The organism is Herbidospora daliensis (assembly GCF_001570585.1).
In the GTDB taxonomy this organism is placed as follows: Bacteria; Actinomycetota; Actinomycetes; order Streptosporangiales; family Streptosporangiaceae; genus Herbidospora; species Herbidospora daliensis.
Genome location: NZ_BBXF01000002.1, coordinates 1185748 through 1410776, shown reverse-complemented (window position 1 = coordinate 1410776; position 225029 = coordinate 1185748). Strand labels below are relative to the sequence as shown.

Annotated in this window: 219 protein-coding genes, 3 tRNA genes and 1 pseudogene (2 of these 223 only partly in view); 111 read left to right on the top strand and 112 right to left on the bottom strand. The window is 70.9% G+C overall.

Translation table 11 applies throughout. The features are described from left to right. From AW274_RS13015 to AW274_RS13005, 3 genes are all read left to right on the top strand, one after another. On the top strand, positions 1 to 2719 hold the 3' portion of the coding sequence (locus tag AW274_RS13015) for an amidase family protein (protein ID WP_198169157.1). The gene continues 440 nt to the left of window position 1, outside the view; the window shows 2719 of its 3159 coding nt (coding positions 441-3159); its start codon lies beyond the left edge, outside the window; it ends in the stop codon at positions 2717 to 2719. A gap of 165 nt (positions 2720 to 2884) precedes the next feature. Then, positions 2885 to 3208, top strand: coding sequence for an ArsR/SmtB family transcription factor (locus AW274_RS13010; RefSeq protein ID WP_062338109.1), 324 nt, complete (start codon positions 2885 to 2887; stop codon positions 3206 to 3208). Further along, positions 3205 to 3765, top strand: coding sequence for an SRPBCC family protein (locus tag AW274_RS13005; protein ID WP_062431257.1), 561 nt, complete (start codon positions 3205 to 3207; stop codon positions 3763 to 3765). The genes AW274_RS13010 and AW274_RS13005 overlap by 4 nt, the downstream gene beginning before the upstream one ends. On the opposite strand, the gene AW274_RS13000 is transcribed toward AW274_RS13005, so the two are convergent. Continuing rightward, on the bottom strand, positions 3762 to 4475 hold the full coding sequence (locus AW274_RS13000) for an SDR family NAD(P)-dependent oxidoreductase (RefSeq protein ID WP_062431256.1): 714 nt from the start codon (positions 4473 to 4475) through the stop codon (positions 3762 to 3764). The two genes, AW274_RS13005 and AW274_RS13000, sit on opposite strands and share 4 nt — an antisense overlap. Before the next feature lie 10 nt (positions 4476 to 4485). Between AW274_RS13000 and AW274_RS12995 the strand changes: the two genes are divergently transcribed. Then, entirely contained in the window at positions 4486 to 5358 is an 873-nt protein-coding gene (locus AW274_RS12995) for a 3-methyladenine DNA glycosylase (RefSeq protein WP_198169229.1), read from the top strand. Here AW274_RS12995 and AW274_RS12990 read toward each other — a convergent pair. The 3 genes from AW274_RS12990 to AW274_RS12980 form a co-directional block, all read right to left on the bottom strand. After that, positions 5351 to 6103 carry a neutral zinc metallopeptidase gene (locus tag AW274_RS12990; RefSeq protein WP_062431254.1) on the bottom strand — a complete coding sequence of 251 codons (753 nt, stop codon included), beginning with the start codon at positions 6101 to 6103 and terminating at the stop codon, positions 5351 to 5353. The two genes, AW274_RS12995 and AW274_RS12990, sit on opposite strands and share 8 nt — an antisense overlap. 17 nt (positions 6104 to 6120) lie before the next feature. Continuing rightward, positions 6121 to 6867, bottom strand: coding sequence for an NAD(P)H-binding protein (locus AW274_RS12985; protein WP_062431253.1), 747 nt, complete (start codon positions 6865 to 6867; stop codon positions 6121 to 6123). Positions 6868 to 6936: 69 nt separating this feature from the next. Continuing rightward, on the bottom strand, positions 6937 to 7824 hold the full coding sequence (locus AW274_RS12980; RefSeq protein ID WP_062431252.1) for an ankyrin repeat domain-containing protein: 888 nt from the start codon (positions 7822 to 7824) through the stop codon (positions 6937 to 6939). 157 nt (positions 7825 to 7981) lie between these two features. On the opposite strand from AW274_RS12980, the gene AW274_RS12975 reads away from it, so the two are divergent. Further along, positions 7982 to 8770: a hypothetical protein gene (locus tag AW274_RS12975; protein ID WP_062431251.1), complete on the top strand. Its 789-nt coding sequence runs from the start codon at positions 7982 to 7984 to the stop codon at positions 8768 to 8770. Between the two features lie 58 nt (positions 8771 to 8828). On the opposite strand, the gene AW274_RS12970 is transcribed toward AW274_RS12975, so the two are convergent. Beyond that, positions 8829 to 11408, bottom strand: a complete 2580-nt coding sequence (locus AW274_RS12970) for a glycoside hydrolase family 3 protein (RefSeq protein WP_232320096.1) — start codon at positions 11406 to 11408, stop codon at positions 8829 to 8831. A gap of 368 nt (positions 11409 to 11776) precedes the next feature. Between AW274_RS12970 and AW274_RS12965 the strand changes: the two genes are divergently transcribed. The 4 genes from AW274_RS12965 to AW274_RS12950 all read left to right on the top strand — a co-directional run bounded on the left by AW274_RS12965 (position 11777) and on the right by AW274_RS12950 (position 15894). Then, positions 11777 to 14494 carry a discoidin domain-containing protein gene (locus tag AW274_RS12965; RefSeq protein WP_198169156.1) on the top strand — a complete coding sequence of 906 codons (2718 nt, stop codon included), beginning with the start codon at positions 11777 to 11779 and terminating at the stop codon, positions 14492 to 14494. A 115-nt stretch (positions 14495 to 14609) separates the two neighbouring features. Continuing rightward, the gene (locus AW274_RS12960; RefSeq protein ID WP_157520096.1) at positions 14610 to 14969 is read left to right on the top strand and encodes a DUF6247 family protein; all 360 of its coding nucleotides are present in this window, start codon (positions 14610 to 14612) and stop codon (positions 14967 to 14969) included. Then, positions 14970 to 15221: a hypothetical protein gene (locus AW274_RS12955; RefSeq protein WP_062431248.1), complete on the top strand. Its 252-nt coding sequence runs from the start codon at positions 14970 to 14972 to the stop codon at positions 15219 to 15221. It begins immediately after the preceding gene. Positions 15222 to 15330: 109 nt separating this feature from the next. Continuing rightward, complete coding sequence (locus AW274_RS12950) at positions 15331 to 15894, top strand: hypothetical protein (RefSeq protein ID WP_063813256.1); 564 nt, start codon at positions 15331 to 15333, stop codon at positions 15892 to 15894. Here the strand turns inward: AW274_RS12950 and AW274_RS12945 are convergent. Continuing rightward, positions 15891 to 17075 (bottom strand): FAD-dependent monooxygenase, encoded by a 1185-nt coding sequence (locus AW274_RS12945; RefSeq protein ID WP_062431247.1) that lies wholly within the window; start codon positions 17073 to 17075, stop codon positions 15891 to 15893. The genes AW274_RS12950 and AW274_RS12945 overlap by 4 nt on opposite strands. A 67-nt stretch (positions 17076 to 17142) precedes the next feature. On the opposite strand from AW274_RS12945, the gene AW274_RS12940 reads away from it, so the two are divergent. After that, positions 17143 to 17667, top strand: a complete 525-nt coding sequence (locus AW274_RS12940) for a TetR/AcrR family transcriptional regulator (RefSeq protein ID WP_062431246.1) — start codon at positions 17143 to 17145, stop codon at positions 17665 to 17667. Positions 17668 to 17717: 50 nt separating this feature from the next. After that, positions 17718 to 20561: an AfsR/SARP family transcriptional regulator gene (locus AW274_RS12935; RefSeq protein ID WP_062431245.1), complete on the top strand. Its 2844-nt coding sequence runs from the start codon at positions 17718 to 17720 to the stop codon at positions 20559 to 20561. Here AW274_RS12935 and AW274_RS12930 read toward each other — a convergent pair. After that, a complete protein-coding gene (locus AW274_RS12930) occupies positions 20489 to 20908 on the bottom strand; it encodes a DUF1877 family protein (RefSeq protein ID WP_062431244.1) in 420 nt (139 codons plus the stop codon). The two genes, AW274_RS12935 and AW274_RS12930, sit on opposite strands and share 73 nt — an antisense overlap. Before the next feature lie 32 nt (positions 20909 to 20940). On the opposite strand from AW274_RS12930, the gene AW274_RS12925 reads away from it, so the two are divergent. The 5 genes from AW274_RS12925 to AW274_RS42625 all read left to right on the top strand — a co-directional run bounded on the left by AW274_RS12925 (position 20941) and on the right by AW274_RS42625 (position 25214). Next, the gene (locus tag AW274_RS12925) at positions 20941 to 21564 is read left to right on the top strand and encodes a hypothetical protein (protein ID WP_062431243.1); all 624 of its coding nucleotides are present in this window, start codon (positions 20941 to 20943) and stop codon (positions 21562 to 21564) included. A gap of 28 nt (positions 21565 to 21592) precedes the next feature. Continuing rightward, positions 21593 to 22612, top strand: coding sequence for an AraC family transcriptional regulator (locus AW274_RS12920; protein ID WP_062431242.1), 1020 nt, complete (start codon positions 21593 to 21595; stop codon positions 22610 to 22612). 101 nt (positions 22613 to 22713) lie between these two features. Further along, positions 22714 to 23937, top strand: coding sequence for a styrene monooxygenase/indole monooxygenase family protein (locus AW274_RS12915; RefSeq protein WP_062431241.1), 1224 nt, complete (start codon positions 22714 to 22716; stop codon positions 23935 to 23937). Next, the gene (locus AW274_RS40210) at positions 23934 to 24392 is read left to right on the top strand and encodes a flavin reductase family protein (protein WP_062431240.1); all 459 of its coding nucleotides are present in this window, start codon (positions 23934 to 23936) and stop codon (positions 24390 to 24392) included. The genes AW274_RS12915 and AW274_RS40210 overlap by 4 nt, the downstream gene beginning before the upstream one ends. A gap of 105 nt (positions 24393 to 24497) precedes the next feature. Then, positions 24498 to 25214: a calcium-binding protein gene (locus AW274_RS42625; protein ID WP_062431239.1), complete on the top strand. Its 717-nt coding sequence runs from the start codon at positions 24498 to 24500 to the stop codon at positions 25212 to 25214. Between the two features lie 3 nt (positions 25215 to 25217). On the opposite strand, the gene AW274_RS12900 is transcribed toward AW274_RS42625, so the two are convergent. Next, on the bottom strand, positions 25218 to 26309 hold the full coding sequence (locus tag AW274_RS12900; protein WP_062431238.1) for a winged helix DNA-binding domain-containing protein: 1092 nt from the start codon (positions 26307 to 26309) through the stop codon (positions 25218 to 25220). Positions 26310 to 26402: 93 nt separating this feature from the next. Here AW274_RS12900 and AW274_RS12895 point away from each other — a divergent pair, with 93 nt between their 5' ends. Together AW274_RS12895 and AW274_RS12890 are read left to right on the top strand one after the other, a co-directional pair. After that, positions 26403 to 26987, top strand: a complete 585-nt coding sequence (locus AW274_RS12895; RefSeq protein ID WP_062431237.1) for a TetR/AcrR family transcriptional regulator — start codon at positions 26403 to 26405, stop codon at positions 26985 to 26987. Further along, positions 26984 to 27415 carry an SRPBCC family protein gene (locus AW274_RS12890; RefSeq protein WP_062431236.1) on the top strand — a complete coding sequence of 144 codons (432 nt, stop codon included), beginning with the start codon at positions 26984 to 26986 and terminating at the stop codon, positions 27413 to 27415. The genes AW274_RS12895 and AW274_RS12890 overlap by 4 nt, the downstream gene beginning before the upstream one ends. Positions 27416 to 27425: 10 nt before the next feature. Here the strand turns inward: AW274_RS12890 and AW274_RS12885 are convergent, their stop codons facing one another. Continuing rightward, entirely contained in the window at positions 27426 to 33872 is a 6447-nt protein-coding gene (locus AW274_RS12885; RefSeq protein ID WP_157520093.1) for a PxKF domain-containing protein, read from the bottom strand. 141 nt (positions 33873 to 34013) lie between these two features. Here AW274_RS12885 and AW274_RS12880 point away from each other — a divergent pair, with 141 nt between their 5' ends. Both AW274_RS12880 and AW274_RS12875 read left to right on the top strand, forming a co-directional pair. Beyond that, positions 34014 to 34706: a Clp protease N-terminal domain-containing protein gene (locus tag AW274_RS12880; RefSeq protein ID WP_062431234.1), complete on the top strand. Its 693-nt coding sequence runs from the start codon at positions 34014 to 34016 to the stop codon at positions 34704 to 34706. Between the two features lie 41 nt (positions 34707 to 34747). Then, on the top strand, positions 34748 to 36253 hold the full coding sequence (locus AW274_RS12875; RefSeq protein WP_198169155.1) for a serine/threonine-protein kinase: 1506 nt from the start codon (positions 34748 to 34750) through the stop codon (positions 36251 to 36253). Here AW274_RS12875 and AW274_RS12870 read toward each other — a convergent pair. Beyond that, a complete protein-coding gene (locus tag AW274_RS12870; protein WP_062338167.1) occupies positions 36240 to 36914 on the bottom strand; it encodes a FadR/GntR family transcriptional regulator in 675 nt (224 codons plus the stop codon). The two genes, AW274_RS12875 and AW274_RS12870, sit on opposite strands and share 14 nt — an antisense overlap. 17 nt (positions 36915 to 36931) lie before the next feature. Then, entirely contained in the window at positions 36932 to 38029 is a 1098-nt protein-coding gene (locus AW274_RS12865; protein WP_063813251.1) for a C45 family autoproteolytic acyltransferase/hydrolase, read from the bottom strand. A gap of 181 nt (positions 38030 to 38210) precedes the next feature. Between AW274_RS12865 and AW274_RS12860 the strand changes: the two genes are divergently transcribed. From AW274_RS12860 to AW274_RS12790, 15 genes are all read left to right on the top strand, one after another. Continuing rightward, entirely contained in the window at positions 38211 to 38963 is a 753-nt protein-coding gene (locus tag AW274_RS12860; protein WP_063813347.1) for an SDR family NAD(P)-dependent oxidoreductase, read from the top strand. Positions 38964 to 39082: 119 nt separating this feature from the next. Beyond that, positions 39083 to 39541: a GlcG/HbpS family heme-binding protein gene (locus tag AW274_RS12855; protein WP_062431230.1), complete on the top strand. Its 459-nt coding sequence runs from the start codon at positions 39083 to 39085 to the stop codon at positions 39539 to 39541. Next, the gene (locus AW274_RS12850) at positions 39542 to 39970 is read left to right on the top strand and encodes a DJ-1/PfpI family protein (protein WP_062431229.1); all 429 of its coding nucleotides are present in this window, start codon (positions 39542 to 39544) and stop codon (positions 39968 to 39970) included. Positions 39971 to 39975: 5 nt separating this feature from the next. Beyond that, positions 39976 to 41016, top strand: a complete 1041-nt coding sequence (locus AW274_RS12845; RefSeq protein WP_062431228.1) for a phosphotriesterase family protein — start codon at positions 39976 to 39978, stop codon at positions 41014 to 41016. Between the two features lie 8 nt (positions 41017 to 41024). Continuing rightward, complete coding sequence (locus AW274_RS12840) at positions 41025 to 41690, top strand: type 1 glutamine amidotransferase domain-containing protein (RefSeq protein ID WP_157520090.1); 666 nt, start codon at positions 41025 to 41027, stop codon at positions 41688 to 41690. Between the two features lie 2 nt (positions 41691 to 41692). Next, positions 41693 to 42628 (top strand): amidohydrolase family protein, encoded by a 936-nt coding sequence (locus AW274_RS12835; protein ID WP_062431227.1) that lies wholly within the window; start codon positions 41693 to 41695, stop codon positions 42626 to 42628. Positions 42629 to 42632: 4 nt separating this feature from the next. Further along, the gene (locus tag AW274_RS12830) at positions 42633 to 43586 is read left to right on the top strand and encodes an acetylxylan esterase (protein WP_062431226.1); all 954 of its coding nucleotides are present in this window, start codon (positions 42633 to 42635) and stop codon (positions 43584 to 43586) included. A 108-nt stretch (positions 43587 to 43694) separates the two neighbouring features. Continuing rightward, entirely contained in the window at positions 43695 to 44711 is a 1017-nt protein-coding gene (locus AW274_RS12825; protein WP_062431225.1) for a zinc-dependent alcohol dehydrogenase, read from the top strand. Then, entirely contained in the window at positions 44708 to 45481 is a 774-nt protein-coding gene (locus AW274_RS12820; protein ID WP_083974075.1) for a class I fructose-bisphosphate aldolase, read from the top strand. Before AW274_RS12825 ends, AW274_RS12820 begins: the two co-directional genes overlap by 4 nt. 19 nt (positions 45482 to 45500) lie before the next feature. Next, the gene (locus AW274_RS12815) at positions 45501 to 46544 is read left to right on the top strand and encodes a zinc-dependent alcohol dehydrogenase (RefSeq protein ID WP_062431223.1); all 1044 of its coding nucleotides are present in this window, start codon (positions 45501 to 45503) and stop codon (positions 46542 to 46544) included. Positions 46545 to 46560: 16 nt separating this feature from the next. Continuing rightward, positions 46561 to 47871: a xylulokinase gene (locus tag AW274_RS12810; protein ID WP_157520084.1), complete on the top strand. Its 1311-nt coding sequence runs from the start codon at positions 46561 to 46563 to the stop codon at positions 47869 to 47871. A gap of 81 nt (positions 47872 to 47952) precedes the next feature. Continuing rightward, the gene (locus AW274_RS12805; RefSeq protein WP_062431221.1) at positions 47953 to 49260 is read left to right on the top strand and encodes an extracellular solute-binding protein; all 1308 of its coding nucleotides are present in this window, start codon (positions 47953 to 47955) and stop codon (positions 49258 to 49260) included. After that, on the top strand, positions 49257 to 50201 hold the full coding sequence (locus AW274_RS12800) for a carbohydrate ABC transporter permease (protein WP_062431220.1): 945 nt from the start codon (positions 49257 to 49259) through the stop codon (positions 50199 to 50201). Before AW274_RS12805 ends, AW274_RS12800 begins: the two co-directional genes overlap by 4 nt. Beyond that, positions 50198 to 51013 carry a carbohydrate ABC transporter permease gene (locus tag AW274_RS12795; protein WP_062431219.1) on the top strand — a complete coding sequence of 272 codons (816 nt, stop codon included), beginning with the start codon at positions 50198 to 50200 and terminating at the stop codon, positions 51011 to 51013. Before AW274_RS12800 ends, AW274_RS12795 begins: the two co-directional genes overlap by 4 nt. A 16-nt stretch (positions 51014 to 51029) precedes the next feature. Beyond that, positions 51030 to 52145 (top strand): Gfo/Idh/MocA family protein, encoded by a 1116-nt coding sequence (locus tag AW274_RS12790; RefSeq protein ID WP_062431218.1) that lies wholly within the window; start codon positions 51030 to 51032, stop codon positions 52143 to 52145. Here AW274_RS12790 and AW274_RS41225 read toward each other — a convergent pair. Genes AW274_RS41225 through AW274_RS12770 form a run of 4 tightly spaced genes read right to left on the bottom strand, consistent with a single transcriptional unit; the run spans position 52132 to position 55590 of the window. Next, positions 52132 to 53397, bottom strand: a complete 1266-nt coding sequence (locus tag AW274_RS41225; protein ID WP_062431217.1) for a PP2C family protein-serine/threonine phosphatase — start codon at positions 53395 to 53397, stop codon at positions 52132 to 52134. The two genes, AW274_RS12790 and AW274_RS41225, sit on opposite strands and share 14 nt — an antisense overlap. Next, positions 53394 to 54167, bottom strand: coding sequence for an anti-sigma factor antagonist (locus AW274_RS12780; protein ID WP_062431216.1), 774 nt, complete (start codon positions 54165 to 54167; stop codon positions 53394 to 53396). The genes AW274_RS41225 and AW274_RS12780 overlap by 4 nt, the downstream gene beginning before the upstream one ends. Before the next feature lie 50 nt (positions 54168 to 54217). Next, on the bottom strand, positions 54218 to 54811 hold the full coding sequence (locus AW274_RS12775; protein ID WP_062431215.1) for a TetR/AcrR family transcriptional regulator: 594 nt from the start codon (positions 54809 to 54811) through the stop codon (positions 54218 to 54220). Then, positions 54811 to 55590: a class I SAM-dependent methyltransferase gene (locus tag AW274_RS12770; protein WP_062431958.1), complete on the bottom strand. Its 780-nt coding sequence runs from the start codon at positions 55588 to 55590 to the stop codon at positions 54811 to 54813. Before AW274_RS12770 ends, AW274_RS12775 begins: the two co-directional genes overlap by 1 nt. A 54-nt stretch (positions 55591 to 55644) precedes the next feature. On the opposite strand from AW274_RS12770, the gene AW274_RS12765 reads away from it, so the two are divergent. After that, complete coding sequence (locus tag AW274_RS12765; RefSeq protein ID WP_157520081.1) at positions 55645 to 56952, top strand: glycosyltransferase family 39 protein; 1308 nt, start codon at positions 55645 to 55647, stop codon at positions 56950 to 56952. Positions 56953 to 56989: 37 nt separating this feature from the next. On the opposite strand, the gene AW274_RS12760 is transcribed toward AW274_RS12765, so the two are convergent. Next, the gene (locus AW274_RS12760) at positions 56990 to 57667 is read right to left on the bottom strand and encodes a choice-of-anchor protein CoaP (RefSeq protein ID WP_062431213.1); all 678 of its coding nucleotides are present in this window, start codon (positions 57665 to 57667) and stop codon (positions 56990 to 56992) included. Between the two features lie 208 nt (positions 57668 to 57875). Here AW274_RS12760 and AW274_RS12755 point away from each other — a divergent pair, with 208 nt between their 5' ends. The 3 genes from AW274_RS12755 to AW274_RS40205 are packed head-to-tail and all read left to right on the top strand — an operon-like array spanning position 57876 to position 59773. Beyond that, positions 57876 to 58535, top strand: a complete 660-nt coding sequence (locus AW274_RS12755; protein WP_083974073.1) for a LuxR C-terminal-related transcriptional regulator — start codon at positions 57876 to 57878, stop codon at positions 58533 to 58535. After that, positions 58532 to 59608 carry a non-hydrolyzing UDP-N-acetylglucosamine 2-epimerase gene (gene wecB, locus AW274_RS12750; protein ID WP_062431211.1) on the top strand — a complete coding sequence of 359 codons (1077 nt, stop codon included), beginning with the start codon at positions 58532 to 58534 and terminating at the stop codon, positions 59606 to 59608. Before AW274_RS12755 ends, wecB begins: the two co-directional genes overlap by 4 nt. A 9-nt stretch (positions 59609 to 59617) precedes the next feature. After that, on the top strand, positions 59618 to 59773 hold the full coding sequence (locus AW274_RS40205; protein ID WP_157520075.1) for a hypothetical protein: 156 nt from the start codon (positions 59618 to 59620) through the stop codon (positions 59771 to 59773). Positions 59774 to 59793: 20 nt separating this feature from the next. On the opposite strand, the gene AW274_RS12745 is transcribed toward AW274_RS40205, so the two are convergent. Both AW274_RS12745 and AW274_RS12740 read right to left on the bottom strand, forming a co-directional pair. Next, on the bottom strand, positions 59794 to 61161 hold the full coding sequence (locus tag AW274_RS12745; RefSeq protein ID WP_062431210.1) for an XrtP-associated glycosyltransferase: 1368 nt from the start codon (positions 61159 to 61161) through the stop codon (positions 59794 to 59796). After that, positions 61161 to 61664, bottom strand: a complete 504-nt coding sequence (locus AW274_RS12740; protein ID WP_063813249.1) for an archaeosortase/exosortase family protein — start codon at positions 61662 to 61664, stop codon at positions 61161 to 61163. Before AW274_RS12740 ends, AW274_RS12745 begins: the two co-directional genes overlap by 1 nt. Before the next feature lie 170 nt (positions 61665 to 61834). Here AW274_RS12740 and AW274_RS12735 point away from each other — a divergent pair, with 170 nt between their 5' ends. The 3 genes from AW274_RS12735 (at position 61835) to AW274_RS12725 (ending at position 65102) form a co-directional block, all read left to right on the top strand. Further along, positions 61835 to 62551, top strand: coding sequence for a septum formation family protein (locus AW274_RS12735; RefSeq protein WP_062431208.1), 717 nt, complete (start codon positions 61835 to 61837; stop codon positions 62549 to 62551). Between the two features lie 329 nt (positions 62552 to 62880). Then, positions 62881 to 64284 (top strand): glycan biosynthesis hexose transferase WsfD, encoded by a 1404-nt coding sequence (gene wsfD, locus AW274_RS12730; protein ID WP_157520072.1) that lies wholly within the window; start codon positions 62881 to 62883, stop codon positions 64282 to 64284. Between the two features lie 80 nt (positions 64285 to 64364). Then, the gene (locus tag AW274_RS12725) at positions 64365 to 65102 is read left to right on the top strand and encodes a FadR/GntR family transcriptional regulator (protein WP_062431206.1); all 738 of its coding nucleotides are present in this window, start codon (positions 64365 to 64367) and stop codon (positions 65100 to 65102) included. On the opposite strand, the gene AW274_RS12720 is transcribed toward AW274_RS12725, so the two are convergent. Both AW274_RS12720 and AW274_RS12715 read right to left on the bottom strand, forming a co-directional pair. After that, positions 65099 to 65413 (bottom strand): nuclear transport factor 2 family protein, encoded by a 315-nt coding sequence (locus AW274_RS12720; protein ID WP_062431205.1) that lies wholly within the window; start codon positions 65411 to 65413, stop codon positions 65099 to 65101. The genes AW274_RS12725 and AW274_RS12720 overlap by 4 nt on opposite strands. A gap of 12 nt (positions 65414 to 65425) precedes the next feature. Continuing rightward, positions 65426 to 66199 carry an oxidoreductase gene (locus AW274_RS12715; protein WP_062431204.1) on the bottom strand — a complete coding sequence of 258 codons (774 nt, stop codon included), beginning with the start codon at positions 66197 to 66199 and terminating at the stop codon, positions 65426 to 65428. A gap of 69 nt (positions 66200 to 66268) precedes the next feature. Between AW274_RS12715 and AW274_RS12710 the strand changes: the two genes are divergently transcribed. The 3 genes from AW274_RS12710 to AW274_RS12700 are packed head-to-tail and all read left to right on the top strand — an operon-like array spanning position 66269 to position 67306. Beyond that, positions 66269 to 66814, top strand: a complete 546-nt coding sequence (locus AW274_RS12710; RefSeq protein WP_062431203.1) for a winged helix-turn-helix transcriptional regulator — start codon at positions 66269 to 66271, stop codon at positions 66812 to 66814. A 34-nt stretch (positions 66815 to 66848) separates the two neighbouring features. After that, positions 66849 to 67055 (top strand): type II toxin-antitoxin system Phd/YefM family antitoxin, encoded by a 207-nt coding sequence (locus AW274_RS12705; RefSeq protein ID WP_232320095.1) that lies wholly within the window; start codon positions 66849 to 66851, stop codon positions 67053 to 67055. Continuing rightward, complete coding sequence (locus AW274_RS12700) at positions 67052 to 67306, top strand: Txe/YoeB family addiction module toxin (RefSeq protein WP_062431202.1); 255 nt, start codon at positions 67052 to 67054, stop codon at positions 67304 to 67306. The genes AW274_RS12705 and AW274_RS12700 overlap by 4 nt, the downstream gene beginning before the upstream one ends. A gap of 57 nt (positions 67307 to 67363) precedes the next feature. Here AW274_RS12700 and katG read toward each other — a convergent pair whose 3' ends face one another. After that, positions 67364 to 69571 (bottom strand): catalase/peroxidase HPI, encoded by a 2208-nt coding sequence (katG, locus tag AW274_RS12695; protein ID WP_062431201.1) that lies wholly within the window; start codon positions 69569 to 69571, stop codon positions 67364 to 67366. 20 nt (positions 69572 to 69591) lie between these two features. Continuing rightward, positions 69592 to 70026 carry a Fur family transcriptional regulator gene (locus tag AW274_RS12690; RefSeq protein WP_062431200.1) on the bottom strand — a complete coding sequence of 145 codons (435 nt, stop codon included), beginning with the start codon at positions 70024 to 70026 and terminating at the stop codon, positions 69592 to 69594. Between the two features lie 72 nt (positions 70027 to 70098). Here AW274_RS12690 and AW274_RS12685 point away from each other — a divergent pair, with 72 nt between their 5' ends. Further along, a complete protein-coding gene (locus tag AW274_RS12685) occupies positions 70099 to 70824 on the top strand; it encodes an alpha/beta fold hydrolase (protein ID WP_062431199.1) in 726 nt (241 codons plus the stop codon). Here the strand turns inward: AW274_RS12685 and AW274_RS12680 are convergent. The 4 genes from AW274_RS12680 to AW274_RS12665 all read right to left on the bottom strand — a co-directional run bounded on the left by AW274_RS12680 (position 70821) and on the right by AW274_RS12665 (position 75512). After that, positions 70821 to 71612, bottom strand: a complete 792-nt coding sequence (locus AW274_RS12680) for a prolyl oligopeptidase family serine peptidase (RefSeq protein ID WP_198169153.1) — start codon at positions 71610 to 71612, stop codon at positions 70821 to 70823. The genes AW274_RS12685 and AW274_RS12680 overlap by 4 nt on opposite strands. 74 nt (positions 71613 to 71686) lie before the next feature. Next, the gene (locus AW274_RS12675; RefSeq protein WP_157520069.1) at positions 71687 to 72460 is read right to left on the bottom strand and encodes a neutral zinc metallopeptidase; all 774 of its coding nucleotides are present in this window, start codon (positions 72458 to 72460) and stop codon (positions 71687 to 71689) included. A gap of 48 nt (positions 72461 to 72508) precedes the next feature. Next, the gene (locus tag AW274_RS12670; RefSeq protein WP_232320094.1) at positions 72509 to 74812 is read right to left on the bottom strand and encodes a transketolase-like TK C-terminal-containing protein; all 2304 of its coding nucleotides are present in this window, start codon (positions 74810 to 74812) and stop codon (positions 72509 to 72511) included. Positions 74813 to 74849: 37 nt separating this feature from the next. Further along, complete coding sequence (locus tag AW274_RS12665; protein ID WP_062431196.1) at positions 74850 to 75512, bottom strand: TetR/AcrR family transcriptional regulator; 663 nt, start codon at positions 75510 to 75512, stop codon at positions 74850 to 74852. Positions 75513 to 75799: 287 nt separating this feature from the next. On the opposite strand from AW274_RS12665, the gene AW274_RS12660 reads away from it, so the two are divergent. Together AW274_RS12660 and AW274_RS12655 are read left to right on the top strand one after the other, a co-directional pair. Beyond that, positions 75800 to 76651: an LLM class F420-dependent oxidoreductase gene (locus AW274_RS12660; protein ID WP_062431195.1), complete on the top strand. Its 852-nt coding sequence runs from the start codon at positions 75800 to 75802 to the stop codon at positions 76649 to 76651. A gap of 87 nt (positions 76652 to 76738) precedes the next feature. Then, positions 76739 to 77110, top strand: a complete 372-nt coding sequence (locus AW274_RS12655) for an STAS domain-containing protein (protein WP_062431194.1) — start codon at positions 76739 to 76741, stop codon at positions 77108 to 77110. On the opposite strand, the gene AW274_RS12650 is transcribed toward AW274_RS12655, so the two are convergent. Genes AW274_RS12650 through AW274_RS12640 form a run of 3 tightly spaced genes read right to left on the bottom strand, consistent with a single transcriptional unit; the run spans position 77107 to position 79424 of the window. After that, a complete protein-coding gene (locus AW274_RS12650; protein ID WP_062338273.1) occupies positions 77107 to 77493 on the bottom strand; it encodes a TOBE domain-containing protein in 387 nt (128 codons plus the stop codon). The genes AW274_RS12655 and AW274_RS12650 overlap by 4 nt on opposite strands. A gap of 10 nt (positions 77494 to 77503) precedes the next feature. Then, positions 77504 to 78457 carry a helix-turn-helix domain-containing protein gene (locus AW274_RS12645; protein ID WP_062431193.1) on the bottom strand — a complete coding sequence of 318 codons (954 nt, stop codon included), beginning with the start codon at positions 78455 to 78457 and terminating at the stop codon, positions 77504 to 77506. Positions 78458 to 78479: 22 nt separating this feature from the next. Next, the gene (locus AW274_RS12640; protein WP_062431192.1) at positions 78480 to 79424 is read right to left on the bottom strand and encodes an alpha/beta hydrolase; all 945 of its coding nucleotides are present in this window, start codon (positions 79422 to 79424) and stop codon (positions 78480 to 78482) included. Between the two features lie 134 nt (positions 79425 to 79558). Between AW274_RS12640 and AW274_RS12635 the strand changes: the two genes are divergently transcribed. Then, the gene (locus tag AW274_RS12635) at positions 79559 to 79963 is read left to right on the top strand and encodes a hypothetical protein (protein WP_198169152.1); all 405 of its coding nucleotides are present in this window, start codon (positions 79559 to 79561) and stop codon (positions 79961 to 79963) included. On the opposite strand, the gene AW274_RS12630 is transcribed toward AW274_RS12635, so the two are convergent. After that, entirely contained in the window at positions 79948 to 80769 is an 822-nt protein-coding gene (locus tag AW274_RS12630; RefSeq protein WP_062431190.1) for a class I SAM-dependent methyltransferase, read from the bottom strand. The two genes, AW274_RS12635 and AW274_RS12630, sit on opposite strands and share 16 nt — an antisense overlap. Positions 80770 to 80793: 24 nt before the next feature. On the opposite strand from AW274_RS12630, the gene AW274_RS12625 reads away from it, so the two are divergent. The 4 genes and pseudogenes from AW274_RS12625 to AW274_RS12615 all read left to right on the top strand — a co-directional run bounded on the left by AW274_RS12625 (position 80794) and on the right by AW274_RS12615 (position 85766). Beyond that, positions 80794 to 81969, top strand: coding sequence for an alpha/beta hydrolase (locus AW274_RS12625; RefSeq protein WP_157520063.1), 1176 nt, complete (start codon positions 80794 to 80796; stop codon positions 81967 to 81969). A gap of 91 nt (positions 81970 to 82060) precedes the next feature. Continuing rightward, positions 82061 to 84562: an ATP-dependent Clp protease ATP-binding subunit gene (locus AW274_RS12620; protein WP_062431954.1), complete on the top strand. Its 2502-nt coding sequence runs from the start codon at positions 82061 to 82063 to the stop codon at positions 84560 to 84562. A gap of 93 nt (positions 84563 to 84655) precedes the next feature. Continuing rightward, a pseudogene (locus tag AW274_RS42950) lies at positions 84656 to 84970 on the top strand (aromatic acid exporter family protein); the annotation flags it as partial. Positions 84971 to 85010: 40 nt separating this feature from the next. Then, positions 85011 to 85766 (top strand): FUSC family protein, encoded by a 756-nt coding sequence (locus tag AW274_RS12615; RefSeq protein WP_232320093.1) that lies wholly within the window; start codon positions 85011 to 85013, stop codon positions 85764 to 85766. On the opposite strand, the gene AW274_RS12610 is transcribed toward AW274_RS12615, so the two are convergent. Continuing rightward, entirely contained in the window at positions 85708 to 88917 is a 3210-nt protein-coding gene (locus tag AW274_RS12610; protein ID WP_062431187.1) for an nSTAND1 domain-containing NTPase, read from the bottom strand. The two genes, AW274_RS12615 and AW274_RS12610, sit on opposite strands and share 59 nt — an antisense overlap. Before the next feature lie 110 nt (positions 88918 to 89027). On the opposite strand from AW274_RS12610, the gene AW274_RS12605 reads away from it, so the two are divergent. Next, positions 89028 to 89375, top strand: a complete 348-nt coding sequence (locus AW274_RS12605; protein WP_062431186.1) for a YciI family protein — start codon at positions 89028 to 89030, stop codon at positions 89373 to 89375. Between the two features lie 4 nt (positions 89376 to 89379). Further along, complete coding sequence (locus tag AW274_RS12600; protein ID WP_062431185.1) at positions 89380 to 90576, top strand: RNA polymerase sigma factor; 1197 nt, start codon at positions 89380 to 89382, stop codon at positions 90574 to 90576. Here AW274_RS12600 and AW274_RS12595 read toward each other — a convergent pair. Beyond that, a complete protein-coding gene (locus AW274_RS12595) occupies positions 90557 to 91741 on the bottom strand; it encodes an epoxide hydrolase family protein (RefSeq protein WP_062431184.1) in 1185 nt (394 codons plus the stop codon). The two genes, AW274_RS12600 and AW274_RS12595, sit on opposite strands and share 20 nt — an antisense overlap. Further along, positions 91738 to 92541 carry a PIG-L family deacetylase gene (locus tag AW274_RS12590; RefSeq protein WP_062431183.1) on the bottom strand — a complete coding sequence of 268 codons (804 nt, stop codon included), beginning with the start codon at positions 92539 to 92541 and terminating at the stop codon, positions 91738 to 91740. Before AW274_RS12590 ends, AW274_RS12595 begins: the two co-directional genes overlap by 4 nt. 113 nt (positions 92542 to 92654) lie before the next feature. On the opposite strand from AW274_RS12590, the gene AW274_RS12585 reads away from it, so the two are divergent. Further along, positions 92655 to 93119, top strand: coding sequence for an ATP-binding protein (locus AW274_RS12585; RefSeq protein ID WP_062431182.1), 465 nt, complete (start codon positions 92655 to 92657; stop codon positions 93117 to 93119). A 3-nt stretch (positions 93120 to 93122) separates the two neighbouring features. Here the strand turns inward: AW274_RS12585 and AW274_RS12580 are convergent, their stop codons facing one another. The 5 genes from AW274_RS12580 to lanKC all read right to left on the bottom strand — a co-directional run bounded on the left by AW274_RS12580 (position 93123) and on the right by lanKC (position 101356). Continuing rightward, entirely contained in the window at positions 93123 to 95015 is a 1893-nt protein-coding gene (locus tag AW274_RS12580) for a prolyl oligopeptidase family serine peptidase (protein ID WP_062431181.1), read from the bottom strand. After that, positions 95012 to 96724: an ATP-binding cassette domain-containing protein gene (locus tag AW274_RS12575; protein WP_232320092.1), complete on the bottom strand. Its 1713-nt coding sequence runs from the start codon at positions 96722 to 96724 to the stop codon at positions 95012 to 95014. Before AW274_RS12575 ends, AW274_RS12580 begins: the two co-directional genes overlap by 4 nt. Before the next feature lie 217 nt (positions 96725 to 96941). Further along, on the bottom strand, positions 96942 to 98543 hold the full coding sequence (locus AW274_RS12570; RefSeq protein ID WP_062431180.1) for an ABC transporter transmembrane domain-containing protein: 1602 nt from the start codon (positions 98541 to 98543) through the stop codon (positions 96942 to 96944). A gap of 88 nt (positions 98544 to 98631) precedes the next feature. Further along, positions 98632 to 98781, bottom strand: coding sequence for a SapB/AmfS family lanthipeptide (locus AW274_RS40200; protein ID WP_137248581.1), 150 nt, complete (start codon positions 98779 to 98781; stop codon positions 98632 to 98634). A 64-nt stretch (positions 98782 to 98845) separates the two neighbouring features. Then, positions 98846 to 101356, bottom strand: a complete 2511-nt coding sequence (gene lanKC / locus AW274_RS12565) for a class III lanthionine synthetase LanKC (RefSeq protein ID WP_083974071.1) — start codon at positions 101354 to 101356, stop codon at positions 98846 to 98848. Between the two features lie 160 nt (positions 101357 to 101516). Here lanKC and AW274_RS12560 point away from each other — a divergent pair, with 160 nt between their 5' ends. After that, positions 101517 to 101930, top strand: coding sequence for a CoA-binding protein (locus tag AW274_RS12560; protein ID WP_062431178.1), 414 nt, complete (start codon positions 101517 to 101519; stop codon positions 101928 to 101930). Between the two features lie 286 nt (positions 101931 to 102216). Here the strand turns inward: AW274_RS12560 and AW274_RS12555 are convergent, their stop codons facing one another. The 7 genes from AW274_RS12555 to AW274_RS12525 form a co-directional block, all read right to left on the bottom strand. Then, positions 102217 to 102609 (bottom strand): hypothetical protein, encoded by a 393-nt coding sequence (locus AW274_RS12555; protein ID WP_062431177.1) that lies wholly within the window; start codon positions 102607 to 102609, stop codon positions 102217 to 102219. Between the two features lie 268 nt (positions 102610 to 102877). Continuing rightward, positions 102878 to 103873, bottom strand: a complete 996-nt coding sequence (locus AW274_RS12550) for a LacI family DNA-binding transcriptional regulator (RefSeq protein WP_062431176.1) — start codon at positions 103871 to 103873, stop codon at positions 102878 to 102880. Further along, a complete protein-coding gene (locus tag AW274_RS12545) occupies positions 103870 to 105243 on the bottom strand; it encodes a GH1 family beta-glucosidase (protein WP_062431175.1) in 1374 nt (457 codons plus the stop codon). The genes AW274_RS12550 and AW274_RS12545 overlap by 4 nt, the downstream gene beginning before the upstream one ends. Continuing rightward, on the bottom strand, positions 105240 to 106064 hold the full coding sequence (locus AW274_RS12540; RefSeq protein ID WP_062431174.1) for a carbohydrate ABC transporter permease: 825 nt from the start codon (positions 106062 to 106064) through the stop codon (positions 105240 to 105242). The genes AW274_RS12545 and AW274_RS12540 overlap by 4 nt, the downstream gene beginning before the upstream one ends. Then, entirely contained in the window at positions 106061 to 107026 is a 966-nt protein-coding gene (locus tag AW274_RS12535) for a carbohydrate ABC transporter permease (RefSeq protein WP_083974069.1), read from the bottom strand. Before AW274_RS12535 ends, AW274_RS12540 begins: the two co-directional genes overlap by 4 nt. A gap of 57 nt (positions 107027 to 107083) precedes the next feature. Further along, entirely contained in the window at positions 107084 to 108391 is a 1308-nt protein-coding gene (locus tag AW274_RS12530; RefSeq protein ID WP_062431173.1) for an ABC transporter substrate-binding protein, read from the bottom strand. A 520-nt stretch (positions 108392 to 108911) separates the two neighbouring features. Then, positions 108912 to 109115, bottom strand: a complete 204-nt coding sequence (locus tag AW274_RS12525; RefSeq protein ID WP_157520060.1) for a hypothetical protein — start codon at positions 109113 to 109115, stop codon at positions 108912 to 108914. A 227-nt stretch (positions 109116 to 109342) separates the two neighbouring features. Between AW274_RS12525 and AW274_RS12520 the strand changes: the two genes are divergently transcribed. The 3 genes from AW274_RS12520 (at position 109343) to AW274_RS12510 (ending at position 112030) form a co-directional block, all read left to right on the top strand. Beyond that, complete coding sequence (locus AW274_RS12520; protein WP_062431171.1) at positions 109343 to 110560, top strand: BtrH N-terminal domain-containing protein; 1218 nt, start codon at positions 109343 to 109345, stop codon at positions 110558 to 110560. Positions 110561 to 110613: 53 nt separating this feature from the next. Beyond that, the gene (locus tag AW274_RS12515; protein WP_062431170.1) at positions 110614 to 111042 is read left to right on the top strand and encodes a hypothetical protein; all 429 of its coding nucleotides are present in this window, start codon (positions 110614 to 110616) and stop codon (positions 111040 to 111042) included. 112 nt (positions 111043 to 111154) lie between these two features. Then, a complete protein-coding gene (locus tag AW274_RS12510) occupies positions 111155 to 112030 on the top strand; it encodes a sugar kinase (RefSeq protein ID WP_062431169.1) in 876 nt (291 codons plus the stop codon). On the opposite strand, the gene AW274_RS12505 is transcribed toward AW274_RS12510, so the two are convergent. Next, the gene (locus AW274_RS12505; protein WP_198169151.1) at positions 112013 to 114349 is read right to left on the bottom strand and encodes a GcvT family protein; all 2337 of its coding nucleotides are present in this window, start codon (positions 114347 to 114349) and stop codon (positions 112013 to 112015) included. The genes AW274_RS12510 and AW274_RS12505 overlap by 18 nt on opposite strands. 75 nt (positions 114350 to 114424) lie before the next feature. Here AW274_RS12505 and AW274_RS12500 point away from each other — a divergent pair, with 75 nt between their 5' ends. Together AW274_RS12500 and AW274_RS12495 are read left to right on the top strand one after the other, a co-directional pair. Beyond that, complete coding sequence (locus AW274_RS12500; RefSeq protein ID WP_062431167.1) at positions 114425 to 115330, top strand: phosphotransferase; 906 nt, start codon at positions 114425 to 114427, stop codon at positions 115328 to 115330. 30 nt (positions 115331 to 115360) lie between these two features. Then, a complete protein-coding gene (locus AW274_RS12495; protein ID WP_062431166.1) occupies positions 115361 to 116884 on the top strand; it encodes an amino acid permease in 1524 nt (507 codons plus the stop codon). Here AW274_RS12495 and lipB read toward each other — a convergent pair. The 3 genes from lipB to AW274_RS12480 all read right to left on the bottom strand — a co-directional run bounded on the left by lipB (position 116874) and on the right by AW274_RS12480 (position 118223). After that, a complete protein-coding gene (gene lipB / locus AW274_RS12490; RefSeq protein ID WP_062431165.1) occupies positions 116874 to 117512 on the bottom strand; it encodes a lipoyl(octanoyl) transferase LipB in 639 nt (212 codons plus the stop codon). The two genes, AW274_RS12495 and lipB, sit on opposite strands and share 11 nt — an antisense overlap. Positions 117513 to 117527: 15 nt before the next feature. Then, complete coding sequence (locus tag AW274_RS12485; protein WP_062431947.1) at positions 117528 to 117722, bottom strand: PspC domain-containing protein; 195 nt, start codon at positions 117720 to 117722, stop codon at positions 117528 to 117530. 87 nt (positions 117723 to 117809) lie between these two features. After that, a complete protein-coding gene (locus tag AW274_RS12480) occupies positions 117810 to 118223 on the bottom strand; it encodes a nuclear transport factor 2 family protein (RefSeq protein ID WP_062431164.1) in 414 nt (137 codons plus the stop codon). A gap of 80 nt (positions 118224 to 118303) precedes the next feature. On the opposite strand from AW274_RS12480, the gene AW274_RS12475 reads away from it, so the two are divergent. After that, a complete protein-coding gene (locus AW274_RS12475; protein ID WP_232320091.1) occupies positions 118304 to 118840 on the top strand; it encodes a TetR/AcrR family transcriptional regulator in 537 nt (178 codons plus the stop codon). Here AW274_RS12475 and AW274_RS12470 read toward each other — a convergent pair. Next, on the bottom strand, positions 118837 to 119814 hold the full coding sequence (locus tag AW274_RS12470; protein WP_232320126.1) for a lysylphosphatidylglycerol synthase transmembrane domain-containing protein: 978 nt from the start codon (positions 119812 to 119814) through the stop codon (positions 118837 to 118839). The genes AW274_RS12475 and AW274_RS12470 overlap by 4 nt on opposite strands. A gap of 2 nt (positions 119815 to 119816) precedes the next feature. Then, entirely contained in the window at positions 119817 to 120725 is a 909-nt protein-coding gene (locus AW274_RS12465) for a hypothetical protein (protein ID WP_062431161.1), read from the bottom strand. A 72-nt stretch (positions 120726 to 120797) separates the two neighbouring features. Here AW274_RS12465 and AW274_RS12460 point away from each other — a divergent pair, with 72 nt between their 5' ends. The 13 genes from AW274_RS12460 (at position 120798) to AW274_RS12400 (ending at position 133349) form a co-directional block, all read left to right on the top strand. Next, the gene (locus AW274_RS12460) at positions 120798 to 121388 is read left to right on the top strand and encodes a TetR/AcrR family transcriptional regulator (RefSeq protein WP_062431160.1); all 591 of its coding nucleotides are present in this window, start codon (positions 120798 to 120800) and stop codon (positions 121386 to 121388) included. A 34-nt stretch (positions 121389 to 121422) separates the two neighbouring features. Then, complete coding sequence (locus AW274_RS12455; protein ID WP_198169149.1) at positions 121423 to 122001, top strand: LURP-one-related family protein; 579 nt, start codon at positions 121423 to 121425, stop codon at positions 121999 to 122001. 65 nt (positions 122002 to 122066) lie between these two features. Next, on the top strand, positions 122067 to 123419 hold the full coding sequence (locus tag AW274_RS12450) for a sensor histidine kinase (protein ID WP_062431159.1): 1353 nt from the start codon (positions 122067 to 122069) through the stop codon (positions 123417 to 123419). Between the two features lie 33 nt (positions 123420 to 123452). Continuing rightward, the gene (locus AW274_RS12445) at positions 123453 to 124280 is read left to right on the top strand and encodes a helix-turn-helix domain-containing protein (protein ID WP_062431158.1); all 828 of its coding nucleotides are present in this window, start codon (positions 123453 to 123455) and stop codon (positions 124278 to 124280) included. Between the two features lie 165 nt (positions 124281 to 124445). Next, entirely contained in the window at positions 124446 to 125507 is a 1062-nt protein-coding gene (rho, locus tag AW274_RS12440) for a transcription termination factor Rho (RefSeq protein ID WP_083974063.1), read from the top strand. Positions 125508 to 125517: 10 nt separating this feature from the next. Continuing rightward, positions 125518 to 127875 carry an ATP-dependent helicase HrpB gene (gene hrpB / locus AW274_RS12435; RefSeq protein ID WP_232320090.1) on the top strand — a complete coding sequence of 786 codons (2358 nt, stop codon included), beginning with the start codon at positions 125518 to 125520 and terminating at the stop codon, positions 127873 to 127875. Between the two features lie 136 nt (positions 127876 to 128011). Then, positions 128012 to 128923: an SCO4651 family lipoprotein gene (locus tag AW274_RS12430; RefSeq protein ID WP_157520057.1), complete on the top strand. Its 912-nt coding sequence runs from the start codon at positions 128012 to 128014 to the stop codon at positions 128921 to 128923. A gap of 64 nt (positions 128924 to 128987) precedes the next feature. Then, positions 128988 to 129281 (top strand): hypothetical protein, encoded by a 294-nt coding sequence (locus AW274_RS12425; protein ID WP_062431154.1) that lies wholly within the window; start codon positions 128988 to 128990, stop codon positions 129279 to 129281. Positions 129282 to 129312: 31 nt separating this feature from the next. Beyond that, positions 129313 to 130164, top strand: coding sequence for an SPFH domain-containing protein (locus AW274_RS12420; RefSeq protein WP_062431153.1), 852 nt, complete (start codon positions 129313 to 129315; stop codon positions 130162 to 130164). Continuing rightward, complete coding sequence (locus tag AW274_RS12415) at positions 130157 to 130339, top strand: type II toxin-antitoxin system antitoxin (protein WP_062338348.1); 183 nt, start codon at positions 130157 to 130159, stop codon at positions 130337 to 130339. The genes AW274_RS12420 and AW274_RS12415 overlap by 8 nt, the downstream gene beginning before the upstream one ends. A 57-nt stretch (positions 130340 to 130396) precedes the next feature. After that, complete coding sequence (locus AW274_RS12410; RefSeq protein WP_062431152.1) at positions 130397 to 131686, top strand: amidase; 1290 nt, start codon at positions 130397 to 130399, stop codon at positions 131684 to 131686. Between the two features lie 44 nt (positions 131687 to 131730). Next, positions 131731 to 132819, top strand: a complete 1089-nt coding sequence (locus tag AW274_RS12405) for a helix-turn-helix domain-containing protein (protein ID WP_062431151.1) — start codon at positions 131731 to 131733, stop codon at positions 132817 to 132819. Then, the gene (locus tag AW274_RS12400) at positions 132816 to 133349 is read left to right on the top strand and encodes a PIN domain-containing protein (RefSeq protein ID WP_063813339.1); all 534 of its coding nucleotides are present in this window, start codon (positions 132816 to 132818) and stop codon (positions 133347 to 133349) included. The genes AW274_RS12405 and AW274_RS12400 overlap by 4 nt, the downstream gene beginning before the upstream one ends. A 7-nt stretch (positions 133350 to 133356) precedes the next feature. Here AW274_RS12400 and AW274_RS12395 read toward each other — a convergent pair whose 3' ends face one another. The 3 genes from AW274_RS12395 to deoC are packed head-to-tail and all read right to left on the bottom strand — an operon-like array spanning position 133357 to position 136575. Beyond that, on the bottom strand, positions 133357 to 134220 hold the full coding sequence (locus tag AW274_RS12395; protein ID WP_062431149.1) for an aldehyde dehydrogenase family protein: 864 nt from the start codon (positions 134218 to 134220) through the stop codon (positions 133357 to 133359). Further along, positions 134217 to 135644: an aldehyde dehydrogenase family protein gene (locus tag AW274_RS12390; protein WP_062431148.1), complete on the bottom strand. Its 1428-nt coding sequence runs from the start codon at positions 135642 to 135644 to the stop codon at positions 134217 to 134219. Before AW274_RS12390 ends, AW274_RS12395 begins: the two co-directional genes overlap by 4 nt. Before the next feature lies 1 nt (position 135645). Further along, positions 135646 to 136575, bottom strand: a complete 930-nt coding sequence (deoC, locus tag AW274_RS12385; protein ID WP_062431147.1) for a deoxyribose-phosphate aldolase — start codon at positions 136573 to 136575, stop codon at positions 135646 to 135648. Between the two features lie 279 nt (positions 136576 to 136854). Here deoC and AW274_RS40195 point away from each other — a divergent pair, with 279 nt between their 5' ends. Both AW274_RS40195 and AW274_RS12380 read left to right on the top strand, forming a co-directional pair. Next, positions 136855 to 137013, top strand: coding sequence for a hypothetical protein (locus AW274_RS40195; protein ID WP_157520055.1), 159 nt, complete (start codon positions 136855 to 136857; stop codon positions 137011 to 137013). Between the two features lie 102 nt (positions 137014 to 137115). Next, the gene (locus AW274_RS12380) at positions 137116 to 139962 is read left to right on the top strand and encodes an ATP-binding protein (RefSeq protein WP_232320089.1); all 2847 of its coding nucleotides are present in this window, start codon (positions 137116 to 137118) and stop codon (positions 139960 to 139962) included. Here AW274_RS12380 and AW274_RS12375 read toward each other — a convergent pair. The 10 genes from AW274_RS12375 to AW274_RS12330 all read right to left on the bottom strand — a co-directional run bounded on the left by AW274_RS12375 (position 139955) and on the right by AW274_RS12330 (position 145292). Continuing rightward, positions 139955 to 140527, bottom strand: coding sequence for a TMEM165/GDT1 family protein (locus AW274_RS12375; RefSeq protein ID WP_062431145.1), 573 nt, complete (start codon positions 140525 to 140527; stop codon positions 139955 to 139957). The genes AW274_RS12380 and AW274_RS12375 overlap by 8 nt on opposite strands. A 201-nt stretch (positions 140528 to 140728) precedes the next feature. Further along, the gene (locus AW274_RS12370) at positions 140729 to 141757 is read right to left on the bottom strand and encodes a UDP-N-acetylmuramate dehydrogenase (protein ID WP_062431144.1); all 1029 of its coding nucleotides are present in this window, start codon (positions 141755 to 141757) and stop codon (positions 140729 to 140731) included. A gap of 10 nt (positions 141758 to 141767) precedes the next feature. After that, the gene (locus tag AW274_RS12365; RefSeq protein WP_062431143.1) at positions 141768 to 142838 is read right to left on the bottom strand and encodes a glycosyltransferase family 2 protein; all 1071 of its coding nucleotides are present in this window, start codon (positions 142836 to 142838) and stop codon (positions 141768 to 141770) included. 54 nt (positions 142839 to 142892) lie between these two features. After that, a complete protein-coding gene (locus AW274_RS12360) occupies positions 142893 to 143321 on the bottom strand; it encodes a MaoC family dehydratase (RefSeq protein WP_062431142.1) in 429 nt (142 codons plus the stop codon). Positions 143322 to 143323: 2 nt separating this feature from the next. Then, complete coding sequence (locus AW274_RS12355) at positions 143324 to 143773, bottom strand: MaoC family dehydratase N-terminal domain-containing protein (RefSeq protein ID WP_062431141.1); 450 nt, start codon at positions 143771 to 143773, stop codon at positions 143324 to 143326. Positions 143774 to 143960: 187 nt separating this feature from the next. Beyond that, positions 143961 to 144125: a 50S ribosomal protein L33 gene (rpmG, locus tag AW274_RS12350; RefSeq protein ID WP_030921771.1), complete on the bottom strand. Its 165-nt coding sequence runs from the start codon at positions 144123 to 144125 to the stop codon at positions 143961 to 143963. A gap of 75 nt (positions 144126 to 144200) precedes the next feature. Beyond that, positions 144201 to 144274: transfer RNA gene (locus tag AW274_RS12345), tRNA-Met, on the bottom strand. 190 nt (positions 144275 to 144464) lie between these two features. Continuing rightward, a tRNA-Thr gene (locus AW274_RS12340) sits at positions 144465 to 144540 on the bottom strand. A gap of 81 nt (positions 144541 to 144621) precedes the next feature. Continuing rightward, a complete protein-coding gene (locus AW274_RS12335; protein ID WP_062431140.1) occupies positions 144622 to 145059 on the bottom strand; it encodes a hypothetical protein in 438 nt (145 codons plus the stop codon). 53 nt (positions 145060 to 145112) lie between these two features. After that, on the bottom strand, positions 145113 to 145292 hold the full coding sequence (locus AW274_RS12330) for a hypothetical protein (RefSeq protein WP_062431139.1): 180 nt from the start codon (positions 145290 to 145292) through the stop codon (positions 145113 to 145115). Between the two features lie 132 nt (positions 145293 to 145424). Between AW274_RS12330 and AW274_RS12325 the strand changes: the two genes are divergently transcribed. Beyond that, a complete protein-coding gene (locus tag AW274_RS12325; RefSeq protein WP_062431138.1) occupies positions 145425 to 146042 on the top strand; it encodes a hemerythrin domain-containing protein in 618 nt (205 codons plus the stop codon). Here the strand turns inward: AW274_RS12325 and AW274_RS12320 are convergent. Both AW274_RS12320 and AW274_RS12315 read right to left on the bottom strand, forming a co-directional pair. Continuing rightward, positions 146029 to 149268 (bottom strand): ATP-binding protein, encoded by a 3240-nt coding sequence (locus AW274_RS12320; protein WP_062431137.1) that lies wholly within the window; start codon positions 149266 to 149268, stop codon positions 146029 to 146031. The genes AW274_RS12325 and AW274_RS12320 overlap by 14 nt on opposite strands. 7 nt (positions 149269 to 149275) lie before the next feature. Continuing rightward, positions 149276 to 149461: a hypothetical protein gene (locus tag AW274_RS12315; protein ID WP_062431136.1), complete on the bottom strand. Its 186-nt coding sequence runs from the start codon at positions 149459 to 149461 to the stop codon at positions 149276 to 149278. Between the two features lie 61 nt (positions 149462 to 149522). Here AW274_RS12315 and AW274_RS12310 point away from each other — a divergent pair, with 61 nt between their 5' ends. Continuing rightward, the gene (locus AW274_RS12310) at positions 149523 to 149852 is read left to right on the top strand and encodes a hypothetical protein (RefSeq protein WP_062431135.1); all 330 of its coding nucleotides are present in this window, start codon (positions 149523 to 149525) and stop codon (positions 149850 to 149852) included. A 2-nt stretch (positions 149853 to 149854) separates the two neighbouring features. On the opposite strand, the gene AW274_RS12305 is transcribed toward AW274_RS12310, so the two are convergent. The 4 genes from AW274_RS12305 to AW274_RS12290 form a co-directional block, all read right to left on the bottom strand. Then, a complete protein-coding gene (locus AW274_RS12305) occupies positions 149855 to 151054 on the bottom strand; it encodes an FG-GAP repeat domain-containing protein (RefSeq protein ID WP_062431134.1) in 1200 nt (399 codons plus the stop codon). A gap of 1023 nt (positions 151055 to 152077) precedes the next feature. After that, complete coding sequence (locus tag AW274_RS12300) at positions 152078 to 154435, bottom strand: ATP-binding cassette domain-containing protein (protein ID WP_062431133.1); 2358 nt, start codon at positions 154433 to 154435, stop codon at positions 152078 to 152080. A 55-nt stretch (positions 154436 to 154490) separates the two neighbouring features. After that, positions 154491 to 154859, bottom strand: a complete 369-nt coding sequence (locus AW274_RS12295; protein WP_232320088.1) for a VOC family protein — start codon at positions 154857 to 154859, stop codon at positions 154491 to 154493. A gap of 101 nt (positions 154860 to 154960) precedes the next feature. After that, positions 154961 to 155791 (bottom strand): phosphoribosylaminoimidazolesuccinocarboxamide synthase, encoded by an 831-nt coding sequence (locus AW274_RS12290; RefSeq protein ID WP_062431131.1) that lies wholly within the window; start codon positions 155789 to 155791, stop codon positions 154961 to 154963. Positions 155792 to 156134: 343 nt separating this feature from the next. Here AW274_RS12290 and AW274_RS12285 point away from each other — a divergent pair, with 343 nt between their 5' ends. Both AW274_RS12285 and AW274_RS12280 read left to right on the top strand, forming a co-directional pair. Further along, on the top strand, positions 156135 to 157475 hold the full coding sequence (locus tag AW274_RS12285) for an ATP-binding protein (protein WP_062431130.1): 1341 nt from the start codon (positions 156135 to 156137) through the stop codon (positions 157473 to 157475). Positions 157476 to 157595: 120 nt separating this feature from the next. Then, the gene (locus tag AW274_RS12280; protein WP_062431129.1) at positions 157596 to 158414 is read left to right on the top strand and encodes a sigma-54-dependent transcriptional regulator family protein; all 819 of its coding nucleotides are present in this window, start codon (positions 157596 to 157598) and stop codon (positions 158412 to 158414) included. A gap of 52 nt (positions 158415 to 158466) precedes the next feature. Here AW274_RS12280 and AW274_RS12275 read toward each other — a convergent pair. Further along, positions 158467 to 158551 (bottom strand) — tRNA-Tyr (locus AW274_RS12275). A gap of 93 nt (positions 158552 to 158644) precedes the next feature. On the opposite strand from AW274_RS12275, the gene AW274_RS12270 reads away from it, so the two are divergent. Both AW274_RS12270 and AW274_RS12265 read left to right on the top strand, forming a co-directional pair. Further along, positions 158645 to 159127, top strand: a complete 483-nt coding sequence (locus AW274_RS12270) for a GNAT family N-acetyltransferase (RefSeq protein ID WP_062431945.1) — start codon at positions 158645 to 158647, stop codon at positions 159125 to 159127. 17 nt (positions 159128 to 159144) lie between these two features. Next, positions 159145 to 159636, top strand: coding sequence for a YajQ family cyclic di-GMP-binding protein (locus tag AW274_RS12265; protein ID WP_062338397.1), 492 nt, complete (start codon positions 159145 to 159147; stop codon positions 159634 to 159636). A gap of 252 nt (positions 159637 to 159888) precedes the next feature. Here AW274_RS12265 and AW274_RS12260 read toward each other — a convergent pair whose 3' ends face one another. Beyond that, positions 159889 to 160248: a type II toxin-antitoxin system PemK/MazF family toxin gene (locus AW274_RS12260; RefSeq protein ID WP_232320086.1), complete on the bottom strand. Its 360-nt coding sequence runs from the start codon at positions 160246 to 160248 to the stop codon at positions 159889 to 159891. A 551-nt stretch (positions 160249 to 160799) separates the two neighbouring features. Here AW274_RS12260 and AW274_RS12255 point away from each other — a divergent pair. After that, positions 160800 to 161519, top strand: a complete 720-nt coding sequence (locus AW274_RS12255; protein ID WP_062431127.1) for an SDR family oxidoreductase — start codon at positions 160800 to 160802, stop codon at positions 161517 to 161519. Positions 161520 to 161892: 373 nt separating this feature from the next. Here AW274_RS12255 and AW274_RS12250 read toward each other — a convergent pair whose 3' ends face one another. After that, entirely contained in the window at positions 161893 to 162408 is a 516-nt protein-coding gene (locus AW274_RS12250; RefSeq protein ID WP_157520052.1) for a hypothetical protein, read from the bottom strand. Between the two features lie 104 nt (positions 162409 to 162512). Between AW274_RS12250 and AW274_RS12245 the strand changes: the two genes are divergently transcribed. Both AW274_RS12245 and AW274_RS12240 read left to right on the top strand, forming a co-directional pair. Next, positions 162513 to 163502, top strand: a complete 990-nt coding sequence (locus tag AW274_RS12245; protein ID WP_062431125.1) for a hypothetical protein — start codon at positions 162513 to 162515, stop codon at positions 163500 to 163502. 19 nt (positions 163503 to 163521) lie between these two features. After that, complete coding sequence (locus AW274_RS12240; protein WP_062431124.1) at positions 163522 to 164097, top strand: pyridoxamine 5'-phosphate oxidase family protein; 576 nt, start codon at positions 163522 to 163524, stop codon at positions 164095 to 164097. Here AW274_RS12240 and AW274_RS12235 read toward each other — a convergent pair. The 8 genes from AW274_RS12235 to AW274_RS39095 form a co-directional block, all read right to left on the bottom strand. Beyond that, positions 164094 to 164909, bottom strand: coding sequence for a M48 family metalloprotease (locus tag AW274_RS12235; RefSeq protein ID WP_062431123.1), 816 nt, complete (start codon positions 164907 to 164909; stop codon positions 164094 to 164096). The genes AW274_RS12240 and AW274_RS12235 overlap by 4 nt on opposite strands. Before the next feature lie 65 nt (positions 164910 to 164974). Further along, positions 164975 to 166390, bottom strand: coding sequence for an NADH-quinone oxidoreductase subunit N (locus tag AW274_RS12230; RefSeq protein WP_062431122.1), 1416 nt, complete (start codon positions 166388 to 166390; stop codon positions 164975 to 164977). Between the two features lie 40 nt (positions 166391 to 166430). Next, positions 166431 to 167912, bottom strand: coding sequence for a complex I subunit 4 family protein (locus AW274_RS12225; protein WP_062431121.1), 1482 nt, complete (start codon positions 167910 to 167912; stop codon positions 166431 to 166433). Beyond that, positions 167909 to 168112 carry a hypothetical protein gene (locus AW274_RS12220; protein ID WP_062431120.1) on the bottom strand — a complete coding sequence of 68 codons (204 nt, stop codon included), beginning with the start codon at positions 168110 to 168112 and terminating at the stop codon, positions 167909 to 167911. The genes AW274_RS12225 and AW274_RS12220 overlap by 4 nt, the downstream gene beginning before the upstream one ends. After that, positions 168109 to 169935 (bottom strand): NADH-quinone oxidoreductase subunit 5 family protein, encoded by a 1827-nt coding sequence (locus tag AW274_RS12215; protein WP_062431119.1) that lies wholly within the window; start codon positions 169933 to 169935, stop codon positions 168109 to 168111. Before AW274_RS12215 ends, AW274_RS12220 begins: the two co-directional genes overlap by 4 nt. Continuing rightward, a complete protein-coding gene (gene nuoK / locus AW274_RS12210; RefSeq protein ID WP_062431118.1) occupies positions 169932 to 170240 on the bottom strand; it encodes an NADH-quinone oxidoreductase subunit NuoK in 309 nt (102 codons plus the stop codon). Before nuoK ends, AW274_RS12215 begins: the two co-directional genes overlap by 4 nt. Continuing rightward, entirely contained in the window at positions 170240 to 170773 is a 534-nt protein-coding gene (locus AW274_RS12205) for an NADH-quinone oxidoreductase subunit J family protein (protein WP_062431117.1), read from the bottom strand. The genes nuoK and AW274_RS12205 overlap by 1 nt, the downstream gene beginning before the upstream one ends. Further along, positions 170770 to 171576, bottom strand: coding sequence for a 4Fe-4S binding protein (locus tag AW274_RS39095; RefSeq protein WP_083974284.1), 807 nt, complete (start codon positions 171574 to 171576; stop codon positions 170770 to 170772). Before AW274_RS39095 ends, AW274_RS12205 begins: the two co-directional genes overlap by 4 nt. Positions 171577 to 171732: 156 nt before the next feature. Here AW274_RS39095 and AW274_RS12195 point away from each other — a divergent pair, with 156 nt between their 5' ends. Together AW274_RS12195 and AW274_RS12190 are read left to right on the top strand one after the other, a co-directional pair. Further along, complete coding sequence (locus AW274_RS12195; RefSeq protein WP_062431116.1) at positions 171733 to 172353, top strand: ComEA family DNA-binding protein; 621 nt, start codon at positions 171733 to 171735, stop codon at positions 172351 to 172353. A gap of 39 nt (positions 172354 to 172392) precedes the next feature. Then, positions 172393 to 173715, top strand: a complete 1323-nt coding sequence (locus tag AW274_RS12190; protein WP_062431115.1) for a serine/threonine-protein kinase — start codon at positions 172393 to 172395, stop codon at positions 173713 to 173715. Here AW274_RS12190 and nuoH read toward each other — a convergent pair. From nuoH to AW274_RS12170, 4 genes are read right to left on the bottom strand one after another with little or no spacing between them, the layout of a single operon-like run. Further along, the gene (gene nuoH, locus AW274_RS12185; RefSeq protein WP_062431114.1) at positions 173712 to 174659 is read right to left on the bottom strand and encodes an NADH-quinone oxidoreductase subunit NuoH; all 948 of its coding nucleotides are present in this window, start codon (positions 174657 to 174659) and stop codon (positions 173712 to 173714) included. The two genes, AW274_RS12190 and nuoH, sit on opposite strands and share 4 nt — an antisense overlap. After that, entirely contained in the window at positions 174652 to 175176 is a 525-nt protein-coding gene (locus tag AW274_RS12180) for an NADH-quinone oxidoreductase subunit C (protein ID WP_062431113.1), read from the bottom strand. The genes nuoH and AW274_RS12180 overlap by 8 nt, the downstream gene beginning before the upstream one ends. Further along, positions 175173 to 175658: an NADH-quinone oxidoreductase subunit B gene (locus AW274_RS12175; RefSeq protein ID WP_030457030.1), complete on the bottom strand. Its 486-nt coding sequence runs from the start codon at positions 175656 to 175658 to the stop codon at positions 175173 to 175175. Before AW274_RS12175 ends, AW274_RS12180 begins: the two co-directional genes overlap by 4 nt. 3 nt (positions 175659 to 175661) lie before the next feature. After that, positions 175662 to 176033: an NADH-quinone oxidoreductase subunit A gene (locus tag AW274_RS12170; protein WP_062338429.1), complete on the bottom strand. Its 372-nt coding sequence runs from the start codon at positions 176031 to 176033 to the stop codon at positions 175662 to 175664. A gap of 97 nt (positions 176034 to 176130) precedes the next feature. Between AW274_RS12170 and AW274_RS12165 the strand changes: the two genes are divergently transcribed. The 4 genes from AW274_RS12165 (at position 176131) to AW274_RS12155 (ending at position 180713) form a co-directional block, all read left to right on the top strand. Further along, positions 176131 to 177576 (top strand): polysaccharide deacetylase family protein, encoded by a 1446-nt coding sequence (locus tag AW274_RS12165; RefSeq protein ID WP_157520046.1) that lies wholly within the window; start codon positions 176131 to 176133, stop codon positions 177574 to 177576. Positions 177577 to 177604: 28 nt separating this feature from the next. Further along, entirely contained in the window at positions 177605 to 177688 is an 84-nt protein-coding gene (locus AW274_RS42945; protein WP_353051406.1) for a putative leader peptide, read from the top strand. 138 nt (positions 177689 to 177826) lie between these two features. Next, on the top strand, positions 177827 to 179674 hold the full coding sequence (locus AW274_RS12160; protein WP_062431111.1) for a 2-oxoacid:acceptor oxidoreductase subunit alpha: 1848 nt from the start codon (positions 177827 to 177829) through the stop codon (positions 179672 to 179674). Next, a complete protein-coding gene (locus AW274_RS12155) occupies positions 179667 to 180713 on the top strand; it encodes a 2-oxoacid:ferredoxin oxidoreductase subunit beta (RefSeq protein ID WP_062431110.1) in 1047 nt (348 codons plus the stop codon). The genes AW274_RS12160 and AW274_RS12155 overlap by 8 nt, the downstream gene beginning before the upstream one ends. Positions 180714 to 180764: 51 nt before the next feature. Here the strand turns inward: AW274_RS12155 and rfbC are convergent, their stop codons facing one another. The 5 genes from rfbC to AW274_RS12130 all read right to left on the bottom strand — a co-directional run bounded on the left by rfbC (position 180765) and on the right by AW274_RS12130 (position 190290). After that, on the bottom strand, positions 180765 to 181352 hold the full coding sequence (gene rfbC, locus AW274_RS12150; protein WP_062431109.1) for a dTDP-4-dehydrorhamnose 3,5-epimerase: 588 nt from the start codon (positions 181350 to 181352) through the stop codon (positions 180765 to 180767). Positions 181353 to 181412: 60 nt separating this feature from the next. After that, positions 181413 to 185585 carry a LamG-like jellyroll fold domain-containing protein gene (locus AW274_RS42620; RefSeq protein WP_062431108.1) on the bottom strand — a complete coding sequence of 1391 codons (4173 nt, stop codon included), beginning with the start codon at positions 185583 to 185585 and terminating at the stop codon, positions 181413 to 181415. A gap of 118 nt (positions 185586 to 185703) precedes the next feature. Continuing rightward, positions 185704 to 187377, bottom strand: coding sequence for a right-handed parallel beta-helix repeat-containing protein (locus tag AW274_RS12140; RefSeq protein ID WP_062431107.1), 1674 nt, complete (start codon positions 187375 to 187377; stop codon positions 185704 to 185706). Next, on the bottom strand, positions 187374 to 189005 hold the full coding sequence (locus AW274_RS12135) for a hypothetical protein (RefSeq protein WP_062431106.1): 1632 nt from the start codon (positions 189003 to 189005) through the stop codon (positions 187374 to 187376). The genes AW274_RS12140 and AW274_RS12135 overlap by 4 nt, the downstream gene beginning before the upstream one ends. 10 nt (positions 189006 to 189015) lie before the next feature. Next, on the bottom strand, positions 189016 to 190290 hold the full coding sequence (locus AW274_RS12130; RefSeq protein ID WP_157520043.1) for an O-antigen ligase family protein: 1275 nt from the start codon (positions 190288 to 190290) through the stop codon (positions 189016 to 189018). A 96-nt stretch (positions 190291 to 190386) separates the two neighbouring features. Between AW274_RS12130 and AW274_RS12125 the strand changes: the two genes are divergently transcribed. Then, entirely contained in the window at positions 190387 to 191283 is an 897-nt protein-coding gene (locus tag AW274_RS12125) for a sulfotransferase domain-containing protein (RefSeq protein ID WP_062431104.1), read from the top strand. Here AW274_RS12125 and AW274_RS12120 read toward each other — a convergent pair. Together AW274_RS12120 and AW274_RS12115 are read right to left on the bottom strand one after the other, a co-directional pair. Further along, complete coding sequence (locus tag AW274_RS12120) at positions 191261 to 192118, bottom strand: phosphotransferase family protein (RefSeq protein WP_062431103.1); 858 nt, start codon at positions 192116 to 192118, stop codon at positions 191261 to 191263. The two genes, AW274_RS12125 and AW274_RS12120, sit on opposite strands and share 23 nt — an antisense overlap. After that, a complete protein-coding gene (locus AW274_RS12115) occupies positions 192115 to 193206 on the bottom strand; it encodes a DUF1972 domain-containing protein (protein ID WP_062431102.1) in 1092 nt (363 codons plus the stop codon). The genes AW274_RS12120 and AW274_RS12115 overlap by 4 nt, the downstream gene beginning before the upstream one ends. 72 nt (positions 193207 to 193278) lie before the next feature. Here AW274_RS12115 and AW274_RS12110 point away from each other — a divergent pair, with 72 nt between their 5' ends. From AW274_RS12110 to AW274_RS12085, 6 genes are all read left to right on the top strand, one after another. Further along, positions 193279 to 194388 (top strand): glycosyltransferase family 4 protein, encoded by a 1110-nt coding sequence (locus tag AW274_RS12110; RefSeq protein ID WP_062431101.1) that lies wholly within the window; start codon positions 193279 to 193281, stop codon positions 194386 to 194388. Between the two features lie 58 nt (positions 194389 to 194446). After that, the gene (locus AW274_RS12105; RefSeq protein ID WP_062431100.1) at positions 194447 to 195583 is read left to right on the top strand and encodes a GumC domain-containing protein; all 1137 of its coding nucleotides are present in this window, start codon (positions 194447 to 194449) and stop codon (positions 195581 to 195583) included. Then, positions 195583 to 196854, top strand: a complete 1272-nt coding sequence (locus AW274_RS12100; protein WP_062431099.1) for an MATE family efflux transporter — start codon at positions 195583 to 195585, stop codon at positions 196852 to 196854. Before AW274_RS12105 ends, AW274_RS12100 begins: the two co-directional genes overlap by 1 nt. Continuing rightward, the gene (locus tag AW274_RS12095; RefSeq protein WP_062431098.1) at positions 196832 to 197845 is read left to right on the top strand and encodes a YncE family protein; all 1014 of its coding nucleotides are present in this window, start codon (positions 196832 to 196834) and stop codon (positions 197843 to 197845) included. Before AW274_RS12100 ends, AW274_RS12095 begins: the two co-directional genes overlap by 23 nt. A gap of 43 nt (positions 197846 to 197888) precedes the next feature. Further along, a complete protein-coding gene (locus AW274_RS12090) occupies positions 197889 to 199487 on the top strand; it encodes a PQQ-binding-like beta-propeller repeat protein (RefSeq protein ID WP_198169148.1) in 1599 nt (532 codons plus the stop codon). A 163-nt stretch (positions 199488 to 199650) separates the two neighbouring features. Next, positions 199651 to 200574 carry an FkbM family methyltransferase gene (locus AW274_RS12085; RefSeq protein WP_198169147.1) on the top strand — a complete coding sequence of 308 codons (924 nt, stop codon included), beginning with the start codon at positions 199651 to 199653 and terminating at the stop codon, positions 200572 to 200574. On the opposite strand, the gene rfbD is transcribed toward AW274_RS12085, so the two are convergent. From rfbD to AW274_RS12065, 4 genes are read right to left on the bottom strand one after another with little or no spacing between them, the layout of a single operon-like run. Beyond that, on the bottom strand, positions 200571 to 201383 hold the full coding sequence (gene rfbD, locus AW274_RS12080; protein WP_062431943.1) for a dTDP-4-dehydrorhamnose reductase: 813 nt from the start codon (positions 201381 to 201383) through the stop codon (positions 200571 to 200573). The genes AW274_RS12085 and rfbD overlap by 4 nt on opposite strands. Continuing rightward, positions 201380 to 202321, bottom strand: a complete 942-nt coding sequence (gene rfbB / locus AW274_RS12075; protein ID WP_062431095.1) for a dTDP-glucose 4,6-dehydratase — start codon at positions 202319 to 202321, stop codon at positions 201380 to 201382. The genes rfbD and rfbB overlap by 4 nt, the downstream gene beginning before the upstream one ends. Continuing rightward, positions 202318 to 203385 carry a glucose-1-phosphate thymidylyltransferase gene (locus AW274_RS12070; RefSeq protein ID WP_062431094.1) on the bottom strand — a complete coding sequence of 356 codons (1068 nt, stop codon included), beginning with the start codon at positions 203383 to 203385 and terminating at the stop codon, positions 202318 to 202320. Before AW274_RS12070 ends, rfbB begins: the two co-directional genes overlap by 4 nt. Positions 203386 to 203390: 5 nt before the next feature. Continuing rightward, complete coding sequence (locus AW274_RS12065; RefSeq protein ID WP_062431093.1) at positions 203391 to 204836, bottom strand: sugar transferase; 1446 nt, start codon at positions 204834 to 204836, stop codon at positions 203391 to 203393. Positions 204837 to 205186: 350 nt separating this feature from the next. Between AW274_RS12065 and AW274_RS12060 the strand changes: the two genes are divergently transcribed. After that, entirely contained in the window at positions 205187 to 206122 is a 936-nt protein-coding gene (locus AW274_RS12060; protein ID WP_157520040.1) for an LCP family protein, read from the top strand. Here the strand turns inward: AW274_RS12060 and AW274_RS12055 are convergent. After that, positions 206115 to 207017, bottom strand: a complete 903-nt coding sequence (locus tag AW274_RS12055; RefSeq protein ID WP_062431091.1) for an NmrA family NAD(P)-binding protein — start codon at positions 207015 to 207017, stop codon at positions 206115 to 206117. The two genes, AW274_RS12060 and AW274_RS12055, sit on opposite strands and share 8 nt — an antisense overlap. A 74-nt stretch (positions 207018 to 207091) precedes the next feature. On the opposite strand from AW274_RS12055, the gene AW274_RS12050 reads away from it, so the two are divergent. After that, the gene (locus tag AW274_RS12050) at positions 207092 to 207292 is read left to right on the top strand and encodes a hypothetical protein (protein ID WP_062431090.1); all 201 of its coding nucleotides are present in this window, start codon (positions 207092 to 207094) and stop codon (positions 207290 to 207292) included. Here the strand turns inward: AW274_RS12050 and AW274_RS12045 are convergent. The 4 genes from AW274_RS12045 to AW274_RS12030 all read right to left on the bottom strand — a co-directional run bounded on the left by AW274_RS12045 (position 207277) and on the right by AW274_RS12030 (position 210262). Beyond that, the gene (locus tag AW274_RS12045) at positions 207277 to 208341 is read right to left on the bottom strand and encodes an aminoglycoside phosphotransferase/kinase family protein (RefSeq protein ID WP_062431089.1); all 1065 of its coding nucleotides are present in this window, start codon (positions 208339 to 208341) and stop codon (positions 207277 to 207279) included. The genes AW274_RS12050 and AW274_RS12045 overlap by 16 nt on opposite strands. A gap of 71 nt (positions 208342 to 208412) precedes the next feature. Further along, the gene (locus AW274_RS12040) at positions 208413 to 208754 is read right to left on the bottom strand and encodes a hypothetical protein (RefSeq protein WP_062431088.1); all 342 of its coding nucleotides are present in this window, start codon (positions 208752 to 208754) and stop codon (positions 208413 to 208415) included. 45 nt (positions 208755 to 208799) lie between these two features. Beyond that, positions 208800 to 209408: a GntR family transcriptional regulator gene (locus tag AW274_RS12035; RefSeq protein WP_062431087.1), complete on the bottom strand. Its 609-nt coding sequence runs from the start codon at positions 209406 to 209408 to the stop codon at positions 208800 to 208802. Next, positions 209405 to 210262, bottom strand: coding sequence for an EamA family transporter (locus tag AW274_RS12030; protein WP_062431086.1), 858 nt, complete (start codon positions 210260 to 210262; stop codon positions 209405 to 209407). Before AW274_RS12030 ends, AW274_RS12035 begins: the two co-directional genes overlap by 4 nt. A gap of 198 nt (positions 210263 to 210460) precedes the next feature. On the opposite strand from AW274_RS12030, the gene AW274_RS12025 reads away from it, so the two are divergent. The 3 genes from AW274_RS12025 to AW274_RS12015 all read left to right on the top strand — a co-directional run bounded on the left by AW274_RS12025 (position 210461) and on the right by AW274_RS12015 (position 213697). Further along, entirely contained in the window at positions 210461 to 210835 is a 375-nt protein-coding gene (locus AW274_RS12025) for a barstar family protein (RefSeq protein ID WP_083974053.1), read from the top strand. Positions 210836 to 211238: 403 nt separating this feature from the next. Beyond that, positions 211239 to 213359, top strand: a complete 2121-nt coding sequence (locus AW274_RS12020) for a sensor histidine kinase (RefSeq protein ID WP_062431085.1) — start codon at positions 211239 to 211241, stop codon at positions 213357 to 213359. Then, the gene (locus AW274_RS12015; protein WP_062431084.1) at positions 213356 to 213697 is read left to right on the top strand and encodes a DUF742 domain-containing protein; all 342 of its coding nucleotides are present in this window, start codon (positions 213356 to 213358) and stop codon (positions 213695 to 213697) included. Before AW274_RS12020 ends, AW274_RS12015 begins: the two co-directional genes overlap by 4 nt. Here the strand turns inward: AW274_RS12015 and AW274_RS12010 are convergent. Next, on the bottom strand, positions 213672 to 214037 hold the full coding sequence (locus AW274_RS12010) for a hypothetical protein (protein WP_062431083.1): 366 nt from the start codon (positions 214035 to 214037) through the stop codon (positions 213672 to 213674). The genes AW274_RS12015 and AW274_RS12010 overlap by 26 nt on opposite strands. A 175-nt stretch (positions 214038 to 214212) precedes the next feature. Here AW274_RS12010 and AW274_RS12005 point away from each other — a divergent pair, with 175 nt between their 5' ends. Beyond that, complete coding sequence (locus AW274_RS12005; RefSeq protein ID WP_062431082.1) at positions 214213 to 216498, top strand: right-handed parallel beta-helix repeat-containing protein; 2286 nt, start codon at positions 214213 to 214215, stop codon at positions 216496 to 216498. Here AW274_RS12005 and AW274_RS12000 read toward each other — a convergent pair. From AW274_RS12000 to AW274_RS11980, 5 genes are read right to left on the bottom strand one after another with little or no spacing between them, the layout of a single operon-like run. Further along, positions 216480 to 217592, bottom strand: a complete 1113-nt coding sequence (locus AW274_RS12000) for an acyltransferase family protein (protein ID WP_062431081.1) — start codon at positions 217590 to 217592, stop codon at positions 216480 to 216482. The genes AW274_RS12005 and AW274_RS12000 overlap by 19 nt on opposite strands. Before the next feature lie 37 nt (positions 217593 to 217629). Beyond that, complete coding sequence (locus AW274_RS11995; RefSeq protein ID WP_062431080.1) at positions 217630 to 218565, bottom strand: NADP-dependent oxidoreductase; 936 nt, start codon at positions 218563 to 218565, stop codon at positions 217630 to 217632. Beyond that, positions 218562 to 218954 (bottom strand): VOC family protein, encoded by a 393-nt coding sequence (locus tag AW274_RS11990; protein ID WP_062431939.1) that lies wholly within the window; start codon positions 218952 to 218954, stop codon positions 218562 to 218564. The genes AW274_RS11995 and AW274_RS11990 overlap by 4 nt, the downstream gene beginning before the upstream one ends. Before the next feature lie 18 nt (positions 218955 to 218972). Further along, positions 218973 to 219416, bottom strand: a complete 444-nt coding sequence (locus AW274_RS11985; protein ID WP_062431079.1) for a hypothetical protein — start codon at positions 219414 to 219416, stop codon at positions 218973 to 218975. Further along, complete coding sequence (locus AW274_RS11980) at positions 219413 to 219871, bottom strand: hypothetical protein (RefSeq protein ID WP_062431078.1); 459 nt, start codon at positions 219869 to 219871, stop codon at positions 219413 to 219415. Before AW274_RS11980 ends, AW274_RS11985 begins: the two co-directional genes overlap by 4 nt. A 39-nt stretch (positions 219872 to 219910) precedes the next feature. Here AW274_RS11980 and AW274_RS11975 point away from each other — a divergent pair, with 39 nt between their 5' ends. After that, positions 219911 to 220795 (top strand): helix-turn-helix transcriptional regulator, encoded by an 885-nt coding sequence (locus tag AW274_RS11975; protein ID WP_062431077.1) that lies wholly within the window; start codon positions 219911 to 219913, stop codon positions 220793 to 220795. Here the strand turns inward: AW274_RS11975 and AW274_RS11970 are convergent. After that, positions 220785 to 221108 carry a hypothetical protein gene (locus AW274_RS11970; protein WP_062431076.1) on the bottom strand — a complete coding sequence of 108 codons (324 nt, stop codon included), beginning with the start codon at positions 221106 to 221108 and terminating at the stop codon, positions 220785 to 220787. The two genes, AW274_RS11975 and AW274_RS11970, sit on opposite strands and share 11 nt — an antisense overlap. Before the next feature lie 9 nt (positions 221109 to 221117). Continuing rightward, positions 221118 to 221651 carry a DUF6232 family protein gene (locus tag AW274_RS11965; protein WP_062431075.1) on the bottom strand — a complete coding sequence of 178 codons (534 nt, stop codon included), beginning with the start codon at positions 221649 to 221651 and terminating at the stop codon, positions 221118 to 221120. A gap of 64 nt (positions 221652 to 221715) precedes the next feature. On the opposite strand from AW274_RS11965, the gene AW274_RS11960 reads away from it, so the two are divergent. Both AW274_RS11960 and AW274_RS11955 read left to right on the top strand, forming a co-directional pair. Next, the gene (locus AW274_RS11960; RefSeq protein WP_232320085.1) at positions 221716 to 222189 is read left to right on the top strand and encodes an MSMEG_6728 family protein; all 474 of its coding nucleotides are present in this window, start codon (positions 221716 to 221718) and stop codon (positions 222187 to 222189) included. A 9-nt stretch (positions 222190 to 222198) separates the two neighbouring features. Then, complete coding sequence (locus AW274_RS11955; protein ID WP_062431074.1) at positions 222199 to 222513, top strand: nucleotide pyrophosphohydrolase; 315 nt, start codon at positions 222199 to 222201, stop codon at positions 222511 to 222513. Here AW274_RS11955 and AW274_RS11950 read toward each other — a convergent pair. Then, positions 222491 to 223591 (bottom strand): carboxylate-amine ligase, encoded by a 1101-nt coding sequence (locus tag AW274_RS11950; protein ID WP_062431073.1) that lies wholly within the window; start codon positions 223589 to 223591, stop codon positions 222491 to 222493. The two genes, AW274_RS11955 and AW274_RS11950, sit on opposite strands and share 23 nt — an antisense overlap. A gap of 64 nt (positions 223592 to 223655) precedes the next feature. Between AW274_RS11950 and AW274_RS11945 the strand changes: the two genes are divergently transcribed. Next, positions 223656 to 224015, top strand: coding sequence for a metalloregulator ArsR/SmtB family transcription factor (locus tag AW274_RS11945; protein ID WP_062431072.1), 360 nt, complete (start codon positions 223656 to 223658; stop codon positions 224013 to 224015). Continuing rightward, the gene (locus AW274_RS11940) at positions 224012 to 224479 is read left to right on the top strand and encodes an SRPBCC family protein (RefSeq protein WP_062431071.1); all 468 of its coding nucleotides are present in this window, start codon (positions 224012 to 224014) and stop codon (positions 224477 to 224479) included. Before AW274_RS11945 ends, AW274_RS11940 begins: the two co-directional genes overlap by 4 nt. Before the next feature lie 49 nt (positions 224480 to 224528). Here AW274_RS11940 and AW274_RS11935 read toward each other — a convergent pair whose 3' ends face one another. Both AW274_RS11935 and AW274_RS11930 read right to left on the bottom strand, forming a co-directional pair. Then, on the bottom strand, positions 224529 to 224822 hold the full coding sequence (locus AW274_RS11935) for a PASTA domain-containing protein (RefSeq protein ID WP_062431070.1): 294 nt from the start codon (positions 224820 to 224822) through the stop codon (positions 224529 to 224531). A 31-nt stretch (positions 224823 to 224853) separates the two neighbouring features. Beyond that, positions 224854 to 225029, bottom strand: the end of a protein-coding gene (locus AW274_RS11930) for a right-handed parallel beta-helix repeat-containing protein (protein ID WP_198169144.1). 811 nt of this gene lie beyond the right edge of the window; the window shows 176 of its 987 coding nt (coding positions 812-987); the start codon falls outside the window, past its right edge; the stop codon is at positions 224854 to 224856.

Here is a 225029-nt window from a genome sequence, read left to right as displayed (position 1 = left end):
GATCCTCGGCAAGGTGGGCCTGTCCGAGTACGCCAACAGTTTCGGCAACCAGCCCTCCGGCTTCGGGAACTACGGCGGCCAGGTCGTCAACGGCATCGACGCCGACCAGAACCCCTCCGGGTCGTCGTCGGGGACCGGCGCGGCCATGGCGGCGGCGCTGTCGACGCTGGGCATCGGGACCGAGACCTCCGGCTCGATCATCTCGCCATCGAACGCGCAGTCGCTCGTGGGTCTGCGGCCCACCGTGGGTCTGGTGCCCGGCTACGGCATCGCGCCCATCTCGGCCTCGCAGGACATCGCCGGGCCCATGGTCCGCAGCGTCTCCGACGCCGCGCTCACGCTGGCCTCGATCGCCGGGCCCGACCCGGTGGCCGACGCCGGGTACAAGGCCATGTTCGGCGACGACTACGTCGAGAAGGGCATCATCCCGGCGCTGCCCGCCACGCTGCCCGACTACATGAAGGCCCTCGACCTGAACTTCGTCCGGGGCAAGAAGATCGGTTACAACGGCAACCTCACCGAGGGCAGCCCGCTCAAGATCGCGTACGACGCCCTGGTGGCCGCCGGCGCCGTCATGGTGCCCCGCCCGACGGCGACGATCCCGTCGCTGCCCGCGCTGCCCAGCGGCTACGAGCAGCACAAGAGCATCAACTCCTACTACGAGCGGCTCGGCCCGCAGGCGCCGATCAAGTCGCTGCTCCAGGAGATCCAGGTCAACCAGGCCGAGGCGCACCAGGCGCTCAAGTTCGGCAACAACTCCCACCTGAACGCGTCGCAGTCGGACGTGACCCCGGGCGGCGCCACCGAGCAGCTCTACCGGACCAACCTGGCGATCCGTAAGGCCGCCTGGCACAAGGCCATCGACGACATGATGACGTTCACCAACTCGGACCCGGCGCAGCCGGCCGACCCGGTGATCGCCATCCTGGGCAGCACGCCGAGCGCCCCGCAGGCCGGTTACCCGACGATCACGATCCCGATGGGCTACACCGCGACCCAGCGGCGCGCCCAGAACGTGGCCGTGCACGGCGCCGCCTACGACGAGTACGACCTCATCGGCGTCGCCTACGTCATCGAGCAGGCCACCAAGCTCCGCCAGCCGGCCTCGCTGGTGAACCCGAGCATGTACCGCTGCGCGAAGACGACCCCGGCCCCGCCGTTCGCCGCGCGTGGTGGTTGCAACCCTGACTACGACGCCGTCCTCAAGGTGACCGGCTACGACTCGCGTGCCCTCGGCTTCTCGCTGGAGACCGAGACGGCCACCAGCCTGCTGGCCAAGCTCAAGGCCGACGAGGTCTCGGCCGAGGAGCTCACCCGCGCCTACCTCGACCGCATCGCGCTGACCAACGCCGAGGGCCCGGCCCTCCAGGCCGTGCGCGAGATCAACGTGGACGCGATCAAGGAGGCCCGCAAGCTCGACCACGAGCGCGGCCGGTACCGCAGCCCCGACGCGCGTCCCGCCCTCTGGGGCCTGCCGGTGCTGCTGAACGACACCATCGACGCCACGTCGTTGTCGACCACCGGCGGCTCGATCGCCCTCCAGGGCACCAGGCCCGCCGCCGACGCGGCCCTCGTCGCCAAGCTGAAGGCGGCCGGGGCGATCATCCTGGGCAAGACCAACGTCACCGAGCTGAACGGCGTCTTCGACGCCAACCTGCCCAAGGGCTACAGCTCGCTCGGCGGCCAGGTCCTGCTGCCGAACGACACCGACAAGACCCCGGCGGGTTCGTCGGCCGGCGCCGCGGCGGCCACCGCCTCGGGTCTGGCCGCGATCACGATCGGCATGGAGACCTCGCCCGACTCGGCGCAGCTCCTCGCCCCGGCCGACGCGGCCGGCGTGGTGGGCCTCAAGCCGACCGTCGGCCTGGTCAGCACCGCCGGTGTGCTGCCGGTCGCCAAGTCGCAGGACGCGCTCGGCCCGATCACCCGCAGCGTCGGCGACGCCGCGACGATCCTCAACGTGATCGCCGACCCGGCGAGCCCGGTCGACTACACGAAGGACCTCAAGGCCGACGCCCTCACGGGCAAGAAGATCGCCGTGGTGTCCAGCACGAGCGCGCCATTCCAGGACGCGATCGCCAAGCTCCAGGGTCTCGGCGCGACCGTGACCCAGGTGAACGTCGCCACGCCGGCCGCGACCGACAGCGTCGTCGGCACCGAGTTCAAGCGTGACGTCAACGCCTACCTGGCCGCGACCAAGCCCGGGACGACGCTGCAGAGCATCATCGACTACAACGTCGCCAACCCGGTCGAGGGCCTGAAGTACCAGCAGGGCCAGCTGCTGGCCGCCAACGCGGTCGACCTGTCCGACCCCGCGACCAGCGCCAAGTACACGGCCGACCTCGCGAACGGCAAGGCCGCGAACAAGGCGGTCCTGGACGCGGTCCTCGGCGACCACGACCTGATCATGGTCCCGAGCGGCAGCAACGTGATCGGCTACGCCGACCGCGCCGGCTACCCCGCGCTGACCATCCCGGCCGGCTACGGCGTGCAGGCCAGCTCGGCGGGCCGCAACCCCATCGGGGTGACCCTCATCGGCGGCGCCTTCTCCGAGGCGAAGCTGCTGGCGGGCGGCCACGCGCTGGAGCAGGCGATCGACGACCGCCTCGCGCCCAGCTACACCAACCCGAGCATGTGGCGCTGCGTGCCGGAGAGCACCTTCTTCACCGGGGAGTTCTGCCTGCCGGGCGACCGCCAGGCGCCTCGCTACAAGGGATAACCGCCAGAAGACGAGAAGGGCCCGCGTTCCCCGCGCGGGCCCTTCTTTTTTGGGTGTACGTCGTGAGCCGCTCGCCCCGGTCTCAGGGTGGGCGGAGCCGTAAAGAAAAGGGCTCTTGTATGTCGGCGTTGACTTATATAAGCAAGACCTGACATAGTCGGGCACGTGAACGCCTTCGACGTGTTGGGCGATCCCGTGCGCCGCCGCATCATCGAGCTGCTCAGCGAGGGCGAGCTGACCTCCGGTGCGATCACCGCGACCGTGCGGGCGGAGTTCGGGATCTCGCATTCGGCCGTCGCGCAGCACCTGCGGGTGCTGCGCGAGAGCGGCTTCGCGACCGTGCGCGCCGAGGGCACCCGACGCCTCTACGTCGTCGATTCCACCCCTCTCAGGGAGGTCGACGTGTGGCTCGAACCGTTTCGCCGATTCTGGTCCCAGCGCCTCGACGCCCTGGAGACCGAGCTGGCTCGCACCAGGAGGAAGAAATGATCGACATCGGCTGGACCTCCCGCGAGGTCACCCGCGACGACGAGACCGTCGCCGTCGTGCTGCGCCGCGACTTCCGCTCCCCCGTCGACGACGTCTGGGACGCGCTGACCGACCCCGAACGCCTCAAGCGCTGGTTCCTCCCGGTCAGCGGCGACCTGCGGCCCGGCGGCGTGTTCGCCACCGAGGGCGGGGCCGGCGGCACGATCCTGACCTGCGAGAAGCCGCTGCTGAAGGTCACCTACGGCGACGAGACGAGCGTCGTCACGGTCACCCTGACCGGCGACGACGACGCGACCACCCTCGAACTGACCCATTCGGTCCCGCTCGCGATGGCGCAGAGCGGCGCGGGCGCGCTCTGGGTCGGCCCCGGCTGGGACGAGGCGTTCCTGGCGCTGGAGCTCTTCCTCGGCGGCAAGGAGGCGCAGGGCCAGGTCACCCCCGAATACGGGCAGGCCACCGTGGCCGCCTGGGCCGCCGCGATCGAGGCGTCCGGCACCGCGACGGCCGAGGAGATCGAGACGGCCCGGCAGATGGCCCTGCAGCAGTACGCGTCCTAGACCTCTTCAGGATCATGGCCCAGCGCCGCGCGGCCGCCGTCCACGGGCAGCACGGCCCCGCTGACGAACGAGGCGGCGTCGGAGAGCAGGTAGGCGACGGTGTCGGCGACCTCCTCCGGCCGGCCGACCCGCCCGATCGGGTGGAGGCGGCGCATCTCCTCCTCCACCTGCTCGTTCGTGTACGCCGCGTAGCGCTCCGTCCAGATCGAACCCAGCGCGACCGCGTTGACCCTGATGCCATCAGGCCCGTAGTCGACGGCGAGCGCCTTCGTGAGCCCCTCGGTGGCGGCCTTCGCCGTCGCGTAGGCCACGGCTCCCCTGACCGGCCGCTGCGCCTGGTGGGAGGAGACGTTGACGATCGCGCCCCGCTTCTTCGGCAGGAACCTCCCGATGGCCGCCGCGCAGCCGACGACGACGGGGTCGAGATTGAGCCCGATCACGTCGATCACCTCGCGCGGCGGGGTGCCGTGGAGGGACACGTCACGAAATATCGCGGCATTGTTGACCCAGCCGACCAGATCGCCGTGCTCCTCGGCCAGGTCGGCGGCCCTCTCGGCGACGGCCGGATCGGCCGCGTCGCCCTGCACGGGGATGCCGACGGGACCGGGATCGAGGTCGACCACCACCACCCGGCCGTCGCGTGACAACCGCTCGGCGATGGCCCGGCCGATCCCCCGGCCTCCTCCGGTGACCACATAGGTACGTCGCATGTCTAGCATGATGCGCGTGACAAGGCTGGACGAGCGACAGTGGCGGGCCCGCCAGGAGGCCCACCACACGCGGGTGGACGTGTGGATCGAGCCCCACCTCGAACGCCGCAGGCGATCGCAGGCCCACCCGGTCGAGGACTTCCTGTTCAGCTACTACGGCTACCGCCCCAGCCGGTTGCGGCGCTGGCACCCGGGGGCGTTCACCGTGCTGGAAGGCGCCGCCGACTTCGGCACCGGCTACGTCGCCGTGCCCGGCGGCCAGACCCTCGACGTCGCCGACCTGGTCGCCCGCCGCCTCGACTCGATCACCTGGATCGCCGGCCTGCTGCGCCGCACCGCCTCCCGGGCGGGCCAGTTCGGCTGCTTCGGCATGCACGAATGGGCCATGGTCTACCGGACCGAGGAGATCCGCCACTCCGCCCAGCCGCTCCGCCTGTCACCGCAGCGGGTCGCCGCCGCCGTCGAGGAACGCCCGCTGAAGTGCACCCACTTCGACGCCTACCGCTTCTTCACCGAACCCGCCCGCCCGCTGAACACGCTGCCGCTCTCCCGCGAACTCCAGCCCGCGACCGAACAGCCCGGCTGCCTGCACGCGAACATGGACCTCTACAAGTGGGCGGTCAAACTCTCGCCGCTGGTGCCCGGCGAACTGGTCGCCGACTGCTTCGAACTCGCCTGGGACATCAGAGCGGTCGACATGCGCGCCAGCCCCTATGACCTGCGCCACCTGGGCTACGAACCGATCCCGATCGAAACGCCCGAGGGCCGCACGACCTACGCGGCGACGCAGCGGGAGTTCGCCGCCCGCGCGGCCCCGCTGCGCGCCGAACTGATCGCCTGGTGCGACCGGCTGACCACCCGGCCCGAACCCGAACTCACCTGACCTGTCGGGCCGAGGCGGTCCAGGTGTTGCAGGCACCGGGGTCGCGCTTGGCGTAGCCGCGCTTCATCCAGTAGACGATGCTCTCGCTGTCACCCCGCAGGCGCGGGCCGCCGACGAAGTCGTCGCCGGTCCGCTCGCGGTATTTCAGCAGCGCCGACCAGTCTTTGGCCGGGCGCTTCAGCGACTTCCACACGCTCCCGACGAACACCCCCGACATGCAGTCGCGCTGGAGCAGCTCGCGGCGGTTGATCTCCTCCTGCTCGGCGTCGGTGATCGTGGGAATCTGGCCGATGGTCGCGTCACTGATGCCGACGCGGTCGAGGAACACGTGGCCCGCCATGCCCGCCGCCATGTCCATGAGGGCGAGCGGATCGGGCTTCTTCAGCATGTGGTCCTTCAGCATGATGCCGATCGTGGTGCCGCAGAGGTTGGCGACGTAGTCGTGCTGCCACTCGGTCCCGCAGACGTCCTTCTTGCCGGGAACGGTCATGATGTGCACGGTCGGCCGCTTGTAGGGCAGGCCCTTCTTCTTCGCGTACGTGCCCCACGTCCGGTCGAGGCAGGAGAACACCGTGGTCAGGTAACGCTTCGCCGAGGCGGCGTCGTTCTTCTTGAGCGCCGGCTCCTTGCAGGCCGTGGCGGGCAGCGCCCCAGCCTTGTAGAGGGGATTCTGCACGAGTTTGGCCGGCAGATCCGACGGCGCCAGCAGGGTGGCGGCCAGGCCGATGATGAGGGGGGTGCTCATGGGGCACGACGATATTGCTAGACGCTCAGCCGCTCGACCACCGTCTCCGCCGGGCGGCCGAGCAGCGTTTCCAGGTCGCCGGTCTCGCGTTCGAGGGCGCCCGCTCTGACCATCCCGTTCAGCCAGGCCATCGGGCCGGGGCCCGCGTCGGGCACCTCCTCGTAGGCGACGCCGAGGGCCTCGGCGACCTGCGGGTACGTCCACAGCGGGCCGGTCAGGTCGTAGGCGCGGCCGAGGTGGCCCTCGCCGGTCAGGGCGTTCGCGGCCGCCTGGGCCAGGTCTGCGCGGAAGGCGGTGTTCAGGCCGCGGCCGCCGGTGCTGCTGCGGATGACGCCGTCGGTGACCTGGGGCAGGAAGGCGTCGCCGTAGAAGGGGTTGCGCAGGATCGTGTGGGCCAAGCCGCTCGCGACGAGCGCCTGCTCGGTGGCGTGGTGGGCCTCGGTCATGCCGGTCGCGACGGTGTCGGCGTTCAGGAAGCTCGTGTAGACGACGGCGGTCACGCCCGCCGCCACGGCGGCGTCGATCACGTTGCGGTGCTGGGCGGTCCGGCGGGCGGCGTCGAGCTCCGGTGAGGAGATCAGCAGCAGCCGGTCGACCCCGGCGAACGCCGCCACCAGGCTGCTCGGGTCGTCGTAGTCGCCGTGCCGGGCCTCGACGCCCGATGGGAGGCGGGAGACGTCTCGCGCGACGGCGACCACGTCACCCTTGAGCCGGTCGAGAACCAGGCGGCCGAGCTGGCCGGTGGCGGCGGTGACTGCGTACATGGAACTCCTCGGTGTGCGGAAACCCGCCGGACAGTGAATCGGCCCCTTCCACGGGGGCGCCACTGGTTTTCAGCGGGTGGGATCGAGGCTGATCCACAGGTCGGGCGGGCCGAGGATCGGGCGGGCGTCGGTGAGGCGCAGTCCGGCGTAGCCGCAGCAGTAGGCCTCCGGGTCGTCCTCGTAGAGGAACTTGAGGAGCACCTGTTCGGCCGAGTCGGCCTCGGTGGGGGGAGCGAGGCCGAGGATCGTGTCCCACTCGGTGATCTCGCCGTCGATCGCGCCGGCGCCCTGCTCGCCGCTCTTGGGGTTGGAGTACATGGCGTAACCCCGGGTGCCCCGGGTGAGCCGCCGGAGCAGGCGCTGATCGGAGGCGTACCAGTTCCAGGGCTGGGTGACCACGCAGCCGCCGGTCACATCGGTGACGCCGACGACCCACTCGGGGCCGTCGTCTCGTTCCTCTTCGGTCACGGGTGTGCCGCCCAGCCGGCGCGTCGCCTCGGCGGCGGTGACGCCCGCGACGCAGGCGATGCTGTGGCCGTCGTCGTCGATGGACTCCAGCGCGGGGAGCAGGTCTTCGGCGAGCGCCACCGCCGCCGCTTCCTCGGGCGTCAGGGCAAGGTCGCGCGGCGGGAAGAGGCCGGGGGTCGGGCCCGCGAGGGCGAGCCGGGCCGGTGACCAGCCGTTCATCATCGGCCGCCACGGATCGGCGCCGGCCTCGACCAGGGCGCGGGCGTTGTCGGCGTTGCGGTGGAAGACCGCCGCCCATAACGCGGTGTGGCCCTCGTCGAGGACCTCGACGTCGGCGACCCGGCCGGCCAGTTCGGCGACCACCTCGGGGCTGCCGTAGGCGGCGGCCTGGAACAGGGCCGGGCCCCAGTGGTCAGACCCGTCGGGGTCGGCGCCGGCCGCCAGCCGGGCCCGCACCTCGCCCAGATCGTTCCACGTGTTTCCCCACATGCCGGCTCCTCCGCCTCTCGTCCCGTTGACGGCCCGAACGTTAACGAGCACGTCCGACAGAATTCCTGGGGCTGGTGGTGTCAACCACGGAGCTGGGCGGGCCGTCTCCCTATACGCCTTCGCGGAACGAGGAGTTGCGGTGCTCATTCGACGGGCTGTGTTCGCATCGATCGGCTTATGGGCCCTCATGTCGTGGTGCCCGCCGGCCTACGCGGCGACCGACGTCGTCGAATACTCCTGTACGCCCAAAGGCGGGATCCCGCAGACGGTGCAGATCCGGGTCGAGCTCATCATGCCCGCCGTCGCGCGCACCGGCGAGCAGTTCTCCATCACCCACCGCGCCACCTACTCCGACTCGACGGCGATCCAGGCCACCGCGGCTCTCCCGGCCGACGCGAAGATGTACGCCTACGTGTCGATCAGCGCCTTGCCGAACCTCACCTCCGGCACCGGAGTGGGCGACGTGGTCGGCCCGGTGACCGCCGGGAACACGATCACCCTCCCGACGACCGCCACGGCGGTCCGATCGACGCCGAACACGGCCGGGACCGGAAAGGTGCGGCCGGGCGACATCACCTTCGGCACGACGCCGCAGGACCGGCTGATCGACTGCGAGCCGCAGAACTCCGACGCGCTCACCACCTACGACCTGGTCGTCACGGGCGCGGAGGCGAGTGAGACCCCCAGCGCGACGCCGTCGACGACGCCGTCGGCCACGCCGGCCGCGACGGTCACCGAGACCGTCACCGACGAACCCGTCGACGAGGAGCCGGTCGACGAGGAGACCGACCTGGAGACGCCCGAAGGCGGGGTCGCCACCGGGGGCGGGGGTTCGGCGGGGCCCGACGGGCGGGTCATCACGCTCATCGGGGCGACGGTGTTCGGGGCCGCTCTCACCGGCCTGGCCCTGCGCCGGCCCGTCGTGGCGTCTCGGGGCAGGCGATAGCCGTAACAGAAAGAAAAGAGCCGAGCCGGTCGACGGCGACCGGCCCGGCTCGGGGTTTCTACGACAGGTCGGAGCAGGCCAGCGCGTCGGGGTCGTCGGCCGCCTGCGGGACCCAGCGCACGTTGGCGAACGACGCCGAGAACGCGCCTTCCGTGTAGACGAGGAAGGGCGTGTTCACGTTCTCGAAGTCGAGGCCGTTCGCGAAGCACGACACCGGGATCTTCACCGTCGACTTGCCGTCGCCGGCCAGGCCGGTGAACAGGTTGGTCGCGACCACCTCGGCGAAGCACGGGTAGACGCAGTGGGCGCTGATCACGGTCCGGGCCGTCGGCGCCGAGTGGACGATGGTGTCGAAGACCAGCGCGGCGTCGGCGTTGAGGTATCCGCGCAGGTCGGAGCCGCCCGCCGGGTTCTGGTAGTAGATCTGGCCGGGGCCGGTGCCGGCCCAGGTGGTCTTCAGCGCGTCGCCCTGGACGTTGACGTCGGCGGGCACCGTGTTGATGTTGGCGTGGGCGGCGGCGCCGTCGGGGCCGATCTCGGTGCCGCCCCAGTTCTCGGGGGAGCCGATGAAGCTGCGGTAGGGGGCCACGTCGGTCCGGACGAAGACCTCCAGGTCTTCGGTGGCCGTGCCGCCGCCGCCCGTCGAGGTGCACGACGGGAACTCGTGGGAGGTTTCGTCGAGGGTGCCGACGTTGCCGGTCTGGCCCTTGGCGAGGCCGTATCCGGCCGGGAACAGCGGGTCGTAGCCGGGGTCGCCGGGGTTCAGCGGCGACTGGCAGGCGCTCTTGGGCCAGGAGTAGGAGAGCTTGCCGGTGAAGTCGTGCCGGCCGACCAGCACGTCGGCGACGCCGCCTCCTTCGGTGCCGGGGAGCCAGGCCGCGACGAAGGCGTCGGAGCGGTTGAGCTCCTTGTTGACGTAGAGGGGACGGCCGGTGACGTAGACGGTCACCACGGGGGCGCCCTTGCCGGCCACCTTGTCGAGCACGGCCAGGTCGCCGGGGTAGAGCTTGGCGGCTTCGAGGGTGCGCCTGGCCAGGTCGCCGACGCCTTCGGCGTAGGGGGTCTCGCCGAGCACGGCGATGACCGCGTCGAACTGGGCCGGGTCGACCCCGTCGGCGGTCTCGCTGAAGGTCACGTTGGACGTGCCGAGCGCCTGGCGGAGGCCCGCGAGGATGGTCGTGCCGTTCGGGAAGTCGGCGTTGGTGTTGCCGGTGCCCTGCCAGCTCAGCGACCAGCCGCCGGTCTGGTTCTGCAGGTTGTCGGCGCTCTTGCCGACGACCAGCACCTTCGCGTCCTTGGCGAGCGGCAGCACGTTGCCGTTGTTCTTCAGCAGCACCTGCGACTTGCGCACGGCCTCGCGGGCCAGCTTCACGGCCTGGAGGCGCGACTCGTCGCCGGCGAGCACGCGGTCGGAGGGGCGGCGGCCGTCGAAGATGCCGGCGCGGTACTTGACGCGCAGGATGCGGGTGACGGCGTCGTCGATGCGCGACATGGCGATCTCGCCCGACTCGACCTGGGCGATGGTGTTGGCGATGAACGCCTTCCACTCGTTGGGCACCATCACGATGTCCATGCCGGCGTTGATCGCCTGGGCGCAGCTGGAGTTGGTGCAGCCGGCCACCTGGCCGATGCCGTTCCAGTCGGACACGACCAGGCCGTCGAAGCCCATCTTGCCCTTGAGGATGTCGGTGATGGCCTTCTTGCTGCCGTGGAGTTTGCCCTCGTTGATGCCGAGGTCCTCATTGGTCCAGCTGTTGAACGACACCATGACCGACTGGGCCCCGGCGGCGAGCGCGCCGTAGTAGCCCTGGCCGTGGACGTTGATCATCTCGGCTTCTGACGAGGGGTTGACGCCCTGGTCGGCGCCGAGGCGGGTGCCGCCGTCGCCGATGAAGTGCTTGGCGGTGGCGATGACGCCGCGGTTGCCCATCCGGCGCCAGCTGGAGTCCTGGAGTCCCTGGACGGCTTCGTAACCGTAGGCGCGGGCGAGGTTGGGGTCTTCGGCGTAGCCCTCGTAGGTGCGGCCCCAGCGGTCGTCGCGGACGACGGCGAGGGTGGGCGCGAAGGCCCAGTCCTGACCGGTCACGCGGAGCTGCTCGGCCGTGGCCTCGCTGATCTTGCGGATCAGGCACGGGTCGGCGGCGGCGCCCAGGCCGATGTTGTGCGGGAAGAGCGTCGCGCCGAAGACGTTGTTGTTGCCGTGGACGGCGTCGATGCCCCAGATCACCGGCACCTTGGTGCGGGTCGTCACGGAGGCGTCGTAGAAGGCGTCGGCGAGGCCGAGCCAGTCGCCGACCGGGGCGTGCTTGTTGCCGCCGGGCCACGAGCCGCCGCCGTTGAGGACCGACCCGATGAAGTACTGCCTGACCTCGGCCGGGGTGATCGCGTTGATCTCGGGCTGGGTCATCTGGCCGACCTTCTCGGCCAGGGTCATGTCGGCGACGAGCCGGGCGACCTTGCGCTCGATGGCCGGGTCTTTCTCGATCTTGCTCTGGACCTTCGGCCAGTCGCTGTAGGTCGGGAGGGTGTCCTCGATCTTCGCGCACCCGTTCTCGAGGACGGGCGGACCGGCGACCGGGGGTTCGGCGGCCGTCGCGGGCCCCGGTGAGGCGACGACGGCGCTTAACAGCAGGGACAAACCACTGAGGACGGCGAAGCGTCTCTTTCGCATGGAGGGCTGCACACGCGAAATCCTGACCGTGTTACTGGACCGAGTCAATACGTTCACAAGAGCGCTCTCTCAGAGAGAAGTCGCAGCACATCGCCTTGATCAAAGAAATCCCACGGCGTGAATTAAGTCTTTCGGAGAGCGTTCTCCAGCAGGTCGGGCTGACATCGGCATAAGTTTTCGCTGCTGGGACGCGTGATGAAGCCGTTATGGCCGGATGTCTTCAGAAACACGCGGGAAACACTCTATGGTTTCGAGATAACGTTATCTCGACCGGTCCAGGCGCGGCCGGTAGAGGTTCCTTTGCCTGCTCAGGCAGGGGCAGAAAGGCACCCCCCATGAGAACAACCCGAGGCATCCTGGCGGCGGCCGTGGCCGCTTCCCTCCTGACGGCGCTCCCCGCCGAGGCGGCGGTCCCGACCGCCGACCAGCAGTGGGCCGAGATCCAGCAGCTCGTCGGCGCGGTCAAGGGCCGCTGGACGACCCAGAACTACTCCGGCGCGGTCAACCGCACCATGCCCGACACGGCCCTCCTCGGCAACGGCGACATCGGCGTGACCTCCGGCGGCAGCCAGGGGAGCAAGACCTTCTACATCTCCAAGGGAGATTTCTGGACGTCGGCCGGCAGCCCCTCCCTGGTGGCGCTCGGCAACGTGACCATCCAGGCCGACACCACGATCACGGCGACCAACCTCGCGCTGGGGGCGACCGCGACGGCGTCCAGCAGCCACCCGTCGTTCCCGCCGTCGCGCGCGGTCTCCGGCGCCTGGGGTTCCGGCTACGAGGGCTGGGTCTCCAACGTCGGCAAGCCGCAGTGGCTGCGCCTCGACCTGGGCTCGGCGAAGACCTTCCGCCGCTACATCCTCAAGCACGACCAGGCCGCCCGCCCCGGCGAGGCCGCCAACAACGGCAAGAGCTGGACGCTCGAAGCCAGCACCGACGGCCAGACCTGGACCACGATCGACACCGTCACCGGCAACACCGCCGCGACGACCGACCGCACGTTCGCCCCGGTCACCGCCCGCTACCTACGCCTGAACCTGGCCGAGCCGACCCAGGGCACCACCGCCGACTCGATCAGCAACCCGCGCGCCCGCGTCGGCGCCTTCGAGCTGTACGACGCCGAGGGCCCCACCCAGCCGACCGGTGAGTTCCTGGAGGAGCAGAACGTCCTCAAGGGCGACGTCGACACGTCCATGCAGCTCGGCGGCGTGCCCGTGACGATGAAGACCTTCACCGGCGCCGACAGCAACGTGGTCGTCACCTCCATCACCTCGCAGGGCGACAGGCCGGTCAGGCTGCGCGCCCAGACCGTCGCGGGCACCCCCGACGCGCGCGGCGGCATGGTGCAGACCTCCGGCGTGCAGGGCGACACCCTGTGGGCCACCCGCCAGACCCCGGCGAGCAGCCGGGGCGTGTCCCGGGCGTCGCTGGCCACCCGGGTGATCGGCGGCAACCCGACCGTCGCGAACGGGCGCGTCGACTTCGAGCTCGCCCCCGGCCAGACCGTCGACGTCGTCACCGCCGTCGCGGGCGGCGGCGTGAACCCGGCCGACCCGGGCCCGGCCGCGATCGCCCTGGCGGGGGCCCAGACCGCCGCGTCGGTCGACGACCTCTACGCCGCCCACCTCGACTGGTGGAAGGACTACTGGCTGCGCTCCTACGTCGACCTCGACGACGACGTGCTGGAGCGCTTCTACTACAGCTCCCTGTACTTCCTCGGCAGCTCGCTGCGCGAGGGCAAGACCGCTTCGGGCCTGTACGGCATCTGGGCCACCACCGACTTCCCGCAGTGGGGCGGCGACTTCCACCTCAACTACAACTGGCAGGCCAACTACTACGGCGTCTACAGCTCCAACAGGCCGGAGCTGGCGCTGCCCTACTTCGACGCGGTCGACGCCTTCGTGCCGGAGGCCCGCCGCCGCGCCGCCGAGGACCTGCGCCGGGTCAAGCCCGACTACGTCGACGCCCGCTTCCCGAGCGGCGGGGTGAAGAGCGGCGTGCTGTTCCCCGTGGGCATCAGCCCGTTCGGCACCACGAGCGACGACAACTACCACAACCAGGTCGCCAACGCCCTGTTCACGGTGACCCAGCACATCGAGTACTGGCAGTACACCCGCGACGAGCAGTGGCTCCGCGAGACCGGCTACCCGTTCATGAAGGACGTCGCCGCGTTCTTCGAGAACTGGGTCGAGGACGACGGCTCCTTCTGGGGCGGCCCCCACGAGATCACCTGGGCCAAGAACCCCAGCGCCGACCTCGGCATGCTGAAGCTCCTGCTGACCACGCTGGAGGACGCCAGCACCCGGCTCGGCCTCGACGCCGACCACCGCTGGGTGTGGGGCAAGATGCTGCGCAACCTGCCCGCGACCCCCACGACGACCTACCAGGGCAAGACGGTCTACGCCCTCGGCGAGCCCGGCACGATCAGCGACAACCGGGCCATCCGCCCCGGCGACAACACGGTCAACCTGGAATTCATCCACCCGGGCGGCCAGATCGGCATCGGCTCCCCCGCCGCCGAACGGCAGACCGCCATCGACACGATCAACGTGATGAACTCGTGGGGCCAGGACAACAGCTTCCCGAAGGTCTTCACCCAGGCCGCCCGGGTCGGCTACCCCGGCCAGACGATCATCGACCGCCTCAAGCAGCAGATCAACCAGCACGCGGTCGCCAACCTGCGCATCGCCGACGGCAACCACGGCCTGGAGAAGGCCGGCGCGATCGAGGCGCTGAACAACCTGCTGCTGCAGAGCTGGGACGGCCTGGTCCAGGTCTTCCCCGTGTGGCCGGCCGGCAAGAGCGGCGCCTTCCACAACCTCCGCGAGAAGGGCGGCCTCGTCGTGAGCGCCTCCCGGACCGGGGACGCGGTGGAGTACGTCGCCGTGAAGAGCGAGCAGGGCGGCGTCTTCGAGGTCAAGAACCCCTGGCAGGGCACGAAGGTCGACGTCTCGGCCGACGACGGGACGGCGAGCAACGTGGGCGCCGGGAAGTCGACCCTGCGCATCAACGCGGCGAAGGGCGTGACGTACACCTTCACCCCGGCGCGGTAGGCGGCTGATCCAGGGCGAGCCCGGCGCGGCCTGCGCCGGGCTCGCCCCTTGCCGCAGCTGGACACCCGGATGGGAACTACAGTTGTGAGCTGAGTCTCTGCACCGGAGGTCTTCCGTGTCCGTCGAATCCCACGATCTGTCCACAGCCCATGTGGTCGAGTCGCTGAAGGCCGACCGGAGCCCTCGCAACATCCGGGCCTGCCTGCCCGGCGACGATCGCGACCACTTCGACAGAGACTTCAGGCGGGCGATGGCCCATGCGAGCGACGAACTCGATCTGACCCCGGTCAACGACGTGCTCGCCCACTGGTGGCACATCGCCCTCATGAAGGCGACCGGGGAATACGAGGCGGTGCTGGCGCGCGCCGCCCAGGTACAGCAGGCCGCAGACCGAGGCGAGCCGAGATCGGGCCGCCCCTGGCGGGAGATCCTCTCCGACCGTGCCGCCGAACTCGGGCGGGAGCTGCCCGGCTAGATGTACGTCATCGGCACCGGCAAGGACACCGACGAGCAGGTCGCGGCGCTGCCCGCGCAGGCTCTCGCCCCGCTCCAGGAAGCGCTCGTGCTGCTGGAGGTGGCCCCGTGGACCGGCGTCCCCTTCGTGAAGGAGAGGCCCGACGCGCCTGTCCGAAGCCTGACCTTCGGTGAGGGCGGGGCCGGGCTCATCACCTACTTGATCATCGAGTACCGGCGGCGGGTGGAGCTCATCTCGATCGTCTGGGTGTGACGCACGGTGAGATGAGAGACCGCTCATCGGCGGCTCATGGAGTGCTCACCCCCGGCTTCGAAGCTCTTCTCAGGCGGGCGCGTCGCCCGCCCCTACGGGAGGGGTTCCGATGAGGAAGAACGTGCTGCTGGGCGGGGTCGTGCTGGGGGCGCTGCTGGGGGCCGGGGTCGTCGCGCCGGCCAGTGCCGAGGAGCGGGCGTGCCGGGCGACCCTGCGGGCCGTCACGGTCGACGATCTGCGGGTGCCCTCGGGGGCCACGTGCACGCTGGTCGGCACGAAGGTCAAGGGCACGCTCAAGGTCGAGCGCGGGGCCACGCTGGTCGCCCGGGGGATCAGGGTCGGGGGCAACGTCCAGGGCGAGAACGCCAAGGCCGTCAGCGTGCTCGCCGGGTCTCACGTCAAGGGCAGCGTGCAGGTCAAGCAGGGCGGGGCGGCGACCGTCACCTCGTCGCGCATCGACTCCGACATCCAGCTCGACGCCAACAGGCGCTACCTGAAGGTCCACTCCAATCGTGTCGGCGGGTCGATCCAGGTCGTCGGCAACCGGGGCGGCGCGCAGATCAAGGGCAACACCATGAAGGGCAACCTCCAGTGCAAGGAGAACGCGCCCCGGCCGACCGGCGGCGGCAACAAGGCCGGGGGCAACAAGGAGGACCAGTGCCGCCGGCTCTAGCCGGGATAGTCGGGGAGCCGGAACGACGTGTGCACCCGCAGCCCCACGCTCGACGCGGTCAGCAGCCGCACCAGCGGGCCGGGGAGGCGGTTGAGCACCCGCATCCCGTACACGAGACCGCGCAGCGCCCCCTCGCTTCCGGGGATGAGCCGCTTGGCCGCGCCGACGGCGAAGGTTCTGCTCTTCTGGACGTAACCCGCCAGCTCCCCCTCGTAGGAGGCGAAGGCGTGGTTGTGGTCGGCGAAGCGCGACAGTTCACCGGCCAGGACGTAGGCGCCGACCATGGCCAGGCTGGTGCTGCCGCCGACCGCCGGGCCGGGGCAGTAGCCGGCGTCGCCGACCAGGGTGACGCGGCCCTTCGACCAGGTGTCCATGCGTAACTGGGTCACCGAGTCGAAGTAGAACGCGGGGGTGGTGCCGAGGCGGTCGAGCAGCCACGGCACCTCTCCGCCGAGGTCGCCGAAGTGCTCCTTGACCAGGATCTTCTGCCTCGCCACGTCGCGGTGGTGGTAGTCGAGCGGGGCCGGGGGCCGGAACATGAACAGGCCGCGCACGTTCTCGTGGTGGTGGTAGACCGCCGCCATCCGGTTCACCGCGACGAGGCCGTCGACCCGGCCGGGTGTGCCGGGGTGGTCGGTCAGCGTCAGCACCGCGAGGTAGGCGCCGATCCAGGCCGAGTAGGCCGCCTCGGGGCCGAAGGTCAGCCTGCGCACGTTCGAGTGGAGGCCGTCGGCGCCGATGACGAGGTCGAACTCGCGCGGCGGGCCCTGCTCGAAGGTCACCGTCCGGTCGTCGATGGCGGCGATCGAGTCGCCGAAGAGGTATTCGACGTGGTCGCGGCCCGCGTCGTAGAGGATCTCGCTGAGGTCGTCGCGCATGATCTCGACGTGGTCGCCGGCCGACTTCGCCATCAGGGCGCCGATGCGGATCTCGGCCGGGCGGGCGTCGCCGGGGCGGCGGAACGAGAGCAGTTCGACGCCGGTGCGGCGGTCGTGGATCTGGTCGTGTACGCCCATGCGCCGGGCGATCTCCAGTGCGGGACGGAACAGGTCGACGGCGTGCCCGCCGGCCTTGCGCAGCGCGGGGTGCTTTTCCACGACGGTGACGGCGTGGCCTCGGCGGGCGAGCCAGTAGGCGGCGAGCGGGCCCGCCACGCTCGCGCCGGAGATCAGGATACGCATCCGAAAGCTCCTTACTTAACAGTAGGTAAGTTGCTGACTTAACGGATGGTAAGCCACTGTGAGTTCCATGGGGAGGCCGACCGACACCCGCGACCGCATCCTGGCCACCGCCCGGGAGCTCTTCCTGGAGAAGGGGGTGCGCGACACCAGCCTGCAGCACATCGCCGACCGGCTCGGGATCACCAAACCGGCGCTCTACTACCACTTCTCCTCCCGCGACGACCTGCTGCGCACGATCGTCACGCCGATGTTCGAGGAGCTGGAGGCGTTCCTGGCCGAGCACGCGGGAGCCGCCGCCGACGAGCTGCTGGGGGCCTACTTCGACCTGGCCTGGCGGCGGCGCGACACGCTGGTGATGATCCTTTCCGACCTCTCCGTGCTGCACGAGCTCGACCTGATCACCCGCATGCTGGCCTTCCGCGAAGGGCTCACCACGATCCTGATGGGCGGCGCGCCGGAGCTCGTCGCGCGGGTGCGCGCCACGGTCGCGATCGGCGGGCTCTCCGACACGGTGGTGATGTTCCCCCGGGAGCCGTACGAGCAGGTCAAGCAGGCCGCGGTGGCGGCGGCGATTATGACGCTGCGCGGGTGAACATCCCCGACTTATAGTTCCTTCCGGATGATCCAGCGCCGGGAGCCGCCGTGACACCTCGCATCAGGGCCCTCGGGCCGCTGGACGTGCCCGGCGCCGAGGCGCTGACCCGGTCGGGCAACGCGCGGCGGCTGCTGGCCGCGCTGCTGGTGCGCTCCCCCGGCGTGGTCGCCGCCGACACCCTCGCCGACGTCGTCTGGCAGGGCGCCCCGCCCGCGCGGGCCGACGCGGCGCTCCAGACGGTCGTCTCCCGGTTGCGCACGCAACTGCGCGCGGCCGGCCTCGGCGACGTGCTGCACACCCGCCACCCCGGTTACGCCCTGGTCGTCGACCCCGCCTGGTTCGACGTCACCGCCTTCGAAGACCTGGCCGAACGCGGGCGCGGCCTGCTCGCCACCCGCCCGCGTGAAGCGCTCGCGCTGCTCGACGAGGGGCTGGCGCTCTGGCGGGGCGGCGCCTACGCCGAATACGCCCACGAGGACTTCGCGATGGCCGAGGTCGCTCGGCTGACCGAGTTGCGGCTGTCGGCCCAGGAAGACCACGCTGAAGCCGCGCTGCGGCTGAACCGGCCGGAGGAGGCGCTGGCCACACTTGAGCGGGTGATCGCCGAGTCGCCGATGCGGGAACGGTCCCGGGGCCAGCTCATGCTCGCCCTCTACCGGCTCGGCCGGCAGGTCGAGGCGCTGGCCGCCTACCGGGCGTACCGGACGATGCTCGACGAGGAGCTCGGCCTGGAACCGCAGCAGGCGCTGCGCGACCTGGAGACCCGCATCCTGCGCCACGACCCCGCGCTGCACCCGCGCGAAGCCGCCGAACCGGCGTCCACGTCGCTGGTCGGGCGCGACCGGCTGCTCGCCGAGCTGCGCGCGCGGCTGGAGCGGGCGCGGGTGGTGACGCTGACCGGGCCGGGCGGGGTCGGCAAGACGCGGCTCGCCGCGGAGGTCTCCGACGACGGCGCGCTGGTCGACCTGTCGTCGTTGCCCACCGGGGCGCAGGTCGCCGGGGCGATGCTGACCGCGCTCGGCGTGCACCTGGTCGACGGGTCGCCGCCGCTCGACCGGCTGGTCGACTACCTGCGCCCGCGCGACACCCTGCTCGTGCTCGACAACTGCGAGCACGTCGTCGAGTCGGCCGCCGAGGCCGCGCAGGCCATCGCGGCGGCGTGCCCGGCGGTGCGGATCCTGGCCACCTCGCGCCTGCCGCTCGGGCTGCCGGTCGAGCAGATCGTGCCGGTGCCGCCGCTGGGCGCGGAGGCGGTCGAGCTGCTCCGGCTGCGGGCGGCGGCGCTCGCGCCCGGCGTCGACGTGGCCGGTGACGCGGCCGAGGAACTGTGCCGCCGCCTCGACGGGATCCCGCTGGCCATCGAGCTGGCCGCCGGGCGGCTGCGGGTGATGAGCCCGGCCGGGATCCTGGCGTCGGGCGGCCTGCTGCGCACCTCCTACCGGCAGGCGGCCGACCGCCACCGCACCCTCGACGCGGTCGTCGACTGGTCCTACCGCCTCCTCGACGACGCCGACCGGCGGTTGTTCGCCCGGCTCTCGGTCTTCCCGGGCGTGTTCACCGCCCACGACGCGGCCCGGGTCTGCGGGCTCGACCCGGTGGCCGCGCTCGACCGGATCGGCGACCTGGTCGACCGGTCGATGGTGGTGGCGGTCGCGGGGGGCGACGTGACGGCGTACACGATGCTGGAGACCCTGCGCGCGTTCGCGCGCGAGCGGCTCGCCGAGAGCGGCGAGGAGGCCGACCTGCGGCGGGCGCACGCGCGGGACCTGCTGGAACTGGTGCGGCGCGGGGCCGAGCGCATCGACGGCGGGTGGGCGGCCGAGGTCGAGCGGCGGTTCGGCGACATCCGCGCCGCCCACCTGTGGGCGCTCGACCACGACCTGACGCTCGACCTGTGGCTGATCGGCGAACTGGCCGACTGGGCCGAACTGCGTATGCCGGCCGAGCTCGAAGACTGGGCCAAGGCGGCGGCCCGCCGCTGGTCGGAGACCGGCCACGCCGACGACGAACCCCTCGCGGCGCTCGCCCTGGGCGTGGCCGCGGGTTGCGCCCGGTTCCGCAGCGACTACGAGGAGGCCCGACGGCTGGCCGGGTTGTCGCTCCGGTTGCTCGGGCCCGACGACCCGTTCCGCCGGTTCGCCGTGTTCGTGCAGGCCGAGCTGGCTCTGCTGAGCGGCGACCTCGACGAGGCGCGGCGGCTCGGCCTCGACGTGCTGCGCTGGTCCGAGCTGGCCGACGACGAGCTGCGGGCCGGTTATGTGCGCTCGTCGCTGGTGCTGGTCTCCGCCTACGGCGGCCGGCCCGAGCAGGCGGTCGCCGACGCGACCGCGATGCTCGACACCTGCCGGTCCCCGGTGGTCAGGGGCTGGGCCCTGTACGTCCTGGGCGAGTCCCTCCTCGACACCGACCCCGGCCGGGCCGGGGAGCTGCTCGCGCAGGCCAGGTCACAGGCGCTCGCCACCGGCGACCGCTACTGCGAGGGCGTCGCGCTGACCTCGCTGGCGTCGGTGACCGCCCGCCACGGCGACCCGGCCGCCGCCGTCGACCTCTACGTCGAGGTCATCACCCACTGGGAGCGCCACGGGAACCGCCTCCAGCAGTGGGCGACCATCCGGGGCGCGGCGTTCCTGCTGGCCCAGCGCGGCGACGTCGCGTCGGCGCTGGCCGTCCTCGACGCCGTCGCGGCCCAGAAGGGCGCCACGCCCCTCTATGGCGCCGACGCCGACCGCCTGCGCGAGCTCCGGGCCCGCGCGGCGGGCACGCCGCCCGGGGAGCCGGTCGGCGACCTCCACCGGTTCACCCTCGACCGGCTCCGGCGTCACACCAGGACCACCACGACCGCGTCGCCGTTCTTGGCGCAGGCGGTGAAGAAGTCCCAGAGCCCGGCGTAGTGGCGGCGGTAGTAGTCCTCGTCGTCGACGCCCGGGTAGCGGCCGGTCATCGCCGTGCCGTCGTAGCGCAGCACGCCGGGCAGCGCCTCGGCGGCGGTCACGACCTGCTCCGGTGACAGGTAGCGCGGCGGGCCGTAGGGGAAGTCGTGGCCGGTCTCCAGGGGCGTGCCGCCGAAGACGACGTCGACCGGCAGGTCCTTGAGCAGGGCGGCCAGGCCGTCCCACGCCCGGTCGACGTTGAGGCCGCGTTCGACGTCCTCCATCAGCTCGTCGATGCGCTGGGGGTGGGTGAGGAGCGGTTCGATCTCCTCCGGCCGCACGTTGAGGTACTGGCACGTGATTGCCATGGGGTTCGGGCTCCCGGGCGTAGGGTCGGCGGATGGGACGTATCGAGAACGCCAAGACACTGTACGAGCAGGCCGTCTTCATCGGGACCGAGGGCGCCCTCGACATGGCCGACCTGGCCCTCGACAGCCTGGAAGCCGATCTCATGCTGGCCCGCGGCCGGATCACGCACGCCCGCTACCTGTCCGGCGAGGGCGACGGCGACGTGACCGCGTTCGAGCGGGCCGTCGACCTCTACAACTCCCTGGGCGACACCCGGGGCGAGGCCGAGGCGCTGTTCTGGGTCGGCATCTTCCACCAGGTCGTGGCGGGCGAGGACGAGGTGGCGCGGCCCTTCTTCGAGCGCGCCCGCGACCTGGCGACCGGGGCGGGTGACCGCGAGACGCTGGCGTACACGCTGCGGCACCTGGCCTTCGCCGCCAAGGGCACGCCGGAGGCGCGGGAGCTGCTGGAGGAGTCGACCCGGCTGCGACGGGAGCTCGGCTTCCTGCCGGGGGTGGCGGCGAACCTGGTCGGGCTGGCCTACCTGGCGCGCGACGAGGGCCGCGCCGACGACGCGGCCGACCTGATCGCCGAGGCGCGCGAGACGGCGGAGCGGGCGGGGGCGCACCGGGTGCTCCAGTGGGCCGACGAGTTCACGAATCCGGCCGAATCCTGAAAGTGACGCCAACTGTGTGTCGTTTTCCATGGAACGACAAACCGGGCAGGGCCGATCATCTGGTGTGCTCCTCAGCAACCGTCCCGTCTTCGCCAGCTCCGACCTCGACGAGGTCCGCGGCGAGGTCGCCAAGGTGTTCTGCCCGCACCGGCTGAACCTGGCCGGGCACGAGAACCTGCTGTCGGCCCGGTTGAACTCCGTCGAGCTCGGGTCGGTGCGCGTCAGCTACCTCGACTACGGGGGCGACGTCCACATCGAACCGGGTGAGCTGGGCACCTTCTTCCTCGTCATGATCCCGCTGGCCGGGCGGAGCCTGATCCGCGCCGGCGACCGGGAGATCGTCTCCACTCCGGCGCTGGCCGCGCTGCCCTCGCCGACCCGCCACCTCGACATGCGCTGGGCGGCCGGCTGCCCGCAGCTGATCGTCAAGTTCGAGCGCGCCTCCGTCGAGCGCTCGCTGGAGCAGTTGCTCGGCGAGCCGCTCACTGACCCGCTCGTGTTCGACCTCGGCGTCGACCTGACGACCGGCTGGACCCGGTCGTGGCGCGACATGGCCGACCTGCTGGTCAGGGAGGGCGAACGCGACGACGGGCTGACCGGCCATCCGCTGGCCATCGCCCATCTGGAGAACGCCCTGGTCAGCCTGTTGCTGACCATGCAGCCGTCCAACTACCGCGAGCGGCTGACCGCGCCCCGGCAGGCCGCGCTGCCGAAGGTCGTGCGCCGGGCGATGGAGTTCGTCGAAGGGCACGCGCACCTCCCGCTGACCACCGCCGACATCGCCGGCGCGGTCGCGGTCAGCGGACGCTCCCTCCAGGAGGGCTTCCGGGCGCACCTCGGGCTGACCCCGATGGCCTACCTGCGGCGGGTGCGGCTGGCGAAGGTGCACGAGGAGCTCACGGCCGCCGACCCGGCGCGGGCCACGGTGACGACGGTGGCCGCCCGGTGGGGCTTCCTGCACCAGGGCCGGTTCGCCGCCCAGTACCGCGAGCGGTACGGGCTGCCGCCGTCGGAGACGCTGCGGAGAGGTCCCGCGTCAGGTGGATGAGATCCGCGCTCAGCGGATGGCACGGTCCGGGGGGCCGAACGTACCGTTCTTGTCAGGCGCCGATCGCAACTCCACTCCTGACACCGAAGGGACCCACCACCATGCGCGAAATCCTCGTCGTCGGCGCCGGTCAGGCCGGCCTCCACCTGGCCGTCGGGCTGCTCCAGCAGGGCTACGACGTCACCATGGTCTCCAACCGCACCCCTGAAGACATCCGCGACGGCCGGGTCATGTCCGGCCAGTGCATGTTCGGCACCGCGTTGTCCCATGAGCACGAACTCGGCCTCGACCGGTGGGCGGAGGTCTGCCCGCCCATCGAGGGCATCGCGCTCACCGTCCCGAACCCGGAGGGCGGCAAGTTACTCGACTGGGCCGGACGCCTCGACGTCCCGGCCCGCTCGGTCGACCAGCGGGTGAAGATGCCCGTCTGGCTGGGCGAGTTCGAACGGCTCGGCGGCAAGCTCGTGATCCACGACGCCACCCCCGACGACCTGGAGCTCTACGCCGCCCGCTACGACCTCGTCCTGGTCGCCGCCGGGAAGGGGCAGATCGCCTCCCTCTTCGAGCGCGACCCGGCCCGCTCCCCGTACGCCGCGCCGCAGCGCGCCCTGGCGGTCACCTACGTCAACGGCCTGACCCCGCGCCCCGACCACTCGGCGGTCTGCTTCAACCTGCTCCCGGGCGTGGGCGAGTACTTCGTCTTCCCGGCCCTCACCCACACCGGCCCCTGCGAGATCATGGTGTTCGAGGGCGTGCCCGGCGGGCCCATGGACTGCTGGGGCGACGTGCGCACCCCCGCCGAGCACCTGGCCCGCAGCCGCCGGGTGCTGGAGACCTTCTTCCCGTGGGAGGCCGAGCGCTGCGCCGCGATCGAGCTCACCGACGGCAACGCGGTCCTGACCGGGCGGTTCGCTCCCACCGTCCGGCACCCCGTGGCCGTGCTGCCCTCGGGCGCGCCGATCCTCGGCGTCGCCGACGTGGTGGTGCTGAACGACCCGATCACCGGGCAGGGCAGCAACAACGCCGCCAAGTGCGCCGCCGCCTACCTGCGCGCCATCGTCGAGCGGGGCGACCGGCCGTTCGACGCCGACTGGATGCGGGCCGCCTTCGAGGGCTTCTGGACGCAGGCCCGCCACGTCACCGCCTGGACCAACGCCCTGCTCGCCCCGGCCGAACCCCACCACCTCGCCCTGCTGGGCGCGGCCCAGCAGCACCCCGAGGTCGCCCACCGGTTCGTCAACGGCTTCGACGACCCGTCCGACTACGCCGAGTGGTTCATGGACGCCGACAGCGCCGGCGCCTACCTCGCGAGGGTCGCGGCATGAGATCGCTGCGTGAGGCCCTCGGGCAGTTCGCGACCGGGGTGGCGGTGATCACGACGGCGACCGCCGAGGGCGAGCGGGCCGGGGTGACTGTCAACTCCTTCACCTCGGTCTCGCTCGATCCGCCGCTGGTGCTCTGGTGCCTGTCGAACCGCGCGCCCAGCGCACCGGTCTTCCTGCGGGCCGGCCGGTTCGCCGTCAACGTCCTGGCCGCCGGCCAGGACCACCTGTCGCAGCGGTTCGCCACCCCGTCGGCCGACAAGTTCGCCGGGGTCGACCTGGTCGGCGCTCCCCTGCCGGTCCTCGCCGGGACGCTGGCCACCTTCGTCTGCCGGACCGAACGCGTGCACGACGGCGGCGACCACCACATCTTCGTCGGCGCGGTGGAGCACTATGAACGCGCCGAAGGGGAACCGCTGGTCTTCCACTCGGGCCGCTACCGGGAGATGGCGGCGTGAGCCGGCCATAGGTCATGGCGGGCGCCCGCGCAGGAGGGCTGGCCCTCCCCGTCTCTAGGGACTGCTCGGCAGAGCGGGGGCCCGCCTTCTTCCTAGCGTGAACCCATGACAATCAGCCTGAGAAAGCCGGCCCTGCTGGTAGCGGCCGCGCTGTCGGTCGTGCCCCTCTTCGCGGCCCCCGCCTCGGCCGCCCCGGTGACCGCCGGGACCTGCGCCGAGGGGACTGGTGGACAGCTGTTCTACACGGCGGAGCCCGGCGTCGCCAACGACCTCACGGTCACCCAGGTCAACGGGATCCTCCGGCTGGAGGACGAAGCCGGAACGATCAAGGGGTGCACGGCGGAGAGCCCGACCACCGTGGTGGCCCAGCTCGCCGTCAAGATCAAGATCGTGCTCGGCGACGGCGACGACGTCGTCGTGGTCAACCTGCTGCCGCAGGGGCAGCGGGTGGTCGTCCTGGGCGGCGACGGCGACGACGAGCTGCGCGGCAGCGGGAACGCCGACGACCTGCGCGGCGGCAAGGGCGACGACACCCTCCGGGGCAACGGCGGCGACGACGCGCTCCGCGGCGACGCGGGCGAGGACGAACTGCGCGGCGGACTCGGGGCCGACGAGCTCCAGGGCGGCACGGGCAGCGACGACCTGAGCGGCGGCGCGGGAACCGACGAGCTCAACGGGGGCAGCGGCGACGACGAACTGCGTGGTGACGCCGACGCCGACGAGCTCAACGGCGGCACCGGCGCCGACGACCTGAACGGCGGCGCGGGGATCGACACCTGCAACGGCGGGCCCGGCGCCGACACCACGACGCGCTGCGAATAGGCGTCAGGCGAGCTGGACGGCGGCCTTCTCCCCGTCGGAGAGGAACGACGCGAGCGCCTCTCCCTCCCCGGCCACCGCGTCGCGCTCGGCGTGGGAGAGCTCGCGCAGCGGGTCGACGACCACGGTGCCGTCCTGGACCGTCCAGGTGGCGGAGACGCGGCCGTCGACCAGGACCACCCGCACCCCGGCGATCGACACGTTCCGGTGGGCGTCGTCGACGATGCGGGTGCGGTCGTCGTAGCCGAGGAGCGCGTTGTCGAACGCGGGCAGGAACCGCACCGGCGCGGGGACGCCCGGGTCGGGGCGCGGGGCGTCGGGGAGGTCGAGCAGCTCGCGGCCCCGTTCGTCGCGGAAGGAGACCAGTTCCCCGCGCACCGAGGCGACCGCGCGGGGCAGGCCAGCCAGCCCGCACCAGGAGCGCAGGTCGGCCGTGGCGGCGGGACCGTAGGCGGCCAGGTAACGCCGCACCAGGTTCTCGCCGACCGGGTCGGACCCGTTCGGCGCGGGCGGGTCGAGCTCCCGGCCCAGCCACACGGAGGTCGGCACGTTGCGCACCCCCGCCTTGGCCCGCCACACCCCGCGCGGCGGCAGCTGGACCATCGGGATCAGGGCGGAGACCAGGATCTCGCCCAGCGCCCGGGGTTCAGGCAGCGGCCACCGCCCGGCCATCGTCCGGGACAACTCGCCCATCGTGCGCGGCTCGCCGTCGGCCATCAGGGCCAGCCCGGCCGCCGTGAGCTCGTCGAGGTCGACGTCGGCGAGGTCGCGCCGGTAGACGCCGAGCACCCGCTGGCGCAGCATGGCGTCGTGCCGGGCCCGCCAGGCCACGACGTCGTCGGCGGTGACCAGGTGGACGGTCCGGCGCATCAGATGGGTGCGCACGACCCCCCGGCCGACCAGCAGATCGGAGAGCTCCGCCGGGTCGAAGCCGCGCAGCCGCGACCAGAGGCCGATGAACGGCTCCTGCGGCTCCTGCGCCTGCATCCCGCACAGGTGCGCGACGGCGTCGAGGACCGGCAGGTCGGCGCGGTCGAGCAGCAGCTGCCGGGCGAGGGTGGCGCGGTTGAGGGCCCGGTTGTCCAGAACGGTCGGCATACACCCACGATCCCAGCCATTGCGGCCAGAAAGTGTCCTCTTTCCGGGACAAGTCGGACCTCTGTTACATTACAGTCGTAATGGAGGTGGGACGTGCGAGAACGATGGGTACCGGACGCGCGCCGCAGCGCCGTCGCCGACGCCGTGGGCCGGTTGCTGACGCGCGGCCACGGCACCTTCCCCGGCATGCGGGAGATCGCCGCCGAGGCGGGGGTGACGACCGGCACGCTCCAGCACCACTTCGCCACCAAGGACGACCTGCTGCTGTTCGCGCTCGACCACCACTGCCGCCGCTGCGCCGACCGCCTGAAGGCCCGCTCGGCGCAGGACCTGCCGTCCCCGCGCCGGGCGCTGGCGGCGATCGTGACGGAGCTGCTCCCGCTCGACGACGACCGCGCCGCCGAGACGAGCGTCGCCAAGGCGTTCGTGTCGCGGGCCGCGACCGACCCCGGCTTCGCCGCCCACTACCGCGCCCAGCGCGAGATCCTGCTCGGCCTGCTCGGCGAGCAGTTCGGCCGCGCCGGCACGCCCGACCCCGCGGCCGCCGCCACGATCCTGGCCCAGGCCGTCGAGGGCATGCGGACCGACTGCCTCCTGCTCGGCCCGGACGCCGTCGACGTCGACGCCGTCCTCGACCGGCTGCTCCCCCCGTCGTCGTCACCGGAGGAAACCGCGTGAAGAGCGTCGAGTTCAGCACCACGACCACCCTGCCCGCCACCCCCGGGCAGGTCTTCGAGCACCTCGCCGACCCCACCAACCACGTGGGCCTGTCGCCGCTGGTCGTCGAGGTCCGCGACATCCGCCACGAGCCGGGCGCGGTGCGCTTCACGGCGGTCGAACGGTTCGTGTTCGGCCCGCTGCGCCACGACAACGTCATCGAGGTCGTGCTGCGCCTGGGAGACGGCTCGATCACCGGCGACGTGGTCAGCCCGGGCGGCGTGCGGGTGGCCTACGGCTACGACATCGCCGCCGTGCCCGGCGGCGCCCGGGTGGTCGACCACTACCGGTTGTCGGCGCCGTTCGGGTTGTTGCGGTTCTCGATGGGCCAGGCGAAGAAGGTGCAGGCGGCGAGGGGGCGGGAACTGGCCCGCCGCTTCGCCGCCTGACACCGGTTCATCAGAGGGATTCGTTGCGGGTGAAGCGGAACCGCGCGGTGTGCGCCGCCGCCGCGCCCTCTCCCGTGTCGACGTGGAGCGTCAGGCACGTGTCGAGGTACGTCTGCGGCGTGCGCCAGACCACCTGATAGCTGCCGTACCCGAGCACCTGCAGTTCGGCGGCGCCCTCGGCGGGCACCCGCTCCTGGCCGGTCGGCAGGCCCGTCCGGCAGTCGAACGGGCTGACGGTCAGGGCCGCCGCGGTGAGGCCGTTGACCGGGGCGCCGGTCGCGTCGGTCAGCCGCCACTTCACCTGGATGCCCTGGCCGGCCTTGGCCACGTTGACCACGCCGTCGTTCCTGATCGGGGCGGCGAAGCCGGTGAAGACGTACACCACCGAGTAGGTCGCCGACACCGGCGGGGTGCGGTTGCCCTCGTCGTCGACGGCCCCGGCGCACGTCGCGGTGTAGACCCCGACCCCGGCGGGCGTTCCGCCGGTGAGCGTCAGGGTGGCCTTGGTGGCCACGCCGGAGCCCCGGTCGACGGTGGCGCAGCCGGGGGTGGGGACGGCGCGCAGCCGGTAGGTCGCGCCGTCGGCCACTCCGGTGACGCTGACCTGCGGTCCGGCCGTGTCGGGGCCGGTCCACCGGACCGTGAGGGTCTTGGTCACGCCCTCGGCCAGGGCGCGGCCGCCGTGGTCCTGGAGCAGCGGGTCGACCGTGACCTGCACCTCGCCGGTACGCTGCTCGCCGGTGAACCGGAACGCCATCGCCAGCTTCTCGGCCGGGTGGGGGTGGCCGGGCGGCGGGAGCGCCGGGTCGACGGCCGTCCACTGACCGCCCACGGGCGCGCCGTCGGGGGTGGTGACGGCGAGCGCGCCCGAGAGCGCCTGGGCCACCCGGGTCGGCTGGCTCAGGGTGACCGTGAGGCCCGCGCCGTCGGCCTCGACCTTCACGACCTCGGTCGGTTCGGCGCGCAGCAGGTTGACGTCGACGTCGGTGTGCGGGGGCAGCACCTTCAGCACCCGCGACTCGGCCGGCAGGTAGCCGTCCTTGGTGTAGACGACCTTCCACCAGCCTTCGGGCACGTCCCAGCCGTAGCGGCCGTTTGCGTCGGTGACCTGCGGGTTCAGGTCGCCGTAGGCCGCCGCGTCCCACGGCTGCCACGGTCCTTCCGGCGCCGGGGCGCGCAGCAGCGTCGCGGTGACGCCCTCGACGCGGCGGTCGTCGAGGCCCTCGTAGAGGTAGCCCGAGGGGTCGAAGCGGTAGTCGATGTCGGCGTCGGGCTGGGGGCGGTTCGGGTCGCGGTAGGAGGTGTCCCGTTCGGACCAGCGGCACTCCTCGGCGCTGTTCATCTCGCGGCGCAGCGCCGCGATCTCGTTGTTGAGCGGGATCTCCAGCGCCTTGCCGACGCCCCAGCTCACCGCCCAGACCGCGACGGTGCCCAGGCCGAACGTCGCCGGGGCGAGCGCCAGGCCGATGGCCCCCGACACCCCGGTGTAGACGTCGAGCATGACCGCCCGCCGCATGAGCTGCTGCAGGTGGTGGCGGTGCACGTCGCCCAGCGACCCGTCGCGGCACCGGTTGGCCATGTCCATCATCTTGTTGAGCTCGGTGTACTTCTCGTCGCTGCTCTCCAGCGAGTTGATGGAGTCCCAGTTGGTGACGTTCCAGAACGTCGTCTGGAAGATCGCCCGTGCGGGCCCGCCGACGAACCCGGCGGCGTTGAGCGACCTGACGAGCGGCGAACCGGGAGCCTGGCCCGCCAGCAGGCCGAGGTCGACGATCGCCGCCGCCTCGCTGGTGTAGCGCCCGGTCGTGGCGACCGTCAGGGGGTCGCTGCCCGACAGGACGGGCTCGTAGACGGGCACCCCCGAGGCGCGGGACGCCGCGACGGCGGCGGCCGACGGCTCGTAGCCGGGCAGCGGCTCGATGATCAGCTTCATCCGGCCCTGCGCGGCCGGGCCCAGCTTCGGCATCGGGACGGTGAACTCCTGGCTGACGGCGTCGCCGTCGGTCACCGGCTCCGCGAGGACGGCGGTGCGCGGGTCGAAGAGCCCGCCCGCCGGGTCGGGGGCCGGCGGCAGCGGCAGCGGCGGCCGGTCCCGGCCCGCCGCGTAGCCGATCGTCAGGTCGCCGACCTCGTGGGCCTTCGGCTTGGTCGTCACGGCGTAGACGCCGTCGTGACCCGCCACGGGCGTGAGGGGCAGGTCGAGCGAACCGAGCCGGGCGCGGGGGCTGCCGACCGGGCCGCTGAAGGCGGCCCGGACCGTGACCTCCAGGGACGGGTTCCACACCCACGGGAACCGGGCCGTGCCGTCGGTCGGGCGGAAGGTCCTGGTCGTGCCCGGCTGGGACATCGTCACCGACTCCAGCACGGCGACATGGGGGTCGACGACCACGGTGACCGGCTCGGACGTGAGCTCCGCCGCGCCGACGGCGGCGGCGGCCAGCAGGCCGTGCGTGACCGCCTCGTCTCCGGCGCCGAGGTCGACGACCGCGTGCCACCGGCCGCCCGGCCCGGCGTCGGCCTCCGCGACCACGGTGCCGCCGTCGCGGACGACGACCCGCGCACCGGCGGGGGCCAGCCCCGACACGGTGAACCGGCCGGTCCGGCTCGACGACGGCGCGCCCAGCGTGACCACGCCCACCCTGACCCCGGCCGAGCCGAGGGCCTCGGCGAGGTCGCCGGAGGAGACCGACATCGCGAACGGCAGCTCCTCGCCGGCCGTCGCGGGCGTGCGGACGTACACGTCGAGCGTGCGCGACCGCGCGGCCGGGAGCGGGATCACCACGGTGTTCCCCTCGCGGGTGAACGCCACCGGCTTGCCGTCGCGCAGCACCGCGTCGTCGTCGGGCACCGTGACGCCCGGGGGAAGCGTCAGCGTGGCGCCGCCGCCGCGCGTGACGTCCTGGAACTCGACGTCGGCGCGCAGGTGGGCCAGCCCGCCGGGCAGCACGGCGTCGGTGACGGCGTCGAAGCCGCTGCGGTCACCGCGGACCAGCGTCGACTGCGCGCCGAGCCGCAGGTCGCCGAGGTCGAGTTCCTCGCCCGCCGCGACCGTCACGAGCCGCTGCACCGAACCGCTCAGCTTGTCCTTGCACGCGACCACGGTGAGCACGTGGGCGCCCGCGGGCGTGGAGGCCCGCAACGCCGCACCGGCGAGTTCCGCGGCCGACGAGACGTCCGCGCCGTCGATCCGCACGCAGCTGCGGCCGGTACGGGGGGTGCCGTCGGGTTCGAGGATGCGGGCGGTGATCCGGGACGTCTCGCGGATCTCCACGGTCACCGGGACGTCGGGCGACTCCCCCGTGACGACGTCGGCGCAGGCTTTGGTCAGGCCCCGCCCGCGACCGTCGGCGCAGAAGGTCACCGTCGCGCCCGGAGGCACCTCGACCGGGACCTCGCCGGTCCAGACGGCGACGCGGCGGCCGTCGGCCAGGATCTCGGGCTTGAAGCCGCCGGCCGTCGCGACGTCGAGCTCCTGCTCGGTCCGGTCGCCGTCCATGGAGACGGTGACCACCTTGGGCCGTACGACGTAGCCCGAGACGCCGGGGAAGACCAGCTTCACCAGGTCGTCGGGGCCGGCCGCCGCTTCCGGGGTGGTCCTCCCGGCGCGGGCGGCCGACGCGACGGTGCGCGTGCCGCCGCCGAAGACCTGGGCCGACCAGGTGCCGTCGGCGGCCGACTCGACCCGTACGGGCACGCCGACCCCGGCGACCAGCTGGCGCACCGTGACCGTCGCCCGGAGCGGGCGGCCGTCCTCGTCGGCGACCGTGCCGCGCACGGTCACCCTGGGCAGCGCCGGGGCGGTCACCACGACCGCGTTCGATCCGGCCGCCAGGGTCACCGTCTTGTCGGGCACGGCGGCCAGGCCGTAGGCAGCGAGCGTCTGCGCGGGCAGGCTGATCTTTGCGGTCACGTCGGTGGCCGCGTCGAGGGTGCCGAACGTCACCTGCCCGTTCGCGTCGGTGCGGGCCGACCGGGCCCCGGTCCGGGTGGTGAGCACGACCGCGACGTCGGCCAGCGCCTCGTCACCGGCCCGGTTCAGCGTCAGGGTCAGGGACGCCGGCGCATGGGGCGCGGCGGTCACGTCGACCGCCTGGCCCGAGGCGACCGCGAGCGTCTTCGGCGGGGTTCCGTCGAGGCCGTCGGAGCGCCGGGTGGTGATCATGTGGTCGGTCGCCGGGGCGACCGGCACGCCGACGGTCCCGTCGGCCTTGAGCTGGGTGACGTGCCCGGTGCCGGTGGTGTCGCTCCACACCTGGAGGCGCACCCCGTCGGGCTCGCCGCCCGGCACGGTGACGCCGATCCTGATCAGGCCGCCGACCGTGGCGGGCAGGCCGCCGACCGGCCGGGTCAGCGAGTGTCCCGCGCCGTCGGCGAGCCGAAGCGTGCCGGAGACGATCTCGGTCACGCCTTCGGGCAGCGGCCACGTGCCCTTGTACCGCCCGGCCCGCTCCTCCGCGAGCGGCACGGTCACCGGCTTGGCCGGGTCGTCGGCGGTGCGCACGACCAAGGCGGCGGTGGCGGTGAAGCCCGCCGCCCCGACCACCGCGAAAGTGGCCTCGCGGCCGAGCGCGAGCACCGTCGAGCCGGCCACCTTGGGCAGGTTCGCGGCCGCTTCGGTGATCGCCAGGTCGTCGACGCGCACCGTGGCGTCCTTGGTCAGCCGGAGCTGCTCGGCGCCGCGCAGCACCGCGACGGCGTAGGTGTACTCGCCGCCGGCGGCGACCGTCGTGTCGTCGTGCGTGGTCGCGCCGGGGGCCAGGTCGGCCAGCTTCACGCCGTCGCGCAGCACCCGGTAGCCGGTCAGGCCGGTCGTCCCGGACGCCTCCCACTGGAGCCGCACCCGCGCGCCGGGCCCGGCCGTCGCCGAGAGCGGGGCCTCGCCGGGCGGCACGTCGCCCAGCAGGGTGACGCTCCTGGTCAGCGGGGCCGAGGTCCGGCCGTCGGCGTCCTTGGCGACGACCGCGACCTCGACGGTCGAGCCGGGGGTGAGCCCCGAAGGGGTGGCCCGGGTGACAGGCGCGGTGACGGTGGCGGCCTTCGTGCCGTCGACGCTCACCTCGTAGGCGGCGACCGTGGCGCTGGCGGCCGGCCAGGAGAGGGCGACGCTGGTGGTGCCGGGTTCGGCGGCCAGCGCGGCGTCGGCCGGCCAGGTCGGTGCGGGGGCGTCGGCCGGGACCGCGCGGTAGAGGTGCGAGGGTTGCGGCGTGTCGGTGCGCGGGCCGGTGAACGCCGTGCTCGCCGACAGGAAGGCCAGGGTGGCGGCGGTCCCGCTCAGCGCGAAGGAGTTCACGAAGTCGGGGTGGATGACCATCTCGCCGGGGACGGGGTCGGCGATCCGGCCGTCGAGACCCGAGCTGACCAGCGCGGGGGCCCGGTCGGGCTGGGCGGGCTGCGTCCAGACCGCGCCCGAGCGGCGGAACACGACGGTCGAGCCGTCGGCGCTCAGCCGCGCGGCGACGGGCAGGTCGTCGGCGGCGAAGGCGGCCTCACCCGAGACGTACGGGGCCGTGGCCGAGGCGGCCAGCGTCACGTCGGCCGAGGGGCCGGTGACGAGGTCGGCGACGACCACCCCGGTGCCGACGCCGCCGAAGGCGGTCCGGCGTCCGGTCTGATCGAGGTTGGGAGCCCAGGCCGTGTGCTGGGCCTGGGTGAGCGTGCGCTCCCCGGGCAGCCGGTCGCCCGACGCGGCGTCGAAGCGCAGCAGCAGCCGCTCGTCGCCGTCGCCCACGTTGACCGCGAGCACCTTCCCGTCACCCGACAGGGTGAAGCCGCGCACGTCGGGCTCCGGCACCACGAGGTCCTGGGGGCGGACGACGTGCGGCACCGGCGCGGCGTCGGCCGGCAGGGTCACCAGCAGCACGCCCTCGGGCGAGGTGAGGTCGTCGTACTCGGGCAGCGGCAGCGACAGGCCCACGGCCAGCCGCCGGCCGTCCGCACTCAGGGTGAGGTTGCGAAGCCGGTGGTGCGAGGCCGGGACGCCGAGGTCGGGGACCGGGATCCAGACGGTGGCGTCGGTGAGCCGGTCGCGGACGAAGACCGCCTCCCGGAGGTACTGGTCGGCCGAGGCCGGCAGCCCGAGGTCGGCCGCGCTCGACCCGGCGGCCGTGAACGCGACCGTCCGGCCGTCGCCGCTGATCGCGGCGTCGATCACCTGCGGCACGGGCCGCCCTTCCGGGCCGAGCCCGACGACCTCCTCGTCACCCCCGCCCAGGCCGGTGGCGACCAAAACCGGCGGATCGTCTCCCCGTGGAGACAGGTGTAAGGCCGTGGTCCCGTCGGCCGACAGCGCGAGCTGCCCGGCCTGGACGGAGAGGTCGGGCACCTCGGCCCGCTGGTCGACCCGGTAGGCCCTGGGCAGCGGGTCGGCGGCTCCGGCCGCCTGCGCCGCCTGGGGCACCGCCACGAGCTGGACGGCGAGGCTGAGCACCAGCGCTCCGGCGAGAAAGGGCTTTCGCACGAGAATCTCCCTGTGATCGGCGATCACCCCGGACGATGTCAAGCAACCCTTGGGACCCGATTGGACGTCACTTGGGGCCGACTCAAGCCCATCGTCAACAAGGGGTTGACGGTCTCCAAACCGTCAACCTACTGTTGACGCATGAGCGATTCTCCCGTCGTACGGCTGGACGATCTGATCAACGGGATCAAGGCCGCCAACCCCAACGTCCTCGAACAACTCTCCGGCGCCGTGCTCATGGCCGAGCACCTGAGCGACGTCGCCGACCACCTCATCGGCCACTTCGTCGACCAGGCCCGCAAGTCGGGCGCGTCGTGGACCGACATCGGCCGCAGCATGGGCGTCACCAAGCAGGCGGCGCAGAAACGGTTCGTGCCCAAGCTGGAGGACAACCAGCAGCAGTTCTCCCGGTTCACCCCGCGCGCGAAGACGGCCATCGGCGAGGCGCAGCGGCTCGCCAAGGAGCTCGGCCACCCCATGGCCGGGCAGGACCACCTGCTGGTCGCGATGCTCGCCGACGCCGACGGCCTCGCCGTGAAGGCCCTGGTCGAGATCGGGCTCGACCTCGACGCGGCCCGCGAGACGGCGCGGCGGGCGCTGCCCGAGACCGGCGCGGCGCTGCCCGGCAACGCCGAGCTCGGCGAGGACAACAAGCGCCTGCTGGAGCTCACCTTCCAAGAGGCGCTGCGGCTCGGCCACAACTACATCGGCACCGAGCACATGGTGCTCGCCCTGCTCGGCGCGGGGAACCCGGTCCTCGCCCGGCTGGGGGTGACCAAGGAGCGGTTCGAGGAGGCGGTGGTCGCCTTCCTCAAGGGCTTCACGCCGAAGTAGAACCCCGGCGGGGGGTGATGGCGTCCAATGGGATTGTGGACATGGCGTTGCGGGCCGGCGATCCCCGGTCGATCGGGCCCTACACGGTGCTCTCCCGGCTGGGCGAGGGTGGTCAGGGCGTCGTCTACCTGGGCGAATGGAACGGGGAGCCGGTCGCGGTCAAGGTGCTGCGCCACGGCGCCGACGACGCGGCGGTCCGGGAGGTGAACTCCACCCGGCAGGTCGCGGGCTTCTGCACCGCGCGCATCATCGACGTGGCGCTCGACCACGATCCCCCCTACATCGTCAGCGAGTACGTCGCCGGGACCCCGCTCGACCGGGTGCCGCCCCGCCGGGGGGCCGAGTTGCAGCGGATCGCCATCGGGACCGCCACGGCGCTGGTGGCGATCCACCGGGCGGGGGTGATCCACCGCGACTTCAAGCCGGGCAACGTGCTGCTGGCGCCCGACGGGCCGCGCGTCATCGACTTCGGCGTCTCGCGGCTGAGCCACAGCGAGACCACCGGGCGGGCCATCGGCAGCCCGCCCTACATGGCCCCCGAGCAGTACTCCGGGGAGCGGGTCACGGCCGCGGCCGACGTGTTCGCGTGGGGCGCGACCATGGTGTTCGCGGCGACCGGGCGGGTGCCGTTCGAGGGCGGCAACATCGCGGCCGTCGCCTACCGGGTGCTGCACGCCGAACCCGACCTGACCGGGGTGCCGCGCGCGTTGTTGCCTCTGGTACGCCGCTGCCTCGCCAAGTCGCCCACCGAGCGCCCCACCTCGAAGGAGGTGCTGCTCAGCCTGCTCGGCCACGATGAGGAAGACGACCTCGACGCGCTGGAGTCGGGCCGGATCGAGGCCACCCGCCCGGTCGCGGGCCGGCCGTTCCCGTGGCGGGCCGGGCTCGCGGCGCTGACCGGCGCGGCGGTGATCGCGACGACGGTGGCGCTCTGGCCGAGCCCCGACCGGCCGCCCGAGACGCAGGCCGAGCTCGCGGCGGCGTTGTCGGAGGTCTACCGGAAGACCCCGACCGCCACCTTCACCAGCGAGGGCGGCATGGGCCAGGGCGACAACCACGCCCGGTCGCGGGGCACCGTCACGATCGCCGGAGACCCGGCCCTGCCCCACGACGACTTCGTCGCCGACATCGTGTACGGCAGCGAGGAGAGCCGCCGCTACACGATCGAAGACCGGCGGGTGGCGGAGACCGGGGCCACGCTCGGCGAGTTCGGCGACGGGAGCAACGAGCCGCCGATCCTGCTGACGGCGACGGCGGGGCTCACCGTGATCCGGTCGCTGGTCGTGCAGGGCAACGTGACCTTCGAGCGCGACGGCCGGGTCTACCGGGGCATCGTACCGGCCAACCTGACGGGCGACGCGCTGAAACTGCTGCTCGTCGAGTACGCCGGAGACGCCCTCGACCGCTCGCTGGTCACCTACACGCTGACGATCGACGAGGCCGACCGGCCGGTCTCGTTCGTGCTCGACGTCGGCCGGCCGCTCGGGGACGCGGGGTTGTTCACGTCGACCTTCCGGTCGACGTACACCGATTTCAGGAGTCGGTGAGCGCGGCCGAGGTCGCGACGACCGCCTGGAGGTGGCGGCGCATGGCCAGGGCGGCCATCTCGGCGTCGCCGTCCTTGATGGCCTCGTAGATGGCCCGGTGCTCGGCGCGGGCCTGCGCGGCCCGGCCCGGCGAGGCCGACACGGCGAGCGCCTGGTCCTGCAGGACCGCGCGCAGGTCTTCGACCAGGCGGGAGAACAGCGGGTTGCCGGTGGCCTGGGCGATGGCGATGTGGAAGCGGGCGTCGATCTTGTTGCGCTCGGCCGGGTCGTCGTTGTCCTCGAACGCGGCGACCAGTTCGGCCAGCCCGTCGAGGTCCTCCTGGGTGCGCCGTTCGGCCGCGAGCCGGGCCGCCGGCACCTCCAGGTAGCGGCGCACCTCGTTGAGCTGCGACGGCAGGTACTGCCCGCTGAGCAGGTGCGACTGCACGCGGGTGGCGGCCACGAAGGTGCCCTTGCCGGCGTAGGACTTGGTCAGGCCCAGGGCGTTCAGGCTGTGCAGGGCCTCCCTGATGACCGAGCGGCTGACCCCGAACGACGCCGCGAGCTCGGCCTCGGAGGGCAGGCGGTCGTCGACCGCGAAGTGACGCGACTCGATCAGTTCGATGAGCTGCGTGCGCACGTGCTCCGCCGCGCTCTTCTGCTCGACAGGGACGACCTTCATTCCGGGTAGGTCCTTCTTCATCTCGGGGCCAGGGTTCTCGTCTCCCACCGTGCCACGCAGGGTCGCCCCGCGGCGAGATGCATCGTACGGCCGGACACGTCCATGATCACACCGGCGATCGTCGCGGTGCGCTCACGTTCGTGCACATTCTCGTCGGGGTGCTGGCAGACGCTCGACGGGCTGTCCTGGTGGTCGGCGAGCACCTTCTTGAGGTCGTCGACCGACAGGCTGGGCCGTTCGCCCAGGCTCTCGGTGACGTTGCGCAGCCGCGCGAACGTGTGGGGCTTGCGGCGCGCGTACAGATCCTCGCCTGTCAGGTCGGGAGATCGGAAGTGGTTGGCGTGCGTGATCTGGCCGTCTTCTGGGGTGAGAATGCGCACACCGTCGGAGCGGGGGGCCGTCTCGAGGTCGGCGGCGAAGCCGGTGTCGTCGGCCAGCAGGAAGTTGGCCGACAGGGCGCGTTCGGCGCCGGCGATCGTCTCGGCCGCCTCGCGGCCCGACCCGCTGTCGAGGGCCGCGCGCAGCAGGACGTGGTAGGGCACCCCGATCCGGCCTTCGTCGCCGTCGCTGATCAGGGTGTTGGTGCAGAGCCCGACGCCCGCCTCGTTCATGCCGACCTTGGCGAGCAGCCCGGCCTCGACCAGCGTGACGAACGAGGGGCCGTCGTCGCGGGTGACCTCCAGGATCATCGCGGTCTCCATCGAGTGGAGCAGCCAGTCCCAGTTCTGCGCGATGAGCGTGGTGCCGGTCGCCGAGCGGTCGGGCAGCAGCGTCAGCGACGTGCACTCATGGGGCATCTCCCGGTCGCCGGCGTGGAACATGATCTCGCTGCGGGTGTTGAGCGCGATGATCTCGTCCACGTCGAGGCCGGCGCCCTCGGCGATGCCCCGCATCTCGGTGAGGGACGACGGCGCGAAGTCGCCGATGACGTCGCGGTACTGCGCGGCGTGGGCGCGCACGGTGGCCCAGTCCCAGCCCGCGTAGTGCTCGAAGACCCGCTGGTAGGCGGTTATCGACCGGTGGATCCGGGTGCGGGCCAGCGCGCCGTACCGCCTGCCGCGCTCGGCGGGAGGTCCGGCCACGCGGACCACAGGGAACTCCCCAGGAAAGTGCATGGAACAGGCCGCTCCCTCACGTGAGGCTGGACAACCGTCCAGGGTGCCTGGCTGTCAGACATGTTGATTGTGGGAGCCTCGGCCCAAAAGTGTCAACTCGCCGTTTTTTCGGGCATAACGCCTTGCCAGAACTCAAAACACAGGTTCATGATGTCAGGCAGCCCTACAGGTTGGAGTTGTGGTGACATCTGTGCTGATAGCCGGCGGCGCGAGCGGCATCGGGGCCGCCACGGCGGCCCGGCTGCGCGCGGCGGGTGCCGACGTGCACGTGGCCGACATCGACGCGGCCGGCGCCGCCGAGGTGGTCAAGGCCCTCGACGCCCACCCCGGTTCGGGGACGGCGAGCCACGTCGACCTGGCCGACGCCGACGGACCCGCCCAGGCGGTCGCCGACGCCGTCGAGGCGCACGGCCGCCTGGATGCCATCGTCTTCTGCGCGGGCCTTCTCGTCGAGACCGAATTGGCAAATTTCTCCGCGTCCGAATGGGACCGGACCATGGCTCTCAACCTCCGGGCGCCCTTCTTCATGACCCAGGCCGCCGCCCCCCACCTCGCGGCCTCGCCGCACGGCCGGGTGGTGCTCACCGGCTCGACCGCCGCCTTCCGCGGCGGCGGCGGGAGCTTCGCCTACGCCGCCTCCAAGGGCGGACTCGTCGCGCTGACCAGGTCACTCGCGGTCGCGATGGGCCCCGACGGCATCTGCGTCACCTGTGTCTGCCCCGGCTGGATCGACACCCCGTTCAACGACCCCTACTGGAAGCGGGTCGGCGGCAAGGACGGCGGGACCGTCGCCGCGCTGGAGTCGCGCATCCCCCTCGGCGGCCAGGGTGTTCCGGACGACGTCGCCGCCGTCGTCGAGTTCCTCGTCTCCCCCGGCTCCCGCTATCTGACCGGCCAGGCCGTCGTCGTCGACGGCGGCCTCCTGGCCTCGTGAAGCCTCGTGAAACCACCCGATGACCCGCGCCTTCGTCGAAGGCCATGCCCTCCTCGTGAAACCCGCGCGATGACCCGCGCCGAATCCGTACCGCCACGCTCACCCGTGAGGCCGCTCCGATGATCCGCACCGAATCCGTCGTGACTCTCGAACTCGCCGACCGTCTCATCAGGGCCGCCCGGGACGGCGCGGGCAAGCCGATGGCCATCGCCGTCACCGACCGCCACGGCGACCTCGTCGCCGCCGCCCGCATGGACGGGGCCTCGCACGTCGCCCTCACCCTCGCGATCGACAAGGCGTTCACCGCCGCCGCGTTCAACGCGCCCACCGACGCGTGGGGCGAGGTCACCAAGCCCGGCGCGGCCGACTGGGGCCTGACCTCGGCGCTCGCCGGGCGCATCGTCATCCTGGCCGGCGGTTTCCCGCTGCGGTCGGACGGCGAGCTCATCGGCGCGATCGGGGTGAGCGGGGCCGCCCCGCCTGTCGACAACGCGGTCGCCCTGCACGCGCTGCGGTCGTGCGCCGAGGTCGTCGACCCCTTCGCCGCGTCCCATCCCGCCGAAAACCTTGGAGCGTAAATGTCGCTGGCCCAGCAGAAGGTCGTGGTCCTCGCGTACCCCGGATACCAGGAGCTCGACTTCTGGTATCCGGTGCTGCGCGGCCGCGAGGAGGGCGCGACCGTCCACATCGTGGCCGCCGCCACCACGGGGGCGGAGAGCATCCTCGGCTACCCCGTCATCCCCGACACCGACGCCGCCGACCTCGACCCCGCCTCGGTCGACGTGATCATCGCCCCCGGCGTCGCGCCGTGGGACCTCCCCCAGCCGAGCGGCGCGCAGGTCGCCCTGATCACCGCCGTGCACACGGCCGGCGGGCGGGTCGCCTCGGTCGGCAACGGCGCGTCCGTCGTCGCCCAGGCCATCGGCGACCAGGCGGAACGGGTCGTGTCCGCCGACGGCACCAACGAGCTCGCCGAGTTGTTCGCCACCATCCGCAGAGGAGTCTGAATCCGATGGAAGTCTTCAGGACCGTTCTGGGCGACGTCTCACCCGAGACGTCGGGCCGGTTCCTCACCCACGAGCACCTCCTCTACGGCTACCCGGGCGCGGAGCTCGACCACCGGACCGTGCTCGACTACGAGAACAACGTCGCGTTCATCGCCAAGCAGGTCGCCGACGGCATGAAGGACTGGGGTTTCGGCACGCTCGTCGACATGACCCCGCCGGAGGTCGGCCGCCACCCCGAGCTGATGGCCGAGGTCGCCCGCCGGACCGGCATGAACGTCATCGCGATCACCGGCTTCTTCCCCGAGCGTATGGGCGTGCCCTACTACTGGCGGCGGCAGACGGTCGAGGAGCTGACCGACTTCTTCGTGAAGGACCTGACCGAGGGCATGGTCTTCGCCTGGCAGCAGACGCCGTACAAGGCGGGCGCCATCAAGATCGCGACCGGGCAGGAGAGCGTCACGCCGCAGCCGAGCCCGATCGGGCCCAACGGCCGCCGCATCCACGAGGTCGAGGACAAGGTCATCCGGGCCGCCGGGCGGGCCTCCCGCATCGTCGGCTGCGCGATCAACACGCACACCGACCCGATGGACTACCGCGTCACCAACCCCGGCATCGAGCAGCTCGACATCCTCGAGGAGGAGGGCGCCGACCCGGCGAAGGTGATCATCGGGCACGCGTTCGTCGAGCCGGACGAGGGCCAGCTGCACGAGATCCTCAACCGGGGGGCCAACCTCCAGCTCGACCACATCGGCATCCCGTGGCGCGTCGACACCGTCGAGGAGCTCGACGAGCGTATGGCGAACGCGTTCGTGGGCCTGATCAACGAGGGTTTCACCAGCCAGCTCGTGCTCTCCTACGACCGCTGGTTCTACAACCCGCGCTCCGACGTCACGGAGTCCGACCCGCAGCTCGCCAACGAGCGCGTCGACCTCGGTTACATGTGGACCTCGTTCATCCCGCGCCTGAAGAGCAAGGGCGTGACCGACGAGCAGATCGACGCGATCACCCGCGACAACGCCGCCCGTATCTTCTCCATCAAGGTCTGAGGGACAACGTGGAACTGTCACAGGCACGGATCGTCGTGCTGGTCGAGAACCTCTACCAGGAGCTGGAGCTCTGGTATCCGGTCCTGCGTTTCCGCGAGGACGGCGCGCAGGTGCGGGTGGTGGGCCCCTCCACGGAGGAGGTGTACGCCAGCAAGATCGGCTATCCCGCCCGCGCCGACCTGACCGTGCACGACGTCGATCTCGACTCGGTCGACGCCGTGATCATCCCGGGCGGCTTCTCGCCCGAGTACCTGCGGCGCAACCCCGACATGGTGAAGCTGGTCAGGGACGCCGACGCCCGCAACCTGGTCGTGGCGGCCATCTGCCACGCCGGCTGGATGCTGGCCACCGCCGGGATCGTGTCGGGGCGGCAGGCGACCTGCGTGGCGACCATCAAGGACGACGTCATCAACGCCGGCGCGCTGTTCAGGGACGAACCGGTCGTGGTCGACGGCAACCTGATCACCTCCCGGCTGCCCAACGACCTGCCGGAGTTCTGCGCCGCCATCAAGGACGCGCTCGACGCGCGGGAGCCGGCCAAGGGCGGCCCGCTCCCGGCCCTCAACGAGCCGCCGAACTCCTCGCCCGCCTACACGGCGACCGCGATCATGAAGAACCGCGCGGCGGGCCCCGGCTCGTCCAACTACCGGGCCTACGCGGTCCTCGACGCGTGACCATGCGCGTCGACGTCCATCACCACGCGATCTTCCCGGCGTACGCCGAGGTGCTGCGGGGTCTCGGGATCGGGGCCCAGCCGGGCGTCGGCCTGCCCGGGTGGTCGGTCGGCGCGTCGCTCTCGATGATGGACGACCTGGGCATCGACCTGGCGGTGTTGTCCGCCGGGTCGCCCGGGTTCTTCTTCGACGGCGACCAGGCGCTCGCCCGGGAGCTCTGCGAGAGCACCAACGCCGACCTGGCGGCGACGGTCGCCGCGCACCGCGATCGGTTCCGGGCGTTCGTCGCGGTGCCGCTGCCGTCGGTCGGCGACGCGCTGCACATGATCGAGCGGTGGGCCGAACACGACGCGTTCGTCGGCGTCGGCCTGCTGACCAACTACGCGGGACGGTATCTGGGCGACCCGGCCTTCGAGCCGGTGCTGGCCGAGCTCGACCGGCGGCAGGCGGTGGTGCACGTCCACCCGCAGCTGCCGGTGCACTACCCGGCCGCCGAGATCAATCTGCGGCCGTCGCTGATCGAGTACGTCTTCGACACCACCCGGGCCATCGTCAACCTGACCCTCAACGGCGCCCACGACCGCTATCCCGGCATCACCTGGATCTTCTCCCACTGCGGCGGCACCGCCCCCTACCTGGCCGGACGTCTCGCCATCGCCGAACCGCTGCCGGAGCTGGAGCAGGTCGGCGACGGCGGGATCCTCCGGGCGCTGCGCCGCTTCCACTACGACTTCGCCCTGGCCACCACCCCCTACTCGCTCGGCTCGGCGTTGAAGCTGGCCGGTCCGGAACGGTTCCTGATCGGCTCGGACTTCCCGTTCGTCGACGAGAAGACGGTCGCGGCCTGCCTGCGCGAAGCGGCCGGCCTCCTGGGCCCCGACATGGCCGCCGTCGCCGAGCACAATCCCGCCCGGCTCTTCCCGCACCTGAAGGGGTGAGACAGTGCCGCAGTTCGACCTCCCGCTCCCGCAGCTGCGCGAATACCGCTACCCGGAACCGGAACCGGCCGACTTCGACGCCTTCTGGGCCCGCACGCTCAAGGAACAGCCGGAGACGGACGTCGTCTTCGACCCCTACGACGCCGGCCTGACCACGGTCGACACCTGGGACGTCACGTTCAGCGGCTACGGCGGCGACCCGATCAAGGGGTGGCTGCTGCTGCCCGCGAACCGCCCGGGTCCCGTTCCGACGGTGGTCGAATACCTCGGGTACGGCTCGGGGCGCGGCATCCCGATCGAGTCCCTGGCCTACGTGTCGTCGGGCTTCGGCCACTTCGTCATGGACACCCGGGGCCAGGGCAGCTCGTGGCGGGCCGGCGACACCGGCGACCCGTCGGCGACCGGCCCGGCCGTGCCCGGATACCTGACGCGGGGCATCCTCGACCCGGACGACTACTACTACCGCCGCCTCTACACCGACGCCGTGAGAGCCGTCGACGCCGTGCGGCGACATCCCGGCGTGGCCGAGATCGCCGTCACCGGCAGATCCCAGGGCGGCGCGTTGTCGCTGGTCGTGGCCGGTCTGCGCGACGACATAGCGGGGGCGATCCCGCACGTGCCGTTCCTGTCGGCGTTCCGCCGGGGCACCGCGATCACCGAACGGGAGCCCTACGCCGAGATCGTGCGCTGGTGCTCGATCCACCGCACGAAGTGGGAACGGGCGTTCGCCACGCTCGCCTACTTCGACGCCACCGCCTTCGCCGCGCGGGCGACCTGCCGCGGTTCGTTCTCGGTCGCGCTGATGGACGGCGTCTGCCCGCCCTCGACCGTGTACGCCGCCTTCAACGCCTATCAGGGCCCGAAGGACATCACGGTGTGGCCGTACAACAACCACGAGGGCGGCGGCCCCGAGGACCAGCTCAGAACCGTCCGCGTACTTCGCGAACTCTTCCAATAACACCAAATCGTGACAAACGGAGCCTTGTTCGGCTCTGTAACACGAGGCAACATTTCAAACCTGCCAGACAAGCAGGCAGCCTGACCGGCTGCTGGGAAAGGGGTCGGCGTGAAATCAGCTCTGCTGTACGGCCACAACGACCTGCGTGTAGAGAACCGGCCCGACCCGAAGGCGGGCAAGGGCCAGGCCGTCATCAGGATTCACGCCTCGGGCGTCTGCCCCAGCGACATCCGCAGCTACACCGCCGCGACGGCCGCCAAGCGCGACCCGTGGACCCCCGGCCACGAGATCGCCGGTGTCGTGACCGAACTCGGGAGCGGCGACACCGGCGACCTCCAGGTCGGCGACCGGGTCGCGGTCGACTGGCGTGGCGTCTGCGGCCGCTGCCGCCAGTGCGCCAGGGGCGCGGCCAACTTCTGCGAGAACCTGATCAAGTACCCGATCGCCGGGTTCGCCGAGTCGACCGTCATGCCGGTGGAGCAGCTCAGCAAGCTGCCCGACGGCGTGACCTTCGAGTCGGCGAGCTTCGCCGAGCCGCTGGCCTGCGTCGTCAACGCCCACCGCGCGCTGCCGCTGCCGCTGACCGAGAACGTGCTGGTCGTCGGCGCCGGCCCGATCGGCCTGCTGCACACCCAAGTGGCGCGGGCCCGGGGCGGCCGGGTCATCGTCACCGACCTGAAGGCCGAGCGGCTGAAGGTCGCCCAGGAGCTCGGCGCCCACGACGTCGCCGACGCCGCGAACCAGCGGGAGGCGGTCCTCGACCTCACCGACGGGCGCGGCGCCGACGTGGTGATCGTCACCGTCGGCGTCCCGGCGGTCATCGAGGCCGCGTTCGGCCTGGTGGCGAAGAACGGCTTCGTCAACCTGTTCGCCGGCACCCACCCGAAGGGCGCCATCGCCCTCAACCCCGACGTGCCCCACTACGACCAGGTCTCCGTCAACGGCAGCCACGACTTCATCCCCAACGACTTCGCGACCGCCCTGCGCCTGCTCCGGTTCGGCCAGGTCGACGTCGCCCCGCTGATCAGCCACCGGTTCCCGCTCGACGCGGTCGCCGAGGCGTTCGAAACCACCAAGCGGCAACTCGGCCTGAAGTCGCTGGTCGTCGCAGAAGGAGAGAAATGAGCACCCACTGGCCCCGCCGTCGCATGCACCACGTCTTCGCCCCCGACGGGCGGGCCGTGATCGCCGCCATGGACGCCGGGATCACCAAGGGCGTCGCCCCCGGCCTGGAGCGGGGCCGCGCGGCGGTCAAGCGCATCGTCGACGGCGGCGTCGACGCGATCCTGGCCACCATCGGCCTGGCCCGCGCGGCCGCCGACGAGCTCGGCGGCACCGGCCTCATCCTGGCCCTCGACAGCGAGATCCCCTCGGCGAAGTACGGCGTCGAGCAGGCCGTGCGCTGGGGCGCCGACGCGCTGGAGCTCAAGGTGTTCCCGGGCAACCCCGAGGTCACCAAGATGGGCGAGCTGCGCGAGCTCTGCGCCGAAGGCGACAAGTGGGGCATGCCGGTGATGGCCGAGCCGATCCCCGTCGGCTTCAAGGCGCTGGAGGCCCACACGCTGGCCAACATCGCCCACGGCGCGCGGGTGTCCGCCGAGGCGGGCGCCGACTTCGTGAAGGCCCAGTACACCGGCACGCCCGAGGACTACCGCGAGGTCGTCGAGGGTTGCCTGGTCCCGGTGCTCGCGCTCGGCGGCCCGATGAAGCCGACCCCGCTGCACGCCCTGCAGATGGCGTACGACGCGATCCAGGCCGGAGCGAGCGGAATCGTCTACGGCCGCAACATCGTCGAGGCCGAACGGCCCGACCGCATGGTCGCGGCCCTGGTCGAGATCGTCCACGGCGGCGCGAGCGTCGACGTCGCCGCCAAGCACCTCAACATCCCGCTGTAACCGAGAAGGAGCCTGAGAGATGATGCGTGCCGCCGTCTTCCACGGCGGCCGGGACATCCGGATCGAGGAGATGGCGATCCCGCTGCCCGGCCCCCGTGAGGTGCTGGTTCGGGTGGGCGCGGCCGGGGTCTGCGGCAGCGACGTGCTGGCCTTCCGCGGCCAGGGCCCGTGGCAGCACAGCCCCGACAAGCCCGGCCGCGACGGCCACGAGCTGGCCGGCGAGATCGCCGCGCTCGGCGCCGAGGTGACCGGCCTGCGCGTGGGTCAGCGGGTCGCCGTCGAGCCGAAGCACCTCATCGCCTGCGGCCAGTGCCCGCCCTGCCGCAACGGCCGGTCGCACCTGTGCCGCAGGCGGGGCTACGTCGGCGACGTCCACGTGACCAGCGAGGGCTTCGCCGAATACGACCTGGCCCCCGCCGAGCGCGTCCACGTGCTGCCGGACTCGGTCTCCCTCGCGGCGGGGGCCGTCCTCGACTGCTACGCCTGCGGCGTGCACACCTACAACCTGGTCAGGACGCCCGCCGGGAGCAGGGCGGTCGTCCTGGGCAGCGGCACGATGGGCCTGACCATGGGCCAGGTGCTGCGCGCCCACGGGGTGAAGGTGCTGCTCACCGGCACCGCGAAGGAGTTCCTCGACCTGGCGCTCGACGCGGGCGCCGCCGACGAGGTGGCCTTCGCGCGGGACGCCCGCGAGCACGTCGAGACGTTCACCGAGGGCAGGGGCGCCGACCTGGTCGTCGACGCCGTCGCCATCCCGGACGTGACGCTCCAGCAGGCGGTCGAGTCGGTGGCCGAAGGCTCCCCGATCTGCGTGCTGGGCGTCTACCCGACCCCGCCGCGCGTCGAACCGCACGCCGCGTACGTGCGGGAGGTGTCGATCCACTGGTCCAACAGCTACGGCCCCGGCGCGTACGCCGAGGCGCTGCGGCTGGTGGCCGAGGGCCGGGTCGCGGCAGACCCGCTGATCACCCACCGGTTCCCGCTCGACCGGATCGTCGAGGCGTTCACCGCCGCCGACGAGAAGGAGCGGTCCCTGGCCATGAAGGTCCTGATCGAGCCCTAGAAGGGAGGTGACCGGCATGCACGTCCTGGCGATCGACCAGGGGTCGAGCGGCGCGAAGGCCGCCGTCGTCGACGGCGAGGGCCGCATCGTCGCGATGACCTCGCGGCGCACGCCGGTCGACCACCCCGAGACGACCGCCGTGCAGGCCGACCCGGAGATGTGGTGGCGGGCGCTGGTCTCGTGCGTGTCCCGGCTGCCCGTGCACGACGTGCGGGCGGTCGCGGTCTCCGGCTTCATGCACACGGTCGTGCCGGTCACCGACGAGGGCAAGGTCCTCGGGCCCGCGCTGCTCTGGCCCGACCAGCGCCCGGCCGGGCCGAGCGCGGCCGACCGGGTGGCGTGGTGGGCCGGCCACGACCCGCTGGCCGCGCTGGCCCGCTGGTATCTGCCGGTCAAGGACTTCCTGCGGATGCGGCTCACCGGCGAGGTCGCCACCGACCGCTACGAGGCGAGCGGCACCGGCTTCCTCCGCGACGGCGCGTGGTCTCCGGCGGTCGCCACCGACGCGGGCGTCTCGGTCGACCGGCTCCCGCCCATCGGCGAACCGCTGGACATCGCCGGATCGGTCACCAGGGAGGCCGCCGCCGCGACCGGGCTGCCCGAGGGCACCCCCGTCGTCATGGGCACCGGCGACTGGATGGCCACCCTGCTCGGCGCCGGCGCGGTCCTGCCCCGGCGGGCCTGCGTCTACCTCGGCACGGCCGGCGCGGTCGGCGGGTTCGCCTCCGCCGAGGCCGCCCGGACGCTGACCGAGCCCCTGTGTTTCGCCGCCGCGACCTCGACGGGGTCGGCGCTCGACTGGATCGCCGAGCTGACCGGCAGAGGAGCCCCCGACGCGGTCGCGGCGGCGGAGTCGGTCCCGCCCGGCTCCCGGGGGGTGGTCTTCCTGCCCCACCTGATGGGCGAGCGCGGCCAGGGCCACGACCCTTCCGCGCGGGGGTCCGTGCACGGCCTGACCCTCGCCCACGGCGCCGGGGATCTGGCGAGAGCCGTCATCGAGGGAACCGCCTTCTGGCTGCGCGCCATCGCCGGGGCCGCGCTCGACGGCCGCGACCCGGCGGAGCTGGTCGCGGTCGGCGGCGGCGCCCGCGGCGACCTCTGGCTGCGCGTCATCGCGGCCGTGCTGAAGCGGGACCTGACGGTCCCCGAGACGACCGAGGCCGGACTCCTCGGCACGGCCATGCTCGCCCACCGGGCCCTCACCGGACAGGCGACCCATGAGCGGTGGACACGGGTCGCCAGGACCGTGCCCGCCGATCCGAACCTGGCGAACGTGTACGAACCGCTCTTCGAGGAGTTCCTCCACCTGGAGGAACGCCACCGGTAGCCACGGGCTGCCCGACCCAGAACCGATGCGCACGGGGGCGCTCATACACCGCTTTCGCGACCGCCATTGCCAGGAGAAGAAATGCAACGACCGTGGAACAGCGCACTCAAGGTCATCACCGCCACGTCGGCGGCGGCCGCACTCATGCTCGCCTCGGCCTGCGGCTCGGACGACGCCGCGGAGGGCAACGCCACCGGTGAGGTCACCGGCGCCATCGACGTGTGGATGGGCGACCCGATCGGCGCCGCCCAGCAGCCGACGATCGTCCAGCTCGCCAAGGACTACGAGACCGCCCACCCCGGCACCAAGGTGAACCTCCGGTTCCTCGGCGCCGACGCGCACAAGACCTACCTGACCAGCATCGCCGGCGGGACCGTACCGTGCGTCGCGCTCATCGGCAACACGTGGAGCCCGGAGTTCGCCGGTCTCCAGGCCCTGGAGCCGATCGCGCAGGACCCGGCGTCGATGAAGGGCGTCTACACCCAGAGCATGATCGACTCGACCGTGCTCGACGGCGTCTCCTACGCGGTGCCCTACGACACCGGGGTGCGGGCGCTCATCTACCGCAAGGACCTCTTCGACAAGGCCGGCCTGGCGGCCCCCAAGACCTGGGATGACGTGCTCAGCTCGGCGACCAGGGTGCAGCAGGACAACCCGGGCGTCAACGGCTTCGGCATCGTCGGCGGCAACCAGTGGTACTGGCTGCCGATGATCTGGAACTGGGGCGGCGAGATCGCCACCCAGGAGGGCGGCGCGTGGAAGGCCAAGGTCGACTCGCCCGAGGCGGTCGCGGCCTTCACCTTCTACGCCGACCTGCTGACCAAGCACAAGCTGGCTCCTGAAGGGGCGGCCACCTGGCAGGGCGCCGACGCGTCGAAGGCGTTCGCGCTCGGGCAGGTCGGCATGATGGTCGGCGGCTCGTGGGACCTGAAGACGATCCTCGCGCAGAACCCCGGGATGGAGCAGCAGCTCGCCACCGCGCCGCTGCCCGCCGGTCCCGGCGGCAACAACGACACCTTCGCGGGCGGCAGCAACCTGGCCATCTTCAAGGGGTGTGACAACAAGGCGACCGCCAAGAGCTTCGTCGACTTCCTGATGAAGACCGACAACCTCGTCCCGGTCACCACCAAGATCGGTCTCCTCCCGGCGACCGTCGACGCCCTGGAGAAGGAGCGCACCAGCGGCTCGTTCTCCACCCCGCTGCTGAAGGCCTACGCCGAGCAGGCGCCGAACACGCGGTCGATCCCGCCGGTGTCCACGTGGGGCAAGGTCGAGGGCACCGGGGCCATCGTCAACGCGATGCAGGCGATCATGAACGGGCAGAAGACGCCCGACGCGGCCATGAAGGAACTGGCCTCGCAGATTGACGCCGCGATCGGACAGCAATGACCTCTACCACCAGCAGGCGGGCACGGCCCACGGCCGCGCCCGCCCGCGCGGGAAGCCGGACCCGGTCCCGATGGGACCGGTTCGGCCTGCCGAGCCTCCTGCTCGCCCCCCTCCTGGCGGTGATCCTGGGAGTGGTCGGCTACCCCATCGTGCGGACCGTCTGGCTCTCCTTCCACGAGGGCGAATACCTCATGACCGGGGCCTTCAACGGCGTCGACAACTACACGGAGATCTTCGGCGACCCCTACTTCCTGGCGGCGCTGCTCCGTACGACGATCTTCGCGGTCGTCTGCGTGGTCACCACCCTGCTGATCAGCCTGGCCATCGCGCTGGTCCTGGACGCCGGGTCGTGGGCGGCCAGGATCGTCACCGTGGTCGTGCTGCTGCCCTGGGCGATGCCCCGGGTGGCCAGCGGCATCATCTGGAAGTGGATGTTCAACGACCAGTACGGCATCGCCAACTGGCTGCTGGTCTCCCTCGGGTTCGACTCGTTCAAGGGCTACGCCTGGTTCAACGACGGGTTCGCCTCGCTGGTCGCCATCACGATCGCCGTGGTCTGGCACTCGGTGCCGTTCATCGCGATCTCGATGCTGGCCGGGCTGCGCGCGACGCGCGGTGAGGTGCTGGAGGCGGCCCGGGTCGACGGCGCGGGCTTCTACCAGCAGCTCATCAGGGTGCGGCTGCCGATGATGAAGCCGCTGCTGACGATCCTCGGCGTGATGTCGACGATCTTCGCGTACCAGTCGTTCGACCACTTCCTGGTGATGACCACCCCGCCCGGCGGGCCGAGCCACAGCACCGAGGTGCTGTCGCTGCTGACCTGGCTGCAGGCGTTCACCGTGCTCGACCAGGGGGTCGCGGCGGCGATGGCCGTCGTCACGTTCGTGCTGCTGGCCGGGATCACCGCCGTCTACGTGAAGTTGTCGAAGGAGGGGACATGACCCGGAGGCTGATCGTCTATCCGGCGATGGTGCTCATCTGCGTGGCGAGCCTGTTCCCGTTCTTCTGGATGATCGTCACCTCGCTCAAGCCGGACACCGAGATCTTCACGGTGAGCCCGCAGTTCATCCCGCACGAGCCGATCCTGTCGCGCTACACCGAGTTGTTCTCCGGCGCGATCCCGCGCCAGTTCCTCAACTCGCTGCTGGTCGCCGGGGCCACCACGGTCATCACCGGGCTGATCGCGCTGCTGGCGGGCTACGCGCTGGCGCGGTTCAAGATCCCCATGAAGAAGTACCTGCTGATCGTGATCCTGTCGATCCAGATGCTGCCGCAGACGGTGCTGGTCATCCCGCTGTTCGTGGTGCTGCGCAACACCGACCTGCTCGGCACCTACCAGGGGCTCGTGTTGTCGCACCTGGCGCTGACGGTGGGGCTGGCGACGTACATGCTGCGCAGTTTCTTCATGGACATCCCGGTCTCCCTGGAGGAGTCGGCGATGGTCGACGGCGCCTCGCGGATGAAGGCCGTGCGGCTCGTCGTGTTCCCGCTCGTCTGGCCGGGGCTGGCGGCCAGTTCGATCTACGGGTTCATCACGTCGTGGAACGAGCTGATGTTCTCGGCGACGTACATGCAGCAGTCGTCGCGGGAGACGCTCCCGGTCGCGCTGCAGCAGTTCTTCTCCAGCTACTACTCCGACTGGGGCGGCGTCATGGCGGCCAGCGTGATCTTCACGATCCCGGTCGTCGTGTTCTTCCTGCTGGTCCAGAAGCGCCTCATGCAGGGCATGGTCGCGGGCGCGGTCAAGGGTTGAGAAAGGGTTCTGTCTGATGTTGAAGCTCGGGGTCCTCGGGGTCGGGGCGATCGCCACGGTCGACTACGGGGTGCTGCCCAACCTGCACCACATCGCCGACAAGGTGGAGCTGGTCGCGCTCTGCGACCCGGTCGAGGAGCGCACGGCCGCCGCCGCGAAGAAGTTCGGCGCGCGGGAGACCTACGCCACGCTCGACGAGATGCTCGACGAGTCGGACGTCGACCTGGTGCTCAACCTGACGCCCATCCCGGCCCACGGGGCGACCTCGCTGAAGATCCTGGAGGCGGGCAAGCACCTGGCGACCGAGAAGCCGCTGGCCACCACGATGGAGGAGGCCGACGCGCTGATCGAGCTGGCCGCCGCGAGCGGCCTCACGATCGTCTGCTCGCCGCCCAACATGCTCTACCCGAGCCGCATCGAGGCGGCTCGGCTGATCCGCGAGGGGATCATCGGCAAGGTCGCGTTCGCCAAGGTCAGGGCCAGCCACGGCGGCCCGGCCTCGATGATGAACTGGCCGACCGACCCGACCTGGTTCTACCAGGAGGGTTCCGGGCCGCTGTTCGACGTCGGCGTCTACGGCATCCACGAGATGCTCGGCCTGCTCGGCCCGGCCAAGCGGGTGTCGGCGTTCTCCGGCATCACCGAGCCGACCCGGGTGGTGCGCTCGGGCCCGTACGCCGGCAAGGAGATCACCGTCACCACCGACGACAACACCCTGATCATGCTCGACTTCGGCGGCGGCACCTTCGCGGTCGTCGACGGCACCTTCAACGTGAACGCCGCCAAGGGCCCCCGCCTGGAGGTCTTCGGCCGCAAGGGCACCCTGAACCTGCCCAACAACCTGCCGGTGAACGGCGGCCGGGGCATCGACCTGTTCCTGCTGGAGGCCGCCGCCGGGCTGAGCGGCTGGGTCGACCTCGACCTCGCCCATCTGGAACCGGCCCAGCAGCGCGTCGACAAGCTGCGCCGGGCGCTGCTCGTCGACCACCTCGCCGACGTCGTGAACGGCACGGCCGAGGCGGTCATGGGCGGCGAGGTCGCCCGCCACGCGCTGGAGATCATGCTGAAGGCGCACGAGTCGGCCCGGACCGGTCAGGCCCTGGAGCTCACGACCACCTTCAACTGGTCGTGACGACCAGCAGGGCGATGTCGTCTTCGTGGGCGCGGACGTCGACCAGCTCCTCGACGAGCCGGTCGGCGACCGCGTCGAGGTCGCCGAGGTCGCGGGTGCCCTGCCAGAGCGCCTTGAGCACGCCCATGCCGGCGTCGATCGCCCGGTCGCGCCGCTCGACCAGGCCGTCGGTGTAGAGGAGCAGCCGGGTGCCCGCCGGGAAGTGCACCTTGTGCTCGACGTAGTTGTAGTCGACCACGCCCAGCGGCGGCCCGGCGCCGTCGTCGAGGAACCGGTAGGGCCCGCCGGGCACGTCGAGCAGCATCGGCAACTGGCCCGCGTTGGCCCAGGTCAGGGTCTCGGCGTGGGCGTCGTAGACGGCCAGGCAGCAGGTCACCAGGCGGGCCCGGTCGGCGGCCCGCAGCACCACGGCCGACTGGCGCAGGATCTCGCCGGGCGACATGTGGCTGACCGCCAGGGCGCGCACGGCCGTGCGCATCTGGCCCATCACGGCGGCGGCCTGGATGCCCTTGCCCATGACGTCGCCGACCACGAGCGCGACCCGGCCCTCGTCGATCGGGATCAGGTCGACCCAGTCGCCGCCGACGTCGATGCCGCGCGCCGGGTAGTAGCGCCAGGCGTGCCGCACGCCGTCGACCTGCGGCAACGGGGAGAGCAGGCTGCGCTGGAGCTCCACGGCGGCGTCGCGGTGCCTCTGGTAGAGGCGGGCGTTGTCCATGGCGACGGCGGCCTGCGCGGCCACGCCGGAGGCGAGCTGCTCGTGGCGGGCGGTGAACATGCCCACCTCGGGGTGGCCGAAGAAGAACCCGCCGAGCACCTCGCCCGACGGTGAGATCACCGGCACCGCGAGGTAGCTGCGCACGTCGAGGTGGCCCTTGGGCATGCCGTTGTAGGGCGGGTTCTGCCCGTAGCGGGGGTCGGCGCGCACGTCGTGCATGCGGATGACGCCCTCGCCCTGGAACGTGGGGTCGAAGACCTTGGTGTTGCGCGGCATCGGGAAACCCTCGAACGCGCTGCGGGGGACGCCGGAGAGCACGTACAGGAAGTAGCTCTCGCCGTTCATGTCGTAGACGTTGTAGAAGAACGAGCCGAAGGCGGCCCCGGTCAGCGAGGTCGCGGCGTCGCAGGCGGTGCGCACGATCCGGGGCAGGTCGAGGTCGGCGGCCAGCGCGCGGCCCACCTCGTGGAGGGTCTCGACGAGGCGCGTCTCCTCCTGCAACCGCCCGATCAGGTCGTCGAGTTCGTGGGTCATGAGCCGGCCCGGTGCTCGGAGAGGAGGTTCAACGCCTCCTCAGCGTTGTCGCGGACGGCCAGCACGTTGAGGCTCCCGGTCAGTTTGAGCAGCCGCTCCAGGGGGCCGGTCACGCCGGCCAGCACCATCAGCCCGCCCAGTTCGCGGGCCGCGACCGTCGAGACGAGGAGTACCCGCAGCCCGCTGGAGTCGCAGAACCCGACCCCGGACAGGTCTGCCGCGATGTGGGTGCGGCCGGAGGTGAGCAGGTCGTTGACCACCGCGTGCAGCTGGGGCGAGGTGATCACGTCGAGGTCGCCCGAGACGGTCACCAGCGGCCCGGCCGCCCGGTGGGTCACGGCCACGCCGAGGCGCTGCTGCACGCCGCCGCGGGGTTTGATCGAGTCGTCGTCGTTGACGTTCATGCGCATCTCCACCCGGGAGCCGCCGTCGCCCTGCTCGATCGTCAGCTGGTCGCAGACCTCGCTCATGAGCCACAGGCCGAAGCCGCGGCGGCCGTCGAGCGAGGGCCGGGCAGGGCTGAGGTGGGCGGGGGTGAGCCGGCCCGCGAGGTCGGTCACCTCCACGACGACCTGGCCTTCTTCGAGCCAGATCCGGACGGTGCCGTGCCCGTCGCCGTGCTCCAGCACGTTGACCACCGCCTCGTTGGCGGCGAACACGAGGTCATGGAGGCGGGCTCCGGCGAGCCCGGCACCCGAGGCGAACGCGTCGATGCGGTCACGCATCGACCCGACGTCGTCGGTGATCGGCCAGGCCCCGGGCAGGTTCACGGGCACCTCAACGAGCTTCGCACCATTACACGACTGTATCGCGGGCTTCGTTACCGCACCCGGATCCCATCGAGGACGATGGTGACCAGATCCTCCGCGAACCCCTCGGGCACGACCGCCGGCGCGCGCAGGGTGACCTCGTGACAGGCCCCGATGATCATGGTCGCGGCGGCTCCGACCGGCGCGTCCGCCGCGAGGTCGCCCGCCTCCTGCCGCCGCCGCAGATAGGCGGCGAGCTGGTCGCGCAGCCCCAGCCCGCCGGCCGCGGGGTTGCCGAGCCCGGTGAACCGTTCGAGCACCTCGGGCGGCACGTTCGCGAACGCCGGCACGATCACCAGGTGCAGGTCAAGAGCCCTTCTCGTGTACGCCAGCAGCGCCCGCCCCACCTCCTCGCCCTCGGCGGGCAGCGGCGGCAGGTTCCGTTCGGCCTCCTTGACGTGGCCGTGCAGGCCGAGGGCGAGCAGCTCCTCCTTGTCGGCGAAGTGGTTGTAGAGCACCCCGGTGGCGACCTCGGCCTCCCGGGCGATCTCGCGTACGGTCAGGCCGCCGGCGCCGCGCCGGGCGATGAGCCGGGCGGCGGCGTCGATCAGGTGATCGCGCAACCCGACCCCGGCGTCGACGGCCCGTGCCCGGCGCGGCGCCATCACGGCCGCACCGCCCCGACCAGCAGCGCCTCGCCGTTGAGCAGCACGCCCTCGGGGGTCTCGAAGGGGCGCAGCGCCGGGAGCAGTCTCTCGGCGGCGCCCTCTCCGGCCTGGTGCCGGATCGGCCCCCAGTCCCCCAGGAACGCGGCCGCGTCTACGGCGTCGGCGCCCCAGTTCTGCGGCGCGTCGACCGGCCGGCTGACGACGCCGGTGAACCCCGCCTCGGTGAGCACCCGCGCGGCCGTCTCGGGGTCGCCCAGGGACAGCGGCCCGGTGTGCCCTTGCGGAACGGGGAGGCCGAGGGCCGCGACGACCTGGGCCAGGTCGCCGTAGCCGCGCATCGACAGGAACGTGAGCCGCCCGCCCGGCGCGAGCGCCCGGCCGATGTTGGCGAAGGCGGCGACGGGATCGCCGAAGAACATGATCCCGAATCTACTGAGGGCCAGGTCGAACGACGAATCGGGGAACGGGTGGACCTGGGCGTCGCCCTGGACGAAGGCGACGTCGCCCTCCTCCGTGAGCTCGCGGGCGGTGGCGAGCATCGGGCCCGACAGGTCGACGCCCAGGGCGGAGGCGGCCGTGCGGGCGGCCAGCCGGGTGGTCCGCCCGGTGCCGCACCCGATGTCGAGCACCCGGTCGCCGGGCCTGACGGCGTCGAGCAGGAACGGGTTGAAGGCGTCGTTGACGGCGTTGTAGCGGTCGGGGTGGGCGGCCCAGTGCGCGCCCTCGTAGCCGTTCCACGCCTCGGCCTGGTGGGTGTTCGCGATAGATGAACGCATGTTCATGAACGTACGTTCATAGTGATTTCCGGTCAAGTGGTATGAATGGGCGCCATGACGATGGCCCTGACCGACACGCCGGTCACGCCGCTGACCAGGCGGCGCGCCGAGGCGACGGCCGGCGTCGTCGCCCTGCTCGCCGGACTGTGGAACGTCTGGGTGCCGTCGTTCTGGCGCGACGAGTCGGTCTCCGCGCTGGCCGCCTCCCGCCCGATCGGCGAACTGTGGGACCTGCTCGGCCACATGGACCGCGTGCACGCCCTCTACTACCTGCTGCTGCGGCCGGTGGCGTGGCTCTCCACGTCGGAGCTCGCCCTCCGGCTGCCCTCGGTGCTGGCCATGGCCGCCGCGGCCTACGGGATCGCCGCGATCGGCCGCCACCTCGCCACGGCCCGGGTCGGCCTGCTGGCCGGGCTGGTCTTCGCGGCGCTGCCGATGGTGAGCCGCTACGCGCAGGAGGTCCGGTCGTACGCCATCGTGACCGCGCTGGCGGTGCTGGCGACCTGGTTGCTGGTGACCCGGCGGCACCACGTGCTCTACGCGGTCGTGATCGTGCTGCTGGGGTGGTCGCACGTCTACGGGCTGCTGCTGGTGGTGGCGCACGTGTTCGTCGCGCCCGACCGGCGGCGGTTCGTCCAGGCGATGCTGATCGCGGCCGCGGGATTGGCGCCGCTGGCGGTGCTGGCGGCGGGGCAGCGGGGCGTGCAGCTCGGGTGGCTGAATCCGCCTACGTGGGCGGCGCTGCCGACGCTGGCCCAGGAGGTGATGGGCAGCAGGTGGGCGATCGTGCCGCTGCTGGGGCTGGCCGCGTTCGGGGCGCGCGGCGCGCTGGGCCGGGTCGCCGGCGCGTGGGCGCTGCTGATCCCGCTGTCGATGCTGGTCTCGCTGGTCTATCCGATCTACAGCCCCCGCTACGTGCTGTTCGCGCTTCCCGGGCTGGCGCTGCTGGCGGGGGCCGGGCTCGACCGGCTGCGGCCGAGGCCGCTGACCTGGATCGCGCTGGCGCTGCTGGTGGCGCTGACGGTGCCCAAGCACCTATGGCTCAGGGCGCCCGACCACCGGCCCGACGACCTGCGGTCGATGGCCGCCGCCCTGCTCGAACGGGTGAAGCCGGGCGACCGGGTGCTGTACGTGGATCCCACGTATGAGTGGTTCGCGGGGGTGTACGCGGAGCCGTACCGGAGACTGAGCCCGCCGACCGGCGACGACGAGCGGGTCTGGGTGGTGTCCGGCGGGCGCAAGCACCAGAACAGCGCCTTCGTCGAGACCGACCCGGCCTACCTCGACCTGCAGAAGCACTACCGGGCCCGCTACTTCAAGGACTTCGGCTACTCCTGGTTCGCCCTCTACGTGCGGAAATGAAAAAGGGGCGCCCGGTCAGGGCGCCCCTTCCGTTCGATCAGCCGAACTGACGGCGGCGGCGCATCAGCAGCGTGCCGCCGCCGGCGGCGGCGAGGCCGAGGGCCAGGTAGAGGCCGGCGCCCGAGGCCAGCGGCACCGGGTTCGGCGGGTCGAGGGTGGCCGGGCCGCAGGTCGACGAGCTCAGGATGACGTCGCCGACCCCCGCCAGCGCGCGCACGCGCATGCCGTGCACGGTCAGGCTCCCGTCGGGGTTGCTGATCTGCTCGTTGAGGCGGACCTCGATGAGCGGCAGCAGCGGCGGGAACAGGAGCGTGGTGTTCGGGGCCGGGTTGTTCGTCAGCGTGGTGCCGAGGACCTGGGCGTTGGCCAGCAGCGTCGAACCGGTCGTGGGCAGGCCGGTGGTCGCGGTGCACTCCGACTGGATGGTGCCCGCGCTGAAGCCGATGCCGAGCAGGGTCGCGCTCAGGCCGTCGACCGACGCGCGCGCCGCCTCGGTGCCGACGGTGGTGTTCTGCTCGACCTCGGCGCTGACCGCGCCGGTCGACACGGTCCCGACGGTGATCGAGGCCAGCGTCGCGGTCGGGTTGCCGAGGTCGGCGACCGGCGCGGGGCCGAAGCCGATGCCCAGCGGCAGGCTGATCGACGCGCCGTAGGCGTTGACGCCGTCGCTTCGCGCGTGGGAGGTGCTCACCATCCCCATGAGCAGCGTGGTCATCGCTGCCAGGGAAACGGCGAAAGTACGTCCGAGAAACATATGCAGGCCCTCCGCGGGCTTCCTATATAAGTCGATGTCGCTCCAAGTTAGGCGTGCGCCGAGTGGGAAACGGTAAGGGACCTGTCAGTTCACTCCAGAGAGTTAGTGTTGCGGCCCCTAAACGGCTCGATTCGCTCGTTACATTGAGCGTCGAAGAACAGGAGCCGAAATGCTGACACGCGGAGCCGTCCGCCGGGAAACGTGCCAGATCGTCGTGGTCGACGAAGGCCCGCTCGCGCATCTCGCATTGCGCGCCCTTTTCCGGCAGGCCCCCGCATTCACGGTCGCCGGTTCCGCCACGACGGGAGCGGAAGGCCGCCGGATGATTTCACGGCTTATGCCGGAAATCGTGATGTGCGAGACCCGGATCGGCGACGACTGCGGCCTCGAATTGTGCCGCTGGATCAGCCTGGAGCATCCGGGCGTGATCCCGGTCGTGCTCACCTCGGTCGACGACGTCAACCTGGCCCGCGCGGCGCTCGACGCGGGCGCCCATGCGTACCTGCTGAAGTCCTCGCCGCTGGAGGACCTGCTGTTCCACCTCGAACGGGTGGCCGAGGGCCAGGTCATCGCCGACGACCGGCTCGGCCGGTCGGCCGCCGGGCGCGCGGGCCACCGCACCCGGTTCGACCTCAGCCCGCGCGAGCACGAGGTGCTGGAGGAGATCATCCTGGGCCTCGACAACCGGGCCATCGCCAGGCGGTTGTGCATCGCCCACGAGACCGTGAAGACCCACGTCAAGTCGATCCTGCGCAAGATCGGCGCGCGTGACCGGGCGCACGCCATCGCGGTCGTGCTCGGCGACGCGCGGACCGGCAGCGGCTGGTGAAGCGGGTCTGCGTGGTGGTCGGCACCCGCCCCGAGGCGATCAAGCTCGGGCCGGTGATCCCGGCGCTGCGGGCCTTCGCCGAGGTCGACGTGGTGTGCACCGGGCAGCACGGCGAGGTCGTGGCCGAGGTGCTGGCGCTGTTCGGCGCCCGCGCCGACCGGGTGCTGGCCCGGTCGGGGGCCACGCTGGCCGGGCTGACCGCGGCGGTGGTGCTCGGGCTCGACGAGGTGTTCGGGCAGCTCAGGCCCGATCTGGTGGTCGTCCAGGGCGACACGGCGTCGGCGTTCGGTGGCGCGCTGGCGGCGTATCTGCGGCAGGTTCCGGTCGCCCACGTCGAGGCCGGGCTGCGCAGCCACCGGGCCACCCCGTTCCCCGAGGAGGCCAACCGGCGGCTGATCGCGCCGCTGGCCGACCTGCACCTCGCGCCGACCGCCTCGGCCCGCGCCAACCTGCTGGCCGAGCGCATCCCGGCCGACCGGGTGCTGGTCACCGGGAACACGGTGGTCGACGCGCTGGCCGCCGTGCTGGCCGACCGGCCCGCGCCCCGCGACCGGCCGCTGGTGGTGATCACCGCGCACCGGCGCGAGTCGTGGGGTGAGCCGATGCGCCGCGTCGCCCGCGTCGCCGACCGGCTCGCCACCGACCACCCGGGCGTCGACTTCGTCGTCGCCACCCATCTCAACCCGGCGGTACGCCAGGTGTTCGACCAGGTCGTGCAACCCCGGCCGAACATCCGGTGCGTGCCGCCGCTGCCCTACCGGGAGTTCGCCTGCCTGCTGGCCGTGAGCGCGCTGGCGATCACCGACTCGGGCGGCATCCAGGAGGAGGCCGCCGCGCTCGGCCTGCCGGTGCTGGTCATGCGCGAGTCGACCGAACGCGTCGAGGCCCTCGACGACGGCGGGGCCCACCTGGTCGGCACCGACGAAGAGCTGGTCGCCAAGACCGCCGGCCTGTTCCTCCAGTCGGCCGTGGCCGGCCGGGTCAGACACGTCGCCCCCTGCCACTACGGCGACGGCCACGCCGCCGCCCGCGTGGCCAGGGCATGCGCCGAACTCATCCATTCCGAGAACTGAGGTGTCATTGTGTACGGATCCTGGGGGCACGGCCCCCGCTGGCAGACCGGCGTCCCGTTGGCCGTCCTGCCGTTTACCGGAATTCCCCTGGCCGTGATCATCGCGCTGGCCGCCGTGCTCATCGTGGGCGGCGCGCTGCTGTTCAGAATGCACAAGGTGCGATAGCCGCCGAAATGGCCCGGGATTCACATTTCCCGGGCCACGGGCGTGCCCGCGACATGGGTCTCGGCGTTTCTCCGGGTTTTCGCCCAGCCGCTCCGGCCGCGAATGATCCGCCCGAAGGCGCGCCACGACGTGAGATAGAAATTGTAAATGTAGAACGCGTAGGCGAACCCGTAGAGCAGGCTTCTGCCGAGCCCGACCCGAGGTTCGCAGCGCCACCAGTAAAGCGGCCCCCAGATGAGAAAGGGCAGCAGGCCGAAGGTGGCGTAGATGGCGAAGAGGATCCAGCCGCCCTCGACCAGCCACCACGTCATCCCGGCCGGGTCGGCGATCAGCCGGCCGCCCAGATAGATCATCGGGATCGGGTAGATGAGCGTGCCGAGCAGCTGCATCCACGGTTGCGACAGGTAGTAGAGCACCTCCAGCGCGCCGAGGCTGCTGAACCGGGCCGACCGCCAGATCTCCGGCAGGTACTTGGCGCACTGCATGGTGCCCTGCCCCCAGCGGGTGCGCTGGGTGATGAGCCGCCGGAACGACCAGAGGCCCTCCTGCTCGACCCACGTGTCGGGGGTGTACTCGTTGCGCTCCCCCGCCAGCAGCAGCTGCACGCCGAGCTCGAAGTCCTCCAGCAGCGAGCCGCCCCACGGCCGCTTCTCCGCGCCCGCGATCTTGTCGAGCGCGCTCAGCCGGGTGAGCTGGCCGTTGCCGCCCATCGCGACCGTGCCGCTGCGCCTGCGGCCCAGCTGGATCGCCGAGATCGGGCCGCGGAACTCCAGGTCCTGCATGCGGACCAGCAGCCGCCCGAACGCGTTGCGGAACCGGCCCCGCTCCGGGCACGGATCGCGGTCGTCGCGGTTGATCATCCACACGTCGATCTGGACCGCCCCGATCGCCGGGTCGGCGAACAGCTTCTCGCCCGCGCACACGCTCAGCATGTTCGGGGCGGGCCGCCCGTCGGCGTCCAGGACGCAGACCACGTGCCGGGTCCGGTCGGCGTCGGGCGGGAGGAAGTCGTCGAGCGCGCGGTAGGCGGCGTTCAGGGCGTCGCCCTTGCCGGTCCGCGCCTCCGGGCGCACGCGCGTCACCAGGTGGATCCGGGCGTCGTCGCGGGCTGTCCCGGCCACGATGCGGGCCGTGTCGTCGTCGGAGGCGTCGTCGACCACCCACACGTTGACGTGCGAGAACCGTTCGCGCAGGTAATGCAGGGTCGGCCCGATGACGGCCGCCTCGTCGCGGCACGGGATGAACAGGTGCCACTCGAACGCCGCCGGGTTCCCGGCCGGGTCGGGCCGCTGCCGCAGATACGGCCGCACGATCGTCAGCACGTAGGTGAGGAAGGTGACACTGAGGAAGAGCGCGAACGCCTGGGTCAGCCCGAGCAGGTAACCCATCAGCGCCGCACCCCCCGCATCGTCAGCAGCGTGTACGCCACCAGCGCCGCCCCGATGCCGAACACGCTGATCACCGAGCCGACCATGGTGTGCCCCCAGTAGTAGCCGGGCTCGAAGCCCAGCCCCTTGATCAGCACCACGACGGCGAGGATGCGCACCTGGTTGCTCGCGAACAGCACCGTGACGGCGACGGCCAGCGCGACCAGCGGCCACAGGCTGGCCCGGCGCGACAACCAGAGGATCAGGATCGTGATCCCGAGCAGCGGCACGATGAGGAACCCCGACGTGCACTCGGGCGAGATCCGCAACCCGACCGCGTCCCCGGTCTCCTCGTTGAACGACATGATCGCCATCACCGAGTTGACCGCCGTCTCGGTCCGCGCCACCAGCGCGACCACGTGGGAGGCCAGCACCGCCTCCCAGCCGCGCACCCGGTCGTCCACCAGCAGCACCGCCAGGAGCAGCGCCCCCAGCACCCCCGAAAGGGCCACCCGAACGGCCATGTTCCCCCCTCTAGAACGACCTGCAACCTAGCCGCCGCTCTCCTCCGGCCGGCTCAGCCGCGCGTGGCGGCTCACTCGGCAGGGTCAGTCACCGCGCGCCCTGCGCGCCTTCGACCTGGTCGGCTTGTTACGGTGCCGCGAGTTTTCTCTGACGCCCCCGAGGAGGTCCCGTGGGCAAGACCCTGGCGCTACTGCTCCTTTCGGCGACGGCGTGCGCCGCCCCGGCGACCACGCACCCGAGCGCGGCCATGCCGGTCGGCAGCTGCCACGTGATGTCCCAGCCCGAGGAGTTGTACGCCCTCAGCGACGTCCGGCCACCCGTCCCGTGCACCCAGCCGCACCAGACGGAGACCTACCTGGTCACCCAGCTGACCGGCCCGATGACCGACACCCCGGTCCGCCCGCCGCACGAACTGCTGGTCCCGATGGTCACGGCCGGCTGCGACTACCGCCCGATCCGCCCCTACCTCGCGGCCGGCCCGCACGACGCCCAGTGGGGCGTCTCCGTCTGGGGCAAGGTCCCGACCCCCGACGAGTGGGCCGCCGGCGACCGCACCCTCCGCTGCGACCTGCTGGTCCCGACCACCCACCCGAACAACGGCCCGGTCCTGACCGCCCCGCTGCGCGGCATCATGAACCGCCCGGAGTCGGCCGCCATCCGCCGCTGCAACCTGGAAGGCCGCGACGTCCAGTGCGCCCTCCCGCACGAGTGGGAGTGGGTCGAACCCCAGGGCCTGACCAGGAACGGCTGCCGCGCCAACGCGGCCATGTTCGCGGGCCGCCTGAGGGGCCTGCGCATCCGCCTCGGCCCCGACCGATCGTGCTGGGTCGGCCAGGAACGCCACCGCATCACGGTCGGCACCCTGCGCGAGGGGAGAGCCGCATGACCCTCGACCAGAAGGACCCCGTGTCCTGGGGCGACCGGTTCCCCGAGAAACCGAAGCCGAAGCGCCGCTGGTGGCAGTGGTCTGCCGGGACGGGCCTCCTGCGGAGACTCCGCGCGAAGACCTCGCGCCGCAAACCACCGCCCGGTCCCGGCTCCGGCTCGGGTCCCGGCTCCGGCTTTGGCTCCGGTCTCAGCTCCGGGACACGCGATCTACTTGGTTCCGGCCGCGACGCTCGGCCCGGTTCTCATTCTGAGGCGGGGCCGCCCTCGCGGACCTGGATGGCACCTGGTTCCCGGTGGGGCGGGGTTCGGCGGTTTCCGCTGGTGGCGGTGGTGGTCGGGGTTGTGTGGGCGGCCGTCATGCAGGTGCGGTTGTTCCTCGGGGGGCATGTCGGGCTTGCCGGGTTCGGGGAGAACCTGCCGTGCCGGCTCGGGCTGGCCAACTTCCGTGATCCCGCGCGGGCCGGATGGGAGCACGTACAGCCGATCTGGACCGCGCACGCGTGGACGGGTGAGAACTGCCCGCCGGAGTTCTCCACGGCCCTGTTCGCGCAGGCGGCCGGGAAGTGGCTGACGCCGCTGCTCGGCTTCCCCGGCGCGCTCGACCTGCGGGCGCTCGGGGTGCTGTTCGGGCTGCTCGTCGGCGTGGTCTGCGGGTTGCTGGTGGCGGTCACGCCGGGGCGGCCGCTGGTCCGGGTGGGGTTCGCCTCGGCGGTCGGGCTCGTCTACGCCGACGCCGGGTTCGCCGGCTACCTCGTCTCGCCCTACGCCGAGCCGACCGCGCTCGTGGCGGCCGGGTTCCTCGTGGTGGCGCTGCTGCTGCTCTGGGAGCGGCCGACGGTGCCGAGGGCGCTGGCGACGGCGGTCCCGGCGCTGCTGGTGGTCGGCGCGCGGCCGGAGTACGTGACGTTCGTGCCCGTGCTCGCCTTCGCGCTGCTCTGGATGCGCGGCCGCCGCGTCGTGGCGCTGATGGTCGCCACGTGGATCGCCGGGCTCGGCGTCTTCCACGCCGTCACCGAGGCGAAGTTCGACGACCACCAGGCCGTCTTCCAGACCATCCTGTACGACGACCCGACGGCCGCCGCCGACCTGGCCTCGCTGGGCCTCGACCCGGAGCTCGCCCCCGCCGCCGGCCTGTCCCGCGACGACCCGTCGTGGGTGACGTTCGCCGACCGCTACCACCGCACCGCCCACCCCTCGCCGCTCCGGATCGCCGGGTTCTACGCGACGCATCCGTGGCACGCCGTCCGTACCGTCGGATGGGGTTTCCAGGGCGTGGCCGGGCTGCGCCCCCACTACCTGGGCTCCTATCCCGAGGGCGCGGGCAAGCCGGAGGGCGAGCGCGAGTACCGGGTGGCCGTCTACTCGGCCATCTGGGAGGTCTTCCGCCGGGGCCCGCTGCTGGTGCTGGTGCTCTGGGCCGCCACGGCCGGGGCCGGGTGGCTGGTGGTGCGCCGCCGCTCGCTGACCCCGTCGGAGAAGACGCTCGGCCGCCTGGCGGTCTTCCTGCCGCTGGCCGCGCTGGCCCAGTTCGCCGTGGTCGTGCTCGTGCACGGCCGGGTCGAGACGGTCAGGCACCTGGCGATGACGAACTGGCTCACCGCGATGTGCGTGCCGGTCATGGCCGCGGCGGTGGCGCTGGTGCTGACCCGGCTCCGCCCGGTGCCGCGCTGGCAGCACCGCGACCAATCATGCGCATCGATTCATTCTCAAATGCGCGAGATAAAACGTTGATACTCCGCCTCATCCCGTATGTGAGAAACTAACGGGGCCCGAAGGGCGTCTTCGCGTTTCGCTCTCGGAGGTCATGAGAAATGGCTCAGGTGTCACTGCGTCCGCAGAAGACGGCCATGCTGGTCGCCCAGCGCATCGTGGCCGACATCAACCGCCGGGGCAACACGATCGGCGACCGGCTGCCGCCCGAACGCGCCATGCTCGACACCTATGAAGTCGGCCGCGGCACGCTCCGCGAATCGTTGCGTTTCCTCGAACTCCAGGGTGTGCTTTCGCTGAAGCCGGGCCCCGGCGGCGGCCCGGTCGTCCAGCGGCCCGACGCGACCAGCCTCGTCACCGCGCTGACCCTGCTCCTGCAGTTCGAGAACGCGCCGTTCCGCACGGTCGCCGAGGCCCGCGCCGCGCTGGAGCCGATGATGGCCCGGCTGGCGGCCGAGAGAATGGACGACGAACAACTCGCCGCGCTGAAGTCGAGCGTCGACGACATGCGCGCCGGCCTCTCCGACCAGAGCGTGTTCCTGGCCGAGAACAAACGATTCCACGACATCATCGCCCACGGCTCGGGCAACACCATGTTCGGCTACCTGATCGACGCGCTACTGGGAATGCTCGACGGTTCCGCGATCGGAATCGACTATCCGGAAGTGCGCCGATCGGCCGTCCACCGCGCCCATGTGAGGATTTACGAGGCGCTGCGCGACCGGTGCCCCGAGAAGTCGGCACAGGCCATGGCCGCGCACATCGACGAGTACGTGAAATACGCCGAACGCAAATTCCCCGAGGTGCTGGCCGCGCCGGTCGTGTGGGGCACGGTCTAGTGCACGCCGATCTCCAGCCGTGAGATCAGCCCCGAGCCGTCGAGCCCGAACCGGTAGTCGAGGTCGACGGGGCTGCCGGGGAAGTTCCCCTCGACCCGGCAGGTGACCGTGGTGCCGTCGCCGCCGATCGGGGTCGAGGTGTAGTCGAACTCGGCCGAGGTGCGGCCGAGCCACTCCCTGACGGCCGCCCGGCCGTGGTGGTCGCGGCCGTCGTCGGTCACGTGGGCGTCATTGGCGAAGAGGGCCGCGGCCGAGGTGGGGTCGTCGCTGCGGGTGAGGATGAGGTAGGCGCGTACGGCGTCGGGACGCATGGCGTGTTCCTTTCAGAAGGTGGGGACGGTGCCGCCGTCGACCAGGTAGTCGGCGCCGATCACGCTGGCGGCGGCGTCGGAGACGAGGAAGCCGACGACCTCGGCCACTTCGTGCGGCTCGGCGAACCTGCCGAGGGGGACGCCGCCGAGGGAGTCGTACAGGGAGGCCCAGGCCGCGTCGAGATCCCCGCCGAACTGGGCCGACAGCCGCTCGACCAGGCGGTCGGCCGCCGGGGTGTGGATGCCGCCGGGCGAGACGGTGTTGACCCGCACGCCGCGCGGGGCCAGCTCGTTGGCCAGGCCGAGGCTGTAGGCCCGCAGGGCGGCCTTGGCGGCGGCGTAGCCGAGGGTGCCGTTCCAGAGCGGCATGCGCGCCTGGATCGACGAGACATGCACGATCGCGCCCCGCCCCTTCGCGAGCATGCCGGGCACGACGGCGCGGTCGAGCCGGACCGCCGACAGCAGGTTGAGGTCGAGCTCCGACTGCCAGGTGTCGTCGTCGAGCACCGCGAACCCGCCGCTGGGCGCGTGGGACCCGCCGGCGACGTGGACCAGGATGTCGGGCGCCGGCACCTGGGCCGCGATCTCGGCCGCCGCGCCGGGCGAGGCCAGGTCGGCGGTGACGACCCGGTCGGCCGCACTGCCGGGGGCGGCGGACCGGGCGACGGCGACCACTTCGGCGCCGGCGGCCTTCAGCCGTTCGACGACGGCGGCCCCGGCGCCCTTGGTGCCCCCGGCGACCAGGGCGAGACGTCCGTCGAGGGAGAAGCTGGGCAGGTGTGTCACGGTTACTTCTAACTTAGCAGTTACTAGGTGAGTGCTAACATAGCAGTGATTCGTCGCGAGGAGTCCCCCATGGTCAGCAAGATCCGGCTGGAAGACCGCGAGTGCCCGCTGTCGGCCACGATGAGCATCGTCGGCGAGTGGTGGACGGTGCTGATCCTGCACGACTGCTTCGACGGCTACACCCGCTTCGACGACTTCCAGGCCAACATCGGCCTGTCGTCGAGCATGCTGACCAGCCGCCTGAAGACCCTGGTCGACAGGGGCATCCTGGCCCGCCGCCCCTACCAGGACCGCCCGGTCCGCCACGAGTACGTCCTGACCGATCTGGGCCGCTCGTTGCGCCCGGTCCTGGTCGCGATGGCCGCCTGGCGCAACTCCCAGCTCGCCCCCGACGACCGCGCGATGATCCTCGTCGACCGCCGCACGGGCCGGGAGGCCGACCCGGTCGTGGTCGACGCCACCACGGGCGCCCGAGCCGACGGCGACGACCACGTCTTCACCGCGGGCCCGGCGGCGGGGCCGATCATGCGCCGCCGCTACGAAGCAACGAGCCCGAGTGGTACCGTATTTGGTACCACCGAGGCGGAGGTTCCCGATGTCGATTACCGCAAGTGAGGCACGGCGCCGGCTGTTTCCCCTGATCGACGAGGTGAACGAGGACAGCGCGGCCGTGGAGATCGTCTCCAAGAGCAACCGCGCCTACCTGGTTCCGGCGGCCGAATACGAAGCGCTGAGGGAGACGGCCTACCTGTTGCGCTCCCCCGCCAACATGCGGCGGCTCATCTCCTCCTACCAGAAGGCCCTCGAAGGCCGTCACGAGATTCATGAGCTGATCGACGCAGACGACCACGAATGAAGCTCTCCTTCACCCCTGAGGGCTGGGAGGACTACACCTCCTGGTTGTCGACCGACCGGCAGATCCTCAAACGGATCAACAAGCTCATCGAAGACACCCTGCGTGATCCCTACGCCGGCATCGGCAAGCCCGAACCGCTGAAGCACGCCCTGCAAGGGGCCTGGTCGCGGCGGATCACCGATGAGCACCGCCTCGTCTATCTCCCGCTCGACGACGAACTGGTCATCCTCCAAGCCCGCTACCACTACTGACCGAAGCCGAAAGGGCCGGCCCGCGTCGATCGCGGACCGGCCCTTTCGTTATTCAGGTCAGACCAGGTCGAACCGGTCGAGGTTCATGACCTTGACCCAGGCCTTCACGAAGTCGGCCGCGAACTTCTCGCCCGCGTCGTCGCTCGCGTAGACCTCGGCCAGGGCGCGGAGCTCGGAGTTCGAGCCGAACGCCAGGTCGGCGCGGGTGCCCGTCCACTTGACCTCGCCGGTCGCGGCGTCGCGGCCCTCGAAGGCCGTCTGGTCCTCCGAGGTCGCCTTCCACGTCGTGCCCAGGTCGAGCAGGTTGACGAAGAAGTCGTTGGTCAGGGTGCCGGGGCGGGTGGTCAGCACGCCCTGGGCCGACTGGCCGGTGTTGGCGCCGAGCACCCGCAGGCCGCCCACCAGGACGGTCATCTCGGGCGCGCTCAGGGTCAGCAGGTTGGCGCGGTCGAGCAGCAGGTACTCCGCCGGGTAGCGGTTGCCCTTGCCGTAGTAGTTGCGGAAGCCGTCGGCGGTCGGCTCCAGGGCGGCGAACGACTCGACGTCGGTCTGCTCCTGGGTCGCGTCGACGCGGCCCGGGGTGAACGGGACCTCGACGGTGTAACCGGCGTCGCGGGCGGCCTGCTCGACGGCGGCCGAACCGGCCAGCACGATCAGGTCGGCCAGGGAGACCGGCTTGCCGAACGACGCCTGCACGCCCTCAAGGGTGGAGAGCACGCTGGCGAGCTGGTCGGGGTCGTTGACCTCCCAGCCGATCTGCGGCTGAAGACGGACGCGGGCGCCGTTGGCGCCGCCGCGCTTGTCGCTGCCGCGGAACGAGGAGGCCGACGCCCACGCGGCCGAGACCAGCTGCGGGACCGACAGGCCCGAGTCGAGGATCGCGGCCTTGAGCGCCGCGACGTCGTCGGCCGACAGCGTCTCGCCCGAGGCGGCGGGCAGCGGGTCCTGCCAGAGGAGGACCTCGGAGGGCACCTCCGGGCCGAGGTACCGCACGACCGGGCCCATGTCGCGGTGGGTCAGCTTGTACCAGGCGCGGGCGAAGGCGTCGGCGAACTCGGCCGGGTTCTCCAGGAACCGGCGGGAGATCTGCTCGTAGATCGGGTCGACGCGCAGGGCCAGGTCGGTGGTGAGCATCGTCGGGGCGTGCTTCTTGGCCGGGTCGTGGGCGTCGGGCACGGTGCCCTGGCCCGCGCCGCCCTGCGGACGCCACTGGTTGGCCCCGGCGGGGCTCTTGAACAGCTCCCACTCGTAGCCGAAGAGGATCTCGAAGAAGTCGTTGGTCCACTGGGTGGGCTTGGTCGTCCAGATGCCCTCGAGACCCGAGGTGATCGTGTCGGCGCCCTTGCCGGTGCCGTAGGTGTTGCGCCAGCCGAGGCCCTGCTCCTCGATCGAGGCGGCCTCGGGGTCGGCGCCGACGTGGTCGGCCGGGCCGGCGCCGTGGGTCTTGCCGAAGGTGTGGCCGCCGGCGATGAGGGCGACGGTCTCCTCGTCGTTCATGGCCATCCGGCGGAAGGTCTCCCGGATGTCGCGGGCGGCGGCCAGCGGGTCGGGGTTGCCGTTGGGGCCCTCGGGGTTGACGTAGATGAGGCCCATCTGGACGGCGCCCAGCGGGCTCTCCAGGTTGCGGTCGCCGGTGTAGCGCTTGTCGTCGAGCCAGACCGACTCGGGGCCCCAGTAGACGTCCTCCTCGGGCTCCCACACGTCGGCGCGGCCGCCGGCGAAGCCGAAGGTCTGGAAGCCCATGGTCTCCAGGGCGACGTTGCCGGTGAGGATCAGCAGGTCGGCCCAGGAGATGCTCTGGCCGTACTTCTTCTTGACCGGCCACAGCAGACGGCGGGCCTTGTCGAGGTTGCCGTTGTCGGGCCAGGAGTTGAGCGGCGCGAACCGCTGCTGGCCGGCGCCGGCGCCGCCGCGGCCGTCGTGGATGCGGTAGGTGCCCGCGCTGTGCCACGCCATGCGGATCATGAAGGGGCCGTAGTTGCCGAAGTCGGCGGGCCACCAGTCCTGGGAGGTGGTCAGCACCTCGGCGATGTCGCGCTTGACGGCCGCGAGGTCGAGGCCGTTGAAGGCGGCGGCGTAGTCGAAGTCGTCGCCGAGGGGGTTCGCGACGGCCGGGTTCTTGGCGAGGATCTTCAGATTGAGCCGCTCCGGCCACCACTGGCGGTTGCCGCCGCCCTGGGTCGGGTGGGCCGCGCGCGTGTGCGCGACCGGGCAGACGCCCTCGTCCTTCGCGTCGGTGACGATGGCGTCGTGGTTCTCGGACATCGAAATCCTTCCGGACTATCTCAGCTCGCAGTGGCGGAACAGCTGGGGCAGCGGCCCCAATAGATGACCTCGGCCTCGTCGATCGTGAAACCGTGGGTCTCGGACGCGGTCAGACAGGGCACCTCACCCACGGCGCAGTCGACGTCGGCGACGGCGCCGCACGACCTGCAGACGACATGGTGATGGTTGTCTCCGACGCGTCCTTCGAACCGGGCCGGGCTACCGGCCGGCTCGATCCGGCGGACCAGCCCCGCCGCGGTCAACGCGTGCAGGGCCTCGTATACGGCTTGGAGGGAGACGTGACCGACCCGGTCACGGACGCCCGAGGCGATGTCTTCGACGCCGAGGTGGTTGCCACCCCGCACCGTCTCGAGCAGCGCGACCCGGGCTGCCGTCACCCGCAGTCCCGCCCCGCGCAACTCCTCCGCGATGGTGTGGCTCCTGGGTGCCGTCATGACGACCAACCTACCGCCCTAAACACGAACGATACAAGTTAATGAATCATCCAACTGTTAAGCTCCGTGGCCATGTCCCGACTCGTCGTCCTGATCGTGCTCGCCCTGCTCACCGGGTGTGGCGCCGCCCCTGACAGCCCGCTCGCCGACCAGTGCGACACCGTGCCTCCCGGGGCCGAACGGGTCGTCCTGACGGCCGCGTCCGGCGTCCGGCTGGGCGCGGCGGTGGTCGGGCCGTCCGACGCCTCGGTCGGGATGGCCGTCGCCCACGGCGCGGGGCACACGCTCTGCGACTGGCTGCCCGAGATGTCGGCGCTCGCCGAGCGGCTGAAGGTCCGGGTGATCGTCCCCGACCGCCGCGGCGTCGGCTCCAGCGAGGGCGACGGGGAGGTCGGCGAGCTGGCCGCCGACCTGAACCAGGCGCTGACCTGGCTGCACGACCAGGGCGCCCGCAAGATCGCCGTGCTGGGCAGCTCCTTCGGCGGCCCGATCGCGGTGCTGGCCGCCCAGCGGGCGACCGGCCTGCCGATGTGCGTGGCCGTCGCGGTCTCCCCGCTGACCGGCATCGAGGGCGGCGTGGCGCCCCTCTCCGAGAGCAAGCCGGTGGCGAGCCTGTGGGCGGTCGCCGAGACCGCCTTCGGCGCCAACGCGACGGCGCTGTTCGAGCAGGTCCCCCAGGTGAAGACGGGACAGCTCAAGATCCTCCCGGTCGGCGACCACAGCCTGGGCCTGCTCCGTAGCCATCCCGAGGCGATGGCCTTCGTGGACGACGCCCTGCGCACCTGCCGGCAGGCTTAGGGCAGGTGGGCGGCGAAGAAGGCGGAGGCGAGCGCGTCGACCTCGCGGGCCCGCTCGGTCTGCGGGGCCGGTTCGACGCCCGGCTCGTCGGCCAGGGCGTGGCCCATACCCGCGACCACGACGAGTTCGGTCGGCGCGGTCCGCATCGCCACCAGCGCCTCGGCCGGGGTCAGGAAGGCCCCGGGCAGGTCGTCCTCGCCGACCACGATCAGCATGGGCGTGTCGCCGAGGTCGTCGGCCCGCGCCGGGAAGTCGAGCCGGCTGGCGACCTCGCTCGCGGGCGGGCTCCAGTCGTACGTCATGCCGTAGTGGACGCTCAGCCCGTCGATGACCGCGCGCAGCCGGGTCACCGGGCTGAGCAGCACGATCGCCGGCACCTCGAAGCCGCCCTCGGCCAAGACCAGCTGGGCGGCGGCCGCGCCGGCCGAGCCGCCCATCAGGGCGACGCGGTCGTGGCCGATGCCGAAGCGCTCCCGCAGCTCGGCCCAGGCCGCCGGGAACTCCGAGGCGGCCCCGGAGACGACCGGCCAGTGGACGTCGAGCACGACGTCGCCGCCCATGAGCGCCTCCAGCCCGCCCTCGGGCGCGCGCGAGCCCGACAGCGGCAGGCCCAGGTAGAACCGCCAGGCGTGGCCGAGCCCGCGCAGCGGGATCGCCGCCGCGAACGCGGTCTCGGTGCGGGGCGCGTCGAGCAGGTGCCAGGCCACCACGACCGGGCTGTCCGGCCGGGGCTCGGCGGGGCTCAGCGCCGCGAAGGGCACCCCGGCGGCGACACCGGTGACGATCACGTCGGCTCCTCTCAGCCGTGAGAAACAAGTGAAGGCGGGCCGCTGGGAAGCGGCCCGCCTTCACGCGGTTCCGATCAGGCCACCCGCGAGCGCGAGGCGCTCCAGGTGTTGCACGAACCCGGGCTCGCCGAGCTCCAGCCCCGCTTCAGCCAGTAGGCGTTGTTCGGGCCGTTGCCGTGGTCGGGCGGCGCGCCCGCCTTGTCGCCGCCGTTCTTGACGTACCACTCGAACTCGTAGTCCATGTTCTGCGCGATGCCCGGCAGCGAGCCGCTGACGCTGCGCAGGAAGGCCCCCGAGAAGCACTGGGCCTGGAGTTCGAGGCGGCGCGAGGTCTCGTTCCCCGGCACCTGCAGCGAGTAGGCGCGGATTCCGGCCAGGCCCTGGATGTGGTGGCCGTACTCGTGCGCGAGCAGTTCCGCGCCCCACAACCCGTAGCCGTTCTTGACCGGCGTGCTCCACAGGTAGATGTAGAGCGTCTCGGTGTTGTAGCAGTAGTAGCCCACGAACCGGGCCGGGAACCGGCCGCACGAGGTGTTGCCGCGCTTGTTGACGACCACCATCTTGGGCGCCCGGAACTTCTTGCCCGCCTGGGCGAACGACTTGCGCCAGGCGGTCGTCAGGCAGCTGTGCACCTTGATCAGGAAGGTGCGATATGAAGCACGGCTACCGGCCCGCGGCGACCCCGCACCGCAGCTGACCGTGCCGAACTTCGTCTTGTACAGCGGATTCGCCGTCGCCACGGACTTGGGCACGAACGCTTTGGCCTCGGCCTGAGCCGGAGACGCCAGCACGGCCCCCGCCGTGATCAGCATGGCGGCGACAACGAAATAGCGAGTAATTCTCGTCACGAGTCCGAAATGGTAGGGCTTACGACTTAGATCCAACCTGCGAACACCTCAACCTGACACATCCAGGACAGCCCCGACGATGGCGTCCGCGTCGATCCCGTGGTACCGGTAGACCGACTCTAGATCGCCGGACTGCCCGAACCGGGTCACTCCGAGATGACGCGCCTTGACGTTGTTGATTCCGGCCAGGAACGCCAGGGTGTGCGGGTGTCCGTCGAGGACGGTGACCATCGGCGCGGCGCGGTGCGCGGGGAAGGCGGCGTCCAGCACCCAGGTCGCGCCGTCCTCCCGGCCGGCCTTGGCCTGCGTGGCGGTGAACAGCAGCCCTGGGCTGGTCACGCACACGACGTCGGCGCGGATGCCGAGCCGCTGCAGCCGCTCGGCGGCCGAGAGCGCCTCGGGCACGGTCGCGCCCATCGCCACGATCGTGACGGCCGGGCCGTCGGGCGCCTTGCGCAGCAGGTACGCGCCCGCGACCGCCTGCCGGCGCCGCCGCTCGCGCACCGCCGGGTCGGCGGGCACGTCGGCCAGCGACTGGTCGACCGGGCGGGTCGAGAGGCGCAGGTACGCCGACCTGCCGTCGGGGCGGCCGAGCTTGGCGAGGGAGGCCAGCAGGGTCCACTCGACGTCGATGGCGAACGCGGGCTCGTACGTGACGCAGCCCGGCTGTTCCAGGCCGAGCGACGGCGTGGTGATCGACTGGTGCGCGCCGCCCTCCGGGGCCAGCGTGACCCCCGACGGGGTGCCGACCAGGATCGACTGGCCGCCGGCGTAGATGCCGAACGACCACGGCTCGTGGGCGCGCTGGACGAACGGGTCGTAGAGCACCCCGATCGGCAGCAGCGGCTGCCCCCACCGCGACCAGGTCGCGCCGAGCTCGCCCAGCAGCCCGACCAGGTTGGTCTCGGCGATGCCGAGCTCGATGTGCTGGCCGGTGGGCCGCTCGCGCCAGTGCAGGATCGTCTCGGGGTCGTCGGCGAACCAGTCGACCTGCTCGGTGGCCGACCAGACGCCGACCTTGTTGACCCAGCCGCCGAGGTTGGTCGACGAACTGACGTCGGGGCTGAGCGTCACGACCCGGCGGGCCGCCTCGGGGGCCGAGCGGGTGAGGTCGAGCAGGGTCCGGCCCAGCGCGGCCTGGGTGGTCGCGGTGCCCGACGGGATGCGGCCGAAGTCGGTCGGGACGTCGGGCGGCGGCATCGTGGCGACCGGCGGGCGCTTCAGCGCGGCGCCTACCTCGGCGCAGAACCGGGCCTCGGGCGAGTCGGCGGGGAAGGCCGCCCAGGGGTCGCCGGGGTCGGCGCCGACCCGGTCGGCGAGCTCGGCCAGCTGCTCGGCGGTCAGCAGCGAGCTGTGGTTCTGCGGGTGCCCCTCGACCGCGAGGCCGTGCCCCTTGATCGTGTACGCGAAGATCACCGTCGGCCGGGTGTCGTCGATCGCGGCGAAGGCCTGGTTGAGGGCCGGGAAGTCGTGGCCGCCGAGGTTCCTGATCGCGCGGGTGAGCGTGTCGTCGTCCAGGGTCGCCAGCAGCGCCTCGATCTCGGGGTCGCCGGCGGGCAGCCGCTCGCGGAGCTGGCCGGGGGTGCAGCGCAGCAGGCGCTGGTACTCGGGGTTGGGCATGGCGTCGATGCGGGTGCGCAGCGCCTCGCCGCCCTTCTCGCGGAACAGCGACTCCAGCAGGTCGCCGTACTTCACGGTGATGACCTGCCAGCCCGCGGCGGCGAACATGCCCTGGAGGCGCGGGGCGCCCAGCGCCGGGACCACCCGGTCGAGCGACTGGCGGTTGAGGTCGACGATCCAGACGATCTCCCCCAGGCCCGACACCATGGGGTCGCCGATCGCCTCCCAGACCGCACCCTCGTCGAGCTCGGCGTCGCCGACCAGGGAGTACTGGCGGCCCCCGCCGCCGCCCGACGTCATCGAGTCGACGTAGCGGCGGGCCAGCGCGCCCCAGATGGGGGCGGTGGCGCCGATGCCGACCGAGCCGGTCGAGTAGTCGACCTGGTCGGGGTCCTTGGCGCGGCTGGGGTACGACTGCAGGCCGCCGAACTCGCGCAGCGTCGTGAGGTAGCGCCTGTCGAGGTCGCCGAGCAGGTAGTTGACGGCGTGCAGGACCGGCGAGGCGTGCGGCTTGACCGACACGCGGTCTTCGGGACGCAGGTGGCGGAACCAGAGCTCGGTCATGATGGAGACCATCGACGCCGACGACGCCTGGTGGCCGCCCACCTTCAGGCCCGTGCGGTTGGGGCGCACCCGGTTGGCGTGGTGGACGATCGCCATGGAGAGCCAGAGAACCCGGCGTTCGACGGCTTTCAGGACATCAGTGTCGTTCGACCACAATTCTCGCTGCACGGGCGAAACTATGGCATCAACCAGCACTAACGTCTAATTACGACCGCTTCCCCCGGCCGCCTTTCGCCCGCGCGGCGGGCACCCGGTCGAGCGCCTCGCGCGAGTCCTTCAGCGCGATCGCGCTCTCCACCAGAGAGATCGTCGAGGACACCATGACCTCGAACAACTCCCCCGGCGACACCCCGCGCGCGCCGCGCGCCTCCTCCAGCCGGGTGGTGGCCGGCGCGTCCTCCATGACGCGGGCCCCCACCTCCTGCAGGGCGCTGGTCACCGCGAGCAGTTCGAGGCTCTCGGTCACCGGCGCGATGATCTCGATCGGCACACCTTCGCGGTGCAGCCGCGCCACGAGCGCCTCGGCCTCCGGGGTCCCGCCCATCGAGGCGCGGCGCAGCATCACCGGGATCAGCCCCGGATGCGCGACCAGCGCGGCGCGGGTGCGGTAGGCCGTCAGCGGTAACCAGACCCGCCAGCTCGGATGGTCGGTGGCCGGGAACTCGACGCCGTCCAGGGCGAGCTGGACGACCCCGTCGAGGATCTCGTCCTTGTTCCGGAAGTGGTGGTAGAGGGATGCCCCGTTGACGTTCAGGGCCTCGCCCAGCCGGCGAATGCTGAGAGCGTCGAGTCCCTCCTCGTCGACGATCGCCAGCGCCGTTTCCAGGACCTTTCTCCGGGAGATCAGCGGAACCTTGGGCCGGGCCATGGCACCTCTTCTACTCTGTGTACTTTTGCCTTAGAGGGTAACGCCCAACGCCGTTAGACAATGGCCCATCCGTTTACCCGGATCAAATTGCAGAACAGCGGTGAAATCGAATTCTCATCCGCCGCCACCTGGGAAAACAACGGGGATCGCCACGTTCGGTAAGCGACAGGGTTGGATTCACCGATATTCACGACCGGAGGTCGCCGAAGCGGGGTTAGGCAGCTGTTGATCACGGTACGTCACCAGGTAACGCCGTTCACCCCGGCGCGAACTACGAAAGAGGCGACATGAAACCCTACGGCGTTTGGGCAAGGGAGTTCCGGACCGACAACCCGGCCGAGGTCGGGCAGGCGGCGGCCGAACTGGAGAAGCTCGGATACGGCGCGCTCTGGGTTCCCGGCGGGACCGACAGCGGGCTCGACACCGCCGGGAACATCCTCGCCGCCACGACCGACGTCACCGTCGCCACCGGCATCACCAACATCTGGTCGACCCCGGCCCGCGAGACCGCCGAACGCACCCGCGCCCTCGGCTCCGCCCACAGCGGCCGCTTCCTGCTCGGCCTCGGGGTCAGCCACGAGAGCCTGGTCGACCGGTTCCGCCCCGGCGCCTACCGCAAACCGCTCACCGCCATGACCGCCTACCTCGACGAGCTCGACAAGGAGGGGGTGACCGCCGACCGCCGCGTGCTGGCCGCCCTCGGCCCGAAGATGGTCGAGGTCGCCAAGAACCGGGCGGCGGGCGCGCACCCCTATCTGGTGACGCCCGAGCAGACCGCCGCCATCAGGTCGGCGATCGGCCCCGGCCGCCTGGTCGCCAGCGAGCAGGGCGTGGTCCTGGAGACCGACCCGGCGCGGGCCCGCCAGCTCGCCCGCGAGGCCCTGCACCCCTATCTGGCCATGCCCAACTACGTGAACAACTGGCGGCGCGGCGGCTTCACCGACGACGACGTGAGCGGCCGGGGCAGCGACCGGCTGATCGACGCGCTGTTCGCGTGGGGCACGCCCGAGCAGTGCGCCGCCCGCCTCAACCAGCACCGCGACGCGGGCGCCGACCACGTGTGCCTCCAGGTGCTGGGCACCCCGGCCGGCGAACTGCCGATGACGCAGTGGCGGGAGCTTGCGACGGTCCTCTTCTGATGACTGGGACCCCACGTTACTGGTCAGAGTGCCGCGCAAAGGTGCCTATGGGCTGAGACGGTGACTACCGAGCGAAGGGGGCGCACAATGCACCTGGCGGTCGACATCACCGACATCGGCCAAGACACCGTGATCATGTCACTGGTGGGAGAACTCGACATGTTCACCCAGCCGGTCGTCGAGGCCACCCTCATCGGCCTGCACGCCCGGAAGGTCACCCGCGTCGTCGTCGCCGCGGCCGGCCTGACCTTCAGCGACCTCGGCGGCCTGCTCACCCTCTGCCGCGCCGACGAGGAGTTACGCGGCCGAGGCGGCAGCCTCACCCTGGCCGCCCCGGCCCGCCAGGTCCTGCGCATCAACGGGCTGCTCGCCGCCGAGGGGCTGCGGGTCAGCGGCTCGGTCTCCGAAGCCCTCGGCGTACGCCACCCGCGCCGCCCCCATCGCACCCACCGCGCCTAGGAGAGCTCGACCACCACGTTGGTCGACTTGACCACCGCCACCGCGACCGCCCCCGGCTCCAGCCCGAGCTCGTCGGCGGCCTGACGGCTCATCAGCGACACCACCCTGAACGGCCCGGCGGCGATCTCCACCTGGGCCATCACGGTGTCGCGCACGACCTCGGTGACGATGCCCCTGAACCGGTTGCGGGCCGACGAGGTGGCCCCGCCCGGTTCCCCGGCGATCTGGGTGCGGGCGAAGGCGGCCAGGTCGGGCCCGTCGATCAGCCGTCTGCCGTGCTCGTCACGGCTGGCGGCGAGCCGCCCCGAGTCGACCCAGCGGCGTACGGTGTCGGCGCTCACGCCGAGGATCGCCGCGGCCTCACTGATCCTGAACGTGGCCACGCGCGACAGCCTATTGGGGGTGGGCGTGCAGCCGCCTCAGCGCGAACGCCAGCTGGAGCCGGAACCGCCCGTCGGGGCCGCGCACCTCCCAGCCGAGCAGCTGCTCGGCCCGGCCGAGCCGGTCGACGAGCGTCGAGTGGTGGAGGGTGAGGTGCGTGGCGGCGGTCCGCAGGCTGGTCGAGGTGACGACCGCGTGCAGCGTCTCCAGCGCCCAGGCGGGCAGCCCGCCCAGGGTGACCACGTCGGGCGAGGGCGCCGTCGCCGGGCCGATCGCCGCCGCGACGGCGGCCAGACCGCCCAGGTCGTCGAAGCGCACCACCCGGGGGCCGAGCACGTCGTCGGCGAACCTGAGCGCGACCTTCGCGTCGGCGTACGACCTCGGCAGCCGCGCTACCGGCACGACCGGCCCCACCCCGGCGCGGACCTCGCCCAGCGGGTGGCGGGCCGGTCCGTCGGGTTCGACCAGCACGACCCCGTCGGGCAGCACGATCGCGCGGGCCCGGTCGCCCAGGCGCAGCCTCCTGGCGGCGTGGAGCCGGGCGGTCTCGCCCGCGGTGGCGTCCACGACCAGTTCCACCAGCGCCGGATCGGGGGCCCGCCCCCGGGTGCGGTCGAGCACGTCGCGGGCCAGCGCCACGCCGCGTTCGAGCACCATCAGGTCGACGGGAGACGGCGGGCCGGGTTTCTCCAGCACGAGCTCGACCTCCCCCGACCGGGCCCTCGGCCAGCCGGGGTCGTCTTCGGAGGGGTGGTCGTCGCGGCGGCCGTCGGCCAGCACCCGCAGGAAGACGGCGCGTTCCTCGTCGACCAGGCGGGCGGCGCAGCCCGCCAGCACCGCGACCCCGCGCACCGTCGCCTCCAGGCCCGCCCGCCCTTCGGCGAGCCGGTCGAAGTAGGCGATGACCTGCACGGCGGCGCTGGCGTCAGGGTCGAGCGCGGCCAATCGTCCGACGAGCTCCCGCATCCCCTCAGTCTCCCTCAGCGGGTCAGTGGCCCAGCAGGCGGCGCAGCCAGTCGAGCCGGGCCTGCTTGGCCCGCTGCGACAACGCCGCCTGCGGCACCATCACGTCGAAGCCGTGGAAACCTCCCGGCCACACGTGGAGTTCGGCCTGGCCGCCCGACTGCCAGATCGCGGTGGCGTAGGCGACGTCCTCGTCGCGGAAGGTCTCGGCCGAGCCGACGTCCACGAACGCGGGCGGCAGGCCCGACAGGTCGGTCGCCCGCGACGGCGAGGCGTAGATCGACACGTCGGGGCCGCCGCGGCGGTCGCCGAGCAGGGCCGACCAGCCGGTCTCGTTGGAGGTGTGGTCCCAGATGCCGCGGCCGGACATCTGGTGGCTGGAGACGGTGTCGTTGCGCTCGTCGAGCATCGGGTAGATGAGCAGCTGGCCGAGCAGGGCGGGGCCGCCCCGGTCGCGGGCCAGCAGGGCGGTGCCGGCCGCCAGGCCGCCGCCGGCGCTGCCGCCCGCGACGACGATCCTGGCCGGGTCGACGCCCAGCTCGGCGGCGTTGTCGGCGAGCCAGACCAGGCCCCGGTAGCAGTCTTCGACGGGCGCCGGGTCGGGGTGCTCGGGGGCGAGCCGGTAGTCGACGCTGACGACGACCAGGCCGAGTTCGACCGCCCAGGCCAGCGGGTCGGCCAGCCCGACCCGGTGGTCGCCCATGATCATGCCGCCGCCGTGGATCCAGTACACGACCGGCGCGGGCGTCGGCGCGGCGACCGGACGGCAGACGACCACCGACACCCCCTCGCCCAGGTCGACCTCGGTCAGGTCGACGATGCCGCCGAGAGTGAGGTCCTCGGCCGGCCCGAGACCGGCCATGCCCTGGCGGAGCAATGGGATCATTTCGGGGGTGAGCGACGACGGCATGTTCTGCGAGATGACCGTGAGCGCGGCGGCGAGCTCGGGGTCGAACGGTACGGCTGTCATGTCTCACATCCTGATCAGGGGTGACGTGAGTCCCAAGCGCCAAGCGGTGGGCGATTCCCGACGAGTGGCGGGAACGGCCCATATTGAGTAGGCGTACTCATTCCCCCAGCCCCCAATTTCCGGATATTTACGACATGGGTGTCGAATTGCCTAAAAGTACGCGCGAGACCTCCGAACTGGTGAAAGCCGGGGTCGTCGGCGCCGTTCTGCTGCCCGTCGTCGCCGTCCTCGGCCGGTTCATGTCCGATACCGGGATCGGCGACGCCATCTGCTCGGGCGGCCTGGAGTGCCTCATCCCGCTGATCGGCACCGCCTACGCGGTCGCGACCGCGCTCGCCTGGGGCGCCCTCGTGCTCCTGGGGGTGCGGCCCGCCTGGATCGTGGCCCTCGGCGGCTCGGCGGCGACGGTGGTGCTCTTCCTGACGATCACGGGCGTCACCCCGGAGAGCCATTTCCTCGTCTACGTCCTGGCCGCCGCCCTCTGCTTCGTCTTCGTCGCGTGGCTCTCCGGGCGGTTCAGGCGTCAGCCCCAGGAGTAGCGCAGGATCTGGCCGATGTTCCGGAACCCGGGCAGATGCGCCATGATCCACATCGCCACGCGGCCGCCCAGCGGATAGTCCTCGACGCCCGGCATGTCGACCACCCGCTGGGCCTCCCGCAGCGTCAGCCCGGGATGCCACGACTCCAGCACCAGCGGGTCGTCGATCGCCCAGTAGAGGGTCGCGCCGGCCTGCCGGACCGGCCGGTTGAACTTCTGGAGCCGGATCCCGGTCGAGTTCTGGCAGTCGAAGACGAGCTCGCCCGTCGCGAACCTGGCGGTCAGCCGCTCGATCAGGCGGCGGCCGTCGTCCTCGCGCAGGTACATCGACAACCCCTCGAACACAACCGCCGTCGGCCGGTCGTCGGGCACCGCGGTCAGCCACTTCTCGCTCGTGACCGACGAGGCGATGGTGTGGTAGTCGCCGTCGGGCCGGTCGATCACCCGGTCGCGCAGCTCCAGCACCTCCGGGTAGTCGAGGTCGATCCAGCGCACCAGCGGACCGGGGTCGATGCGCTGGGCCCGGGTGTCGAGCCCGCAGGCGAGATGTAAGACGGTCGCGGTGGGGTGCCGCCGGAGGAAGTCCTGGGTCCACTCGTCGATGCGCAGGGCCCGGAGGGCGACCCCGGCCGCGGTCATGGGGGTGATGCCGGTCTTCGTGAAGTCGTAGTCGATCCGCTCGACGGCCTGCTGCGCGGTCTCGTCCTTCAGGATCGAGCGGGGGGAGCGACTGTCGAGAGCTCGGCTCCACAGGGTGGCGAGCATCGTCTCCTGGGCGCCGGCGAGTGAGATTTTCTCGCGGTCCATTACTCCATTGTGTACGTTCGCAACGTGGCAGATCGTCTGGATGTATGGACATATGAAATAGATGGCGAATTAGAGGCCGCCTACGACCATGCCGTCACTGACGATGAGCGCGCCGCCGCAGGCCGTGAGACAGTCGCCCAGCATCTGCGGTCGCTCGTCACCGCCAACAAGATCAGAGCGGCCGAGAACTGGACGGAGAAACTGCCGCCCGACGCCGAGATCAGGCGGGTCTGGACCCCGCGCGACCCGGCCGCCCTGCGCGCCCGGCTCGACGACGACGACCTGGCCGTCTGGTCGGAGGACGACGTGCTGCACGTCGTCTGGCGCGGGACCTGCGAACACCCCCGGATCTCCGGCGGCGTGCAGTTCCTCATGTGGCCGGTCGACGGCGCCGACGACCTCTGGGAGGCGTCGCTGCGCATCCGCCGCCTCGACGAGTCGGTCATCAGCGTGTACGTCTGCCCCGACGTCCCCACGATGGTGGCCGAGCGCGAGTGGCGCGGGAAGCTGGCCCCGCCACCGCTGCCCGAGGTCGCCGAGCTCCGGGGCACCCTGGAGGAGCACCGGCTCACCTTCCTCGGCGAGCCCCGCACCATCGCCCTTTACGTCCCACCCGAAACCGACGGCCTGATCCCGGCGGTCTGCCTGGCCGACGGCCAGATGCTCGACGCCTTCGCCCCGGTCATCGAGGCGGCGATCACGGCCGGCACCTGCCCGCCGGTGGCCGTGGTGGGCGTCTTCTGCGCCGAGTCGGACGACGGCGACCCGAGGTCGCACGAGTACCTCCCGGCCCACGACCCCGAGCGGTACGCCGCCCACCTGGCCTTCGTCACCGACGAGGTGATCCCGTGGGCCGACGAGCGGTTCCCCGCCTCGGGCGTCTGGCTGGCCGCCGGGGCGTCGAGCGGCGCGGTGTGGGCCCTGAACGCGGCCCAGCGGCGTCCCGACGTCTTCTCCGGCGCGCTCGGGCTCAGCCCCGGCATCCCCCCGGAGACCGAGCTGCACGCCCTGACCCGCAACTACGTCGGCGGCGGCACCCTGGAGTCGGGCTTCCGGTGGTCGGCCGACGACTGGGCCACCAAGCTGGCCGCCGCCGGCGCGAAGGTCCGCCACGTCGAGTGGGCCGGCGGCCACGACATCTACTGGTGGTCGCAGCACTTCCCGCCCGCTCTAACCTGGCTGACCGTACGCCCAGAGTGAAGTTCGCCTATCGCGTATTCGGTACCCATCACTCCAATTACCGCGTTCTATGGAGTAACAGGGCCCCCCGGACTCCATGGAGCGGCGAGAGATGTTCGAAAGGTTCACCGACCGAGCGCGGCGGGTGGTCGTCCTGGCCCAAGAAGAGGCCCGGATGCTCAACCACAACTACATCGGCACCGAGCACATCCTGCTTGGCCTCATCCACGAAGGCGAAGGCGTCGCCGCCAAGGCCCTCGAAAGCCTCGGCATCAGCCTCGAAGGCGTCCGCCAGCAGGTCGAGGAGATCATCGGCCAGGGCCAGTCGGCCCCCTCCGGCCACATCCCCTTCACCCCGCGTGCCAAGAAGGTGCTGGAGCTGTCGCTGCGCGAGGCGCTGCAGCTCGGCCACAACTACATCGGCACCGAGCACATCCTGCTCGGGCTCATCCGCGAGGGCGAGGGCGTCGCCGCCCAGGTCCTGGTGAAGCTGGGCGCCGACCTCAACCGGGTCCGCCAGCAGGTCATCCAGCTGCTGCACGGCTACCAGGGCGGCAAGGAGGCCGCGGCCTCCGGCGGCCCGCAGGAGAGCGCCCCCTCGACCTCGCTGGTCCTCGACCAGTTCGGCCGCAACCTCACGCAGGCCGCCCGCGAGGGCAAGCTCGACCCGGTGATCGGGCGCGAGAAGGAGATCGAGCGGGTCATGCAGGTGCTGTCCCGCCGCACCAAGAACAACCCCGTCCTGGTGGGCGAGCCCGGCGTCGGCAAGACCGCCGTGGTCGAGGGCCTGTCCCAGAAGATCGTCAAGGGCGAGGTGCCCGAGACGCTCAAGGACAAGCACCTCTACACCCTCGACCTGGGCGCGCTCGTCGCGGGCAGCCGCTACCGCGGCGACTTCGAGGAGCGCCTGAAGAAGGTTCTCAAGGAGATCCGCACCCGCGGCGACATCATCCTGTTCATCGACGAGCTCCACACCCTGGTGGGTGCGGGCGCCGCCGAGGGCGCGATCGACGCCGCCTCGATCCTCAAGCCGATGCTGGCCCGAGGCGAGCTGCAGACCATCGGCGCGACCACTCTCGACGAGTACCGCAAGCACCTGGAGAAGGACGCCGCTCTGGAGCGTCGTTTCCAGCCGATCCAGGTCGCCGAGCCGTCGTTGTCGCACACGATCGAGATCCTCAAGGGTCTGCGCGACCGCTACGAGGCCCACCACCGCGTGTCGATCACCGACGGCGCCCTGGTGGCCGCCGCGACGCTGGCCGACCGCTACATCTCCGACCGGTTCCTGCCCGACAAGGCGATCGACCTGATCGACGAGGCCGGCTCGCGCATGCGCATCCGCCGCATGACCGCCCCGCCCGACCTGCGCGACTTCGACGAGAAGATCGCCAACGTGCGGCGCGACAAGGAGTCGGCCATAGACGCGCAGGACTTCGAGAAGGCCGCCGCCCTCCGCGACAACGAGAAGCAGCTCATGCTCAAGCGTGAGCGCCGCGAGCGCGAGTGGAAGGCCGGCGACATGGACGTCGTCGCCGAGGTCACCGAGGAACTGATCGCCGAGGTGCTGGCGACCGCGACCGGCATCCCCGTCTTCAAGCTCACCGAGGAGGAGTCCCAGCGTCTCCTCCGCATGGAAGACGAGCTGCACAAGCGCATCATCGGCCAGGACGACGCGATCAAGGGCCTCAGCCGCTCGATCCGGCGTACCCGGGCGGGCCTGAAGGACCCCAGAAGGCCCGGCGGCTCGTTCATCTTCGCCGGCCCCTCGGGCGTCGGTAAGACCGAGCTCTCGAAGGCGCTGGCCGAGTTCCTGTTCGGGGACGAGGACGCGCTGATCATGCTGGACATGTCGGAGTTCATGGAGAAGCACACCGTCTCCCGGCTGTTCGGCTCGCCTCCCGGTTACGTCGGTTACGAAGAGGGCGGTCAGCTGACCGAGAAGGTGCGGCGCAAGCCGTTCTCGGTGGTGCTGTTCGACGAGATCGAGAAGGCCCACCCCGACATCTTCAACAGCCTGCTGCAGATCCTGGAGGACGGTCGCCTGACCGACGCCCAGGGCCGGGTGGTCGACTTCAAGAACACCGTCATCATCATGACCACCAACCTCGGCACCCGTGACATCAGCAAGGGCATCGGGGTCGGGTTCGCCAAGAACAACGACGTCGAGGGCAACTACGACCGGATGAAGGCCAAGGTCCAGGAGGAGCTCAAGCAGCACTTCCGGCCCGAGTTCCTCAACCGCGTCGACGACACCGTCGTCTTCCACCAGCTGCGTATGACCGAGATCATCCGCATCGTCGACCTGATGCTGGCGCAGGTCGACGCCCGCCTGAAGGACCGGGACATGGCTCTGGAGCTGACCCCGGCCGCCAAGCAGGTGCTCGCCGACCGCGGCTACGACCCCGTCATGGGCGCCCGGCCACTGCGCCGGACCATCCAGCGTGAGCTGGAGGACTCGCTCTCGGAGAAGATCCTGTACGGGGAGCTGCGTCCCGGCCAGGTCGTCAAGGTCGACGTTGAGGGTGAGGGCGAGGCCGCCAAGTTCACCTTCGTCGGCGAGGCCAAGCCGGAGACCGAGATGTACGTCCCGTCGGCGTTCACGGCCAAGCCGTAACCGCCGCAGACCAAGGGCCGGGTGATCCACCCGGCCCTTCGGTTTTGCTCCGACCAGGAAATATCCACCCCCAGGCATGCCGTTTGTCAAGAAATGTCTTATTCGGGGGAGGTGGATACCCGCATGCCGGAACGTCTGACGTCGATCGCCCGCCTGGTCGTCACCGCGATGGCCGCGTACGTGATCGCGCTCGTGCTGCTCGACACCAGGGCGCCCACGCTGGCCCCGCTGACCGCGATGCTCGTCGTCCAGGTCTCGTTCTTCCGGACGCTGAAGCACGCCGGAGGGCGGATCGTCAGCGTCGCGGCCGGTGTGCTGGTGTCGGTGGTCGTGAGCGGGCTGTTCGGGCTGAGCTGGTGGAGCCTCGGGTTGTCCGTCGCGGTCGCCCTGGGCCTCGGCCACCTGCTGAAACTGCGGGAGCACCTGCTGGAGGTTGCCGATCAGCGCGATGCTGATCCTCCAGTTCGGCACCGGTCCGGCCGCCGCCGACCGGATCGTGGAGACCCTGATCGGCGCGGCCGTCGGGCTGGTCACCGTCTTCGTGGCCACGCCGGCACGGCTGCGCCCGGCCGAGCAGGCCATCGCCGCCTTCGGCGGCCGGGTGGCCGCCCTCCTCGACGACATGGCCGCCGGACTGGCCGCCGAACCCGCCCCCGAGGCCGTCGCCCGCTGGACCGACCGGGCCAGGCGGCTCACCGCCGAGATCCTCCGGGTCGAGGCCGAGGTCGACACCGCCGACGAGACCGCCCGCCTGCGCGGCCGCACGGGAACCGGCCACAGCCGCGCCCTGCGGGAGGCCCTCGACACGCTGGAACGCGCGATCCCGACCGTACGCGGCCTGGCCCGGTGCATCAGCGACCGCACCGGCCTGCGGATGTGGGAGCCCGAGGTCCGCGAACGCCTGGCCGGGGTGCTGCACGACCTGGCCCAGACCACCCGCAACTACGCCGAGGCGGCCACCACCTGCTGCCCCGAGGAGGCCGAGCGCCTCACCGGCGAACTCGACCGCTCGCTGGCCGAGGGCCGCCGCCTGCGCGACGAGCTGGGCGCGGTGCTCAGGAACGACCCCGGCCACTGGCCGCTGCACGGCGAGCTGCTCGTCCACCTCGACCGGCTGCTCGACGGCCTGCGCGACGGCCCGGTGGTCAGCAGAGCCGCCGGTAGGGCTGACCGGGTGCGTGCACGCGCCACTCTTCGGGTGTGAGGGTGCGCCCGGCCTGGTCGCAGACGAGGTCGCGGGCGTCCGCGCCGTAGAGGGTCGAGTCCCAGATCTCCAGCGCGGGCTGGCCCGGCGCGCTGAACCGGCCGCCGCCCACGAGGGTGCCGCCGTCGGGGCTGAACGCCAGCGCGCTCGCCGCGAACGCCGGGGCCCCGTCGGCCGGGGTGCGGCCGTGGTAGGCGCCGAGCGGCCGGCCGGTCGCGACGTCCCAGAAGCGGACCGCCCCGCTGACGTCGCCGCTGGCCAGCACGCTCCCGTCGGGGCTGAACGCGACCGACAAGACGTCCCCGGTGTGCCCCAGCAGGGCCGGACCGGCGGCGACGGCCCTGACCGGATCCCACAACCGGATCACCCGGTCGGCTCCCCCGGTCGCCAGCAGCCGCCCGTCGGGGCTGAACGCCACCGCCCGCACGTCGCCGTCGTGGCCGCCGAGCCGCCCGGTCAGCCGCCGGGTCTGGTTGTCCCACAGTTCCACGCCCGGCCCGTAGGCCAGCGCGACCGTGCGGCCGTCGGGGCCGAGGACGCCGTGGTTGGTGACCTCCTGCGGCGGGTTGGCCCACAGGGGCTGGCTGGTGCGGCTGTCGACGTCGAGCAAGCTGATCACGTTGTCGGCGCTCAGCACCACGAGCCCGCCGGTCGTGGGGTCGAACACCATCGAGTGGACCCCGGAGGCCCCGGTCGTGATGGGCATGCCGAGCGGGGTCCGCGAGGCGGTCCGCCAGAGGCGTACGGTGCCCTCAGCGTCGCCGGTGGCGAAGATCGAGCCGTCCTGGCTGAAGGTGATCGCCTCGACCGTGGCGAACCGGCCGTTCTTGGGGTCGGCCACCCGGGTGGTCAGGTCGAGCACGGAGTCGTACGCCGCCATGTTCCAGATCCGGACGGTCCGGTCGGCGGCCGCGCTGAGCAGGGTGTGCCCGTCGGGCGTGAAGGCGACGGCGACGACCGTGCCGGTGTGGCCGGTGATCGTGTCGCCGATCCGGCGGCGGGCGACCGTCTCCCAGATCCGCACCGCCTCGTCTCCTCCCCCGGTGGCGAACGTGCTGCCGTCGGGGCTGAACGCGACGGCCTCGACCGCGCGGTCGTGCGCGGCCACCTCGCCCCGCAACACGAACTCGCGCTCCCCCACGCCCCAGATCTCGACGCCGCCGTCGGCCCGGCCGACGGCCAGGGTGCGCGTGTTGGGGGTGAGCGCGGCCGAGGTGACCCCCTTGGAGGGCAGCAGGCGCAGCCGCTTCCGGCTCGGCACGTCGAAGACCTCCAGGCCGCGGGTGGTCGCGGCGTAGAAGGTGTCGCCGTCGTTGCTGAACAGCACCAGCGGGCGCGCGCCCGCCGCCGGGAACTCCGCCACCGGCTGGGCCGTGGTGGTGCTCCAGATCGTGACCGGCCGCCCGGCCGCGGCCACGGCGATGGTGCGTCCATCGGGGGCGAACGCGATGGCCTTGCGCCCGAGGCCGCCGTCGTCGACGGCGGCCAGCAGGTCGCGGGCGGCGGTGTCCCAGATCCGCACCGAGCCGTCGGAGGCCGCGGTGGCGAACCGGCGGCCGTCGCGGGTGAAGGCGAGCGCGCTGATCGGGTCGTCGTGGGCGTGCACGACCGCGAGCGGGGCGCCGCCCCGCCACAACGTGACGTCGCCGCCCGAGGTGGTGGCCGGCGTCCCGGCGGCGCTGACGACCATGGTCTCCACGCCCTGCGGGCGCAGCACGTCGAGCGCGGGGTGCGCCGCCGAGGCCCGCAGCCCGGCCGCCGCCTCGGGCAGCGCGGGCGCGATCTCGGCCCCGGCCAGCCGGAGCAGCCGGGCCAGCACCGGCTGGTCGGCGGCCAGCGCGTCGCCCTGGGCGAGCAGGTGGCGGGCCACCGCGACCGTGCCCCGGTCCACGGCGGCGTCACGGTCGCGGGTGGCCCCGTTGACCAACAGCGCGAGCGCGCCGGTGGCCCCGAAGCTGAGCACGAGCAGCGCCACGGCCGCGATCGAGACCAGGCCCCGCACGAAGGTGCGCTTCTCGTCGGCCCGTCGGCCCTCGAACTCCTGGGCCGCGCTCGCCTCCAGGAAGGCCACCTCGGCCGGGGTCAGCTCCCGCCGGACGCGCCGCACCGCCGCCCGCGCCGCCGCGAGCCGGGCGCCGGTGTAGAGGTGGGGCGCGGCGAACCCGCTGAGCACCCAGCGGTCGGCGTCGGCGGCGAACTCCCGCCGCACCTGACCGGCCGCCCGATCGGCCTCCGTCCAGGCGGTGAACCGGGGCCAGGCCCGGATCACCGCCTCGTGGGCCAGTTCGGCGATTTCACCGTCGGTCTCGACCAGCCCGGCCGCCACGAACCGTTCGAGCTCGGGCGTCATCGGGCCCGGCCGCGACGTGCCGTGGGGGCCGGCCAGCGCCGACAGCGCCGCCCTGGCGTCGGTGCCGGCCAGCGCCCGTTCGGCGCTGCGCGGGATCGCCCCGGTCACCCGGCCGGTGGCCCGGTAGCCCTCGAACGTCATCGGGCCGCCCGCGCGCCGGTCCCACATCACCCGCAGCGTGTGGGCCAGCAGGGGCAGGTCGCCGTTGTGGTCGGCGAGCATCTCGTCGACCAGGCCCTCCTCGAAGACGACCCCGCGGGTCAGCGCGGGCCGCTCGACGGCCGTGCGGAGGTCGTCCGGAGAAAGAGGAGAGACGAGCAGCGGCCGGGAAAGGGCCGCGACCAGCTCGGGGTGGACGGCGGCGTCGCCGGTGAAGTCGGCCCGCAGCACCAGCACCACCCGGGCCCGGGTGGCGGCCAGCGCCCCGATGAAGGTCTGCCGCGCGTCGAGGTCGCGGCAGGCCGCGAAGACCTCCTCGAACCGGTCGACCACGATCAGCCCCGGGTCGCCGAGCTCGTCGAGGTGGTGGGGCGCGGCGGCCAGCCGGTCGTGGTCCATCGTGGCCCCGAACGCGGCCAGCAGCGCGCCGACCGGATCACCGCCGGGCCGCACGCGCAGCCCGCCGAGCCCGACGCCGACCAGCGAGCTCTTCCCGGCCCCCGAGGCCCCCGTGACGACGACCAGCCTCTCGGTCCCGGTACGCCGCCGCAGGTCGGCGAGGAGGTCGTCGCGGCCGAAGAACACGTCGGCGTCCGCCGCGCCGAACGCCGCCAGCCCCGGATAGGGAGCCCTGCTGCTCACCTCACCAGCATGGCCGGAAATCCGAAAAAAGTAACCGGCGGCCGTCGAAACACGCGCCGGCCGTTCGTGGAGGGGTCGTAGGTTCACACGAGAACGAATGGAGAACACCCATGCGCTACCTGATCACGCTGACCCGCATCGCCCAGCCCGAGACCCCGCCGCCCGCCGAGCTCATGTCGGCGATCATGCGGCTCGGCCAGGAGGCCACCGAGGCCGGCGCCCTGGTCGACCAGAGCGGACTGCGCGGCCTGGCCGCCGAGGTCGAGGTCGTCGGCGGCAAGCTGACCGTCTCCGACGGCCCCTTCGCCGAGGCCAAGGAGCTGATCAGCTACGCGATCTACGAGGTCCGCGACGAGGCCGAGGCGGTCGAGTGGGCCAACCGGTTCATGAAACTGCACCGCGACATGTGGCCCGGCTGGGAGGGCGTGTCGCGCGTCTTCCCGCTGATGACATTCTGAGGGAGTGGGCTCCGTCGATCCGATCCGCACCGTAGAGGCCGTCTGGCGCATCGAGTCGGCCAAGGTCATCGCGACCGTGGCCCGGATGACCGGCGACCTCGGCCTGGCCGAGGAGTCGGCCCAGGACGCGTTCGTGCTGGCCCTGGAGGTCTGGCCGGCCGAGGGCGTGCCCGCGAACCCGGGCGGCTGGCTGACCACGACGGCCAAGCGGAAGGCGATCGACCAGCTGCGGCGGCAGGGCGTCTACGAGGAGAAACTCCGCGAACTCGCGCTGCGGCCGCAGCCCGGCCCCGAACCCGAGCTGCTGACCCTGATCTTCACGGCCTGCCATCCCGAGGTGGCCGTCGAGGGGCGGCTGGCGCTGACCCTGCGGCTGCTCGGCGGCCTGACCACGGCCGAGATCGCCCGCGCGTTCCTGGTGCCCGAACCGACCATCGGGCAGCGCGTCTACCGGGCCAAGACGGCGCTGCGGAAGGTGCCGATCGAGCTGCCCCCCGCCGAGGAGCTGCCCGCCCGCCTGGCCTCCGTCCTCGAAGTGATCTATCTGATCTTCAACGAGGGCTACGCGGCGACCTCCGGCGAGTCGTGGACCCGTTCGGACCTGTGCTTCGAGGCGCTGCGGCTGGCCCGGGTGCTGGCGGCGCTGATGCCCGCGTCCTCCGAGGCGGCGGGCCTGCAGGCGCTGCTGGAGATCCAGTCGTCCCGGCTGGCCGCCCGCGTCGGGCCCGACGGGGAGCCGGTGCTGCTCGCCGACCAGGACCGCTCGCGGTGGGACCGGCTCCTGATCCGGCGGGGACTCGACGCGCTGGCCCGCGCCGAGTCGACCGGGGTCCTCGGCCCCTACGGCCTCCAGGCCGCCATCGCCGCCGTCCACGCCAGGGCCCTGACCTTCGCCGACACCGACTGGGCCCGGATGGCCGACCTCTACCGGCTGCTCGCCCACGTGGCCCCCTCGCCGATCGTCGAGCTCAACCGCGCCGTGGCCGTGGGCATGGCCGAAGGGCCGGAGGCCGGGCTGGCGATCCTCGACGGCCTGCCCCTCACCGGCAACCCGCACCTCGCGGCCGTCCGCGGCGACCTGCTCGACCGCGGCGGCCGGGCGGAGGAGGCCAGGGCGGCCTTCCGCGAGGCGGCCGGGCTCACCCGGAACGCCCGCGAGAAGGCCCTCTACGAGCGCCGCGCTAACCCCGGATCTTCCTGAACGTGCGCCGCAGGTCGTCGACCCACTCCTCCGGGATCTCCCACGGGATGAAGTGGCCGCCCCGGTCGTGGGCGGTCAGGTTCACGTGGTGGTACCAGCCGCCCCGGTCACTCGCCGCGAAGGCGGCCACCCGCTGGTCGGTGGTGACGCCGGGCGGGTTCTCGTAGCCGACGAACGTGATGCCCGTCGGGGCCTCGATCTGCGGCACGCGGTCGTGGGAGGGCGTCCAGGGGTGGCGGTTGGCGTTGGCGTAGTAGCGCATCGACGTGCCGATCGAGTTGTTCACCCAGTAGATCATCGTGTGGGTGAGCAGGTCGTCGGGGGTGAACGCGGCGCCGTCGCTCCAGCCGTCCCAGCGTTTGAGCAGCCAGGCCAGCAGGCCCGCCGGGGAGTCGGACAGCGCGTGCGCGAGCGTCGAGGAGTCCAGCACGTGCACGGCCAGGTGGGAGGCGAACCGCCGGTCGAGCGCGACGATCCGGTCTCTGATCTCCGGCGGCAGGTCGTCGGGCAGCACCTGGCCCTGGGCCAGGTCCCAGCCCCGGTCGCCGTTGAACAGGGTGAGCTTCTGGCCCGAGCCGATGTGGATGCCGTGGAGGCTGCCGGCGTACTTGTGGCCGAGCTGGCCGCTGATCAGCGCGCCGATGTCGCAGCCGGCGGCGGCGTAGCGCTCGTGGCCGAGCACGTCGGTCATCAGCGTGTGCCAGAGGTCGGCGACCATCCAGAAGTTCAGGTCGGGCCGGTCGTGCAGCGGGCCGGGGAAGCCGAAGCCGGGCAGCGACGGCACCACGACGTCGAACGCGTCGGCCGGGTCGCCCCCGTGTGCGGCCGGGTCGGCGAGGGCGTCGATCACCTTCGACCAGTGCCAGAACGTCCAGGGCCAGCCGTGGGTGAGGATCAACGGGGTCGGGTCGGGCCCGACGCCGGGGCGGCGCAGGTAGTGGACGGGCACGCCGTCGACCTCGACCAGTTCGTGGTCGTAGGCGTTGATGGCGGCCTCGGCCGCGCGCCAGTCGTAGCCGTCGAGCCAGTAGCCGACCAGCTCCCGCACCCGGGCGACGGGCACCCCGTAGAACCCGTCGTCGTTGCCCTCGTCGGCGGGCAGCCGGGTCAGTTCGAGCCGCCGCCGCAGGTCGTCGAGCACCTCGTCGGGGACGTGGATCTTCATCGCAGCCCGGCGAACAGGTCGTCCTCGTGGTCGGGCCCCTCGACCTTGCTGACCACCCGGATGAAGTGCTCGGCCGACATGGCCAGCCGCTGCGTCTCGGGCGGCATCGAGAGCAGGGAGATGCTGTCGCCCTGGCTGCCGTGCGCCCGCAGCGCGGCCAGCTTCACGTCGGCCTGCTCGTGGGTGTCGACCACCGTGGTGATCAGCTCGTCGGGGGTGCCGAAGTCGTCGGGGAGGTCCCATCCGGGGTCCATGCCCTGCGCCTTCATGGCGGCGTACGACGCCTGGATGATCCGGCGCGGCACGGCCGTGTAGTAGAACTTGGCCGGGATCTCGGTCGCCTCGGCCGCCGCCACCGCGACCCGGTGGGCCTGGATGTGGTCGGGGTGGCCGTAGTTGCCGTTCTCGTCGTAGGTCACCACGACCTGCGGCCGGTACTTCTCCATCAGCGCCGCCACCTTCGCCACGGCCTGGTCGAAGTCGGTGTTGGCGAAGGCGTCGGGGCTGTGGTTGCCGGCCCAGCCGTCCATGCCCGAATCGTGATATCCGAGCAGTTCGACGTGGGTGATGTTCAGGTGCCCGGCAGACTCGGCCAGCTCGGCGAGCCGCTGCTTGGCCACCTGGTCTTCCGAGTGGCCCGGCTCCCCCGGCTTGACCCCGCCGGGACCGTCGCCCTGCTCCCCGTTCGTGCAGGTCACCAGGACCGTACGCACCCCTTCGGCGGCGTATTTCGCGAAGCTCCCCCCGGTGCCCATGACCTCGTCGTCAGGGTGGGCGTGCACCGCCATCAGCGTCAGCATGGTCCAACGCTACGGCAGGGCCGGTTCCCTCAGGGAAGCACAGTCGCACCTTCGCGTGACATCTCGGATCACGTACCGGCGCGTCTTCTTTGCGCAGTCATCGAGGAGGACGCATGAACGGTTCGGGGAACGTCACCACACTCGACTCCATCGACACGACGAAGATCGCGCGGCTCGCGGGCGGCCGCGACCAGGTCGTCCTGGCCCGCCGCCTGGTCTCGGCCACCATCGGCCGCGACCACCCGCTGCACGACGACTCCGTGCTGCTCACCAGCGAGATCGCCACGAACGCGGTCGTGCACTCCAGATCGGGCGACGGCGGCGTGTTCACCGTGACGGTCTGGTTCTCGGCCGCCGAGGTGCGGGTGTGCGTCCAGGACGACGGCTCGCCCGAACCCCCGTGCGCCCGCTACGCGAACCCGTCTGCCACGAACGGGCGCGGCCTCCCGCTGCTCGACGCCCTGGCCGACCGGTGGGGCGTGGTCAGGGAGGGCGGCCGCAACAAGGTCTGGTTCGAGATCTCGCTGACCACCACCCCGCCGTCGGCCCTGGCCCTCCCGCTGCCCCGGTCGGCCTGAGCCCTAACCGTCGAGGCCGCCGAGCTCCCGGGCCAGGAAGGCCAGCATGTCGGCGGCCAGGCCCGCCGCCCGGTCGGCCGAGCGGCCCGCGTGGCCGACCCCGGTCTCGTGGCGGAACAGGATCGGGCGCACCCCCGAGGTCGCGCCCTGCAGGGCGGCGCACATCTTGCGGGCGTGGAGGGGGTCGACGCGGCTGTCGCCGTCGAAGACCGTGAAGAGGGTCGCGGGGTAGTCGACGCCCTCCTTGACGTGGTGATAGGGCGAGTAGGCCAGCAACCAGGCGAACTGCTCGGGATCGTCGACCGACCCGTATTCGGGCACCCACGAGCTCCCGAGCCCCGACCTGCCGAACCTGATCATGTCGAGCACCGGCGCCGAGCACACGGCGGCGGACACCAGCTCGGGCCGCTGGGTGACGAGCGCGCCGACGAGCAGCCCGCCGCCCGACTCGCCGGTCACCCCGAGCAGGCCGGGGGTGGTCCAACCCGCCGCGATCAGGGTCTCGGCGGCGGCGGCGAAGTCGTCGAACGAGTTCTGCTTCCGCCCCCGCATGCCCGCCCGATGCCACCCCTCCCCTTCTTCGCCGCCGCCTCTGACCTGGGCGAACGCGAAGACCCCGCCCGCCTCCAGCCATGGGAGCACGTAGGAGGAGTAGGAGGGTGTGAGCGGCACCCCGAACCCGCCGTAGCCGTAGAGGATGCACGGCCGGGGGCCCGGCAGCCCCCTGCCGAGCACGACCATCCGGACCGGCGTGCCGTCGGCCGACTGGTAGACCACCTGGTGCGACTCGATCTCGGGCAGCTCGGCCCGGCCCGGCGCCGCCTCCCACAGGGTGGTCTCGCCGGTGCGGGCGTCGTAGCGGTAGACGCTCTCGGGGGTGACGTAGTCGGAGTAGGTGAACCAGACCTCGTGGTCGCGGGCGGACATCCGCCCGATGGAGCCGAGACCGGGGAGCGGGACCGCTCCTTGACGCTCCCCGGTCTCGGGATCGTGGACGGAGACCTCCGCGATGGCGTGGCGCACCCACGCCACCAGGAGAACCCCGTCGAGCAGGGCGAAGTCGGCGATCACGGCCTCGGGATCCTCGGCCACCAGCTCGCGGAAGTCGCCGGGCGCGGCCGGGTCGCCGACCAGCAGCCGCCCCCGGGGGGCGTCGAGGGTCGTGATCATGTACGCCCTCCCGTCGCCCCCCACGGCCACGGCCGACCGGGCCGCGACGTCGTGCTGGACCACCCGCCGGGCGGGGGTCACCAGGTCGCACAACCACACGTCGTTGCCCGGCCCTCGGTTGACCGACAGGGTCAGCCAGCGGCCGTCGGCGCTCAGCGCGATGCCGTCGGCGGCGGCCACGTCGAGGTCGTCGCCGCCGAGCCGATGGACGCGGGCCCGCCGGTCGCGCACGTAGTAGAAGCCGTCGCCGCCCGGCAACCAGGCCACCGGCGAGTGGCGCAACCCCCCGATCGGACCGTCGACGAGGGCCCCGGTCTGCGCGTCGAGGACGTAGAGCTCCGACCGTTCGTCGCCGCCCCGCGAGAGCTGGCAGGCGACGAGCCGCCCGTCGGGCGAGGGGTGCCAGGCGTCGAGCAGGGTGGTCGCGCCGGGGTCGATCGCCTCGGGGTCGAGCACGACCCGGTCGCCGGCGTAGAGGACCGGCAGGCGGCGGCCCGGATCGCGGCGCACGCGGAAGGCGGTGCCCGCCCGCCAGACCGGGGCGCCCACGACGCCGGTGTCGCTCAGTTCGTCGATCCTGGCCCGGAACCGGTCGCGGCCGGGGAGGAGCTGGCTGCCCCAGACCACCTCCTGCTGCGCCTGCCAGGCCCGCGTCTCGTCGGAGTCGGGGTCTTCCAGCCAGCGGTAGGGGTCGGAGACGACGTGCCCGTGAATGATCTCGATCATGACACCTGCCTGAGTCGGGGGTCCCAATGCCCGGCCAGATCCGCGTACAGGGGGGAGGCGGCGAGGAGTTCCTGGTGGGTGCCGGCGACGACCCGGGTGCCGTCCATGACCAGCACCCTGCGGGCCCGCAGAGCCGAGCTGATGCGGTGGGCGACCACGATCAGGGTGCCGCCGCGCTCGGCGAACGCCTGCTCGACGCGGGCCTCGGCCGCCGGGTCGAGGCGGGAGGTCGCCTCGTCGAGGACGACCAGCGGGGCCTCGGCGAGATAGGCCCTGGCCAGCGCCACGAGCTGCCGCTCGGCCGGGTCGAGCTCGGTGGCCTGGAGTTTCACGTGGGCGGCACCGATGGCGTCGAGCGCCTGCCGCATCAGCCGGAGGTCGCGGTCGCCGAGGTTCTCCGCGACGGTGCCCCGGAAGACGTACGCCTCCTGCGGGATCAGCGTCCGCTGCCCCCGGTCGAGCCGGGCGGCCGGCACCCCGCCGACCGTGACCCGCCCCTGACCGGGCACGATCAGCCCGGCGATCAGCGCGGCGAGGGTGGACTTCCCGATCCCGCTCGGCCCGACGACCGCCAGGTGCTCCCCTTCGGGGATGACCAGGTCGAGGCGGTCGACGACCGGCAGCGCCCGGGGCCCGTAGGCGAAGGTGACGCCCTTCAGCTCGGTGTGCACCCCGTCGGCCCTGCGGGTCTCCTGCCGGGGCGGCGGCAGCGCGGCCCGCAACCGCGACAGCGTGACCCACAGCCGCACCCCGCTCTCCCCCAGCCCACTGGCCAGGTTGAACAGCGCGGGCGTGAGCGACTGCATCACGTAGGCGAGGGTGCCGAGCACCACCCCCGGGGTGGCCCCCAGGCGGGGCGCGTAGGCGAGCACCAGCAGGATCGGCGCCCAGGCGCCCGTCCCGAGCACGACGGTCCGGAGCGTGGTGACGACCGCCAGCTTTCCGGCCGCGCGGCGCTGGCCGTCGAAGCGCGCCCCGGCGTAGCGGGCGGCGTGGTCTTCGTCGCCCGACGCGGCGATGTCGCCCAGCGCGGCGGTGACCGTGACCAGGCTCTCGGCGGTGGCCTCGTCGGCGAGCAGATAGGCGTGCTGCCGCCTGGCCAGCGCGGGCAGCGAGAAGAGGAAGGCCCCCAGCCCGAGCAGCAGCGGCGGCAGCACCAGCAGGAGCAGCTCGGGCATCAGCGCCGCCACCCCCGCGACGACCCCGAGGAAGGCGAACACGAACGCCTTCACCGACCCGATCACCCCGGTCAGCGCGTCGCGCGCCACCTCGACCTGCAGGTTGGCCCGGGTCACGGCGGCGGGGTCGTCTTCTCCCGCCTCCAGCGCGCCCCGGATCGTCGCGGTCAGCAGCTCTTCGCGGACTGGCTCGACGATGCCCGCCAGCGTGACGACCACCTGCCGCGCCCCGACGGCGGCGAAGACCCAGGAGACGCCAAGCAGGAACGTCCACGAGAGCCCGGCGACGGCCTGATGGGCGGCGAACGCGTCGACCGCCCGCGCCACGGCCAGCCCGATGACGAACGCCGGCGCGGCCTCGACCAGCGACCAGACCACGAACCGCCGCACCTGGCCCGGCTGGGCGTGACAGGCCCGCCAGAGGAACACCCCGACGCGGGTCCGGTGCCCGAAGGAGATCACGATCGCCCCCCACCTCGGCCCGTGGAAAAGCACGACCGGCGGGAAGAGCACGGCCGGTTGGAAAGACACGGCCGGTTAGAAAGACGCGGCCCGTTGGAAAGATGCGGCCGGCTGGAACGGCGCGGCCCGCTGGAAAGACACGGCCCGTTGGAACGGCACGGCCCGTTGGAAAGACACGGCCCGTTAGAACGGCGCGGCCGGTTGGAAAGACGTGGCCGGTTGGAAAGACGTGGCCGGTTGGAAAGGCACGACCGGCGGACCCACACGACCCCGCCACGACCCGGGATCATCGTGCCTCCCCGCCCTGGAAGACCGCCCGGTAGGCGGGGTCGTGCCACAGGGCCAAATGGCGGTCGTGGCCGCGCAGCCGCCCGTCGTGCAGCCAGATCACCCGGTCGGCGCGCGCGGCGACGGCGGCCCGGTGGGTCACCAGGACGCGGGTGCGCGTGTCGCCGGACAGGGCGATGGAGACCTGGCGTTCGGTGATGGTGTCGAGGCTGGAGGTGGCGTCGTCGAGCACCAGCAGGCGGTTTCCCTTCGCGAAGGCCCTGGCCAGGCCGAGCCGCTGGCGTTCGCCGCCCGACATGGGGGCCTCGGCGAGGGCGGTCTGGTAGCCGTGGGGCAGGCGGCGGATGAAGTCGTCGGCCCCGGCGGCCACGGCCGCGGAGCGGGAGCCGCCGGTCGCGTCGGCGACGGTGTCTCCGACCAGGTGGGGCCGGGCGACGGCGTAGCCGACGGCGGTTCTGAGCGACTCCCGGGTCAGCGACCGCAGCGGCACGCCGTCGAGCAGCACCTCGCCGGTCTCGGGGTCGTCGAGCCGCGCCGCGAGACGGGCGAACCGGGCGGTGCCCGTGCCGACCACCGCCACCGAGGCGCCGCCCGGGATCTCCAGATCGAGGCCGGGCACGTCGCGGAAGGTCAAGGTTCCCGGGCCGGGCGGCAGCACCCGCACCCCGTGGACCCTCGGGCATTCGTCGAGCACGTCGGCCAGCCGGGCGCCGGCCGCACGGGCGCGGGCCAGCCGGCCCAGTGATCCGATCGCCGGGCCGAGACCCGCGCCGATGACCACATAGCGCGCGGCGGCGTAGAGCTCGCCGACCGACAACTCGCCGGCGGCCAGCCGCCAGCCGCCCACGGCCAGCACCAGCACCTCCAGCAGCGGCACCACGATCGCGGCCCGCACCCCGGCGTCGGCGTTGGCCTTCCAGAGCGCCATCGCGTGGCCGCGCACAACCGGAAGCGCGGTCAGCACCCGCCGGGTCTCCTGTTCGGCGGTCCCGGCCGCCGCGATGGTGCGGGCCCCGCCGACCGCCTCGACCAGGCGCGCGGCGATGTCGGCCTGCGCCTCCTGGTAGCCGCCGGCGATCACCGTGGAGACCCGCAAAAACCGCTTCAGCACGAACGCGATCGCGACCAGCCCGCCCGCCAGCGTCAGCGCCAGCCAGGGATCGATCAGCACGAGCAGCACCAGCGCCCCGGCCGACGGGACGACCAGCGCCACCGACGCGACGACGGCGTCGGCCGCGCGCCCGGCCTCTTCGGCGTTGACGCCGAGGCGGGTCACCAGGTCGCCCTCGGGGATGCGCCGGGTCACCCCGGGACCGGCGCCGAGCAGATGGGAGAGCGCCCGGTGGCGCAGCCAGGCCGCCGCCCGCGCGCCACCGGTGGCGCTCATATAGACACCGAGACCGTCGCAGGCGACGAGGAGCACCACGACGGCCCCGGCGCAGACCACCCACGTGAGGGAGAAGGTGTCGACGGCACGGCCGAGCACGAACGGCAGTGCCAGCTCAAGGCCGGCGCCGACCAGCGCGACAGCGGCGAGCACGCCCGCCGCGGGCCCGCTACGCCTGATCGCCTCGGTTGTCAGCCGGTCGGCCGTCCGCAACGCCGAGTCCCTCTCTTCACGTGGGCGGAGACTTCGAAAAACGGGGAGGGCCCTGGGCTCCCGCGAGCCCAGGGCCCCGATCGGGTGCCTAGTGGCAGAGCAGCAGGCTCAGGTTGCTGGGCGTCTGGGACGCGCAGCCGAGCAGGGTCAGCGTGCTGCCGCCGCCACCGTGGCCGCCGCCGCCGTGACCGCTGCCGCCGCCGGGAAGCTCCATCGCCTGAAGGTCGAGAAGAACCATGGTCATGCTCCTTTGTGAAAGTTTCTCTATCGGGAGGACATTCGAGATCTTTAGAAAGGTGGAGCTAGCTGTTCGGGGCCCCGATCACCTCCTTGGCCGGTGGGTGAGAGGGGGCGCCACCGGGCACGGCGTAGGGTTCCGCGCCAAGTGGATGCGTGAAGGGCAACGGGGTGCCGCTGAGGGCGTAGAGGACGCCGGCGGTGCCGGTCGCGAAGTCCATCGACAGCCGGAGCAGCTGGTCGCCGGGGAAGGCGATCCCGTCGCGGTAGGGCAGGACGTGCCAGTCGAGGCCGGGGATCAGAGTCCGGTCGGCCAGCACCATCCCGGCCCGCCCGGAGAACAGGCCGGGCTGCACGAAGAACCGGCAGCGGCCCACTTTGAGCAGGTCGGGCAGGGCGGCGGCCAGCGGCGAACCGGGCCGCTGGCGCAGCAGGTCGGCCAGCACGATCGCGATGCCGACCGAGCCCTCGTCGAGATAGGGCAGGGTGCGCCAGCCCTGGTCGACCTGCAACGACCCGTCGGGCGTGGTGACGCAGCGCTTCAGGTCGAGGCGCAGCGCCCGTTCGGCCAGGTCGAGCAGGGCGGGGTCGCGGGTGTGGTCGTAGGCGCGCAGGAAGAGCAGGGCGGGGCCGCTCAGTCCGTAGAGGAGACCGGCTCTGGGGTTCGCGCCGCCCGACGTCGCGGGTACGTCGTCGGGCAGCCGCGCCGCGCAGAGTTCGACCAGCGGGCGGGCGTCGAGGCCCAGGTGGAGCAGGTTGAGCCCGATGCCGGCCAGCCCCGACCACAACCCGAGGTCGAGCTCGCGCCACGGCCCCGCCATCGCCCGGTCGACCAGGTCGAGCGCCCGGTCGACGTGACCGAAGCGGTCGAGCACGTAGGCGACGCCGTGGAGGCCGTCGTAGAAGCCGGGCGGCGCGTCGGGCCGCTGGCGCAGCAGCCACTCTTCGAGATCGGGGAACCGCCCGGCGCCGGCGGCGTCGAGCGCGAACAGCACCCCGGCCGCGCCGTGGGCCAGGTTGACGCCGCCGCCGGGCCGGAACTGGGCGACGTCGCCGGGGAACAGCCGGTCGGACCGCTCGGGCGTCGCGCTCGCCAGGATCGCCCGCGCCATCGCCGCCATCGGATCGCCCAGGGTCACGCTCGCCGTCGGCCCGCCCCCGATGGAGCCGCTGATCGTGTGGACGGCCCGCTTGATCAGCTCGGGCGGCACCGGGAAGGTGTCGACGATCAGCCGCCCGAGCTGGCCGGCCTTGGCCCGCGCCAGCGGCACGGTGATCGTGAGCTGCGGGGCGAACAGGCCCAGCGTGAGACACGCCAGGGCGTAGTGGTCGACGTCGGCGCCCCGGCGGTCGGCCGGCGCCTGGAAGGCCGGATGGGCCAGCACCGACCGCCCTCGGTCTTCGATGAAGGTCGCGACCTCGAAGTCGATGAGGACGAGCCGCCCTTCGGGCGTGATCAGGATGTTGTTGGGGTGGAGGTCGCAGAAGACCACCCCGCGTTCGTGCAGCGCCTCGACTGCGGCCCGGACCTTGGGCAGTGTGTCGAGCGCCCAGACCGTGTAGGCGGCGATCGACTCGGCCGTCGCGTCGGCCTTGCTCAGCGGGAAGGTGCGGACCAGCGTGCGCTGGAGCGGGGTGGCGTCGACGAACTCCATCACCAGGAAGTGGTGGTCGCCGAGCACGAAGTAGTCGCGGTAGCCGGGCGCGCAGTCGAGCCCGTCGAGCCGCCGCAGCACCTCGCGTTCGTGCTGGAGCCGCGCCACCGCGTCGCGCTCGGCCGCGTCGAGCCCCGCCATCGGCCGGGCCTCCTTGAGCACGACCCGCTCGCCGGTACGCCGGTCGGTGGCGAGGTAGACGCCGCCTCCGTTGGAGAAGTGCATGACCGACTCGACCGCGTAGGGCAGCTCGGCCGTGGTGACCGCGTTCCTGGCCTCCAGGTGGGGCCGCAGGAAGTCGGGCAGCTCGACCCAGTCGGGCATCGTGAACGACGGCCCCCGGACGTCGGGCACCAGCTCGCCCCGGTCGTTCTCCATCGCCGGCACGAGGTCGCCGTTGGCGGCGACGCAGCGCCGGGCCACGAACCCGCCGTAGCGGACGAACAGGGGCCCGTCGCCGTAGCGGAGATCGCTGAGGATGTAGGGCCCGCGCACCCCGGCCAGCAGGCCGTCGAGCTCCTTGAGCGTCAGCTCCAGGCAGTCGTGGCGGGGGTAGATGGTGACCAGTTTGCCGCTCGCGCCGCGCTCGGCCCCTTTCGAGTTGAGCATCGTGACGACCGAACGGCTGCGCAGGAATTTGAATGGGATATCACGTTCGACGCAATAATCCCAGACGATTTCCAGCACCCGCGCCGCGTCGGCCAGCCCGGCCGACACGTGGATCTTCCAGCCCTGCGGCGGAACATCGTGGCCGGTCGGGGCGTAGTGGAACCAGGTGTCGGACGGCTGGTGGGACCAGCCACGCGGGACCTCACGTCCTGCCACGGCGAAATCCGGAATTTCGGTTCCGCGCCGGTCGGCGGTGTCGTAGAAAAGCCGGTCCGCGAGGCAATAAAGCTCATACTGGTCATTCACTGCCATCTCCCTGCTTTCTGCTAACAGGAAGAATTCCGGATAACCCCAAGAGCTTCTAGTTACAAGTTCAACCAATCCTCCGTGGGCAAACGTCACGGGTGCCGTCGTGAAACCGGGCCTGACCTGTGCCGGAAGAGACGCGATGATCGGCTTGTTGCACCAAGACATGGGAGATCGTTTCGCCGACCTGACGGTCATCAGACGCCTGCTGAACGACACGACGACCTGGGCCTTCGTCGGCCTGTCCGGCGATCCCAGCCGGACCGTGTTCAACCAGGCCAAACTGATGAAACAACGCGGCAAACGCGTCATCCCGATCCACCCCGACGGCGCCCCCGTCCTGGGCGAGCCGGCCTTCCGCACCCTCGCCGAAGTGCCAGTCCCGATCGACGTCGTGGCCGTCTACCGCCGCACCGCCTTCGCGGGCGGCGTCATCGACGAAGCCATCGCCGTAGGAGCGGGCGCGGTGTGGCTCCCCCTCGACGTCTACGACGAGGAAGCCGGCGACCGCGCCCTGGCAGCCGGCCTCGACGTCGTCATGAACCGCTGCCCAGCGGTCGAATGGGCCCTACGCCGCTAACCACCGGCCAAGTAGGAACTACCCCGGTGACCAGCGGTCGAGTAGGCACTACCGCGCTGACCAGCGGTCGAACGGGCGCTAAGCCACTGACCAGCGGTCCAGTAGGCGCTACGCCACTGACCGGCGGTCGAATGTGCAACACGCCGCCGATCAGCGGTCCAACAAGTGCTACGCCGGTGACCAGCGGTCGAAGGTGCAATACGCCGCCGATCAGCAGCCCAGTAAACGCTGCACCGCTGACCGGCAGTCCACAGCGCTACACCGCTGACCGGTGGTCCAGCAGGCGCTATGCCGGTGAACGCAGCAGCCGCGTGAGCCGCAGCCCCGCCAGCGTGCTCAGAACGAGGTGCCCCGTGATCAGGGTGACCTGAAAGGTCCGCTGGCCCGGGGTCAGGTCGGCCGTGTAGCCGCCGTCGAAGAACCCGGAGACGAACGCCAGCACCCCCGCGACGACCAGCAGCGCGGCGGCCGGGATCGCGACGGCCCGGCGTTCCCGGGTGACCGCGAAGGCCAGGATCGCCTGCGCGACCATCATCGGGAGCGGCGCCGAGAGCCGGGCGGTCGGGCCGAGCGCCTCGGAGAACGTGGCGTTGAGCCCGGTCGACACGGAGAGAACCGCGCCGACCAGATCCATGACGAGCAGAACGCCGACGGCGGCGACGATGGGCTTGGATGACATGGTGCTTTCCTCAGGTGGGTGGCGACCCTCCGAGGATCCATGCCGGGGCTGTCGGGCGTCGTGAGGCCACGGTCCCGACCTCGGCGGGACGTGACGCCCCGCATCGAGGGCGACCTTCCCGCGGGTCGTGACGCCCGCGTCGGGGAGCGCTGGACCGACTGCGCTCCCACTTAACGGCGGGACATGACGCGCGGACCTCACTCCTGAGTCCAGCGGCACGTGACGTCCCGCGTCCGGGACATGAGATCGACCGTGCTCCCGACGCGCCTCAGGTCGACTCTCGGACGACCAGTTCCGTCGGCAGTATCACCGGGTCGGTGCGGCCGTCGTCGAACAGGCCCAGGAGCAGGCTGACCACTGCCAACGCCTGGTCGGCCATCGGGCTGCGTACCGTGGTCAGTGGCGGGTCGGTGTAGAGGGCGGCCTCTATGTCGTCGAAGCCGACCACGGCCACGTCGTCGGGGACCCGGCGGCCGGCCCTGCGCAGGGCGTGGAGGGCGCCGATGGCCATCAGGTCGTTGGCGGCGAAGACGGCGTCGAGGCCCGGGTCGTCTTCGAGGAGCTGGCACATGGCCTGGTCGCCGGAGACGCGGGTGAAGTCGCCGACGGCGATGATCGAGCGGCGGCCGGTGTCGCGCAGCGTCTCCCGGTAGCCGGTCAGGCGGTCCTGTGAGGCGATCATGTCGAGCGGGCCCGAGATGGTGGCGATCCGCCGCCGGCCCCGGCTGAGCAGGTGTTCGACGGCCTGGCGGGCTCCCCCGAGGTTGTCGTTGTCGACGTAGGGGACCGAGGGGGCTGAGACGGGCTTGCCGAAGGAGGCCATCGGCAGGCCCATCCGCATCAGGGCCGCGGGCAGCGGGTCGGCCCCGTAGAACGACACCAGCATCACGCCGTCGACGTGCCCGGCGGCGACGTACTCCTGGACCCGGACCCGGCTCTCGTCGGACCCGGCGAGCATCAGGACGACCTGCTTGGACGCCGCCTCAAGCGCCCGCGACGCCGAGCGCACCACGGCCGAGAACATGGGGTCGTCGGAGAACAGGCCGGCGGGCGGGTCGGAGACCACCAGCGCGATCGAGTTGGTCCGCTGGGTCACCAGGCTGCGGGCGACCGAGTTGGGCACGTAGCCGAGCTCGTTCACCGCCCGCAGCACCAGCTCGCGGAAGTTCGGCGTCACGGTCGTGTCGCCGTTGACCACCCTTGAGACGGTCGACTTGGACACGCCGGCGCGGGCGGCGACCGCCTCCAAGGTTGGACGTTTCACTCGATGCCGTTCCGCTGGATGACATCCCGGTACCACAGAGCGCTGTCCTTGGGGAGGCGGCGCTGCGTGGCGTAGTCGATCCGCACGATACCGAACCTCTGGTGGTATCCCTCCGCCCACTCGAAGTTGTCGAAGAGCGACCAGACCAGATAGCCGCGCAGGTCGGCCCCCTCGGCGATGGCCTCGTGGCAGGCGCGCAGGTGTCCGTCGAGGTAGGCGACCCGGTCGCTGTCGGGTACGCGGTCGCCGACGACCTTGTCGTGGAAGGCGGCGCCGTTCTCGGTGACCAGCAGGCCGACGTCCGGGTAGTCGCGCGACAGCCGGACCAGCAGGCGCGACAGGCCCGACGGGATGATCGGCCAGCCCATGGAGGTCTGCGGCCCCTCGATGGAGACGAAGTCGACGCCGTCGGCGCCGGGCCACGCGAGGGGCGCCGTCGCGCCGGGCGACGCCTGGACCACGCACGGGTTGTAGTAGTTGATGCCGAGCAGGTCGAGCGGCTGGTTGATGATCTCCAGGTCGCCGTCGCGGATGTGGTCGAGGCCGCCGTGCCGCTCGACGATCTCCAGGACCTCGGCCGGGTAGGTGCCCTTCAGCGCCGGGTCGAGGAACTGGCGGTTGAGCAGGGCGTCGACCAGCCTGACGGCGTCGGCGTCCCCCTGCGACAGGGCGAATCCCGCGTCCAGGATCTGGGCCGGGGTGACCACGGGGGCCATGTTCAGCGTCAGCGCGAGGGTGCCGGTGAGGTTCTGGGCGGCCAGGCCGTGGGCGAGCAGCAGGTGGTGGGCCGCCTTGAAGGCGGCCGAGGGGTCGGTGACGCCGGGGGCGTGCACGCCGCTGCCGTAGCCGAGGAACGCCGAGACCCACGGCTCGTTCAGGGTGGTCCACGTCGTGACCCGGTCGGAGAGCCGGGCGTGCACGGCCGCCGCGTAGTCGGCGAAGTAGTAGGCCGTGTCACGGGCGGCCCAGCCGCCGCGGTCTTCGAGGTTCTGCGGCAGGTCCCAGTGGTAGAGGGTCACGTACGGCGTGATCCCGGCGCCGAGCAGTTCGTCGACCAGGCGTTCGTAGAAGTCGAGGCCGCGCGGGTTGGCCGGGCCGGAGCCGTCGGGCACGACCCGGGGCCAGGCGGTGGAGAACCGGTAGACGCCCAGGCCGAGATCGGCCATGAGGCGCACGTCCTCCGGGTAGCGGTGGTAGTGGTCGCAGGCGATGTCGCCGGTGTGGCCGTCGGCGACCTTGCCGGGGGTGCGCGCGAAGACGTCCCAGATCGACGGGCCGCGGCCGTCTTCCCGGGCGGCCCCCTCCACCTGGTACGACGCCGTGGCGGCGCCCCAGATGAACCTCTCGGGAAACTGGATTTCCGGCGTCATCCCTTGACCGCCCCCTGCATGATTCCTCCGATGATGTGCTTGCCGAGAAGTGCGAACACGATGACGAGCGGCAGCGTGCCGAGCGCGGTGCCGGCGAGGCCCATCACGTAGTCGTTGACGTAGCCGGCGGCCAGGGTCGACAGCGCCACCTGGACCGTCGGGTTCTCCGGGGTGAGCACCATGAGCGGCCACATGTAGTCGTTCCAGGCCGTCATGAAGGTCAGCATGCCGAGCACGGCCGCCGCCGGCCGGGCCGCCGGGAAGACCACGTGCCAGACCAGGCCCCAGGTCGTGCAGCCGTCGACGCGGCCCGCCTCCAGCAGTTCGGTCGGCAGCGCGCGGGACAGGAACTGCGTCATGAAGAACACGCCGAACGCGTTGACCAGGGCGGGCACGACGACGGCGTACAGGGAACCGACCCATTCCAGCTTCACCATGAGGATGTAGAGCGGGATGATGCCGGCCAGGGTCGGCACCATCATCGTGCCGACGGTCATGAGCAGCAGGATGTTGCGGCCGCGGAACCGCAGTTTCGCGAAGGCGAAGCCGGCCAGGGTCGAGAAGAACATGACCGAGATCGAGATCGAGCCCGCCACCAGCACCGAGTTGATCATGGCGAGGCCGAACGGGACCGTGTCGAAGACGCGGGAGACGTTCTCGAAGAAGTTGCCGCCGGGGAAGAGCGGCGGCGGTACCGACGCCAGCGACGCGTTGTCGCGCGAGGCGACCACGACCGAGTAGTAGAGCGGGATCGTGAAGAAGAACGCGACCGCGGTCAGGGTGAGATAGGTCAGCCGGTTGTTGACCCGACGGCCGGTCATCGGATGCTTCCCTTCATCCGGTTGGTGAGCAGGTAGTTGATCCCGGCGATGATCAGGATGAAGACGAAGATCATCCAGGAGATGGCCGAGGAGAAGCCGAAGTCGAGGCGCATGTAGTTCTCGTAGAAGAACAGCGAGAGCGTCTGGTACTGCCGGTCCTGTCCGCCGGTGAGGGTGTAGGCGCCGAACAGCAGCGGCTCGGCGAAGATCTGCATCGAGCCGATGGTCGAGGTGATCACCACGAAGGCGATGGTGGGCCGGATCATCGGCACCGTGACCTTGCGGAGCTGGGTGAAGCTCGACGCGCCGTCGATGGTGGCGGCCTCATAGAGCTCTCTCGGTACGGCCTGCATCGCCGCCAGCAGGATGAGCGCGTTGTAGCCCGTCCACCGCCACATGATCATCGTCGAGATGGCCACATGGGAGCTCAGGGTGCCGTCACGCCAGGCGATGCCGTCGAAGCCGAAGCTGGTGATGACCCAGTTGATCAGGCCGAAGTCGCGGCCGAAGATCTGCGAGAAGATCACCACGACCGCCACGACGCTGGTCACGTTGGGCAGCAGCAGGGTGATGCGGAAGAAGTTCTGGGCCCGCAGCGGCCGGTTCAGCAGATGGGCCAGCCACAGGGCCAGCAGCAGCTGCGGCAGCATCGACAACAGGCCGATCGACAGCGTGTTGAACGTGGCGTTCCAGAAGTAGGAGTCCGCCAGCAGGACCCGGAAGTTCTCCAGGCCCACGAACGTGTGCTCGTCGTCCAGCAGGGTCCATTCGTGCAGGCTCACCCAGAGCGTGTAGCCGATGGGGAACAGCCCGAAGGCGCAGAACAGCAGGAAGAACGGCGCGACGTACGCGTACGGCGAGGCTTTGACGTCGACCGCGTGCCGCCAGTGGCGGCCGGTCAGCCGTCGCTTGCCCCCCGGTCGCCGTGGCGGCGCTGCGCGTTCCGGGGCACGCGTGGCCATGGCGCTCCTTTCAGGGGAAGGCGGGGTGACCCGGTGGGGCCACCCCGCGGCGTACGGCTACTTGATCTTCTCGGAGTCCGCGACGGCCTGCTTCCAGGCTTCTTCCGGGTCCTGGCCCTGGAGCTCGATGCGGCCGAGGCCGTTGCCCATGGCGACGTTCACGTCACCCGACTTGGGGCCGGTGTACTGCGGCTTCAGCGCCTTGGCGGCGTCGGTGAAGATCTTGCCGATGGGGGCGTCGCCGAAGTAGGGGTTCACGAAGGTGGCGACGGCCGGGTCCTCGTAGAGGGAGGGCAGCGACGGCAGGGCCGAGGCGTCCTTCCAGAGGGTGAGCTGGCTCTCCTTGCTGGTCAGGAAGTTGATCAGCTCGGCGGCCTCCTTGGGGTGCTTGCCCTGCTTGGGGGCGAGCAGGTGGGTGCCGCCCTGGTTGCCGCCGCCGCCGGGCACGGCCGCGATGTCCCAGGTGCCCTCGCCGGGCTTCTGGTCCTTGATCACGCCGGTCTTCCAGGCGGGGCAGACCATGGTGGCGAAGGTGCCCTTGGCGATGCCGGTGGTCCACTCGGGGGTGAACGCGGTGAGCTTGCCCGACAGCTTGTTCTGGATCATCGAGACCGCGACGTCCCAGGCCTTGCGCACGTCGGGGTTGCTGCCGACGACGACCTTGTCGCTGGTGTCGTAGAAGCCGACCGGGGCCTGCTCGACCATGGCGCGGAAGTGCTCACCGGGGCCGTCGGTGAAGGCGGCCTTGCCGCCGGCGGCGACGAACTTCTTGCCGGCCTCGACGTACTGCTCCCAGGTCGGCCACAGGGCGCTGACCTCGTCGCGGTTGGTGGGCAGGCCGGCCTCCTTGAAGAGGTCGGGCCGGTAGCACATGGCCAGGCCGCCGACATCGGTGCCGAGGCCGATGAGCTGCGAGCCGTCCTTCGACAGGCCCAGCTGCCACTTCCAGTCGAGGTACTCCGACTGGCGCGAGTTCAGGCCGTAGTCGTTCAGGTTGTGGAACTTGTCGGCGACCTCGCGGAAGGTGGCGATGAAGCCGCCCTCGACGGCCACGACGTCGGCCGCGCCCGCGCCCGTGGCGACCTGGGTGACCAGGTTGTTGTGGTGGTCGTTGAACTGCGCCCGGCGCTCGGTGATCTCGACGTTCGGGTGGGTCTTCTTGAACTCCTCGTACAGCGGCCCGTAGTGGAAGTCGCTGAAGAGGGCGACGGTCAGCTTGACCGGTTCGGCGGGGGCGGCGGCGCTGCCGCTGGCGGCTCCGGGGGCCGGCGTGCTCTCCCCGCCACCACAGGCGGCGGCCAGGAGGGAAGCGGCGATCAGGGGCACCAGCAGCCGCGCGGCACGGCGGCGAGGGGGGTGAGACATGCCGATGGAACCTTCCTATTTTTGATCATGAAGAGAACGTTCCCTGGAGTGAGGGTCGAGCTGGGCCCGTGGGGTTGTCAATGGGCTGAGAGATAACGATCGTCGTGACCTCCAGGGAACGTTCCCTGGAGTTTTCACACGTTTCAGCAGCTCACAGACTTGATCCAGGGATCTCCTGAATCAGGTAGAGCGCTTTCTCAAAGATCTCGCGAGTTTCCTGCAAGTTAAACCTAGTCTTGACAAAAGTCCAGAAGGGGCAGGACGATCCGATCGCGAGAGCGCTTTCTGTTCTCTCAGGTACGGCTGGGCGCCGTCTTCCGCCGAGGAGGTTCCACATGGGGAACGACCCAGGTGAGCGGGCGTGCGCGAGCCGGGAACGAAATCCGGGGCAGGCTCCGAGGCAGGGCCTGTCACGAGACGCCCGTCAGGGCGCCCCGCCGGGTTTGTGGCAGGAAGGTACAGGCCGTCGGTGCCGGAAGGGTCGCGCCGGACCCGCCCGGCACCGAAGGCCGTCAGCCGGTCAGCCCTGGGCCTTCAGGGTCTCGCGCCGGCCTTCCAGTTCCTCCGCGAGGGTGTCGAGCTGATCGGCGTTGGCGATGAGGGTGGCCAGCTCCGCCGAGTCGGCCGGGCCTTCCCCCGCCCGGTCGCCGATCTGCTCCCGCAGGGAACGGGCCTCCGCGCGGATGCGGGCGATCTCCTCTTCCACCTGCTGCAGCTCACTCATGGAAACCCCCTACCCGGGCAAATGGAGTTAATAGGCCGTCCCGTGCAAAACTAGGGACGGCGCCGTCTCGCGCCACACCTCCTGACCTGCGGTCCACGCCCGCCGGCCACGCGGGGGCAAAGGGGGCCGCTGTCCTCGGGACGTCGACATCGGCAGGCCTGACCTGAGCCGGCGTCGCCCGGGGGGCGTGGAACCGATGGGCGGCGCGGCTGTGAGGACAGGCGGCCATGACCGACCGCAAGACCTTCAAGAAGCGCGTGCGCGACCGCATGACGCGTACCGGCGAGTCGTACACGACGGCCCGGCGCCACGTGCTCTCCGCCGGCGCTCCCCCGCGATTGCCGTTCGTCCTGCCCGGCTATCCGGCCGCGGGAGGCGGCGTCCACCACCCCTCGGCCCTGCTGAGCAGGGTGCTGAAGCACGCCGGAACCGACTGCTCCGAGGCGATGTGCGCCGGTCTGGGCGGCGGCATCGGGTTCATGTACGCGATCTTCGAGTACACCGCCGCCACGACCGTGACCGTCGTGACCCAGCACCACCCCGACCCCTTCATCCCGGCAGCGCTGAAGCGGGCCCGCGTGCCCCATCACCTCATGGAGTTCCGCTCCGCCAGACGCGCCATGGGCTACCTGACCGAACGGCTCAGAAACGGCACGCCCGCCATCTGCTGGGTCGACCGCCATCGGCTGCCCTGGCATCCGGGCATCCCGTTCGGCGACCCCTACCCGGTCGCGGTGATCGGCAGGGACGGCGACGACCTCCTCGTCGACGACGAGTGCGTGACGCCGCTGCGCCTGCCGATGACGGACTTCGCCGCCGCCTGGGAGCCCGGCGGCCGGCGCCGGTGCCAGATCCTCACCGTCGCCGGGCCGCCGGAGGGCGCTCCGGACGTCGACGGCGCGCTGGCCACGACCGCGGCCCATCTCACCGGCCCGGTGCTGGGCCACGCCTTCGACGTCAACTTCGGCGTGTCCGGAATGCGGAAGCTGGCCGCCGAGCTCGGCGACCTCACGACCCGCAAGGGCTGGCTACGGCGTTTCCCCGGCGACCTGTTCTCCCCGCTGGCCCGGCTGCACGTCTGCCTGGAGATGGAGTACGGCGCCCCCGGGGCCACCCGCCCGATATACGCCGACTTCCTCGACGAGATCGGCCGCCCGGAGGCGGCGTCCGCCTACCGCGAGGCCGGCGCCGCGTGGAGCGCCCTGGCCGCCCGCCTTCTCACGCTGCCCGGCCTCGACCGGTTCGGCGAGCTGCTGGAGGAGTTCATGACCCTTCAGGTCACCGGCGGTCCGGCCGGGCGGATGGCGGAGCTGGCGGCGGAGACGTACACGCTGCGCACTGAGCTGGGCGAACCGGAACGGCGGGAGCTTTTCACCGCTCTCGCCGGGCTTGCGGAGGCCGCGCTCACTCTGGAGAAACGGGCCGTGACACACATGACCGGCTGAATCCGGGGCATACGAGAGGGCCACGCCACATCCTGCATTCGAGGTGAGAACACATGGTTCTTCTGGGCCTTCTCCTGATCGTGGTCGCGGGTGCAGTCTTGATCGAGATCTCCATTCAGGACACGACCGCGACGGCCACCACCCCCATCACCGTGCTCGACTGGAACTTCACGCTGACCTCCTTCGAGATGTTCCTGCTCGGCGCGGCCACCGCCGCGGGCGTCCTCATCGGGCTGGCCATGGTCAGCGGCGGCATGCGGCGCGGGGTCGCCAAGCGCCGCCGGATCCGTGAGGAGCGGCTGGCCGAGCGCGACCGCGTCTCCCGGCTGGAGAGCGAGAAGCGGGATCTCGAGCAGCAGCTCGTCGACCGCAACCACAACGGCGTCGACGACCGCGACGAGACCGCGCACGTCGACCGGGTCGAAGACGGCGACCGGCTCGTGGCCGGCGGACGCCACACGCGCCGCGACGACGCCTTCTGACCGGTTTCCCCTCGATCGGCCCCCGCCTCGGGACAAGGCGGGGGCCGATCGGCGTTCCCCCTTTGGAACGGTTCTGCCATGCTTTTCCCGATCAGCTGCGGAGAAGAGTGCGATGACCGATCTGTTCACGCTCGGCGAGGTGCTGGGCGTCGTGACCGCCGACCGAATCCGGCACGACATGTCCGCCCGGCTCGACCTGGAGGGCCCGGAACTGACCGTCGCGGTCGGCCTGGCCCGGCTCGGGCACTCGGTGTCCTTCGTCGGCCGGGTCAGCGACGACGAGATCGGGGTGCGCACCACCACGGTGCTGCGCGGCGAGGGCGTGGACGTCTCCCACGTGCGGGTCGACGAGACCGCCGCCAGCGGCCTGGCGCTGCGCCAGCGCCGGATCGGGCGGGTCGCGCACGCCGTCTTCTACCGGGGCGGCTCGGCCGGGTCGCGGGTGTCCACCGGCGACGTGCCGGCCGAGCTCCAGGACGCCCGCATCCTGCACGTCACCGGCATCACCCCCGCGCTGAGCGGCTACGCGTGGAGCGCGGTGCACCACGCGGTGAAGCTGGCCAGAGACGCCGGGGTGCTCGTGTCGGTCGACGTGAACCACCGGGCGAACCTGTGGGAGAGTGTGCAGGAGGCCCGCGACGGGCTGCGCGAGCTGGCCGCCTCGGCCGACGTGCTGTTCGCCAACCAGGACGAACTGGGCCTGGTCGAGAGCGCCATCGCCCAGGTGCCCGAACTCGTCGTGATGCGCGGCTCCAAGGGGGCCAGCGCCACGGTCGAGGGTTTCCGGTACGACACCCAGGCCGCCCCCGTGACGGTCGTCGACGCGACCGAGGTCGGCGGCGCGTTCGTGGCCGGTTACCTGAGCGCGCTGCTCGACGGGGTGCACCTCTCCGACCGGCTCAAGCGGGGGATCTCGGTGGCCGCGTTCGCGGTGGCCGCCCACTCGACCTGGCAGGGGCTGCCCACCCGGTCAGAGCTTCCCCCGTGATCTGACGCGGGTGTTCCGGGGGTCGTACACGGGACCCTTGACGACCTCGGCGCCCACCCAGCCGCCGTTCACGCCGACCTCCGCCCTGGCGGCGCCCTTGGGCAGGTAGGCGTAGGCGATCGACCTGTCGACGCGGTGGCCGTAGCCGCCCGAGGTGACCCGAGAGGTCGGCACGCCGTCGACCCGTACGGGTTCGCCGCCGAGGCAGACCTCCGCCGGGTCGTCGACGACGAGGCAGGCGAGCTCCACCGCCGACTCGGTGCGCGGGACCGACTTGCGCACCGCGAAGCCCAGACCGGCCTCGAACGGGGTCGTCTCGGGCGTGATGTCGGCGCCCCAGACCCGGTAGCCCTTCTCCAGGCGCATCGAGTCGATCGCCTTGTAGCCGCCGGGCCGCACGCCGGTCTCCGCCAGCAGGTCCCACAGGGTCAGCCCGAACTCGACCGGCGTGTAGAGCTCCCAGCCGTACTCGCCGACGAAGGTGACCCGCTGGGCCCGCACCGGCACGTGGCCGACGCTGATCTCGCGCGACTGCATGTAGCCGAAGCCGAGGTCGTCGCCGGTCAGGCTGCTCAGGATGTCGTGGGAGTCGGGCCCCCACAGGCAGTAGCAGGCGTAGGCCGAGGTCACGTCGGTGACGTCGACGCCGTGGCGGCGCAGCAGGGCCGCGTCGTGGCCGCCGAAGGCGGTGCCGGTGACCAGCCGGAACCGGTCGTCACCGAGCCGGGTGACGGTGACGTCGGCCTCGATGCCGCCGCGCGCGTTGAGCAGCTGGGTGTAGACGACCGTGCCGACCGGGCGGTCGAGGTCGGCCCCGGCCAGCGCCTGGAGCCGGTCGAGCCCGCGCAGGTCGAACTTGGCGAACGAGGTCTGGTCGAACAGCCCGGCCGAATCGCGGGTCGCCAGGCACTCCTCGCGTACGGCGGGCGACCAGATCCGCCCGGCCCAGCCCTTCGGCCGGGGGGAGTCGTCAGAACGGGCCCGATACCAGTTGACCCGCTCCCAGCCGGCCTTCTCCCCGAACTCGGCGCCCAGCTCGGCGTGCCGGGCGTAGGCGGGCGAGCGGCGCAGCGGCCGGGCCGCGGTGCGCTCCTGGCCGGGGTAGACGATGTCGTAATAGGCGCTGTACGCGTCCAGCACCTTCGCCCGCGCCCAGGAGGCCGACCGGGCGTGCGGTCCGAAGCGGGCGACGTCCATGGCGAACATGTCGTATTCGGGGGCGCCGTCGACGATCCACTCGGCGGTCACCTTGCCCACGCCCCCGGCGGCGGCCAGGCCGTGCACGCAGAACCCGGCGGCGACCCAGAGGCCGCGTACCGACGTCTCCCCCAGCAGGAACTCCCCGTCGGGGGTGAACGCCTCGGGCCCGTGGACGACCTTGACGATCTCGCCCCGTTCGCGCAGGTGGGGCAGGCGGTGGACGGCGGACGTCCACGACTCCTCGAACTTCGGCATGTCGGGCTCGAACAGGTGGCGCGGCGTGGCCAGCGGGTTCGGCTCGTCCCACACCTGCGGGGTGCGGACGTAGCCGCCGACCAGGATGCCGCCGCCCTCCTCACGGAAGTAGACGATGTTGTCGGGGTCGCGCACGGTCGGCATGCCGACCGAAACACCGGTCGATTCGGTCACGACGTATTGGTGCTTGATCGGCACGATCGGCAGGTCGACCCCGGCCATGCGCCCGATCACCCCCGACGCCGCCCCGGCCGCGTTGACGACCGTCTCGGTCCTGATCACGTGGTCGCCGAGCCGGACCCCGGTGATCGCGCCGTTCGCGGTCTCCAGCCCGGTCACGGCGGTCCCGGTGAAGATCCGCACGCCGAGCTTGCGGGCGCCCTCGGCCAGCGCCTCGGCCAGCCGCGCCGGGTCGAGCCAGCCGTCGCCGGGCAACCAGAGCGACGAGACGACGTCGCCGGTCTCCAGCAGCGGCAGGCGCTCCCCGGTCTGCTCCCCCGTCAGGAGTTCCAGGTCGAGGCCGTAGGTCTCGGCCGCGCCGGCCTGCCGGACCAGTTCCTCGTGGCGTTCGGGCGTGGTGGCCAGGCGCAGCCCGCCGACGCCGTGCCAGCCCGGGTCGAGACCGGTGAGGTCGCGCAGTTCCGGGTACAGACCGGCTGAATACATGATCATGCGGGTCTGGGTGACGGTCGAGCGCAGCTGCCCGACGAAGCCCGCCGAGTGCCAGGTCGTGCCCTCGGTCAGGTCGTGCCGTTCGACGAGGACGACGTCCTGCCAGCCGAGCCGCGCCAGGTGGTAGGCGACCGAACACCCGGCCACCCCGCCCCCGATGACGACCGCTCGGGCGTCTGCGGGAAGTTGCACCATCGGTACCGTCCTGTAACAACTGACGCCCAAAATGCGATCAATGGTCTAAACGTAGACCAAAAGGAGCAGCGCATGCCAGATCCCGTCGCGTCCGCGCTGGGTCTGGTCGCGTCCTGGGCCGGCCGCCCGGTCACCCACACGAGGATCAAGGGCGGGCTGAGCCACTACATCGCCCGCGTGGAGACCGACGACGGCGACCGCTGGCTGCTCCGGGTGCTCGACCCGAAGATCGCCGCGACCGGCCTGGGCCTCCCCCTCGACCAGGAGATCGCCAACACCGTGGTCGCCGCCGAGGCCGGCGTGGGCGCCCGGGTGCTGCACGAGCTGCCGGGCGCGCTGATCCTCGAGTACATCGACGGCCTGACCCTCGACGCGCCGGCCGTTAGGGCCCGCATCCCCCGGGTCGCCGAGGCCGCCCGCGCGCTGCACGCGGGCCCGCGCTTCGCCAACGACTTCTCGATCTTCCGCAAGTACGACGGCTTCGTCGCCCTCTGCCGGCAGCACGACCTGCCGATGCCCGGCGGCTTCACCGACTGGACGGGCACCGTCGAAGCCATCAAAGAAACCCTGGCGAAACGTCACATAACGGACGTACCCTGCCACAACGACCTGCTCCCCGAGAACTTCATCGAGGCGCACGGCCGGGTCAGGATCGTCGACTACCAGCTTTCCGGCAACAACGACCCCTGCTTCGAACTGGGCGACATCGCCGCCGAGGCCTCCTTCGACCCCGACGACGTCGAACGGCTCACGCGAGCCTACTTCGGCACCCATGACGAGGCGCTGATCGCCCGCGTACGACTGAACGCGATCATGTCCAACCTGACGTGGACGCTCTGGTTCGTCGTACACCACGGCCTGGTGGCCCAGCAGCGCGACTTCGACTACAACGCCGAAGCCGCCACGAAGTACGCCAAGGCGACGGCCGATCTCACGGACCCCGGCTTCGGCACCCTCATGGGGGCCGCCGGCCGGTAACCCCCCACTGCACGGCATGAGGAGGCCTCGATGGCTCAATCCCTCGACGACGACGCCAAGCGACTCGCGGAACTCGGCTACAAACAGGAGTTGTCCCGAACCTGGAGCGGCTTCTCCAACTTCGCGATCTCCTTCTCCATCATCTCGATCCTGGCCGGCTGCTTCACCACGTTCGGCCAGGCCTGGAACAACGGCGGCCCCATCGCCATCTCATGGGGCTGGCCGATCATCTCGATCTTCATCCTGATCATCGGCCTGTGCATGTCGGAGCTGGTGTCGGCCTATCCCACGGCGGGCGGCATCTACTGGTGGGCCGCCAAGATGGGCAAGCCGATCCACGGCTGGTTCACCGGGTGGTTCAACCTGATCGGCCTGGTGGCGGTGACCGCGTCGGTCGACTACGGCTGCGCGACCTTCATGAACATCACCCTCGACCGGTTCTTCGGCTACGAGGTGTCGCTCACCAACACCTTCATCCTGTTCGCGATCATCCTGGCGCTGCACGCCCTGATCAACATCTTCAGCCACCGGCTGATCTCGATCCTGCAGAACGTGTCGGTGTGGTGGCACGTGTTCGGCGCGGCGGTGGTCGTGCTGATCCTGATCTTCGGCCCGGACTCCCACCAGTCGATGTCGTTCGTCTTCACCGAGACGATCAACAACTCCGGGTTCAGCGACAGCACCTTCTGGTTCTTCGTGCTGCCGCTGGGCTTCCTGCTCACCCAGTACACGATCACCGGCTTCGACGCCTGCGCCCACGTCTCGGAGGAGACCCAGGGCGCCTCGATGTCGGCGGCGCGCGGCCTGTGGCAGTCGATCTTCTACTCGGCGATCGGCGGCTGGATCCTGCTGCTGGCCTTCCTGTTCGCGGCGACCAACGTCGACGAGATCAACAACCAGTTCGGCTTCGTCGGGGCCATCTTCGACACGGCCGTGCCGGGGAACCTGGCCAACGCGATCTTCGCAATCTCCACGATCGGCCAGTTCTTCTGCGGCATGAGCTGCGTGACCTCGATGTCGCGGATGACCTACGCGTTCTCCCGGGACGGCGCCGTCCCCGGGTGGCGGCTCTGGTCCAGGGTGGACCGGAACCGGACACCGGTCAACGCGATCATCCTGGGCTGCGTCGCCGCGCTGGTCCTCACCCTGCCCGCTCTCTACGAGGCCCCGACCGGCACCCCGCTCGCGTTCTACGCGGTGGTCTCGGTGGCGGTCATCGGCCTCTACATCGCCTTCGCCATCCCGATCTACCTGCGCCTGCGGATGGGGGACCGCTTCGTGCCCGGTCCGTGGACACTGGGCTCGAAATACAAGGTGATGGGCTGGATCGCGATCATCGAGATCGTGATCGTGTCGATCTACTTCATCATGCCGCTGGCGCCGGCCGGAGTGCCCTTCACCAGCGACTTCACCTGGACGGCGGTGAACTACGCGCCGATCGTCGTCGGGGTGATGGTGCTGGGCGTCGGCCTGTGGTGGGCGCTCTCGGCCCGCCACTGGTTCAGCGGCCCGCGCCGGACCGTCGACGAGCCGGAGCCCTTCGTCAAGCCCTAGCCTCGAAGGCCGCCGCCACGGCGGCGGCCACCGTGGCCATGTCGCCCGTGTGGGTCTCGCGCGACACCGAGGTCATGTCGACGTCGGGCATGCCGCAGGGCACCGCCAGATCCCACGGGGTCAGGTCGCCGTCGACGTTGATGGCGAACCCGTGGCTGGTCACGCCCTTGGAGGCGCGCATGCCGATCGAGACGATCTTCCGGCCGGTGGCGCGGGTCCAGACCCCGGTGAGCAGTTCGGAGCCGGGCGGCGTGTCCCGCCGCTCGGCGTCGACGCCCACCGCGGCGAGGGCCTCGACCAGCCGGAGTTCGACCTCGCGGATGTAGTCGACGACCCCCTCGCCGGTGCGCAGCTTGACGATCAGATAGCCGACCAGCTGCCCGGGGCCGTGGTAGGTCAGCTGCCCGCCCCGGGTGGTCGTCACCACGGGGATGCCGTGGGAGGGGTCGGGCAGGTGTTCCGTCAGCGTCCGCCGGCCGACCGTGAACACCTTCGGGTGGCTGAGCAGCCACAGGGTGTCGGGGCGGCGATCCTCCTGCCGGTCGGCGATGAGTTCGTCCATGGTGGCCATGGCCTTCTCATAGTCGACCAGCTCGTCGTGGATCAGGGTCAGCGGCCGTGCGTCCATGGGACCGAGGATAGGTCAGTGGTGCGCGTACTTCCGCGCGGGTGCCTTGGGAAAGAGCACCCACATGATCAGGTACGCGACGAACTGCGGGCCGGGGAGGATGCAGGAGGCGACGAACAGGAGACGGACGACCGTCGGGGGCATGTTGAAGCGCTCGGCGAGACCGCCGCAGACCCCGGCGATCATCTTGTGTTCACGGGATCGGTGCATCAGGAGTTCCTCCATCGTGTGGTTCGGTTATTCGGTTCAACGAACCGGTAACCAACCCCCGTTCCACCACGAACCCTGAGAAAACCCCTAGGTGATGAGCAGAGCCATCGCCGCCGGGTCCTGGTACTCCCGCCACAACGTGATCCGGCCGTCGTCCACGCGCACCACCACCGCGAACGGCGCCGCCGCCCGCAGGCCGTCGGCCACCCGCACCCCCTCGACCTCGTATTCGACGACCGCGACCCGGGGGTCGGCCGTCTCGTGCACGACCACGTCCCGGACGTCGGTGAAGGTGACCAGGGCCCGCACCGCCTCCCTCTGCGGCACCATCGAGGCCGCGAACGCCGCCCTGCCCTCGATGCGCCGGGGTGCGCCCGGCGGGGCGAAGGGGGTCTCCACGACCCCGTCGTCGGCCAGGAAGTGTTCGAGACCGGCGGAGGCGCCGGTCAGCAGGTGGTCACGGAAACGCTCGAAGGCGTCCAGCGGTCCGGTCAGCAACACGGCGCACCCCTAACATGAGTGGCGACTCACTATGTCCCGGCTAAATTATGAGTCACCACTCATCTTGTCAACGGAGCATCGTGGCCGATCCGCCTTCGCGTGCCGACGCCATCCGCAACCGGGCCCGCATCCTGGCCGCCGCCGCCGAGGTCTTCGACACCCACGGCACGTCCGCGTCGACCGAGGAGGTCGCGCGGACGGCGGGGGTCGCCGTCGGCACGGTCTTCCGGCACTTCCCCACCAAGGCCGACCTGCTCACCGCGCTCATGAAGGACCTGCGGGAACGGCTGGCCGCGAGGGCGGCCGTCCTGGCGGAGGAGGGCGACGGGACCGCGCTGTTCACCTTCTTCGCCGAGGTCGTCGAGTACGCGGCCGGCGCCCGCACGGTCGTCCACCTGCTGGCCGCCGACATCGGGGTCGACCGCCAGGTGGCGGCGCTCGGCATGGAGGTCCTGCTCGCGCGGGCCGAGGAGGCGGGCACGGTCCGGGCGGGCGTGCGGGCCGACGAGGTCACCGCGCTGCTCGCCGCGGCCTGTCACGGCGCGCTGTCCGGCGGATGGACGCCCGACCTGCGCCGCCGCACCGTCGCCCGGCTGCTCGACGGCCTGCGTCCCTAGGGGGCCGGGTGCCGGTCGTACGCGTAGGGGCTCAGCGACGACCCGAGGCTGGCCAACCCCTTGATGGTCGCCTTCCTGACCGGGTCGTGCAGCAGGATCCAGGCGATCCACCCGATGACCAGGTTCATCCAGTACGACACCAGCCGGTAGAGCAGCACGACCGCCGCCGCCTGCCCGCCCGACATCCCGGCCGCGATGTAGGTGGCCGCCATGCCGACCTCGGCGATGCCGAGCCCGCCGGGCACCACCGCCAGCGCGGCGGCCGTCTTGGCCGCGACGAAGCCCAGCAGCACGGTGTGCGGGGTGGCGGTCGCCTCGATCGCGCAGCAGACCGCGCCGAGGCTGATCACGTCGAGCACCCAGTTGAGCAGCGCCAGGTTGGCCAGCCGCAGATGGTCGCGCCGGGTGCCGCCGATCGTGTCGAAGGTGGCCTTCAGCTGCCCCGACACCTTGGGCATCCGGTCGAGCAGGTGCCCGGCCTTGAAGAGCAGGACGCCCGCCACGACCACCCCGCCGAGCACGATCAGCGTGACCACCCGGGTCTCCGGCGAGGCGACCAGGGCCACCAGGGCCAGCAGCCCGAACGCGCCGCCCGAGTAGGCCGCCGCCAGCACCAGCACCGCCGCGATCAGCCGTTTCCCGGCCCCGAGCTTGGTGAAGACCTGCGTCGTGTACGCCACCGACACCACCGGCCCGGCCGGCAGCGACCCCGCCACCGCGTTGCGGGCGAAGGTCACGGCCAGGATGCGGGGCCGGGAGACCCGGACCCCGCCCAGCGCCAGCAGTCTGCGGAAGAACCGCGCGAAGACCACCATGGCCAGCAGTTGGAACACCGCCGCGACCAGCAGCCAGTTGGCGTCGGCCGCGGTGATCACGTCCCACACCTCGGAGGGCGTCGGAAGGGCGTCCCGCAACGTGAGGTAGGCCAGGACGGCCAGCCCCGCCATGGCCGGCCATTTCAACCGGCGAATCATCCTCACCTCGCAAATGATGCACGTCTGACCTGAGACGCCGCTGAGAGGGTCAGGGTCAAGCCCACGACCGCCCATCCGGCGAGGACCAGCAGCGGCAGCCCGAGCGCGGCGCCGTCGAAGAAGACGACGTTCCTGATGGCGACCGACCCCTGCCCGACCGGGAGCACGTGGCCGACGGCCGCGTACCACTCGGGGATGAAACGCGCCCCGAGCGGCCCGCCGCTGGCCGGCACCCCGATGAGCACGAAGAGCAGACCGGCCAGCGCCACGCCGGGCGTCCCGATGAGCCGCACCAGCCCCGAGACGACCAGCCCGAGCGTGATCACGATCACCGCCGAGATGCCGGCCAGCCCGAGGAACGCGCCCGGCAGGGCCCCGAACACCACGTCGCCGAGCCAGGCGTTGGCCAGCCCGACGGTGACGCCCGCGAGCACCACGGCCCCGATGCCCGGGAGCGGCCGCTCCTTCGCGGCCGCGACCCCGATGGCGATGCCCGGGATGACCAGCCCGATCACGAAGAACATGCCGGCGATGCCGCCCTGGTCGCCGGGCGGCAGCGGGTGCGCGTCCTCGACCGTCAGCGGCGCGGCGTGGGTGAACACCGAGGTGATGACCGTGGACGCCGACCGGCTGGCGGCGCTGGCGACCACGAGCTTCTGCTGCTGCGGCAGCACGACCGCGTCGACCTCCCGGTCGGCCAGCGCGGCGCGCGCGGCGGCCTCGTCGGCGTAGGCGGTGATCTCGAACTTGCCCGCCAGCTTCTTGCCCATCTGGGCGGCGGCCTGAGGGGGCGCGACGACGGCGACCGGCACGTCGTGCGGCTCGGGCGAGTGCAGGGCGCCCACGAACGAGCCGACGAAGAACATCCCGATGAGTGTGGCCAGGACCACCGCCGGGATCAGCCTCTTCATGATTTCTCTCCTTGATGACTTCAACGCTGTTGAGTTCAACATAGATGAATTCAACGTGGTTGAATAGCCCCCATGGACATCAGCAAGACCGGCCGCCGGCCGGGCACCCCGCAGACCAGAGAGGCGATCCTGGAGGCCGCCGTCGCGTCGTTCGTGGAATCGGGCTACGCCGCCACGACCATCCGCGGCGTCGCCCGCGCCGCCGACGTCGACCCGGCCCTGGTCATGCACTTCTTCGGCTCGAAAGACGGCCTCTTCGACGCCTCACTGCGCGCCGCCATGCCGGTCCAGGAGCTCGCGGTCGCGCTCGCGGGCGACCCGTCCACGCTGGGCGCCCGCCTGACGCGCCGCTACCTGGAGGTCTGGGAGAGCCCGGAGACCGGCCCCCGGATCCGCGCCATCGTCGGGTCGATCGCCTCGACCCCGGCCGCCGCCCAGATCATGCGCGACTTCATGAGCGGCGAACTGGCCGTACCGCTCGCCAAGAGCCTGCCCGGAGACCAGCCCGAGCGCCGTGCGATCCTGGCCGCGGCCCAGCTCATGGGCATGGCCTTCGCCCGCTACCTGCTCGCCGTCGAGCCGATGGCGTCGATGACCACCGACGAACTGGTGATCTCCGTAGGCCCGTCGGTCCAGCGCTATCTCACAGGGGATCTTGGGTAATAGGGTGGGAAAGGCCCTGAAAACGGAGGTTCTTGTGGACGCGGCGGCCCTCCAGACCCAGTCGAAGCTGATCCTTCGCCAGAAGATCACCCCGATGGTCAACCGCTATGTGGTGAGCACGGTCTCACCCGACGGCTCCGAGGGTCCGGTGGTCGCGTTCGCCGAACAGAAACGCCTGGCCCTGAAGGAGCAGGTGACCTTCTACACCGACGAGAGCCGCGCCGAGGCCCTGGCCGCGTTCAAGGCCCGCAAGGTCATCGACCTGGCGAGCGGATACGACGTGGTCGACGCGTCGGGCACCTCGATCGGCATGTTCCGCAAGGACTTCGGGAAGTCGCTGCTGCGCTCGACGTGGCACGTCCAGCAGCCCGGCCTGCCGACCTACACGGGCACCGAACGCCGGTTGTCGGTGGCGCTGTTAAGGCGTTTCGCCGACTCGCTGGAGTGGCTGCCCTACCACTTCGACTTCAGCGTGGGCGCCTCGATCGCCTTCTCGGTCGACCGCAAGTGGGGCCTGCGCGACCGGTACGCCATCGAGATCAACGACCCGAGGCTCGACCGCCGCCTGGTCATCGCGATGGCCGTGGCCCTCGACGCGCTCCAGTCGCGATAGGGCGCCGCCGAGACAGGGTGCCGTACACACTCCCTCAGCGGGGAGACGGACCATAACGTCCAGAGATGCACGATGTTCTGCGGGCGGGCCCGTTCCCCAGATCCATCAGAGCCCGCCGGTCGGTGCAGTTCTGCCTGGTCACGGCCCTGGTCTTCATCGGCGCCAGTGTGCTCTTCCTGATGTTCACCGGCAACAAGGACGCCGGCGCCAACCGGGCCCGCATCACCCACGCGGTGGAGGGCCTGCTGCCCCTGATGAAAGAAGGGCAGGTCCCCGCCGTGCTCCCGGGCGGAGGCGACCTGGCGATACAGGTCCTCGACCCCCGCGGCCGGACCGTCGGCGCCTCCCCCCGGCTCCTCGGCCACCCGCCGATAGCCGCCTTCCCCGCGACCGGCCACCCCGTACACGCCGAACAGGTGCTGTGCCCCCCGGCCGGGCTCAGCGGCTGCATGATCGTCGACTCCTACAAGGTCCACCGGCCCGATGGGACCTGGCTGCTGCACGTGGCCGTCCCCCAGAGCCCCTGGTACGGCAGCACCACCGTGCTGGCCTTCGTGACCGGCGCGTCCCTGCTGGTGACGGCGGCAGTCGCGGCGGGCACGTTCCGCCTGGTCAACAGGGACATGACCGCGATCGACGCGATCCGCGAGGAGCTGGCGGAGATCAACGCGGCCGACCTCGACCGCAGGGTCCCCCTCGCCACCCCGAACCAGCAGGAGATCAACCTGCTGGCGTTGACGGTGAACGACACCCTCGACCGCCTGGAGCAGGCCTACGACCAGTTGCGGCGCTTCACCTCGGACGCCTCCCACGACCTGCGCAGCCCTCTCACCGCCGTCCGGACCCGTCTTGAGGACGCGCTCGCCTATCCGCAGGACACCGACTGGCCGGAGATGACGGCGGCGGTGCTGGCCGGGGTCGACCGGCTGCAGGCGATCGTGACCGACCTGCTCACGCTGGCCCGGCTGGACGCGCGGAGCCCCCTCACCCACGAGCGGACCGACCTGACCCGGCTCGTCGACGCCGAACTCGACCGGCGTCTCCGCCGGGTGGCCGTCGTCAAGGACCTTCAGCCGGACGTCGTCGCCGACTGCGACCCGCTGCGCATCGCGCGCCTGCTGGTCAACCTGGTCGACAACGCCGAACGCCACGCCGCCGCGCGGATCACCGTCAGCCTGCGGGCCGACGAGTCGGCCGTCACGCTGGAGGTGCTCGACGACGGCGCCGGGATCGCCCCCGAGGACCGGGAGGTGGTCTTCACCCGCTTCGCCCGGCTGGACGCCGCACGCAGCCGCGACGCCGGCGGAACCGGCCTGGGGCTGGCCATCGCCCGGGAGATCGCCCAGGCCCACGGGGGCACCCTCACCATCCGCGACAGCGACCGCGGGGCCCGCTTCGTCCTGCGCCTGCCTCGTTAGGCCCTTTACCTGCGGTTTCTTACGCTGTCAAGCATGCCTACCCCACTCGGCGACTTCCTTCGCGCCCGGCGGCAGATCGTGTCACCCGGCCAGGTGGGGCTGCCGCGCGGAACCCACCGCCGCACACCCGGCCTGCGCCGTGAGGAGGTGGCGTTCCTCGCCAAGGTCAGCACCGACTACTACACGAAGCTGGAGCAGGGCATCGAACGCCGTCCGTCCGACCAGGTGCTCGACGCCCTGGCGCAGGTGCTCCGGCTCGACGGCGACGCCATCGGCCACCTCCGCGCGCTCGCCCATCCCCCGCAGAGCCGACCGGAGGCCGCCGACCCGGACCCCGGCGTCAACCCCCACGTCCTGCGGCTGATGGACCGGTGGCACGACGTGGCGGCCGCCGTGGTGAACCACCGGACCGACGTGCTGGCCTGCAACGCGCTCTGGGGCGCCATCACCGGCGGCGACTTCGGGCGCACCGGCAACCTCCTGCGCATCCTCTTCCTCGATCCCCGGGCCCGTGATCACTGGATCGAGTGGGACACCGAGGCGGCGGCCATGGTGGCCCACCTTCGCGCCGGCCTGGGGGCCAACCGCGACGACCCGTCCCTGTACACGCTGGTCGCGGAGCTCTCGGAGGCGAGCGAGGACTTCCGGCGCATGTGGGGACGCCACGACGTGCGGGTCAAGCGGCGCGATCCGGTCCTCCTGCGCCATCGCCTGGTCGGCGACCTCACCCTCTGGCACGAGTCGTTCGCCGTCGACAGCGCCCCGGGCCAGCGGCTCTGGACCGCGCAGGCGGAGCCCGGCAGCCCCACCGAGGCGGCGCTGGGCGTCCTGCGTACGCTCGCCCACGCCAAGGCCGGCTGATCGGGGGAACACCGGCGGCTTCTCCCGTGTTACCGTGTCAGTGGGTTCGCGGGTTTCTGGCCTTTTCTTAGGCACTCGCTCCCCGAAATCTCTTTCTCTGATTCACCGAAGGCATTGCAACGGGCCTTCCGTGGCCTGCCTTCCCGTGCTCCCAAGGAGCCCACCATGGCAACCCCCCTCGTTCGCCGTGCCCGGAACGTGCGCGGCATCCTCGACGGCCGTCACCTGCGGGTCGACGGCTACCTCAAATCATCAAGCGACGTCCTCGTCCCGCCCGAGCTGCTGAAAGGGCTCCGGCAGGGCGACGTCGTGCACGGCACGGCCCAGGGCGGCAGGCTCGTCTCCATCGAGGCCGGGCCGCCCGCCGACCGGCCGCACTTCGCCGAGCTCACGCCCGTCCACCCCGAAGAAAGGCTTCGGCTGGAGACCAGCAAGGGCGTGTTGTCCACCCGGGTCATCGACCTGCTGACGCCCGTCGGCAAGGGGCAGCGGGGGCTCATCGTGGCCCCGCCCAAGGCCGGCAAGACGCTGATCCTCAAGGCCATCGCCGACGCCGTCAGCACCAACCATCCCGACGTCCACCTCATGGTCGTGCTCGTCGACGAGCGGCCCGAGGAGGTCACCGACATGAAGGCGTCGGTGCGGGGCGAGGTCATCGCCTCGACCTTCGACCGGCCGCCGGCCGACCACATCGCCGTCGTCGAGCTCGCGGTCGAGCGGGCCAAGCGCCTCGTCGAGCAGCAGCAGGACGTCGTGCTGCTCATCGACTCGATCACCCGGGTCGGGCGGGCGTACAACATGACCCTGCCGGGCGGCGGGAAGACGCTCAGCGGCGGGATCGACGTGCGGGCCGTGCACCCGCCGAAGCGCATCCTCGGCGCGGCGCGCAAGCTGCGCGAGGGCGGCTCTCTCACGATCATCGCGACGGCCCTGGTCGAGACCGGGTCGAAGATGGACGACAACCTCTTCGAGGAGTTCAAGAGCACCGGCAACATGGAGCTGCGGCTCAGCCGCGCCCTGTCGGAGCGGCGGGTCTTCCCGGCCGTCGACGTCACCGGGTCGAGCACCCGCCGTGAGGAGCTCCTCCTCGACCCCGCCGAGCTGCCCCTGGTCTGGCAGCTCCGCAAGGCTCTCCACACCCATGAGAGCTTCGAGCCCTTCCTGTCCAAGCTGAAGGACACCGGCTCCAACGCCGAGCTTCTCCTCGGTCTCACCCGCGCCGCCTAAGCTGACGGGCGTGCTCCCGGTCACCCACGCCCTGCCTCGGCTGCTGGCCGCCCTCGAATCCGCCGGCGCGGCCGTGCTGACCTCGCCTCCGGGCAGTGGCAAGACCACTCTCGTGCCGCTCGCGCTGGCCCCCCGCAGAGTCGTGGTGGCCGAGCCCCGGCGCATCGCCGTCAGGGCCGCCGCGCGGCGCATGGCCTGGTCGCTGGGCGAGAAGACGGGCGAGCGGGTCGGCTACACGATCCGCGGCGAACGCCGGGTCTCGGCGGCCACCCAGATCGAGGTCGTGACGACCGGCGTGCTGCTCCAGCGCCTCCAGCGAGACCCCGAGCTCACCGGGGTCGACGTGGTCATCGTCGACGAGTGCCACGAGCGCCACCTCGACGCCGACACCACCTTGGCCTTTCTCCTGGACGTCCGCGCCGCGCTCCGCCCCGACCTGCGCATCCTGGCCATGTCGGCCACCGCCGACGCGCCCCGGTGGGCGTCCCTGATCGAGGGGCCCGTGGTCGACGCCCCGGGCGCGGTGCATCCCGTCGACGTCGTGTGGGCGCCGCCGCCCAAACCCGCGGTGATCTGGCCCCGGGTCGACGCCGCCTTCCTCTCCCACGTCGCCGCCACGGTCCGCCGCGCCTGGCGGGAGCGCGCGGGCGACGTGCTCTGCTTCCTGCCCGGCGTGGCCGAACTCGGCGCGGTCGGGCGGCAGCTCGCCGACCTCGCGGAGCTCGACGTGCTCCAGGTCCACGGCGGGTCGCCGTCCCACGTCCAGGACGCGGTGCTCGCGCCCGGCCAGGGGCGGCGGGTCATCCTGGCGACGTCGGTGGCCGAGTCGAGCCTGACCGTGCCCGGGGTGCGGATCGTGGTCGACTCCGGGCTGGCGCGCGAGCCCCGCATGGACCACGCCCGCGGGCTGGGGTCCCTGGTGACGGTCCCGGCGTCGAGGGCGGCGGCCACCCAGCGGGCCGGACGGGCCGGCCGGGAGGCCCCGGGGGCCGTCTACCGGTGCTGGCCGGAGGCCGAACGCCGGGCCGACCACCCCCAGCCGGAGATCGCACTGGCCGACCTGACCTCCTTCGCCCTCCAGGCCGCCTGCTGGGGCTCCGAGGAGCTGTCGCTGCTCGACCAGCCGCCGGCCGGGCCGTTGACGGCGGCCCGCGAGACCCTCACCCTGCTGGGCGCCCTCGACGACGGCAGGGTGACCGCGAAGGGCCGCCGGATCGCCGGGATCGGCGTACACCCCCGGCTGGCGCGGGCGCTGCTCGACGCCGCGCCGCTGACCGGGGCCGAGAAGGCCGCCGAGGTGGTGGCCCTGCTGGGTGGTCAGCTCCCCCGTGACGCCTCCGACGACCTCGTCACCGCCTGGCGGGCCGCCCGGACCCCGGAACTGCGGCGCGAGGCCGGCCGGCTCGCCCGCGAAGGGACCGGCGCCCCGGCTCCGGGTCGTGGGCTCTCCGACGATCAGGTCGCCGGGATCGTCGTCGCGTTCGCCTATCCCGAGCGGGTCGCCCGGCGGCGGGCCGGGGGCGGGTTCGTGATGGCGTCCGGGACGGGGGCCGAGGTGGCGCAGGGGTCGCGGCTGGCCGAGGCCGAGTGGCTGGCCGTGGCGGTCGCCGACCGGGCCACCGGCCGGGCCGCCGCGCGCGTTCGCCAGGCCGCCGTCATCGACGAGGGCGTCGCCCTCATGTCGGGCCCGATCGTGGAGGAGGACGACGTCGCCTGGCGGGACGGCGACGTCGTGGCGCGGCGGGTGCGCAGGCTGGGGGCGATCGAGTTGTCGTCCAGAGCCCTGAAGACCGACGTCTCCGACGCGGTCAAAGAGGGGCTGCGACAAGAAGGGGTGGGCCTGCTCTCCTGGACGCCCGCCGCGCGGGCGCTCAGGGAGCGGATGGAGTTCGCCCGCAGGGCGCTCGGCGATCCGTGGCCCGACGTGGAGCAGGCGCTGGTCGAGGGGCTCGACCTGGCGAAGGTCCGCCGGCGGGCCGACCTGGCCGCGCTCGACGTCGCCGCCGCGCTCCGGGGGCTGGTGCCCTGGCAGGTGCGGCTCGACGAGGTCGTGCCCGAACGGCTGGAGATCCCCACCGGCTCACAGGTGCGCCTCGACTACAGCGGCGAACGCCCGGTGCTGGCGGCCAAGGTGCAGGAGCTGTTCGGCTGGACGGCCACGCCGGTCGTCGCGGGCGTCCCGGTCACCATCCACCTGCTCTCCCCGGCGGGGCGGCCGGTCGCGGTCACCGGGGATCTGGCGTCGTTCTGGCGGGAAGGCTATCGGCAGGTCCGGGCCGAGCTGCGGGGGCGTTATCCGAAGCATCCCTGGCCGGAGGATCCGCTCGCCGCATCGCCTACGTCCCGGACCAATCCCCGCCGTCGCTAGACGATCAGTCAAGATCATGTCCTTTTCGGTCAAGCGATCATCCGCGTTATTCCCCAAAAGGACATACCTCTACTTTTCGCCCTATTTGTCCACTTACGGTGCTTGGGACAGCACAAATCGCATACCAGGGGGACAAATGCGACACGCTCGTCTTCGGCTCGCCGCTCTCGGCACGGCCTCGGCAGTGGTCACAGCCGCCGCCTGGGTCGGGACGACGGCGGCATGGGCAACACCCGTCCCGGACGTCCCCTCATCCGCACCCGCGGGGAGTCCCGAGCCGACCCAGAGCCCAACAGGCGAGGAGAGCCCGACCGCCAGCCCCACGACGACCGCCGAACCGGCGACGGCCCTCCAGGACGCTCTCACGAAGAGCGCCGAGGCCAACACCGCGTCGGGCACGATGCACTTCAGCAGCCAAGGCAAGATCGACGCGCGCGGCACCTGGGCGCGCCAGAACAAACCCAACCTCCTGACCGCGAAGGTCAACCAGCTGACGCTCAACGGCAAGGCCAACTCGGCCCAGCCGCAGATCATCCTCAACGGCGAGACCGCCTACGTGAACGGCGACGGCCTGATCCCGAACCAGGGCAACACCTGGTGGCAGGTGCCGCTGAACAACCTGCCCGGTGAGCGCGGCAAGATGATCTCCGATCTGCTCACCAGCGGCCGCCTCCAGGACCCCGCGACGATCAAGGAGATCGCGGGCGCGCACAAGGACGTCCAGAACGAGGGCGAGGAGGAGGTCGGCGGCCAGACCGTCACCCACTACAGCTCCACCCTCGACACGCAGGAGGCGGCGGACGCCGCCGGCCTGCCCGCCCCGACTCCGACGCCGACCAACTGGCCCAAGACCCTGCGGGTGGACACCTGGGTCGACTCCTCGGGCATGGTCAAGCGGCAGCAGTTCCGCAACTCGGAGGGCGGGCAGCCGTTCAACCTGAACCTGACGGTCAAGGAGTACGACAAGCCGGTCACGGTGCAGACGCCGCCCGCCGGCCAGGTGAAGCAGGTCGACCCGCAGACCCTGAAGAACCTCCTGGGCGAGTAGCCCGGTGGCCAACCTGGACGCGCCCTCCTTACGGGGAGGGCGCGTTTTGGCATGATCGCCGGTCATGAGCCACTGGAGAGTCCTCATCGAGGAGAACATCGGCAACACCACCCGCAGGGAGTGGCGGGTCTCGGAGGTCTACGAGGTCATGGGCGAACGGCCGGAAGCCCGGTCGATCGCCTACGAGCTCGCCGTGCGGCACCGGCCGCAGCATCCGATGAACCAGGGCAGGCGCAGCGTCTACCGCATCAGCGACGACGAGTACCTGACCACGATCCAAGGGACGACCGCGAAATTCCACTACAGAGTGATCGTGGCCGAATTCTTGACACTCGATGCTAGCGAGGAGCTATCTTAGTGATATCACTTCGATAGTCAGGAGGAAGGGCATGGAACGAGAGGCCTTCCGGATGAACGGTTTCGTCATCCTGCTCGCGCTGCTCGTCGTGGCGGCCGCGCTGGTGCTGTTCGGCTTGACCCAGGACGAGGCGTTCTTCATCGTGTGCGTGGTCGTGGCGGCGGTGATCGTGTTCCTGCCGGCGTCCGGCTTCGCCGTGGTCAACCCCAACGAGGCCAAGGTCGTGCAGTTCTTCGGCCGCTACATCGGCACGATCAAGACCGCCGGGTTCACCTGGACGGTCCCGTTCACCGACAAGAACCGCATCAGCCTCCGGGTGCGCAACTTCGAGACCACCAAGCTCAAGGTCAACGACGCCGACGGCAACCCCGTCGAGATAGCGGCCGTCGTCGTCTACCGGGTCGTCGACACCGCCAAGGCGTCCTTCTCCGTGGACGACTACGAGAACTTCGTCGCCATCCAGTCGGAGGCCGCCGTGCGGCACCTGGCGACCTCCCACCCCTACGACAGCCACATCGAAGACCGCACCAGCCTCCGCGACGGCGCCACGGTCGCCGAGGAGCTCACCACCGAGCTCCGCGAGCGCACCGACCTGGCCGGCATCGAGCTGCTGGAGGCCCGCATCACCCACCTCGCCTACGCCCCCGAGATCGCCCAGGCCATGCTGGTCCGCCAGCAGGCCGCCCAGGTGGTCGCCGCCCGGCGGCAGATCGTCGAAGGCGCGGTCGGCATGGTCCAGCTCGCCCTCGACCGGCTGAGCGCCGAGCACGTCGTCGAACTCGACGAGGAGCGCCGCGCCGCGATGGTCTCCAACCTCCTGGTCGTCCTGTGCGGCGACCGGGCGACGCAGCCGGTGGTCAACACCGGCAGTCTGTATGCCTGACGAACGTCCCGCCAAGAAGGAGCCGAAGAAGCTCCTGCTGCGGCTCGATCCGGCCGTCCACGAGGCGATTGCCAAGTGGGCGGCCGACGATCTCCGCAGCGTCAACGCGCAGATCGAATACGCGCTCCGCATGGCGCTGACTCAGGCGGGACGGGCGCCGAAAAGGTCCGACTAGGCATCGTCTTGGTTACGAGCCTTCTAATGGCAGGTGCGTCCGGTCCACACTCTGGACATGTCGTGGGCCGGACGAACCGCCGTGGAGATAGCCGACGCCGTGCGCGCCGGCGAGGCGACCGCGGAACAGGTCGTGGCCGACCACCTGGAGGCCGTCGCCGCACGTGACGGCGCGATCGGCGCCTTCCGCACCGTCCTGGCCGACTCGGCCCTGGCCGAGGCCAAGGCGCTGGGCCACCGCCCCGACCTCCCCTTGGCGGGCGTACCCGTCGCGATCAAGGACAACGTCGCCGTCGCCGGCCAGACCGTGACGAACGGCACCAGGGCGAGCTCGCCGGACCCGTCCCCGGCCGACCACCCCGTGGTCGCCCGCCTCCGCGCGGCCGGCGCGATCGTGCTCGGCCAGACCAACTGCACCGAACTCTGCCTGTACGCCATCGGCGACACCCGCAACCCCTGGGACCCGAAACGAACCGCCGCCGGATCGTCGGGAGGCAGCGCCGCCGCCGTGGCCGCCGGAATGGTCCCCCTGGCCCTCGGAAACGACGGCCTCGGCTCCTTACGCATCCCCGGGGCCGCCTGCGGCATCGTGGCCCTCAAGCCCGGCCACGGCCTCCTGGAGCCCCCGCCCCACGACTGGTTCGCGATGGCCGAGAACGGCCCCATGACGACGACCGTGAGCGACACGATCCTCGCCCTGACCGTGATGACCGGCGCCCCGATCCAGCCCGAGGCCGAAGACCTCCGCATCGCCGTCGCCCCCAACCCCCTCCCGCCCGGCTTCACCGTCGACCCGGAGTTCCAGGAGGCCGCCAGAGCCGCCGGCGCCACCCTGCGCGAAGCGGGCCACACCGTGGTAGACCACGGCCGCCGCTTCCCAGTGTCCCTGGGCCGCTCGACGATCGCCGCCTGGTACGCCTGCGCCGCCGCCGACGCCCACGGCCTCGACGAGAGCCGACTCGAACCCCGCACCCGCACGATGGCCCGCATGGGCCGCCTCCTCCAGCGCACCCGCAGAGACGGCTCCCGCCGCAGGGACGACTGGCGCGCCTACGGCGCCGACCAGTGGTTCGGCGACATCGACGTGCTCATCACACCGACCATCTCCCACCTGCCCCCGGCCCCGGGGGGCCACGGCGCCTACGCCGACATCAGGTTCGCACCGCTGACGGGGGCGTGGAACATGGCGGGCTGGCCGGCGATGACGATCCCGTTCGGCAAGCACAGCTCGGGCCTGCCGATGGCGGTGCAGCTGATCGCCCCGCCAGACGGAGAAGGGCTGCTGCTCAGCCTGGCGGGCTCTCTGGAACAGGCCAGGCCCTGGGCTCGGCATGCGCCAATCTTTTGACACATCGGGTATCCGAAGTATTTGGCGCGTGCGATTATCGCACCATGAAGGACCCGGAGCAGTGGGCCGACGTCGGTGAGCGGGTACGCGAAGGCAGGCTGGCTGCCGCGTTGTCGCAGGAGGAGCTCGCCCGCGCGCTGGGCCTCGACCGCACCATGGTCGCCAAGATCGAGCTCGGCATCCGCCGTATCGACGCCCTGGAGCTCATCCGGCTGTCCGACATCCTCGGCGTCCCGCTCGACTACCTGATCAGCACGCCTCCGCCGGTCATCTCCCGCCGTGCCCAGCTGACCGAAGACACCGCCACGGACGCCGGGCGCCAGTCGTTCCATCTGGGCGTCGCGTTGTCCTCCTGGCTGGCGGACATCCGGCAACTGGTGGAAATGGAGCTGCTGGCCGTTCCGGCGATCAAGCGGCCTCCTATGACGATCTCGAACGCGGCCAGTGCCCGAAGGGCGGCGCGCTGGGTCAGGGAGACCGTCGACCTGGGCGATCGGCCGATCGAATCGCTGATCTCGATCTGTGAGCAGGTGGGACAGCTCGTCGCCGTCGTCGACGTGCCCGGAGACGGCGCATCGGCGGTGGACGACGACGTGGCGGCCGCCGTGGTGAGCAGGCAGGGCGACCCGGGACGCCGCCGCGCGACCGCCGCCCACGAGCTCGGGCACCTCATCATCGGCGACGAATACTCTGCGGACCTCGGGGTCGGCACCTCGCGCGAAGAGCGGGAAGCCGTCGTCGACGCTTTCGCCGCCGAACTCCTGATTCCGTCGGACGTCTTCCGTGGCCTGCCCTCCGGCGACCTCCGGGAGTCGCTGGTGCGGGTGTCGGCGCGATACCGGACATCGTGGTCGCTGACCGTTCGCCAAGCCGTCCAGGCCGAATTCCTCACACGTGACGCCGCCGGCGTCATGAAGCGGCGAAACCCCACGAAGGCGGAGCTCAAGGAAGCCATCGGCTGGGCGCCACAACCCGATCTTGAGTCGATCCGGGTGCCACCCGGTTACGCGCATGCCGTCTTCGAGGCCTACCAGAAGCGGCTCATCACGACCTCACGTGCGGTCGAGATGATGCGCGGCCACATCGATGCAGACGACCTGCCCCTGCAGGAGGAGTGCGACTCCACGCCGTGACGTCGACTCCCCTCGTCTTCGATGCCCCTTGTCTGAGCCATTTCGCCCGCGCCGAGCGGCTCGACGTTCTGCGCGACCTCATGGTCGGGACGCCCTGCCTTACCACGGAGATCGTCCGCGAGGAGATCCGCAGCGGGCTGCCCGATCACCCGCTCCTGCGGAACGTACTCGACGCCGACTGGCTCGGGATAGTCACGCTGTCCTCGCGGGAGGCACTCGACGGTTTCGTCAAATGGACCCGGCGCATCGGCTCGACGCAACGTGATCGCGGCGAGGCGAGCGTCTTCTCCGCCGCTGAACTCGACGGCGGCATCGCGATCACCGACGACCAGCGGGCGAAGATCGTGGCAGCCGCCCACGGCCTGGAGGTGCACGGAACGCTCTGGCTGCTCGCCGTCGCATGCCAGAAGGGCAAACTCACCGAAGTATCCGCAGGGAACATCGTGGACGCGTTGATCGCCACAGAAATGCGGTTGCCCTGTTCCGGATCGGCCTTCGGCGAGTTCGCCCGTCGACACGGCCTCTTGTAGAGGCCGATCAGATCCCGATCGGGTGCCAGACCGTCTTGGTCTCCAGGAACGCCGTCATGCGTCCCGTCCCCGGATCGGCCGCCCAGTCGGTCTTCCCGTTGGGCCGCAGCACCCGCTTCAGGTTCTCGGCCGCCAGTTCCTCGCACTTCTGCGCCAGCTCGGCGTCGGCCCCGGTGAGGTCGAGCCCGTTGACGTCCATGTGACCGGCCAGCCACGGCGCCATCTCACCGGCAGACCCGGTCAGGATGTTGACCACCCCGCCCGGCAGGTCGGAGGTCGCCAGCACCTCGGCCAGCGTGATCGACGGCAGCGGCGCCCGCTCCGAGGCGATCACGACGCACGTGTTGCCCGTCACGATCACCGGCGCGATCACCGAGACCAGCCCGAACAGCGGGCCCATCGGCGGAGCCACGACCCCGACCACGCCGGTCGGCTCAGGGGTCGACAGGTTGAAGTAGGGGCCGGCGACGGGGTTGGCGGACCCGCGAAGAGATGAGATCTTGTCGGACCAGCCCGCGTACCAGACCAGGCGGTCGACCGCCGCGTCGACGAGTTCTCCGGCCTTCTTGCCCGACACGCCGTCGGCCTCGGCGACCTCCGAGACGAACTGGGCGCGGCGGCCTTCGAGCATCTCGGCGATCCGGTAGAGGATCTGGCCCCGGTTGTAGGCGGTCGCGGACGACCAGCCCGGGAAGGCCTTGCGGGCCGCGGTCACGGCGTCGCGCACGTCCTTGCGGGACGCCTTGGACGCGTTGGCGAGGAACTCGCCCTTGGCGCCGGTCACGACGTAGGACCTCCCGCTCTCCGACCGTGGGAACGCACCGCCGATGTACAGCTTGTACGTCTTCCGCACCGACAGCCGCTCGCTCACGAGATCTCCTTCAGGTACGCCTCGAGACCGTGGCGACCGCCCTCACGCCCGTAGCCGGACTCCTTGTAACCGCCGAACGGCGAGGTCGGGTCGAACTTGTTGAAGGTGTTCGACCACACGACCCCGGCCCGCAGCCGGTTGGCCATCCACAACATCCGCGACGCCTTCTCGGTCCAGACGCCGGCCGACAGGCCGTAGGGCGTGTTGTTCGCCTTCTCGACGGCCTCGGCGGGGGTGCGGAAGGTGAGGACCGACAGGACCGGGCCGAAGATCTCCTCGCGGGCGATCCGGTGGGACTGGGAGACGCCGGTGAAGACGGTCGGCGGGAACCAGAAGCCCTTGTCGGGCAGCGGGCAGGCCGGCGACCAGCGGTCGGCGCCCTCGGCCTCGCCCGCCTCCGACAGTTCGCGGATCTTGGCGAGCTGGGCGGCCGAGTTGATCGCGCCGATGTCGGTGTTCTTGTCGAGCGGGTCGCCGAGCCGCAGCGTCGACAGGCGGCGCTTGAGCGACGACAGCAGCTCCTCGGCGACCGACTCCTGCACCAGCAGGCGCGACCCGGCGCAGCAGACGTGGCCCTGGTTGAAGAAGATGCCGGTGACGATGCCCTCGACGGCCTGGTCGATGGCGGCGTCGTCGAAGACGATGTTGGCGGCCTTGCCGCCGAGTTCGAGGGTCACCTTCTTGTTCGTGCCGGCGACCGCGCGCGCGATCAGGCGGCCGACCTCGGTGGAACCGGTGAAGGCGACCTTGTCGACGTCGGGGTGGCCGACGACGGCGGCGCCGGTCTCGCCCGCGCCGGTCACGATGTTGACCACACCCGGGGGCAGGTCGGCCTGCTGGCAGATCTCGGCGAACAACAACGCGGTCAGCGGCGTGGTCTCGGCCGGCTTCAGCACGACCGTGTTGCCGCAGGCCAGCGCGGGCGCGATCTTCCAGGCCAGCATCAGCAGCGGGAAGTTCCACGGGATGACCTGCCCGGCGACGCCGAGCGGGGTGGTGCCGTAGCCGGCGTACTGGAGCTTGTCGGCCCAGCCGGCGTAGTAGAAGAAGTGGGCGGCGACCAGGGGGAGGTCGACGTCGCGCGACTCCTTGATCGGCTTGCCGTTGTCGAGCGACTCCAGGACGGCCAGCTCGCGGGCGCGTTCCTGGATGATCCGGGCGATCCGGAACAGGTACTTGGCCCGCTCGGAGCCGGGCAGCGCCGACCACACGCCGAACGCCTTGCGGGCGGCCTGCACGGCCCGGTCGACGTCGGCCTCGGTGGCGGTGGCGACCTCGGCGAGGGTCTCCTCGGAGGCGGGGTTGACGGTCTTGAAGGGAGTTCCGGACCCGTCCACGAACTCGCCGTTGATGAAGAGCCCGTACGACGGTCTGATGTCGACGACCTCGCGCGACTCGGGCGCCGGTGCGTACTCGAAGATCATCTCAGTCCAGGGTGAAGTAGTCGGGGCCGGCGTAACGGCCGGTGGTGAGCTTCTGGCGCTGCATCAGCAGGTCGTTGAGTACCGACGACGCGCCGAGCCGGAACCAGTCGGGGTCGAGCCAGTCGGGCCCGGCGGTCTCGTTGACCAGCACGAGCATCTTGATCGCGTCCTTGGTCGTACGGATCCCCCCGGCCGGCTTCACCCCCACCATGCGGCCCTCACGGTCGCGGAAGTCGCGCACCGCCTCCAGCATGACCAGCGTCACCGGCAGCGTGGCGGCCGGCTGCACCTTTCCGGTGGACGTCTTGATGAAGTCTCCCCCGGCCAGCATCGCCAGCCACGACGCGCGGCGCACGTTGTCGTAGGTGGCCAGTTCGCCGGTCTCCAGGATGACCTTCAGGTGGGCCTCGCCGCAGGCCTCCTTGATCGCCTGGATCTCCTCGAAGACCTTGACGTAGTCGCCCGACAGGAACGCGCCCCGGTCGATGACCATGTCGATCTCGTCGGCTCCGGCGGCGACCGCCATGGCGGTGTCGGCGACCTTCACCTCAAGGGAGGAGCGCCCGCTGGGGAACGCGGTGGCGACCGAGGCCACCTTCACCCCCGACGAGCCGACGACGTCGCGGGCCTCGGCCACCAGGTCGGGGTAGACGCAGACCGCCGCGACCCGGGGAACCGTCGGGTCGGTCGGATCGGGGTGGACGGCCTTGGCGCACATCGCCCGGACCTTGCCGCGGGTGTCGGCGCCCTCCAGGGTCGTGAGGTCGACCATGGAGATGGCCATGTCGATGGCCTGGCGTTTGGCCGTGGTCTTGATCGATCGGGTGCCCAGCCCGGCGGCCCTGGCGTCGGCGCCGACCCGGTCGACACCGGGCAGTCCGTGCAGGAACGCCCGGAGCGAGGCGTTGGACGAGGCAGTCGGAATTGACACCTCCCCAGCATCGCCGACCTGGCGGAACGATGCCAAACCGGGTGCTCACGACACTGCCGGTCCGTTTTTGGCACATCTCACAACCGTCCTAAGCGGGGTCTTAGGTACGAATCCACACCCCGCCCACGGGAGATAAGGCATCCGCCCGATGTGGCGGAGGGGGTCTTAGGACGAATCTTGAGTGTGTAAGGAAGCGAGATGCGGGCGGCCGAAGGCCGACCGTGGCTCGCGCTAGTGAATCTGCCTAATCGACACGTACAAGAACCAAGGAGAAGCCAGATGGCTCCCGAGCTTCACTACCAGATCATCATCAACCGGGTCGCCGAGCTCCAGAACGAGGCGACCACCTACCGCCGCGTCCGTGAGGCGGAGAAGGCGCGCGAGCGGGGCGGGCATCACCGGCTCCGGGCGAGCCTCGGCAAGTTCCGTTCCCAGTGACGCGCGTCCAGATGCCAGGCCGGAACCTCCCTCCCGGCCTGGCATCTCAACCCCCGTAAATAGGCGCGAATCCCACCGAGTAGGCATGACATGCTGGACGACATGATGGGTCGGGCCGTTAGCCCCGTCTTCGTCGGACGGGAGACCGAGCTGAAGTCGCTCGGCGAGATCTTCGACCAGGCCCGTGAGCAGGCCGCCGCCGCCGTGCTGGTGGGCGGTGAGGCGGGGGTCGGCAAGACCCGGCTGGTCACGCGGTTCGCCGAGCAGGCCGCCGCCGCCGGAGCGCAGGTCTTCGTCGGCGGTTGTGTCGAGTTGTCCACAGAAGGTCTCGCGTACGCGCCCTTCACGGCGGTGCTGCGCCAGCTCGTCCGCGACATGGGGGCCGCGGACGTGGCGGCGCTGCTGCCCGAGGGCGCGGCCCGCGACCTGGCCCGGCTGCTGCCGGAGTTCGGTGAGCCGAGCGGCGACATCGAGACCGACACGGCCAGGGCCCGCCTGTTCGAACAGATACTGACGTTGCTGGAACGGCTCGCCGAGCGCCGCCCGATGGTCCTGGTCATCGAGGACATCCACTGGGCCGACCGGTCGAGCCGTGACCTCATCGCCTTCCTGAGCCGGAACGTCTCGGCGATCCCGATGCTCATGGTGCTGACGTACCGGTCGGACGAACTTCACCGCACCCATCCGCTCCGGCCGGTGCTCGCCGAGCTCACCCGGGTCGGCGGGATCACCAAGATCGAGGTGCCCCGCTTCACCGAAGACGAGGTGGCCCGCCAGATGGCGGCCATCCTCGGCAGCACGCCCACCTACAGCCGGGTCTCGACGGTCTTCGACCGCAGCGCGGGCATCCCGCTGTTCGTGGAGGCGCTGCTCGACTGCCTCGGCGGCGAGACCCTCCCCGAGTCGCTGCACGACCTGATCATCGGCCAGGTGGAGCGGCTGCCCGACGAGACCCAGCGGGTGCTGCGCATCGCCGCCGCCGGGGGCAACCGGGTCGGCCACGACCTGCTGTGCGCGGTCAGCGGCCTGTCGGAGGCCGATCTGGAGGACGCGATCAGGCCCGCCGTGGCCGGCAACGTCATCCAGATCAGCGACGGCCGCGCCTACACCTTCCGGCACGCGCTGATCCGCGAGGCCGTCCACGACGAACTGCTGCCCGGTGAGCACACCCGGCTGCACTCCCGCTTCGCCGAGGAGATCGACCGCGACCGCGCCCTGGTCCCGCAGGGACGGGCCGCCATCGAGATCGCCCACCACTGGCACTCGGCCAGGAACGACCTGTGGGCCCTCATCTCGGCCTGGGAGGCCTCGGCCAAGGCCCACAAGGCGTTCGCGTACACCGAGAAGGTCCAGCTGCTCGAACGGGTGCTGATGCTCTGGGACAAGGTCCCGGACGCCGCGCAGCGCATCGGCGCCGACCACGCCACCGTGCTGGAGCGCGCCTCCGAGGGCGCCTACTCGGCCGGCGACATCGACCGGGCCATGAAATACGTGAAGGCCGCGCTGGCCGAACTCGACGACCACACCGCGCCCGAGCGGGTCGCCGAACTGCTGGTCCGGATGGCCAACTGCAAGAAGCACCGCGGCCGGGTCGGCGCGATCGACGACCTGCGCCGGGCCGAGCGGCTGGTCCCGCTGCCCAGCGAGACCCGGACCCTCGTCCTGACCCGCCTCGGCACCCTGCTGATCATGGCCGACGAGATCGTCGAGGGCACCGCCCTGACCCAGGAGGCGCTGCGGAACGCGCGCGAGATGGGCGACGAGCGCCAGGAGGCCGACCTCCTGATGAACCTCGCGCTCGGCCACTCCATCAGCGACGACCTGGAGGTGGCGCTGGCCACCAACTCCCGCGCCCAGGCCATCGGCACCCGGGTGAAGGCGGGCCAGGTGGTGCTGCGGGCCCTGGCCAACAACGTCGACGCCCTGGAGAACCTGGGCCGCTCCGAGGAGGCCATCGCGCTGGCCGTCGAGGGCGAGAAACTGGCCAAGAAGTACGGCCGCTACCGGAACCAGGGCGTCTTCATCGCCAATAACCGGGCCGAGGCGCTCGAATCGCTGGGCCGCTGGGACGAGGCCCTCGACATCATCACCCGGTCGCTGATCTTCGACCCGTCCCCGCGCAACCGCTGGCACCTGCTGCGCATGCGCGCCCAGATCGGCATGGCCAGGGGCCAGCTCGAACAGGTCCTCGCCGACCTGACCGAGGTGGGCGCGCTGTCCGACCGTCCCGAAGACTGGACCCAGGAGCGCACCCTCAACACCCGGCTGGCCCTGCAGTGGTTCCTGCTGACCGGCGCCCCGGAGGCGGCCCTGACCAGGGCCGAGATCGCCCTCGGCACGACCCCGCTGTCCCGCAAGCCCATGCTCGGCTGGCGCCTGCTGGCGATGATCTACCGGGTGAGCGACGCCGCGCTGCCGATCAGCCCCAACCGGGCCAGGGCCCTGCGCGAGCGGGCCGACGTGCTCCGCACCGCCATGGTCGCCAAGGGCAGGGTCAGCGAGGCCTACGAACGCGAGTGCCGGCAGGACTTCGACGGCGCGGCGGCGTGCTGGGCCGTCCTGAAGCGTCCCTACCAGCGGGCCCGCAACCTGCTCATGGCCGCGCACGGCCTCGACCGCGACGGCATGGCGGTCCGCCTGCGCGAGGCCCACGCCCTCGCGACCGACCTGGGCGCCGTCCCGATGAAGGAGCAGATCGAGGCGCTGACGCGCCGGTCGGGCATCGCCCTGACCGACACCCCGGCCGAGACGGCCGCCCTGCTGACCCCGCGTGAGGTCGAGGTGCTGCGGCTGCTCACCGAGGGCCGGTCGAACCGCGACATCGCCCAGACGCTGACGATCTCGGCGAAGACCGCCAGCGTGCACGTCTCGAACATCCTGGCCAAACTGAGCGTCTCGACCCGGGGCGAGGCCGCGGCGGCGGCCCACCGGATGTCCCTGCTCAACTAGCCCACACCGGCTCCAGCAGCAGGAGGACCCCGAAGACGGCGAAGGCGCCGGCCGCGCCGTACTTGATCCACTTCTCCGGCAGGTGCCTGCCCAGCAGCCCGCCGACCACGATGGCCAGCGCGTCGGCGGCCACCATGCCGACCGTGGAGCCGATCCAGGTGCCGACCCAGCCGTACTGGGTGGCCAGGGTGATGGTGGCGAGCATGGTCTTGTCGCCGAGCTCGCTCAGGAAGAACGCGACCGTCACGGCCAGCAGCACCGACTTGGTGGCCCGCTTGGCCTTCTCGGCCTCCTCGTCGGTCAGGGAGTCGCCGCGCAGCGTCCAGGCCGCGAAGCCGAGGAAGGCGATGCCGGCCGCGATGGAGATCGCGGTCGTGGGGAGGTGGTCGCCGATGAGACCGCCGAGCGCGACGGAGAACAGGTGGACGACGGTCGTCGCGATCGTGATGCCGGCCAGGACCGGAAGGGGCCGGAACCTGGTGGCGAAGGTCATGGCCATGAGCTGGCTCTTGTCGCCCAGCTCCGCCACGAAGATCACGGCGAGGGAGATCCAGAACGCTTCCACTCGGGGTCGCCTTTCGCATCAGCGCGACCGGGCCGAGTTCTGCCGGGGAGCATCACTTCGGCCCGGCAGCGTAAAAATCACTGTCGGGCCGAAGGTCTCGTCCGCCACACGGGCCTCCGCGGCCGGACGCACGCTTCTCATCGAACGCGTGCGTCAGTGTGTCGACCGGCGGTGTTGTGGACTACTCCCCTTCGGGCTGTCTCACAGACTAACGCCTATCATCACGGGCTCATTCACCAGGGTCACCCCGAACTTCGCTTTGACCCCATCTCGGACTTCTCGGGCAAGCTCCAGCAGTTCCTCCGCCGTGGCCTCACCTGTGGGGTTGGTGAGGGCGAGGGTGTGCTTGGTCGACACCCTGACCGGGCCCTTCGCGTAGCCCTTGTGGAACCCGGCGTTCTCGATCAGCCACGCCGCCGGGACCTTCACGGCGTCGTCGCCGGCCGGCCAGCGCGGATAGCCGGGGGCCAGCTTCTCGAGCTCGTCGGCCTGCGCCCGGCCCAGGATCGGATTGGTGAAGAACGACCCGGCGCTGATGGTGTCGGGATCGTCCGGATCGAGCACCATGCCCTTGCCCCGCCGCAGTTCCAGCACCCGCGCGCGGGTCCGGGCCAGCGGCACCCGCTCGCCGGGCGCGACGCCCAGGCTCTTCGCCAGCTCGGCATAGGCCAGCGGCTGCGAGAGCTCGTCGTTCTCGAGGTTGTACGTCACCGACAACACCACGAACCGGTCGAGGGCGCCCTTGAAGGCGCTGTCGCGATAGGCGAACCCGCACTGCGCGGCCTCCAGGTCGAGGATCTCGCGGCGGCGGCGGTCGAAGACGCGGACCGCGACGATCGTCTGGGAGACGTCCTGGCCGTAGGCGCCCACGTTCTGGATCGGGGTCGACCCGACCAGGCCGGGGATGCCCGACAGGCACTCGACCCCCGACAACCCCTCGGCGACGCAGCGCTCGACGAGCGGATCCCAGTCTTCCCCGGCGGCGGCCGTCACCACGCCGCCGTAGGTCACGATGCCCCGCGTGCCGACCCTGACCACCAGGCCGTCGAACCCGGCGTCGGAGAGCACCAGATTGCTCCCGCCGCCCAGGATCAGCACCGGCTCGCCCCGCCGGTCGGCCGCGGAGACCAGCTCGACGAGCCGCTCCTCGGTCTCGGCGGTGACAAAGGCCCGCGCGTTCCCGCCCAGCCGCAACGTCGTGTACGGCGCCAGCCGTACCCCCTCTTCCATGGGCGCCAGCCTAACGGCGCAGCAGAGCGAGCACTCTGTCGTAGGTCCGCGCCGACTCCTCCTCGCGGTAGGCGGCGTCGGTGTCGAAATACCCCCGGTGGCGGGCCTGCCGCACCGGAAGATCCTTCTCGGGTACGACCAGACGTCCCGGCAGCATGAGGGAGAACTCCAGGTCGGCGTTGCGGTAGAAGCGGGCGTGCTCCGGGAATCCGCCGATCCGCAGGGCTTTGGCCCGGTTGACGGCGAACAGGTAGCCCAGCAGCGCCGGCACCTCGCCGGCCCCCGCGTCGCGCCACTCGGTGCCGCCCGGCTCGGGCTCGACGCCCTTCCACCCGGCCCCGACCACGTCGGGCACCTCCAGCGCCCGCAGCAGCGGCCTGATCGCGTCGCCTTCGAGGATCGTCGAGGTCTCCATCACCACATGGACGTCGGCCGTGTCGAGCTGGAGCAGCTTGGTGCGCGCCGGGCCCCACCCGGCGGTGCCGCCGCGCCAGTGGGGCTTCTCGGCGACGTGCCAGACCCTGACCCTGTCGGGGTTGGCCTCGGCCAGTTCGTGGAGCACGTCGCCGGCCCCGTCGACGTTCCCCAGGTCGAGTGCGATGACCCCGGCGTCGCTGTGCGCCAGCAGCGCCGCGACACAGGCCCGCACGTCGTCGGGCCACCCGTCGACCAGCAGCGCCACCGACGCCGTCAGCTTCGGGATGTCGATCTGCCGGTCGACCCGCGAGGTGGCCAGCGCGCCGTCCCAGAGGGCCTGCGAGGCGGCCATCGACGGGGTGCCCGCGTCGTTCAGCGCGGTCTCGGTGATCGAACCCGGGAAGGGCACAGTCGACTTCACGTCGGGCTCGCCGGGCGGGCGGCCCTCGATGATCGACGACACCGGGATCGACCGCACGCTCGGCCAGATCTCGTAGCGGGGACGTTCGGTCAGCTCGAAGCCGCCGGCGGGCGTGTCGTAGACGTCCCAGCCGGCGTCCATGAGCTCGTGGCGCAGCCGGTCGGCCGCCTCGAAGTCGTTGTCGGCTCGGGCGGCGGCGCGGCGTTCGGCGATTTCGACGACGTCAAGCGGTGGTTTGCTCACATCTGGAGCGCTACCCAGGCTCGGGCGAGCTGAACAAACCGCCCGAAGCCCAGATCAGGCGAGCTGAACGACCGCCCTGGCCTTGGAGAGCACCCGCGAGTCGCCCGACCTGGCGGTCAGCACGACGATCACCCGCTTGTCGGGCAGCTTCTCCTCGATGATCCCCGACACGCTGATCGTGGCGCCGTTGTCGTCGTCGGGCACGACGACCATCGACGAGAACCGCACGCCGTAGTCGACGACGGCGGCCGGGTCGCCGGCCCAGTCGGTGACGTAGCGGCCGCCCTGGGCCATCGTGTACATGCCGTGGGCGATCACGTCGGGCAGGCCGACGGACTTGGCGAACCGCTCGTTCCAGTGGATGGGGTTGAAGTCGCCGGAGGCGCCGGCGTACATGACCAGATTGACCCGCTGGACCTGGTATTCGGCGGCGGGCAGTTCCTGGCCCTGCTCGACCTCGTCCCACTTGATGGTGGCGCCCATGGCTACTTCGCACCTCCGCGCTCGACGATGACGTTGAAGCTGGTGCAGACGGGCTCGCCGTCGAGCGTGGTGACGTCGCCGCGGACGGTCACGAACTCGTTGCGGCCCACCGAACGGATCTCGGAGATCGTCGAGGTGCACAGCAACTGGTCGCCGGCGTAGATCGGCCGCTCGTAGGTGAACCGCTGCTCGCCGTGGACGACCATGGCCCAGTCGAGCCCGAACTCGGGGTCGTTGAGGCCCTCGCCCGCGCCCGCCAGGGCGAAGACGATCGGGAAGGTGGGCGGGGCGACCACGTCGGGATGCCCGGCGGCCTTGGCGGCCTCGGAGTCACGGTAGATCGGGTTTGCGTCGCCGATCGCGGCGGCGAACTCCTTGATCTTCAGGCGGCTGACCTCGTAGGGCGTCGGGGACGAGTACGCCCGCCCGATGAAGTCGCGATTCAACGCCATCAGGGCGCTCCTCGTCGTTGATCAATGCTGCTGGACGACCAGTTCTACCGTACGGCCGAACACAGCGAGAACCGAGAAGGTGTCGCCGGTGAAAACGCGACTAACCGGCGGCCCTGAGTGGCGTCGCCGGTTTTCGCGTGAATACATGCACCGCACCCGCAGCTGGGGGGCCGCCGGGCGTCGTGAACTAGCGGGTCTCGCGGTGAGCCTGGTGAGTCTTGCAGTTGGGGCAGTACTTCTTCAGCTCAAGCCGATCCGGGTCGTTGCGCCGGTTCTTCCGCGTGATGTAGTTGCGGTGCTTGCACTCCTGGCAGGCCAGCGTGATCTTCGGCCTAACGTCGGTGGCAGCCACGTGGGAGTGCCTTTCTACGTCTGGGACTACTGGACAACCCGAACCGGTCCCTGTGAAGGGAGCCCGGAAGGGTAGTAGCGGAGGCCGGACTTGAACCGGCGACACAACGATTATGAGCCGTTTGCTCTGCCTGACTGAGCTACTCCGCCTGGAGACCGACCAGAACTGACCGGCCACGCAAGGATACCCGACCCATGCGAGTGCCACACACGCGGTATTTCGCCGGGGAACGGGTTTGGGAATTCACGGATGAATCCCCAAATCACTTTCGCGGGGATTGGTTTTCACCCGCCAAGCCAAAAGCCCCACCCGAATTCTTCGGATAGGACCTGTTGGCTTTGGAGCCCCCAAACGGAATCGAACCGTTGACCTTCTCCTTACCATGGAGACGCTCTGCCGACTGAGCTATAGGGGCGGGCCCGGTGTTCGCTCTCGCGTTCCCGGACAGGTAAACCATACACGTCCCCCGCAGTGGATGCGAAATCCAATCGGACCCCTATGGAGTCTGGAGTGTCCCGACCAGGTCGGCGCCCTGTTCCTGGGCCGACTGCAGGTCGTCGGGCTCGATCGTGTAGCTGGTGAAGTAGGTGCGACCGGCCTTGCCGACGGGGGTCGAGAGGGTGATCTTCGCGTCGTAGGGCTGGTCGAGGCAGTCGGGCAGGCACCAGCTCCCGGTCAGCATGCCGCGGCCCTCGGCGGTGTCGGGGCCCCACTTGTCCCACAGGAGCTTGTTCATGGTGGAGAACTCGGAGATCACCAGGTCGGCCGGCTTCTGGGCGGGCGAGCCCTGTTCGTCGCCGAAGAAGTTCAGCACGTAGACCTCCTGTGCCGACGACGTGGACGAGGAGGGCGGCGTCGGGCTCGGGATCCCGTCGGGCGCGGACCCGCAGGCGACGAGCGCGACGCAGAAGGTGAGCACAGTGACCAGGCGCATGTCTCGACGGTAAACGGCCGGGTCGGGAAATCACCGTTACCTTGGGGTGTTTGTTATGGCCGCAGCGCGACGACCTCGCAGAGATCGGCCAGGTCGACGAACCGGGCGACCTCCGCGACGGAGAAGCAGTCGGCCAGGTGGCGGCCATGCCGTTCGACACGCAGGACTTGACGGTCGCCGAACACCCCGGGCACGATCGCGTAGCCGTCGGGCCCCACCCATCGACTCCTCATAGCCCGACAAACTAGCGCTCCGCACCGACAGTTTCTCTAAGTCGGGTTCACAACGCGAGCCACGGCCGACGTCTGCCGCCACACCAAGTGGACCCCAGGTAGCCGCTAAGCACCGGGGCGCATCGTCGGGGCATGACGTCCCCCGATCTGACCGGCATCCGGATCATCCACCGGGCCATGCGCGGCGACCTGCACCGGCTGGTCGCCCTCACCGAGCACCTCGCGGCCACCACGCCCACCCGGGCCAGGGCCATCGCCCGCTTCGTGGGCCGGATCACCCACACCATCCACCAGCACCACACCCGTGAAGACGAGATCGTGTGGCCGCTGATCGAGCGGTCGGCCGGCGCCGCCGCCGACCTGTCCGACCTGACCGAGGACCACTCGCTGCTCGACCCGCTGCTGAACGAGGCCGACGCCGCCGCGGACGCCTTCGCCGCCGGCGGCGACGCCCGGCCCCTCCACCTGGCCCTCAAACGGCTCTCGGAGCTCCTCGACGAGCACATCGAGGAGGAGGAGCGCCGGATCTTCCCGGTGGTCCTCCAGTACGTCACCGAGAAGGACTGGGCCGAGGCGGAGAACCGGATCCGCAAGGGCGGCGACATCCGCTTCGACCTGTGCTGGGTCGGTCAGTACGCCACCCCCGAGGAGCTGCGGCGCATCAGGCGGCTGGCCGGGCCGATGATCACCCTGATGCTGGCCCTGCTGCGCCCGGGGCACCGGCGGCGGCAGCGGCTCATCTTCGGGTGAGGGCCTCCCGTGCCTTCTCCGCCCAGAACGCCGAGCCGACCCTCTCCGCCACCTCGACGGCGGCCGCGTAGTGGCGGCGCGCGGCCGCCTCGTCGCCCAGATGGCGGGCCAGGTCGCCCAGGAAGTGGTCGACCGGCCCATGGGTGACCGACCCGCTGGCCAGCCCCGCCATCTCCCCGGCCAGCGGCGTCAGCTGCGCGTACGTCTGCCGGACGCCCTCCTCATGCCCGAGGGCGATGGCGGTCTGGGCCCGCATCGACAACACCAGCGACTGGTAGACGCCGGGGAAGGGCAGCTCGTCGGGCCGCCAGCGGGCCCTGGCCTCCTCGATCCGCCCGGCGGCCACCAGCGCCCGTGAGTAGATCTCGTGGACGGTGTCCAGGTCCTTCCAGACGGCCTCGTAGTCGTCCATGAGGGTGCCGATGTCGCCGCGGGTGATCCCGATGGCCAGCCGCGCCAGCAGGCCGAAGGCGACCGCGTTGCCGTCGCCGATGGCGGCGAGCTGGGCGGCCAGCGCGGTGGCGGCCTGCTCAGCCTCGTCGAAGCGGCCCTCGATGTAGAGGTCGAGCGAGTCGAGCAGGGCGAAGACGCCGAGCAGGTGGGCGAACTGGCCGCTGGTCGAGCTGCCGGTGGCCAGCGCGGCGAAGTGGCGGGCGCCGGCCCGGTCGCCCCGCGACAGCGCCACCATGATCTTCATGTAGCGGCCCAGCGTGAGGTAGCCCTGGAGACCGCCGCCCTCGGCCACCTCGATCACCTCGTCGGCCAGCCGGTCGAGCTGGGCGCTCTTGCCCGAGTGGACGCACGACCAGTAGCGCGCGTTGTAGGCCATGCAGAGCAGCAGCGGATCGCCGAGCCCCTTGGCGATCTCGATCGCCTCCGCGCTGTCGCGTTCGAGCTGCTCGCCGCCGTAGGGCTCGGTCTCGTTGCACAGGGCCACCAGCAGGCGGCAGCGCGTCTCCCCCGTCGTGCCGGGCAGGACGTCGCGGATGGCCTCGATCATGTCGAAGTCGAGGAGGTGCTCGGTGACGATGCTCCAGATCAGCGGCACGTCGATCGAGGTGATCAGGCGGATCGTGGCGGCCCGGTCGCCGAGACGGCGGGCCAGCGGCAGGGCCTCGCTCCGCAGTTTCCTGGCGGCGTTGACGTCGCCCGCGTGGGCGAGGGCCGACACCAGGCGTGATTGGAGGTCGAGCCGCCGTTCGTCTTCGGGGGCGATCGCCACGGCGCCGCTGAGGAGGGTGACGGCCTCGCGGTGGGCGTACAGGGAAGTGGCCTTTTCCGCGGCCCTGGCCGCGTAGGAGACGGCGCGGGCGGCGGTCGCGGCGGTGGCGGCGGCCAGCGCGTGGTGGGCCAGCGCGCCCGTGTCGGCCGGGCGGATCGCCTCCAGCGCGTCGACGACCTTGCCGTGCAGGCGGGTGCGGCGCAACCTCGGGATGTCCTCGTAGAGGGTCTCCCTGACCAGCACGTGGGCGAACCTGACCTGGCCCGGATACGGCTCGGTGAGCAGGCCCGACAACACCCCGGCCTCAAGGCCGTCGAGGACGGTGTCCTCGTCGGCGTCCCGCATCGCGATCAGCACGTCGGCGTCGGCGTCGCGGCCGACGACGGCGGCGTCTCTGAGCGTGGTCTGCGCGGTGGCGGGCAGCCGGGCGATGCGGCGGCGGATGACGTCGCGCACGCCCGGAGGCAGCCGGTAGACGGCCGTCATGCCCTCGGCGGCGAGCAGCCGAGCGGTCTCCGAGACGAACAGCGGGTTGCCGCCGGTCCGCTCGCTGAGCACCGCCAGCGTGGCCGGGCCGATCGAGATCCCGGAGCGGTCGAGCACCAGCCGGGCGACGTCGTCGGGCTCCAGCCCTTCGAGCGTGAGGCGCTCGGCGGTCTGCGCGGCCAGCGCCGCGCCGGTGGCCATCAGGTCGGTGGTGGTCTCGTCGGACCGGTGGGTGAGCAGCACCAGGACCGGCGTGCCGGCCAGCCGGGTGGCCAGGTGGCGCAGCAGGTGGAGGGTCTCGTCGTCGGCCCGGTGCACGTCCTCCAGCACGACCAGCAGCGGCGCGGTCAGCTCGGCCAGGTAGTCGCCGACCGCGCGGGCCAGCCAGAACTGCCCCACCGGCTCGGCGTCGTCGGCCAGCAACGGCGCCAGCTTCGGCGCCAGCGCGGGCGCCGGCGGCCGCCCCGGCACGAGACCCCGGAGCACCTCCGACCAGGCCCAGGCGGGCGGCACGCCGCCGACGGTTTCCGGGCAGCGCCCCGCGGCGGTCGCCCAGCCACGAGCATGGAGCTCTGTTGCGAGCGCGGCGGCGACGGTCGACTTCCCCGACCCGGCGTCGCCGCCGAGCCACGCCACCCGGAACCCGGTCATGGCCTGCTCGGCGGCGCGGATGAGCCGGTCGAGCTCGGCCCGGCGCCCGACGATCTGCTTCTCGGCCTCCCGCGCCGGGGTGACCCTGATCGGCTCGGGCGGCGGCGTGAACTGCAGGGTCTCGGTCTGGTGGAGGATGTCGGACTCGAGCGTGCGCAACGCGGGCCCGGGATCGACGCCGAGTTCCTCGGCGAGGGTCTCGCGGGTACGCCGGATCACCGCCAGCGCCTCAGGCTGCCGCCCCGCCCGGTAGTAGGCCAGCGCGAGCAGCCGGACGGCGTTCTCCCGCAGCGGATGAGCGGTGACATGCCGGTCGAGCTCGGCGACGATCTCGGCGTGCCGCCCCAGGGCGAGGGCCGCCTCGACCCGGTATTCGACGGCGACCAGCCGCAACTCGTCGAGCTGCGCCGCCTCGGCGACGGCCCACTCCTCGTCGGCGAACTCGGCGAAGGCCGGCCCGGTCCAGAGGGCCAGGGCGTCGTCGAGCAGCCTGATGCGCTCGTTCGGGTCGTTCCTGGCGACCGCCTCGTCGACCAGCTTGGGAAACCACCAGGCGTCGACGGCCTCAGACGTCAGCTGGAGCCGATACCCCGGCGGCGCGGACACGATGACCGTGGCCGGAGTACGCGGCGCCCGGCCGGGTTCGAGGATGCGCCGCAGGTTGGAGATGTAGACCTGCAACGCGCCGAGCGCCTTCGGCGGCGGCTGCTCCCGCCACAGGTCTTCGATGAACCGATCGGCCGACACGATGTGCCCGCCCTCGGCGACCAGCCGGGCCACAACGGCCCGCTGCAGGAACGTTCCCAGCTCAACCGGGGCGCCTCCGACGGAAGCCGCCAGCTGCCCCAAAACCCGCAATCGCACCATGATGCCGTCATTGTGGCGGGATCCACTCGACGGATACACCCTTGCTTCGACGGCCTTTTTCGAGCAGTTCCTCGGCCGGCCTGCCGTGGGCCCAGCGCCGGGCGTAAGGGGCGGCCTCGACGACCACGCCGTCACGGACGACCAGGCCGAACGTGGCCTTCTCGGTCGACCACCAGATGAGCCCGTCGCGCATACCTGGACCCTAGGGAGGCGCACTGACAGAATCGACGGCATGACGATCTTCAGAAAGGCCCATGGCTCGTAGGAGCCCGGCGCGCGTCCGCGCCGACCGCCCCCTTTTCGACGAGCACACCTCTCATCTGCCCGGCCTGTCGCGCCGTGGCCGCGTCGCCCTGGCCCGCCTGGAACGCGACCGATTCTGGCCGGGTGCCGTCGCCACCGCCTACCAGGCATGGCAGGAGCTGTCCGGGCACCCGCCCGAGCCCTACGGCTGCGGATACATCCGCTGCTGTCCGGACATCCTGGAGGCGAAGGCCATCCTCCACGTGGGCTTGGCCGTCCTTCCGCCGCGCGACGCTAGGCACATGCGAGAACGACTCGGAGAGTTCCCCGAGTCGTGGTGAAGCTACGGGAGGGAGAAGCCCAGACCGTGGCCGCCGGACGTGCTCAGCTTGAGCCGCTGGAGGCCGGTGTAGTTCCCGTTCGGCAGCACGTGGACCTGACCTACCCCGTAGACGCCGGGCGCACCAGCGATGAGGTCGGGCTTCCTGTCGCCGACGACGTCGGAGACGGTCAGGGCCGCGCCGAACCCGGTCTCGTAGGTCTCCTTCCGGAGGATCCGTGCAGGCTTGACCGTCACTCCCCCGGCTGTGCCCCGGTAGATCTCGACCCAGTCGTGGTTGTCGGCCGCGACGTGCACGGCCAGATCGGCGCGGCCGTCTCCGACCAGGTCGCCGATGGCGAGGTCGCCCGGGAAGTCGGAGAAGGACAAGATCTGGGGCGTGACCACCGTGACGCCCCGGCTCCGGTGGACGACCACCTGGTCGCCGGTCGCCAGCACGATGTCGGCCTTGCCGTCGCCACTCAGGTCGCCCACGGCGATGTCGAAGACGTCGCGCCTGGCGGGCAGGAACGCCCAGGCCCGCGACATCGACAGGCCGCTCGCCGCCCCGGGGATGACGGAGACCCGCTGCGGATTGACGGACCCCGCATGAGCGGGCCCCAAGTCGGTCGCCAGGAGATCGGGCCGCTTGTCACCCGTGACGTCACCCACCGCGAGGACGGCCCCGAACTCCGCCGCGCCGTTCTTCAACGAGACCGACTTCGTCAATCCCTTGCTGCCGCCTTTGAAGACGACGATTTCCCGGTTTCCCCGGACGGCGACGTCACCGAATCCGTCCCCGTTGAAATCGGCGGCCTTCATCGGCGCGTTGGTGATCGGCCAGGCGAACGACTTACTGAATTTGAGACCCGTGGCCGAGCCAAGAAACACGACGATCTTCTTCCGCCCCGACGCGAGGACGTCGGAATAGCCGTCACGATCGAAATCAGCGGTCGCCAGGACCTTGCCGACGTTCTCCCTGGCCACCGGCTTGGAGGTGGTCGCGATCCGCGCCTTGGCCGCCACCTTGGCCCCGCCGAACCAGACGACGACACCACCGGCGTCGGACCTGCCACCGGCCTTGAGCAGGTGCGCCCCCGCGATGACGTCGGCCCGGCCGTCGCCGTTGACGTCACCGGGCAGCGCGGGGCGCTTCTTGGGTGCGGCGCCGGCGGGAGCGGCCACCAGGCTAATCCCGGCCGCGACGGCGACACCGGCGGCCAAGCCTTTTCTCCAGAACGTCATATATACAAGGACGTGCGATTCGAGAGAATGGTTGGCGACACGACGAAAACACCATTCGCGCACACTTGGCGCCAGCGTATTCGCATCCAACCGCCATTTGCGCATCCACCCAGCTCGATCTACGCGAGCCTCGGCAAACCGACCCGCCCACCACATCGATTCACGCCGACGCGAGCCGCGAGCGTCACTAGGCGGCCGGCCTGCCGCGCCATTCGCGCACACGCACGAGTCCTCACTGCGCGAGCCTCGGCAAACCAGTCGGGCCTGCCACGTCGATTCGCGCCCACGCGGACCGCGCTCCACGGACGCCCGAAGGCCGGTCGGCCACCGTCGCCACTCGCACGCACACGAGGGTCGCACTGCATGAGCTTCGGCAAGCCGGCCGACACACCACATCGATTCGCGCCCATAGAGGGCCGCACTCCGCGAGCGTCAGCAGGCAGTCGGCCTGCCGCGCCATTCGCGCACAAGCACAGGTCCTCACTGTGCGACGCTCGGTAAACCGGTCAAGCCTGCCATTGCGATTCGCGCCGACGCGGGCCGCACTCCGCAAGCGGCGGTAAACCGGTCGGCCCACCGCCGCCATTCGCTCAAACGCGCGGGTCAAAGTGCGAGAGCTTCGGCACACCGGCTGGCCACCAGATCGATTCGCGCCCACGCAGACTGCACTCCGCGAGCGCAACAAGGCCGATCGGCCCGCCTCCATTCGCTCAAACGCGCGGGTCAAAGTGCGAGAGCTTCGGCACACCGGCTGGCCGCCACATCGATTCGCGCCCACGCCGACCCCGCGAAGGCCGGTCGGCCCGCCTCCATTCGCGCACAGGCGCCGGTCATTCTGCGCAAGCGGCGGGTGATCGGCCCGACTCGCCAATTCGCGCATACGCCCGTCGCACTCGGCAAGCGTCAGCAGGCCGGTCAGCCCGCCGCCGCCATGCCCGCACCCCCGCTAGTCCTACCGCTGACCGTCGGCGGGTGGTCAGCCCGCCGACTCCGCTCGGCTGGTCAGGCGCCCACGTAAGCCGCCAGGTGTTCCCCCGTGAGCGTCGATCGCTTCGCCACCAGGTCTGCCGGGGTTCCCTCGAACACCACTCGCCCGCCGTCGTGGCCCGCTCCCGGCCCGAGGTCGATGATCCAGTCGGCGTGGGCCATCACGGCCTGGTGATGTTCGACCACGATGACCGACTTGCCCGAGTCGACCAACCGGTCGAGGAGACCCAGCAACTGCTCGACGTCGGCCAGGTGCAGACCCGCTGTGGGCTCGTCGAGGACATAGGTGCCGCCCTTCTCGGCCATGTGGGTCGCCAGTTTGAGGCGCTGACGCTCGCCGCCCGACAGGCTGGTGAGGGTCTGGCCGATGCCCAGGTAGCCGAGGCCCACGTCGAGCAGGCGCTTGACGATGGCGTGGGCGGCGGGGATCTTGCCTTCGCCCTCGCGGAAGAACGCCTCAGCCTCGGTGACCGACATCGCGAGCACCTCGCTGATGTCCTTTCCGCCGAACTTGTAGTCGAGCACCGACGCGTCGAAGCGGCGGCCCTCGCACTCGTCGCACGTCGTGGCCACGCCGGCCATCATGCCGAGGTCGGTGTAGATGACGCCGGCTCCGTTGCAGGCGGGGCAGGCGCCCTCGGAGTTGGCGGAGAACAGGGCCGGCTTGACGCCGTTGACCTTGGCGAAGACCTTGCGGATGGGTTCGAGCAGGCCCGTGTACGTCGCCGGGTTGCTGCGCCGCGAACCCTTGATCGCGCCCTGGTCGATGGAGACCACGCCCGCGCCGCGGGGGATCGAGCCGTGGACGAGCGAGCTCTTGCCCGACCCGGCCACACCCGTCACCACGACGAGCACGCCGAGCGGGATGTCGACGTCGACCTTCTTCAGGTTGTGGGCGTCGGCGCCCCTGATCTCCAGGCGGCCGGTCGGTTGACGTACAGAAGGCTTGAGGGAGGCCCGGTCGTCGAAGTGGCGGCCGGTGATCGTGCCGCTGGAGCGCAGGCCCTCGACCGTGCCCTCGAAGCAGACGGTGCCGCCGGCCGAGCCCGCGCCGGGGCCGAGGTCGACGACGTGGTCGGCGATCACGATCGTCTCGGGCTTGTGCTCCACGACCAGGACCGTGTTGCCCTTGTCGCGCAGGCGGAGCAGCAGGTCGTTCATGCGCTGGATGTCGTGGGGGTGGAGGCCGGTGGTCGGCTCGTCGAAGACGTAGGTGGTGTCGGTGAGGGCCGAACCCAGGTGGCGGACCATCTTGACCCGCTGGGCCTCGCCGCCCGACAGCGTGCCCGAGGGCCGGTCGAGGGACAGGTAGCCCAGGCCGATCTCGGCGAAGGAGTCGAGCGTGTGGGAGAGCTTCTCGAGCAACGGCGCGACCGACGGCTCGTCGAGGCCCTTCACCCACTCGGCCAGGTCGCGGATCTCCATGGCGCACGCGTCGGCGATGTTGATGCCCTTGATCTTGGACGAGCGTGCCTGCTCGGCGAGCCTCGTGCCGCCGCACTCGGGGCAGGAGGTGAAGGTCACCGCCCGCTCCACGAAGGCGCGGATGTGCGGCTGCATCGCCTCCTTGTCCTTCGAGAGCATCGACTTCTGGATCTTGGGGATCAGGCCCTCGTACGTGAGGTTGATGCCCTCGACCTTGACCTTGGTCGGCTCCTTGTAGAGGAAGTCGTGGAGCTCCTTCTTCGTGTACTTGCCGATCGGCTTGTCGGGGTCGAGGAAGCCCGACTCGGCGAAGATCTTGACCGTCCAGATGTTGTCGACCTTGTAGCCCGGCACGGTGATCGCGCCTTCGGAGATCGACTTGGTCTCGTCGTAGATCTCCCTGAGGTCGATGTCGGAGACCGTGCCGCGCCCCTCACAACGCGGGCACATGCCGCCCACCATGTTGAACGTGCGCTTCTCGGTCTTGCCCGAGCCCCGGGCGACCGTGATCGACCCGGCCGAGGTGACCGAGGGCACGTTGAAGGAGAAGGCGTTGGGCGAGCCGACGTGAGGCTGGCCGAGGCGGCTGAACAGGATGCGCAACATCGCGTTGGCGTCGGTGGCCGTGCCCACGGTCGAGCGGGGGTCGGCTCCCATGCGCTGCTGGTCGACGATGATCGCGGTCGTCAGTCCTTCGAGGACGTCGACCTCCGGCCGGGCCAGCGACGGCATGAAACCCTGCACGAAGGCGCTGTAGGTCTCGTTGATCAGCCGCTGCGACTCGGCGGCGACCGTACCGAAGACCAAGGAGCTCTTTCCCGAGCCCGAGACGCCGGTGAACACCGTCAGCCGGCGCTTCGGCAGCTCCACGCTGACGTCTTTGAGGTTGTTCACCCGCGCGCCGTGGACCCGGATCAGGTCGTGGCTGTCGGCGGCGTGCTGGCTCATGTTGTCTCCCTGGCTCTCGACCGCTTCGAGGGTACGTGCCGCTACCGACGTTTTCTCACCGGTCCTGGATGAGCCCGAGGACGTTCCCGTCGGGGTCGACGACGGTGGCGACGAGCCGGCCGCCGCCGACGTCCTTCGGAGAGGACTTGAGGGTGGCCCCGGCGGCGGTGACCTCGGCGATCTTGGCCTCGATGTCCGAGACGTGCCAGTGGGCGAGCGGCGAGGTCATGTCGCTGTTGGGGACGAGCCCGATCTGCTGGCCGCCGCTCTCGTAACCGACGTAGTAGGGCGAGTCGTTCGTCGGCTCGACACCGAGGAGGGCGGTGTAGACGGCCTTGGCGGCGGCGAGGTCGGTGACGGGGTGGAGAACGGTCTTGATGCCCTGGACGGTCATGGCCGGATCCTTTTCGGAGGGGATGTTCACGCAGCTCACGCTATCGGCGGCCCCGATGATCCCGCTTCTCCGATCCTGACCGGTTCGCCGTCGACCGGCTCTCGCTCAGTCGGTCGACGGCGATTGGCGGCCTACCAGCTGCGGCCGGTGATCCGCTCGTATGCCTCGATGTAGCGCGCCCGGGTCACGTCGACGACCTCCTGCGGCACCTCGGGCGCCGGGGCCTTCTTGTCCCAGCCCGTTCCGGCCGCCCAGTCGCGGACGAACTGCTTGTCGAACGCGAACTGGGGGCGGCCCGGCTGCCATTCGTCCAGAGGCCAGAAACGCGAGGAGTCGGAGGTCAGGACCTCGTCGCCGAGGGTGAGCACGCCGTCGGCGTCCCAGCCGAACTCCAGCTTCGTGTCGGCGATGACGACGCCGCGTTCGCGGGCGATCTCCGCACCGCGCTTGTAGACCTTGAGGGTGATCTCGCGGAGGTTCTCGGCGATCTCCCGGCCCTCCTGGTCGATCACGTCGGCGAAGGTGATGAACTCGTCGTGGGCGCCGAGCTCGGCCTTCGTGGTGGGCGTGAAGATCGGTTCCGGCAGCCGCGAGCCTTCGAGCAGACCCTCGGGGAGCTCGATGCCGGAGACGGCCTGGTCGCGCTCGTACTCCTTGAGGCCCAAGCCGGCCAGGTAGCCGCGGGCGATGCACTCCACCTGGACCATCTTCAGCGCCTTGCACCGTACCGCCCGGCCCTCGAACTCGGCCGGGACGTCGGTGGCGGAGATGACGTGGTTCGGCACGATGTCCTGGAGCTGCTCGAACCACCACAGGGACAACTGCGTCAGGACCTTGCCCTTGTCGGGGATGGGGGTCGGCAGGATGGCGTCGTAGACGGAAACCCGGTCGGAGGCGACCAGGACGATGTCGCCCCGGTCTTCGTAGACGTCCCGGACCTTCCCGGAGTGGATCAGCTTCACGTTTCAAACCCGTCTTCAGAGGTCGAGATGCACCAGTACATCAGGTGCGGCGCGGGCGGGGTCCAGCGGGCCGAGCTGCCCGCCGCACGACGACAATGAGTAATTCCTGGTTAATTGGCAAAATAATGGCCTATTTGTCAATGGTTAAGTAGATATCAACAGATGGAAAGAAAGTCGCTGGTATCTTGGATTCTGTCGCTGCTCGTGTGAACTTGTCGGCCGGTCAGCCGGTCGAGAACGCTGCTCACGAATGCATATCGACCCGGACGGCAGATCTCGGGCGTGCTGCTCCAGGTCTTCCTCGACGCCGAGGCGTCGATGCCGAAGGACGGAGATCGCGCAGGTGGCGAGTTCGAAGTACGACGGAGAAGATCACACGATCGCGGCGCGGCCCGCCACGCAGGCCCCCGTGACCGGCAGGTGGCTGCTCGCGGTGAGCGAGCCGGGGATCGGCCGGCTGGCCCTGCAGGCCCGCGAACGGCTCAATCTCCTGTGCGCCGCCGGCGCCCGCATCGGCACCAGCCTGGACGTCACCCGGACCGCCGAGGAACTGGCCGAGATCGCCGTGCCGCGATTCGCCGACTACGTCGGCGTCGACCTGTCCGACCGGGTGTTGCAGGGAGAAGAGCCCCGGTCCCTCGACGAAGGACTGCGCCGGGTCGCGCTGGCCGGCGTACAGGAGGATTCGGGTCTGCAGCCCGTCGGCACGCTGATCAAGCTGCCTCCCTCCACGCCCCAGGCCTACTGCGTCGCCACCGAACAGCCGGTGCTCGAACCGGTGTTGTCCGCCGACCTCGGCCAGCAGGTCCACTGCCTCGTCGCGGTGCCGATGCGGGCCCGCGGCAGCACGCTCGGCGTGGTGAGCTTCTACCGCTCCAAGGCCAGGAACGCCTTCGAGGAGGACGACCTCGCCCTGGCCGAGGAACTGGTCAACCGCGCGGCGGTCTGCGTCGACAACGCCCGCCGCTACACCCACGAACGCGCGATCAGCACGAAGCTGGAGGACGCCACCGCGTCGCTGCGGCACTCCCTCGACCACCAGCGGCGGTTCACCGCCGACGCCTCCCACGAACTGCGCACGCCGCTGGCCGGCCTGCGGGTCCAGTTGGAGGAGGCGCAGCTCCACCCCGACGAGACCGACCTCGCCGACCTGCTCAGCCACGCGCTGACCGACGTCGACCGGCTCCAGGCCATCCTCACCGACCTGCTCTCGCTGGCCCGCAACGAGGCCAAGCCGCTGACCGCCATGGAGCCCGTCGACCTGGCCGACCTCGTCGAAGAGGAGATGGCGCGCCGGATCGGCGACCCCCATCCGGCCCGGCTCGACCTGGCCCCCGGCGTGCGGGCCGAGGGGATCCCGATTCAGATCTGCCGGGTGCTGAACAACCTGCTGAACAACGCGCAGCGGCACGCCGCCCACGACGTCACGGTAGGGGTGCGCCGCACCGGCGACGTCGCGGAACTCAGCGTCAGCGACGACGGCCCGGGGGTGCACGCGACCGACCGCGAGCACATCTTCCAGCCCTTCACCCGGCTCGACACGGCCCGCAGCCGCGACGTCGGCGGCACCGGCCTCGGCCTGGCCATCGCCCGCGACATCGCGCGTGCCCACCACGGCACCCTCCACGTCGAGGACGCGATCCCTCATGGGGCCCGATTCGTCCTCCGGCTGCCCGCACTGTAAGGCGGTTTCTTTGCCCGTCCATTGCTCGATCTATAGCGATTGTTCGCGCTATTCGGATTTAACGTGAAATGTTGCGACGGCTCTGTGCTGTGAGCCCCAGGCGAGATCATGGAGTTGATTTTGAGCACAACCTCCGCGGAGCAGGCGGTACGCGCACCGATCCTGAATTCGTGGCAGCGCTGTCAAAACGCCGGGCTGATTCCCGGCGCCGTCAGGGTACGCCTGCTCGACGACCTGGACCTCGACAGCATCCTGGTGCGCGCGGCGCAGCCCATCCTCGACCGGCTCCAGATCGAGATCGCCGACACCCCCTCAGGCGTGTTCCTGAGTGACGCCTCCGGAGCGCTGACCCGGCGCATCCTGGGCGAGACCGCCATGCAGCGCACCGTGGACGGCCTCGGCGTCCTCCCCGGCTTCAGCTACGCCGAAGCGGACATCGGCACCAACGCCATCGGCTCGGCGCTGCTGGAGCGGCGCACCTACCTGGTGGCGGGCAGCGAACACCTGTGGGAGGAGTTCCAGCAGTTCGACGCCGTGGGGAGCCCCGTCCGCAACCCCCTCACCGGCCGCACCGAAGGGGTTTTGTGCATCGCCGCGATGAGCGAACGCATGAACGCGCAGGTGAAGCCGATGATGCGCCGGGCGATCGAGGAGGTCGAACAGAGCCTGGTCGACCTGAGCGCCAGCCGCGAACGGGCGCTGTTCACGAGATTCCTCAACTCGAGATCCCCCGCCGTCGTGCCCGCCTCGGTCCCGTCGGACCTGCCGCTCCGCGACCGGCTCGCCCTCGAAGACGCAGCTGTACGACTGGTGGCACAGGGCCGGGAGGCGATGGTGGAGATCGCCCTCACCGACGGCCGCACGGCCACGGTCGTCGCGCAGGTGGTCGCCGGGCCGGCCGACCTGACGGGGATCGCGGTGCAGGCGTGGGTTTCCTGAGCTGGGAAACGAGAACGGCCCCTGATCGATGATCAGGGGCCGTTCTCACTGCTGGTGGCAGGTCCAGGGTTCGAACCTGGGTAGGCTTAGCCGACGGATTTACAGTCCGCTCCCTTTGGCCACTCGGGCAACCTGCCGTGTCATCCGCCTCTCGGCGGCGACAGGTAGAAGAATAGCGGACTCACGCCGTACACGTGACATCGGTTTGTCCCAGACGTCCATCGCCGATGATGGCCGATGTGATCAGACATCCGACCCCCGCGGAGCTGCCCGGCCTGGCCGCCATAGAGCTGGCCGCCGACGCGCGGTTCGCCCCGCTCGGCATCGTCTTCCCGCCCGGGACCACCATGATCGAAGAAGTCTCCGATCCCGGGCGTGTCTTCGTGACCGGCCGGCCCCCGGTGGGCTTCGCCCTCGTCGGCGACGTGGACGGGTATGTGCACCTCGACCAGCTGGCGGTGCATCCCGTACACGAGGGAAAGGGCCTGGGCACCGCGCTCCTCGAAGCCGTCTGCGCCCTCGGCCACGTCACCCTGACCACCTTCAGGGACGTGCCGTGGAACGCCCCCTGGTACGCCAGGCGCGGCTTCCACGTCCTCGACTCCGCCGAGTGGGGACCCGAACTCGAAGCCCTCGTAGCACATGAACGGGAGCTCGGGATCGAGGTGGCGCCGCGAGTGGTCATGAGGCGGCTAAGGTCGGTAGGAACGTAGAGAGGACACGGACACCGATGGCCGATAGCAGTTTCGACGTTGTCTCTGAGATCGACCGCCAGGAGGTGGACAACGCGCTGAACCAGACGGTCAAAGAGGTCGGGCACCGCTTCGACTTCAAGGGCACCGGCGCGGAGATCTCCTGGTCCGGGCAGAAGGACATCGAGATCAAGGCGAACAGCGAGGAGCGGGCCAACGCGGTCCTCGACGTGTTCCGCGAGAAGTTGATCAAGCGTGGGCTGTCCCTGAAGGTCCTCGACGCGGGCGAGCCGAAGCTTTCCGGCAAGGAATATCGGCTGATGGTCGCCCTCAAGGAGGGCATCGACCAGGAGAACGCGAAGAAGATCTCCAAGATGATCCGCGACGAGGGGCCCAAGGGCGTCAAGGCGCAGATCCAGGGCGAGGAGCTGCGGGTGAGCTCCAAGAAGAAGGACGACCTGCAGGAGGTCATCACCCTGCTGAAGGGCAAGGACCTGGACATCGCGCTGCAGTTCAAGAACTACCGCTGACACCTGCGTCTTCCGACTGAAGACCAGAGGGCACATTCAGGGCACACGGCCGCCGATCCCGGCGCGGCCATGTGCCCTGAGTCCTTTGTGGTCACACTCAGTCTTCAAGCTGCCCGACCTTCAGAGTCCGGCGGCGCGGTACGGCCTGCCCGGCTTGGTCCTGGACGCGTTACCTGCCCTGCGACTACCCGCCTAGTGCTCCATGATCTTGATGGACGGCGTCGGCCATCTGGCCGAGACCACCCACCCCGTCTACCCGAGTTCACCGAGACGGAGGGCGTTCCTCATCTCGCTGAGCCTCGCGGTCGTCGCCGGGGTCTGCTCCTGCGCTTGTTCGGCGAGTCGGAGGGCATCGTCGATCTCGCCGAGCTTCGCAGCGGACAGGACGGCCGCCCGCTCCATCAGGTCGTCCCGTGACACCGTGGTCAGCCACGTGCAAGGGGTGAATCCTGGACGCGGGAACGCGAGCCGCAGCGCGCCTTCGAACGGCAGTCCTTCACCGGTGCCCACGGTCACTTCGATGCCGAGACCGCTGATGTCGACGCCCGCCGGAGCGACGACCTGCATCACCCGGAACCCGGACGCTTCGTCTCCCGACAGCAGGACGACCAACCTCCGCTCGTCGAACTGGACCCACCAGACTTCGCCACGTTGCACGAGTCCTCCAGACACAGGCCGGCAGACAGACGCTGCGCGAACGGGCGAGCCACCGTTGAAGCCTGAAGATCACGCGGCGGCCGTAGGTCCCAGCGTAAGCGCTGCGTGCTGGCAGAAGGCCGCCAGCGGGCTGCGACCGCGTGCTGGTGAGCTCGGACGATCGTGGAGTCGGCCGCCACCAGCCAGTCGATGTCCCCGGCCACGCCGGCTCTGCCCTGGGCGGCCGACAGCATCGCCCAGCGGCGGAAGCGGGTGTGGATCGTCCGCCATGGCTCGTCACGCCCGGCGCTGCCGGTACGGACCGCCGGTCGTCTTCTCGTGGACGTCCCGTCCGGCCGGGCCGGAGCAACTCCTTGAGCGCGGCCCATTCCTGGTCGACAGGCCATGCGCGCTGGATGCTTTCCGGGATCAGGCAAAGACATCCCAGCGGCCCGCCCGCCACACAGCCCGCCCTCTCCCCTCTCGTTACGGTCGATGAGCGACCAGCGAAAGGGGCGGGTGTCGACATGTCATCCTCACTCGACGGCCGTACCGTCGTCGTGATCGGCCGGGCCAGTGGGCTCGCCCATGCCGTCACCCTCGCCGCCCGCGCCTGCGGAGCCCGCGTGGTCGTCGCCGGGCGCGACAAGGAAGCCCTCGGCCAGGCTTACGAAGACGACGAGCACATCACCGCCGAGTACGTCGACGTCACCGACGACGACAGCATCGCCGCGCTGGCCCGGCGGCTCGGGAGGGTCGACCACGTCGTCTCGACCGCTTCGGCGCGGGCGCGCGGGCGGCTGGGTGAGCTCGATCGGAAGGCGTTGCGGCGGTCGTTCGACACGAAGGTCATCGGGCCGGTCATGGTGGCGAAGCACTTCGCGCCGCACATCGCCGAAGGCGGGTCGTTCGTGTTGTTCTCCGGGGTGGCGGCGTTCAAGCCGGCCATCGGCTATCTCGGGGTCGCCATCACCAACGGCGCGGTCGACTTCCTCACCCGATCGTTGGCGCTCGAGCTCGGGCCCATCCGGGTCAACGCCATCTCCCCTGGGGTGATCGACACCGGGATCTGGGACTCCATGGGCGAGGAAGGCAAGAACGCCTACTTCACCGGTCTGCGCACCCGCAACCCGGCCCGGCGGATCGGCACGCCCGAGGACATCGCCGACGCCGTGGTCTTCGCGATGACCAACCCGTTCCTCACGGGCGTGACGTTGCGGGTCGACGGCGGGGAGCCGCTGACCTGACGCTCCCGGCGCGCGGCGTCGGCCAGCACCGCGCCCAAGCCCGCCGTCGCCGCCAGGTGCAGTGCCGGGAGAGGGACGGTGGCGGTCGCGGCCACCGCCAGGGCGAAGGCCGCCGTGCCGTGGACGTATCGGCCCAGCGCCGTCCACAGGATCAGGCCGTAGAACAGGATGCCGCCCCGGTCGAGATCGAACGCCCACACGTCCACCGACACCCGCACCACGGTGTCGACCTCGTGGGGGACGTTCTGCAGCGGTGCGTACGTCCCCCCGTACACCACTTCGCCGCCGAACGGCAGGAAATACGGCTCCCCCGTGAAAGCACCCAGGAAGGTCACCAGAATCAGGAGGTCGCCCACGAACTGTCGTGATCGCATCAGAAAAGGGCCACAACCACCAGCAGGCCGAGCAACCCGGCGACGTACCTGACCGAAATGGGTTTTTCTCTGGCCTCACGCAGAGACGACACGATCAGGATCGTGACCATGGCCAGAGTCGCGGCGACGTGGCCGGCGAACCAGAGCGCCACCGGCGGGTTGCCCTCCGCGAGTTGCCACCCGGAGTAAGCGGCGGCCACGGCCAGGGCGAACGCCGGGAGGGCGTAGCGGAAGCGGCCGAGCGCGGCCCAGATCACCAGGCCGAGCAGCAGGATCGTGCCGGATCGCTGGTGGAGGTGGCGCAGGGTCAGGCCGCCGGGCACTTCGAAACTCTGTGTCAGGACCGACTCGTAGGCGGCGGGCATCGGGACGCCGCGGAGCGGCTCGTACACGCCGTCGTACGCCACCGTCTCGTCGCTGATGTCGTAATGGGTGGCGAGATAGATCCCGACCACCACGACGACCAGTGTGACGGCGATCAGGAGATCGCCCAATAACTGGCGTGCGCGTTCCATTCGCCAGATTCCATCACAACTGGGTCGCCCTCATGCCGGATACCGATTCCCTGCCAACTTCCGCGCCGGTTCCGGCATCTACTCCGGTGACGAAAGGAACGCACATGAAGAAGCGTGCATTCGCGGCCGCCGTGGTGACGGCGTTCGCGGTCGTGGCGCCGATGACGGTCGCGGAGGCGTCGACGGGAGCCGCCTCCTCGCCCGCCCGGTACGTCTGGCTGAAGTCGTGCCCCAAGGCGGGCTACACGGTGCCCTGCGGCGATTGGATGGTCTATCGCCGCGACGGCACGATGACCCGCATTCCAGACGCGCAGGTCCACCAGGTCAAGGCGTCGGGGGGCGTCGACGGGGAGAGTTCGCTGCAGCCGGCGTTGAGCGGCGACGGCCGGCGCGTCGCCTATTTCACGGCGTCGACGAAGAAGCTGGTGGTGCGCGACCTCGTCAGCGGCAAGGTCTATCCGGTACGGGGCGCCGCGGCGAAGCCGCCCAAGGGGCTGCTCATCAACGACCTCGACACGCTGCTGTCGTACGACGGGAAGCAGCTCGCCATCGACTACGTGCAGGGGAAGGAGCCGACGAAGGTGGTCGACGTGGCGTCGGGGAGCTTCTACACGCTGCCCGCCGACGTCGCGCTCCAGGGGTTCAGCGGTGACGGGTCGAAGGTGATGGTGACCGAGAGCTCCGACCAGAACACCACGATCTTCTCCTCCTACGACGCCGACGGCGAGCTGAACAGCCAGGAGGTGCCGCAGGTCGTCGACGACAACTACCCGCTGGCGCTGTCCGACGACGGGCGTTCGATCGCGGTGTTCATCGAGGGCCGCCAGGCCGCGGTGCGGTTCTACGACCTGTCGTCCGACTCGGTCGGGCCGCCGGTCAAGGTGACGATGCCGAAGGGTGAGAAGGCGAACCGGATGGCGTGGCAGACGTCGGGGCGGCTGCTGCTCTCGACGTACCGGATCAACACGAACGGCGACGTGCTCGGCGGCGGGCTGCGGACCGTCGACGTCGAGACCGGGGAGCTGAAGAAGGTCGACACGTGGAGCCTGCAGTCGCGGTCCAACCTGTGGATATGGTGGCTGCCGGGCGAATGATCGGGGTTATCGTCCGGTCATGGGCAAACAATATGACGTGATCGACGACCGGCTGCGGGAGTTCGTGACCTCACAGCCGGTCTACTTCGTCGCCACCGCCCCCGAGAGCGGCGGGCATGTCAACGTGTCTCCCAAGGGCTACCCCGACACCTTCGCCGTCCTCGACGGCACCACCGTCGCCTACCTCGACCTCGACGGCAGCGGCGTCGAGACCATCTCCCACCTGCGGAACAACGGCCGCATCACCATCATGTTCGCGGCGTTCTCCGGGCGGCCCAACATCGTCCGCCTCTACGGCACGGGCGAGGTCGTGACCCCCGGCGACGCCCGCTTCGAGGCGTTGCTGAAGAACTTCGGCCCGCATCCCGCCGTGCGGTCGGTGATCGTGGTGAGCTGCGACCGCATCTCCGACTCCTGCGGCTACTCGGTGCCGTTCATGGCGTACGAGCACGATCGCACCCTCCTCGACGACCACCATGAGCTCGACAGCTCGAAGAAGAAGCAGTTCCAGCGGTCGAGCGCCCTGCGGGAGAGCATCGACGGCCTGTTCGGGCTGCACCCCGGCGAGACCGATCCCGCGCATCGGCGCAGCTAGCGCAGCCGTTCGAGGTTGGCGACCCGCTCGGCGGCGGTCGGCCGGGTCGCGAACGGCCCCGCGAACAACATGTGGCTGGCGCTGGCGATCCGGCCGTTGCGCGGCAGCGGCCGGGCCCGGTTGCTGGCGTCGATCCGGCGCAGCGCCGACGCGAGGGCGAGCGGGTCGCCCGTCATGCGCGCCGCCGCCTCGTCGGCGGCGAACTCACGGTCGGGCGGCAGCGCGAGCCTGACCAGGCCGGTCGCGATCGGCGCGAGCAGCGCGGCGACGAACCGGGTCAGCGGGGCCGGGGTCTCGTCGTCGGCGCGGCGCACCCCGAACACCGGGCCGAGGTAGCCCGACGTGGTGAACATCGTCGCCAGCGCGCCGGCCACCGAGGCGAGCAGGGTGTCATGGTTGTGTACGTGGGCCAGCTCGTGCCCGATCACGCCGCGCAGTTCCCGCTCGTCGAGCAGCGTCAGCAAGCCCTGCGTGACGATGACGGCGGATCTGCGCGGGTTTCGGCCGGTGGCGTAGGCGTTGGGCTGGGCCAGCGGGGAGACGTACAGGCGAGGCATGGGGCGGCGGGCCTGCGTGCACAACTCCCGCACGATCCCGTAGAGGGCGGCGTGCTCGACCTCTCCGACGGGCCGGGCGCGCAGCGCCGCGAGGGCGAACCGATCGGAGAAGAAGTAGGCCACCCAGACGGTGACCCCGGCCAGCGGCACCCCCGCCATCAGCCCGGTCACTCCCCCGAGCAACCCCGCGACCACCACGATCAACACGGCGGACGCGCCCAACACCCCCGCCGTACGCGTCCCGTTTCTCCGCATCGTCCACCTCCTCACGCTCCTCCCCTCCAACGTGAGCGGACGTTTGGGCGTTCCCGTCCCGAACGTCAGCCCAGCGTGGCGAGCACGAGCTGGGGGGCGACCGAGAAGCCGACGGCCACCGCCGCGGCCACCCCGACCGCGATCCAGGCCGGTGTGGACGCGGCGGTCCGGGCGGCGTCGGCGGGCGTGAACAGGCGGGCGGTCCAGGCGATGTAGTAGTAGAGGCCGATCACCGTGTTGACGGCCATCACCACCGCGAGCCAGCCGAGCCCGCCCGCGATCACCTCGCGGAACACGACGACCTTGGCGAACAACCCGGCGAGGCCGGGAGGCAGCCCGGCCAGGCAGATCAGCGCGAACGCCAGCGCCAGCCCGGCGACCGGACGCCCGGAGACCAGCCCCCGGTAGCCGTCGAGCGTGTCGTGGGGCACGGCCATCACCACGGCGAAGGCGGTCAGGTTCATGGCGGCGTAGAAGACCAGGTAGGCGGTGGCGGCCTGGGCGTCGGTGGTCGCGATCGGGGCCAGGACGTATCCCGACTGGGCGACCGACGACCAGGCCAGCAGCCTGACGGGATGGGTCTGCCGCAGCGCCAGCACGTTGCCGACGGTCATGGTCAGCGCGGCGAGCACCGCGACGATCGGCGTCCAGGTGGCCGACTCGCCCGGCAGGGCCTGGGTGAGCACGAGGATGAGCCCGGCGAACCCGGCCGCCTTCGACACCACCGACAGCAGGGCCGCGACCGGGATCGGCGCGCCCTGGTAGACGTCGGCGGCCCAGAAGTGGAACGGCACTGCGGCGATCTTGAACCCGAAGCCCGCCACGACCATGACGGCCCCGACCGCCACGACGGGCCCGGCTCCCGGCCGTTCGGGCTGCGCCAGCGCCGCCGCGACGGCGTCGAGGTGGACGGCTCCGGTGACGCCGTAGAGGAGGCTGACCCCGAACAACATCACGGCCGTGGAGACGACGGAGACCACGAACAGCTTGAGCGCCGCCTCGGCCCCGCGGCCGTCGTAGCGGCGCAGCGCGGTCAGCGCGAAGACCGGCAACGAGACGAGTTCGAGCGCGACGACCAGCATGATGAGGTCGCGCGACGCGGGCAGGGTGACCGCCCCGGCCAGGGCCGCGAGCAGCAGGAAGTACCACTCCCCGACGGGGATGTCGCCCTGCTTGAGCTGCGCCATCGACAGCAGGACCACGACGGCCCCGGCCCCGAGGACCAGCCCCGCGAACACCACGGTCGTGCCGTCGACGACGTAGGAACAGCCGGCCGACGGCACACAGAACGTCTCCCGGGTGCCCCGCTGGGCCGCCACCACGACGAACGCCGCCACCAGGGAGGCCAGCGTGACGCAGCCGAGGGCGGTCCGGACGCCGGGCCGGGCGGGCAGGAAGGCGTCGAGCAGCAGGACGAGCCCGGCGGCCAGCGCCAGGATCAGCGGCGCGGCGATCGCCCAGTAGTCGATCGACTGGATCACCGCACCCCCAAGGAGACTCGGTCAGGCCAGAAAGGCACGATCACGGCACCCCCAGAAGAGCGTGGACGGCCGGAGTGGTCAGCCCGAGCAGCGCCGACGGCCACAACCCGAACACCAGGATGAGCGCGACCAGCGGCACCCAGGCGGTCAGCTCGACCCGGGTGGCGTCGTGGAGGGCCGGCCCCGGCCCGCCCCACGGCCCGTGGGTGAGCCGCGACAACATGACCAGGAAGTAGGCCGCCGTCAGCACCGCCCCGAGCCCGCCGATCACCATAAACGTGAGGAACAACCCGCGCGGCAACCCGGCGGCCGGTTCGTAGGCGCCCTGGAGGGCGAGCATCTCGCCCCAGAACCCCGCCAGCCCCGGCAGCCCGAGCGACGCGACGCAGGCGAACGTCAGCAGCGACCCGACCCAGGGCAGCCGCCCGAGCAGTCCCGTTCCCAGCTGGTCGAGGTCGGACGTGCCGTGCCGCTCCTTCAACGCCCCGACCAGGAAGAACAGCAGCCCGGTGATCAGCCCGTGGGCGACGTTCCCGAAGAGCGCGGCGTTGATCCCGACCGGCGTGAGCGTCGCGAACCCGAGCAGCACGAACCCCATGTGCCCGACGGAAGAATAGGCGATCAGCCGCTTCAGGTCGCGCTGCGCCAGGCAGGCCAGCGCGCCGTAGACGATGCCGACGACGGCCAGCGCCCCCAGCCACGGCGCGACGGCCGCGGCCCCTTCGGGCAGGATCGGGATCGCCACCCGCGCGAACCCGTAGGTGCCCATCTTCAGCAGCACCCCCGCGAGCAGCACCGACCCCACGGTCGGGGCCTCGGTGTGCGCGTCGGGCAACCAGGTGTGCAGCGGCCACATCGGCGTCTTGACGGCCAGCCCGAGCCCGATGGCCGTGAACGCGAGGATCTGCGCCGTCCGCCCCATCGGGTGCTCGGCCGCCAGCCGCACCATGTCGAGGGTGCCGGTCTGCGCCCAGACGTAGAGCAGCCCGACCAGCAGCACGGCCGACCCGAGCAGCGTGTAGAGAATGAACTTGTACGCCGCCCGCCGCCGCCCCTCGCCACCCCAGACGGCGATGACGAAGTACATGGGGATCAGCACGACCTCGAAGAACACGAAGAACAGCAGCAGGTCGAGCGAGAGGAAGGTGCCGATCATCCCCAGTTCGAGCACCAGCAGCGCGAAGACGAGCTCCCTGGCGCGCGGCGGCTTGTGCCCGGCCAGGTAGACGAGGCACAGAAGCGTCAGCAGCGCGGTCAGCACCACGAGCGGCAGAGAGATCCCGTCGACCCCGAGGTGGAACCGCACGCCCAGCCAGGGGATCCAGGCGAGATCGACGGTGCCCTGCATGGTCCCGGCGTCGGAGTAGTCGAACACGGCCGCCACCGCGACGGCGACCGCGAACACCACCCCGGAGACAGCCAGCCCGAACCGAACGGCGACCGTGCCGAGTGGCCCTGGCACGAGCAGCGCGCCGGCTCCCAGCAGAGGCAGGGCCAGCAGTGCGACCAGTAGCACGTTCACGCCCTCACCACCCCGCCGAACCTGCCCGATTCCCGTCCAGAACCCGCCGGATGCCGCCGCCCCGCCACGCCGAAGACGCCCCGCCTCGGGCTGAAGCTGAGCGCCGCGGCGAACGCGTCCGACTCCGCGGCCGGATCGGCCGAGCCGAAGCGGGGCGCGAATCGCGCCACGTCCGGTGGAGAAAGCACGTGGATGGTCATCCCAGCACCACCGCCCCGACCGCGATCAGCAGCACCCCGGCGAGCACGCCCGTCACGTAGAGCTGGGCGTTGCCGTTCTGCAGGTGGCGGGTGAGCCCCGACAGGCCCACCGTCGCCCGGCCGGCGCCCCTGACCGCGCCGTCGACCACGTCGTCGTCGGTTCGCACCACTCCGCGCGCCAGGGCGAGCACCGGGCGGACGAACACGGCCGCGTACAGGCGGTCGACGTAGAACGCCTGCTCGCACGGGTCGCGGAAGGCCCCGAGCAGGCGGGCCGGGTCGCGTTCGGGGGCGCCGCGCCAGGTCACGTAGACGAAAGCCGCGCCGAGCAGCGCCACGGCCAGGGCGGTCACCGCGGGGGCGAGGTGGAACTCGCCGGCGTCGGTGAAGCCGAGCAGCAGGGCCGGGATCGCCAGCACGCCCATCGGCCACAACATCGACAACGGGGCTTCCCGGCCGTCGAAGACGTGGGCGGTGCCGGGGGCCGGTTCGGGGAGGGCCTGGACCTTGCCGGTGCCGAAGAAGGTCATCAACCACGCTCTCGTCGCGTAGGCGCCCGTCACGCCCACCGTGAGCAGGGCCGAGCCGTAGAGGACCAGCTGGATGGGGCTGGACGAACGCTCCAGGCCGTAGAGGATCGCGTCTTTGCTGAAGAAGCCGCTGGCCGGAGGCAGGCCGACCAGGGCGGCGTAGCCGATGGTCATGGTCACGAAGGTCACCGGCATCGATCGGCGCAGGCCGCCCATGTGGCCGAGCAGGTTGGAGCCCACGTGGTGGATGACCGCGCCGGCGCAGAGGAACAGCAGGGCCTTGAAGGCGCCGTGGGTGACCAGGTGGAAGACGGCCGCGTCGCGGGCTCCTCCGGCGAGGGCGGCGGCCATGTAGGCGAGCTGGCTGATGGTCGAGTAGGCCAGCACACGTTTCAGGTCGTTCTGGGCGAAGGCGGCCAGGGCCGCGCCGAGCATGCCGATCGCGGCGGCGACGCCGAGCACGTCGAGGGTGGGCTGCGGGAACAGCACGTAGAGGCGGGCCACCACGAAGATGCCCGCCGCCACCATCGTCGCGGCGTGGATCAGGGCGCTGATCGGGGTCGGGCCGGCCATCGCGTCGGGCAGCCACGTGTGCAGCGGGACCTGGGCGCTCTTGCCGGCCACGCCCGCGAGCAGCAGCAGCGTCGCCAGGATCAGCGTCGGCTCGGGGATGTCGGCGGCCATGATGTCGGCGATGCGGAACGAGCCGGCCGCGAAGCCCAGGACGAAGATGCCGAACAGGAAGCCGACGTCACCCAGGCGGGTGACCAGGAACGCCTTAATGGCGGCCCGCGAGTTGGCCTTCTCCTCCCACCAGTGGCCGACCAGGAGGTAGGAGCACAGGCCCATGATCTCCCAGCCGACGTACAGGACCAGGAGATCGGCCGCGAACACGACCAGCAGCATCGCGCTGGTGAACAGGCTGATGAAGGCGCTGAAGGAGGGGTAGCGGGACTCGCCCCGCATGTATCCGACCGAGTAGACCTGCACCGCCAGCGCGACCACGCCGACGAGCATCGCCGTCAGCACCGACAGTTCCGCGACCTCCAGCCCGACGGTGATCGCGATCCCGCCGGTGTCGATCGTGGTCAGGGTGGTGGCCGACGGCGTGTTCTCCCAGGCCAGCCAGCCGACGAGGGCCGTCGACAGGGCGGTCGGCACGACCCCGAACCAGGCCGCGCGTTTGTTGGCGGCCAGGTTGTCCGCCGGGCTGCGGCCGTGGGGGTAGCGGGACAGCAGCAGGCCCAGTACGGCCCCCGCGAACGGCAGCACCACCACGAGAGACGCGATCACGGCTCCCCCAGTTCGCGCAGTCGGTCGAGCTCGATGGCCTTGCGGGTGCGGAAGACGGCCAGCACGATGGCCAGCCCGATCCCGACCTCGGCGGCGGCGATGACGATCACGAACAGGGTCAGCACCTGGCCGGAGTGGAGCGCGTCGCGCAACCAGACGTCGAAGGCGACCAGGTTCAGGTTGACCGCGTTCAGCATGAGCTCGACCGACATCAGGACGAGGATGGTGTTACGCCGGGCGAGCACGCCGTACACGCCGATGGAGAAGAGCAGCGCGGCCACGACGGCGGGATAGACGACGTGCATCAGCGCCGCCCTTTGATGTCGGTGCGCGACAACACGATCGCGCCGATGAGCGCGGCCAGCAGCAGCACCGACAGGGCCTCGAACGGCAGCACCCAGTTGCGGAAGATGCTCGCGCCCAGTTCCTCGGCCGACCCGGCGCCCGGCCGCAGTTCGGCGTAGGCGTGCTGGAACCCGCCCACGACCACGCTGACCAGCACCCCCGCGGTGGCGACGGCGACGACGGCGGCGACCACGCGGTTGCCGGAGTCGAGGTCGTCGCTCCTGCCGATGGGCGCCCGGGTCAGCATGATCCCGAACAGCAGCAGCACCACGACCGCGCCGACGTAGATCAGCACCTGCACCCAGGCGACGAACTCGGCCGTCAGCACCAGATAACACCCGGCGAGCGCCCCGAAGCAGACCACCAGCCACAACGCGGCGTGCACGAGTTGCCGCGTCGTCACCACCAGCAGCGCCGACCCCACGGCGACCAGCCCGAGCAGCAGGAACACGACCTCAAGCGTCGACGGCGGCCAGAAGTCGACGCCGCTCACGGCCCCTCCCCATCGGGCCGCTCCCCCGCATCAGGAGGATCCGTAGCAGGCCGATCGGGCAACTTCCCCGGCGGCCGGATCGACCGCACGTCACGAGGCGCCCGCGGCTTCGCCGGAGGTTCCTCGGGAGCCGGTGTCTCCTCACCGGGCGCCCGGTCAGGAAGCTTGCCCGGCGGCCGGATCGCGCGCACATCCCGCGCGGGGCGTGGCTTGGCCTCGCCCGAACCCTCCCCTTCGGCCCCCTCGGGCAGCCGGCCTGGAGGCCGGATCGCGCGCACGTCGCGCGCCGGACGCGGCTTGGGCTCACTCGGCGGCTCGTCGCGGGTGGGCTTGGGCGTGTCGCCGCCGCTCGGGCCCCGCGCCGGGCGCTTGCTGGCCGTCACCTCCTTCGGAGGTTCCGCGTTCGCCTCGTGGGGCGGGGGCGGCGGGACGCTGGCGACCCACTCGCCGAGGCGGTCCTTCTCGTGGAGGAGGTTGCGGATGTCGCCTTCGGCGTACTCGAACTCCGGGGCCCAGAAGAGCGCGTCGAACGGGCAGACCTCGATGCAGATCCCGCAGTACATGCACAACGAGAAGTCGATGGCGAAGCGGTCGAGCACGTTGCGTTGCCGGGGGCGGCCGCCCTCGGGCGCGGGCAAGGTCTCCTTGTGGGAGTCGATGTAGATGCACCAGTCGGGGCACTCACGCGCGCAGAGCATGCATGACGTGCAGTTCTCCTCGACCAGCGCGATCACGCCGCGCGATCGGGGCGGCAGGTCGGGTTGGACCTCCGGGTACTGCTGGGTCACCGAGCGACTGAGCATGTGTCGCAGCGTTACGGCCAAGCCCTTGGCCAGGCCCGTTCCTGGTATGCGCGCCACGATCCAACATCATCCCCTAGAACAGGCCACTCGTGAATGTGACGACCCGGCCCTATCGGTTTTCTCCAGGTCGAGACAGAAAGTCCGTATCCTTCGCATATGGACCAGGTGCCGCGGTCGGCGGCTCGCGGCTTGCTCTGGGCGGTGGCGCCCCTGGTCACCTTTGGTTTCGCGACGCCGTTCACGTTCGGGTGGGCGGGTCTGCGGCGGCGCAGCCGGTGGCTGGTGCTCTCCGGGGCCCTGTACGCCGCCTCGATGGCCGCCTGGCTCCTCATCGGCAACGTCACGGGCACCCCCTCGGGGATCTGGGCCGTGGTGATGGTGCTGGGCCTCTTCGTGTCGTGGCTCGGCGGAACGCTCCACGCGTTCGCGGTCAGGCGGAAGGTGTTCGGCCCGGCCTGCCCGTTCGAGCGGGCGCGACTGCTGCGCAGGGAGGCCCGCGCGCTGGCCACCAAGAACCCGGGCCGGGCGCGGCGGCTGGGGGTCGGCCGGCCCGACCTGGGGCGGCGGTTCGACGACGGCGGGCTGGTCGACATGAACCACGCGCCCGCGATCGTGCTCCGGACCGTTCCCGGGATGACGCCCGACCTGGTCGAACGGGTGCTGGAGGCGCGCAGCCGCACGGTCACCTTCACCTCGGCGGAGGACCTGTCCGACCTGCTGAACCTGCCCGTGGCGAATAGGGATGAGCTCTCCGAATACGGCGTCTATCTCCCGTAATAGCGGCGCTTGGCGTCGGAAGTACGTATTGTTCGCGCTGTGCATCCGTACTGGCAACCGCCGCAGAAGCCCGCCTCGAACACGGCGGTGTCCTGGTTGTGGGCGGTTGTCCCGCTCTTCACCTGCGGTTTCGGCACGCCGTTCGTCGTCGGGTACGCGGCGGCGAAGAAGCGCAGCCCGCTGCTGATCGTCGCCACCGGGGTGTACGCCCTGAACTTCGTCGTCTTCATCATCGCCATCGCCAGCTATGAGAACGTCGACCTGTGGCCCACGTGGCTCAACACGACCACGACGATCGGCCTGATCGTGAACTGGTTCGGCGGGCTCGCGAACACGTTGATCATCCGGCGCGGGGTGTTCGAGCCGGGGCACGCCTGGCAGCCCGTCCAGCAGCAGCCCGTCCACCACCAGCCGCAGCCTCCGCAGTACCAGCAGCAGCAGCGGCCGATGCCCATGCCGCCGCGGCCCTACCCGCAGCCCCCGCCGCCGACGCGGGTCCCGCACCCGCCGACGCACGTCCCCCACCCGCCCCGGCCGTTCACACAGCCCACCCACCCCTCGACGATGGGGGTGCAGCCGCGCAGCCAGGGGCCGCAGTGGCTCGGGCCCTACCGGGTGATCGGCGATCTCGGGCAGGGCGGGCAGGGCGCGGTCTATCTGGGCGTCGACCAGCGCGGGCAGAAGGTCGCCATCAAGGTGCTGCACGCCCACATCGCCAAGGACAAGGACGCCCAGGCGCGGTTCCTGCGCGAGGTCGACGCCGCCCGCCGGGTGGCGCCGTTCTCCACGGCGCGGGTGCTCGACGTGAACATCACCGACGACCTGGCCTACGTCGTCTCCGAGTACGTCGACGGCGTGTCGCTGGAGCAGCTCGTCAAGGACAAGGGCCCGCGCACCGAAGACGGGCTGACCCGGCTGGCCTTGGCGACGGCGGGCGCGCTGGCCGCCATCCACAAGGCGGGCATCGTGCACCGCGACTTCAAGCCGAGCAACGTGCTGATCGGCTCCGACGGGCCCCGGGTGATCGACTTCGGCATCGCCAAGGCGCTCGACCAGGTCAACGCGACCGCCAGCCAGGTCATGGGCACCCCGGCCTACATGTCGCCGGAGCAGGTCGGCGGGCGGCCGGTCGGGCCGGAGACCGACATCTTCGCGTGGGCGGCCACGATGGTGTTCGCGGCGTCGGGCAAGAACGCGTTCGGGCAGGACACGATCCCGGCGATCCTCAACCGGATCATCAACCACCAGCCCGACCTCAGCGAACTGCCGGTGTCGTTACGGGCCCTGGCGGCGTCGTGCCTGGACAAGAACCCGGTGAACCGGCCGACCGCCTCCGACATCATGTTGCGGATCGTCCACTAGAGGACCTTCACGACCCCCGTCAGCGCGAGCTGTACGAGCGCCAGCGGCACCAGGCCGACCCAGGCGAGCCGCTGGAGCTGGTCTTCGCGCATCCGGGGGAAGCTGACCCTGACCCAGATGACGACGAACGCCAGGGCGAAGATCTTGATGAGGGTCCAGACCGGGCCGGGCAGCAGCGGGCCCTGCCAGCCGCCCAGGTAGAGGACCGTGGTGAGCGCCGACAGGACCACGATCCCGGCGTACTCGGTCAGCATGAACAGGGCGAACCGCATGCCGGTGTACTCGGTCATCGGGCCCATGATGATCTCCGACTCGGCGATCGGCATGTCGAACGGCGGCCGCCGGAGCTCGGCCAGCCCGGCCACGAAGAACACCACCGCGCCGATGGCCTGCCAGGCCAGCCACCAGGGCTCCCACGCCTCGACGATGCCCTGGAGCGAGAGGGTGCCGGCCGCCATCGCCACGCTGGAGGCGGCCAGGACCAGCGGCAGCTCGTACGACATCAGCTGCGCCGCCGACCGCATGCCGCCCAGCACCGAGTACTTGTTGCCGGACGACCACCCGGCCATGATCGAGCCGAGCACGCCGACGCCCATCACGGCCAGCACGAAGAAGATCCCCGCGTCGAGGTCGACCCCGAGCAGGCCGGGCCCGACGGGGATCACGACCATGACGACCAGGTAGGGCACCAGCGCGACCGCCGGGGCCAGCTTGAAGACGGCCCGGTCGGCCGCGGCCGGGATCACGTCCTCCTTCTGCATGAACTTGACGCCGTCGGCGATGAGCTGGGCCCAGCCGTGGAAGCCGCCGGCGTACATGGGGCCGAGGCGTGACTGCATGTGGGCCATGGCCTTGTGTTCCATCTGGCCGACGATCAGCGGCAGCAGCAGGAACGCCCCGACGATCACGACCACCCTGATCGCGACTTCCAGCAGCTCAGGCATTGCGCCCCCAGTCGGTCGGCACGCCGGGCGGCAACATCTTCCGGCGCGAGGGCGCGCCGCCCGACTCGCCCGGCTCCTTCGCGCCGGGCCAGGTCTTGGCGACCCGGGCGGCCAGCACGAAGCTCTTGCGCAGCGGGTGCCCCTCGAAGCCGTCGGGCAGCAGCAGGGGCTTCAGGTCGGGGTGGCCCTCGAAGACCACGCCGAACATCTCGAAGGTCTCCCGCTCGTGCCAGTCGGCCCCGCGGAACACCCCGACCGCCGACGGCAACACCGGGTGGGCCAGCGGGACGTGGGTGCGTACCAGCAGACGAAGGTGTTTCTCCTGGTCGGCGAGGTGGGCGACGACGGCGAAGCCCTCGGGCGGGTTGTCGACGGCGGTGAGCCAGTCGAAGAAGGCGTAGCCCTTGTCGCGGCAGGAGGTCAGCACCTCGATCCAGTCGGCCGGGCCGACGTCGGCCGTGGTCTCGCCGAACGACTCGGAGACCACGACCCGGGAGCCGAACTCGTCGAAGATCATGCCAGCGACTCCCCCGCGATCTTCTCCTGGAGCTTCATGATCCCGTGGAGCAGCGCCTCGGGGCGGGGCGGGCAGCCGGGCACGTAGACGTCGACCGGGATGATCTGGTCGACGCCCTTGGTGACGCAGTAGGAGTCCCAGTAGGGGCCGCCGGTGTTGGAGCAGGCCCCGAACGAGATGACGTACTTCGGGTCGGGCATCTGCTCGTAGAGGCGCAGGACGGCTGGGGCCATCTTGTCGGTGACCGTGCCCGAGACGATCATCAGGTCGGCCTGGCGGGGGCCGTTGGCGAACGGGATGACCCCGAACCTGATGAAGTCGTGGCGGCTCATCGAGGTGGCGATGAACTCGATCGCGCAGCAGGCCAGGCCGAAGTTGAAGACCCACAACGAGTAGCGGCGGCCCCAGTTCAGCACGAACTTCATCGGCTTCGGGGCGAGGCGGGCCGCCGGGCCGAACGTCGGGGTGGGCAGATCAACCATGGGTCACGTCCAAGTGAGCACGCGCTTGCGCCACGCGTAGACGATGCCGAGCGCGATGAACGCCAGGAAGACGAACATCTCGACGAGAGTGGTCAGGCCGTAGCCCGGGGCGGCGAACACGGTCGCCCAGGGGAACAGGAACACGGCGTCGACGGCGAAGACGACGTAAAGATACGTGAAGACGTAGTACCTGACCTGCGACTGGGCCCAGCCGTCGCCGACGGGGTCGACGCCGCACTCGTAGGTGGTCAGCTTGGCCTCGGTGGGCCGGTCGGGGCGCAGCAGCCGGTTGATCAGCAGGGCCCCGGCGAAGATCGCCGCCCCGATGGCCAGCAGCACGGCGACCACCGCGTACGACCCGAAGTATCCGTCCACCCCTTGATAATCGCGCAGTTGAACGCCGAACCAAAGAAGCTCACGGACACTGCCAAGTCACAGCAAACCACGCTCAAGCGCCAATAATCTGACATTTATGCCCGTTTTGCGATTCACCGGAGGAATCGCGACGCTCGCCGCCGCGTGCTGCGCGTGCGGCGTTGCCTTCAACTCCCCGGCAGACGAGGTGCCGCCGTCGTCCGAGCCGACGGTGCTGACCTTCGTCGACCCCGCCGTCGTGCCCGGTCTCCAGGTGCAGACGATCTACAAAGAGACGGGCAAGGCCCATGTGCACCTGACCTACCCCCAGATCCCCGGGGCGGCGGCGCTGAGCGACCGCATGCGGGCCGACCTGGTCGCCGAGGCCAAGGCCTTCAACGAGAAGGCCGCCAAGGGCAAGGCCGCCCTGCCCAAGTCGGAGATCAACGTCGACTGGCAGCTCACGGCCGTGTCGCCGAAGGTCAGCGGCGTGCGCCTGCGGACGGGCCGCTTCGAGGGCGCGTCGTGGGTCAACTCGACCCGGACCCTCTGGTACGACGGCGCCCGCGTCGTCACCTCCGATCTGCTGGTCAAGAACCTCGACGCCCTCGCCAAGGCGGTCGGGGCCCGGCTGGCCGACGACGCCGACGTCGACCACGCGGCGATCAGGCCCGACCGGATGTTGTTCGACTCGCTCGACTTCAACTCGCGCGGCGATCTGGTGGTGGAGTTCGACGACTACGAGATAGGGCCGGGCGCGCTGGGCCGGGTGGCCACGGCCATCCCCCGGCAGGAGGCGATCCCGCTGCTGTCGGACTTCGGCAGGAACGCCCAGCGGGCCGTCGAGTCGGCCCGGCCGACCACCCCGCCGGAACTGCGCGACCCGCCCGAGGCCACGGCGCGGGCGGTGCCGGGGAAGGTCGACTGCCGGGTCGCCCGCTGCGTCGCCCTGACGTTCGACGAGGGGCCGGGGCCGTACACCGACCGGATCCTGACGGCGCTCGGCTCCACCCGCGCCACCTTCTTCCTCACCGGCACCAGCGCGGCGGCCCGGCCCGACCTGCTGCGCCGGATGGCCCGCGACGGGCACCTGGTCGGCAACCACAGCTGGTCGCACCGCGACCTGACGACGATGCCGGACAACCGCATCTACGAGCAGTTGTCGCGCACCCAGGACGTCATCGCCCAGTCGACCGGCAGCCTCCCGGCCCTGATGCGGCCCCCTTACGGCGCCACCAACCCCGACGTCGCCAAGGTCGCCGGCGAACTGAAGCTCAGCGTGGTCACCTGGGACGTCGACGGCGGCGACGAGGGCGACGCCACCCCCCAGGAGATCTGCAAGCGGGTCACCTCGGCCGTGAAGCCCGGCTCGATCGTGCTCCTGCACGACCTGGGCCCCGCCACCCCCGAAGCCATCCCCCTGATCCTCAAGGAACTCGAAGAACGCGGATACTCTTTTGTCACCGTTCCCGAGTTGTACGGAACACGCCCGATGCAGCCAGGCCGAACCTACGAATCGGCCGTGGACGTCGCCGTCTCGCGCTATGGGCGGCCGCTACCGTGAATCCAGCGGGGACATATAGTTAGGCACCGTGACCCGAATCATCCTCTTCGCTCGCCGGCACGTCGACCTGTGCCGCATCGCGTCGGGACTGTGTCAAGCCCTGCCCGACTGACGCCCCATCCCCCCACACGAGCGACAAAGGTCACAACCCACGCGCATTCGTATAAGCGCGACAAAGGGATCTAGCATTGAATTCACACACGTGCCACGAGCAGACCTCGCCTTGGTCTGTCGAGGAGGACTGAGCGCTGTGACCAAGCAGGTGCAGCAACTCGACCGCGTGATCATCCGGTTCGCGGGTGACTCCGGCGACGGCATGCAGCTCACCGGCGACCGATTCACCGCGGAGACGGCGTCGTTCGGCAACGACCTGTCGACGCTGCCCAACTTCCCGGCCGAGATCCGCGCCCCGGCAGGCACCCTCCCCGGAGTGTCGAGCTTCCAGCTCCACTTCGCCGACCACGACATCCTCACCCCAGGCGACGCGCCCAACGTCCTGGTCGCGATGAACCCGGCCGCCCTCAAGGCGAACCTGTCCGACCTCCCGCGCGGCGCCGACATCATCGCCAACGCCGACGAGTTCACCAAGCGGAACCTGCAGAAGGTCGGCTACGAGACCAACCCGCTCGAAGACGAGAGCCTGGCCGAGTGGCGGCTCCACTCGGTGCCGCTGACCTCGCTGACGGTCAAGGCGCTCGAAGAGTTCGACATCTCGAAGAAGGACGCCGAGCGCGCGAAGAACATGTTCGCCCTCGGCCTGCTCTCGTGGCTCTACGGCCGCCCGGTCGAGGCGACCATCAAGTTCATCGAGACCAAGTTCGCCAAGAAGCCCGCGATCGCCAAGTCCAACGTGGCCGCCTTCAACGCCGGCTACAACTACGGCGAGACGACCGAGGCTTTCTCGGTCTCGTACGAGATCAAACCCGCCCCGCTGAGCGCCGGCGTCTACCGGAACATCTCCGGCAACCAGGCGCTGGCCCTCGGGCTGGTCGCGGCGTCGGTCCAGTCGAAGCTGCCGCTGTTCCTGGGCTCCTACCCGATCACCCCGGCCTCCGACATCCTCCACGAGTTGTCGAAGCACAAGCGGTTCGGCATCCGGACCTTCCAGGCCGAAGACGAGATCGCCGGCGTCGGCGCGGCGCTGGGCGCGGCGTTCGGCGGCGCGCTCGGCGTGACCACCACCTCGGGCCCCGGCGTGGCGCTCAAGGCCGAGACGGTGGGCCTCGCGGTCACCACCGAGCTGCCGCTGATCGTGGTCGACGTGCAGCGCGCCGGCCCCTCGACCGGCATGCCGACCAAGACCGAGCAGACCGACCTGCTGATGGCGCTGTTCGGCCGCAACGGCGAGTCGCCGGTGCCGGTGATCGCCCCGGCGACGCCGAGCGACTGTTTCGACTCCGCCGTCGAGGCCGCCCGGATCGCGATCAAGTACCGCACCCCGGTGATGCTGCTCTCCGACGGCTACCTGGCCAACGGCTCCGAGCCGTGGAAGGTCCCGTCGCAGGCCGAGCTGCCCGACATCTCGGTGCCCTACACGACCGAGCCGAACGGCGACGACGGCACCACCTTCCTGCCGTTCAAGCGCGACGCCGAGACGCTGGCCCGCCCGTGGGCGATCCCCGGCACCCCCGGCCTCGAACACCGCATCGGCGGCATCGAGAAGGCCGACGGCACCGGCAACATCTCCTACGACCCGAACAACCACGATCTGATGGTCCGGCTGCGCCAGGCCAAGATCGACGGCATCGACGTGCCCGACCTCGAGGTCGACGACCCCGACGGCGACGCGCGGGTGCTGGTGCTCGGCTGGGGTTCGACCTACGGCCCGATCGCCGCGGCGGCCCGCCGGGTGCGCCGGGGCGGCCACAAGGTCGCGCAGGCCCACCTGCGTCACCTCAACCCCTTCCCGAAGAACATCGGCGAGGTGCTGAAGTCCTACGACAAGGTGCTGCTGCCCGAGATCAACCTGGGCCAGCTCGCGCTGCTGCTGCGGGCCAAGTACCTGGTCGACATCATCAGCTACAACCGCGTGCGCGGGCTTCCGTTCAAGGCCGAGGAGCTGGCCGGAGTGATCCAGGAAGTGATCGACAGTGAGTGAGAGCTTGAATGGCAAGGGCCTGGCCCTGGTGCCGAAGGCCGAGGGCAAGCAGACCCTGAAGGACTTCAAGTCCGACCAGGAGGTGCGCTGGTGCCCCGGGTGCGGCGACTACGCGATCCTGGCCGCCGTGCAGTCGTTCATGCCCGAGCTGGGGATCAAGCGCGAGAACACGGTGTTCGTGTCGGGCATCGGCTGCTCCTCGCGGTTCCCCTACTACATGAACACCTACGGGTTCCACTCGATCCACGGCCGCGCCCCGGCCATCGCGACCGGTCTGGCGGCCTCGCGCCCCGACCTGTCGGTGTGGGTGATCACCGGTGACGGCGACGCCCTGTCGATCGGCGGCAACCACCTGATCCACGCGCTGCGCCGCAACGTCAACCTGAACATCCTGCTGTTCAACAACCGGATCTACGGGCTGACCAAGGGCCAGTACTCGCCCACCTCCGAGGTCGGCAAGATCACCAAGTCGACGCCGATGGGCTCGCTCGACAAGCCGTTCAACCCGATCTCGCTGGCCGTCGGCGCCGAGGCCGGGTTCGTCGCCCGGACCATCGACTCCGACCGCAAGCACCTGCACAGCGTGCTGCGCGAGGCCGCCGCCCACCGGGGCACCTCGCTGGTCGAGATCTACCAGAACTGCAACATCTTCAACGACAACGCGTTCGAAGACCTCAAGGACCCCGACAAGCGCGACGTGATCACGCTGCGCCTGGAGCACGGGCAGCCGATCGCCAACGCCTCCCAGGCGGTCAAGATCGCCCCGACCGGCGGTCTCGAGGTCGTGGCGCGCGACTCGATCGCCGAGTCGGAGATCCTCGTCCACGACATGCACAACCCCGACCCGTCGCTCGCGTTCGCGCTGAGCCGGCTCGACGAGCCGGCCTTCCAGCACGTGCCGATCGGCATCTTCCGGTCGGTCGACCGGCCCTCCTACGACCACCTGATGAGCGAGCAGCTCGACCTCGCCGTGGCCCAGCGCGGCCCCGGCGACCTCGACGAACTCCTCCAGGGCGGCGACACCTGGAAGATCAACTAAGCGAGACGCGGACGGCCGAAGGCCGGCCGTGGCTCGCGCCAGGAATCTGCCCTAAGACAGGGTCTTGTAGAAGGTCGTACACGTCTCGAAATCAGGAAGCAGGCCCTCGTCGAGGGCCTGCTTCATTGTGGGGGCCTGTACGTCCTTCTCCGACAGGATCGGTTCGGCGACCTGCCAGTCGATGCCCAGCTCCGGGTCGAGCGGGTTGAGGCCGCGTTCCCGCGTCGGCGCGTAGGGCTCGGAGCACAGGTAGAAGACCGTCGCGCTGTCGCTGAGGACGGCGAAGCCGTGGCCGAGGCCCTCGGAAATGTAGACGCTCCGGAAGCTCTCGGAGTCGAGGACCACCGGCACGTGCTCGCCGAACGTCGGCGAGCCGACCCGGAGGTCGACGATCACGTCGAGGATGCGGCCCGACAGGCACGTCACGTATTTGGCCTGGCTGGGCGGCACGTCGGCGTAGTGGACGCCCCTGATCACGCCCTTGGCCGAGACCGAGGTGTTGGCCTGGGACAGGCGCAGGCCGTGGCCGGCGGCCTCGGCGAGGTCGGCGGCCCGGAACGACTCCATGAACGTGCCCCGGTCGTCGTGGAACAGCCTCGGGGTGTGCAGGTAGGCGCCCTTGATCGGCAGTTCTTCCATGGGGACTCCTTACATGACAGATGCCCCGCCGGGCGAACCCGGCGGGGCATCGATGATCGGTTAGGCGACGGTCACGGGCTGGACCACGACCGAGGTCCGGCCGTCGGCGCCCGTCACGGTCAGGGTGATGTTGTAGGTGCCGGGCGTCGCGTACGTGTGCGAGCCGGTCTGGCCGGTGCTGGGGGCGCCGCCGTCGCCGTAGCTCCACGTGTAGCTCGCGATGGCCGACGACCCGGCCGTCGAGGCCGAGGCGTCGACGTCGCAGGTCAGGCCGGTGCAGGTGGGCGTGAACGCGGCCGTCGGGGCGGCGGCCAGGTTGCTCGCGGCGAGGTCGTCGACCGTCAGGGTGATCGGCGCGTTCGTCGCGGTGCCCGACAGGTAGGCGCCGATGCCCACGCCGCCGGCGACCTGGAGGTTCGCGGTGGCGTCGGTGGTCGTCGCCTGCCAGGAGGCGGGCTCGGTCGCGGCGGCGTTCCAGACCTTGCCGGAGATCGTCGTCGGGTTGGTGCCGGTGACGAGCACCCGCATGTTGAGCACCAGGCCCGGCGTGTAGGTCAGGCCCGGAATCATGGTCTCCGACGTGATCAGGGTGTCGGTGCTGGCCCCGGCGGTGCGGATCAGCGCGAGGCCGACGCCCGACGGGAGCAGCCGCGCCCGGACCTTGTACTCGCCGACGCCCGCCACGCGGCGGCCGGAGGCGAACAGGTAGGTGCCGTTGCCGGTGCCGACCTTGTCGGACGCGATCGAGAACGACAGGTCGGCGGTGGTGCTGGACACCCCGTCGAGGTAGGCGCGCGGGTTGGCCGCCGTCGCCGGGAGGGCGAGCTTGGCCGCGTTGCCGTCGACGGAGAAGTTGCCGGTGCCGCCGACGAGCGTCCACGGGCCGCCGGTCTGGGCGGTGCCGAGCGCGCCGTTGAGGGTCCGGCCGAAGGTGTCGTTCGCGATGATCGACGGCGGGTTGGCGGCTGGGCGGGGCACGACCACGCTGCCGCTGTTGGCGGTGGCGTCGTCGTTGTCGGTGACCGTCAGGGTGACCGGGTAGTCACCGGCGGCGGTGTAGGCGTGGGTCGGGGTGGCGCCGGTGCCGGTCTGGCCGTCGCCGAAGTCCCAGGCGTAGCTCTCGACCGTCCCGTCGGCGTCGGCCGACGCCGAGGCGTCGAACGAGCACTCCAGGTCGGTGCAGGAGGAGGTGAACGACGCGGTCGGCGGCTGGTTGGCCGGGCCGGTGCCGGTGCCCTCCTGGTAGTGCTGGGCGATCTCGGCCGCGCTGAGCACCTTGGTGTAGATCGCGCCCTCGTCGAGCCACCCGTTGAAGTTGTCGGAGCTCGGGCGGTTCGGCCAGGAGTTCAGCGTGTCGCTGCCGAAGCGCCAGTAACCCGAGTAGCTCTCGGCGCTCGTCTGCGCGTTGGTGCCCACGAGCGCGCCGTCGACGTAGAGCTTCATGCCGTCGGCGCCCTGGGTCGCCACGAGGTGGTGCCACTGGTTGTTGTTGTACGCAGCCGTCGTGGTGATCAGGTTGAACGCGCCGGTGTACGTGCCGAAGACCAGGCGGCCGTCGTTGCGCATGTAGACGTGGCGGTCGTAGTTGGAGCTGGTGCCGCTGGCGGTGTTGCCGAAGCCGACGATCTTGCCACCCTGGTTCGACGAGCTGCGGAACCAGACCTCGGCCGAGTAGGTCGTCGGGTTGGTCGTCGCGTTGCCGGAGACCGCCCGGCCGCCGCTCTGCACCCGGACCGCCCGGTTGGTCGAGCCGACGATCGCGCCGGTCTGGTTGTAGGTCACGTTGGTGTTGGTGAACGTGCCGTTGACGCCGCTGGTGCTGGCGTCGACCGCCGCCGGGCCGTTGGCCTCGTTGAACCGGAAGTAGGTCACCGGCTCGTCGTCGTAGACGACGCGGCCGTAGTCGTCGGCCGGGCGCGGCGGGATCGGGCTGGTGCGGCCTGAGGCGACGAAGTGGGCGTCGACCTTGGCCGGCGCGAGGGCCGTCGGGTAGATCGCGACGTCGTCGATCTGGCCGTTGAGGTAGAGGCTGGTCGGGCGGTTCGGCCACCCGTTGAGGTTGTCGCCGCCGATCCGCCAGTAGCCGGTGTAGGACTGGGCCGTGGTCACCGACGGGTCCTGGCCGACGCGGCGGCCGTCGACGTACAGGGCGATGCCGCCGGTGCCCTGGGTGGCGACGATGTGGTGCCACTGGCCGTCGTTGAAGCCGGGGGCGCTGTTCACCGTGCGCACCGCGTTGGGGTAGACGCCGAAGTAGACGCGGCCGGCGTTGTCCATGTAGACGTGCCGGTCGTAGCTGCCCGACTCGCCGGTGGCGGAGGCGCCGTACCCGACGATCTTGCCGCCCTGGTTCGACGTGGTCTTGACCCAGGCCTCGATCGAGAAGGCCGGGGTGGTGGCGACCGTGCTGTTGGTCTTCACCAGGCCGGTGCCGGTGCCGTTGAAGGCCGCCGCGGCGTCGGCGTCGCCGTTGATCGCGCCGGGGCTCGCCTGGGAGGTGCCGGCGTCACGGGTGGCGTCGGTGAAGGCGGCGTAGTCGAAGGCGGTCGTGCCCGAGGCCTCGCCGAGCCGCCAGTAGGCGGCGGCGCCGTCGTCGATGACGGCTTCGGCGTAGTCGCTGAGCGCGCCCGCCGAGGAGATCGTCACCGGGTCGGAGGTGCCGCTGCCGACGGCGTTGCCCTGGGGGTCGACGGCGCGGACGCGGTAGGTGTGCACCGAGCCGGGCGTGAGGCCCTCGTCGATGAAGCCGGCCGAGGGGAGGGTCCAGAAGTTGGAGTCGACCTCGACCTCGCCGATCGGGGTCGTGCCGCCGTCGCGGAGGATCTGGTACTTCACCTTCGCGTGGTCGCGGTCCCAGGTGGTCTTCCAGCTCAGGCGTGCGGTGCCCGCGTTGAGCGAGACCGCGGTCGGGGTCAGGTCGGCCGACGGGATCGGCCCGGAGGTCTTCGGCGCGTGCGCCTTGACCGCGAACCGGGTGAGGCCCTGCTGCGCGCCGCCGTTGACGGTGGTGAACTCGCCGCCCATGACCAGGTAGTCGCTGTTGCCCGACAGGGCCCAGCCGCCCTGGTTCATGCCGGTGTAGGAACCGGCGTTGACCTGCGGGAACCAGTGGAGCAGGGTCGGCGTGGGCTGACCGCTGTACTGGCTGTTGTTCGACGGCGGCATCGGGTCGGTGCCGGTCGCCTCGATCGTCGTGGCCAGCGCGCGCTGCCAGCGGGTCGGCGAGACCTCGGGGAAACCGCGGATCGACTCGCAGTCGTGGGCGTGGCCCACGCTGTAGAGCACGTTGTTGATCGGGAAGACGCTGTAGCTGGCGCCGTAGCAGTTGTCGAGCCAGATCAGGTCGCCCGTGTTGGGCTCGACCGCGAACCGGCCGTCGAACCAGTGCCAGCCCTCGCCGTCGGCGGCGGCGTAGATGTTGGTGCCGTCGGTGGTGAGGTCGTAGGTCATCGAGTAGTCGTTGCCGATCCGCGCCGGGATCGGGTTGCTGCTCCACGGCAGCGAGTCGCCGGTGACCGGGTCGAGGGCGCCGATGCCCACCCGGGTGGCGTTGTTGAGCTGCTGGAACTTGCCGCCCACGATGACCCGGCTCTGGTCGGGCGACATGATCAGGGCGAAGACCTCGTCGTCGGTGTCGGGCGCCCACGGCTGGTTGGCGCCGTTGCTCCGGTTGACGGCGGCCAGGCGGTTGCGGCTCTGGCCGTTGACGCTGAAGAAGTTGCCGCCGATGTAGACGGTCGAGCTGGAGACCGTGATCGCGCGGACCACGTTGCCGACCGAGGGCGCCCACGACTCGAGGTTGCCCGTGGCGACGTCGAAGGCGGCGACCCGGTTGCGGGTCTGGCCGTTGACCTGGGTGAAGTCGCCGCCGATGTAGATCTTCGTCTGGTCGGGCGAGACGGCGATGGTGCGCGCCTGCGCGTTCAGGGTCGGGGCGAAGGAGGTGACGTTACCCGTGGTGATGTTGAAGGCCAGGATGTTCGACCGCACCACCTCGGCCGCGTTCCCGGGGGCGGTGCCCGGCGGGCGGGCGCGCGTGAAGCTGCCGACCGCGTAGACGGTGTTGCCGACGGTGGCCATCTTCCAGACCACGCCGTTGATCTGCCACGTGGGCAGTGCGTCGGCCGTGACGGTCTCGGTGACTCCCGGCGGCGGGTCGATGTCGGCCCGGGCGGGAAGGGGGATCGCCGCGAGCGACGCCCCCAGTAATGACGCGGCCAGGAAGGCGGCCACTCGCGATGATCGAATTACCACGGTTACCTACATCTCAGGAGATCGTTCTCACATCGATGCAAGAGTAATGGAACGGTTTAATCAAGCAAGGAGTAACCCGTGGGACATGAAGTAACGATTAAAGTTCACCTTCTGGAGCGCCTGATTTAAGCACCGTCCCGGCTTCCTCGCCGAACAACTCGGCGACGTCGGAAGGCAGCGGCGCACCATCGGGCAAATCACCATTTTTCGGCTCACTGCCGTGGCTTTCCTGACCGGTCATCCGGCGCAGATCGGCCACCGAGGCGACGTCGGCGTCGGCCCGCGTCCAGTCGGCCCAGTCGGCCAGCGGCCCTGGTCCGCGCCGCTGGTAGACGTTGTGGTCGAGGCTCGCCATGTCGGCCGCGCCCTTGCGGCGGGTCAGATCGCGTACCGCCACCAGAGGCTCGGCTCCCGCCGAGGAAAGCACGTTGTTTCGCACCTCGACGCCACTCACATTCCAGGTCACTCCCGGGGTGAGTTGCTGCCGCGCGCCGTCGATCACATAGATCTGGCGGCCTTTGTTGTCGGTTACGGTGTTGTTCCAGACCCGGACGTCGCTCGACTCGTTCACATAGATGCCGTTGGTGCCGTTGCCGGTCACCATGTTTCCGGCGATGAGCGCCCCGGCCGAGATCTCGAAATGGATCCCGTGGTGGGCGTTGTTCCGGGCCAGGTTGCGGGCGACCACGGCGCCGACGATCGACTCGTCGAGCCAGATGCCGGGGCCCCGGTTGTCCTCCATGAGGTTGCCGACGACCGTCATGCGCTTCGACTCGGTGATCTTCAGGCCGCCGGAGACCGGGGCCATCATGAAACGCTCCACATTGTTGCCGCGGCTGATGTTGCCGACGATCGTCGCGTCGTCGGACTTGTGGCCGCCGATGCCGACCTGGCCGTTGCCCGCGAACAGGTTGTTCCTGACGGTGATCCGGGCGCCCTTCAGCGACAGGCCGGTGACCGAGGTCTCGGCGAAGACGCTGTTCTCGATCGTCATGTCGTCGGCGAACGCCTTGACGGCGGCGATCCTGGCCAGGGAGGTGGCGTAGCGCCGTACCCCCACGCCCTTGAGGGACGACCCGTCGGCGCCCTCGAAGTAGAGGGCCTCGTCGAGGGTGGTGGCGCGCACCTCGCGGCCGGTGGGGTCGTCGCCGATGAACAGGCGGCCGGCCTGGTAGTCGACGAAGAAGGAGCCGGGGCCCACCTGCTCGGCGCTCCGCACCTGGGTCAGCTGCCGGTCGTCGACGAAGACCTGGTCGGGCCAGTTGGCCATCGGGTGCTCCGGGTCGACCATGTGCCAGTCTTCGCCGCCGCCCGCGGTGAAGTCGGTGTTGTCGAAGCGCACGTCCCAGCCGTCGCGCCGCCAGAGGGAGCCGTCGCGGACCCAGCCGCCGACCGGTTCGCTGCCGTCGAACCAGACGACCTCGCCGGGGTGGTTCTGGATGGCCAGGCGCTTGCGGAAGATCTCGACCTTCTCGTGGTAGACGCCCGCCCGCAGCACGATCGTCGAGCCCTCGGGGGCGGTCTCCACGGCATGGGCCAGCGTGCGCCAGGGCCTGCCTTCGCCGCCCTGCTGCGCGTCGTCGCCGTCGGGGGCGACGAAGAAGGCGCCTTCGGGGACGGGGTAGTCGGCCGTCCCCAGCGGGGCCGGCCCGGCCGTCTTCCACGACGGCTGGGCCGGACCTGCGGTGTCGGGCCGCATGAGCGCGGCCCCGATCAGGACGCCCGCCACCGCGAGGGCGACGGCCCCCGCGGCGGCGAGCCCCCGTTTCACGAAACCGTCACCGACGCGCTGGTCGGGCTGGAGACGCGGTTGTTGTACGGGTCGATCGCGCGCACCCGGTAGGTGTGCGACGCGCCGGGGGTGAGCCCGGTGTCCTGGCACGAGAGGTTCGGCAGGTTCCAGAACACCGAGAACGCCTCGGCGGTGCAGGCGACCTGGCCGTCGTTGCGCAGCACCTCGTAGCGCACCTTGCGGTTGTCGAGGTCCCACGTGGCGCCCCAGCGGACGGTCACCTTGCCGCCGCCGTTGGCCTGGAGGGTCGGCGCGCCGAACCCGGCCTGGATGGGGCCGCCGGTGTCGGGCTTGGTCTCGTGGAAGGTCCAGCGGGTGAGGCCCTGCTGCGCCACGTCGTTGACCTCGGTGAAGTCACCGCCGGCCCACAGGTAGGTGCCGTCGTTGGCCATGGACCACGGGCCCTGGACCCAGGGGTAGACGGTGCCGGGGGCCGAGTTGGGGAACCAGTGGAGGATGGTCTGCTTGCCGCCCTGCGCCGTGCCGGCGGGCTCGGCGAGGTAGCGGCGGTGCGGCTTGGTCTCGGGGAAGCCGTCGTTGCCGTAGTAGTTCTGCATGTTGCAGCGGTGGGCGTGGCTGCCGCTGTAGAGGACGCCGCCCATCACCGAGATCGCCTGGGTCGCGCCGAGGCAGTTGTTGATCCAGATGCGCGAGCCGTTGTCGGGGTTGAAGGCCAGGCGGCCGTCGAAGGTGCCCTCGCCGTTGGCGCTGGCGTACATGCGGGTGCCGTCGGAGACGATGTCGGTCACCCACGAGCGGCTGCTGGAGCTGTTGGCCGGGATGTCGTTGCTGTTGAACGTGCCCTTGGAGCCGTCGCTCACGTTGACGGCCGACAGGCCGTGCTGCTTGACGCCGTTGATGCGGTCGAAGTCGCCGCCGACGATGAGGCGGTTGCCCGCGGGGGTCAGCATCATCGCGTTGACGCGCTTGTCGGCCGTCGGCGTCCACGAGGTGAGCGCGGCGGTCGAGGCGTCGAACGCGGCCAGGCGGGTGCGGGTCTCGCCGTTCACCGTGGTGAAGTGGCCGCCCGCGTAGACGGTCGTATCGGACACGGCGATCGCGCGCACCCGGTTGTTGAACACCGGCTTGAAGTCGGGGTCGAGGGCGCCGGTGGCGGTGTCGAAGGCCGCCATGCGGTCACGCCGCGAGCTGTCGATCTTGTTGAAGTCGCCGGCGACGTAGATCTTCGAGCCGTCGGGCGAGGCCTTGATCTCCCACACCGTGTCGCAGCGGTAGGTGCCGGTGGAGATCTTGTCGCACTCGTTCTGCGCCTGGTCGTCGGTGAACGTCGGCGAGAAGGCCACCGGGTTCCACGGCAGCAGGTCGCCGGTGGCGGTGTCGAACGCGGCCAAGCCGACCCGCGGCACCTCGCCCGCGCCCCCCTTGGGCACGCCCGGCGGACGGACGTTGTCGAAGTTGCCTCCGACGTAGGTCACCCCGTTGACGATCTCGATCGTCAGCACCACTCCGTCGGTCTGCCAGGTGGGCAGGGCGTCGGCCGTGACTGTGGCGACTTCCCCCGTGGCGGGGGCCGTGTCGGCCATCGCCGCGGGGACGGGCGTCACCGCTAACGCGGCGATCAGGCCCGATATCAGGGTCTTGCGCATTTGGTCCCCTTCAGGGCACAGGTGAGACCACACCGGCCTCACGCGTATCGTGACGCTCGTCACGTCTCACAGGTTTACGTGTGATAACACAAGTCCACGCCACGATGAGGAACATCCAGATGGACGCGACGTTCGCCGCGCCCGCCATCTGGTCGGCGGTCAAGCCGTCGACCACCAGAAACGTCATCAAACCGAGCAGCAACGCCGCCTCGACCCGGACCTCCTGGACCCGGGTGAACGACAGGTTCACCGTCAGCACCACGACCAGGAGCAGGCAGAAGATCGCCGCCCCGATGAGGCCGCCTTCGACGAGCACGTTGACGAAGATGTTGTGACCCCCGCCGAGCCCCAGGGCGTCGAGGAACAACCCGCGCGCCGACGACATGCCGTTGCCGAACACCGGGCGGTTCATCACCGCCTGGTAGGCGAAGGTCCACAGGTCGGTACGCGAGTTGAGGCTCTCCAGCTGTTCGACGGTCTCGCCACGGGTGGCGAACTCCAGGAGCTTGTCGCCGAACAACAACGGCAGCAGGACCAGGATCGGCGTACCGACCATGATCACCTCGACCCGGCCCCGGTTGCCCCGGGCGGTGAGCAGGAACGCCGCCACCCCCGCGAGGATGCCGACCGCCGCGCCCCGCGTGCCGGTGGCGACCAGCGCCGCCGCCGTGACGCCCGCCGAACCGGCGTAGACCGGCCACGGGAACCGGCGCGGCAGCCCGTTCGGCAGCAGGAACGCCAGGCACAGCAGCAGTGCGACGCCCAGGAACATGCCGGCCGTGACGGGATGCACGTAGAGCCAGTTGAACCGGTCTTGCGTGTTGGGCGTGCGTTTGAGCGGCACCGCCACCCCGAACGCGACCGAGACCACGACCAGGCCGACGAACACGTGCGCCAGCCGGTAGAGGTCCTCGCGCCGCGCCCGGGTCGCGATCACGTGACACACGATCGCGGTGACCAGGAGCTGGCTCGCCCGCACGGCGGCGAACGGGGGGAACGGGGTCCACAACACCGACAGGGCGCAGTAGGCCGCGAACAACCAGGCCAGGATCAACGCGGCCGGCGCCGCCCGCCGGGGCGCCCGCAGGCCGAACCGGCGGTAGAGGTAGAGCGCGCAGAGGCCGTAGACGCCGATCTCCATCAGGACGGTGGCGTCGATGCCGCCGCCGACCGCTTCGGAGACGTCACGCGAACGGAACTTGTAGTCGCTCGCGAGGATCATGCCGAGGGGAAGCAGCGTGGGCCACCACTGCGTACGAAGCCGCCGGTGGCGCGCACCCCTCACGCGGTCCCCCCGAATCGCCGCTCCGCTTGGTGACGTGTGCCAGCATACGAGCGGTTAATAACTTTTCACTATGGACCGGTTGAGAGGACGAGTCACATGAAGCTCCCTGAACCCGTGATGAACGCGGGCCGAACCGCCATCCGGGGCTGGGGCATGGCGACGGCGGCGTTCCGGCCCGATCCCGACTTCCTGCTCATCGGGGCCAAGCGCGGGGGCTCGACGTCGTTCTACTTCGCCCTGCTGGAGCACCCCAGGGTGATCCCGCTGTTCCCGGCGGCCGGCCTGCTGCCCAAGGCCAACCACACGAAGGGCGTGCACTACTTCGACTCCAACTACGCGCGCGGGATGCGGTGGTACCGCTCGCACCTGCCGAGCCGGTCGAACCGGGCGCGGGCCGAGCGCAGGGCGGGCGGGCCGGTGGTCGCGGGCGAGGGCTCGCCCTACTACCTCCACCACCCGCTGGCCGCCGAACGCGCCGCCGGGAACGTGCCAACGGCGCGCATCCTCCTGGTCTTACGCGACCCGGTCGAGCGCACGTTCTCCCACTACCGCGAACGGGTGCGCGCCGGAGCGGAGACCCTGACGTTCGAGGAGGCCCTGGCCGCCGAGGAGTCGCGGACCGCCGGGGAGGAGGAGCGGATCATCGCCGATCCGGCGTACCTGTCCTACGCCCACGAACAGCAGTCGTACGTCGCCCAGAGCGAATACGCCCGCGGCCTCGAACGGTGGTTCGCCCACTTCCCCCGCGATCGGTTCCACATCCTGACCAGCGAGGACTTCTACCGCGACCCGCAGGCCGCCTGCGACCGGGCGGCGGAGTTCCTCGGGCTGCCGCCCGCGCCGCTGCCCGATGCGGGCAAGGTGTGGAACGCCGCCGCCCCGGGTGACATCCCCGACGACGTGCGCAAGAGGCTGGCCCGCCACTTCGCCCCGCACAACCGGCGGCTGGAGGAGCTGCTCGGCCGCAGGCTCAGCGACTGGACGGCCGGCTGAGCACCTCCAGCGCCGCGAGCATGCCGCCGTTGAGGGGCAGGTCGTCGCTGCGCCGGGAGATCACGGCCTCCCAGTGGGCGGCGGCCTCGGCGTAGCCCGTGGGCACCGGTTCGGTGCCGAACAGGGTCGTCTCGGCGGCCCGGTAGTAGACCTCGTCGCAACCGGGGGGCGCCCACGCGGCGTCCTCCCAGTCGATCAGCCACGGCGTCCTCCCCCTGGTCCGGCGCAGGTTCCACGGGGTGAGGTCGCCGTGCATGGGCAACCAGTGGTCGGGGGTGCCGGGCGGTTTGGGCAGCTTGGCGAGCAGGCGCTGGATCCGGCCGGCCAGGTCGACGACGTCGATCCCCCGGAACGGACGGGCCGGGACCGGCTCCATCGCCGAGATCAGCAACCACGACGGGCCCTGCCCGAGCACGACCGGGGCCCGGAAGCCGTCGCCGCCGTCGAGCAGCCGCAGCACCTGGGCCTCGTGGTCGAGCCCCTCGCGGACCTTCAGGAACCCGGCCGGACGGCCCTTCTGCAGGAGCAGGGCCGCCGCGCCGGGCCGGGACGCCTGCGGCCGCAGGTAGAGGGCGACCTCGTCGACCGGGCCGACGACGTCGGCGACGTCGCGGAGGACCTGGTCCCAGCGTTCGACCGGGGGTCGCCAGGGTTCGCGCCGGCCCGGCAGCAGCCACGGCCCGGCGACCAGCACCGCCCGGTGCAGGATCCGCTGGGCCAGCAGCGGGAGGGGCTTGGAGAAGGTGAGCAGCGACAGCCCGGCCGCGGCCGACCGGGCGTCGCCGACCGGGATCCAGACGTTGGCCCGGCCCGGCGGGTAGCGCACGAAACTCATCCGCGCAGGTCCAGGCAGAGTCTCTCGTAGCGGGCCGCGACGTCGTCCCACGTGTAGTGGGCGCGGGCGCGCTCGCGGGCCAGGTCGCCGCGGCGGCGGCAGGCGGCCGGGTCGTCCTCGGCCTGTTCGATCACCGCCGCCAGGTCGTCGGGGCCGCCGAAGAACGCGCCCGACTCGGCGAGCACCTCGCGGTTGAACACGACGTCGTAGGCGATCGTCGGGGCGCCCGCGCCCATCGCCCGGAGCAGCGAGGGGTTGGTGCCGCCGACGGAGTGGCCGTGGAGGTAGGTGGCCGACCCGGCGTAGAGGGCGTCGAGCAGGTCCTGGTTCCAGACGGCGCCGACCAGCTTGACGCGTTCGTCCTTGGCGGCCAGGTCGTTGATCTTCTTCACGTACTCCTCGGCGTAGGGCGCCGAGCCCACGACCATCAGCGGCAGCCGGGCGGTGCTGCGCGAGTAGCCCTCGACGATCAGGTCGACGTGGTTCTCCGGTTCGAACCGGGCCACCACCAGGTGGTAGCCGCCGGGCTCATAACCCTCGGCCCGCAGCAGGTCGTCGTCGCAGCGCTCCTGAATGGGAGCGCCGTAGGGGATCATGACGCTGCCGGCGGCGTAGGTCTCGCGGTAGTAGTCCTGGATCGCGACGGCGTCGGCGATGATCTGCTTCGACCAGCGGACCGACAACTTCTCGACGGCCAGGTAGTAGCGCTGCCCTGCACCGTTCCATTTGGCCCGCTTCCACTCCAGCCCGTCGACGTGGGTGGCCACCGGGATGCGCGCCAGCTTCAGGAACGGCAGCAGGGGCGCGTTCGCCGCGTTGAACACCAGCGCGACGTCGGTGCGGTGCAGCAGCACATGGCCGACCGACAGCGCGGTGTGGCTGAGCGTCTCCATGATCTTGTGCTGTACGGCGGGCAGATGGACGAGCGTCATCCCCTTGTACGCCGGGAGCTTCTCCACCGCCCCCCGGCAGTAGACCCGGACGTCGTGCCCGGCGTCGGCCAGGCGGGCCCCGATCTCCTCGACGGCGGTCTCGAAGCCCCCGTAACGGGCCGGCACCCCGCGAGTCCCGATCATGGCGATCCGCATGCGTCCCCTTCGATGGATGACAAGATGAACATCCAACCGTAAACGGTAATCAAACATTTGGATGCGGCAACGATGGTTCGAGTGGTGATGGCCCACCCGTCGCCCGATCTCTACGGTTCCGACCGCATGCTCGTCGAATCGGTCCGGGCCCTGGCCGAAACAGCCGAAATCACGGTCACTTTGCCCAAAGACGGCCCTTTGTCCGCTTTGATTCGCGACGCCGGGGCCGAGGTCGAGATCCTCCCGGTGCCCGTGCTCCGCAAGGCCTACCTGAAGCCGGCCGGTCTGGTGAAGCTCACCTGGGAGCTGGCCACCACGCTCCCCCGCATGGTGTCCTACCTGCGGCGCGACCGCGCTTCGGTCTTGTACGTCAACACGGTCACCATCCCCTGGTGGTTGCTGGCCGGGCGGCTCGCGCGGGTGCCGAAGGTCGTGTGCCACGTCCACGAGGCGGAGGAGGCCGTGCCCGCTCCGGTCAGGCGGGCGCTGGCGCTGCCGCTGCGACTGGCGCACACGATCATCGCGATCAGCAGGAGCGTGCGCGACCGAATCGTGGCCGACGGCGCCCCTGACGGGAAAACGACCGTCATCCACAACGGCGTCGCCGGTCCCCCGCCCACCGACCCCCGCCCGGAGCACGAGGGACACCTCGTGCTGGTCGGCCGCCTGTCGCCCCGCAAGGGCAACGACGTCGCCGTCGAGGCGGCGAAGCTGCTGGCCGAGCGCGGTCACGCCATCAGGCTGACGCTGGCCGGCACCATCTTCCCCGGCTACGAGTGGTACGAGGCCGAGCTCCGCGCCAAAGCGGGCCCCGAGGTGGTCTTCGCCGGATTCGCCGACCCGGTGTGGCCGCTTCTGGCCACGGCCGACGTCGTGCTGGTGCCGTCGCGGGTCGAGCCCTTCGGCCTGGTCGCCGTCGAGGGCATGCTGGCCCGCCGACCGGTGGTCGCCAGCGAGGTGCAGGGCTTGGCGGAAATCGTCGACGACGGGAAGAACGGGCTGCTCGTGGCCCCGGGCGACGCGGTCGCGCTGGCCGACGCCGTCGAATCGCTGCTCACCGACTGGCCCGCCGCCAAAGCCCTGGCGAACAGGGGATTCGACGATGCGACGTCCCGATTCGGCCTCGTGCGTTACACGACGGCGATGAAGCGGGCGATTCTCGGGCCGGAGGCTGATGTCTAAACTGTGAACCGACCACTTCTTTATGTGAGGAATGCAAAAGCGGGGAGAACAGGCATTCGTGGCCACAGACCAACGTGACGAGACCCCCGAGGTCGGTCTTCTTGAGGCCGTGTGGCGCTATCGGTGGTCGTCGCTCGCACTGATCCTCGTCGCCGCCGTCGCCGCGGGGGCGGCGACCTTCTTCGTCTTCGGCAACGTCGAGGCGACCGCCCGCTTCGCGGTCGTCGACCCGCGCAGCACCACCTACCTGCGCATGGGCGTGTCCTCCGACAGCAGCTACATCGCCTACACCGCCCAGCGGGCCGCGTTCGCCCAGTCGGCGGGCGTGCTCGACCGGGCCCGGCAGCTGCTCGAGAACGAGCAGAAGGTCGTCGTCGACCTCGAGACCCTGCGGCAGAGCGTCACCGCCTCACCCGGCACGGCCGGCGGCATCGTCGTCATCACCTCGACGGCCAAGACCGACAAGCTGGCCGCGCAGATGGCCAACTCGGTCGTGGCGGCCTACCAGATCCTCACCGAGGCCGACGCCCAGCGCGAGCAGGAGAAGCTGCTCAAGAGCGTGCGGTCCACGCGCACCCGCGTACAGGACGACCTGAAGCGGGCCCCCGACGGCAGCGCCACCGAGTCGTCGCTGACCGAGGCGCTGGTGCAGCTCCAGCTGAAGGAGTCGGAGGCGACGATCGACCTCGCCCAGTTCGGCGGCGGCGTCCGGTTCGTCGACCAGGCCAACCCGCTGAAGATCACCCCGAGCAAGGTGCCGACCAACATCGCGATCGGCCTCGCGGTCGGCACGCTGCTGGCCATCGTGATCGCGTTCCTGCGCGCCACCAACCCGATCGGCACGATCCGCGAGGTCACCACCCCGACCGGCCAGCGCCACAAGCCCGCCCAGCCGCGCCGCCCGCTGCTGCCCCGGCCCGAGGTCAACGGCTCGGCCCCGGCCAGGGCCGAATACGACGACCGCCCGACGGCCGCCTTCGAACGCATCAGCCTGCCCGCGAAACCACCGGAGCCCGCCACGCCCGCGCTCGAGAGGCCCGAGAGGCCCGAGAGGCCCGCGCCTCCGCCGCCGATCCGGAGCTGGCCCGAACCGCCGCCCACACCGAAGTCACCGGCCAAGACCCCGGTCGCCGACGAACCGGATGACGACGACGCCGAGCCCGTGGTGACCATCGACACCGGCGCCACCTCCTGATGGCCGGTTCTCTCCGCCGCCTCCTCGCGCGGGCGGGCGGCTCCGTCACCTCCCAGGCCGTCACCGCGGGCGGGAGCGTCGTCTTACAGCTCATCGCGGTCAGGTTCCTCGGGCCCGAGGCGTTCGGCGCCTACGCGATCATGATGGCCGTGCTCGTCGCGGTCACCACCGTCTTCTCCTCGTGGGTGGGCGACTCGCTCACCGTGTTGGACCGTTTCAATCCGCGCGTGCGGGCCGCGTTGTGCGCCTCGATCCTCGGGCTGACCGCGGCCGGGACCGTCGTCGGCGTCGTGTTCGCGCTGCTGCTCCACCTGGCCGACGGGCCGGGCGTCGTGGCGTTCGCGCTGCTCACCGTGTTGTGGTTGCCGCAGGAGAGCGCGCGGCGGCTGCTCAACGCGCGGCTGGAGTTCGGCCGCCTGGTGCTCAACGACGTCGTCTACGTCGGGGTGACGCTGGCGATCCTGGCCGCGCTCTGGCTGACCGGCACCCCGTTCACGCTGACGTGGATCCTGGGCGCGATGTGCGCGGGCCAGCTCGTGTCGCTGGGGCTGACGCTGGCGCTGCTGCCGTCGGTGGAGTACCGGCTGCCGCGCCCGAGCCTCGCCGGGCTCGGCGAGGTCACCTCGTTCGCCGCGTGGCGGTCGGCGCAGGCGTCGCTGCGGCCGGTCGCGCTGCTGGTCATGCGGGTGGCGATCGACACGTTCGCGTCGCGTACGGTGCTGGCCGCCGTCGAGGCCGGGCGGCTGCTGATGTCGCCGGCGCTGACGGTCGTGCAGGGCGCGGGCTCCTATCTGCTGCCCACGTTCGTGCGGCGGCGCGACGCCGGGGTGCCCATCCGGCCCCGCAACGCGCTGGCCGCCTCGCTGGTGCTCATCGCCGGCACGCTGGCCTGCGGGGTCGCCGCCATCGCGGTCCTCGGGTACGCCGGCCCGCTCATCACCGGCGGCGCGTTCACCCTCGACGCGGTGACCGTGGGCGGGTGGGTGGCCTACACGGTCAGCTTCTCGGCGACGCTGCCGCTGTCGATGATGGCGGCCGCCTACACCCTGTCACGCCTGGTGTTCATCGTCAGGGCGGCCGAGACCGGCATCGGCCTGACGGCCATGCTGGTCGTGCTCGCGGTCGCCCCCGATCTGGCCCACCTGGCCCCCTACTGCATCGGATTCGGCGGCCTGGCCTCGGGATTCCTCCTATGGTGGCACCTTCGCCGCCGCCAGGCCCCCGTCCCGTCACGGAATGAGATCCCCCATGAGACGCACGCTGCTGAGTAGCGCCGCCCTGGCGTTCGCCCTGACGGCGGCGGCGCCCGCGTACGCCGAACCGGCCCCGCCCGCGCCGGTGAAGGCCGCCTGGAAGCAGGACCGGGTCATCGACAACCCGAAGATCACCGAGTCCAGCGGCCTCTACGCCTCCCCGCTCCACCCCGGTGTGGTCTGGACCCACAACGACGGCGGCGGACCGGCCACCCTCTACGCCATCGGCCCCGACGGCTCGACCCAGGCGACCGTCACCATCGAGGGCGCGCCGGCCGTCGACACCGAGGCCATGGGCGGCTTCGTCGACCAGCGCGGCAACGCCCTCATCTACCTGGCCGACACGGGTGACAACGACAAGTCCCGCCAGGCGGGGGTGACCCTGTTCGTCTTCACCGAGCCGAAGGTGCTGGCCGACACGACGGTGACCGCCGAGCGGTATCCGATCGTCTACCCCGACGGCCCGCAGGACTCCGAGGCGGTCCTGATCAACCCGACCAACGGCAACCTCTACTTCGTCAGCAAGACCCCGACCGGCGGGGCCGTCTACGGCGCGCCCGCGTCGCTGGTGCCGGGCGTGGCCAACCGACTTGAGAAGCTGGTGGCGGTCCCCCACGTCATCTCCGACGGCCTGATCGGCTACGACGGCCGCATGTACCTGCGCGGGCTGAACAAGATCCGCATCTTCACCGACGTGACCGGCCACGTGGTGCAGACCCTCGACGCGCCGAAGCAGCCCCAGGGCGAGTCGATGGCGCTCAGCGCCGACGGCAAGACCCTGCTCGTCGGCAGCGAGGGCGAGAAGAGCGCGGTGTTCGCCTGGACGCTGCCCAAGGACCTGGCGACCGGCCCGGTGCGCAAACCCGGCCCGCAGCCCGACCCCAACGCCATCCAGCAGATCGGCAGGACGCAGCAGCCGTCGCGGTTGCCGCAGTACATGCTCGGCGGCGTCGCCGGGCTGGCGCTGCTCATCGGGCTCGGCGCGGTCGTCCGTCGACTGAGGCGGTAATCGGGTTCATACTCCGGCCATGCACAGACGCACGATCCTGGCCGTGTCATCCCTCTTGTTCCTGCTGACCGGGCTGCTGGCGGCCCCGGCGTGGGCGGCCGACTACTCGGCCCAGCCCCGCGCCAACTGGCTGCCGAACGGCCGGGTCCTCGCCATCGCCCACACGGGAGACCGGGTGGTGATCGCCGGTGAGTTCACCAGCCTGCGGCACTCCGCGACCGGTGAGACGGTCGGCCGCCAGCGCGTCGCGCTGCTCGACGCGGCCAGCGGTGACCTGGTCCGCTCGTGGTCGCCGGCGGTGAACGGCGCGGTGCACGTCCTCGCGGTGGCGAACGGCCGGGTGTTCCTCGGCGGCGACTTCACCACGGTGGCCGGGCAGACCCGCACCCGCCTGGCGGCGATCGACCTGAGCAGCGGGAGCGTCGTGGGCGGCTGGACGCCCGCCGCGAACAGCACGGTGCGCGGGCTGGCCGTGATCGGCGACACGCTCTACGCCGGCGGGGCGTTCACGCAGCTGGCCGGGCAGAACCGGACCCGGCTGGCGGCGGTCGACCTGGTCAGCGGCGCGCTGCGCGGCTGGAACCCGGGCGCCAACAACACGATCATGGCGATGGCGGCCGCGCCCGACGGCGGCAGCGTCATCGTGGGCGGCCAGTTCCGCACCCTCGGCGGCGCGACGCGGTTGTTCCTCGGCTCGGTCGGCCTCAACGGCACGGTCACCGGCTGGGCCCCGCCGCCCAGCTGCGACCTGCCGAGCAACCAGTGCTGGGTGCTCGACCTGGCCGCCGACTCCGACAGCGTCTACACCGCCATCGCCGGGGTCGGCGGACGGCTGGCCGCCTACCGCCTGAGCAACGGGTCGCGCCGCTGGGAGCGCACCGCCGACGGCGACGTGGAGTCGGTCGCGGTACGCGGCTCCTACGTGTACGCCGCCGGCCACTTCTGCCCCGACTTCGCCGGTTTCCAGCGTTGTGACTTCGCGGCCGTCGACGCCGGGACCGGCGCGGTCGACACCGACTTCGCGCCCACGGCCAACGGGCAGGTGTTCGCATTGCACGCCGGGCCCGACGCGCTGCGCGCGGGCGGCGGCTACGGCCAGCTCAACGGGGTCTCCCGGCCCAACTACACGGAGTTCCCGCTGATCCCGCCGTCGGGCGACGTGACGCTGGTGCCGGCCGGTTCGTCGTGGCGCTACCTCGACAACGGCAGCGACCAGGGCACGGCCTGGCGGGCGGCCGGGTTCGACGACTCCGGCTGGCCGCAGGGCCTGGCGCAGTTCGGCTTCGGCGACGGCGACGAGCGGCAACCGGTCGCGACGGGCCGCATCACCTATTACTTCCGCACGACCTTCGGCGTCGCCGCGACGTTCAGCCAGGTCACCATGAGCGTGATCCGCGACGACGGCGCGGTCGTCTACCTGAACGGCACCGAGATCTGGCGCGACAACCTGCCGGCCGGCACGATCACCTCCGCCAGCCGGGCCCTGTCCACCATCTCGGGCGCGGCCGAGTCGCAGTGGACCGACGTGGCGCTGTCGCCCGGCCAGCTCCAGCAGGGCCAGAACACGATCACCGTCGAGATCCACCAGGATCGGCCCGACTCCAGCGACATCAGTTTCGACCTGCGCCTCCGGGCGCGCTGACGCGGGGCGGACCCGCCCTGGAGGGAGGGGCGGGTCCGATATTTCCTGATCGAATTGGGTCCTGAAAAAAGAGGATGGTCGCCCTTATTGTGGGTCGATACATTTTGCCCCGATTCGAGAGAAGTCCATGGTCGAAAAGCTCTCGCCTGTCCTGCGCGTCCGAATGCGGGCCCGGGAAATGCTCTCCCGCGCCCTCGTCGTGGTGCCGCCCGCGGTGACGATGAAGACCCGCTCGGGATTCCACTCCTCCTCCGGGGTCTCCCGCACCCTGCTCGGCCAGGTGGTGAAGGTGCTGCGGCACCGCCCGCTGGGCTTCGTCGACGACTTCGCGCTGCCCGACAACCCCCGCATCCGGCTGGCCGCCGTCGAGTCGCGGCTGGTGCGCATCCTGTTCTGGTACGGCGAGCGCGGCTACGAGGGCATGGAGACGGCCTGCTGGCGCGACCTGTGCGCCAAGGCCACCGGCATCCTCGAACTGGGCGCCAACATCGGCTACTACACCGTCCAGGGCGCGGAGGCGGCCGGGAGCACCCCGTACGTCGCGGTGGAGGCCAACCCCGAGGCGGCGGCGATCGTGACGCGCAACGCCGAGCTCAACGAGCTGGTCAACGTGAAGGTGATCCAGGCCGCCGTGGTGCCCGACGACGCGCCCGCGACCCTGGAGTTGTCGCTGCCCGACCAGGAGAGCTACGTCGCACCGACGGGGGCCTACCTGTCGGAGGGCGGCGAGGGCATCAGCAACCGCCCGGCCTCCCGCACGATCACGGTGCAGACGGTGAAGATGTCGGAGCTGGTCGAGGGCGTCGACCTCATCAAGCTCGACATCGAGGGCTACGAGGCCGGCGTGCTGCGCGCGGTCTGGCCGCAGCTGCTGGCCACCCGGCCCACGATCGTCGTCGAGGTGCTCAGGAACGTTCCCGCGCTCCGTCAGGTGCTGCGCGACCTGCGCGCGGAGAACTACGAGATCCGCGCCATCGGCCACGACGCGCTGCACGTCATCACCGACGCCGAACTGGCGTCGGAGGAGCCGCTGCCGCGCTACGGCTCCCGGGACGTGATCGTCTCTCCGGCGGAGAAGGCCCTCTAGAGCTCCGGCCAGGCGTCGTGCAGGGCCTCTCGCCAGTCGCGCATCGGCTTGAGGCCCGCCGCCGCCCACCCGCCGTGGGCCAGCACGCTGTTCTTCGGACGGGTCGCGGGCCGGGGGTAGGCCTCCGAGCCGACCGGCCGCACCCTCTCGGGGTCGGCGCCCAGCAGGCGGAAGACCTCCTGGGCCAGGCCGTGCCAGGTGGTGGCGCCGGAGCTGGTGCCGTGGAAGACGCCCTGCGCGCCCGCGTTGACCAGGTCGACGATCTGGCGGGCCAAATCGAGGGTCCAGGTGGGCTGGCCGTGCTGGTCGGCGACGACGGTCACGACCTCATGAGAGCGTTCGAGACGGGCCATCGTGCGCACGAAGTTGGGACCGTGGGCGCCGTACAACCAGGCGGTTCTGACGATCGTGCCGTGGTGGTCGGCGACGACCTCCTCCCCGGCCAGCTTGGTGCGGCCGTAGGCGTTGACCGGGCCCGTCGGGGCGTCTTCCGGCCAGGGCTCGCGGCCCTCGCCGGAGAAGACGTAGTCGGTGGACAGGTGGACGAGCTTGCGGCCCGCCGCCTCGGCCAGCGCACGCGGAGCGTTGATCCTCAGGGCGGCGTCCTCGTGGGTCTCCGCGTCGTCGACCGCCGTCCACGCCGCGCAGTTCACCACCACGTCGGCCCAGTTCACGGCCTCGGCGACGGCGGTCTCGTCGGTGATGTCGAGGTCGGCGCGGGAGGGTGCGCGGACGTCGGCCCCGTCGAGGACGCGGACCAGATCGGTGGCGAGCATGCCCCCGCCGCCGGTGACCAGCCAGCGGGTCACGACCACCCCCGCAGCGGCTTCCACCAGGTCGGGTGGTCGCGATACCAGGCGACCGTGTCGGCCAGACCCTGGTCGAAGGTCCAGCGGGGGGCGTACCCGAGAGCCCTCAACCGGGTGTCGTCGAGGCTGTAGCGGCGGTCGTGGCCCTTGCGGTCGTCGACGAAGTCGACGCTGTCCCAGGTCGCGCCGCACGCGGCGAGCAACTGCTCGGTCAGCTCGCGGTTGGACATCTCGGCCGTGCCGGCGATGTGGTAGACCTCGCCGGGCTCGCCGACCTCGGCCACCAGGCGGATGCCCTGGCAGTGGTCGTCGACGTGCACCCAGTCGCGCACGTTGCCGCCGTCGCCGTAGAGCGGCACCCGCCGCCCTTCGAGCAGGTTGGTCACGAACAGCGGGATGACCTTCTCGGGATACTGGTAGGGCCCGTAGTTGTTGCCGCAGCGGGTGATCGAGACGTTGAGCCCGTGGGTGACCGCATAGGCCCGCGCGATCATGTCGCCACCGGCCTTGGCCGCCGAGTAGGGCGACCGCGGGTTCACCGCGGCGCTCTCGTCCCACGAGCCGGTCTCGATGGTGCCGTAGACCTCGTCGGTGGAGACCTGCACGACCCTCGGCACCCCGGCGTCGAGGCAGGCCTGCATGAGGGTCTGCGCGCCGAGCACGTTGGTGCGCACGAAGTCGGCCGCGCCGTCGATCGACCGGTCGACGTGGCTCTCGGCGGCGAAGTTCACCACCAGGTCGTGGCCCGGCACGACCTCGGCCAGCAGGGCGGGATCGCAGATGTCGCCGTGGACGAAGTCGTGGTCGACCCCGTCGAGGTTGGCACGGTTGCCGGCGTAGGTCAGCTTGTCGAGGACGGTGATCTTCGCATCGGGCAGGGTGCGCACGAAATGAGAGCCGATGAACCCGGCGCCGCCAGTGACCAGGACACGTGTCATGCCGAAATCTGCACCTTACTGTGGTCGCCGAGCACCAGCCGGTGGGCCCGGGGCGTGTTGGGGGCCGGGGTGACCTCGACGTCGTGGCCGATCAGCGACGCCTCGACCCGGCGCACCCCGGTGATGGACGAACGGGCCAGCAGGATCGAGTATTCGATCTCGCTGTCGGCGATGACGCAGCCGGCCGCCACCGAGGTGAACGGCCCGACGTAGGAGTCGCGCACCTGGGCGCCCGGCCCGATGACGACCGGGCCGACGATGCGCGAGCCGGTCACGACCGCGCCCTCCTCGACGACCACGCGGCCGATGAGCTCGGAGGCGGCGTCGACCTGGCCGCGTACCGCCGGCTGGAGCGATTCCAGCACCAGCCGGTTCACTTCGAGCATGTCGGCGACGTTGCCGGTGTCCTTCCAGTAGCCCGAGATGACGGTCGACTCGACCCGGCGGCCGTCGTCGATGAGCCACTGGATCGCGTCGGTGATCTCCAGTTCGCCGCGCGCCGACGGCTTGAGCTCGGCCACCGCCTCGTGGACGGCGGACGTGAACAGGTAGACGCCGACCAGCGCGAGGTCGCTCTTGGGCTCCTTCGGCTTCTCCTCCAGCGCGACGACGCGGCCGTCGGCGTCGAGTTCGGCGACGCCGAACTGGGTCGGGTCGGGCACCTGGGTGAGCATGATCTGCGCGGCGGGCCGGTCGTGCCCGAACCGGGCGACCAGCGAGCGGATGCCGCCGACGATGAAGTTGTCGCCCAGGTACATGACGAAGTCGTCGTCGCCGAGGAAGTCGCGCGCGATCTTCACCGCGTGCGCCAGCCCGAGCGGCGCGTCCTGCCGCAGGTAGGTGACGTTGAGGCCGAGCCGCGAGCCGTCGCCGACCGCCGCCTCGATCTCGGCCTGGGTGTCGCCCACGACGATGCCGACGTCGCGGACCCCCGCGTCGGCGATGGCCTCCAGGCCGTAGAAGAGCACCGGTTTGTTGGCCACCGGTACGAGTTGCTTGGCCGACGTGTGCGTGATGGGCCGCAGGCGGGTGCCCGAGCCTCCCGCCAGAACCAGGGCCTTCATTGTTTTCAGTACGCTCCCCGCCCGCCGAACACGGCCGACCACGTCTTCCAGAGAATGAGCACGTCAAGGGTGAGCGACCAGTTCTCGACATACCGCAGGTCGAGCCGCACCGACTCCTCCCACGTCAGGTCGGACCGGCCGCTGACCTGCCAGAGGCCCGTCATGCCGGGCTTCACCAGCAGCCGCCGCCGCACGTCGTCGCCGTATTGGGCGACCTCCTCGGGCAGCGGCGGGCGCGGCCCCACCAGCGACATCTCCCCCTTGATGACGTTGATGAGCTGGGTGAGCTCGTCGAGGGAGTAGCGCCGGAGCCACGTTCCGAGGGGGGTGATCCTTGGATCGTTCCTGAGTTTGAAGAGCACCCCGTTGCCGTCGTCGCCGAACGTTCGCAGGGTGATCTTGCGGCGCTCGGCGTCGGCCGTCATCGTGCGGAACTTGTAGACGGTGAAGACCTCGCCGTCCTTGCCGACGCGGGCCTGCCGGAACAGCGCCGGACCCGGGCTGCTGAGCCTGACCGCCGCCGCGATGACCAGCATGAACGGCAGCAGCATCAATAACACCATGCTGGCCACGACCCGGTCGAACACGCTCTTGATCGCCTGCCGCATGCCCCGGATGTCGGGGTGCTCGACGTGCAGCAGCGCCAGGCCGGCGACCGGCCGGATGTTGATGCGCGGCCCCGCGACCTCCATGAGGGCGGTGGCGACGAGCAGCTCGGTGCCGCGTTCCTCCAGCTGCCAGGCCAGCCGCCGCAGCGCGTGGCCGTCGAGTTCGGGGCAGGCGAGCACGGCCACGCTGTCGGCCTGCGCCGCCACCACCACTTCCGGCACGTTCTTGAAGTCGCCGAGCACCGGGAACCCGTCGACCTGCGAGGGCAGCTGCCCGGCCTGGTCGGGCGGCACGCACGCGGCCACGATCCGCATGCCGTGGTGGCGTTCGCGGGAGAACTGCGCGTGCAGGTCGAGCACCGAGGTCCAGTGGCCGACCACGACCACCCGCCGCAGGCACTCGCCGTTGCGGCGCCGGCGGTGCAGCCGCTTGCGCAGGGCGTAGTGGACGCCGAGCGTGAGCAGCGCGCAGATCGGGATGCCGGCCATCACGTAGGACCGGGCGATCGACGTCTGGGTGACGTAGGCGCTGATCGCGACGACCGACGCCAGGATGGCCGCGGAATGAATGATCTTTCGATATTCGTCGGCGCCGTCGCCGATGTGACGACGGTCGTACCCCCCGACGAGTCCCACCGTGAGCGGCCAGCCGGTGGCGATCGCCAGCCCGAGTGGCACCTCGACGGGATGGGCGATGCCGAGCGCGAAGCGCGCGAGCAGGACGCCCTGGATCGCCGCGGCACCACTGAGGGTGTCCATGGCGACGGCGGCGCGGATGTAGCGCCGTGACCAGCCGGGATCTCCGATCCCGGAACGAACTGCCTCTTCAAGAGCAACACCCATGTCGCAGATGCGCCTTTCCCCCACACTTGTTACCTGACGGACGCCCCACCTGTACCGTTGGTTTACCTAGATCACTGACTGATCTTGTTGACCTTGAAGTCTGTGAACGATGGAACGATCGTAAGATCGCCGCAACTTAGAGGGAAAGTTCATCTGAATGTCCACATAAGGCCATTTATACTTCAGGCGCGGCTCTGGACAGCTGCGTGCGCACCCGCTTCCACCTGGATTTACTCGGCCTCCTCGCAGCTCTCCAATCGGGACGTCCTGACGTGACCCAAACCACAGACGAGCCAGTACCGAAAAAGCGTTCTAAACGCCGTCGTAACATTTTGATTGTCTCCTTACTGGTGTTGTCACTTCCGCTGGCGGCTCTCTTCACGATCGCGATGGAGCGGCAGTACACCTACGACCGCAACATCACCCGCATCGACGACGTCTTCCCCGCCGAACCCGAGCGTCCCGCCAAGCCCGTGGGCGAGGCCCAGAACTGGCTGCTCATCGGCTCCGACTCGCGCCCGGGGGAGAAGGGCTTCAACCGCGCCGACTCGATCATGCTGGTGCACCTGCCCGCCGACCGGGCCCGCGTCTTCTTCGTCGGCATCCCGCGCGACTCCTACGTGCCGATCCCCGGACACGGCACTGACAAGATCAACGCCGCATACGCATACGGCGGTCCCAAACTCCTCATCTCGACCGTCGAGAAGTTGTCGGGGGTGCGCGTCGACCACTTCGCCGCCCTCGACTTCAGCGGGTTCGTCGCCATGAGCAAGGCCATCGGCGGGGTGGAGGTCGAGGTGTCGAAGGAGACGTACGACACCGCCAACAAGATCACCTGGCCGCAGGGGACGGTGCACCTCGAAGGCGAGAAGGCGCTGCTGTTCGTCCGCCAGCGCTACGGCCTGCCGGGCGGCGACTTCGACCGCATCAAACGCCAGCAGGCGTTCCTGCGCGCGGTCGCCGACAAGCTGATCAACGGCGGCGTGCTGACCGACCCGTTCGCCCTGAACGACTTCCTCGGCGCCCTGACCAAGTCGATCAGCGTCGACTCGGGCGTCTCCATCGGCACACTGCGCGACCTGGCGATCGAGCTGCGCAACATCCGCGGCGGCAGCCTGGTGGCCGCGACCCTGCCGCTGGCCGGGACCGACACCGTCAAGGGCGCCAGCATCGTCCGTCTCGACGAGAAGGCCGCCAAGATCATGTACGCCGCCATCAGGGACGACAAACTGGAGCAGTACTTCGAGGACTACGGGGGGACGTCCAACACCAAGCAGGTCAACTGACGTAGAGGCGCCGGTGCGCCGCCACGAACTGCTCGACCGTCTGCGCGATCTGCCGGGTGACCCGGAAGACGTCGTCGGTGGCCCGGTCGTAGCGGTTCTCGCGGTGGAGCCGGGCCATCGTCGCGATGTGCTGCTGCGTGTGCGCCGGCAGGCCCGTCTTCGGCAGCACGTCGGTGAGCCACTGGTGCAGCGGGACGTCCCGGTAGGTGACCGACCGGTCGAGCGCCTTGGCGAACTCCTCGGCCACGCCGTGCATGTCGAGCGTGTGCGGCCCGGTCAGCTGGTAGACCTCGCCGATGTGCGGCGACGGGTCGCGCAGGATCACCGCGACCACGCGGGCGACGTCGTCGGTGGCGATCGGCGAGGTGCGCCCGGAGCCGAACGGCAGCGCGATCGTGCCGTTCTCCTTGATCGAGCGTGCGGCCAGCGTGGTGAACAGCGGGTTGTCCAGGAAGACGGTCGGCCTGACGTGGATCACCGGCAGCCCCGACCAGTCGAAGACCCGCTCGGCCAGGTAGTGGAGGCGCTGCTGGTCCGACTCCCCGACGCTGGTGGCGGTCATCTGCGACACCGTCATCTGCGACAGGTCGACCAGCCCGTCGAGCACCCGCATCTCCCTGGCGACCGACGCCACCACGGCCGCCGCCAGCAGGTGGTCGGGCGAGACGGTCATGCCGAAGTACATCCGCGAGACCCCGTCGAGCGCCTTGGCCACGGTCTCGGGCTTGGTCAGATCACCGATCACGACGTCGACGCCGAGGCCCCGCAACTCCTCGGCCCGCTGGTCGTCACGGCGGACCATGGCGCGAACGGGCACGTCCATGCGGTGCAGCCGCTCCAGGACCTTGCGCCCCAGCCCCCGGGACCCCGGGACGAGAACCAGCTTTCCGGCCATACCCACACCCCCATGTCACTCTTCGTGATCATACGGAAGCGAACTTCGAGGGCTTCCGGGGCGTCTACCCGTACATGATCCCGCCCCCGCAGTGCCCGGAATGCGGCACGGGCCGCCTGGTCCCGATCGCGTACGGCTACCCGCACTTCACCGACGAACTGAAGCGCGCCGTCGAGGAGAAACGGCTGGTCCTGGGCGGCTGCGTGGTCCGCGACGAGAAATGGGCCTGCCCGGCCTGCGACCGCCGCTACCCCGAGCCTCAGGGAGCGGCGTAGACGCCGCCCTCCGACAGGACGTGGATGATCGCCGGGTAGATCGCCGGGTTCCAGGCCGAGCCGTCGAGGCGTTCGCGGTAGGCGCGCAGGGCCGTCTCCAGCAGGAACAGCCAGGCCACCAGCGGGCGGGCCTCCCTCGGGACGCCCAGTTCGCCCAGCAGTCTGACCGCCGCGTCGCCCGCCGCCGACGACGCGTCGTGGAGGGTCGCGCCTCGGGTGGCGAGCGCTTGGTGGAAGTGCCAGTGGAGGATGTCGAAGCCCAGCGGCGCGTCGGGGGCGCTGAGGCCCCAGCCGTCGAGGCGGGGGCGGCCTCCGGACCACAGGACGTTGGCCGGGACCAGGTCGCCGTGCCAGCGGCCGAAGGTCAGGGCCACGTCGCCGTAGCAGCGTTCCAGACGCTCGGCCAGGCGGTCGGCGACGGCCGACAGGCGGGGGGCCTCGCGGAGGGCGGCGATCTCGGCGCGCAGGCGCTTCCAGTACGCCGACTCACACAGGATCACCCGGCTGCGGGGGCCGCTGAAGGCGATGTCCCTGATGATCTGGGGCGACGGGGCCGGGTCGCCCTGGCGGTGGGGGCGGCCGGTCCAGGAGGTGACCGTCACGGGGTGGCCCTGCCACTCCGATTCGGCCAGCAGGCGGGGGGCCAGGCGGTGGCCGTCGAGGGCGGCCACGGTCACGGCCTCGTTGACGGCCAGCACGCTGGTCGCGGTGTTCCAGCCGACGGTCGCGCGGGCGACGGCGCGGCCCCGGGAGTGCAGCCAGACGTAGGGGCGCTCGGCGCGTAGGGAGAAGGACGCCCGCAGGGGGCCTCGGCCCAGGAGGGCGGTGAGCCAGGAGATCAGCAGGGTCTGCTTCGGGTCGGCGTCCTCGCGGACGCTGACGACCACCGGGTGGAAGGCGAAGACGCCGCGTGGCCGGAGCCGGTCGCCGGTGAAGGAGTAGCGTTCGGCCTCGCGGTACCCCGGCGGGATCTCCCCCGTGGTCACGCGGACGGCGTCGCCGGACGGTTCCCAGACGCGCGCGATGAGACTGCGCAGATCGGCGTTCATGCTCTGAATCCAAACCCAGGTGACAACAGGCGCTCTTTGTCACTCTATGTCGGATTCAGGGGTGATCTTGGCTAGTCGTATTCCAAATCTGGGAGCGGATGAGGCGGATCGGGACTGCGCCAGACCACGACGAAGCCGTCGTCGGCGTTCTCGACGGCCCACGACAGGCGGTCGAGATCGAAGTCGGGGAGGTAGCGGAGGCGGGCCAGGAACGTCGCGTCGGTGGCCGACCGGGGCACCACGCAGTTGTCGCCCGCGCGGTCTTCCAGGACGATGAGCACGTCGGACGCGGTGACGCCGCCGACCCTGACCTCTATGACGTCCTCCCACGCCAGCGCCTCGACGGAACCGTCGGCGTAGTGGCGGGTCACGCCCTCTTCGGTGACGTACACGTAGGTATCCGGCACGTGCATGGGCGCGATTGTGTCGGGCTTTGCATGGTCCGGCAAGACCGCGCGTCAGATGCGCCACACCAGGTGGTCGCGGGCGGCTTTCGCCGCGTCCTGCGGGGTTCCCGCTTCCAGTCGTTCGAGCAGTTCGCGGTGCTCCGTCACCATTTCATCTCGATCTGGGTACGCCGCCCGCAGGCGCACCACCCCCAGCCGGGTCTCGGCCGAGAGCGACAGATACAGGCGCAGCAGCCGGGGGCTGCCGGCGGCGCGGGCGAGGGCCTCGTGGAGGGCCATGTGCTGGGCGACGATGCCGGCCCACGGGGCGTCGTCGGGCAGCGCGGCCATGGTGTCGAGGGCCCGCCGGGCCTCCTCGATCCGCCGCCCGGCCACGGCCGCGCCGACGAGGTCCTCCAGCGGGCGGCGTACGTAGAGCAGGTCGTCGAGGTCGTCGCGGGTGAAGTCGGGCACGTACGCCGACTTGTTGCGCTCCCGCCGCAGGATGCCCTCGTGGACGAGCGCGGCGATGGCCTCCCTGACCGTGGGGCGGGCCACGCCGTAGGTCGCCGAGATCTCCTGTTCGGGGAACTGGGTGCCCGGGGCGACGTCACCCGACAGGATGCGGGTGCGCAGGGCGTCCGCGAGGGCTTCCACGGTGGAGACGGGGCGCAGCTTCACGCCGGAGAGCCTACTTTTTCCGGCCGGGCCACCACGATCAGACTGACCGCGAGCATGGCCAGACCTGCCCACGACGTGGGGCTGAGGGTCTCGCCCAGGACCGCGACGCCGAGCAGGGCGGCGACGGCCGGTTCGGCGAGGGCCAGGGTGCTGGCGGTGGCGACGGGGGTGCCGCGCAGGCCCCGGCCGTACAGAACATAGGACAGGGCCGTGGTGGCCAGGCCGAGGTAGCAGACGGTGGCCAGGCTGGCGGGGTCGGTGAGCCAGGAGAGGTCGCCGGCCAGCAGGATCGGCAGCATGATCACGGCCGAGACGCCGAACATGACGGCCATCACGTCGTCGCTGGGGTTGCCGGCGACGATGGCGCGGGCGGCGATGACGGCGTACGAGGCGTAGATGAAGCCGCCGACCAGCGCCAGGCCGACGCCGAGCGGGTCGACGGCGCCGCCGCCCGGGAGCAGCAGCACGGCGCAGCCGACGATCGCGGCGGCGGTGCCCCACATCCACTGGCGGCTGGGGGCGCGCCGGTCGAGCGCCCACGACAGCAGGCCGGTGAAGACGGGGCCGCTGCCGATGAGGATGACGGTGCCGATCGCGACGCCGGTCAGGTTCACCGCGACGAAGAAGCACAGCTGGTAGACGGCCACGCACAGGCCGCCGAGCAACAGCGTTGGGCTGGGCCGCACCCGGGCGCCGGGCCGGAGCAGCACGAACGCGGCCAGCGCGGAGCCGCCGATGACGAGCCGGGCGGCGGCCAGCGCGACCGCCCCGGCGGCGGCGAAGGTCCCGGCGGTGCCGGCGGTCCCCCACAGGACGGCGGCGAGCACGACGAGGAGCGGCTCTGAGATGCGCATGCGTCAGATTGTCTGACAACTAGACACTCGATCGCAAGCGATTTACCGCCGACCGTCGTTTATGACCAGGAGTAAAGATCTGACAGAAAACCATGACAATGCACCGTAAAAGCGGTGCATATGCCAATAGGGAGAGTTGTTTTATCCGGAAGATTCCCAGACATGTGGGAAGCGGCTGTCTCGGGGAAGACCGCAACCATGTTGAGTCGGTTTGTACGGGCGCCCCGGACCGTCGGGGTCGCCGCCGCCATCGCCGAGGTCAAGGAGCGGGGAGCGGTCCCGCACCCCCTCGACGGCGCCGAGATGACCACCTCCGCCGCCGCCTTCGAGGCCATCGCCCACGCCCTCGATTTTCCGGCAGGTTTCGGTCACTGCCTCGATTCCTTGTACGACCACCTGACGGACCTCTCGTGGTTGTCAGCGGGCGAGCACGTGTTGATCTGGTCGAAGCCGTCGGTGCTCCGCAAGATCGACGCGACGGCCTACGACGGCCTCGGATCGGCCCTCTCGGACGCCGCCACCGACGGCACCAAGGGCGACGCGACCTTGACGGTGATCATGCTGGCCAACTGAACGGCGCGGGCCCGCGCCCGGCCCGCGCGCCGAGCAGTTCCACCGGCCGGCCGCCAGACGGTCATCCGGGGGTCACCGCTGACCACATGCGTCCACTACGTTGACCGAAACGTTGCTTTCGGGTGGTGTCCTACCTCACATCCGCAACCGGCGGGCTACACAGCGGAGTGTGACCGTCGTCACCCTCGATCTCGATAGATTAGTTATCAATGCAGGTGGCGACCGGATGCCAGGGCGACGGAGCGTCATCGTCGGACCGGCGGCGCGATTGACAAAATCCGCAAATCGGCGTCAACCCCGAATAGCCCCCATTTCGTTGCGAACGCCACCTAGTTCCACAGCTCACGCGTTGCTATTGTTTCGCCACTATTAACGCATGTGTTCGCCCTCTTGCTGAGGTCTCATGGCTGGCCGCAAACGCTCCATCCGGTTCAAGATCTTCGCGGTCTTGCTCGCGCCCGTCACCGCTCTCGCGGTCGTCTGGGCGTTGACCGCGGCTATCACCCTCACATCCGGCCGGGAATACCTCCGGGTCGGGAGGGTGTACGAGCACATCGTCCTCCCGTCACGCGCCGTGCTGACCGAGTTACAACACGAGCGCCTGATGTCGGTCACCTACCTCGGAGGCAACTCCACCTTCCACGCCGACCTCGACGCCCAGCAGAAGCGCACCGACGAGATCGCGGCCGGCCTGGCCGGGCACGCGGTCGCCGGGCGCGAGTCCGCCCCGCCGGCGCTCTGGGACCGCGTACAGGAACTGCTCCGGCAGCTCGACCGGCTCGACGCGCTGCGCAGCCAGGTGGAGAACCGCGAGATCGGCCGGCTCGACGCGCTCACGCAGTACAGCGAGATCGCCGAGGTCGGCTGGCAGGTGTACGACCGCATGATGATCGCCCCCGACCTCGACCTGATCGACCAGACGAAGGCCGTCGTCATGGTCGGCCGGGCCCGCGAGATCGTCAGCCAGCAGTCGGCGCTGCTGGCCGGCACCCTGGGCGTCGGCCGGATGAGCGACCGCGAGCAGGCCGTCTTCGTCGACATGGCCGCCAAGCGCTCCGTCCTCTACAGCCTCGGCTTCTCCGGCCTCGAAGGCTCGATGCGCGACCCGTACGTGAAGCTCAACGGGTCCCCGGCCTACCTCGACTTCGTGAAGCTCGAAGGGGCCGTCCGCGACAAGGTCCGGGCCGACGGGCCGCTGCCGCCCGAGGCGGGCCGCTGGCAGGCCACCGCCGAGGCGCTCTCGATCACCCTCGACAAGCTGGGCGGCCAGGCCAGCGTCGAGATCGGCAACCGCATGCAGCCGGCCGTCATGAACGTGCTGATCCGCCTCGGCGTGCTCGCCGGCGTCGGCCTGATCGCCCTGGTGGTCACGCTGCTGGTGTCGGTCAGGTTCGGCCGCCGGATCTCCGCCGAACTGGGCGCGCTGCAGAACGCGGCCGTCGACCTGTCGGACCGGCGGCTGCCCGACATCGTGCGGCGGCTCAGCCGAGGCGACGACGTCGACGTCAGGGCCGAGACCCCGCCGGTCGAGGTGCCCGGCAACACCGCCGAGGTCGCCACGGTCACCAACGCCTTCACCTCGGTGCAGTCGACCGCCGTCCAAGCGGCGGTCGGCCAGGCGCAGCTCCGGCAGGGCGTCAACAAGGTGTTCCTCAACCTGGCCCGCAGAAACCAATCGCTGTTGCACCGGCAACTCGGCATCCTCGACGGCCTGGAGCGCCAGACCGACGACCCGAACCTGCTGGAGCAGCTGTTCGGCCTCGACCACCTGACCACCCGCATGCGCCGGCACGCCGAGGGCCTGATCATCCTGTCGGGCGCGGTCCCGGGCCGGGGCTGGCGCGAGCCGGTCGCCCTGTTCGACGTGGTCCGCGCCTCGGTCGAGGAGGTGGAGGACTACCTGCGGGTCGACGTGAACGTGCCGCTCCACGCCAAGCTGGTCGGCCCGGCCGTCACCGACGCCATCCACCTGATCGCCGAGCTCGTCGAGAACGCGACGATCTTCTCCCCGCCGCACACCCGGGTCACCGTCCACGGCGACCTGGCGGCGCGCGGGTTCGTCCTGGAGATCGAGGACCGGGGGCTCGGGCTGAACTCCGAGGAGATGGCCGCCATCAACGAGCGGCTGGCCGACCCGCCGGAGTTCGACCTCGCCGACAGCGACCGCCTCGGCCTGTTCGTCGTCGGACGGCTGGCCAAGCGGCACGACATCACCGTCAACCTGCGGCCCTCGCCGTACGGCGGCACCACGGCCATCGTGCTGATCCCGGTCGAGCTCGTGGTCATGCCCGAGCCCGAGGAGATCGCGGCGGCCGAGCGCCTGGTGCCGGCCCAGCCGTCGGAGGCGCCGATCCTGGCGCCGGTGTCCGGGCGGCACGGGGCCAAGGCGACGGCCGAGACGAACCTGCCCCGGCGGGTCAAGCAGGCGAACATGGCGCCGCAACTGCGGGAGGAACAGGGCAAGCCCGACTTGTACTCTTCCTTCCAGGCCGGTTGGCGCCGAGCGGAGGAAGACAAGACGTGAGTGACGAACCGCCTCTGCTGCGCCCGTTCACCCTCACCCGGGGGCGGACCCGGCCGACCGGGCCGGAGTTCGAGCTGATGACGATCATCCGGGCGGTGCCGGGAGCGCCGCTCGGGGGGCTCACCCCCGAGGAGCTCCGGATCGTCCGGATCTGCCAGTCGCCCGCGTCGGTCGCCGACCTCGCCTCGGACGTGGGCCTGTCGCTGAACGTGGTCAGGATCCTGCTGAGCGGCCTGCGCGACCGCAACCTCATCACCGCCCGGCCGCAGGCCACCGTGGCCCAGCTGCCGGAGGAGCGCATCCTGCGCGAGGTCATCCAGGGTTTGCGAGCCCTCTGAGCGCCTCGTCGAGGTGCCGGCGGGCCGGTTCGAGCACCTGCTCGGTGTAGTGGCCGAGCAGGTCCACCGGCCCTTCGGGTAACAGAAGTAACTCCTCGCCGTCGAGGTCGACCGTCCCGTCGACGGCCCAACCGGGCCCGTCGGGGCGGAGCCGCACCTCACAGACCAGTTCACGGCCGTCGGGCAGGGTGTACGAAACCCCGAGGCGCACCCGCCCCACGAGATCGGTGATCGGCGACCAGCGCCGGATGTCGGGATGGAAGTCGAGGTAAAGGTCCCGACCGGCCTCGGAAAAAGTGCTGGCAGCGGCCATTACGGCCCGGAGAAGATCGTCGCGCACGGCTCGGTTAATCCTCGTTAATACAGGGATTCTCTGTGACCTGAGGGACTCAGGCCGTTTTTGTAACTTCTGTGTACACGATCACGACCCTCTCGGTATGAAAGGGCCTATGCCTCTTCGTTATAGAAGATTCGTCATCTGTTCGCTTGCCGTCGGGGGCGCGATCGGAGTCGACGTGGCCACTCAGGCGATCGCGGCCCCGCCCGCCTCCGACGCGGTCCACGTGTCGGCGAGCTCGGGTGACGACGCCAACCCGGGAACGGAGAGCGCGCCGCTGCGTACCGTCGCCGCCGCCCTCAAGCGCGCCAAGGGCGGGGTGATGACGACGATCGTCCTCCGCGGCGGCGAGTACCGGGAGTCCCTGGGCAGCATCGCCAAGCCGGTGACGATCCAGTCGGCGCCCGGGGAGCAGGCCTGGTTCAAGGGCAGCACCGACATCCCGGCCGCGAAGTTCGTCCGCGACGGCGCCGCCTGGCGTCTCGACGGATGGAACCCCAATATCTGCCGGGCCGACTGCGTGTACCCGCCCGACATCACCTCGGGCAACGTCATCGGCGGCGACCCCGAGATGGCCTTCTACGGCGGCAAGCCGCTCCAGCAGGTGACCTCTCGCGCCGCCGTCACCGCCGGCACCTTCTTCTGGGACGGCCGGGGCTCGGTCTACCTCGGCAGCGACCCCGCGCGGGCCCGGGTCGAACTGGCCTCCATCGCCTACGCCGTGCACTTCCTGCCCGGCTCGGAGAACTCGGTGCTGCGCGGCCTCGGCTTCGCCCACTACGCGACCAGCCAGGACTACCGCAAGAAGCCGGCCGCGATCATCTCGCAGGCCAGGGGCGTCACGCTGGAGGACAACACGGTCACCCTCAACGCGGCGGCCGGGGTCTCGGTGCTCGCCAGCGACATGCGGCTGACCGGGAACACGATCACCGCCAACGGCTTCACCGGGATCAGCTCCCACAAGGCCGCCAACCTGACCATGTACGGCAACGTCGTCTCGGGCAACAACACCGAGAAGATCGGCCTGGTCGCGGTCTCCAGCCTCGCCGGGGCCGGCATGAAGGCGACCTTCCTCGTCAACGCCAACATCCGCGACAACGTGTTCGACGGCAACCAGGGCGCGGGGTTCTGGTGCGACCTGTCGTGCGAGAACGTGCGGCTGGTCCGGAACGTGGCCCGGGGCAACGCCAAGCACGGCATGTACTACGAGGTGTCCTCGCGCGGCCTGATCGCCTCGAACCTGCTGGCCGGGAACGGGCAGTTCGGGCTCAAGATCAGCGGCTCGAACAAGGTCCGCGTCTACAACAACACCATGGCCGACAACGCCTCCCCGATCCAGGTCGCCGAGGACCCCCGCCCGCACCTGGACCGCTGCAACGCCGACAACTGCCCCGCTCCCGAAGCGGTGGCACGCGGGGTGACCTGGGACACCGCCGATGTGACCCTGATCAACAACATCTTCTCCGGCCGCTCGGGCGGCGGCGCGCTCGTCGACACGGTCGACGCCAACAGCGCGTCGTCGGGCAAGCGGGTCGGCGCGGCGAAGATGATCCCCGCCGGGCAGATGGACAACAACGGCTACTACCGCCCGACGACCGCCTCGCAGGTGGCGAAGTGGGCCGTCCCGGCCGGCAACGACCAGTCGTTCACCAGCCTGACGCAGCTCAAGTCGACGGGCCGCGAGAGCAACGCCCACTACCAGGAGGGCACGGAGGGCTACTTCAACGGCGACGGCTACAAGCTGAAGTCGGGCTCCCCCGCGGCCACGGCCGGCGCCCCGCTGCCCGAGGACGTCGCCGCCGCGATCGGCGTCGACGCGGGCAAGAAGGTCCCCCTGGGCGCCCTGCGCGGCCCGAGCGTCGAGACCACTCCCCCGCCGCCCACCACGACCCCCACGCCGACGCCCTCCCCGTCGGTCACGCCCACGAAATCGCCGACCGCATCCCCGAGCGCCAGTCCGTCGGTCACGCCGTCGAAGTCCCCGACTCCCACGCCGACCCCCTCGCCGTCGCAGACGCTCGCGCCCGTGCTCGAACTGCTGCGCAGGCCCCTGCACGTCGTCACGCACCCCACCCAGGGCCACACGCTGCTGACCCTCAGCAGAGGCGAGGCCGACAAGGCCGTGGCCCGGTACGGCTACGCCGACGAGGGCGTGACGCTGCTCGTCTCCGGCCGGGCGGGCAACGGCCTGGCGCCCATCCACCGGCTGGTCCACCCGACCTCGGGCGACCGCCTGTTCGCCCGCAGCACCGTCGAGCGCGACAACGCGGTGAACCGCTCGGGCTACGTCTACGAGGGCGTCACGTTCTACGCCGTCAACCAGAACACCCCGGGCACGATCGCCGTCTACCGCCTCAGGAAGGGCGCCTACCACACCTACGTCGTCGGCCCGCAGGCCCGCGACGCGGCCGTCGCCGGCGGCTGGACCTACGAGCACATCGCGTTCTACGCCCGCCCGGCCTGACCCGCCCCGAACAGCTCCCGCAGGTAGGGGATGCGCCGCACGATCTCGTACGCCGCCAGCGTCACCGCGAACGACACCGCGACGATGGCGGCGTACTTGACCGGGATCGGCGCCGGCCACCGGACCACGTAGAAGGCGGTCGCCACCACGACGGGCTGGTGGACGATGTAGACGAACAGGGCGGCGGCCATCAGGTAGCCGCCCTCTTCTGGCCAGGTGCGCCGGTCGAGGAACCCCAGGATGGCCACGCAGATGCACCAGGAGGCCGCGCCGTAGAGGGCGCGGGCGGCGACGTGGGCCGGCGCCATGTCGGTCAGCGGGTCGCCGGGGACGAGCAGGAAGCCGATCGCCCCCACGGGGAAGAGGACCGCGCCGATCAGGGCGGCGAGCGGGGCGTCTCGTCGCATGGCCGCCCTCAGCCGGTCGTCGGCGGCGACGATGTAGCCGTACAGGAAGAACAGCAGGTAGGCCCACCGGCTCCAGGCCGCGAACTGCTGCTCCAGGCCGGCGAACACGCAGACGAGCGCGATCGGTACGAAGGGCAGCAGGACGAACCCCCGGCGCGCCAGGAAGCCGTAGTCGGCCGGGATCCAGCGCGCGGTCGCGGCGAGCACGAGCGACCAGACGATCAGCATGACCACGAACCACAGGTGGCCGACCTCGAAGTGCTCGCCGTCGAGCACGAAGGGGAAGTCGGCGAGGTCGAGGCGGACGTCGAAGAACTCCGGCAGGAACGCCCAGTAGCTCCCGGTCGCCCCGGACCTGATCCACTGCGGGATCGGCACGATCGTCACGACGGCGGCGACGAGCGGCAGGCCGAGGCGGAGTAACCGGTCTTTCGCGAAGCCGCCCGCGCCGCGTTTGCGCAGCGAGTAGAAGGCCGCCACGCCCGAGACGAGGAAGAGCAGCGGCATCGCCCAGATGATGACGAAGCCGGCGAGGATCATGGTGACCGAGGTGGTGTCGGCGTTCTTCACGTAGAAGTCGTCTTCGGCGTCGAACACCAGCGCCGCGTGGGCGAAGATCAGCCCGAAGACCACGGCGGTCCGGATCAGATCGAGTTCCGGCCGCCGGGTGGACGTCTGGGTGACCATGCCGCCAGTGTCGGCCCTGGAGTCGTCACGCGCCAGATCAGGGCACGGTGAGAACGATCTTCCCGGTGGTGCGGCCCGCTTCGCCGAGTTCCATGGCCTTGCCGAGCTCGTCCAGGGGGAAGACCGCCGCGACCGCGACCCGCAGCCGCCCGGCCTCGATCAGCGCGGCGAGGCTCTTCAGCGCCGACAGGTCGGGTTCGCAGATCATCGACTCGACCCGCACGCCCTGCTCGTCGGCCTGTTCCCGCAGGCCGGCGACCTCCATGGAGGCGACCAGTGAGACGAGGACGCCCCCTGGCCGCAGCACTGTGAGCGAACGCGGCCCGTAGTCGCCGCCGATGGTGTCGATCACGGCGTCGAGCCCGTCGCAGGCGGTGGTGAAGTCGGTCGACCGGTAGTCGATCACCTCGTCGACGCCGAGGTGGCGCAGGAAGTCGTGTTTGCCGGCGCTGGCGGTGCCGTAGACGTAGGCCCCGCGGGCCTTGGCGATCTGCACCGCCATGTGCCCGACGCCGCCGGCCGCCGCGTGCACCAGCACCTCGCCGCCCTCGCGGACCTTGGCGACGTCGACCAGCGCCTGCCAGGCGGTCAGCCCGGCCAGCGGCACCGCCGCGGCCTGGACGTGGTCGAGCACGGCCGGTTTGGGCGCGAAGGTGCGGGCGGGCGCGGCGACGTACTCGGCGAAGCCGCCGTGGCCGACGGGGTAGCGCAGCATGCCGAAGACCTCGTCGCCTGGTTTGTGGATGGCCACCCCCCTGCCGACCGCCTCGACGACGCCCGAGACGTCCCAGCCCAGGACGAACGGCGGTGCGCCGATCAGGTAGCCGGTCGCGCGGTGTTTCCAGTCGGTCGGGTTGAGCCCGGCGGCGTGCACCCGGACCAGCACCTCGGTCGGCCCGGGAACCGGTGTGGGCAGGTCGATGGTGTGCAGGACGTCGGGTCCGCCCAGGACGTCCTGGCTGACAGCCTTCATTCGAGCTCCTCGAACAGGGTGAGTTGCAGCCCGTCGGGGGCGGTCAGCCGGGCGTTGAGCGAGTTCCACGGGGTTCGGGTCGCGGGTGCGAGGACGTCGGCGCCGTGCTCCTCCAGCAGCGCCGCCGTCGACTCGGCGTCGGGCACCTCCAGGGCGACCCTGATGTGCCCGGCCACCCTGCGGCCGACCTCGACGCGGTCGATGAACTGCGCCTGCCGGACGTCGACGATCTCGACGGTGGCCCGGCCCGCCGACAGCAGGCGGACCCTTCCGTCGTCGGAGGAGAAGTCGGCGATCTCGGGGAGGCCGAGCACGTCGCGGTAGAAGTGCAGGGCCTCCTCGTAGTTCTCGGCCGTCACGACGAGCCGCAGTTCACGAACCTCAGTCACGAACTGGCCCATACCCGCTCAGCGGCGGGTGAAGTCCATCGTCCAGTTGGTCAGCCAGGTCTGACCGCCGTCCTGGGAGAACGCCTGCTCCCAGTGGGCCGACTCGGGGGTGATGGCGTTCCAGATGAACCGGGCGTGGATCTCCTCGTCGGCGTAGAGGTCGGTGCCGAAGAACTCGCCCACGCCGTCGGTGAAGGTGCCGACGACCGGCGGCTGGAGCACGCCGTACTTGGAGTTCGACCAGTAGAGGGACCACTCCTTCTTCTCGACGTCGAACAGCCGCAGCGTGATGCCGGTGAAGGTCGGGCAGACCATCTCCTCGATGTTGGCCCCGCCGTCGAACAGCGGGCGGCAGGTGGAGTGGCCGGTGAACTCCTCCCATTCGCTGCCGGGGTCGACGTAGTTCAGGCGGCGGCGGTTGGCGACGGTCCAGTCGCCGATGAGGAAGTCGAAGCCGGTCATCCGGTCATCCCTTCGGGGAGCGAGTCGGTCAGGTAGGCGGCCAGATCGGGCCGTTCGGGGGCGAGCACGTGCCGCACCCAGGCGTCGCGTTCGTGGGTGATCGGCGGCAGCTCGAAGACGCAGCCGATGAAGTCGGGGGCCAGCCGCACGAAGTGGGCCGGGTCGTCGTCGGGGCAGCCGAGGAACGGCTGGCCCCCGGCCGCGCCGGTGAAACGCAGCGCGTTGTCCCAGGCCCAGGAGTAGACGTTCAGATAGGCGCCGGTGTCGCCGCCCCGGTGCAGCACCACGAACGAGGCCGGCGGGGTGCCGTCGGGTTCGGGCAGCAGGTCGGGCAGCAGGGCGTAGGCGGCCTTCTCCACGTGGGGTTCCGGCGAGCCCACGTGGTAGCGCTTGACGTGGCGTCCACCGACCTCGATCGGCGGCGGCACGGTGAGGATCTTCTCCGCGAAAGCCATGCCTGGACGATAGGGGGACTCCACTGCCAAGGTGTGTCAGTGAAGTCGAGCCGACTGCTCGCGACGGTCCTGCTGCTCCAGACGAAGGGCCGCCGCACCGCCGCCCAGCTCGCCGAGGAGCTCGACGTCTCGGTGCGCACCGTCTACCGCGACGTCGAGGCGCTGCACGCCGCGGGCGTCCCGATCTACGGCGACGCCGGCCACCAGGGCGGCTACCAGCTGGTCGCGGGCTACCGCACCCACCTCACCGGCCTGAACCCGGCCGAGGCCGAGGCGCTGTTCCTGTCGGGCCTGCCCGGCCCGGCGGGCGAACTCGGCATGGGCGAGGCGCTGGCCGGCGCCCAGCTCAAACTGCGCGCCGCCCTGCCGCCCGACCTGCGCGCCCAGGCCGACCGCCTGCGGGCCCGCTTCCACCTCGACGCCCCCGGCTGGTACGCCAAGGACACCTCCGTGCCGTTCCTCGGCGCGGTCGCCGACGCCGTCTGGCGCGGCCGCCTGCTCCACGTGCGGTACCGCAGGTGGAAGGCGCCCGAGGAGGTCGACCGGGAGCTGGAACCGTACGGGCTCGTGCTGAAGGCCGGCCGCTGGTATCTCGTGGCGGGGCCGGGCCCGCGCACCTACCGCGTCGACCAGATCCTCGCCCTGCGCATCTCCGAGGAGGAATTCGAGGTGCCCGGCGACTTCGACCTCCCGGCCTACTGGCGCGACCACCAGGAACGTTTCCACGCCTTCCTCCAGCAGGGCGAGGCCGTGATCCGGCGCGACGGCGCCGAGCAGACCGTACCCATCGAGTCGATCCAGAAGGCGGCCCGCCACTTCCTGTCGCAGGGGCCGTCGGTCGAGGTGCTCGAACCCCGCGAGCTGCGCGACGAGGTGGCCCGCCTGGCCGCCGAGACCGCCGCCCTCTACCGCGCTACCCCGTAGACGTCGACACCAGCCCCACGATCAGCGAGGCCACGCCGCCCTGCACGAGCGACAACACCGCGTCCTTCGCGCCGCCCGCGACCGCCGCCGCGAGCGCCCTCAGCCGTCCCGGCTGCTCCTGTACGGCCGCCACCACCGCCCCCGGGTCGGCGACCGACCCGTCGGGGGCGATGGCCCCGGCCCGGCGGAGCTCCGCGATCAGCGCCCGCAACTCGGCCGCCGCCGCGGTCACGTCGACCGAGCCGTTGTTGACGGTCACGTTGCCCTGGTCGTGCACGTTGAAGGTGTCGCGACCGTAGTAGGTGTCGCCCATCTCCGGCTCCTAGTTGTTGACGGTCGCGCGGCCGCCGCCGCTGACGTTGAAGGTGTCCCGCGCGAAGGTGTTGCCAACGTAGAAGGCGTTGTTGAACGTGTAGCGCTCCTCCGTGGCCGGGGGATCCTCGATGGCCGCCACGATCAGGCCCTCGATGTGGCGGAGCTCGTCGAGGTCGGTGCCCCACAGGGCGGTGTACTGCGTCCCGGCCGTCTCGATCACCAGCGAGTACCTGGTCCGCCGGAAGATCAGCCGGTAGAGGAACCACAACGCCAGCAGACCGCCCCAGACCCCGGCCACGGCGAGCACGGTGGGCAGGTACTCCCGCGCCTCGGGCAGCACCTCCTCGGCCACGAACGACGCCGCGGCCGCCAGCGCCGCCACGACGACGAGCTGGCCGAGCGGATAGAAGGTGGAGAGCCGCCCCTTGTAGACGACCCGCATCGTCCGCACCCGGGAGATGTTCGCCAGCGGGTACACCTCGTGCGCGATTCGTACGATCCGCTTGCTGATGCGGATCTCGCCAACCCTTTTCTTGGCCATGCCGCCATGGTCGGCGCACTCCGCCCGGCGCGCTTGAGTAGCCCCCTACTCATCTCGTCCTAGCGTGAACCCGGTGCAGACCTTCCTGCCCTACGCCGACTTCACCGCGACCGCCGAGGTCCTGGACGCCCGCCGCCTGGGCAAACAGCGCGTCGAGGCCATCCAGGTCCTCCGCGCGACCTCCATCGACGACTACGGCTGGCGGCACCACCCGGCCGCCAAGATGTGGCGCGGTTATGAGGAGGCGCTGGTCCGCTACGGCCTGGAGATCTGCGACCGCTGGTGCTCGACCGGCCGCGCCGACACCTGCGCCGCCACCCTGCGCAGCGACCTCGCCCGCTTCACCGAGATCGGCGCCATCCGCAGCCAGGCCGCCCTGGCCGAGGCCGGCGAGCTGCCGCCGTGGCTCGGCGACCCCGGCTTCCACCTGAGCCACCGGTCGGCCCTGCTGCGCAAGGACCCGTCCTTCTACCGCCCGCTGTTCGGCGACGAACCCGACGATCTCCCCTATGTCTGGCCCGATTCCGACCGGCCCTAGCCTGGTGGCGTGACGGAGATCGAACAGGTGGCGGCCCGGCTGCGCGCCTTCGCGGCGGCCCGCGACTGGGAGTCCTTCCACACGCCGAAGAACCTGGCGATGGCGCTGGCGGGCGAGGCGGGGGAACTGCTCGCCGAGTTCCAGTGGCTGACCCCGGAGGAGTCGGCGTCGCTCGACGGGGAGGAACTGGGCCGGGTGAAGTCGGAGATGGCCGACGTGGCGACCTACCTGATCCGGCTGGCCGACATCCTGGGCGTCGACCTGATCGACGCGATCCACACGAAGATGACCGAGGTGGAGATCAGGTATCCGCCGAAGGCGTAGTCTGCGCGGCCAGCATTTCGACCACCGCCTTCGCCCCCCGTCCCGCCGCCCGTCGTTGCCGGTCGGTGCCCGTGCCCGTCCGGCTGATCCACTCCAGTAGCCGCCGGGTCTCGCCGAGGTCGCCCGACTCCTCCAGGGTGTCGCTCACGTGCCGCAGCAGCCGGTCGAGCAGTTCCGTCGCCGCGACCTCGTGGCCCTCGGCCGGGCAGATGCCTGCCCCGGTGAGGCCGTTGCGGGCCGCGTTGAACAGCGCCGCCGTGGCGACGGGCTCGGGCAGGTCGGGGGCCTCGCGGCCGGCCGCGAGTTCGGTCAGTGAGGTGGCGACCAGGGCTCTGGTCAGCATCGCCTGGAGGAGGGCGTCGTCGACGGTGGCGGAGGCGTCGGCGGCGCGGATCTCGACGGTGGGGGTGCGTACGCCCAGGCGGGCCAGCCAGAAGGTCATGGCGGTGTCGACCAGGACGCCGCCTTCGACCAGGCGGGCGACGGTCTCGTCGTAGTCGGACGGGTCGGCGAAGTGGGGCGGCAGGCCGGCTCCGGGGAACCTGAGCTGTTCGGCGACGCGCCAGCTCGCGTAGCCGGAGTCGCGGCCCCGGTCGTACGGGGAATTGGCCCCCAAAGCCACGAGTGTGGGCAACCACGGGCGCACGTGGTTCAGCACGGCCACGCCCGTGTCGCGGTCGGGCACGCCCACGTGGACGTGGCAGCCGCAGCACTGGTAGTCGCTGATCGTCGCGCGGTGGGTCTGCACGATGTCGGCGTAGCGGTCGCCCTCGGAGACGGGCGGGGTGGAGCCGGGCAGCACGGGGGTGCCGACCGACAGCAGGCGCAGGCCGTGGGCGTGGGCGGCCTCGGCCAGGCGCGTGCGGGCGCCCGTCAGCTGGTCGCGCAGTTCGGGGAGGGTGGTGCAGACGCCCGACGCCGCCTCGACCTGGGTCTGGAACAACTCCGCGCTGAAGGTCCCGCCGTCGCCGGGATGGGGGCCGACGTCGGCCAGCACCTTCTCGACCTCGGGGGCGGGTTCTCCGGTGACCCCGTCGACCAGCAGGAACTCTTCTTCGACACCGAATGTCCGAACCATGCCGGTCCCCTACCCCGTCAGCGGGCATTATGTGAACGCGTAACCTGTGGGTTACGCTTTACCCATGGACCAGGCCGCGGAGGCGATCGCCGACCCGATCAGACGGGCGATTCTGCGTATGGTGCGCGACGAGAGGCTCACCGCCGGTGAGATCGCCGCGCGTTTCCCCGTCAGCCGGCCCGCCGTCAGCCGGCACCTGCGGGTGCTCCGGGAGAGCGGGCTGGTCACCGACGATCTGTCCGGCCGGCACCGCTACTACTCGCTCAATCCCGACGGCCTCGCCGACCTGCACCGATGGTTGTCGGCCCTGATGACCCCCGCGGGCTGGGAACAGCGCCTCGACGCCCTCGAGACCGAGGTCGCCCGGACCCGTCGTGACCACCGCGACAACCGTGAAAACCGTGACGACAGGGAGACCGCGTGAATCCGACCGGCCGGCTTTTCGGCGCCGACCTCCATCTGACCCGCACCTTCAAGGCGTCCGCCGCCGACGTGTGGGCGAGCGTCACCGAATCGGAGCGCACCGCCCGCTGGTTCGGCCCCTGGCGGGGCGACGCCGACCCGATGATCCAGGTGCAGCTCGTGGCCGAGGAGGGCGCGCCCTGGACCGACATGCGCGTCGAGGCGTGCGAGCCGCCCCGGCGGCTGGCCCTCTCGTCGCTCGACGAGTACGGCGCCTGGCACGTGGAGCTGACCGTCACCGAGACCGACGGCGTGACCGAGCTGCTGTTCGTCCACCATCGCATCGACCCGGCGAGCGCCGGTGAGGTCGGGCCGGGCTGGGAGTTCTACCTCGACCGCCTGGTGGCCTCGCGCGAAGGGACCCCCGAGCCCGACTTCGCCGACTACTACCCCGCGATGAAGCCCTACTACGACGGCCTGGGCTGACGGCCGACGGGGAGCCGCCCCCGAAGGGCGGCTCCCCGTCATCGTCGCCTCAGTGGTCCGGTAGTTCCTCCGCCAGCCCGCCGACCGGTGGTTTCGGGGTGCGCGGTTCGCGGACTCCCGCCGAGCCGCCACCGCCGTCTCTCATCCACACCCTCACGGTGTCCCAGCGCGACACCCTGGCGCCGGGGAGTGGTTCCTGTCTGGTCACGATGCCGTGCATGACCGATTCGGGGCCATCGGGGGACGGGCCGATCAGGAGAACGCCCGCGTCGTGACCCACCAGCCATGCGTTGAGTGCCTGCATGCCCCGGAAGTCCGGGACTTCCACTTCGATCAGGTTCATGCGACCTCCCGAACCCGATCGTAAGTGTCAATTACGAACATGCACCCTTTTTGAGGAGTGGCCCACCGGTCACCTTGTTGTCACACTTGATGGTGTTTCCGCCGACGGTGTCGTTGATCCCGACGCCCTTCGCGCCGGAAAGATTGATGACGTTCTTCCGGAAGACGTTTCCGGTTCCCCATCCGTCGACGATCTCGTGGGTCTGGA

Excerpts from the sequence above, each read along its gene's own strand:
- AW274_RS13005 (WP_062431257.1), top strand. The coding sequence starts at position 3,205 with ATGATCGACATCGGCTGGACCTCCCGCGAGGTCACCCGCGACGACGAG.
- AW274_RS13000 (WP_062431256.1), bottom strand. The coding sequence starts at position 4,475 with ATGCGACGTACCTATGTGGTCACCGGAGGAGGCCGGGGGATCGGCCGG.
- AW274_RS12995 (WP_198169229.1), top strand. The coding sequence starts at position 4,486 with ATGCGCGTGACAAGGCTGGACGAGCGACAGTGGCGGGCCCGCCAGGAG.
- AW274_RS12990 (WP_062431254.1), bottom strand. The coding sequence starts at position 6,103 with ATGAGCACCCCCCTCATCATCGGCCTGGCCGCCACCCTGCTGGCGCCG.
- AW274_RS12985 (WP_062431253.1), bottom strand. The coding sequence starts at position 6,867 with ATGTACGCAGTCACCGCCGCCACCGGCCAGCTCGGCCGCCTGGTTCTC.
- AW274_RS12980 (WP_062431252.1), bottom strand. The coding sequence starts at position 7,824 with ATGTGGGGAAACACGTGGAACGATCTGGGCGAGGTGCGGGCCCGGCTG.
- AW274_RS12965 (WP_198169156.1), top strand. The coding sequence starts at position 11,777 with ATGAGAACAACCCGAGGCATCCTGGCGGCGGCCGTGGCCGCTTCCCTC.
- AW274_RS12955 (WP_062431248.1), top strand. The coding sequence starts at position 14,970 with ATGTACGTCATCGGCACCGGCAAGGACACCGACGAGCAGGTCGCGGCG.
- AW274_RS12950 (WP_063813256.1), top strand. The coding sequence starts at position 15,331 with ATGAGGAAGAACGTGCTGCTGGGCGGGGTCGTGCTGGGGGCGCTGCTG.
- AW274_RS12945 (WP_062431247.1), bottom strand. The coding sequence starts at position 17,075 with ATGCGTATCCTGATCTCCGGCGCGAGCGTGGCGGGCCCGCTCGCCGCC.
- AW274_RS12940 (WP_062431246.1), top strand. The coding sequence starts at position 17,143 with ATGGGGAGGCCGACCGACACCCGCGACCGCATCCTGGCCACCGCCCGG.
- AW274_RS12930 (WP_062431244.1), bottom strand. The coding sequence starts at position 20,908 with ATGGCAATCACGTGCCAGTACCTCAACGTGCGGCCGGAGGAGATCGAA.
- AW274_RS12925 (WP_062431243.1), top strand. The coding sequence starts at position 20,941 with ATGGGACGTATCGAGAACGCCAAGACACTGTACGAGCAGGCCGTCTTC.
- AW274_RS12920 (WP_062431242.1), top strand. The coding sequence starts at position 21,593 with ATGGAACGACAAACCGGGCAGGGCCGATCATCTGGTGTGCTCCTCAGC.
- AW274_RS12915 (WP_062431241.1), top strand. The coding sequence starts at position 22,714 with ATGCGCGAAATCCTCGTCGTCGGCGCCGGTCAGGCCGGCCTCCACCTG.
- AW274_RS40210 (WP_062431240.1), top strand. The coding sequence starts at position 23,934 with ATGAGATCGCTGCGTGAGGCCCTCGGGCAGTTCGCGACCGGGGTGGCG.
- AW274_RS42625 (WP_062431239.1), top strand. The coding sequence starts at position 24,498 with ATGACAATCAGCCTGAGAAAGCCGGCCCTGCTGGTAGCGGCCGCGCTG.
- AW274_RS12900 (WP_062431238.1), bottom strand. The coding sequence starts at position 26,309 with ATGCCGACCGTTCTGGACAACCGGGCCCTCAACCGCGCCACCCTCGCC.
- AW274_RS12880 (WP_062431234.1), top strand. The coding sequence starts at position 34,014 with ATGAGCGATTCTCCCGTCGTACGGCTGGACGATCTGATCAACGGGATC.
- AW274_RS12875 (WP_198169155.1), top strand. The coding sequence starts at position 34,748 with ATGGCGTTGCGGGCCGGCGATCCCCGGTCGATCGGGCCCTACACGGTG.
- AW274_RS12870 (WP_062338167.1), bottom strand. The coding sequence starts at position 36,914 with ATGAAGGTCGTCCCTGTCGAGCAGAAGAGCGCGGCGGAGCACGTGCGC.
- AW274_RS12865 (WP_063813251.1), bottom strand. The coding sequence starts at position 38,029 with ATGCACTTTCCTGGGGAGTTCCCTGTGGTCCGCGTGGCCGGACCTCCC.
- AW274_RS12855 (WP_062431230.1), top strand. The coding sequence starts at position 39,083 with ATGATCCGCACCGAATCCGTCGTGACTCTCGAACTCGCCGACCGTCTC.
- AW274_RS12850 (WP_062431229.1), top strand. The coding sequence starts at position 39,542 with ATGTCGCTGGCCCAGCAGAAGGTCGTGGTCCTCGCGTACCCCGGATAC.
- AW274_RS12845 (WP_062431228.1), top strand. The coding sequence starts at position 39,976 with ATGGAAGTCTTCAGGACCGTTCTGGGCGACGTCTCACCCGAGACGTCG.
- AW274_RS12835 (WP_062431227.1), top strand. The coding sequence starts at position 41,693 with ATGCGCGTCGACGTCCATCACCACGCGATCTTCCCGGCGTACGCCGAG.
- AW274_RS12820 (WP_083974075.1), top strand. The coding sequence starts at position 44,708 with ATGAGCACCCACTGGCCCCGCCGTCGCATGCACCACGTCTTCGCCCCC.
- AW274_RS12815 (WP_062431223.1), top strand. The coding sequence starts at position 45,501 with ATGATGCGTGCCGCCGTCTTCCACGGCGGCCGGGACATCCGGATCGAG.
- AW274_RS12810 (WP_157520084.1), top strand. The coding sequence starts at position 46,561 with ATGCACGTCCTGGCGATCGACCAGGGGTCGAGCGGCGCGAAGGCCGCC.
- AW274_RS12805 (WP_062431221.1), top strand. The coding sequence starts at position 47,953 with ATGCAACGACCGTGGAACAGCGCACTCAAGGTCATCACCGCCACGTCG.
- AW274_RS12800 (WP_062431220.1), top strand. The coding sequence starts at position 49,257 with ATGACCTCTACCACCAGCAGGCGGGCACGGCCCACGGCCGCGCCCGCC.
- AW274_RS12795 (WP_062431219.1), top strand. The coding sequence starts at position 50,198 with ATGACCCGGAGGCTGATCGTCTATCCGGCGATGGTGCTCATCTGCGTG.
- AW274_RS12790 (WP_062431218.1), top strand. The coding sequence starts at position 51,030 with ATGTTGAAGCTCGGGGTCCTCGGGGTCGGGGCGATCGCCACGGTCGAC.
- AW274_RS41225 (WP_062431217.1), bottom strand. The coding sequence starts at position 53,397 with ATGACCCACGAACTCGACGACCTGATCGGGCGGTTGCAGGAGGAGACG.
- AW274_RS12775 (WP_062431215.1), bottom strand. The coding sequence starts at position 54,811 with ATGGCGCCGCGCCGGGCACGGGCCGTCGACGCCGGGGTCGGGTTGCGC.
- AW274_RS12770 (WP_062431958.1), bottom strand. The coding sequence starts at position 55,590 with ATGCGTTCATCTATCGCGAACACCCACCAGGCCGAGGCGTGGAACGGC.
- AW274_RS12765 (WP_157520081.1), top strand. The coding sequence starts at position 55,645 with ATGACGATGGCCCTGACCGACACGCCGGTCACGCCGCTGACCAGGCGG.
- AW274_RS12760 (WP_062431213.1), bottom strand. The coding sequence starts at position 57,667 with ATGACCACGCTGCTCATGGGGATGGTGAGCACCTCCCACGCGCGAAGC.
- AW274_RS12755 (WP_083974073.1), top strand. The coding sequence starts at position 57,876 with ATGCTGACACGCGGAGCCGTCCGCCGGGAAACGTGCCAGATCGTCGTG.
- AW274_RS12745 (WP_062431210.1), bottom strand. The coding sequence starts at position 61,161 with ATGGGTTACCTGCTCGGGCTGACCCAGGCGTTCGCGCTCTTCCTCAGT.
- AW274_RS12740 (WP_063813249.1), bottom strand. The coding sequence starts at position 61,664 with ATGGCCGTTCGGGTGGCCCTTTCGGGGGTGCTGGGGGCGCTGCTCCTG.
- AW274_RS12725 (WP_062431206.1), top strand. The coding sequence starts at position 64,365 with ATGGCTCAGGTGTCACTGCGTCCGCAGAAGACGGCCATGCTGGTCGCC.
- AW274_RS12720 (WP_062431205.1), bottom strand. The coding sequence starts at position 65,413 with ATGCGTCCCGACGCCGTACGCGCCTACCTCATCCTCACCCGCAGCGAC.
- AW274_RS12710 (WP_062431203.1), top strand. The coding sequence starts at position 66,269 with ATGGTCAGCAAGATCCGGCTGGAAGACCGCGAGTGCCCGCTGTCGGCC.
- AW274_RS12700 (WP_062431202.1), top strand. The coding sequence starts at position 67,052 with ATGAAGCTCTCCTTCACCCCTGAGGGCTGGGAGGACTACACCTCCTGG.
- katG (WP_062431201.1), bottom strand. The coding sequence starts at position 69,571 with ATGTCCGAGAACCACGACGCCATCGTCACCGACGCGAAGGACGAGGGC.
- AW274_RS12690 (WP_062431200.1), bottom strand. The coding sequence starts at position 70,026 with ATGACGGCACCCAGGAGCCACACCATCGCGGAGGAGTTGCGCGGGGCG.
- AW274_RS12685 (WP_062431199.1), top strand. The coding sequence starts at position 70,099 with ATGTCCCGACTCGTCGTCCTGATCGTGCTCGCCCTGCTCACCGGGTGT.
- AW274_RS12665 (WP_062431196.1), bottom strand. The coding sequence starts at position 75,512 with ATGGCCCGGCCCAAGGTTCCGCTGATCTCCCGGAGAAAGGTCCTGGAA.
- AW274_RS12660 (WP_062431195.1), top strand. The coding sequence starts at position 75,800 with ATGAAACCCTACGGCGTTTGGGCAAGGGAGTTCCGGACCGACAACCCG.
- AW274_RS12655 (WP_062431194.1), top strand. The coding sequence starts at position 76,739 with ATGCACCTGGCGGTCGACATCACCGACATCGGCCAAGACACCGTGATC.
- AW274_RS12645 (WP_062431193.1), bottom strand. The coding sequence starts at position 78,457 with ATGCGGGAGCTCGTCGGACGATTGGCCGCGCTCGACCCTGACGCCAGC.
- AW274_RS12640 (WP_062431192.1), bottom strand. The coding sequence starts at position 79,424 with ATGACAGCCGTACCGTTCGACCCCGAGCTCGCCGCCGCGCTCACGGTC.
- AW274_RS12635 (WP_198169152.1), top strand. The coding sequence starts at position 79,559 with ATGGGTGTCGAATTGCCTAAAAGTACGCGCGAGACCTCCGAACTGGTG.
- AW274_RS12630 (WP_062431190.1), bottom strand. The coding sequence starts at position 80,769 with ATGGACCGCGAGAAAATCTCACTCGCCGGCGCCCAGGAGACGATGCTC.
- AW274_RS12620 (WP_062431954.1), top strand. The coding sequence starts at position 82,061 with ATGTTCGAAAGGTTCACCGACCGAGCGCGGCGGGTGGTCGTCCTGGCC.
- AW274_RS12615 (WP_232320093.1), top strand. The coding sequence starts at position 85,011 with ATGCTGATCCTCCAGTTCGGCACCGGTCCGGCCGCCGCCGACCGGATC.
- AW274_RS12605 (WP_062431186.1), top strand. The coding sequence starts at position 89,028 with ATGCGCTACCTGATCACGCTGACCCGCATCGCCCAGCCCGAGACCCCG.
- AW274_RS12595 (WP_062431184.1), bottom strand. The coding sequence starts at position 91,741 with ATGAAGATCCACGTCCCCGACGAGGTGCTCGACGACCTGCGGCGGCGG.
- AW274_RS12590 (WP_062431183.1), bottom strand. The coding sequence starts at position 92,541 with ATGCTGACGCTGATGGCGGTGCACGCCCACCCTGACGACGAGGTCATG.
- AW274_RS12585 (WP_062431182.1), top strand. The coding sequence starts at position 92,655 with ATGAACGGTTCGGGGAACGTCACCACACTCGACTCCATCGACACGACG.
- AW274_RS12580 (WP_062431181.1), bottom strand. The coding sequence starts at position 95,015 with ATGATCGAGATCATTCACGGGCACGTCGTCTCCGACCCCTACCGCTGG.
- AW274_RS40200 (WP_137248581.1), bottom strand. The coding sequence starts at position 98,781 with ATGGTTCTTCTCGACCTTCAGGCGATGGAGCTTCCCGGCGGCGGCAGC.
- lanKC (WP_083974071.1), bottom strand. The coding sequence starts at position 101,356 with ATGGCAGTGAATGACCAGTATGAGCTTTATTGCCTCGCGGACCGGCTT.
- AW274_RS12560 (WP_062431178.1), top strand. The coding sequence starts at position 101,517 with ATGGGAGATCGTTTCGCCGACCTGACGGTCATCAGACGCCTGCTGAAC.
- AW274_RS12555 (WP_062431177.1), bottom strand. The coding sequence starts at position 102,609 with ATGTCATCCAAGCCCATCGTCGCCGCCGTCGGCGTTCTGCTCGTCATG.
- AW274_RS12545 (WP_062431175.1), bottom strand. The coding sequence starts at position 105,243 with ATGACGCCGGAAATCCAGTTTCCCGAGAGGTTCATCTGGGGCGCCGCC.
- AW274_RS12540 (WP_062431174.1), bottom strand. The coding sequence starts at position 106,064 with ATGACCGGCCGTCGGGTCAACAACCGGCTGACCTATCTCACCCTGACC.
- AW274_RS12535 (WP_083974069.1), bottom strand. The coding sequence starts at position 107,026 with ATGGCCACGCGTGCCCCGGAACGCGCAGCGCCGCCACGGCGACCGGGG.
- AW274_RS12530 (WP_062431173.1), bottom strand. The coding sequence starts at position 108,391 with ATGTCTCACCCCCCTCGCCGCCGTGCCGCGCGGCTGCTGGTGCCCCTG.
- AW274_RS12525 (WP_157520060.1), bottom strand. The coding sequence starts at position 109,115 with ATGAGTGAGCTGCAGCAGGTGGAAGAGGAGATCGCCCGCATCCGCGCG.
- AW274_RS12520 (WP_062431171.1), top strand. The coding sequence starts at position 109,343 with ATGACCGACCGCAAGACCTTCAAGAAGCGCGTGCGCGACCGCATGACG.
- AW274_RS12515 (WP_062431170.1), top strand. The coding sequence starts at position 110,614 with ATGGTTCTTCTGGGCCTTCTCCTGATCGTGGTCGCGGGTGCAGTCTTG.
- AW274_RS12510 (WP_062431169.1), top strand. The coding sequence starts at position 111,155 with ATGACCGATCTGTTCACGCTCGGCGAGGTGCTGGGCGTCGTGACCGCC.
- AW274_RS12500 (WP_062431167.1), top strand. The coding sequence starts at position 114,425 with ATGCCAGATCCCGTCGCGTCCGCGCTGGGTCTGGTCGCGTCCTGGGCC.
- AW274_RS12495 (WP_062431166.1), top strand. The coding sequence starts at position 115,361 with ATGGCTCAATCCCTCGACGACGACGCCAAGCGACTCGCGGAACTCGGC.
- lipB (WP_062431165.1), bottom strand. The coding sequence starts at position 117,512 with ATGGACGCACGGCCGCTGACCCTGATCCACGACGAGCTGGTCGACTAT.
- AW274_RS12485 (WP_062431947.1), bottom strand. The coding sequence starts at position 117,722 with ATGCACCGATCCCGTGAACACAAGATGATCGCCGGGGTCTGCGGCGGT.
- AW274_RS12470 (WP_232320126.1), bottom strand. The coding sequence starts at position 119,814 with ATGATTCGCCGGTTGAAATGGCCGGCCATGGCGGGGCTGGCCGTCCTG.
- AW274_RS12465 (WP_062431161.1), bottom strand. The coding sequence starts at position 120,725 with ATGAAGAGGCTGATCCCGGCGGTGGTCCTGGCCACACTCATCGGGATG.
- AW274_RS12460 (WP_062431160.1), top strand. The coding sequence starts at position 120,798 with ATGGACATCAGCAAGACCGGCCGCCGGCCGGGCACCCCGCAGACCAGA.
- AW274_RS12450 (WP_062431159.1), top strand. The coding sequence starts at position 122,067 with ATGCACGATGTTCTGCGGGCGGGCCCGTTCCCCAGATCCATCAGAGCC.
- AW274_RS12445 (WP_062431158.1), top strand. The coding sequence starts at position 123,453 with ATGCCTACCCCACTCGGCGACTTCCTTCGCGCCCGGCGGCAGATCGTG.
- rho (WP_083974063.1), top strand. The coding sequence starts at position 124,446 with ATGGCAACCCCCCTCGTTCGCCGTGCCCGGAACGTGCGCGGCATCCTC.
- AW274_RS12430 (WP_157520057.1), top strand. The coding sequence starts at position 128,012 with ATGCGACACGCTCGTCTTCGGCTCGCCGCTCTCGGCACGGCCTCGGCA.
- AW274_RS12425 (WP_062431154.1), top strand. The coding sequence starts at position 128,988 with ATGAGCCACTGGAGAGTCCTCATCGAGGAGAACATCGGCAACACCACC.
- AW274_RS12420 (WP_062431153.1), top strand. The coding sequence starts at position 129,313 with ATGGAACGAGAGGCCTTCCGGATGAACGGTTTCGTCATCCTGCTCGCG.
- AW274_RS12415 (WP_062338348.1), top strand. The coding sequence starts at position 130,157 with ATGCCTGACGAACGTCCCGCCAAGAAGGAGCCGAAGAAGCTCCTGCTG.
- AW274_RS12410 (WP_062431152.1), top strand. The coding sequence starts at position 130,397 with ATGTCGTGGGCCGGACGAACCGCCGTGGAGATAGCCGACGCCGTGCGC.
- AW274_RS12405 (WP_062431151.1), top strand. The coding sequence starts at position 131,731 with ATGAAGGACCCGGAGCAGTGGGCCGACGTCGGTGAGCGGGTACGCGAA.
- AW274_RS12390 (WP_062431148.1), bottom strand. The coding sequence starts at position 135,644 with ATGATCTTCGAGTACGCACCGGCGCCCGAGTCGCGCGAGGTCGTCGAC.
- AW274_RS40195 (WP_157520055.1), top strand. The coding sequence starts at position 136,855 with ATGGCTCCCGAGCTTCACTACCAGATCATCATCAACCGGGTCGCCGAG.
- AW274_RS12380 (WP_232320089.1), top strand. The coding sequence starts at position 137,116 with ATGATGGGTCGGGCCGTTAGCCCCGTCTTCGTCGGACGGGAGACCGAG.
- AW274_RS12370 (WP_062431144.1), bottom strand. The coding sequence starts at position 141,757 with ATGGAAGAGGGGGTACGGCTGGCGCCGTACACGACGTTGCGGCTGGGC.
- AW274_RS12360 (WP_062431142.1), bottom strand. The coding sequence starts at position 143,321 with ATGGGCGCCACCATCAAGTGGGACGAGGTCGAGCAGGGCCAGGAACTG.
- AW274_RS12355 (WP_062431141.1), bottom strand. The coding sequence starts at position 143,773 with ATGGCGTTGAATCGCGACTTCATCGGGCGGGCGTACTCGTCCCCGACG.
- AW274_RS12335 (WP_062431140.1), bottom strand. The coding sequence starts at position 145,059 with ATGCGCCTGGTCACTGTGCTCACCTTCTGCGTCGCGCTCGTCGCCTGC.
- AW274_RS12330 (WP_062431139.1), bottom strand. The coding sequence starts at position 145,292 with ATGAGGAGTCGATGGGTGGGGCCCGACGGCTACGCGATCGTGCCCGGG.
- AW274_RS12325 (WP_062431138.1), top strand. The coding sequence starts at position 145,425 with ATGACGTCCCCCGATCTGACCGGCATCCGGATCATCCACCGGGCCATG.
- AW274_RS12320 (WP_062431137.1), bottom strand. The coding sequence starts at position 149,268 with ATGGTGCGATTGCGGGTTTTGGGGCAGCTGGCGGCTTCCGTCGGAGGC.
- AW274_RS12315 (WP_062431136.1), bottom strand. The coding sequence starts at position 149,461 with ATGCGCGACGGGCTCATCTGGTGGTCGACCGAGAAGGCCACGTTCGGC.
- AW274_RS12310 (WP_062431135.1), top strand. The coding sequence starts at position 149,523 with ATGGCTCGTAGGAGCCCGGCGCGCGTCCGCGCCGACCGCCCCCTTTTC.
- AW274_RS12300 (WP_062431133.1), bottom strand. The coding sequence starts at position 154,435 with ATGAGCCAGCACGCCGCCGACAGCCACGACCTGATCCGGGTCCACGGC.
- AW274_RS12270 (WP_062431945.1), top strand. The coding sequence starts at position 158,645 with ATGGCCGATGTGATCAGACATCCGACCCCCGCGGAGCTGCCCGGCCTG.
- AW274_RS12265 (WP_062338397.1), top strand. The coding sequence starts at position 159,145 with ATGGCCGATAGCAGTTTCGACGTTGTCTCTGAGATCGACCGCCAGGAG.
- AW274_RS12255 (WP_062431127.1), top strand. The coding sequence starts at position 160,800 with ATGTCATCCTCACTCGACGGCCGTACCGTCGTCGTGATCGGCCGGGCC.
- AW274_RS12250 (WP_157520052.1), bottom strand. The coding sequence starts at position 162,408 with ATGGAACGCGCACGCCAGTTATTGGGCGATCTCCTGATCGCCGTCACA.
- AW274_RS12245 (WP_062431125.1), top strand. The coding sequence starts at position 162,513 with ATGAAGAAGCGTGCATTCGCGGCCGCCGTGGTGACGGCGTTCGCGGTC.
- AW274_RS12240 (WP_062431124.1), top strand. The coding sequence starts at position 163,522 with ATGGGCAAACAATATGACGTGATCGACGACCGGCTGCGGGAGTTCGTG.
- AW274_RS12235 (WP_062431123.1), bottom strand. The coding sequence starts at position 164,909 with ATGCGGAGAAACGGGACGCGTACGGCGGGGGTGTTGGGCGCGTCCGCC.
- AW274_RS12220 (WP_062431120.1), bottom strand. The coding sequence starts at position 168,112 with ATGACCATCCACGTGCTTTCTCCACCGGACGTGGCGCGATTCGCGCCC.
- nuoK (WP_062431118.1), bottom strand. The coding sequence starts at position 170,240 with ATGCACGTCGTCTATCCCGCCGTCGTGGCCGCGCTGCTCTTCTCCATC.
- AW274_RS39095 (WP_083974284.1), bottom strand. The coding sequence starts at position 171,576 with ATGCTCAGTCGCTCGGTGACCCAGCAGTACCCGGAGGTCCAACCCGAC.
- AW274_RS12195 (WP_062431116.1), top strand. The coding sequence starts at position 171,733 with ATGGACCAGGTGCCGCGGTCGGCGGCTCGCGGCTTGCTCTGGGCGGTG.
- nuoH (WP_062431114.1), bottom strand. The coding sequence starts at position 174,659 with ATGCCTGAGCTGCTGGAAGTCGCGATCAGGGTGGTCGTGATCGTCGGG.
- AW274_RS12180 (WP_062431113.1), bottom strand. The coding sequence starts at position 175,176 with ATGATCTTCGACGAGTTCGGCTCCCGGGTCGTGGTCTCCGAGTCGTTC.
- AW274_RS12175 (WP_030457030.1), bottom strand. The coding sequence starts at position 175,658 with ATGGTTGATCTGCCCACCCCGACGTTCGGCCCGGCGGCCCGCCTCGCC.
- AW274_RS12165 (WP_157520046.1), top strand. The coding sequence starts at position 176,131 with ATGCCCGTTTTGCGATTCACCGGAGGAATCGCGACGCTCGCCGCCGCG.
- rfbC (WP_062431109.1), bottom strand. The coding sequence starts at position 181,352 with ATGGAAGAACTGCCGATCAAGGGCGCCTACCTGCACACCCCGAGGCTG.
- AW274_RS12135 (WP_062431106.1), bottom strand. The coding sequence starts at position 189,005 with ATGCGCAAGACCCTGATATCGGGCCTGATCGCCGCGTTAGCGGTGACG.
- AW274_RS12125 (WP_062431104.1), top strand. The coding sequence starts at position 190,387 with ATGAAGCTCCCTGAACCCGTGATGAACGCGGGCCGAACCGCCATCCGG.
- AW274_RS12120 (WP_062431103.1), bottom strand. The coding sequence starts at position 192,118 with ATGAGTTTCGTGCGCTACCCGCCGGGCCGGGCCAACGTCTGGATCCCG.
- AW274_RS12115 (WP_062431102.1), bottom strand. The coding sequence starts at position 193,206 with ATGCGGATCGCCATGATCGGGACTCGCGGGGTGCCGGCCCGTTACGGG.
- AW274_RS12110 (WP_062431101.1), top strand. The coding sequence starts at position 193,279 with ATGGTTCGAGTGGTGATGGCCCACCCGTCGCCCGATCTCTACGGTTCC.
- AW274_RS12100 (WP_062431099.1), top strand. The coding sequence starts at position 195,583 with ATGGCCGGTTCTCTCCGCCGCCTCCTCGCGCGGGCGGGCGGCTCCGTC.
- AW274_RS12095 (WP_062431098.1), top strand. The coding sequence starts at position 196,832 with ATGAGACGCACGCTGCTGAGTAGCGCCGCCCTGGCGTTCGCCCTGACG.
- AW274_RS12085 (WP_198169147.1), top strand. The coding sequence starts at position 199,651 with ATGCGGGCCCGGGAAATGCTCTCCCGCGCCCTCGTCGTGGTGCCGCCC.
- rfbB (WP_062431095.1), bottom strand. The coding sequence starts at position 202,321 with ATGACACGTGTCCTGGTCACTGGCGGCGCCGGGTTCATCGGCTCTCAT.
- AW274_RS12070 (WP_062431094.1), bottom strand. The coding sequence starts at position 203,385 with ATGAAGGCCCTGGTTCTGGCGGGAGGCTCGGGCACCCGCCTGCGGCCC.
- AW274_RS12065 (WP_062431093.1), bottom strand. The coding sequence starts at position 204,836 with ATGGGTGTTGCTCTTGAAGAGGCAGTTCGTTCCGGGATCGGAGATCCC.
- AW274_RS12055 (WP_062431091.1), bottom strand. The coding sequence starts at position 207,017 with ATGGCCGGAAAGCTGGTTCTCGTCCCGGGGTCCCGGGGGCTGGGGCGC.
- AW274_RS12050 (WP_062431090.1), top strand. The coding sequence starts at position 207,092 with ATGATCCCGCCCCCGCAGTGCCCGGAATGCGGCACGGGCCGCCTGGTC.
- AW274_RS12045 (WP_062431089.1), bottom strand. The coding sequence starts at position 208,341 with ATGAACGCCGATCTGCGCAGTCTCATCGCGCGCGTCTGGGAACCGTCC.
- AW274_RS12040 (WP_062431088.1), bottom strand. The coding sequence starts at position 208,754 with ATGCACGTGCCGGATACCTACGTGTACGTCACCGAAGAGGGCGTGACC.
- AW274_RS12030 (WP_062431086.1), bottom strand. The coding sequence starts at position 210,262 with ATGCGCATCTCAGAGCCGCTCCTCGTCGTGCTCGCCGCCGTCCTGTGG.
- AW274_RS12025 (WP_083974053.1), top strand. The coding sequence starts at position 210,461 with ATGTTGAGTCGGTTTGTACGGGCGCCCCGGACCGTCGGGGTCGCCGCC.
- AW274_RS12020 (WP_062431085.1), top strand. The coding sequence starts at position 211,239 with ATGGCTGGCCGCAAACGCTCCATCCGGTTCAAGATCTTCGCGGTCTTG.
- AW274_RS12000 (WP_062431081.1), bottom strand. The coding sequence starts at position 217,592 with ATGGTCACCCAGACGTCCACCCGGCGGCCGGAACTCGATCTGATCCGG.
- AW274_RS11995 (WP_062431080.1), bottom strand. The coding sequence starts at position 218,565 with ATGAAGGCTGTCAGCCAGGACGTCCTGGGCGGACCCGACGTCCTGCAC.
- AW274_RS11985 (WP_062431079.1), bottom strand. The coding sequence starts at position 219,416 with ATGACCGGCTTCGACTTCCTCATCGGCGACTGGACCGTCGCCAACCGC.
- AW274_RS11980 (WP_062431078.1), bottom strand. The coding sequence starts at position 219,871 with ATGGCTTTCGCGGAGAAGATCCTCACCGTGCCGCCGCCGATCGAGGTC.
- AW274_RS11970 (WP_062431076.1), bottom strand. The coding sequence starts at position 221,108 with ATGGGCGACACCTACTACGGTCGCGACACCTTCAACGTGCACGACCAG.
- AW274_RS11965 (WP_062431075.1), bottom strand. The coding sequence starts at position 221,651 with ATGGCCAAGAAAAGGGTTGGCGAGATCCGCATCAGCAAGCGGATCGTA.
- AW274_RS11950 (WP_062431073.1), bottom strand. The coding sequence starts at position 223,591 with ATGGTTCGGACATTCGGTGTCGAAGAAGAGTTCCTGCTGGTCGACGGG.
- AW274_RS11945 (WP_062431072.1), top strand. The coding sequence starts at position 223,656 with ATGGACCAGGCCGCGGAGGCGATCGCCGACCCGATCAGACGGGCGATT.
- AW274_RS11935 (WP_062431070.1), bottom strand. The coding sequence starts at position 224,822 with ATGAACCTGATCGAAGTGGAAGTCCCGGACTTCCGGGGCATGCAGGCA.